The sequence below is a fragment of the Variovorax sp. KBS0712 genome (assembly GCF_006323185.2).
In the GTDB taxonomy this organism is placed as follows: Bacteria; Pseudomonadota; Gammaproteobacteria; order Burkholderiales; family Burkholderiaceae_C; genus Variovorax; species Variovorax boronicumulans.
Genome location: NZ_VCCD02000002.1, coordinates 167,126 through 393,470 on the forward strand (window position 1 = coordinate 167,126; position 226,345 = coordinate 393,470).

At 69.0% G+C, this 226,345-nt stretch carries 204 protein-coding genes, 1 tRNA gene and 6 pseudogenes (2 of these 211 cut by a window edge); 108 read left to right on the forward strand and 103 right to left on the reverse strand.

Annotated features, from left to right (window positions below; translation table 11 throughout):
- The 14 genes from FFI97_RS17665 to accD all read left to right on the forward strand — a co-directional run.
- Window positions 1-529, forward strand: partial view of a succinate dehydrogenase iron-sulfur subunit gene (locus tag FFI97_RS17665; protein ID WP_062479706.1) — the 3' portion only. The gene continues 173 nt to the left of window position 1, outside the view; only the last 529 of its 702 coding nucleotides appear in the window; its start codon lies beyond the left edge, outside the window; its stop codon occupies window positions 527-529.
- 24 nt (window positions 530-553) lie between these two features.
- Window positions 554-874: a succinate dehydrogenase assembly factor 2 gene (locus FFI97_RS17670; protein ID WP_062479704.1), complete on the forward strand. Its 321-nt coding sequence runs from the start codon at window positions 554-556 to the stop codon at window positions 872-874.
- A 24-nt stretch (window positions 875-898) separates the two neighbouring features.
- Entirely contained in the window at window positions 899-2,209 is a 1,311-nt protein-coding gene (gene gltA, locus FFI97_RS17675) for a citrate synthase (protein WP_056572035.1), read from the forward strand.
- 179 nt (window positions 2,210-2,388) lie between these two features.
- Entirely contained in the window at window positions 2,389-3,342 is a 954-nt protein-coding gene (locus FFI97_RS17680; RefSeq protein WP_139702445.1) for a LysR substrate-binding domain-containing protein, read from the forward strand.
- 48 nt (window positions 3,343-3,390) lie between these two features.
- Window positions 3,391-4,812, forward strand: a complete 1,422-nt coding sequence (gene leuC / locus FFI97_RS17685; protein WP_139702444.1) for a 3-isopropylmalate dehydratase large subunit — start codon at window positions 3,391-3,393, stop codon at window positions 4,810-4,812.
- 14 nt (window positions 4,813-4,826) lie between these two features.
- The gene (gene leuD, locus FFI97_RS17690) at window positions 4,827-5,477 is read left to right on the forward strand and encodes a 3-isopropylmalate dehydratase small subunit (protein ID WP_062479700.1); all 651 of its coding nucleotides are present in this window, start codon (window positions 4,827-4,829) and stop codon (window positions 5,475-5,477) included.
- Between the two features lie 43 nt (window positions 5,478-5,520).
- Window positions 5,521-6,609: a 3-isopropylmalate dehydrogenase gene (gene leuB, locus FFI97_RS17695; RefSeq protein ID WP_139702443.1), complete on the forward strand. Its 1,089-nt coding sequence runs from the start codon at window positions 5,521-5,523 to the stop codon at window positions 6,607-6,609.
- A 90-nt stretch (window positions 6,610-6,699) separates the two neighbouring features.
- Window positions 6,700-7,845, forward strand: a complete 1,146-nt coding sequence (asd, locus tag FFI97_RS17700) for an aspartate-semialdehyde dehydrogenase (RefSeq protein ID WP_070062265.1) — start codon at window positions 6,700-6,702, stop codon at window positions 7,843-7,845.
- A gap of 167 nt (window positions 7,846-8,012) precedes the next feature.
- On the forward strand, window positions 8,013-10,829 hold the full coding sequence (locus FFI97_RS17705; RefSeq protein WP_144004477.1) for a FimV/HubP family polar landmark protein: 2,817 nt from the start codon (window positions 8,013-8,015) through the stop codon (window positions 10,827-10,829).
- Window positions 10,830-10,860: 31 nt separating this feature from the next.
- On the forward strand, window positions 10,861-11,685 hold the full coding sequence (truA, locus tag FFI97_RS17710; protein ID WP_139702442.1) for a tRNA pseudouridine(38-40) synthase TruA: 825 nt from the start codon (window positions 10,861-10,863) through the stop codon (window positions 11,683-11,685).
- On the forward strand, window positions 11,682-12,425 hold the full coding sequence (locus FFI97_RS17715) for a phosphoribosylanthranilate isomerase (RefSeq protein ID WP_139702441.1): 744 nt from the start codon (window positions 11,682-11,684) through the stop codon (window positions 12,423-12,425). The genes truA and FFI97_RS17715 overlap by 4 nt, the downstream gene beginning before the upstream one ends.
- 47 nt (window positions 12,426-12,472) lie before the next feature.
- Window positions 12,473-13,759: a tryptophan synthase subunit beta gene (gene trpB / locus FFI97_RS17720; RefSeq protein WP_139702440.1), complete on the forward strand. Its 1,287-nt coding sequence runs from the start codon at window positions 12,473-12,475 to the stop codon at window positions 13,757-13,759.
- The gene (gene trpA / locus FFI97_RS17725; RefSeq protein ID WP_139702439.1) at window positions 13,759-14,604 is read left to right on the forward strand and encodes a tryptophan synthase subunit alpha; all 846 of its coding nucleotides are present in this window, start codon (window positions 13,759-13,761) and stop codon (window positions 14,602-14,604) included. The genes trpB and trpA overlap by 1 nt, the downstream gene beginning before the upstream one ends.
- A gap of 24 nt (window positions 14,605-14,628) precedes the next feature.
- Window positions 14,629-15,501, forward strand: coding sequence for an acetyl-CoA carboxylase, carboxyltransferase subunit beta (accD, locus tag FFI97_RS17730; protein ID WP_062475492.1), 873 nt, complete (start codon window positions 14,629-14,631; stop codon window positions 15,499-15,501).
- A gap of 86 nt (window positions 15,502-15,587) precedes the next feature.
- Here accD and FFI97_RS17735 read toward each other — a convergent pair whose 3' ends face one another.
- Window positions 15,588-16,148, reverse strand: a complete 561-nt coding sequence (locus tag FFI97_RS17735; protein WP_056572059.1) for a YggT family protein — start codon at window positions 16,146-16,148, stop codon at window positions 15,588-15,590.
- Between the two features lie 90 nt (window positions 16,149-16,238).
- On the opposite strand from FFI97_RS17735, the gene FFI97_RS17740 reads away from it, so the two are divergent.
- From FFI97_RS17740 to FFI97_RS17760, 5 genes are all read left to right on the forward strand, one after another.
- The gene (locus FFI97_RS17740; RefSeq protein WP_139702438.1) at window positions 16,239-17,204 is read left to right on the forward strand and encodes a glycosyltransferase family 2 protein; all 966 of its coding nucleotides are present in this window, start codon (window positions 16,239-16,241) and stop codon (window positions 17,202-17,204) included.
- A 29-nt stretch (window positions 17,205-17,233) separates the two neighbouring features.
- Entirely contained in the window at window positions 17,234-17,857 is a 624-nt protein-coding gene (locus FFI97_RS17745; protein WP_260685039.1) for an LON peptidase substrate-binding domain-containing protein, read from the forward strand.
- Window positions 17,858-17,874: 17 nt separating this feature from the next.
- Window positions 17,875-19,245 (forward strand): hypothetical protein, encoded by a 1,371-nt coding sequence (locus FFI97_RS33620; RefSeq protein WP_185993655.1) that lies wholly within the window; start codon window positions 17,875-17,877, stop codon window positions 19,243-19,245.
- 145 nt (window positions 19,246-19,390) lie between these two features.
- The gene (gene lysS / locus FFI97_RS17755) at window positions 19,391-20,932 is read left to right on the forward strand and encodes a lysine--tRNA ligase (protein WP_062475499.1); all 1,542 of its coding nucleotides are present in this window, start codon (window positions 19,391-19,393) and stop codon (window positions 20,930-20,932) included.
- 23 nt (window positions 20,933-20,955) lie between these two features.
- Window positions 20,956-21,750 (forward strand): class I SAM-dependent methyltransferase, encoded by a 795-nt coding sequence (locus tag FFI97_RS17760; RefSeq protein ID WP_139702437.1) that lies wholly within the window; start codon window positions 20,956-20,958, stop codon window positions 21,748-21,750.
- A 21-nt stretch (window positions 21,751-21,771) separates the two neighbouring features.
- Here the strand turns inward: FFI97_RS17760 and FFI97_RS17765 are convergent, their stop codons facing one another.
- The gene (locus FFI97_RS17765) at window positions 21,772-23,106 is read right to left on the reverse strand and encodes a galactosyl transferase GMA12/MNN10 family protein (RefSeq protein WP_139702436.1); all 1,335 of its coding nucleotides are present in this window, start codon (window positions 23,104-23,106) and stop codon (window positions 21,772-21,774) included.
- 94 nt (window positions 23,107-23,200) lie between these two features.
- Between FFI97_RS17765 and FFI97_RS17770 the strand changes: the two genes are divergently transcribed.
- From FFI97_RS17770 to FFI97_RS17780, 3 genes are read left to right on the forward strand one after another with little or no spacing between them, the layout of a single operon-like run.
- Entirely contained in the window at window positions 23,201-24,466 is a 1,266-nt protein-coding gene (locus tag FFI97_RS17770) for an Hsp70 family protein (protein WP_139702435.1), read from the forward strand.
- 7 nt (window positions 24,467-24,473) lie between these two features.
- Window positions 24,474-25,010 (forward strand): YgjP-like metallopeptidase domain-containing protein, encoded by a 537-nt coding sequence (locus tag FFI97_RS17775; protein ID WP_139702434.1) that lies wholly within the window; start codon window positions 24,474-24,476, stop codon window positions 25,008-25,010.
- A gap of 18 nt (window positions 25,011-25,028) precedes the next feature.
- Complete coding sequence (locus FFI97_RS17780; protein WP_139702433.1) at window positions 25,029-26,933, forward strand: glycosyltransferase family A protein; 1,905 nt, start codon at window positions 25,029-25,031, stop codon at window positions 26,931-26,933.
- On the opposite strand, the gene nagZ is transcribed toward FFI97_RS17780, so the two are convergent.
- The 22 genes from nagZ to FFI97_RS17890 form a co-directional block, all read right to left on the reverse strand.
- Window positions 26,903-28,000 carry a beta-N-acetylhexosaminidase gene (gene nagZ / locus FFI97_RS17785; protein WP_139702432.1) on the reverse strand — a complete coding sequence of 366 codons (1,098 nt, stop codon included), beginning with the start codon at window positions 27,998-28,000 and terminating at the stop codon, window positions 26,903-26,905. The genes FFI97_RS17780 and nagZ overlap by 31 nt on opposite strands.
- Before the next feature lie 43 nt (window positions 28,001-28,043).
- Window positions 28,044-28,436 carry a holo-ACP synthase gene (gene acpS / locus FFI97_RS17790; RefSeq protein ID WP_056572075.1) on the reverse strand — a complete coding sequence of 131 codons (393 nt, stop codon included), beginning with the start codon at window positions 28,434-28,436 and terminating at the stop codon, window positions 28,044-28,046.
- Window positions 28,433-29,200 carry a pyridoxine 5'-phosphate synthase gene (locus tag FFI97_RS17795; protein ID WP_139702431.1) on the reverse strand — a complete coding sequence of 256 codons (768 nt, stop codon included), beginning with the start codon at window positions 29,198-29,200 and terminating at the stop codon, window positions 28,433-28,435. The genes acpS and FFI97_RS17795 overlap by 4 nt, the downstream gene beginning before the upstream one ends.
- Window positions 29,197-29,970, reverse strand: a complete 774-nt coding sequence (gene recO, locus FFI97_RS17800) for a DNA repair protein RecO (protein WP_062475523.1) — start codon at window positions 29,968-29,970, stop codon at window positions 29,197-29,199. The genes FFI97_RS17795 and recO overlap by 4 nt, the downstream gene beginning before the upstream one ends.
- Window position 29,971: 1 nt before the next feature.
- On the reverse strand, window positions 29,972-30,937 hold the full coding sequence (gene era / locus FFI97_RS17805; RefSeq protein WP_139702430.1) for a GTPase Era: 966 nt from the start codon (window positions 30,935-30,937) through the stop codon (window positions 29,972-29,974).
- Between the two features lie 7 nt (window positions 30,938-30,944).
- The gene (rnc, locus tag FFI97_RS17810; protein WP_056572447.1) at window positions 30,945-31,631 is read right to left on the reverse strand and encodes a ribonuclease III; all 687 of its coding nucleotides are present in this window, start codon (window positions 31,629-31,631) and stop codon (window positions 30,945-30,947) included.
- Between the two features lie 20 nt (window positions 31,632-31,651).
- The gene (locus FFI97_RS17815; protein ID WP_062475531.1) at window positions 31,652-32,023 is read right to left on the reverse strand and encodes a DUF4845 domain-containing protein; all 372 of its coding nucleotides are present in this window, start codon (window positions 32,021-32,023) and stop codon (window positions 31,652-31,654) included.
- Window positions 32,024-32,064: 41 nt separating this feature from the next.
- A complete protein-coding gene (lepB, locus tag FFI97_RS17820; protein ID WP_062475534.1) occupies window positions 32,065-33,030 on the reverse strand; it encodes a signal peptidase I in 966 nt (321 codons plus the stop codon).
- A gap of 11 nt (window positions 33,031-33,041) precedes the next feature.
- The gene (gene lepA / locus FFI97_RS17825) at window positions 33,042-34,853 is read right to left on the reverse strand and encodes a translation elongation factor 4 (protein ID WP_139702429.1); all 1,812 of its coding nucleotides are present in this window, start codon (window positions 34,851-34,853) and stop codon (window positions 33,042-33,044) included.
- Window positions 34,854-35,375: 522 nt separating this feature from the next.
- Entirely contained in the window at window positions 35,376-36,854 is a 1,479-nt protein-coding gene (locus tag FFI97_RS17830) for a DegQ family serine endoprotease (protein WP_062475536.1), read from the reverse strand.
- Window positions 36,855-36,962: 108 nt separating this feature from the next.
- A complete protein-coding gene (locus FFI97_RS17835; protein ID WP_260685040.1) occupies window positions 36,963-38,030 on the reverse strand; it encodes a MucB/RseB C-terminal domain-containing protein in 1,068 nt (355 codons plus the stop codon).
- Window positions 38,031-38,068: 38 nt separating this feature from the next.
- On the reverse strand, window positions 38,069-38,743 hold the full coding sequence (locus FFI97_RS17840; RefSeq protein WP_144004478.1) for a sigma-E factor negative regulatory protein: 675 nt from the start codon (window positions 38,741-38,743) through the stop codon (window positions 38,069-38,071).
- 17 nt (window positions 38,744-38,760) lie between these two features.
- Window positions 38,761-39,435: an RNA polymerase sigma factor RpoE gene (gene rpoE / locus FFI97_RS17845; RefSeq protein ID WP_235926394.1), complete on the reverse strand. Its 675-nt coding sequence runs from the start codon at window positions 39,433-39,435 to the stop codon at window positions 38,761-38,763.
- A 9-nt stretch (window positions 39,436-39,444) separates the two neighbouring features.
- Entirely contained in the window at window positions 39,445-39,927 is a 483-nt protein-coding gene (locus tag FFI97_RS17850; protein ID WP_139702427.1) for a hypothetical protein, read from the reverse strand.
- 13 nt (window positions 39,928-39,940) lie between these two features.
- Entirely contained in the window at window positions 39,941-41,185 is a 1,245-nt protein-coding gene (gene fabF, locus FFI97_RS17855; protein ID WP_139702426.1) for a beta-ketoacyl-ACP synthase II, read from the reverse strand.
- A 96-nt stretch (window positions 41,186-41,281) separates the two neighbouring features.
- Window positions 41,282-41,521 carry an acyl carrier protein gene (acpP, locus tag FFI97_RS17860; protein WP_007830471.1) on the reverse strand — a complete coding sequence of 80 codons (240 nt, stop codon included), beginning with the start codon at window positions 41,519-41,521 and terminating at the stop codon, window positions 41,282-41,284.
- Window positions 41,522-41,621: 100 nt separating this feature from the next.
- Entirely contained in the window at window positions 41,622-42,365 is a 744-nt protein-coding gene (gene fabG / locus FFI97_RS17865; protein WP_062475549.1) for a 3-oxoacyl-ACP reductase FabG, read from the reverse strand.
- 32 nt (window positions 42,366-42,397) lie between these two features.
- On the reverse strand, window positions 42,398-43,351 hold the full coding sequence (gene fabD, locus FFI97_RS17870; protein WP_139702425.1) for an ACP S-malonyltransferase: 954 nt from the start codon (window positions 43,349-43,351) through the stop codon (window positions 42,398-42,400).
- A 51-nt stretch (window positions 43,352-43,402) separates the two neighbouring features.
- Window positions 43,403-44,380: a beta-ketoacyl-ACP synthase III gene (locus FFI97_RS17875; RefSeq protein ID WP_070062242.1), complete on the reverse strand. Its 978-nt coding sequence runs from the start codon at window positions 44,378-44,380 to the stop codon at window positions 43,403-43,405.
- Window positions 44,380-45,477 (reverse strand): phosphate acyltransferase PlsX, encoded by a 1,098-nt coding sequence (gene plsX, locus FFI97_RS17880; RefSeq protein ID WP_139702424.1) that lies wholly within the window; start codon window positions 45,475-45,477, stop codon window positions 44,380-44,382. Before plsX ends, FFI97_RS17875 begins: the two co-directional genes overlap by 1 nt.
- A gap of 61 nt (window positions 45,478-45,538) precedes the next feature.
- The gene (gene rpmF / locus FFI97_RS17885) at window positions 45,539-45,721 is read right to left on the reverse strand and encodes a 50S ribosomal protein L32 (RefSeq protein WP_057592299.1); all 183 of its coding nucleotides are present in this window, start codon (window positions 45,719-45,721) and stop codon (window positions 45,539-45,541) included.
- A 173-nt stretch (window positions 45,722-45,894) separates the two neighbouring features.
- Entirely contained in the window at window positions 45,895-46,452 is a 558-nt protein-coding gene (locus tag FFI97_RS17890) for a YceD family protein (protein ID WP_139702423.1), read from the reverse strand.
- 86 nt (window positions 46,453-46,538) lie between these two features.
- Between FFI97_RS17890 and FFI97_RS17895 the strand changes: the two genes are divergently transcribed.
- From FFI97_RS17895 to FFI97_RS33970, 4 genes and pseudogenes are all read left to right on the forward strand, one after another.
- Window positions 46,539-47,120 carry a Maf family protein gene (locus FFI97_RS17895; RefSeq protein WP_139702422.1) on the forward strand — a complete coding sequence of 194 codons (582 nt, stop codon included), beginning with the start codon at window positions 46,539-46,541 and terminating at the stop codon, window positions 47,118-47,120.
- Window positions 47,117-47,882 (forward strand): annotated as a pseudogene (locus tag FFI97_RS17900) (SAM-dependent methyltransferase). The gene FFI97_RS17895 and the pseudogene FFI97_RS17900 overlap by 4 nt, the downstream one beginning before the upstream one ends.
- A 92-nt stretch (window positions 47,883-47,974) precedes the next feature.
- Window positions 47,975-48,742, forward strand: a complete 768-nt coding sequence (locus FFI97_RS17905) for an MFS transporter (protein ID WP_260685145.1) — start codon at window positions 47,975-47,977, stop codon at window positions 48,740-48,742.
- Window positions 48,739-49,050, forward strand: a complete 312-nt coding sequence (locus tag FFI97_RS33970; protein ID WP_260685041.1) for a hypothetical protein — start codon at window positions 48,739-48,741, stop codon at window positions 49,048-49,050. Before FFI97_RS17905 ends, FFI97_RS33970 begins: the two co-directional genes overlap by 4 nt.
- A 12-nt stretch (window positions 49,051-49,062) precedes the next feature.
- Here FFI97_RS33970 and FFI97_RS17910 read toward each other — a convergent pair.
- The 4 genes and pseudogenes from FFI97_RS17910 to FFI97_RS17925 all read right to left on the reverse strand — a co-directional run bounded on the left by FFI97_RS17910 (window position 49,063) and on the right by FFI97_RS17925 (window position 52,258).
- Window positions 49,063-50,101 (reverse strand): annotated as a pseudogene (locus tag FFI97_RS17910) (S49 family peptidase).
- Between the two features lies 1 nt (window position 50,102).
- Entirely contained in the window at window positions 50,103-50,471 is a 369-nt protein-coding gene (locus FFI97_RS17915) for a Rieske (2Fe-2S) protein (RefSeq protein ID WP_056572116.1), read from the reverse strand.
- A 10-nt stretch (window positions 50,472-50,481) separates the two neighbouring features.
- Entirely contained in the window at window positions 50,482-51,165 is a 684-nt protein-coding gene (locus FFI97_RS17920; RefSeq protein WP_095949578.1) for an HAD family hydrolase, read from the reverse strand.
- Window positions 51,158-52,258 carry an RluA family pseudouridine synthase gene (locus tag FFI97_RS17925; RefSeq protein WP_139702419.1) on the reverse strand — a complete coding sequence of 367 codons (1,101 nt, stop codon included), beginning with the start codon at window positions 52,256-52,258 and terminating at the stop codon, window positions 51,158-51,160. The genes FFI97_RS17920 and FFI97_RS17925 overlap by 8 nt, the downstream gene beginning before the upstream one ends.
- 548 nt (window positions 52,259-52,806) lie before the next feature.
- On the opposite strand from FFI97_RS17925, the gene FFI97_RS17930 reads away from it, so the two are divergent.
- The gene (locus FFI97_RS17930; protein ID WP_139702418.1) at window positions 52,807-56,025 is read left to right on the forward strand and encodes an Rne/Rng family ribonuclease; all 3,219 of its coding nucleotides are present in this window, start codon (window positions 52,807-52,809) and stop codon (window positions 56,023-56,025) included.
- A 61-nt stretch (window positions 56,026-56,086) separates the two neighbouring features.
- Here FFI97_RS17930 and FFI97_RS17935 read toward each other — a convergent pair whose 3' ends face one another.
- Window positions 56,087-56,965, reverse strand: a complete 879-nt coding sequence (locus FFI97_RS17935; protein ID WP_139702417.1) for a LysR family transcriptional regulator — start codon at window positions 56,963-56,965, stop codon at window positions 56,087-56,089.
- Between the two features lie 111 nt (window positions 56,966-57,076).
- On the opposite strand from FFI97_RS17935, the gene FFI97_RS17940 reads away from it, so the two are divergent.
- Window positions 57,077-58,645, forward strand: a complete 1,569-nt coding sequence (locus FFI97_RS17940) for an MFS transporter (protein ID WP_139702416.1) — start codon at window positions 57,077-57,079, stop codon at window positions 58,643-58,645.
- 22 nt (window positions 58,646-58,667) lie between these two features.
- Here FFI97_RS17940 and FFI97_RS17945 read toward each other — a convergent pair whose 3' ends face one another.
- From FFI97_RS17945 to hemC, 4 genes and pseudogenes are all read right to left on the reverse strand, one after another.
- On the reverse strand, window positions 58,668-59,954 hold the full coding sequence (locus FFI97_RS17945) for a heme biosynthesis protein HemY (RefSeq protein WP_139702415.1): 1,287 nt from the start codon (window positions 59,952-59,954) through the stop codon (window positions 58,668-58,670).
- Window positions 59,955-59,961: 7 nt separating this feature from the next.
- On the reverse strand, window positions 59,962-61,056 hold the full coding sequence (locus FFI97_RS17950) for a uroporphyrinogen-III C-methyltransferase (protein ID WP_062482753.1): 1,095 nt from the start codon (window positions 61,054-61,056) through the stop codon (window positions 59,962-59,964).
- Window positions 61,053-61,821 (reverse strand): annotated as a pseudogene (locus FFI97_RS17955) (uroporphyrinogen-III synthase). Before FFI97_RS17955 ends, FFI97_RS17950 begins: the two are co-directional and overlap by 4 nt.
- A gap of 19 nt (window positions 61,822-61,840) precedes the next feature.
- On the reverse strand, window positions 61,841-62,746 hold the full coding sequence (gene hemC, locus FFI97_RS17960) for a hydroxymethylbilane synthase (protein ID WP_260685042.1): 906 nt from the start codon (window positions 62,744-62,746) through the stop codon (window positions 61,841-61,843).
- Between the two features lie 106 nt (window positions 62,747-62,852).
- Here hemC and ppc point away from each other — a divergent pair, with 106 nt between their 5' ends.
- From ppc to FFI97_RS17985, 6 genes are all read left to right on the forward strand, one after another.
- Window positions 62,853-65,699: a phosphoenolpyruvate carboxylase gene (gene ppc, locus FFI97_RS17965; protein ID WP_070062227.1), complete on the forward strand. Its 2,847-nt coding sequence runs from the start codon at window positions 62,853-62,855 to the stop codon at window positions 65,697-65,699.
- A gap of 166 nt (window positions 65,700-65,865) precedes the next feature.
- The gene (locus FFI97_RS17970) at window positions 65,866-66,084 is read left to right on the forward strand and encodes a hypothetical protein (protein WP_070062226.1); all 219 of its coding nucleotides are present in this window, start codon (window positions 65,866-65,868) and stop codon (window positions 66,082-66,084) included.
- Window positions 66,081-73,610, forward strand: a complete 7,530-nt coding sequence (locus FFI97_RS17975) for a GH36-type glycosyl hydrolase domain-containing protein (RefSeq protein WP_260685043.1) — start codon at window positions 66,081-66,083, stop codon at window positions 73,608-73,610. The genes FFI97_RS17970 and FFI97_RS17975 overlap by 4 nt, the downstream gene beginning before the upstream one ends.
- Window positions 73,508-74,305: a GH36-type glycosyl hydrolase domain-containing protein gene (locus FFI97_RS33975; RefSeq protein ID WP_260685146.1), complete on the forward strand. Its 798-nt coding sequence runs from the start codon at window positions 73,508-73,510 to the stop codon at window positions 74,303-74,305. Before FFI97_RS17975 ends, FFI97_RS33975 begins: the two co-directional genes overlap by 103 nt.
- Before the next feature lie 35 nt (window positions 74,306-74,340).
- A complete protein-coding gene (locus FFI97_RS17980; RefSeq protein WP_139702411.1) occupies window positions 74,341-74,883 on the forward strand; it encodes a hypothetical protein in 543 nt (180 codons plus the stop codon).
- Window positions 74,884-75,093: 210 nt separating this feature from the next.
- Window positions 75,094-76,344 (forward strand): MFS transporter, encoded by a 1,251-nt coding sequence (locus FFI97_RS17985; RefSeq protein ID WP_095949588.1) that lies wholly within the window; start codon window positions 75,094-75,096, stop codon window positions 76,342-76,344.
- Between the two features lie 6 nt (window positions 76,345-76,350).
- Here the strand turns inward: FFI97_RS17985 and FFI97_RS17990 are convergent, their stop codons facing one another.
- On the reverse strand, window positions 76,351-77,277 hold the full coding sequence (locus FFI97_RS17990; RefSeq protein WP_139702467.1) for a LysR family transcriptional regulator: 927 nt from the start codon (window positions 77,275-77,277) through the stop codon (window positions 76,351-76,353).
- 48 nt (window positions 77,278-77,325) lie between these two features.
- Between FFI97_RS17990 and FFI97_RS17995 the strand changes: the two genes are divergently transcribed.
- Both FFI97_RS17995 and FFI97_RS18000 read left to right on the forward strand, forming a co-directional pair.
- Window positions 77,326-77,850, forward strand: a complete 525-nt coding sequence (locus FFI97_RS17995) for a GNAT family N-acetyltransferase (protein WP_139702410.1) — start codon at window positions 77,326-77,328, stop codon at window positions 77,848-77,850.
- On the forward strand, window positions 77,837-79,156 hold the full coding sequence (locus tag FFI97_RS18000) for an MFS transporter (protein ID WP_139702409.1): 1,320 nt from the start codon (window positions 77,837-77,839) through the stop codon (window positions 79,154-79,156). Before FFI97_RS17995 ends, FFI97_RS18000 begins: the two co-directional genes overlap by 14 nt.
- Here FFI97_RS18000 and FFI97_RS18005 read toward each other — a convergent pair.
- Window positions 79,074-80,015, reverse strand: coding sequence for a nitrilase family protein (locus FFI97_RS18005; RefSeq protein WP_139702408.1), 942 nt, complete (start codon window positions 80,013-80,015; stop codon window positions 79,074-79,076). The two genes, FFI97_RS18000 and FFI97_RS18005, sit on opposite strands and share 83 nt — an antisense overlap.
- Before the next feature lie 118 nt (window positions 80,016-80,133).
- Between FFI97_RS18005 and FFI97_RS18010 the strand changes: the two genes are divergently transcribed.
- Window positions 80,134-80,592, forward strand: coding sequence for a winged helix-turn-helix transcriptional regulator (locus FFI97_RS18010; RefSeq protein ID WP_095746483.1), 459 nt, complete (start codon window positions 80,134-80,136; stop codon window positions 80,590-80,592).
- A 13-nt stretch (window positions 80,593-80,605) separates the two neighbouring features.
- Here the strand turns inward: FFI97_RS18010 and FFI97_RS18015 are convergent, their stop codons facing one another.
- The 5 genes from FFI97_RS18015 to FFI97_RS18035 form a co-directional block, all read right to left on the reverse strand.
- Entirely contained in the window at window positions 80,606-81,901 is a 1,296-nt protein-coding gene (locus FFI97_RS18015) for an OprD family outer membrane porin (protein WP_139702407.1), read from the reverse strand.
- 40 nt (window positions 81,902-81,941) lie between these two features.
- A complete protein-coding gene (locus FFI97_RS18020) occupies window positions 81,942-83,123 on the reverse strand; it encodes a DUF1624 domain-containing protein (RefSeq protein ID WP_139702406.1) in 1,182 nt (393 codons plus the stop codon).
- 76 nt (window positions 83,124-83,199) lie between these two features.
- Window positions 83,200-84,477, reverse strand: a complete 1,278-nt coding sequence (locus FFI97_RS18025) for an AI-2E family transporter (RefSeq protein ID WP_139702405.1) — start codon at window positions 84,475-84,477, stop codon at window positions 83,200-83,202.
- On the reverse strand, window positions 84,474-85,226 hold the full coding sequence (locus tag FFI97_RS18030) for a LytR/AlgR family response regulator transcription factor (protein WP_139702404.1): 753 nt from the start codon (window positions 85,224-85,226) through the stop codon (window positions 84,474-84,476). Before FFI97_RS18030 ends, FFI97_RS18025 begins: the two co-directional genes overlap by 4 nt.
- Window positions 85,223-86,296 carry a sensor histidine kinase gene (locus FFI97_RS18035; protein WP_095747705.1) on the reverse strand — a complete coding sequence of 358 codons (1,074 nt, stop codon included), beginning with the start codon at window positions 86,294-86,296 and terminating at the stop codon, window positions 85,223-85,225. Before FFI97_RS18035 ends, FFI97_RS18030 begins: the two co-directional genes overlap by 4 nt.
- Before the next feature lie 57 nt (window positions 86,297-86,353).
- Here FFI97_RS18035 and argH point away from each other — a divergent pair, with 57 nt between their 5' ends.
- Both argH and FFI97_RS18045 read left to right on the forward strand, forming a co-directional pair.
- Window positions 86,354-87,751, forward strand: a complete 1,398-nt coding sequence (gene argH / locus FFI97_RS18040) for an argininosuccinate lyase (protein ID WP_095746486.1) — start codon at window positions 86,354-86,356, stop codon at window positions 87,749-87,751.
- A gap of 33 nt (window positions 87,752-87,784) precedes the next feature.
- Window positions 87,785-89,263 carry a rhomboid family intramembrane serine protease gene (locus FFI97_RS18045; protein WP_144004479.1) on the forward strand — a complete coding sequence of 493 codons (1,479 nt, stop codon included), beginning with the start codon at window positions 87,785-87,787 and terminating at the stop codon, window positions 89,261-89,263.
- A 46-nt stretch (window positions 89,264-89,309) separates the two neighbouring features.
- Here FFI97_RS18045 and FFI97_RS18050 read toward each other — a convergent pair whose 3' ends face one another.
- The 6 genes from FFI97_RS18050 to FFI97_RS18075 form a co-directional block, all read right to left on the reverse strand.
- Window positions 89,310-90,656 carry an MFS family transporter gene (locus tag FFI97_RS18050; RefSeq protein ID WP_070062216.1) on the reverse strand — a complete coding sequence of 449 codons (1,347 nt, stop codon included), beginning with the start codon at window positions 90,654-90,656 and terminating at the stop codon, window positions 89,310-89,312.
- 431 nt (window positions 90,657-91,087) lie between these two features.
- The gene (locus FFI97_RS18055; protein WP_139702402.1) at window positions 91,088-91,708 is read right to left on the reverse strand and encodes a response regulator transcription factor; all 621 of its coding nucleotides are present in this window, start codon (window positions 91,706-91,708) and stop codon (window positions 91,088-91,090) included.
- Window positions 91,705-93,897, reverse strand: a complete 2,193-nt coding sequence (locus FFI97_RS18060) for an ATP-binding protein (RefSeq protein ID WP_139702401.1) — start codon at window positions 93,895-93,897, stop codon at window positions 91,705-91,707. The genes FFI97_RS18055 and FFI97_RS18060 overlap by 4 nt, the downstream gene beginning before the upstream one ends.
- A 71-nt stretch (window positions 93,898-93,968) precedes the next feature.
- Window positions 93,969-95,270, reverse strand: a complete 1,302-nt coding sequence (locus tag FFI97_RS18065; RefSeq protein ID WP_139702400.1) for a hypothetical protein — start codon at window positions 95,268-95,270, stop codon at window positions 93,969-93,971.
- A gap of 22 nt (window positions 95,271-95,292) precedes the next feature.
- A complete protein-coding gene (locus FFI97_RS18070; RefSeq protein ID WP_070062213.1) occupies window positions 95,293-95,832 on the reverse strand; it encodes a hypothetical protein in 540 nt (179 codons plus the stop codon).
- 97 nt (window positions 95,833-95,929) lie between these two features.
- Window positions 95,930-96,490, reverse strand: a complete 561-nt coding sequence (locus tag FFI97_RS18075; RefSeq protein WP_139702399.1) for a DUF3455 domain-containing protein — start codon at window positions 96,488-96,490, stop codon at window positions 95,930-95,932.
- Between the two features lie 186 nt (window positions 96,491-96,676).
- Between FFI97_RS18075 and FFI97_RS18080 the strand changes: the two genes are divergently transcribed.
- Genes FFI97_RS18080 through FFI97_RS18090 form a run of 3 tightly spaced genes read left to right on the forward strand, consistent with a single transcriptional unit; the run spans window position 96,677 to window position 98,844 of the window.
- Entirely contained in the window at window positions 96,677-97,252 is a 576-nt protein-coding gene (locus FFI97_RS18080; RefSeq protein WP_235944176.1) for an RNA polymerase sigma factor, read from the forward strand.
- Between the two features lie 16 nt (window positions 97,253-97,268).
- Window positions 97,269-98,021 carry an anti-sigma factor domain-containing protein gene (locus FFI97_RS18085; RefSeq protein WP_139702398.1) on the forward strand — a complete coding sequence of 251 codons (753 nt, stop codon included), beginning with the start codon at window positions 97,269-97,271 and terminating at the stop codon, window positions 98,019-98,021.
- Between the two features lie 46 nt (window positions 98,022-98,067).
- On the forward strand, window positions 98,068-98,844 hold the full coding sequence (locus FFI97_RS18090) for an SGNH/GDSL hydrolase family protein (RefSeq protein ID WP_139702397.1): 777 nt from the start codon (window positions 98,068-98,070) through the stop codon (window positions 98,842-98,844).
- On the opposite strand, the gene FFI97_RS18095 is transcribed toward FFI97_RS18090, so the two are convergent.
- Window positions 98,845-99,654, reverse strand: coding sequence for a hypothetical protein (locus FFI97_RS18095; RefSeq protein WP_139702396.1), 810 nt, complete (start codon window positions 99,652-99,654; stop codon window positions 98,845-98,847).
- Window positions 99,655-99,702: 48 nt separating this feature from the next.
- Window positions 99,703-100,845 (reverse strand): OpgC domain-containing protein, encoded by a 1,143-nt coding sequence (opgC, locus tag FFI97_RS18100; RefSeq protein ID WP_062474337.1) that lies wholly within the window; start codon window positions 100,843-100,845, stop codon window positions 99,703-99,705.
- 183 nt (window positions 100,846-101,028) lie between these two features.
- On the opposite strand from opgC, the gene FFI97_RS18105 reads away from it, so the two are divergent.
- From FFI97_RS18105 to FFI97_RS18145, 9 genes are all read left to right on the forward strand, one after another.
- Window positions 101,029-107,019 (forward strand): alpha-2-macroglobulin family protein, encoded by a 5,991-nt coding sequence (locus FFI97_RS18105; protein WP_139702466.1) that lies wholly within the window; start codon window positions 101,029-101,031, stop codon window positions 107,017-107,019.
- A gap of 84 nt (window positions 107,020-107,103) precedes the next feature.
- A complete protein-coding gene (locus FFI97_RS18110) occupies window positions 107,104-107,748 on the forward strand; it encodes a hypothetical protein (protein ID WP_139702395.1) in 645 nt (214 codons plus the stop codon).
- A 41-nt stretch (window positions 107,749-107,789) separates the two neighbouring features.
- Window positions 107,790-108,302, forward strand: coding sequence for a tyrosine-protein phosphatase (locus FFI97_RS18115; protein ID WP_139702394.1), 513 nt, complete (start codon window positions 107,790-107,792; stop codon window positions 108,300-108,302).
- Window positions 108,299-109,141, forward strand: coding sequence for a hypothetical protein (locus tag FFI97_RS18120; protein WP_139702393.1), 843 nt, complete (start codon window positions 108,299-108,301; stop codon window positions 109,139-109,141). The genes FFI97_RS18115 and FFI97_RS18120 overlap by 4 nt, the downstream gene beginning before the upstream one ends.
- Window positions 109,142-109,159: 18 nt before the next feature.
- Window positions 109,160-109,507: an NIPSNAP family protein gene (locus tag FFI97_RS18125; RefSeq protein WP_139702392.1), complete on the forward strand. Its 348-nt coding sequence runs from the start codon at window positions 109,160-109,162 to the stop codon at window positions 109,505-109,507.
- Between the two features lie 75 nt (window positions 109,508-109,582).
- A complete protein-coding gene (locus FFI97_RS18130; RefSeq protein WP_095746497.1) occupies window positions 109,583-109,948 on the forward strand; it encodes a nuclear transport factor 2 family protein in 366 nt (121 codons plus the stop codon).
- A gap of 181 nt (window positions 109,949-110,129) precedes the next feature.
- A complete protein-coding gene (locus FFI97_RS18135) occupies window positions 110,130-110,567 on the forward strand; it encodes a hypothetical protein (protein WP_062474348.1) in 438 nt (145 codons plus the stop codon).
- Window positions 110,568-110,656: 89 nt separating this feature from the next.
- The gene (locus tag FFI97_RS18140; RefSeq protein WP_139702391.1) at window positions 110,657-110,947 is read left to right on the forward strand and encodes a DUF2277 domain-containing protein; all 291 of its coding nucleotides are present in this window, start codon (window positions 110,657-110,659) and stop codon (window positions 110,945-110,947) included.
- Between the two features lie 66 nt (window positions 110,948-111,013).
- Window positions 111,014-111,640, forward strand: coding sequence for a LysE family translocator (locus tag FFI97_RS18145; protein WP_139702390.1), 627 nt, complete (start codon window positions 111,014-111,016; stop codon window positions 111,638-111,640).
- A gap of 87 nt (window positions 111,641-111,727) precedes the next feature.
- Here FFI97_RS18145 and FFI97_RS18150 read toward each other — a convergent pair whose 3' ends face one another.
- Window positions 111,728-111,934 carry a hypothetical protein gene (locus tag FFI97_RS18150; RefSeq protein ID WP_062474353.1) on the reverse strand — a complete coding sequence of 69 codons (207 nt, stop codon included), beginning with the start codon at window positions 111,932-111,934 and terminating at the stop codon, window positions 111,728-111,730.
- Window positions 111,935-112,117: 183 nt separating this feature from the next.
- Here FFI97_RS18150 and FFI97_RS18155 point away from each other — a divergent pair, with 183 nt between their 5' ends.
- The 7 genes from FFI97_RS18155 to FFI97_RS18185 all read left to right on the forward strand — a co-directional run bounded on the left by FFI97_RS18155 (window position 112,118) and on the right by FFI97_RS18185 (window position 121,373).
- Window positions 112,118-112,564: a helix-turn-helix transcriptional regulator gene (locus tag FFI97_RS18155; protein WP_070062200.1), complete on the forward strand. Its 447-nt coding sequence runs from the start codon at window positions 112,118-112,120 to the stop codon at window positions 112,562-112,564.
- 31 nt (window positions 112,565-112,595) lie between these two features.
- Window positions 112,596-113,006 (forward strand): VOC family protein, encoded by a 411-nt coding sequence (locus tag FFI97_RS18160; RefSeq protein WP_139702389.1) that lies wholly within the window; start codon window positions 112,596-112,598, stop codon window positions 113,004-113,006.
- 87 nt (window positions 113,007-113,093) lie between these two features.
- On the forward strand, window positions 113,094-115,496 hold the full coding sequence (locus tag FFI97_RS18165; protein WP_139702388.1) for an ATP-binding cassette domain-containing protein: 2,403 nt from the start codon (window positions 113,094-113,096) through the stop codon (window positions 115,494-115,496).
- Window positions 115,497-115,581: 85 nt separating this feature from the next.
- On the forward strand, window positions 115,582-117,813 hold the full coding sequence (gene pbpC, locus FFI97_RS18170; protein ID WP_139702387.1) for a penicillin-binding protein 1C: 2,232 nt from the start codon (window positions 115,582-115,584) through the stop codon (window positions 117,811-117,813).
- A complete protein-coding gene (locus FFI97_RS18175) occupies window positions 117,810-119,267 on the forward strand; it encodes a TPM domain-containing protein (RefSeq protein WP_139702465.1) in 1,458 nt (485 codons plus the stop codon). The genes pbpC and FFI97_RS18175 overlap by 4 nt, the downstream gene beginning before the upstream one ends.
- A 112-nt stretch (window positions 119,268-119,379) precedes the next feature.
- Window positions 119,380-120,060, forward strand: coding sequence for a FadR/GntR family transcriptional regulator (locus FFI97_RS18180; RefSeq protein WP_095949614.1), 681 nt, complete (start codon window positions 119,380-119,382; stop codon window positions 120,058-120,060).
- On the forward strand, window positions 120,057-121,373 hold the full coding sequence (locus tag FFI97_RS18185) for a CynX/NimT family MFS transporter (RefSeq protein ID WP_095746504.1): 1,317 nt from the start codon (window positions 120,057-120,059) through the stop codon (window positions 121,371-121,373). The genes FFI97_RS18180 and FFI97_RS18185 overlap by 4 nt, the downstream gene beginning before the upstream one ends.
- A 19-nt stretch (window positions 121,374-121,392) precedes the next feature.
- Here FFI97_RS18185 and FFI97_RS18190 read toward each other — a convergent pair whose 3' ends face one another.
- Window positions 121,393-122,199: a hypothetical protein gene (locus FFI97_RS18190; protein WP_139702386.1), complete on the reverse strand. Its 807-nt coding sequence runs from the start codon at window positions 122,197-122,199 to the stop codon at window positions 121,393-121,395.
- 167 nt (window positions 122,200-122,366) lie between these two features.
- On the opposite strand from FFI97_RS18190, the gene FFI97_RS18195 reads away from it, so the two are divergent.
- The 4 genes from FFI97_RS18195 to FFI97_RS18210 all read left to right on the forward strand — a co-directional run bounded on the left by FFI97_RS18195 (window position 122,367) and on the right by FFI97_RS18210 (window position 126,684).
- A complete protein-coding gene (locus tag FFI97_RS18195; protein WP_139702385.1) occupies window positions 122,367-124,601 on the forward strand; it encodes an NADP-dependent isocitrate dehydrogenase in 2,235 nt (744 codons plus the stop codon).
- 186 nt (window positions 124,602-124,787) lie between these two features.
- A complete protein-coding gene (locus FFI97_RS18200; RefSeq protein WP_139702384.1) occupies window positions 124,788-125,138 on the forward strand; it encodes a DUF1161 domain-containing protein in 351 nt (116 codons plus the stop codon).
- Window positions 125,139-125,155: 17 nt separating this feature from the next.
- Window positions 125,156-125,758 (forward strand): Pr6Pr family membrane protein, encoded by a 603-nt coding sequence (locus tag FFI97_RS18205; protein WP_139702383.1) that lies wholly within the window; start codon window positions 125,156-125,158, stop codon window positions 125,756-125,758.
- A gap of 161 nt (window positions 125,759-125,919) precedes the next feature.
- Window positions 125,920-126,684 carry an SDR family oxidoreductase gene (locus tag FFI97_RS18210; RefSeq protein ID WP_139702382.1) on the forward strand — a complete coding sequence of 255 codons (765 nt, stop codon included), beginning with the start codon at window positions 125,920-125,922 and terminating at the stop codon, window positions 126,682-126,684.
- 10 nt (window positions 126,685-126,694) lie between these two features.
- On the opposite strand, the gene cynS is transcribed toward FFI97_RS18210, so the two are convergent.
- Together cynS and FFI97_RS18220 are read right to left on the reverse strand one after the other, a co-directional pair.
- Window positions 126,695-127,138, reverse strand: coding sequence for a cyanase (gene cynS, locus FFI97_RS18215; RefSeq protein WP_095949618.1), 444 nt, complete (start codon window positions 127,136-127,138; stop codon window positions 126,695-126,697).
- 73 nt (window positions 127,139-127,211) lie between these two features.
- Complete coding sequence (locus tag FFI97_RS18220; protein ID WP_139702381.1) at window positions 127,212-127,634, reverse strand: DUF1348 family protein; 423 nt, start codon at window positions 127,632-127,634, stop codon at window positions 127,212-127,214.
- Window positions 127,635-127,722: 88 nt separating this feature from the next.
- Between FFI97_RS18220 and FFI97_RS18225 the strand changes: the two genes are divergently transcribed.
- The 3 genes from FFI97_RS18225 (at window position 127,723) to FFI97_RS18235 (ending at window position 130,525) form a co-directional block, all read left to right on the forward strand.
- Window positions 127,723-128,304 (forward strand): TetR/AcrR family transcriptional regulator, encoded by a 582-nt coding sequence (locus FFI97_RS18225; protein WP_139702380.1) that lies wholly within the window; start codon window positions 127,723-127,725, stop codon window positions 128,302-128,304.
- A gap of 32 nt (window positions 128,305-128,336) precedes the next feature.
- Window positions 128,337-129,230, forward strand: coding sequence for a LysR substrate-binding domain-containing protein (locus FFI97_RS18230; RefSeq protein WP_062478020.1), 894 nt, complete (start codon window positions 128,337-128,339; stop codon window positions 129,228-129,230).
- 137 nt (window positions 129,231-129,367) lie between these two features.
- On the forward strand, window positions 129,368-130,525 hold the full coding sequence (locus FFI97_RS18235; RefSeq protein WP_139702379.1) for an alpha-hydroxy acid oxidase: 1,158 nt from the start codon (window positions 129,368-129,370) through the stop codon (window positions 130,523-130,525).
- Window positions 130,526-130,561: 36 nt separating this feature from the next.
- On the opposite strand, the gene FFI97_RS18240 is transcribed toward FFI97_RS18235, so the two are convergent.
- Window positions 130,562-131,002, reverse strand: coding sequence for a hypothetical protein (locus FFI97_RS18240; protein ID WP_070062185.1), 441 nt, complete (start codon window positions 131,000-131,002; stop codon window positions 130,562-130,564).
- A gap of 229 nt (window positions 131,003-131,231) precedes the next feature.
- On the opposite strand from FFI97_RS18240, the gene FFI97_RS18245 reads away from it, so the two are divergent.
- On the forward strand, window positions 131,232-131,579 hold the full coding sequence (locus FFI97_RS18245; RefSeq protein WP_139702378.1) for a hypothetical protein: 348 nt from the start codon (window positions 131,232-131,234) through the stop codon (window positions 131,577-131,579).
- A 24-nt stretch (window positions 131,580-131,603) separates the two neighbouring features.
- On the opposite strand, the gene FFI97_RS18250 is transcribed toward FFI97_RS18245, so the two are convergent.
- The 3 genes from FFI97_RS18250 to FFI97_RS18260 are packed head-to-tail and all read right to left on the reverse strand — an operon-like array spanning window position 131,604 to window position 136,735.
- Window positions 131,604-132,578 carry a tripartite tricarboxylate transporter substrate-binding protein gene (locus FFI97_RS18250; RefSeq protein ID WP_139702377.1) on the reverse strand — a complete coding sequence of 325 codons (975 nt, stop codon included), beginning with the start codon at window positions 132,576-132,578 and terminating at the stop codon, window positions 131,604-131,606.
- A 30-nt stretch (window positions 132,579-132,608) separates the two neighbouring features.
- On the reverse strand, window positions 132,609-133,961 hold the full coding sequence (locus FFI97_RS18255; protein ID WP_139702376.1) for an alpha/beta hydrolase family protein: 1,353 nt from the start codon (window positions 133,959-133,961) through the stop codon (window positions 132,609-132,611).
- On the reverse strand, window positions 133,958-136,735 hold the full coding sequence (locus tag FFI97_RS18260) for a tannase/feruloyl esterase family alpha/beta hydrolase (RefSeq protein ID WP_139702375.1): 2,778 nt from the start codon (window positions 136,733-136,735) through the stop codon (window positions 133,958-133,960). The genes FFI97_RS18255 and FFI97_RS18260 overlap by 4 nt, the downstream gene beginning before the upstream one ends.
- A 118-nt stretch (window positions 136,736-136,853) precedes the next feature.
- Between FFI97_RS18260 and FFI97_RS18265 the strand changes: the two genes are divergently transcribed.
- Both FFI97_RS18265 and FFI97_RS34430 read left to right on the forward strand, forming a co-directional pair.
- Entirely contained in the window at window positions 136,854-137,780 is a 927-nt protein-coding gene (locus FFI97_RS18265) for a LysR family transcriptional regulator (RefSeq protein WP_144004480.1), read from the forward strand.
- A pseudogene (locus FFI97_RS34430) lies at window positions 137,777-138,768 on the forward strand (Bug family tripartite tricarboxylate transporter substrate binding protein). Before FFI97_RS18265 ends, FFI97_RS34430 begins: the two are co-directional and overlap by 4 nt.
- On the opposite strand, the gene FFI97_RS18275 reads toward FFI97_RS34430, so the two are convergent.
- On the reverse strand, window positions 138,765-139,883 hold the full coding sequence (locus FFI97_RS18275) for a hypothetical protein (RefSeq protein ID WP_144004481.1): 1,119 nt from the start codon (window positions 139,881-139,883) through the stop codon (window positions 138,765-138,767). The pseudogene FFI97_RS34430 and the gene FFI97_RS18275 sit on opposite strands and share 4 nt — an antisense overlap.
- Before the next feature lie 44 nt (window positions 139,884-139,927).
- Window positions 139,928-140,488, reverse strand: coding sequence for a putative glycolipid-binding domain-containing protein (locus tag FFI97_RS18280; RefSeq protein ID WP_062478000.1), 561 nt, complete (start codon window positions 140,486-140,488; stop codon window positions 139,928-139,930).
- 87 nt (window positions 140,489-140,575) lie between these two features.
- On the opposite strand from FFI97_RS18280, the gene FFI97_RS18285 reads away from it, so the two are divergent.
- Window positions 140,576-141,169, forward strand: coding sequence for a YiiX family permuted papain-like enzyme (locus FFI97_RS18285; RefSeq protein ID WP_260685044.1), 594 nt, complete (start codon window positions 140,576-140,578; stop codon window positions 141,167-141,169).
- Window positions 141,170-141,175: 6 nt separating this feature from the next.
- Here the strand turns inward: FFI97_RS18285 and FFI97_RS18290 are convergent, their stop codons facing one another.
- The 3 genes from FFI97_RS18290 to FFI97_RS33985 are packed head-to-tail and all read right to left on the reverse strand — an operon-like array spanning window position 141,176 to window position 142,326.
- Entirely contained in the window at window positions 141,176-141,454 is a 279-nt protein-coding gene (locus FFI97_RS18290) for a contact-dependent growth inhibition system immunity protein (RefSeq protein ID WP_095949631.1), read from the reverse strand.
- 20 nt (window positions 141,455-141,474) lie between these two features.
- The gene (locus FFI97_RS33980; protein ID WP_260685045.1) at window positions 141,475-141,969 is read right to left on the reverse strand and encodes an RNase A-like domain-containing protein; all 495 of its coding nucleotides are present in this window, start codon (window positions 141,967-141,969) and stop codon (window positions 141,475-141,477) included.
- Window positions 141,970-142,326 carry a hypothetical protein gene (locus FFI97_RS33985; RefSeq protein ID WP_260685046.1) on the reverse strand — a complete coding sequence of 119 codons (357 nt, stop codon included), beginning with the start codon at window positions 142,324-142,326 and terminating at the stop codon, window positions 141,970-141,972.
- Window positions 142,327-142,495: 169 nt separating this feature from the next.
- Here FFI97_RS33985 and FFI97_RS18300 point away from each other — a divergent pair, with 169 nt between their 5' ends.
- Both FFI97_RS18300 and FFI97_RS18305 read left to right on the forward strand, forming a co-directional pair.
- Window positions 142,496-143,680: a Y-family DNA polymerase gene (locus FFI97_RS18300; RefSeq protein WP_139706888.1), complete on the forward strand. Its 1,185-nt coding sequence runs from the start codon at window positions 142,496-142,498 to the stop codon at window positions 143,678-143,680.
- Between the two features lie 11 nt (window positions 143,681-143,691).
- Window positions 143,692-144,375 carry a TIGR02117 family protein gene (locus FFI97_RS18305; protein ID WP_139706882.1) on the forward strand — a complete coding sequence of 228 codons (684 nt, stop codon included), beginning with the start codon at window positions 143,692-143,694 and terminating at the stop codon, window positions 144,373-144,375.
- Window positions 144,376-144,381: 6 nt separating this feature from the next.
- Here FFI97_RS18305 and FFI97_RS18310 read toward each other — a convergent pair whose 3' ends face one another.
- Entirely contained in the window at window positions 144,382-145,446 is a 1,065-nt protein-coding gene (locus FFI97_RS18310; RefSeq protein WP_139706884.1) for a purine-nucleoside phosphorylase, read from the reverse strand.
- A 102-nt stretch (window positions 145,447-145,548) separates the two neighbouring features.
- Here FFI97_RS18310 and FFI97_RS34435 point away from each other — a divergent pair.
- Window positions 145,549-146,705, forward strand: a pseudogene (locus FFI97_RS34435) (DNA topoisomerase IB).
- On the opposite strand, the gene FFI97_RS33990 reads toward FFI97_RS34435, so the two are convergent.
- Both FFI97_RS33990 and FFI97_RS18320 read right to left on the reverse strand, forming a co-directional pair.
- Window positions 146,651-147,331, reverse strand: a complete 681-nt coding sequence (locus FFI97_RS33990) for a hypothetical protein (RefSeq protein ID WP_095746526.1) — start codon at window positions 147,329-147,331, stop codon at window positions 146,651-146,653. The pseudogene FFI97_RS34435 and the gene FFI97_RS33990 sit on opposite strands and share 55 nt — an antisense overlap.
- Before the next feature lie 180 nt (window positions 147,332-147,511).
- A complete protein-coding gene (locus FFI97_RS18320) occupies window positions 147,512-147,691 on the reverse strand; it encodes a DUF3606 domain-containing protein (RefSeq protein WP_062477985.1) in 180 nt (59 codons plus the stop codon).
- A gap of 180 nt (window positions 147,692-147,871) precedes the next feature.
- On the opposite strand from FFI97_RS18320, the gene FFI97_RS18325 reads away from it, so the two are divergent.
- Complete coding sequence (locus FFI97_RS18325; RefSeq protein ID WP_139703139.1) at window positions 147,872-148,339, forward strand: nuclear transport factor 2 family protein; 468 nt, start codon at window positions 147,872-147,874, stop codon at window positions 148,337-148,339.
- Here the strand turns inward: FFI97_RS18325 and FFI97_RS18330 are convergent.
- The 3 genes from FFI97_RS18330 to FFI97_RS18340 are packed head-to-tail and all read right to left on the reverse strand — an operon-like array spanning window position 148,302 to window position 153,181.
- On the reverse strand, window positions 148,302-149,801 hold the full coding sequence (locus tag FFI97_RS18330; protein WP_139703141.1) for a class I adenylate-forming enzyme family protein: 1,500 nt from the start codon (window positions 149,799-149,801) through the stop codon (window positions 148,302-148,304). The genes FFI97_RS18325 and FFI97_RS18330 overlap by 38 nt on opposite strands.
- Window positions 149,802-149,804: 3 nt before the next feature.
- Entirely contained in the window at window positions 149,805-150,800 is a 996-nt protein-coding gene (locus tag FFI97_RS18335) for a Bug family tripartite tricarboxylate transporter substrate binding protein (protein ID WP_139703143.1), read from the reverse strand.
- A 44-nt stretch (window positions 150,801-150,844) separates the two neighbouring features.
- Window positions 150,845-153,181 carry an acyl-CoA dehydrogenase gene (locus FFI97_RS18340; RefSeq protein WP_144004483.1) on the reverse strand — a complete coding sequence of 779 codons (2,337 nt, stop codon included), beginning with the start codon at window positions 153,179-153,181 and terminating at the stop codon, window positions 150,845-150,847.
- 144 nt (window positions 153,182-153,325) lie between these two features.
- Here FFI97_RS18340 and FFI97_RS18345 point away from each other — a divergent pair, with 144 nt between their 5' ends.
- The 3 genes from FFI97_RS18345 to FFI97_RS18355 are packed head-to-tail and all read left to right on the forward strand — an operon-like array spanning window position 153,326 to window position 156,664.
- The gene (locus tag FFI97_RS18345; protein WP_062479773.1) at window positions 153,326-154,108 is read left to right on the forward strand and encodes a citryl-CoA lyase; all 783 of its coding nucleotides are present in this window, start codon (window positions 153,326-153,328) and stop codon (window positions 154,106-154,108) included.
- Window positions 154,109-154,113: 5 nt separating this feature from the next.
- Window positions 154,114-155,274 (forward strand): acyl-CoA dehydrogenase family protein, encoded by a 1,161-nt coding sequence (locus FFI97_RS18350; protein ID WP_139703145.1) that lies wholly within the window; start codon window positions 154,114-154,116, stop codon window positions 155,272-155,274.
- Between the two features lie 10 nt (window positions 155,275-155,284).
- A complete protein-coding gene (locus FFI97_RS18355) occupies window positions 155,285-156,664 on the forward strand; it encodes an MmgE/PrpD family protein (RefSeq protein WP_139703148.1) in 1,380 nt (459 codons plus the stop codon).
- A gap of 16 nt (window positions 156,665-156,680) precedes the next feature.
- On the opposite strand, the gene FFI97_RS18360 is transcribed toward FFI97_RS18355, so the two are convergent.
- A complete protein-coding gene (locus FFI97_RS18360) occupies window positions 156,681-157,724 on the reverse strand; it encodes a GlxA family transcriptional regulator (RefSeq protein ID WP_139703150.1) in 1,044 nt (347 codons plus the stop codon).
- A 128-nt stretch (window positions 157,725-157,852) separates the two neighbouring features.
- Between FFI97_RS18360 and FFI97_RS18365 the strand changes: the two genes are divergently transcribed.
- Window positions 157,853-158,851 (forward strand): tripartite tricarboxylate transporter substrate binding protein, encoded by a 999-nt coding sequence (locus FFI97_RS18365; protein ID WP_260685047.1) that lies wholly within the window; start codon window positions 157,853-157,855, stop codon window positions 158,849-158,851.
- Window positions 158,848-160,050, forward strand: a complete 1,203-nt coding sequence (locus FFI97_RS18370; protein ID WP_139703151.1) for a M20 aminoacylase family protein — start codon at window positions 158,848-158,850, stop codon at window positions 160,048-160,050. The genes FFI97_RS18365 and FFI97_RS18370 overlap by 4 nt, the downstream gene beginning before the upstream one ends.
- Window positions 160,051-160,083: 33 nt before the next feature.
- On the opposite strand, the gene FFI97_RS18375 is transcribed toward FFI97_RS18370, so the two are convergent.
- From FFI97_RS18375 to yaaA, 10 genes are all read right to left on the reverse strand, one after another.
- Window positions 160,084-160,794: an arylmalonate decarboxylase gene (locus FFI97_RS18375; protein ID WP_139703153.1), complete on the reverse strand. Its 711-nt coding sequence runs from the start codon at window positions 160,792-160,794 to the stop codon at window positions 160,084-160,086.
- 1 nt (window position 160,795) lies between these two features.
- Complete coding sequence (locus FFI97_RS18380) at window positions 160,796-161,803, reverse strand: Bug family tripartite tricarboxylate transporter substrate binding protein (protein ID WP_139703157.1); 1,008 nt, start codon at window positions 161,801-161,803, stop codon at window positions 160,796-160,798.
- Between the two features lie 76 nt (window positions 161,804-161,879).
- Entirely contained in the window at window positions 161,880-163,034 is a 1,155-nt protein-coding gene (locus tag FFI97_RS18385; protein ID WP_139703161.1) for a mandelate racemase/muconate lactonizing enzyme family protein, read from the reverse strand.
- A 115-nt stretch (window positions 163,035-163,149) separates the two neighbouring features.
- The gene (locus FFI97_RS18390; RefSeq protein ID WP_139703165.1) at window positions 163,150-164,037 is read right to left on the reverse strand and encodes a LysR family transcriptional regulator; all 888 of its coding nucleotides are present in this window, start codon (window positions 164,035-164,037) and stop codon (window positions 163,150-163,152) included.
- A gap of 13 nt (window positions 164,038-164,050) precedes the next feature.
- Window positions 164,051-164,941 (reverse strand): LysR substrate-binding domain-containing protein, encoded by an 891-nt coding sequence (locus FFI97_RS18395; RefSeq protein WP_139703170.1) that lies wholly within the window; start codon window positions 164,939-164,941, stop codon window positions 164,051-164,053.
- Between the two features lie 95 nt (window positions 164,942-165,036).
- Window positions 165,037-165,942, reverse strand: coding sequence for an SDR family NAD(P)-dependent oxidoreductase (locus FFI97_RS18400; protein ID WP_139703175.1), 906 nt, complete (start codon window positions 165,940-165,942; stop codon window positions 165,037-165,039).
- A gap of 142 nt (window positions 165,943-166,084) precedes the next feature.
- Complete coding sequence (gene queF, locus FFI97_RS18405) at window positions 166,085-166,954, reverse strand: NADPH-dependent 7-cyano-7-deazaguanine reductase QueF (protein ID WP_139703179.1); 870 nt, start codon at window positions 166,952-166,954, stop codon at window positions 166,085-166,087.
- On the reverse strand, window positions 166,951-167,850 hold the full coding sequence (locus FFI97_RS18410; protein ID WP_139703184.1) for an alpha/beta fold hydrolase: 900 nt from the start codon (window positions 167,848-167,850) through the stop codon (window positions 166,951-166,953). The genes queF and FFI97_RS18410 overlap by 4 nt, the downstream gene beginning before the upstream one ends.
- A 19-nt stretch (window positions 167,851-167,869) precedes the next feature.
- Window positions 167,870-168,712, reverse strand: coding sequence for a 2OG-Fe(II) oxygenase (locus FFI97_RS18415; protein WP_139703189.1), 843 nt, complete (start codon window positions 168,710-168,712; stop codon window positions 167,870-167,872).
- On the reverse strand, window positions 168,712-169,494 hold the full coding sequence (yaaA, locus tag FFI97_RS18420; RefSeq protein WP_139703195.1) for a peroxide stress protein YaaA: 783 nt from the start codon (window positions 169,492-169,494) through the stop codon (window positions 168,712-168,714). Before yaaA ends, FFI97_RS18415 begins: the two co-directional genes overlap by 1 nt.
- Window positions 169,495-169,599: 105 nt before the next feature.
- On the opposite strand from yaaA, the gene FFI97_RS18425 reads away from it, so the two are divergent.
- Complete coding sequence (locus FFI97_RS18425; RefSeq protein ID WP_139703199.1) at window positions 169,600-172,470, forward strand: valine--tRNA ligase; 2,871 nt, start codon at window positions 169,600-169,602, stop codon at window positions 172,468-172,470.
- A 103-nt stretch (window positions 172,471-172,573) separates the two neighbouring features.
- Complete coding sequence (gene galU / locus FFI97_RS18430; protein ID WP_139703203.1) at window positions 172,574-173,467, forward strand: UTP--glucose-1-phosphate uridylyltransferase GalU; 894 nt, start codon at window positions 172,574-172,576, stop codon at window positions 173,465-173,467.
- 67 nt (window positions 173,468-173,534) lie between these two features.
- On the opposite strand, the gene FFI97_RS18435 is transcribed toward galU, so the two are convergent.
- The 3 genes from FFI97_RS18435 to cysM all read right to left on the reverse strand — a co-directional run bounded on the left by FFI97_RS18435 (window position 173,535) and on the right by cysM (window position 175,295).
- Entirely contained in the window at window positions 173,535-173,762 is a 228-nt protein-coding gene (locus FFI97_RS18435) for a sulfurtransferase TusA family protein (protein ID WP_056572272.1), read from the reverse strand.
- Window positions 173,752-174,327, reverse strand: coding sequence for an NUDIX domain-containing protein (locus FFI97_RS18440; RefSeq protein WP_056572274.1), 576 nt, complete (start codon window positions 174,325-174,327; stop codon window positions 173,752-173,754). The genes FFI97_RS18435 and FFI97_RS18440 overlap by 11 nt, the downstream gene beginning before the upstream one ends.
- A 65-nt stretch (window positions 174,328-174,392) precedes the next feature.
- A complete protein-coding gene (gene cysM, locus FFI97_RS18445) occupies window positions 174,393-175,295 on the reverse strand; it encodes a cysteine synthase CysM (protein ID WP_095746540.1) in 903 nt (300 codons plus the stop codon).
- A 41-nt stretch (window positions 175,296-175,336) separates the two neighbouring features.
- On the opposite strand from cysM, the gene FFI97_RS18450 reads away from it, so the two are divergent.
- Window positions 175,337-175,421, forward strand: a tRNA-Leu gene (locus tag FFI97_RS18450).
- Window positions 175,422-175,525: 104 nt separating this feature from the next.
- On the opposite strand, the gene FFI97_RS18455 is transcribed toward FFI97_RS18450, so the two are convergent.
- From FFI97_RS18455 to FFI97_RS18465, 3 genes and pseudogenes are all read right to left on the reverse strand, one after another.
- The gene (locus tag FFI97_RS18455; RefSeq protein WP_139703209.1) at window positions 175,526-175,975 is read right to left on the reverse strand and encodes a GAF domain-containing protein; all 450 of its coding nucleotides are present in this window, start codon (window positions 175,973-175,975) and stop codon (window positions 175,526-175,528) included.
- Window positions 175,976-176,060: 85 nt separating this feature from the next.
- Window positions 176,061-176,483, reverse strand: coding sequence for a RidA family protein (locus FFI97_RS18460; protein ID WP_139703215.1), 423 nt, complete (start codon window positions 176,481-176,483; stop codon window positions 176,061-176,063).
- 13 nt (window positions 176,484-176,496) lie between these two features.
- Window positions 176,497-177,431 (reverse strand): annotated as a pseudogene (locus FFI97_RS18465) (SDR family oxidoreductase).
- Between the two features lie 74 nt (window positions 177,432-177,505).
- On the opposite strand from FFI97_RS18465, the gene FFI97_RS18470 reads away from it, so the two are divergent.
- Complete coding sequence (locus tag FFI97_RS18470) at window positions 177,506-178,570, forward strand: CDP-6-deoxy-delta-3,4-glucoseen reductase (RefSeq protein WP_062482994.1); 1,065 nt, start codon at window positions 177,506-177,508, stop codon at window positions 178,568-178,570.
- 35 nt (window positions 178,571-178,605) lie between these two features.
- Window positions 178,606-179,583, forward strand: coding sequence for a Bug family tripartite tricarboxylate transporter substrate binding protein (locus FFI97_RS18475; RefSeq protein WP_139703226.1), 978 nt, complete (start codon window positions 178,606-178,608; stop codon window positions 179,581-179,583).
- Here the strand turns inward: FFI97_RS18475 and FFI97_RS18480 are convergent.
- Window positions 179,555-180,331: a Crp/Fnr family transcriptional regulator gene (locus tag FFI97_RS18480; protein ID WP_095746547.1), complete on the reverse strand. Its 777-nt coding sequence runs from the start codon at window positions 180,329-180,331 to the stop codon at window positions 179,555-179,557. The two genes, FFI97_RS18475 and FFI97_RS18480, sit on opposite strands and share 29 nt — an antisense overlap.
- A gap of 155 nt (window positions 180,332-180,486) precedes the next feature.
- On the opposite strand from FFI97_RS18480, the gene FFI97_RS18485 reads away from it, so the two are divergent.
- Complete coding sequence (locus FFI97_RS18485) at window positions 180,487-182,682, forward strand: xanthine dehydrogenase family protein molybdopterin-binding subunit (protein WP_139703232.1); 2,196 nt, start codon at window positions 180,487-180,489, stop codon at window positions 182,680-182,682.
- Window positions 182,683-182,693: 11 nt separating this feature from the next.
- The gene (locus FFI97_RS18490) at window positions 182,694-183,152 is read left to right on the forward strand and encodes a (2Fe-2S)-binding protein (protein WP_056572291.1); all 459 of its coding nucleotides are present in this window, start codon (window positions 182,694-182,696) and stop codon (window positions 183,150-183,152) included.
- A 64-nt stretch (window positions 183,153-183,216) separates the two neighbouring features.
- Here FFI97_RS18490 and FFI97_RS18495 read toward each other — a convergent pair whose 3' ends face one another.
- The 8 genes from FFI97_RS18495 to FFI97_RS18530 form a co-directional block, all read right to left on the reverse strand.
- The gene (locus FFI97_RS18495) at window positions 183,217-183,990 is read right to left on the reverse strand and encodes an ABC transporter ATP-binding protein (protein WP_172438340.1); all 774 of its coding nucleotides are present in this window, start codon (window positions 183,988-183,990) and stop codon (window positions 183,217-183,219) included.
- 1 nt (window position 183,991) lies between these two features.
- Window positions 183,992-184,765 (reverse strand): ABC transporter ATP-binding protein, encoded by a 774-nt coding sequence (locus FFI97_RS18500; RefSeq protein ID WP_056572293.1) that lies wholly within the window; start codon window positions 184,763-184,765, stop codon window positions 183,992-183,994.
- A 17-nt stretch (window positions 184,766-184,782) separates the two neighbouring features.
- Complete coding sequence (locus FFI97_RS18505; protein WP_062481017.1) at window positions 184,783-185,991, reverse strand: branched-chain amino acid ABC transporter permease; 1,209 nt, start codon at window positions 185,989-185,991, stop codon at window positions 184,783-184,785.
- Between the two features lie 13 nt (window positions 185,992-186,004).
- Window positions 186,005-186,934, reverse strand: a complete 930-nt coding sequence (locus tag FFI97_RS18510) for a branched-chain amino acid ABC transporter permease (RefSeq protein ID WP_062481019.1) — start codon at window positions 186,932-186,934, stop codon at window positions 186,005-186,007.
- Between the two features lie 228 nt (window positions 186,935-187,162).
- Window positions 187,163-188,455, reverse strand: a complete 1,293-nt coding sequence (locus FFI97_RS18515) for a replication-associated recombination protein A (RefSeq protein ID WP_139703237.1) — start codon at window positions 188,453-188,455, stop codon at window positions 187,163-187,165.
- Window positions 188,456-188,480: 25 nt separating this feature from the next.
- Window positions 188,481-189,122, reverse strand: coding sequence for an outer membrane lipoprotein chaperone LolA (gene lolA / locus FFI97_RS18520; protein WP_139703243.1), 642 nt, complete (start codon window positions 189,120-189,122; stop codon window positions 188,481-188,483).
- A gap of 184 nt (window positions 189,123-189,306) precedes the next feature.
- Window positions 189,307-191,757 (reverse strand): DNA translocase FtsK, encoded by a 2,451-nt coding sequence (locus FFI97_RS18525; protein WP_139703248.1) that lies wholly within the window; start codon window positions 191,755-191,757, stop codon window positions 189,307-189,309.
- Window positions 191,758-191,852: 95 nt separating this feature from the next.
- Window positions 191,853-192,527 carry a Crp/Fnr family transcriptional regulator gene (locus FFI97_RS18530; RefSeq protein ID WP_062481025.1) on the reverse strand — a complete coding sequence of 225 codons (675 nt, stop codon included), beginning with the start codon at window positions 192,525-192,527 and terminating at the stop codon, window positions 191,853-191,855.
- Window positions 192,528-192,707: 180 nt separating this feature from the next.
- Here FFI97_RS18530 and trxB point away from each other — a divergent pair, with 180 nt between their 5' ends.
- The 3 genes from trxB to rpmG all read left to right on the forward strand — a co-directional run bounded on the left by trxB (window position 192,708) and on the right by rpmG (window position 194,325).
- Entirely contained in the window at window positions 192,708-193,658 is a 951-nt protein-coding gene (trxB, locus tag FFI97_RS18535; RefSeq protein ID WP_062481027.1) for a thioredoxin-disulfide reductase, read from the forward strand.
- 248 nt (window positions 193,659-193,906) lie between these two features.
- A complete protein-coding gene (gene rpmB, locus FFI97_RS18540) occupies window positions 193,907-194,140 on the forward strand; it encodes a 50S ribosomal protein L28 (RefSeq protein WP_007830293.1) in 234 nt (77 codons plus the stop codon).
- Window positions 194,141-194,151: 11 nt separating this feature from the next.
- A complete protein-coding gene (gene rpmG / locus FFI97_RS18545) occupies window positions 194,152-194,325 on the forward strand; it encodes a 50S ribosomal protein L33 (protein ID WP_007830291.1) in 174 nt (57 codons plus the stop codon).
- Between the two features lie 166 nt (window positions 194,326-194,491).
- Here rpmG and FFI97_RS18550 read toward each other — a convergent pair whose 3' ends face one another.
- The 3 genes from FFI97_RS18550 to FFI97_RS18560 all read right to left on the reverse strand — a co-directional run bounded on the left by FFI97_RS18550 (window position 194,492) and on the right by FFI97_RS18560 (window position 199,007).
- A complete protein-coding gene (locus FFI97_RS18550) occupies window positions 194,492-195,706 on the reverse strand; it encodes a fatty acid desaturase (RefSeq protein WP_139703254.1) in 1,215 nt (404 codons plus the stop codon).
- Window positions 195,707-195,838: 132 nt separating this feature from the next.
- Window positions 195,839-197,110, reverse strand: coding sequence for an RsmB/NOP family class I SAM-dependent RNA methyltransferase (locus FFI97_RS18555; protein ID WP_139703259.1), 1,272 nt, complete (start codon window positions 197,108-197,110; stop codon window positions 195,839-195,841).
- A 43-nt stretch (window positions 197,111-197,153) separates the two neighbouring features.
- Window positions 197,154-199,007 carry a M48 family metallopeptidase gene (locus FFI97_RS18560; RefSeq protein ID WP_139703264.1) on the reverse strand — a complete coding sequence of 618 codons (1,854 nt, stop codon included), beginning with the start codon at window positions 199,005-199,007 and terminating at the stop codon, window positions 197,154-197,156.
- A gap of 54 nt (window positions 199,008-199,061) precedes the next feature.
- Here FFI97_RS18560 and FFI97_RS18565 point away from each other — a divergent pair, with 54 nt between their 5' ends.
- Window positions 199,062-199,310, forward strand: a complete 249-nt coding sequence (locus tag FFI97_RS18565; RefSeq protein WP_062483076.1) for a DUF1653 domain-containing protein — start codon at window positions 199,062-199,064, stop codon at window positions 199,308-199,310.
- Here FFI97_RS18565 and FFI97_RS18570 read toward each other — a convergent pair.
- Both FFI97_RS18570 and purN read right to left on the reverse strand, forming a co-directional pair.
- Window positions 199,298-199,627 carry an I78 family peptidase inhibitor gene (locus tag FFI97_RS18570; RefSeq protein ID WP_139703270.1) on the reverse strand — a complete coding sequence of 110 codons (330 nt, stop codon included), beginning with the start codon at window positions 199,625-199,627 and terminating at the stop codon, window positions 199,298-199,300. The genes FFI97_RS18565 and FFI97_RS18570 overlap by 13 nt on opposite strands.
- Before the next feature lie 38 nt (window positions 199,628-199,665).
- The gene (gene purN / locus FFI97_RS18575) at window positions 199,666-200,262 is read right to left on the reverse strand and encodes a phosphoribosylglycinamide formyltransferase (RefSeq protein WP_062482933.1); all 597 of its coding nucleotides are present in this window, start codon (window positions 200,260-200,262) and stop codon (window positions 199,666-199,668) included.
- 163 nt (window positions 200,263-200,425) lie between these two features.
- On the opposite strand from purN, the gene FFI97_RS18580 reads away from it, so the two are divergent.
- From FFI97_RS18580 to FFI97_RS18595, 4 genes are all read left to right on the forward strand, one after another.
- On the forward strand, window positions 200,426-201,607 hold the full coding sequence (locus FFI97_RS18580; protein ID WP_139703276.1) for an acyl-CoA dehydrogenase family protein: 1,182 nt from the start codon (window positions 200,426-200,428) through the stop codon (window positions 201,605-201,607).
- A 12-nt stretch (window positions 201,608-201,619) separates the two neighbouring features.
- Window positions 201,620-202,735: an acyl-CoA dehydrogenase family protein gene (locus FFI97_RS18585; protein ID WP_062482928.1), complete on the forward strand. Its 1,116-nt coding sequence runs from the start codon at window positions 201,620-201,622 to the stop codon at window positions 202,733-202,735.
- Between the two features lie 96 nt (window positions 202,736-202,831).
- Complete coding sequence (locus FFI97_RS18590) at window positions 202,832-204,190, forward strand: alpha/beta fold hydrolase (protein WP_139703280.1); 1,359 nt, start codon at window positions 202,832-202,834, stop codon at window positions 204,188-204,190.
- A 6-nt stretch (window positions 204,191-204,196) separates the two neighbouring features.
- Window positions 204,197-204,982 carry an enoyl-CoA hydratase gene (locus tag FFI97_RS18595; protein ID WP_139703285.1) on the forward strand — a complete coding sequence of 262 codons (786 nt, stop codon included), beginning with the start codon at window positions 204,197-204,199 and terminating at the stop codon, window positions 204,980-204,982.
- Window positions 204,983-205,028: 46 nt separating this feature from the next.
- Here FFI97_RS18595 and FFI97_RS18600 read toward each other — a convergent pair whose 3' ends face one another.
- Window positions 205,029-205,589: an HNH endonuclease gene (locus tag FFI97_RS18600; protein WP_062480919.1), complete on the reverse strand. Its 561-nt coding sequence runs from the start codon at window positions 205,587-205,589 to the stop codon at window positions 205,029-205,031.
- 165 nt (window positions 205,590-205,754) lie between these two features.
- Between FFI97_RS18600 and FFI97_RS18605 the strand changes: the two genes are divergently transcribed.
- The 13 genes from FFI97_RS18605 (at window position 205,755) to FFI97_RS18670 (ending at window position 222,003) form a co-directional block, all read left to right on the forward strand.
- A complete protein-coding gene (locus FFI97_RS18605) occupies window positions 205,755-206,792 on the forward strand; it encodes a bifunctional riboflavin kinase/FAD synthetase (protein ID WP_095948725.1) in 1,038 nt (345 codons plus the stop codon).
- Between the two features lie 125 nt (window positions 206,793-206,917).
- Window positions 206,918-209,767, forward strand: coding sequence for an isoleucine--tRNA ligase (gene ileS / locus FFI97_RS18610; RefSeq protein ID WP_139703290.1), 2,850 nt, complete (start codon window positions 206,918-206,920; stop codon window positions 209,765-209,767).
- A complete protein-coding gene (gene lspA, locus FFI97_RS18615) occupies window positions 209,767-210,282 on the forward strand; it encodes a signal peptidase II (RefSeq protein ID WP_062480914.1) in 516 nt (171 codons plus the stop codon). The genes ileS and lspA overlap by 1 nt, the downstream gene beginning before the upstream one ends.
- A 163-nt stretch (window positions 210,283-210,445) precedes the next feature.
- Complete coding sequence (locus FFI97_RS18620; protein ID WP_139703295.1) at window positions 210,446-211,465, forward strand: LacI family DNA-binding transcriptional regulator; 1,020 nt, start codon at window positions 210,446-210,448, stop codon at window positions 211,463-211,465.
- 28 nt (window positions 211,466-211,493) lie between these two features.
- A complete protein-coding gene (locus FFI97_RS18625) occupies window positions 211,494-212,507 on the forward strand; it encodes an ABC transporter substrate-binding protein (protein ID WP_062480910.1) in 1,014 nt (337 codons plus the stop codon).
- Window positions 212,508-212,523: 16 nt separating this feature from the next.
- Window positions 212,524-213,360, forward strand: coding sequence for an ABC transporter permease (locus tag FFI97_RS18630; RefSeq protein WP_139703301.1), 837 nt, complete (start codon window positions 212,524-212,526; stop codon window positions 213,358-213,360).
- Window positions 213,360-214,160, forward strand: coding sequence for an ABC transporter permease (locus FFI97_RS18635; RefSeq protein WP_062480906.1), 801 nt, complete (start codon window positions 213,360-213,362; stop codon window positions 214,158-214,160). Before FFI97_RS18630 ends, FFI97_RS18635 begins: the two co-directional genes overlap by 1 nt.
- Window positions 214,150-215,223 carry an ABC transporter ATP-binding protein gene (locus FFI97_RS18640; protein ID WP_139703304.1) on the forward strand — a complete coding sequence of 358 codons (1,074 nt, stop codon included), beginning with the start codon at window positions 214,150-214,152 and terminating at the stop codon, window positions 215,221-215,223. The genes FFI97_RS18635 and FFI97_RS18640 overlap by 11 nt, the downstream gene beginning before the upstream one ends.
- Window positions 215,220-216,080, forward strand: a complete 861-nt coding sequence (locus FFI97_RS18645; RefSeq protein ID WP_139703309.1) for a phosphodiesterase — start codon at window positions 215,220-215,222, stop codon at window positions 216,078-216,080. Before FFI97_RS18640 ends, FFI97_RS18645 begins: the two co-directional genes overlap by 4 nt.
- A gap of 73 nt (window positions 216,081-216,153) precedes the next feature.
- On the forward strand, window positions 216,154-217,815 hold the full coding sequence (locus FFI97_RS18650) for a Na/Pi cotransporter family protein (protein WP_139703314.1): 1,662 nt from the start codon (window positions 216,154-216,156) through the stop codon (window positions 217,813-217,815).
- Window positions 217,816-218,165: 350 nt separating this feature from the next.
- Window positions 218,166-218,822, forward strand: coding sequence for a nuclease-related domain-containing protein (locus FFI97_RS18660; protein WP_139702576.1), 657 nt, complete (start codon window positions 218,166-218,168; stop codon window positions 218,820-218,822).
- 75 nt (window positions 218,823-218,897) lie between these two features.
- Window positions 218,898-221,303, forward strand: coding sequence for an outer membrane protein assembly factor BamA (bamA, locus tag FFI97_RS18665; protein WP_409574632.1), 2,406 nt, complete (start codon window positions 218,898-218,900; stop codon window positions 221,301-221,303).
- Between the two features lie 16 nt (window positions 221,304-221,319).
- Window positions 221,320-222,003: a response regulator gene (locus FFI97_RS18670; RefSeq protein ID WP_139702575.1), complete on the forward strand. Its 684-nt coding sequence runs from the start codon at window positions 221,320-221,322 to the stop codon at window positions 222,001-222,003.
- Here FFI97_RS18670 and FFI97_RS18675 read toward each other — a convergent pair.
- The 3 genes from FFI97_RS18675 to FFI97_RS18685 are packed head-to-tail and all read right to left on the reverse strand — an operon-like array spanning window position 221,978 to window position 223,331.
- Entirely contained in the window at window positions 221,978-222,229 is a 252-nt protein-coding gene (locus FFI97_RS18675; RefSeq protein ID WP_139702574.1) for a hypothetical protein, read from the reverse strand. The two genes, FFI97_RS18670 and FFI97_RS18675, sit on opposite strands and share 26 nt — an antisense overlap.
- Before the next feature lie 48 nt (window positions 222,230-222,277).
- Window positions 222,278-223,078, reverse strand: a complete 801-nt coding sequence (locus FFI97_RS18680; RefSeq protein WP_139702573.1) for an intradiol ring-cleavage dioxygenase — start codon at window positions 223,076-223,078, stop codon at window positions 222,278-222,280.
- Entirely contained in the window at window positions 223,068-223,331 is a 264-nt protein-coding gene (locus FFI97_RS18685; protein WP_260685049.1) for a hypothetical protein, read from the reverse strand. Before FFI97_RS18685 ends, FFI97_RS18680 begins: the two co-directional genes overlap by 11 nt.
- Window positions 223,332-223,497: 166 nt before the next feature.
- On the opposite strand from FFI97_RS18685, the gene FFI97_RS18690 reads away from it, so the two are divergent.
- On the forward strand, window positions 223,498-225,078 hold the full coding sequence (locus FFI97_RS18690; protein ID WP_139702571.1) for an ATP-binding protein: 1,581 nt from the start codon (window positions 223,498-223,500) through the stop codon (window positions 225,076-225,078).
- Window positions 225,075-225,767, forward strand: coding sequence for a response regulator (locus FFI97_RS18695; RefSeq protein WP_139702570.1), 693 nt, complete (start codon window positions 225,075-225,077; stop codon window positions 225,765-225,767). Before FFI97_RS18690 ends, FFI97_RS18695 begins: the two co-directional genes overlap by 4 nt.
- Before the next feature lie 9 nt (window positions 225,768-225,776).
- On the opposite strand, the gene FFI97_RS18700 is transcribed toward FFI97_RS18695, so the two are convergent.
- Window positions 225,777-226,345, reverse strand: the 3' portion of a protein-coding gene (locus tag FFI97_RS18700; RefSeq protein WP_185993656.1) for a helix-turn-helix domain-containing protein. Its footprint extends 262 nt past the window's final position; 569 of the gene's 831 nt are visible here — the last part of the coding sequence; its start codon lies beyond the right edge, outside the window — the gene reads right to left on this strand; the stop codon is at window positions 225,777-225,779.

Below are 226,345 nucleotides of genomic sequence, written 5' to 3' on the forward strand. Positions count from 1 at the left end.
CTGCGGCTCCGACGCGATGAACATCAACGGCAAGAACGGTCTGGCCTGCCTGACCAACATGAACACGCTCAAGGGCACCGTCGTGCTCAAGCCGCTGCCGGGCCTGCCCGTCATCCGCGACCTGATCGTCGACATGACCCAGTTCTTCAAGCAGTACAACTCGATCAAGCCGTACCTGCAGAACGACACCGTGCCGCCCGAGAAGGAGCGCCTGCAGTCGCCCGAAGAGCGTGAAGAGCTCGACGGCCTGTACGAGTGCATCCTGTGCGCGAGCTGCTCCACGAGCTGCCCGAGCTTCTGGTGGAACCCCGACAAGTTCGTCGGCCCGGCCGGCCTGCTGCAGGCCTACCGCTTCATCGCCGACAGCCGCGACGAAGCCACCGCCGAGCGCCTGGACAACCTGGAAGACCCGTACCGCCTGTTCCGCTGCCACACGATCATGAACTGCGTGGACGTGTGCCCGAAGAGCCTGAACCCGACCAAGGCCATCGGCAAGATCAAGGAACTGATGGTGCGTCGCGCCATCTGACGGTTTTTCCGAGAAGCCTTACTTATGTCGACCCCCGCCAACGCCCCCGATACGCTGCTCGGCGAACGCGCGCTGAGCAAGCTCAAGTGGCGTTGCCGGCGCGGCCTGCTGGAGAACGACCTGTTCATCGCCCGCTTCTTCGAGCGGCACGAATCCCACATGACCGTCGGTCAAGCGGGAGCGATGGAGACATTGATGGACCTGTCGGACAACGACCTCCTCGACCTGCTGCTGTGCAGAAAGGAGCCCGAGCCCGCATGGGCCGGGGCCGAGGTGGTCGCATTGCTGCAGCTGATGCGTACCGACGGCGCTCAGCGTCCCGCCATTTTTTCTCCTTCGTCCTGAATCCACCTCTGAAAGTAAACCGAAATGAAAGCATCCGATACCAAGGCCACGCTGTCGTTCAGCAATGGCGGCGACAACGTCGAACTGCCGATCTACAAGGGCACCATCGGGCCCGACGTGATCGACATCCGCAAGCTGTATGCACAGACCGGCATGTTCACGTACGACCCGGGCTTCATGTCGACCGCCGCCTGCCAGTCGGCCATCACCTACATCGACGGTGACAAGGGCGAGCTGCTGTACCGCGGCTACCCCATCGAGCAGCTCGCCACCAACTGCGACTTCCTCGAGACCTGCCACCTGCTGCTGTACGGCGAGCTGCCGGACGCCGGCAAGAAGGCCAATTTCACGAAGCTCGTGACCAACCACACGATGGTCAACGAGCAAATGCAGTTCTTCCTGCGCGGCTTCCGTCGCGATGCCCATCCGATGGCCATCATGACCGGCCTCGTGGGCGCCCTGTCGGCCTTCTATCACGACAGCACGGACATCAACAATCCCGAGCACCGCGAGATCGCCGCGATCCGTCTGATCGCGAAGATGCCCACGCTCGTGGCCATGGCCTACAAGTACACCGTCGGCCAGCCGTACATGTACCCGAAGAACGAACTCAGCTATGCAGGCAACTTCCTGCACATGATGTTCGCCACGCCGTGCGAAGAGTACAAGGTGAACCCGGTGCTCGAGCGCGCGCTCGACCGCATCTTCATCCTGCACGCCGACCACGAGCAGAACGCCTCGACCTCGACCGTGCGCCTGTGCGGCTCGTCGGGCACGAACCCCTTCGCAGCCATTGCGGCCGGCGTGGCGTGCCTGTGGGGCCCGGCCCACGGCGGCGCCAACGAAGCGGCGCTGAACATGCTGTACGACATCCAGCGCGAAGGCGGCGTGGAAAAGATCGGCGAGTTCATCAAGAAGGTCAAGGACAAGAACTCGAACGTCAAGCTGATGGGCTTCGGCCATCGCGTGTACAAGAACTACGACCCGCGCGCCAAGCTGATGCAGGAAACCTGCAACGAAGTGCTGACCGAGCTGGGCCTGGAAAACGACCCGCTGTTCAAGCTGGCCAAGGAACTCGAGAAGATCGCCCTGGAAGATGAGTACTTCGTGTCGCGCAAGCTCTACCCGAACGTCGACTTCTACTCGGGCATCGTGCAGCGCGCCATCGGCATCCCCGTGCCGCTGTTCACCGCGATCTTCGCGCTGGCCCGCACCGTCGGCTGGATCGCCCAGCTGAACGAAATGATCGGCGACCCCGAGTACAAGATCGGCCGCCCGCGCCAGCTGTTCGAAGGCTCGCCCAAGCGTGACGTGAAGCCGATCTCGGCCCGCTGATCGACCGGCTGCGGAACCTCCGCCCCCTGAAAAAGCTGCCTCCGGGCAGCTTTTTTATTGCCCGTCCGGCATGCCCCTCCTCGCCAGCCGGCAGCGAGGTCATCGCGCATCGCGATGGCAAGTGCTTCAAAACAGGAAGAAAATAGCCAACTCATCGCCAAACGCGATGCCCAAGCCCCATGAGCACGTCCGAACGCAACTTTGCCCGCCGCATCGACCTCACGTCGTTGCAGCTGTTCGTGGCCGTGTGCGAGCTGGGCAGCATCGGGCGCGCAGCGGAGCGCGAGTTCATCGCGGCCTCGGCCGTGAGCAAGCGGCTGTCCGACCTGGAAGCCACGCTCGGCACCGCCCTGCTCTACCGCCATGCGCGCGGCGTCGACCTCACGCCGGCCGGCGAAAGCCTGCTGCACCACGCCCGCTCGGTGCTCTACAGCCTCGAGAAGATGCAAGGCGAGCTCAGCGAATACGCCGACGGCGTGCGCGGGCACGTGCGGGTGCACGCCAACATCTCGGCCATCGTGCAGTTCCTGCCGGAAGACCTGGGCGTGTTCTCGCGCGCGCACGAGGCCATCAAGATCGACCTCGAAGAGCACCTGAGCAGCGAGGTGATCCGCGCGGTGCAAGAGGGCGCGGCCGACCTCGGCGTGTGCCACGTGGCCGGCGGCGCGGGCGAACTGCAGAGCCTTTCCTACCGGCACGACCGCCTCGCCCTGATCGTTCCCGAGGGGCATGCGCTGGCCGCGCAGGACGCGATCGATTTCGTCGACTCGCTGGCCTTCGACCACGTCGGCCTGCACACCAACAGTTCGATCTACGTGGCGATGCACGAAGCGGCGCTGAGCGCCGGCCGCAGCGTGAAGCTGCGCATCCACGTCACGGGCCTGGACGCCATGTGCCGGATGATCGACAACGGCCTGGGCATCGGCGTGATGCCGCAGCGCGCCTTCGAACTCATGCACAACGGCATCGGCCGCGGCCTCGTGAGCGTCACGCTCAACGACGCCTGGGCGGCGCGCGAGATCCGGCTGGTGGCGCGCGACTTCTCCACCCTGCCGGTGGCGGCGCGCACGCTGGTGAACCACCTGCACGCGGCGGCCGATTCGGCCGACGCCACCGAACGACTCGCGGCCTAGACCGCGTCGACAGACAATCCATTTCCCCACGAAAGACAAGAGACCGACATGGCACGCACGCTCTACGACAAGATCTGGGACGAACACGTCGTCCACACCGAGGAAGACGGCACCGCGATCCTCTACATCGACCGCCACCTGGTGCACGAAGTGACCAGCCCGCAAGCCTTCGAAGGCCTGCGCGAGGCCGGCCGCAAGCTGTGGCGCATCAGCTCGGTCGTGGCCACCGCCGACCACAACACGCCGACCACCGGCTGGGAGCGCGGCTACGAAGGCATTGCCGACCCGACCAGCAAGGAGCAGGTCACCACGCTGGACCACAACATCGCCGAGTTCGGCGCCGCCGCGTTCTTCCCGTTCCTGAGCAAGCGCCAGGGCATCGTGCACGTGATCGGCCCGGAAAGCGGCGCGACGCTGCCGGGCATGACGGTCGTCTGCGGCGACTCGCACACCTCCACGCACGGCGCGTTCGGCGCGCTGGCGCACGGCATCGGCACCAGCGAGGTCGAGCACGTGATGGCCACGCAGACGCTGCTGGGCAAGAAGGCCAAGAACATGCTCGTGAAGGTCGAGGGCAAGCTGCCTCTGGGCTGCACTGCCAAGGACATCGTGCTGGCCATCATCGGCAAGATCGGCACCGCCGGCGGCACGGGCTACACGATCGAATTCGCCGGCTCGGCCATCCGCGACCTGAGCATGGAAGGCCGCATGACGGTCTGCAACATGGCCATCGAGGCCGGCGCGCGCGCCGGGCTTGTGGCGGTCGACGAGAAGACCATCAGCTACGTGAAGGGCCGTCCGCTCGCGCCCACCGGCGTCGAATGGGACCAGGCCGTGAGCTACTGGCGCACGCTGCAGTCCGACCCCGGCGCGACCTTCGACGCCGTGGTCGAGCTCGACGCTGCTCAGATCCAGCCGCAGGTCACCTGGGGCACCTCGCCCGAAATGGTGGTCGAGATCAACGGCCGCGTGCCCGATCCCGACAAGGAAAAGGACGCCAGCAAGCGCAGCGCCATCGAGCGCGCGCTGGTCTACATGGGCCTGGAGCCCAACAAGGCCATGAACGACATCTTTATCGACAAGGTGTTCATCGGCTCGTGCACCAACAGCCGCATCGAGGACATGCGCGAAGCCGCCGCAGTGGTGAAGAAGCTCGGCCAGAAAGTGGCCAAGAACGTGAAGCTCGCGATGGTCGTGCCCGGCTCGGGCGTGGTGAAGGAACAGGCCGAGCGCGAAGGCCTCGATGTGATCTTCAAGGCCGCGGGCTTCGAATGGCGCGAGCCCGGCTGCTCGATGTGCCTGGCGATGAACGCCGACCGGCTCGAGCCCGGCGAGCGCTGCGCATCGACCTCGAACCGCAACTTCGAAGGCCGCCAGGGCGCCGGCGGCCGTACCCACCTCGTGAGCCCGGCCATGGCTGCCGCCGCCGCGGTGCACGGCCACTTCGTCGACGTGCGCACCTTCGCCTGATCTGGAGACATCACATGCAGAAATTCACCGTGCACAAGGGCCTCGTGGCCCCCATGGACCGCGAGAACGTCGACACCGACGCGATCATTCCCAAGCAGTTCCTCAAGTCGATCAAGAAGACCGGCTTCGGCGTGAACCTGTTCGACGAGTGGCGCTACCTGGACGCCGGCTTTCCGGGCCAGGACCCGGCCAGCCGCAAGCCGAACCCCGACTTCGTGCTGAACCAGCCGCGCTACGCCGGCGCCTCGGTGCTGCTGGCGCGCAAGAACTTCGGCTGCGGCTCGTCGCGCGAGCACGCGCCCTGGGCACTCGACCAGTACGGCTTTCGCGCGATCATTGCGCCGAGCTACGCCGACATCTTCTTCAACAACAGCTTCAAGAACGGCCTGTTGCCGATCGTGCTGCCCGAGTCGCAGGTCTCGCAGCTGTTCGACGAGGCCTTCGCCTTCCCGGGCTACACCCTGACCATCGACCTGGAGCGCCAGGTGGTCGTGAAGCCCGACGGCCAGGAGTTCGCGTTCGACGTGCAGGCCTTCCGCAAGTACTGCCTGATCAACGGGCTGGACGACATCGGCCTGACGCTGCGCCACAAGGACAAGATCAAGGCCTTCGAGACCGAGCGCCTGGCGCAGAAGCCCTGGCTCGCGCACACGATGATCTCGTGATCGGCGGCATTTCCGTTTTCAAGAAAAAACCTCAGACCAACTTATGAAAATCGCAGTTCTCCCGGGTGACGGCATCGGCACCGAAATCGTGGCGGAAGCCGTCAGGGTGCTCGAAGTCCTCGACCTGAAGTTCGAGATGGAATCGGCCCTGGTCGGCGGCGCGGCCTACGAGGCGCACGGCCACCCGCTGCCCGAGTCGACGCTGAAGCTCGCGAAGGAATCCGACGCGGTGCTGTTCGGCGCCGTCGGCGACTGGAAGTACGACAAGCTCGACCGCCCGCTGCGTCCCGAGCAGGCCATCCTGGGGCTGCGCAAGAACCTGGGCCTGTTCGCCAACTTCCGCCCGGCCATCTGCTACGAGCAGTTGGTGGGCGCCTCGAGCCTGAAGCCCGAGCTGATCGCGGGCCTGGACATCCTCATCATCCGCGAGCTGACCGGCGACATCTACTTCGGCCAGCCGCGCGGGCGCCGCATCGCCACCGACGGTCACTTCCCCGGCGCCGAAGAGGCCTTCGACACGATGCGCTACTCGCGCCCCGAGGTCGAGCGCATCGCCCGCGTCGCCTTCGAAGCGGCCCGCAAGCGCAGCAAGCGCGTGACCAGCGTGGACAAGGCCAACGTGCTGGAGACCTTCCAGTTCTGGAAGGACATCGTGACCGAGGTCGGCAAGGAGTACCCCGACGTCGAACTCGACCACATGTACGTCGACAACGCGGCAATGCAGCTGGTGAAGGCGCCCAAGAAGTTCGACGTGGTCGTCACCGGCAACATGTTCGGCGACATCCTCTCGGACGAGGCCGCGATGCTCACCGGCTCCATCGGCATGCTGCCCTCGGCCTCGCTCAATGCGAGCAACCAGGGCCTGTACGAGCCCAGCCACGGCAGCGCGCCCGACATTGCTGGCAAAGGGGTTGCCAATCCTTTGGCTACAATCCTGTCCGCTGCCATGATGCTCCGCTTCTCCCTCAACCAGCCCGAAGCTGCCGACCGTATCGAGTCGGCGGTCAAGCACGTGCTCGCCTCCGGGCTGCGCACGGGCGACATCTGGTCCGAAGGCACGAAGCGCGTCGGCACCCGCGAAATGGGCGACGCGGTCGTAGCAGCCATCACCAAAAAGACGATTACCGGCTAACCGCAGCCCGCTTCGTCACGCCCTCCCCCGGCCGACGAGTCGGGGGCAAAAAAGACTGATTTTTTCTTTCTTCACTAAGGGCAAACTGAAATGGCGAACGCATCCAAGCAACCTCTGGTCGGCCTCGTGGGCTGGCGCGGCATGGTCGGCTCGGTCCTCATGGACCGCATGCAGGCCGAAGGCGACTTCGGCCTCATCGAGCCGGTCTTCTTCTCGACCTCGAACGCGGGCGGCAAGGCCCCGGCGATGGCCAAGAACGAAACCGCGCTCAAGGATGCGAACGACATCGAGGCACTGAAGAAGTGCGACATCGTCATCACCTGCCAGGGCGGCGACTACACCAGCGAGGTGTTCCCCAAGCTGCGCGCCGCCGGCTGGAACGGCCACTGGATCGACGCGGCCTCCACGCTGCGCATGAACGATGACGCGATCATCGTGCTCGACCCCGTCAACCTGCCCGTGATCCAGAATGCGCTCGCCAAGGGCGGCAAGAACTGGGTCGGCGGCAACTGCACCGTGAGCTGCATGCTCATGGGCGTGGGCGCCCTCTACAAGGCCGGCCTGGTCGAGTGGATGACCAGCATGACCTACCAGGCAGCCTCGGGCGGCGGCGCGCAGCACATGCGCGAGCTGCTGACCCAGTTCGGCACCCTGAACGCCGAAGTGCGTGCGCTGCTCGACGACCCGAAGTCGGCCATCCTCGAGATCGACCGCAAGGTGCTGCACAAGCAGCAGAACCTGAGCGCCTCCGAAATCGCCAACTTCGGCGCCCCGCTGGGCGGCTCGCTGATCCCCTGGATCGACAAGGACCTGGGCGACGGCATGTCCAAGGAAGAGTGGAAGGGCGGCGCCGAGACCAACAAAATTCTCGGCCAAGGCGCGGGCTTCGGCACCGCCGCCACGCCGGTGGACGGCTTCTGCGTGCGCATCGGCGCCATGCGCTGCCACAGCCAGGCGCTGACCTTCAAGCTCAAGAAGGACGTGCCGGTGGCCGACATCGAAGCGATGATCGCCGCCGACAACCCCTGGGCCAAGGTCGTGCCGAACACGCGCGAAGCCACAGTGAAGGACCTGACGCCGGTGGCCGTGACGGGCACCATGGACATCCCGGTCGGCCGCATCCGCAAGCTGGCGATGGGCCCCGAGTACGTCGGCGCCTTCACCATCGGCGACCAGCTGCTGTGGGGCGCGGCCGAACCGCTGCGCCGCATGCTGCGCATCCTGCTCGAAGCCTGATGCGGGCAGCTCAGGGCCTTGAAATACAAAAATGTTGCCGAAAGGCAACACAGGATGTCATCGGAAGTATGCGCGCACTGGGTAGATCAGGCGCATTGCCTTGTCAGTGCATGGTGATGATGCTAACGTCCTCTTACAAATTCAGGGCCTGAGCCGCCCCTATCAGCATGACAAGACATCTGTTGCCCGCGGCCCGCCCTTCGGCCGCCCGCCCCGCCCTGCCGTCGAATGGCTGGCGCCTTTCCATCCTGGGTGCCGCTGCGGCCCTGACGCTGGGACTGGCCAGCGCCGACGCCAGCGCCTTCGCGCTGGGACCGCTGCGGGTGCAGTCGGCACTGGGCGAACCGCTGCGCGCCGAGATCGATGTCACTGAAATGGCCGCCAACGAGGCGGAAGGCCTAAAGATCAACATCGCCACGGCCGAAGCCTTCAAGAACGCAGGCATCCCGTACAACGCGGCCCTCGGCGACGTGAAAGCCACGCTGCAGCGCCGCGCCGGCGGCCAGTACGTGGTGCGCCTGGCCGGCAACCGCCCGCTCAACGATCCCTTCATCGACCTGCTGCTCGAAGCCAATGGCGCCTCGGGCCGCATCGTGCGCGACTACACCGTGCTGCTCGATCCGCCGGCCACGCGCCAGGCGGCAGCCGCGCCGGTCGCGCCCATCGCACCGCAGATCGCCACGCCGGTCGAGCGCCCCGCGCCCGCCCCGCGCGTGCGCCGCGAACCCGCGCCTGCAGTGGCTGCAACGCCCGCACCCGCTGCGGCTGCGCCGGCCCCTGCGGCCGCACCGGCTCCCGCGCCGGCACGTGCCGCCGTCGCCGCCCCCAGCGGCGGCAATGGCGAGCAAGTCACGGTGCGCCGTGGCGACACCGCCGGCAAGATCGCCTCCGCCCACAAGCCCGCCGATGTCTCGCTCGACCAGATGCTGGTCGCGCTGCTGAACGCCAACCCCGACGCCTTCGTCGGCGGCAACGTCAACCGGATGAAGGCCGGTGCCGTGCTCGACCTGCCGAACGCCGCCGCAGCGGCCGCCGTGCCGGCCGCCGACGCACGCCGCACGATCACCGCGCAAAGCCGCGACTTCGGCAACTACCGCCAGCGTCTCGCCGAAAACGCCCCGACCACCAACGTGGCTGCCGCGAGCCGCCAGGCCTCGGGCAAGCTGCAGGCCAGCGTGGAAGACCGCAATGCCGCCGCCAGCGCACCCGACAAGCTCACGGTGTCGCAAGGCAACGCCGCCGCGCGCGCCGCCGATGAAAAGGTCGCGCAGGCCCGCCAGGCGCAGGACAGCAGCAACCGCGTCGCGGAGCTCACGAAGAACATCAACGAGCTGAACAAGCTCAAGGCCGGTGCTGGCACTGGCACGGGCACCGGTTCGTCCGCTGCTGCCGCCGCGCCTGCAGCGCCAGCCACCACGCCCGGCATTGCCGTTCCTGCGCCGCTGACTGGTGCCACGACGCCGACGCCAGCGGTCGCGGCCGCTCCTGTGCCCGCCGCGGCCCCTGCCGCCGCAGCCACCGCACCGGCAACGCCGGCGCCTGCAGCCGCGCCAGTGGCTGCAGCAACGCCTCCCGTTGCTGCAGCCTCCGCTGCCGCACCTGCAGTCACTGCAGCCGCACCGTCCACCACCGACGCAGCCGCCCTGCCCGTGGCAGCCGCTGCCAGCGCTGCAGTTGCAGCCGCAGCGCCCGTCGTCGCACCCAAGCCCGTGGTCAAGGCCGCACCGCCGCCGCCCCCGCCGGAACGCAGCTTCCTCGAGGAGCTGCTCGACAACCCGCTGATGCTCGCGGGCGCCGCGCTGATCGCGCTGCTGGTCGGCTTCCTGCTGTACCGCGTGCTGGGCCGCCGCCGCGAAGAAATGAGCGAAAGCGTGTTCCTCGAGAGCCGCATCCCCAAGGACTCGTTCTTCGGCGCCAGCGGCGGCGAATCGGTCGACACCAAGAACCGCGGCGACTCCACCGTGTCGTCGCTGTCGTACTCGCCGAGCCAGCTCGACGCGGGCGATGTCGACCCGGTCGCCGAAGCCGACGTCTACCTCGCCTACGGCCGCGACCTGCAGGCCGAGGAAATCCTGCGTGAAGCGCTGCGCCTGAACCCGGACCGCACCGCCATCCACCTCAAGCTGCTCGAAATCCACGCCAAGCGCCGCGACGTGCGCGCCTTCGACGGCCTGGCCACCGAAGTGCACAAGCTGACCAACGGCGCGGGCTCCGAATGGAACCGCGTGGTCGACATGGGCAAGGACCTCGACCCGGGCAACCCGCTGTACGAATCGGGCACGGGCACCGCGCGAGGCGCCAGCCAGGCCGAAACCGCCGCATTCGCCGGCGCACTGGCCGCCGCCGCCAAGCCGGCTGCCGCAGTCGCAGCAGCCGTCGTGGCACCGCCGCCCCCGGCCGCACCGCCCGTGGCGTCGGCCCCGCCGGCCTTCATGCCCTCGGTCGCGCCGCTGGACTTCGACCTCGACCTGACCCAGCCGCCCGCACCGGCGCCCGCCCCCGTGGGTGCCAGCCTGCCGAAGTCGGTCTACGCGCCGACGGCCGCACCGGCCCCGCTGAGCAACGGCCACGCCGCAGCACCTGTCGACCTCGAAAACGATTTCGACACGGCCCCCGGCGCGCTGACGGCCCACACGCGCCCCTCGTCGCTGAACGACGCAGAGCACAACACCCGCCCGGCCATGCTGCGCGACACGCTGCCTGCCGATTCGGGCTTCATCGAGTTCGACATGAGCGCCCTCGCCGGCCTGCCGGCCCGCTCCGCCGTCGCCGAAGCACCGCGCTCCGCGGCCGTGGCCACCTCGCCGTCCGCCCTGGACGACGACGGTGACGACAACCCACACGCCGTGAAGCTCTCGCTGGCCCGCGAACTGCAGGCCATTGGCGACGTCGAAGGCGCGCGCTCGCTGGTCGAGGAAGTCGAAGCCGAAAGCGCCGGCGACCTCAAGTCGCAAGCCAAGCAGCTGCTCGCCGAACTGCGCTGAGCCGGTTGCCGACTGCCCTTCTGATCGCTTCGTGAGGCTGGCACTCGGCATCCGCTACAACGGCCAGGCATACGAGGGCTGGCAGAGCCAGCGCTCGGGCCGCACGGTGCAGGACAAGCTCGAAGCCGCCCTCGCGAAGTTCGCCGGCCTGCCCACCGGCAGCCGGGTCAGCACGCTGTGCGCCGGCCGCACCGACGCCGGCGTGCACGGGCTGATGCAGGTGGTGCACTTCGACACCGACATCGAACGCGATCCGTTCTCCTGGATGCGTGGCACCAACCGCTACCTGCCCGACGACATCGCGGTGCAGTGGGCGCACCCGGTGCCCGACGAATTCCATTGCCGCGCCAGCGCCCTGGCGCGTCGCTACGTCTACGTGCTCTCGCAGTCGCCCGTGCGGCCCAGCCTCGACGCGGGCCGGGTGGGCTGGTCGATGTACCCGCTCGACGGCGATGCGATGCGCGCCGCGGCGGCGCTGCTGGTGGGCCGGCACGATTTCAGCTCGTTCCGCGCCTCCGCCTGCCAGGCCCTCTCGCCGGTCAAGGACTTGCGGCGGCTCGAGATCACGCGCGTGGGCGACGGCGAGCGCTGCCGCTGGCACTTCGAGTTCGAGGCCGACGCCTTCCTGCACCACATGATCCGCAACCTGATGGGCAGCCTGGTGCGCATCGGCCGCGGCGATGAACGGCCCGAATGGATCACCGAGGTGCTCGAGGCGCGCAGCCGCAAGGTGGCCGCGCCCACCTTCTCCGCCGACGGCCTGTACTTCCTCGGCCCGTTGTACGACGCCAAGTGGGGTCTGCCGGCCGAGGCTACGTTCCAGGGCGACCGGGCTTCGTATGATGGCCCGCCATGACATCCCCTGCTCCTCTCGCCCCACGCACCCGCATCAAGATCTGTGGCCTCACGCGTGAGGCCGACGTGGACGCGGCAGTCGAGGCCGGCGCCGACGCGATCGGTTTCGTGCTCTACCCGAAGAGCCCGCGCGCGGTGAGCGTCGAGCGCGCCGCCGAACTGGCCTCGCGCCTGCCGCCCTTCATCACGCCGGTGCTGCTGTTCGTGAACGCGGACGCTCCCGAGGTCCTGGCCTCCCTGGCCCGCGTGAAAGGCGCCATCGCGCAGTTCCACGGGGAAGAAACGCCCGAACAGTGCGAGGAAGCCACCGGTCCGGGACGCTTTCGTTACATGCGCGCCGCCCGGATTCCGCTGGGGGCTGCCGGGGCCGGCTTCGACCTCGTAAAATACGCGTCCGATTACTCCCGCGCCCAGGCCATCCTGCTCGACGCCCATGTCGAAGGTTATGGCGGAGGCGGCAAGGCTTTCGATTGGTCACTTCTTCCACCCGCCGTCGACGCTCACCTCGTCTTGAGTGGTGGGCTCACACCTGCAAACGTGAGCGATGGCATTCACAGCCTGCGGACGCGCTGCAAGACGCTGTCCGTTGATGTGAGCTCGGGCGTCGAAATCGACGGTCCCGGGCACAAGGGCCTCAAGGACGCCGGAAAGATCCGGGCATTCGTCGCCGCCGTGAGAGCCGCAGATGCGGCGAACACTGTCAAAGCCTCGGCTGCCGACGCTTCGTCCTTCTCCAGTTAGCCGCCGCACCCGATCGCATTCGGGCTGCGGCCCATCGATCGAGAACCATGCAAAGCCAATTTCAGGACTACCAGCAACCCGACGCCAGCGGCCACTTCGGCCCCTACGGCGGCACCTTCGCGAGCGAAACGCTCACGCACGCGATCAACGAGCTGCGCGACGCGTACGCCAAATTCAAGGACGACCCGGCCTTCCTGGCCGAGTTCCACTACGAGCTGAAGCACTTCGTCGGCCGCCCCTCGCCGATCTACCACGCCGCGCGCACCAGCCGTGAAATGGGCGGCGCGCAGATCTACCTGAAGCGCGAAGACCTGAACCACACCGGCGCCCACAAGATCAACAACGTGATCGGCCAGGCGATGCTCGCGCGCCGCATGGGCAAGCCCCGCGTGATCGCCGAGACCGGCGCCGGCCAGCACGGCGTGGCCACAGCCACCATCTGCGCGCGCTACGGCCTCGAATGCGTGGTCTACATGGGCAGCCAGGACGTGAAGCGCCAGAGCCCCAACGTCTATCGCATGAACCTGCTGGGTGCGACCGTCGTGCCCGTCGAATCGGGCAGCAAGACGCTGAAGGACGCGCTCAACGAGGCCATGCGCGACTGGGTCACCAACGTCGAAAACACCTTCTACATCATCGGCACGGTGGCGGGCCCGCACCCCTACCCGACCATGGTGCGCGACTTCCAGAGCGTGATCGGCACCGAGTGCATCGCGCAGATGCCCGCCATGCTGGCGGCCGACGGCATCACCGGTGAAGCCGAGGGCAAGCAGCCCGACGTGGTCGTCGCCTGCGTGGGCGGCGGCAGCAACGCGATCGGCATCTTCCATCCCTACATTCCGTTCGCGGGCACACGCCTCATCGGCGTGGAAGCGGCGGGCGAAGGCCTGGACAGCGGCAAGCACGCCGCCTCGATCCTGCGCGGCAGCCCCGGCGTGCTGCACGGCAACCGCACCTACCTGCTGCAGAACGACGACGGCCAGATCACCGAGACGCACAGCGTCAGCGCCGGCCTCGACTACCCGGGCGTGGGCCCCGAGCACGCCTACCTGGCCGACATCGGCCGCGCCGAATACGTCGGCATCACCGACGTCGAGGCGCTCGAAGCCTTCCACTACCTGTGCCGCACGGAGGGCATCATTCCCGCGCTCGAATCCAGCCACGCCCTGGCCTACGCCCTGAAGCTCGCCAAGACCATGCGCCCCGACCAGTCCATCCTCGTGAACCTCTCGGGCCGTGGCGACAAGGACATCGGCACCGTCGCCGACCTGTCGGGCGTCGATTTCTACGACCGCCCCTCGATGCGCGGTCTGAGCGTGAAGGGAGGCAAGTGATGAGCCGCATTGCCGCCAAGTTCCAGGCCCTGCAAACGCAAGGCCGTCGCGCGCTGATCCCCTACGTCACAGCCGGTTTCCCCTTCGCCGACATCACGCCCGAGCTCATGCACGGCATGGTCGAGGCGGGTGCCGACGTGATCGAGCTGGGCGTGCCCTTCTCCGACCCGATGGCCGACGGCCCCGTGATCCAGAAGGCCGGCGAGGCCGCGCTGGCGCTGGGCGTCGGCATGAAGCAGGTGCTCGCCATGGTGGCCGCCTTCCGCACGAAGGACACGACCACGCCGGTCGTGCTCATGGGCTACGCCAACCCGGTCGAGCGCTACGGCCTCGTGCACGGCAAGAAGGCCTTCATCCGCGACGCGGCCGCGGCCGGCGTCGATGGCCTGCTGGTCGTCGACTACCCGCCCGAGGAGTGCGAGGACTTCGCCGCCGACCTGAAAGCCGCCGGCATCGACCTGATCTTCCTGCTGGCCCCCACCAGCACCCCCGAGCGCATGGCGCAGGTGGCGCGCATCGCGAGCGGCTACGTGTACTACGTGTCGCTCAAGGGCGTGACCGGCGCCGGCCACCTCGACACCGAGGCGGTCGGACGCATGATCCCGCGCATCCGCGAGCACGTGAGCATCCCCGTCGGCGTGGGCTTCGGCATCCGCGACGCGCGCACGGCGCAGGCCATCGGCTCGGCGGCGGACGCCGTGGTCATCGGCACCAAGATCATTCAACTCATCGAAGACCAGCCCCGCGACAACGTGGTGCCCACGGTGCGCGAATTCCTGGCCGGCATCCGCGAGGCGCTCGACGCCCTGCCGGCTGCCACGGCCAAGAACGCGGCTGGTCGATAATCACTGCCCTCACAAGGAGCCCCCATGAGCTGGCTTGAAAAACTGCTACCCGCCAAGATCGCACAAACCGACCCGTCCGAGCGCCGCCAGGTGCCCGAGGGCCTGTGGATCAAATGCCCGGCCTGCGAGACCGTTCTGTACAAGACCGACCTCGAGCACAACCAGAACGTCTGCCCGAGCTGCAGCCACCACCACCGCATCGGCGCCCGCGCCCGGCTCGATGCGTTCCTGGACGCCGAAGGCCGCTACGAAGTCGGCCAGGAAGTGCTGCCGGTCGACGCCCTGAAGTTCAAGGACAGCCGCAAGTACCCCGAGCGCCTGAAAGAAGCGCTGGAGAACACCGGCGAGACCGACGCACTGGTCGTCATGGGCGGCTCCGTCCACAGCATCAGCGTGGTCGTGGCCTGCTTCGAGTTCGAGTTCATGGGCGGTTCCATGGGCAGCGTGGTCGGCGAGCGCTTCGTGCGCGGCGTCGAGACCGCCATCGAGCAGAAGGTGCCCTTCGTGTGCTTCACCGCCACCGGCGGCGCGCGCATGCAGGAAGGCCTGCTCTCGCTGATGCAGATGGCCAAGACCAACGCCGCGCTCACGCGCCTGGCGAAGAAGGGCCTGCCCTACATCAGCGTGCTGACCGACCCGACCATGGGCGGCGTGAGCGCCGGCTTCGCCTTCGTGGGTGACGTGGTGATCGCCGAGCCCAAGGCGCTGATCGGCTTTGCCGGCCCGCGCGTGATCGAATCGACCGTGCGCGTGACGCTGCCCGAAGGCTTCCAGCGCGCCGAGTTCCTGCAGACCAAGGGCGCGATCGACTTCATCAGCGACCGCCGCGAACTGCGCAAGACCATCGCCAGCACGCTGGCCATGCTGCTGCGCCAGCCGGCCGACGCGGTGCTCTGACCTTCACCGTAGCTCAGGCTTCGGCCTGAACGCCCGCACGCCGAAAGGCGGTGCGGGCGTTTTGCTGTCTGGGGTACCCCGACGCGTCAGGCGCCGAGCCGGAACGCGAAGACCAGCAGGTTGCCCAGCACGATCGCCACCACCTGCAGCACCACGATGGCGGCCAGTGGCGACAGGTCGACACCGCCGATCAGCGGAATGAAGCGGCGGAACGGCCGCACCAGCGGCTCGGCCAGGCGCGAGATCAGGTCGAGCAGCATCGGCGAGGCGCCGGGAATCCACGACAGCACCGCATACACCACCAGCAGCGCCGTCAGGCCCGACACCGCCAGCTGCAGCAGGCCGACCAGCGACACCAGCGGCAGCGCCGTGATCCGCGCCAGGCTGCCGGCCAGCAGCCACAGCACCAGGAACTTGAGCATCACCAGCAGCCAAGCCGCGATCAGGCTCGCGAGGTCCCAGCGCTTCACCGCGGGCACGATGCGCCGCAGCGGCAACACGATCCAGTCGGTGATGGCGAACACGAAACGCCCCAGCGGATTGCCGAAGGGCACGCGGTGGTACTGCATGTACAGGCGCAGCAGGCAGGCGCCGCCGAGCAGGCCGACGATCACGTCGAGAAGAAACGAGGGTATCTGGTACAACATGTCGGATGGGCAGGGAGGTGCGCACGCGCGCGACTGCTCCGATTCTGGACCACAAGCCTCGCCCCCGGCCACACCGCCCTACGGAACCCCATGCCTTTGCTCAGCGTCGTGCTCCCCACCTTCAACAGCGGCGAGTTCCTCATCGAGACGCTGCAGTCGCTGCAGGCACAGACCTTCACCGACTTCGAGCTGCTGGTCATGGACGACGCCAGCACCGACGGCACCTGGGAGCGCCTGGCGGCCTTCGACGACCCGCGCATCCGGCGGCACCGCAACGCCTGCAACGTCGGCCTGCCGGCCAACATGAACCTCGCGATGGCGATGGCCCGGGGCACCTACCTGGCGCGCGTCGACCACGACGACTGCGCCACGCCGGAGCGCTTCACCAAGCAGGTCGCGTTCCTGCAAAGCAACCCGTCGATCACCGTCGTCGGCAGCCAGCTCGAGCACTTCCAGGACCAGGCCGGCGTCACCGGCCTGCCGCTGGACGACGCGACGATCAAGGCGCGCATGGTGGAGGGCTACGACTACCTCGCGAACCAGAGCACGACCGGGCGGCTGGACTTCTACCGCGCGCACGGGCTGCAGTTCGACCCCAACCTCTACGCCGTCGACGACCTCGGGTTCTGGGTCGACTGCATGCTGCACGGCGCGCGCTTCGCGAACCTGCCCGAGCCGCTGACGCGCTACCGCATCCACCCGGGCATGACCTCCCGCACCTTGCCGCGCGACCGGCTCTACGCCTCGAAGGACCGCATCTACCGGCGCCTGCTGCCGCTGGTCTTCCCGCGCCTGCGGGGCCACGAGTGCGAACAGCTGCTCACGCTGTACCGCAACCCCGGCGACATGCCCCAGACGCTGGCCCACCTGGTCGACCTGCATCGCGCGGCGCACAGCGCCCTGTCCGAGGTCGACACGCGCTGGGGCCAGAGCGCCGGCGAGTGCCAGCAGTCGATCCTGAACCTGCTCAACCACGCGCGCCACGCGTTCCAGATGCAGGGGATACTGCGGCCCGAGCACGCGACCGTCCTCAACCTGATCCTTCAACCCAGCTGACCGCGGCGACTGGCCCGGTCCTTTTCAACGTGCGCATTCCTCTCTTTCCGCTCGGTACGGTCCTGTTTCCCGGCGGCCTGCTGCCGCTGCGTGTCTTCGAGGTCCGCTACCTCGACATGGTCGGCAAGTGCCGCAAGGCCGGCACTCCGTTCGGCGTCGTCAGCCTGACGAGCGGCGCCGAAGTGCGCAAGGCCGGCGCCGAAGCCGAAAGCTTTGCCGCCGTCGGCACGCTCGCCGACATCCGCACCTTCGGCGCGCCGCAAAGCGGCCTGCTGCAGATCGAATGCGTCGGCACGCAGCGCTTTCGCGTGCGCAGCAGCGAGCTGCAGAAGCACGGCCTGTGGATCGCCGAGGTCGACGCCGTCGCCGACGATGTCGACCTCGAAATTCCCGACGATCTGCGCCACACCGCCACCGCGCTGCGCCGCCTGATCGACACCCTCGAAGAGCGCCGCCACGCGCAAGGCGACACCGTGCGCCTGCCGATCGGCGCGCCCTACCGCCTCGACGACTGCGGCTGGGTGGCCAACCGCTGGTGCGAGCTGGTGCCGATGCAGCTCGAACTCAAGCAGCGCCTGATGGAACTCGACAGCCCGCTGATGCGGCTGGAGCTGGTGAGCGACCTGCTGGCGCGCACCGGCATCACCGACTAGACACGGCCCGCTGCGAGATGAGCCCGGCGCCGGTCCGCTTCCACTCGATCCTGCTGCGCGCGGGCGCGGAGGCCTTCGCAGACAACCACCGCGCCTACTGCGCCCGCTGGGGCTACGCGCACCGCCTGCACGCCATCGGCACGCCGCACAACAGCGCGCGCACGCTGCTGGTCTACAAGTACAGCGTGGTGAGCGCCGCGCTGGCCGATGCGCCCGAAGGCACGCTGCTGGTCTTCGCGGACGACGACGCGGCCTTTCTCGCGCCCCTGCCGGCACCGGCCGTGATCGGCGACGCGACCCACTGGATCGCCGAGAACGAGCACCACCACCGCCCCGAAGGCAGCTGCTTCATGCTGCGCGCCGGCCCCGAGGCCACGGCTTTGGTGGCTTCCGTGCTCGACCGCCTGCGCATCGCGCCCGACGCAGGCACCGACCGCTGGGCACACCGCGAACTCGAAGGCCTTGCGGCCCATCCGCACCACCAGCTCATCGACGGCCGGCACTACCCCAACCTGCTGTTCGCCCGCTTCGGCCACTACCTGCCGGAGGTCTCGGCCTTCGTGCTCTCGTTCAATCCCGCGGTCCACATCGATGTCCAGGACATGCGGGTGCGGGGCCTCTTCGTCGCGCACCTGAACACGGTGCTCGCGCGCGACGGCCAGCTCTACGACGACCTGCCGCCAGCCCCCACGGGCCAGCCGGACTACGACGTGCGCAACCCCGGCCGCCCCGTCGCACTGCTGACCAGCTACACGCCCAACATCGCCGGCTATGCCACGCTGTCGGAGCGCAACATCGCCGCATACGCCGACCACCACGGCCACACCCACCACGTCTACCGCGACCTGCCCGCCGAGCTCCGGGGCCGGGTGGCCGGCAACTGGATCAAGCCCCGGCTGCTGCTCAAGCACCTGGCCGAGCACGAACAGGTCGCGTGGGTCGATGCCGACATCCTCATCCACGACCGCACACGGCCGCTCGCATCCCTGTTGCGCGGCCGGCCGGTGGCGCTGGCGCGCGACGTGTCGGGCTACGAGTTCAACAGCGGCTTCATGGTGTTCTCGAACACGCCGGTCTGCATCGCCTACCTAGAGCGCGTGCAAGCGCTCATCGACGCCGTGCAGGACAAGCGCGGCGTCTACGCCTCGGGCGGTGACCAGGCCTTCTTCGTCGCCGCCTGGGCCGAAGCCGGCGGCGACGCGGCCATGCCGCGTTCCGATGGCGTGTCCTTCAATTCGCACCCCGCGCTGTACGACGGCGACAGCTTCATGCTGCACTACATGGGCTACCCGGATCGCCTGCGCACGCTGGTGATGCAGCACGACGCCCAACGGATCGCGCACCGCCACGCGGGCACGCCAGACGCCGCGACACCGCCGAACGGCTGAAAACGTTGAGGGTTAAGCTCCACTTTTGATAGCAACCCTCGCAGAACTGACGGGCGCTTCAGGCCGATTCCGCTCAAGGCCGATGGGCTAAAATGCACGGCCCGCGCACACCCTCCTCTTCTTGCTGCGCCCCCACACGCCTCCCATGTCCGACGAACAACTGCCCTCCTCTTCTCCCACGTCCACGGCCGACGACAACCAGCTCATCGTCGAACGCCGCGAAAAACTCAAGCTGCTGCGCACGGCGCAGACCGAAGGCAAGGGGGTCGCGTTCCCGAACGACTTCAAACCCGGCCACCGCGCCGCGGCGCTGGTCGAGCAGCATGGCGGCACCGAGCCGGAAGCCCTGGAAGCACAGGCCGTCGCCGTCAGCGTGGCCGGCCGCATGATGCTCAAGCGCGTGATGGGCAAGGCCAGCTTCGCGACCGTGCAGGACGCCACCGGCCGCATCCAGCTGTACGTGACGCGTGACGCCATCGGCGAAGAGGCGTATGCCGACTTCAAGCGCTGGGACCTCGGCGACATCCTCGGTGCCGAAGGCACGCTCATGAAGACCAAGACCGGCGAACTGTCGATCAAGGTCAGCCGCCTGCGCCTGCTCACCAAGAGCCTGCGTCCGCTGCCCGACAAGTTCCACGGCATGGCCGACCAGGAGCAGAAGTACCGCCAGCGTTATGTCGACCTGATCACCGACGAGTCGGCCCGCGTGCGCTTCACCGCGCGCAGCAAGGCCGTGAGCGCACTGCGCGAGTTCATGGTGGCCAACGACTTCCTCGAGGTCGAGACGCCCATGCTGCACCCCATTCCGGGCGGCGCGAACGCCAAGCCCTTCAAGACGCACCACAACGCGCTCGACCAGGAGATGTTCCTGCGCATCGCGCCCGAGCTGTACCTCAAGCGCCTGATCGTCGGCGGCTTCGAGCGCGTGTTCGAGATCAACCGGAGCTACCGCAACGAGGGCATCTCGGTGCGGCACAACCCCGAGTTCACGATGATGGAGTTCTACGCGGCCTACTGGAACTACCGCGACCTGATGGACTTCACCGAGACGCTGATCCGCACCATCGCCGACAAGGCCGTGGGCACGCAGCAGCTCACCTACGGCGGCAAGGCCGTCGACCTGACGCAGCCCTTCGAGCGCCTGACGATCCGCGAAGCGATCCTCAAGCACACCGACGCCGGTGATGGCGTGGACGACACCGCCTGGCTCATCAACGCCCTGCGCAAGCTCGGCCTGAGCGAAGAAAAAGACAAGCTCTCGCAGCGCAGCCTCGCCAGCCTGCAGGTGATGTACTTCGAGGAAACCGTCGAAGAGAAGCTCTGGCAGCCGACCTTCATCATGGAGCACCCGACCGAGATCTCGCCGCTGGCGCGCGCCAACGACGAGCGCCCCGAGGTCACCGAGCGCTTCGAGCTGTACATCACCGGCCGCGAATTCGGCAACGGCTTCAGCGAGCTGAACGACGCCGAAGACCAGGCCGCGCGCTTCAACGCGCAGGTCGCGGCCAAGGACAGCGGCGACGACGAAGCCATGTTCTACGACCACGACTTCGTGCGCGCCCTCGAATACGGCATGCCGCCCACCGGCGGCTGCGGCATCGGCATCGACCGCCTGATGATGCTGCTGACGGATTCGCCGAGCATCCGCGACGTGATCCTGTTCCCGGCGCTGCGCCGGGAAGGCTGACCCACCCGACGGGGACGCTGTCCGTGACCGACTTTCTCTGGCAAGACCGCGACAAGAAGGAATACGTCTACCCGTTCAACTCCAGGCCCGAGTGCCTGGACATGATCCAGCGTCCTCCCACGGTCGCCCTCGACATCGGTTGCGGCTCCGGTGGCGTGGGCCACGAACTGCGCCGGCGCCACCCCGGCTGCGAACTCTGGGGCTGCGAGTTCAACGCCTCGGCGGCGCAGGTGGCGCGCGAACATTTCGACAAGGTCGTCGAGCAGGACGTGGAAACCGTCGACTTCGCCGCGATGGGCCTCACGCGCCCCTTCGACCTCGTGTGCCTGTTCGACGTGCTCGAGCACCTCGTCAATCCGTGGCAGCTGCTCAGCGGCCTGAAGCGCATCGTCGCGCCGGATGCGCAGATCCTGGTCAGCCTACCGAACGCGTCCAACCTGCCGATGTTGTACGACGCCATGCGCGGGCATTGGCGCTACACCCACTGGGGCCTGCTCGACTTCACGCACCTGCGCTTCTTCACAGACTTCGACGCCCGCAAGATGTTCTACCAGACGGGCTTTCGCGTGATCGACCACCGGCTCGACTACCTCGGCGAAGGCCGCGGCATCTACGAGCGCCACCAGGCCGAGCCCTTCCCCCTGGTGCTGACGCTGGGCGGGCTCTCGCTGCAGGTCGCATCGGCCGACGACCTGGCGCGGCTGTGCGCCGACCGCAACCTTTACCTGCTCAGCCCGCACCACGGCGACTTCCGTGACGACAGCGAGCGCGAGATGGCGTCGAACAGCTACCCGACGACCTACACCTTCGGCGGCTGAAGCGCGGCGCGCGCCGCCCGCTCAGCCCAGGCGCTTGGAGCGCGCGTCGACGTCCGCCATGTACACCGACCGGTAGGGCTCCCCGAGCCCCACGAAGTGCACCAGCAGGCTGTCGTCGCCCGCCAGGTGCGGCGGCGTGTTGATACTCAGCAGGTCGGTCACGACCGCGTCGCCGATCAGGCCGTGCTCGCCCAGCACCACGTTCGTGTAGTACTGGTCGCCCTGGCTGGCGTACACGGTCGACTTGTCGTCGACGCCGGTGATGCGCTCCCACAATTGCGTGAGCAGTTCGAGGTTGCGCTCGGTGTGGCGGAACCCCATCACGCCCGAGTTGACGTCCCACGCGCCGATGTCCTTGGCGAACAGCAGGTCGCGGCCTTCGAGCAGCGGCTCGATACGTTGGACCTGGTTGACGAACAGGGTGTCGGCGTCGATCCAGACCACCCACTGGTGCTGCGCGAGATGCCGCTTCACGAGCCAGCTCTTCACCCAGGCGCCGCTGATCGACGGATCGAGCTCGTCCGGAATGGCGCGGTAGACGTGGTAGCCGTACCCGTGCCGCTCGCAGTAGCGCCGCACGTTGTGCTCCGACACATGCGCATAGTCATTGATGTGGTGCGTGTAGAGCGTGACGAAGGCAATGGGCGCCTGCGGGTTGACGCATGAATAGGCGTCTTCCGAGATCGCCGGGTAGGCCGGCGGTGGCAGCACGGGCTCGCCGTCGATCAGCGCCGCGTTCACCCGGCGCACCAGCAGGCGCTGCAGGTTCGCGTCGTGCAGCAGCTCGTCCAGCACGCGACCTTCGGCATCCAGCTCCACTAGGGGCGCCAGGTGCACCACGAAGATGCGGGCGGTGAACCAGTTCGCGATGCGCCACGAGACGTTCACGTAGCAGTCGCCGATGAGCCCGTTGCACGACAGCATGCCGGCCGGACGCAGCAGCGCCGCGGCGTCGAGGCGGGGCGTGACGCGCGCCACCACCTGGCTCGCCGCCCGGATGAGCGCATGCAGCAGCGCGCGGTTGGCCGCCGTGTTGCGCAGGATCATCAGGTTGCACAGCGGCAGGCCCTTGGGCCCGTCCACCACGAGCAGGTCGCGGCCTTCCAGGAGCGTTTCAACGGCCACCGGGTGGAACACCACCGAATCGCCGTCGAGAAAGAGCAGCCAGTCGCCTTCGTCGAGGCCGCGCAGACGGCGCAGCATCTCGGCGTACTTCGCGCAGTCGCGCAGCGCGGGATGCCCGGCGCGCTCGCTCTCCACCCAGGCATGGGGGTAGCCGAAACGGCGGCAGTAGTGGCTGTGGTTGCGCAGCACCGGCTCGTCGAGCCGGTCGAAGAAGGTCAGGCACAGCGGCATCGACGGCGTCCGGGTGGGGTGGTCATTGGGGCGCAGTCTATCGCGCGCTCCGGCCGACCCTCTACACTCTTGGGCCCTCCGATTTCCTGCTTGAATGAATCCCCTACGCACCCCGGCCATCGGCATCGATTTCGGCACTTCGAATTCCGCGGTTTCCTTTGCCTCCCCCGGCGAGGCCGCGCGCCTGCTGCCCATCGAGGGCAGCGCCACCACGCTGCCGACCGCCCTCTTCTTCAACGCCGAGGACCGCAGCACGCACTTCGGCCGCGACGCCATCGCGCTGTACCTGTCCGGCGTCGAAGGCCGGCTCATGCGCTCGCTCAAGAGCCTGCTCGGCAGCCCGCTGATGCAGGAGAAGACTGCCGTCTACGACGGGCTGGTCAGCTTCGAGGACATCATCGCGCGCTTCCTGCACGAGCTGGTGACGCGCGCCGAACGCGAGCTGGGCCAGCGCCCCGAGCGCGTGGTCATCGGCCGCCCGGTGCATTTCGTCGATGACGACGCCAAGCGCGACCAGCGCGCCGAGGAAAGCATGCGCCACGCCGCGCGCGCCGCCGGCCTGCGCGACGTGTCCTTCCAGTACGAGCCCATTGCCGCGGCCTTCGACTACGAGCAGCGCGTCACGCGCGAATCGCTGATCCTGATCGTCGACATCGGCGGCGGCACCTCCGACTTCACCGTGGTGCGCCTGGGCCCCGAGCGCATGGCGCGCGCCGACCGCGCGGACGACGTGCTGGCCACCAGCGGCGTGCACATCGGCGGCACCGACTTCGACCAGCGCCTGAACCTGGAGCGCGTGATGCCGCTGCTCGGGCTGCGCCACCTCGGCCCCAGCGGGCGCGAGGTGCCCAGCAAGGTGTTCTTCGAACTGTCGTCCTGGCACCTGATCAACTGGCTCTACGCCCCGAAGGCCGTGCGCCAGGCGCGCGAGCTGCGCACCAGCTACAGCGACCGCCAGCTGCACGACCGCCTGATGACGGTGCTCGAGGAGCGCCACGGCCACCGCATCGCCAGCGAGGTCGAGCAGGCCAAGATCAACGGCTCGGTCAGCGACGCCGAGGTGCAGATCGACCTGTCGTGCATCGAGGCGGGGCTGGCCTCGGCGATGACGCCGACCGACATGGCGCAGCAGCTCGCGGCACCGCTGGAGAACGTGGTGGCCTGTGCCCACGCCTGCGTGAAGCGCGCCGGCCTGCGCAGCGGCGACCTCGACGCCATCTACCTCACCGGCGGCTCGTCGGCCCTGCGCCCGTTCCAGCGGGCGCTGCGCGCGAGCTTCGCGGGCGTACCGCTGATCGAAGGCGACCTGCTCGGCGGCGTGGCGGCCGGGCTCGCCTATTCGGCGCGCACGGCGGGGTGAGCCGCAGATGAAGTACCTGTCCGCGTACCCGCCCGCGCTGCTGGCGCAGGTGAGAGAGCTGATGGCGGCCGACAAGCTCGGCGCCCTGCTGCGCGGACGTTACGCCGGCCTGCACGACATCCGCACCGACCGCGCGCTGTACGACTACGCCTGCGAGCTCAAGGGCGAGTACATGCGCAAGGCCGAGCCGCTGGCCAAGGCGGTGTTCGACAACAAGCTGCACGTGGTGCGCCATGCGTTGGGCACCCACACCACCATCGCGCGCGTGCAGGGCAGCAAGCTCAAGACCAAGCGCGAGATCCGCGTGGCCAGCCTGTTCAAGACCGTGCCGCTCGAATGGCTGCGCATGATCGTCGTGCACGAGCTGGCCCACACGCGCGAGAAGAACCACGACAAGCCCTTCTACGCGCTGTGCACGCACATGGAGCCCGAGTACCACCGCTTCGAGTTCGAGTTGCGCCTGTACCTGACGCACCTGGAGGCGGGCGGTGCGCCGCTGTGGCCCGCGGCCGTGGGCGCGCCAGGCGCGCCGGCCGCGGACTGACCCGGTACAGTTATCGCCATGACCCTGCCACGGCTGCACTTCACGTCCCTGTCCGAAGACGCGGTCTGCGGCGACATCGTGCGGACCTACCGCCTGGCGGCCGAGCGGCTGGGCTACCCGACGAGCTACACGCCGGCGAACGTCGATCCCAGCGCGATCAATATCCTGTTCTTCTTCTGGGACACCCCCTGGGAGGGCATCGCGCCGCTTCACCCGAACTGCATCGTCGTCAACTTCGAGCCGATGGTCAAAGGTTCGCATGCCTGGAACGACCGTTACCTCGACCTGCTCCCGCGCTGCTACCTGTGGGAGTACAGCAAGACCAACTTCCATCGCCACCGCGAGCTCGGCTACCAGAACGCCGACTACGTGCCGCTGGGCTGGGAGCCCGACGCGGCCCGCATCCTGCCGTTGTCGGAAGTCCTGCCCGAGGAGGAGCGCGACATCGACGTCTGCTTCTTCGGCTCGTTCACGCAGCGCCGGATCGACGTGCTGGAAGCGCTGATGGCGCGCGGCCTGCGCGTCGAGATGACGCGCGGCGGGTTCTGGACCCAGGCCGAGCGCGAAGACCGCATGCGCCGCGCCAAGGTCATGCTGAACCTGCACAACTGGGAAGCGTCCCGCGTGGTCGAAACGCCGCGGCTGTCGATCCTGCTGCGCCATCGCAAGGCCGTGGTCTGCGAGCTCTACCCCGACAGCGAGATCGACCCCGCCTTCCGCGATGCGGTGGTGGGCGTGCCCTACGACCAGCTGGTCGACACCGTGGTCGCGCTGGTCGCCGATGCGCCGCGCCGCGCGCAGCTCGAACGCGACGGGCTCGACACGCTCGAGCGGGCCTTCGCGCCGCCGGACATCGGCCCCGCACTCGAACGCTACTTCGCCTGGCGCGCCCAGCAGCCCGACCGCGTGCCGCCCGTGGCGATGCCGCGCGTGACGGTCTGCCTCACCGTCAGCGTGGTGCCCGACGGCAGCCGCGACGACTGGCTGCAGGACCTGCGCGACTGGACGACACAAGCCGACGTGGCGCTGGAACTGGTCGTGGTGGCGGCAGGCCTGCCCGCAGTGGCCGAAAGCGAGGCGCGCGCCATCGCCCCCGACCTGCGCTGGATCGCGCTGCCCATGGCCTGCGACCGCGCCACCTTGCGCAACCTCGCGCTCGCACAAGCCACCGGCGAGCACGTCGTCTTCGCCGATGCGGGCGACCGCGCCCTGCCCGGCCGCCTGCAGCGGCAGGCCGCACTGCTCGCCGCCTGCCCGGACCTGGACATCGTCGGCTGCTGGAGCGAAACGCCCGCCGGACCGCTGAAGTACGCCCAGCGGCACGACGAGATCGTGGCCGAAGCGCTGGGCCCCGAGCCGCTGCGGCTGTCGACCTGCCTGGTGCGCCGCCGCTTCCTGGAACGCACCGGCGTGCGCCACGACCCCGAGTTCGCGGTGCACGACGGCCTGCAGATGCTGTGCCGCTGCATCGTGGCCGGCGCGCGTTTCGCGGTCATTCCCGAGCTGCTGCACCGCGCGGCACCGGTCGCGCCGCCGGCCGACCTCGCGCAGGCCGCCTCGCTCGCCATGCGCGCGCGGCGCGCGGTGCTGCGTCACCTGCTGCCGCGCAGCCGTGTGGAAGACATCGATCTCATCGCCCAGCTCTACGCGCACCTGTGGCCGCCGCAGCGCGACTTTGCCGAACAGTTGCTGCGCACCGTGGCGCAGGCCTGCGCGGCGCTTGCGCCCGCCGGCACGCCGCGGATCGACGCTGAAATGCTGACGCGCGCGCTGCGCACCGAAACCCTGCGGCTTCTGCAGGTGTTCTTCCAGGCCGCCCTGGCCGACAAGCCCTGGCTGGAGTCGCTGTTCGAGACGCCCGAGGTGGCCGCCTTGCTCGGCCCCGCGGCGAATCAGCTGCCGGTGCGGCCCTTCCGCGACTGAGCGCCGGCCAGCAGGCGTTGCGCCTGCACGTAGCGCGCCGAGGCCGTGAGCGCCTGCCAGCCGAGCGCGTCGTCGCCCGGCAGCAGTGACCGGCGCCGCGCCTCGCTGGCCGCATCGCCCTGCCAGCGACCATCGGCCGCCGCGGCGGTGAAGCCGTCGAGCATCTCGTCCAGCGGCCGGCCTTCGCCGATGCTCTGGTTGCACAGCAGCGCGAGGTCGCAACCCGCCGCGAGCGCCGCCAGCACGGCGTCGGTGTAGCTCAGCAGCTGGCCGTCGATGTAGCGACCGGCCTCCATGCTCAGGTCGTCGCTGAACACCGCGCCGTCGAACGCAAAGCGCTGGCGCAGGATGTCCTTCAGCCACTTTTCGGAGAAACCCGCCGGCCGCTTGTCGACCTTCGGGTAGATCACATGCGCCGGCATCACGGCCGAGAGCGTGCCGCCCAGCCAGTCGTAGGGCCGCGCGTCGTCGGCCAGGATGGCTTTCAGGCTGCGCCGGTCGACCGGGATCTCGACGTGCGAGTCGGCCTGCACGAAACCATGCCCCGGAAAGTGCTTGCCGCAGTTGCGCATGCCCATCTGCAGCATGCCGTGCATCACGCTCTTGGCGAGCAGCGCGACCACGCGCGGGTCGCGGTGAAAGCTGCGGTCGCCGATCACGCTACTGCCGCCGTAGTCCAGGTCGAGCACCGGCGCGAAGCTGAAGTCGACGCCGCAGGCGCGCAGCTCACCGGCCAGCACCTGCCCGGCGGCGGTGGCGACCTGCGTGGCGCGCAGGGCATCGCGCATCCACAGCTCGCCCAGGCTGCGCATCGAGGGCAGCCGCGTGAAGCCGTCGGTACGAAAGCGCTGCACCCGGCCGCCTTCGTGGTCGACGCAGATCAGCAGGTCGGGCCGGATCGCCTTGATCTCGGCGTTCAGCGCGGTCATCTGCGCGCGGTCCTGCCAGTTGCGGGTGAAGTGGATCACGCCGCCCACATGCGGGTCGGCAAGGCGCCGGCGGTCGGCGGCGGTGAGTTCGGTGCCGGCCACATCGATGAGGAGCGGCGCGTGGTTCAGGTCGGTCATGTCTCGGTGTCTGTCGGTCGGTCGGCGTGGCCGCCGGGAGTCTTCAGGCCTTTTCCACCACCACGAAGCTGGCGGCGTACTCGGTTTCGTCGGTAACGGTCACGTGCGCCGTCAGGCCCTGCGCCTCGAACCAGTCTTTGAGTTCGCCGTGCAGCACGATCACCGGCTTGCCGCTGCGCAGGTTGGCGATCTCGCACAGGCGCCAGCTCATCGGCATGCGCATGCCCAGGCCGATGGCCTTGCTGAAGGCCTCCTTGGCGGAAAAACGCGTGGCAAGGTAGCTCAGGCCGCGCTTGGGCCAGCGTGCGGCACGGGCCTGCCAGATGGCGAACTCGGCGTCGCTCAGCACCCGGCGGGCGAAGCGCTCGCCCTGGCGCTCGAAGGTGGCCGCGATGCGGCGCACGTCGCAGATGTCGGTCCCGATGCCGTAGATCATGCGGCGTCGGCGATGCAGCGCAGGTAGTCGCGCGTGGTCGCGGCGTACCCGAGTTCGAGCGCATCGGCGACGAAGGCATGGCCGATCGACACCTCGTGCACGCCGCGCACGGCGCGCAGGAACGGCGTGAGGTTGTCGCGGCTCAGGTCGTGGCCGGCGTTGACGCCCAGGCCCGCCGCGTGCGCGGCCTGCGCCGCGGCCACGTAGCGCGCGAGCACGGCGGCTTCCTGCGGCGTGCCGCGCGAGGCGGCGTAGCCTTCTGTGTAGAGCTCGACACGGTCGGCGCCCACGGCCTTGACGGCGGCCATCATCTCGGGGATCGGGTCCATGAACAGGCTCACGCGCACGCCCAGCGCCTTGGCTTCGGCGACCAGCGGGCGCAGGCGTTCGGCGTCTTCCGGGAAGCTCCAGCCGTGGTCGCTGGTCGACTGGGTTTCGCTGTCGGGCACGAAGGTGGCCTGGTGCGGCTTGAGCTCGCGCACGAAGTCCATCAGGTTGTGGAAGGGGTTGCCTTCGATATTGAACTCGATGCCCGGCCAGTCCTTGGCGAGCAGTTCCGACAGGTCGCTCACGTCGTGCGCGCGGATGTGGCGCGCGTCGGGGCGCGGGTGCACGGTGATGCCCTGCGCGCCCGCAGCCAGGCAGGCCTGGGCCGCGCCCACCACGCTCGGGATGCCGAGGTGGCGCGTGTTGCGCACCAGGGCGACCTTGTTGAGATTGACTGACAGGGCCGTGGTACCGGCATCGCCCGAAGAAGTGCTCATAGTGCTTGCAGATCCCTCATCATTTGCCGCGTGCGCAGCGTGGTCACGCCGCAATGGTAGTTGAGCAAGGCCCGCAGCTGGTTGCGCAGGGCACTGTTGCTGCCGGCGTTCATCGTCGCGACCTCGCGCAGGGTGGCGGTGAACGGCGTGCGGTCGTCGAGCACGCTCTGCAACACCTGCCAGTCGGCGCCGGCCAGCGCGGCCTCGTCCTTGGCCGCCTGGCGCAGGCCGGCTTCGGGTACGAGGGTGTAGCGCGTGCGGGCCGCCAGCGGCTCCAGGGTGAGCGTCTGCACGTCGAGCGAGGGCAGCAGGCCGACCGAGCGCAACAGCAGCAGCTCGAAGGCGCGCAGCGCGGCGGCCTGCGTCGCGGCCTGGGCGCCCGCGTGGTCGCCGGCCAGCACCTGCACCACGCCGGCGTAGGCGTCGAACAGCGCCTCGTGCGCGTCGTCGCGCGCCAGCAGGCGCAGCAGCAGTTCGTTGACGTAGTAGCCCGAAAGCAGCGCCTCGCCGGTCGGCATGACGTGCCCGCCCATCCACTCGGCACCTTTGAGCGTGCGGATCTCGGCGTCCCCGCCGTAGTTGAGCTGCAGCGGCTGCAGCGGCAGCAGCACGGGACGGAAATTGGAACTCGGCCGCTTCGCCCCCTTGGCCACGAGCGCGATGCGCCCGTGGTGGCGGGTGAAGACTTCGAGGATCAGGCTCGACTCGCTCCAGTCGTAGCGATGGAGCACGTAAGCCGGTTCATGCGAAACGCGATGAGCGGCAGCCACTTCATTCGTAGCCGAAGGAGCGGACGCGCGCCTCGTCGTCGGCCCAGCCGGAGCGCACCTTCACCCACAGCTCGAGGAACACCTTGGCGTCGGCCAGCTTCTCGAGCTCGACGCGGGTTTCCATGCCGATGCGCTTGATGCGCTCGCCCTTGTCGCCGATCACCATGGCCTTGTGGCCGTCGCGCTCGACCACGATGGTGGCGGCGATGCGCAGCAGGCGCTTCTGGCCCTTCTTCTGGGGCGGCTCTTCCTCGAACTTGTCGATGATGACGGTCGAGGTGTAGGGCAGCTCGTCGCCCGTGAGGCGGAAGAGCTTTTCGCGCACCAGTTCGCCGGCGAGGAATTTCTCGCTGCGGTCGGTGAGCTCGTCTTCGTCGTAGAACCAGGGCTGCTCGGGCAGGTATTTTTCGCAGATGCCGAACAGGCGCTCGACGTCCTTCGAGTTCTTGGCCGACATCGGCACGAATTCGGCGAAGCTGTGCTTGGCCTGCATCGTCTGCAGCCAGGGCGCAATGTCGCCGCGGCGGTGCACGTTGTCCAGCTTGTTGGCCAGCAGCACCGTGGGGATGCCCTTGCCCAGCAGCTTGAGCACGCGCTCGTCGGCCGGCGTGAAGCTGCCTGCCTCGACCACGAACAGGATCAGGTCGACGTCGCCGACCGCGCCCTGCACGGTCTTGTTGAGCGACTTGTTCAGCGCGTTGGCATGCAGGGTCTGGAAACCCGGCGTGTCGACGAACACGAACTGCGTGGCGCCCAGCGTGCGCATGCCGGTGATGCGGTGGCGCGTGGTCTGCGCCTTGCGCGAGGTGATGCTGATCTTCTGACCGACCAGCGCATTGAGCAGCGTCGACTTGCCCACATTGGGCTTGCCGACGATGGCGATCAGGCCGCAGTGCTGCGGCCCGGTGGCAGGCGTGTCGCCTGCGGTGTCTTCGGGTCCCGCTGCGGGATTGGTTACATCGTTCATTCTGATTTCACGCGGCGCCGCGTGCCTTGAGCCGGATCAACATGGCGGCCGCGGCAGCTTGCTCGCCGGCGCGGCGCGAGCCGCCGATGCCGCGCTCGCGAAGGCCCAGCTCGGGCACCTCGCACTCGACATCGAAGGTCTGCTTGTGCGCTGCACCCAGCGTCGCTGCCACGCGGTACACCGGCAGCTTCATTTTGTGGCCCTGCAGCCATTCCTGCAATTCGGTCTTCGGGTCTTTCGCGGCGGCTTCCATGCGCGGATTGATCTCGACCGCCTCGTAGAGCCGGTGCACCAGCGCCTGCGCGGCGGCAAAGCCGGCGTCCAGGTAGACCGCGCCGATCAGCGCTTCGAGCGCGTCGGCCAGGATGGAGGGCCGGTTCGGGCCGCCCGAGCGGGCCTCGCCTTCGCCCAGGCGCAGCAGCGGCGACAGCGCCAGCCCCAGCGCGAGCCGGTGCAGCGTGTCCTGCTTGACCAGGTTGGCCCGCACGCGCGACAGGTCGCCCTCGGGCAGTTCCGAGAGGCGGATGTACAGCAGGTGCGAGACGGCCAGGTTCAGCACCGAGTCGCCGAGAAACTCGAGGCGCTCGTTGTGGTCGGCCGAGAAACTGCGGTGCGTGAGCGCGAGCTGGAGCAGGCGCGGGTCCGAGAACGTGTACTGAAGGCGCGCCTGCAGCGCGACGAGGCTGCCGTCCACCTTCTTGTTCGACACCGCGGTCAGCGGGACGCGCCCTTGTATTTGAGCGTCAGGTAGGCCGGCCCGAACAGGGGGATCTCGCGCTCGTACGCATACGACACGACGACCTTGTCGCCCACCTTCTTGATCTCGAGGTCCCGGCCGCTGACCGACTTGAAGTCGTCGATGGCCTGGGCGCGGTCGAAGATCGCGCGGATCTCGGGCACCGTGGCGCCTTCCTTGGCCTTGTTGGCGGCCTTGTCGATGGCCTGCCATTCGATCAGCGTCGGAATGACCTGCGCGACGACAACGCCCACGCAGCCCAGCACCGCCGCGACGAACACCAGGCCGATGAACGAGATGCCGCGCTGGTGCGCGGCACTGCCACGGACGGACCGACTGTTGGTTCTCATGCCCTCTTACCCCTCGAACAGTAACGTTGACTGTTGATTAATTATTGAAACGGACCGATGCGACCGAGATCGCCGAAGTTCATCCAGACGAAGAAGGCCCTGCCCACGATGTTCTTGTCCGGTACGAATCCCCAGAAACGGGAATCGGCCGAATTATCGCGGTTGTCGCCCATCATGAAGTAGTTGCCTTCGGGCACCTTGCACACCACGCCCTCGACCGAGTAACGGCAGTTCTCGCGGAACGGGAAGTCGCTGGCACCCGGCACGAAGGCGGGGGCGTTCTCGTCGTTGAGGATCTTGTGCTGCTTGCCGCCGAGGTCTTCGTCGAATTGCTTCAGGATGCGCATCGACTCGCCATCGAGGTAGTCGGCGATCGGGGCCTTGCCCACCGGCTGGCCGTTGATCGTGAGCTTCTTGTTCAGGTAGGCCACCTCGTCGCCCGGGATGCCGACCACGCGCTTGATGTAGTCCATGCTGGGCTTGGGCGGGTAGCGGAACACCACCACGTCGCCGCGCGCCAGCGGCGTGCCGTCGGTGAGCTTGGTGTTGACGACCGGCAGGCGCAGGCCGTAGGTGAACTTGTTGACCAGGATCAGGTCGCCGGTCAGCAGCGTGGGCATCATCGAGCCCGAGGGAATCTTGAAGGGCTCGTACAGGAACGAGCGCAGCAGGAACACCACCAGGATCACCGGGAACAGGCCCGCGGTCCAGTCGAGCCACCAGGGCTGCATCAGCAGGCGCTCGCTGGCCTTGGCGTCGGTGGTGTCGACCTGGGTGATGCCCTGCCCCGCCAGCCGCGTGTTGCGTTCGGCGATGGAGCTCTCGAGCGTGGCGGCGGCGCGTTCGCGCTGCGGCAGGAAGTAGAAGCGTTCGGCCAGCCAGTAGACCCCGGTGACCACCGTGGCCACGAACAGCAGCAGCGCGAAGTTGCCTTCGAGCGCGCCGAAATACCAGGCGCCGACGTAGCTGGCGAACGCCGCGAGAACCAGGGTGGTGAGGTATGCCATGTTCGTGGTGATCAGTCTTCGACTTGCAGAATCGCGAGGAAGGCCTCTTGCGGGACTTCGACGGAACCGATCTGCTTCATTCTTTTCTTGCCCGCCTTCTGCTTCTCGAGCAGCTTCTTCTTGCGGGAGATGTCGCCGCCGTAGCACTTGGCGAGCACGTTCTTGCGAAGTGCCTTGATTGTCTCACGCGCAATGATCGTGACCCCGATGGCCGCCTGGATCGCCACGTCGTACATCTGGCGCGAAATGATCTCGCGCATCTTCGACACCACCGCCCGGCCGCGGTACTGCGACTGGCTGCGGTGCACGATGATCGACAGCGCATCGACCTTGTCGCCATTGAGCAGGATGTCGACCTTCACCACGTCGGACGCACGGTACTCCTTGAACTCGTAGTCCATGGAGGCGTAGCCGCGGCTCACCGACTTCAGCTTGTCGAAGAAGTCGAGCACGATCTCGCCCAGCGGCATCTCGTAGGTCAGCATGACCTGGCGGCCGTGGTAGGCCATGTTCAGCTGCACGCCACGCTTCTGGTTGGCCAGCGTCATGACGGAGCCGACGTATTCCTGCGGCATGTACAGATGCACGGTGACGATCGGCTCGCGGATCTCCGCCATCTTGCCGACGTCGGGCATCTTGGACGGGTTCTCCACCATGATCACTTCGCCGTCGTTGCGCACCACCTGGTAGACCACGCTGGGCGCGGTCGTGATCAGGTCCTGGTCGAACTCGCGTTCCAGGCGCTCCTGCACGATCTCCATGTGCAGCAGGCCCAGGAAGCCGCAGCGGAAGCCGAAGCCCAGCGCCTGGCTCACTTCGGGTTCGTAGCGCAGCGACGAATCGTTGAGCTTGAGCTTCTCGAGCGCATCGCGCAGCGAGTCGTACTCGCTGGCTTCGGTCGGGTACAGGCCCGCGAACACCTGCGGCTGGATTTCCTTGAAGCCGGGCAGCGCCTCGGTGGCCGTGGCGGCGGCGCCACCGGTGCCGGGCCGGATCAGCGTGACCGTGTCGCCGACCTTGGCCGCCTGCAGTTCCTTGATGCCCGCGATGATGTAGCCCACCTCGCCGGCTTCGAGCGACGCGCGCGACTCGTTGGCGGGCGTGAAGACGCCGATGCTGTCGGCGTTGTACATCGCGCCCGAGGCCATCATCTTGATGCGCTCGCCCTTCACGAGGCGACCGTCGACCACGCGCACCAGCATCACGACGCCGACGTACGGGTCGAACCAGCTGTCGATGATCATCGCGCGCAGCGGGCCGTCGGGATTGCCGCGCGGTGCGGGCATGCGCGCGACGATGGTCTCGAGGATGTCGTCGATGCCGACGCCGGTTTTTGCGGAGCACGGAATCGCGTCGGTCGCGTCGATGCCGATCACGTCTTCGATTTCGGTGCGCGCGTTGTCGAGGTCTGCATTCGGCAGATCGATCTTGTTGAGCACCGGGATCACTTCGACGCCGAGGTCGAGCGCGGTGTAGCAGTTGGCCACCGTCTGCGCTTCGACGCCTTGCGATGCGTCGACAACGAGCAATGCGCCTTCACATGCCGACAGCGAGCGGCTCACTTCGTACGAGAAGTCGACGTGGCCCGGCGTGTCGATCAGATTGAGGTTGTAGACCTGTCCATCGCGTGCCTTGTAGTGCAGCGCGGCGGTCTGCGCCTTGATGGTTATCCCACGCTCTTTTTCGATGTCCATCGAGTCGAGCACCTGCGCTTCCATTTCGCGTTCCGCGAGGCCGCCGCAACGTTGGATCAAACGGTCTGCGAGCGTCGACTTGCCATGATCGATGTGCGCAATGATCGAAAAATTTCTGATGTGATTCATCAACGGGAACGCTTAAGTACTTGAATTGGCTCGGGCGCCGAGGGGCGGGGCCAAGAAAAAAGGGCGCGTCTTCTGGAGACGCGCCCTGAACCAACAAGCAATGGCAACTGCAGTAGTTGGAACTTCATTGTAGGCAAAAAGGGAAGCACGTACATCCGGGAACAGGGTCCAAAGGGCTCGTTGCAGGTCCACAACATCAAAGATACTCACAACTTATCAACAGGATCGGTGGAGCAGTAGCTGAACAACTTGTGGGCGATCTGTGGAGCACCGGTGGACGGCTGTGTGACATCTCGCATCGTGAAGGCCATCGCCCTCTTTATGCGCTGACTGGCCGCCAGGAGCTGTCTATTCTACCGAAATTCGTCCTTAGCCCTTTTATAAGTTAGTGATCGCAAACAAATCTTGGCGTTTTCGAGGCCCAGGATTTTTTTAGAGGCCGGCGCCGAAGCGTCGTAAACACCTCGAAAAAATGGCCCCAAACCCGACTGCCGGGTGGGGCCACTTGACGCCGCCGCCGTATCAGCGTGCGGGTCGGATCAGGGCGTACTGCGCCCAGTCGCCCCGGCGGTAGAGCACGCTGAGCGACTTGGCCTTGTCCGCCTTGGCGACCGCCGCCTCGAATTCGCGGGCATTCGCCACCTCGAGATTGCCCACCGCGAGGATGACGTCACCCTCACGTAGGCCGGCCCGTGCCGCGGCGTCGTTGGCGGCATCGACCTTCACGCCGCCCTTCAGCTTGAGCTCTTTCTTCTGCGCATCGCTGAGGTCGCTGACCGCGAGGCCGAGTGACTTGAGGGCCGCGGAAGCAGACGGCTTCGCAGCCGGCTCGTCGCGGTCGGTTGCGCGCTTGGCGGGCTTGTCGGGCTCGATCTCGGCGATGGTCACGCTGAGGTCGCGCGAGCTGCCGCGGCGGAACACGGTGAGCGTGCTCTTGGTGCCCGGCTTGGTGTTGCCCACGAGGCGCGGCAGGTCGCTCGGCTTTTCGATCGCCTTGCCGTCGAACTTGGTGATGACGTCGCCCGGCTCCACGCCGGCCTTCTCGCCTGGCGAACCGGCTTCGACGCCGCGCACCAGCGCGCCCTGTGCCTTGCCCAAACCGATGGCTTCGGCCACGTCCTTGGTGACCTGGTCGATCTGCACGCCGATGCGCCCGCGCGAGACGCGCCCCGAAGTGCGCAGCTGCTCGCTGACGCGGATGGCCTCATCGATCGGGATCGAGAACGAGATGCCCATGAAGCCGCCCGAGCGCGAATAGATCTGGCTGTTGATGCCCACCACTTCGCCGCGCATGTTGATCAGCGGGCCGCCCGAGTTGCCGGGGTTGATGGCCACGTCGGTCTGGATGAACGGCAGGTACTCGCCCGTGTCGCGCTGCTTGGCGCTCACGATGCCGGCCGTGACGGTGTTCTCCAGGCCGAAGGGCGAGCCGATCGCCATCACCCACTCGCCGACACGCAGCTTGGAGATGTCACCCACCTTCACCGCGGGCAGGCCCGTGGCTTCGATCTTCACCACGGCCACGTCGGTGCGCTTGTCGGCACCGATGATCTTGGCCTTGAACTCGCGCTTGTCGGGCAGCGTGACCAGCACCTCGGAGGCGTCTTCCACCACGTGCGCGTTGGTCATGACGTAGCCGTCGCCCGTCAGGATGAAGCCCGAGCCCACGCCGCGCGGACGCTCTTCTTCCTGCTGCGGACGGTTCGGACGCGGCCCCTGGCGCGGCGTGCCCGGCAGCGGCTGGCCGAAGAAGCGGCGGAAGAACTCCTGCATCTCCTCGTCCATCTCGCCATTGCCACCGCCGCGCTGCGCGACCTTCTCGACGGTGCGAATGTTGACCACGGACGGACCGACCTGGTCGACCAGGTCGGTGAAGTCGGGCAGCGTGCGCGTCTGCGCATGCACCGACTCGACCGGCAGGAAAGTGGCGCCGGCCGTCAGCGCCAGCGCGAAGGCCAGCAGACCGGAACGAAGCTTGTGTCCCTCGACTTTGAACATCATCGGTTGTCTTTCCAAAAGAACAGAGCTGCAAATAACGACAGAGGCTATGAGTACCCGGCGCCGGCTTGGTTCAGCCCGAACGCCTGCACGGCGTCAGCCCATCGCCCGTCAGCGCGTGCGCGCGAGGCTCTGGGCAAAGGCATTGAGCGTCTGCTGCGGCACCTCGCCGACCGCGGTCAGCCACCAGTCGCTGGCCGGTGCGGGCAATCGCCGACGGATCGCGTTGGTGGCGCCGATGGTCAGCACGCCGTCGCCCGGCGTGCGCGTGGGATCGTAGCGTTCGATGAAGAGCGAGACCGTCGCCAGGCCATCGGAGAAGGTCCACTGGACGGTGGTCGCCTCGGGCTTGGGCGGTTTGCCGTCGCCGGCAGGCAGCGCGGGGCGCCGGAAGAAGCTTCGGGGCTTGAATCCGGCCACGGGTGTGCGCAGCATCCAGCCTTCGTCCTGCGCCGTGCTGCGCTCGAGTTCGAGCTTCTCGATGCGGTAGCCGCTGGTGTTGGCCATCATCTGCGCCAGCGCCTGCGCCTTCACGGGCGCATCGAGCTGCAACTCGGAGAACGCCGACTGCTCGACCACGCGGGTGTCGCTGTCGACGGTCTGGAGCTTCACCACGAGGCCAGAGCGGCGCTCGCTCCAGATGCGGTAGCCGAAGCGCAGGCCGTCGCGCGGCACCAGCTGCACCACGTCGGCGTCGAAGCCCGCGACGCGGTCCTTGCCGATGGCGCGCACGTCGTAGTAGTCGCCCACCGACGAATCGGGCTTGTCGGGCAGGTTGGGGAAGAGATCGAGGTTCTCGCGCTTCTCGACCTTCACGACCTTCGCCTCGGGCAGGAAGGTCATCACGTTGCGGTTGCGCCGGAAGGTCGAGCGCGGCGGGCCCGACAACGCTTCGATGCGTTCCAGCTGGTGATCGCCGTCGCGCACATGCCAGATGCGCGCGCTCGACAGGTCGCCACCTGGCGCCGACACCACGAAGGTGCCCACGTAGCTGCGCTGCCGTGCGCCAGCATGCATGCGCTGCAGCCACTCGGTCACGCCCATGGCCGGCGGTTCGTCGGCCTGCGCCGAGGGCACGCTCTTCGTATTCGCCGCACCGTAGCGGGTCTGCGCGGTGGCCATCTGCCCCAGGCAAAGAACAGCAAACGCGAGCACCAGGGTGCGTGCGGAAATCGGCATGTGAACAACGGTCATTGCAGGCGGCGACGGTCGCGCAATCAGCGCGTGGGGCCCTCGAAGGTGGCGTTGCGCAGGAAACCGGACGGCATTTGCGACGCACCACCGGCCTGCTGGTGAGCCTCGAGCAGCTGGTCAAGGCGCGGATCGCGCAGCATGACCTGCGGATTGCCATTGCCGACCAGCACGCGGGTCGGCGTCAGAGCGCTGCTGCCGGGCGCCGCGCTGCCACCGGCTGCGGCCGCCAGCACCGAGTTCGCCACGGGCGGCTGCACCGCGGCCAACTGGGCACCGCCGTTCGGCACCGCAGCGCCGTTGCCGACCAGCGTCCAGCTGATGGCCGCCACGGCCATCAGCGACGCGGCGCCGGCCACCAGCTTCCAGCGGAACACCGGCTCGTTGGCCGCCTCGGCGCGTTGCCGCACGGGCATCGCAGCCGGCACGGCGGCCAGCGGCGCCACGGCCGCGGGCGGCGCGATCACGACCGGCTCCTGCGCCAGCCGCTGCTGGAAGCGCGCCAGAAAGGCCGACGTGTCGCTGCAGCGCGAATGCGCCGACGAGCGCAGCACGTCGCCCACCACGTGGTACGCGTGCCAGGCGTCGCGCGAGTCGTCCTCGGCGCAGACGGATTCGATCGCACGCGCGAACGCCTCGCCCTGCAAATGGCCGTCCGCCAGCGCGGACACCTGTTCCCGAACCGTCATCGTCTGATTCATGTCATTCACCTGCTGATCTACCAACGCTTGCCGGACTGGTTGTCCAGCAGCGGCTTGACCCTGGCCGAAATGGCCTCGCGCGCCCGGAAAATACGCGAGCGCACCGTGCCGATCGGGCAATCCATGACCTCGGCAATCTCTTCGTAACTCATCCCCTCGATCTCGCGCAGCGTGACCGCCTGGCGCAACTCGGTCGGGAGCGCTTCCATGGCAGCCTCGACGGCACTGGCGATTTCATTCGCCGCCATGACCGATTCGGGGGTTTCATCGCTGGTTGGTTCGTTTCCAGGACGGTAAGTTTCATCTTCGTCGTCCGAGGACGAACGCAGTGCGCTTTCGGAGACGGTCGGATCGCGCTTCATGTCCACCAGCGCCTTCTTGGCGGTGTTCACGGCGATCCGGTACAGCCAGGTGTAGAACTGGGCCTCGCCGCGAAACTGGTGCAGCGCGCGGTAGGCTCGAATGAAGGTTTCCTGGGCGATGTCCTCGATCAGGTCGACATCGCGCACCATGCGCCCGATCAGTCGTTCGATGCGGCGCTGGTACTTGATGACCAGCAGCTCGAACGCCTTCTGGTCGCCCGCGACGGTGCGCTGGACCAGCTGGAAGTCGACCTCACCCGGGCGCGGCGCCTGCGCCGCCTCATCGGGCAGCGCGGACTCCGGAGGCACGGGAGGCAAGGAAGTGGTCATCGAAACGGATCAGGGCGCGTCGGCCGGAGCGGTCGCGCGCCAGGGGTCGCCGGCCACCTCGGCGACCGGGGGCCGCGCGTAGACCGCACGGCGCACGTCGCGCCAGCGTTCCGGCATGGCCCGCTGCTCGAGCCAGACCCAGCGCGCCGCGCGGCCGGGTTCGGCCAGGCGGATCAGCAGCAGCGACTGGAAATCGAGCGCCACCACGGCGCGCGCGGCGAGCACGCCGCGCGTCGGATCGGCACCGGTCAGCGACCAATGCGATCCATCGAAATGCAGCGTCGCCGCACCGTCCCGCCGCAGGCCAAAGCCTGCCGCGACACCAGAGAAGACGACGCTGAGGAGCAGCAGCAGCTGACGCCAGCCATTGCTATCGAACAGATAGCAGGCCGCGCCCGCGCAGCAAACGCCCAGAGTCCAAAGGGCCAGAAGAATCCGGGTCGCGCCGCGGGTGCGCCCCACCGGATAGGTCACCGACGGTGCGCTGTGCATGGGAGAGCGACGCTCAAGCGCGCTTGAACACCAGCGTACCGTTGGTACCGCCGAAGCCGAAGTTGTTCTTGACCGCGACATCGATCTTCAGATCGCGCGCCTCGTTGGCGCAGTAGTCGAGATCGCACTCCGGATCCTGGTTGAAGATGTTGATCGTCGGCGGGCTCTTCTGGTGATGCAGCGCGAGCACCGTGAACACCGATTCGATGCCGCCCGCGCCGCCCAGCAGGTGGCCGGTCATGGACTTGGTCGAATTGACGACGAGCTTCTTCGCGTGATCGCCGAACGCCAGCTTGACCGCGTTGGTCTCGTTGAGGTCACCGATCAGCGTCGAGGTGCCGTGCGCGTTCAGGTACTGGACCTCGTCGGCGTTGACGCCCGCGTTGGCCAGCGCCATCGCCATCGAACGGCGCGGGCCGTCGACGTCGGGGGCGGTCATGTGGTACGCGTCGCCGGTCATGCCGAAGCCGGAGACTTCCGCGTAGATCTTGGCGCCGCGCGCCTTGGCGTGTTCGTACTCCTCGAGCACCAGCACGCCGGCGCCCTCGCCCAGCACGAAGCCGTCGCGGTCCTTGTCCCACGGACGCGAGGCCGTGGCGGGATCGTCGTTGCGGGTGCTCAGCGCGCGAGGCGCGGTGAAGCCACCGATGCCGAGCGGAGAGATGGTCGATTCGGCACCGCCTGCAATCATGACGTCGGCGTCGCCGTACTCGATCATGCGTGCCGACGTGCCGATGGCATGCAGGCCGGTGGTGCAGGCGGTCACGACGGCGATGTTCGGGCCCTTGAAGCCGTACTTGATTGAGACGTGGCCCGAGATCATGTTGATGATCGACGCCGGCACGAAGAACGGCGAGATGCGGCGCGGGCCGCGGCTTGCGTATTCGCCATGCGTCTGTTCGATCATCGGCAGACCGCCGATGCCCGAACCGATGTTGCAGCCGATGCGCACGGCCTTTTCATAGGACAGCGCTTCGCCGGTCGGCAGTCCGCTGTCCTGCACCGCCTGGATGGCGGCGGCTAGTCCCAGATGAATGAAGCGGTCCATGTGACGCGCTTCTTTCTCCGAGATGTATTGGGTGATGTCGAAACCCTTGACCTCACCGGCGAACTTGCAGGCGAAGGCGCTTGCATCGAACGCGGTGATGTTCGCAATGCCCGACTTCCCGGCCAACAGGTTGGCCCAGGATTCGGTTGCGGTGTTTCCGACAGGAGCGATGCAACCGAGTCCGGTCACGACGACGCGGCGTTTGGTCATGCCGGCAAACCTTTCTGGAAGCGCTGGACAGCTGCCGATCGGCGCGGGCGGTTGAAAAAAGAGCCGCCGGCCGTCGTTGCAGTGTCAGCTGGCCGATCAGGCCTTTTGATTCTTGGTGGCGTAGTCGACGGCGTTCTGCACCGTCGTGATCTTCTCTGCGTCTTCGTCCGGGATCTCGATGCCGAACTCGTCTTCGAGTGCCATCACGAGTTCGACCGTGTCGAGCGAGTCAGCGCCGAGGTCGGCCACGAAAGCCTTTTCGTTCGTCACTTGGGACTCTTCCACGCCGAGTTGCTCGGCGATGATTTTCTTGACACGTGCTTCGATATCGCTCATTTGATTCCCTCTAAGGGTTGTAGGTAACTGGTGGATTTTAGCCGGGCGGCCCGTGGCATTTGCCCCGCGCTCCGGTACGGAAAAAGATTGCGCCTTTCGGCTACATGTGCATGCCGCCGTTGACGTGCAGCTCCTGCCCCGTCACGTACGAGGCCTGCGGCGATGCGAGGTAGGCCACCGCATGCGCGATGTCGGCCGGCTTGCCCAGGTGGCCCAGCGGGATCTGCGAGAGCAGCGCCTGTTGCTGGGCTTCCGGCAGGCTGGCCGTCATGTCGGTTTCGATGAAGCCCGGCGCGACACAGTTGACCGTGATGTTGCGGCTGCCGAGTTCGCGGGCCAGCGCACGGGTCATGCCCGACACGCCGGCCTTGGCGGCCGCGTAGTTGGCCTGGCCGGCATTGCCGGACGCGCCCACCACGCTCGTGATGCTGATGATGCGGCCATAGCGCTGCTTCATCATCGGGCGGATCACCGCGCGCGAGAGACGGAAGACGGCCTTGAGGTTGGTGTCGAGCACCGCATCCCAGTCGTCGTCCTTCATGCGCATGGCGAGCGTGTCGCGCGTGATGCCGGCGTTGTTGACCAGCACATGGATCGCGCCGTAAGCCTGCACGATCTCGTCGATGAGGGCTTCGACGGCAGCACCGTCGTTCACGTCGAGCGCACGGCCGCGGCCGTCGAACGCGCTCAGCGCCTGTGTGATCTTGGCAGCGCCGTCGTCGGTGGTGCCGGTGCCCACGACCTTGAGGCCGCGCTGCGCCAGTTCGAGCGCAATGGCGGCACCAATGCCGCGCGTTGCGCCGGTGACCAGGGCAACCTGGCCTTCGAATTTGGGAGTGCTCATAAAAGAGAAAAAGTATCGGGGCCTGGCGGCGTTCAGCCGGCGAGCGATTGTCGGACGTCCGCGAGAGTGGCCGGGTCGTACACCGACGCGGCTTCCAGATCGGGGGCGATGCGCTTCACCATGCCGGCCAGCACCTTGCCGGGACCGCACTCGATGATGGCGGTTGCACCGCGCAGTTTCAAGGCCTGAACACTTTCGACCCAGCGCACCGGACCGGCGGCCTGGCGCACCAGGGCGTCGCGGATGCGGTCGGCATCGGTCTCGACGGCCACGTCGATGTTGTTGAGCACCGGAATCTGCGGTGCAGCCAGTGCCACGCTCGCGAGCTTCTCGCGCAGGGCTTCGGCCGCGGGCTTCATCAGGCTCGAATGGAAAGGCGCCGACACCGGCAGCGGCAGCGCCCGCTTGGCGCCGTTGGCCTTCAGCAGCTCGCAGGCCTTGTCGACCGCGGCCTTGCTGCCGGCGATCACGGTCTGCATCGGATCGTTGAAGTTCACGGCCTCGACCACCTCGGCGCTGCCGGGGCCGAACGTGGCGGTGGCTTCGGCGCAGCCGGCGAGCACTTTGTCGGACGCCATGCCGAGGATCGCCGCCATCGCGCCGACGCCGACCGGCACGGCCTGCTGCATGGCCTGCGCGCGGAAACGCACCAGCGGTGCGGCCTGCGAGAGCGTAAGCACGCCCGAGGCCACCAGCGCCGAATACTCGCCCAGCGAATGACCGGCGACGACGGACGGCGTGGCGCCGCCTTCAGCCAGCCAGGCACGCCAGGCGGCCACGCCAGCCACCAGCATCACGGGCTGCGTGTTGGTGGTGAGCGCCAGTTCTTCCTTGGGGCCGTTCTTGATCAACGCGCCGATGTCTTCGCCCAACGCTTCGGAGGCTTCACGCAGGGTCTCGACCACGGCCGGGTGATCGCCCCAGGCGTCGAGCATGCCGACCGCCTGCGAGCCCTGACCTGGAAAGACAAAAGCAAAGGATTTCATTGTTGTTTCTTCGTCACCGCGCCGACGCCCGCTTCGGGGCGTCGCGACGCACTACAGATTCAATAGCACCGCGCCCCAGGTGAAGCCACCGCCCACGCCTTCCAGCATGAGGGTCTCCCCCTTCTTCACCTTGCCCGAGCGCACGGCTTCGTCGAGCGCCAGCGGGATCGAGGCGGCCGAGGTGTTGCCGTGCTCGTGCACCGTGACGACCAGCTTTTCGCGCGGCAGCTTCAGCTTCTTGGCTGTGCCTTCCATGATGCGGATGTTGGCCTGGTGCGGGATCAGCCAGTCGATGTCGGCCTCGGTCTTGCCGGCCTTGGCGAGCGTGGCGCGCGCGGCGTCTTCGAGCACGCGGACCGCCAGCTTGAAGACAGCCTGGCCGTCCATGTGCAGCAGCGGCGTGCCGAGCACGTTGCCGCCCGACACGTGGCCGGGCACGCACAGGATGCCGACGTGCTTGCCGTCGGCATGCAGGTCGCTGGCCAGGATGCCAGGCTCGTCGGAGGCCTCGAGCACCACCGCGCCCGCGCCGTCGCCGAACAGCACGCAGGTGGTGCGGTCGTTGAAGTCGAGGATGCGGGAGAACACTTCGGCGCCGATCACCAGCGCGCAGCGCGCGGTGCCCGTGCGGATCATCGCGTCGGCCACCGTGAGCGCGTAGACAAAACCGCTGCAGACCGCCTGGACGTCGAAGGCCGGGCAGCCGGCAATGCCGAGCTTGTGCTGAAGGATCGCGGCCGACGACGGGAACACCATGTCCGGCGTCGAGGTCGCGACGATGATCAGGTCAACGTCGCTCGCCTTGCGGCCGGCGGCTTCCAGCGCGTGCTTCGCGGCTTCGAGGCCGAGATCGCTGCTGCTGACATCGGGCGCCGCGAAGTGGCGCGCGTGGATGCCGGTGCGCTCGACGATCCACTGATCGGAAGTTTCGATGCCGCGTGTCGCCAGATCCTTGGCAAGGTCGTCATTGGTGACGCGGCGGGGGGGCAGGTAGCTGCCGGTGCCGGTAATGCGCGAAAAAGGGGTCATCAAGCGTGAAGGGCTGTCGCGTCGGCCGGCGCCGCCGACTCCTGCCGCGCGAGCAAAGGCGCGGCGTGGGCGATGCGGGCCCGCACGCGATCGAGCAGGTTGTTGCGAGCGGCATCATAAGCGCGATCCAACGCATGGCCGAAAGCCACTTCGTCGGCCGAGCCATGGCTCTTGAACACCAGCCCGCGCAGGCCCAACAGGGCCGCGCCGTTGTAGCGACGGTGATCCAGACGACCTTTGAACGCTTTTAGAACCGGGTAAGCAACAATAGCCGCCAGTTTCGTGAGAATGTTTCGCGAGAACTCGACGCGAATGAACTCGCCGATCATCGACGCGACGCCTTCGCTGGCCTTCAACGCCACATTGCCGACAAATCCATCGCACACGACGATGTCGGTCGTGCCCTTGAAAATGTCGTTCCCTTCGACGTTGCCGTAGAAGTTCAGATCCTTGGAGTTGGCAGCAGCACGCAGCAGTTGGCTGGCCTTCTTGATGGTTTCGCTGCCCTTGATGGCCTCTTCGCCAATATTGAGCAGACCTACCGAAGGCGATTCGTTACCGGTCAATGCCGAAACGAGCGCCGAACCCAGCACGGCAAACTGGAGCAGGTCTTCAGCGTCGCAATCGACGTTCGCACCAAGATCGAGCACGGTGGTCGCCCCGCCCTTCACGTTCGGCAGCTGGGGCGCGATGGCGGGCCGGTCGATGCCGTCGAGCGTCTTGAGCAGATAGCGCGCGATCGCCATCAATGCACCCGTGTTGCCAGCAGATATGGCCGCTTGCGCCGCGCCATCCTTGACCTGCTGGATCGCGACACGCATTGAAGAGTCTTTCTTCTTGCGCAGGGCGATTTCGATAGGGTCGTCCATGCCGACCACTTCGCTGGCCGGCACGATGCGGGCGCGCGGATGGTCGGCAAACCCTGCCAATGCGGCCGGTGCACCGACGAGCAGCAACGAGGCTTCGCTGTGTCGCTCGAGAAACGCGCGGCAGGCCGCGAGCGTGACACGCGGCCCATGATCACCCCCCATGCAATCCACGGCGAGCGTGATTGCGGCGGGCGCAGCAGTGAGTTCGGGAGAAAAAGGCGCAGCCATCAAAACAAAGGCCCGACGCTACAGCAAAAGTAGCTTCGGGCCTTGGCCTTGGGATTCGAGATCAGGCTTCGGACTTGTTCTTGAGCACCTGACGGCCGCGGTAGAAACCGTTCGGGCTGATGTGGTGGCGCAGGTGCGTTTCGCCGGTGGTGGGCTCGACAGCGATGCCGGGCACGCCCAGGGCGTTGTGGGAACGGTGCATGCCGCGCTTGGAAGGCGACTTCTTGTTTTGCTGGACGGCCATGATGGCTCCTGGACGGTTAGGTGGGTGACTGGATGCGGGCTCAAGCGGTGGCAATGAGGCGAAAGCTCCGGCGGCATGCATGGAATGCCACGTTCTGCCTTTGCCTTGTATGCATTGCTGCTCACGGCGGCGCGCGCGAAGCCCATGATTATAGCCCAGCCGGAGAGAAAGGGCTACTTGCCCTCTTCGGGCTTGCGCGGACGCAACGCGCCGAGCACGGCAAAGGGGTTCGGCTTGGCCTCCTCGGCCGCCTGGAAATCGTCGTCGCTGGACGACAGGCGCACCGGCGTCGGGCACACGTCGTGGACCGGCATGACGGGGATTTCCATCAGCAGCTCGTCCTCGATGAGCCCGCGCAGGTCGAAATCGCGGCTGACGACCAGCAGGTCTTCATCGGACTCCTCGTCTTCCGCCTCGGCCGTGGCCTCGTCAGCCACGAAGCGGAACCAGCGGTCCACGAACAACTCGGTGTTGACCGGCGACAGGCAGCGCTGGCAGACCAGGGGCACGGTGGCTTCGACATCCAGGTGCAGCCAGGGCGTCGCCTTACCGTCGGCGCCGGGGCGCTCTTCGCCGGTCGCTTCCCAGCGGACCACGGCGTCGGTGGCCGGCGTCGCCAGTTCGGCGACCAGGCGTGCGAAACCCGGGACCGGATCGGCACCATCCAGCGTGGCAGCCGCCGCGGTGAACGCGGGCACATTGAGCCTTTCGGGGGCAAATTCTCTCTTCATCCGCCCCAGTCTAGCGCGCCGGCCGGCCTCCCAGGCGAGCAACCCGCCGAGCCGGTCGGGTCCGGTCGCTCACGCACAATCGCTCCATGCAACGCACCGTGATCCTCGCCTCGACCTCGCGCTACCGGCGCGAACTGCTCACCCGCCTCCATCTGCCATTCGAGGTGCACGCCCCCGAAGTCGACGAAACCCCGCTCGACGGCGAAACGCCCCGCGCGCTGGCCGAGCGGCTGGCACTGGAAAAGGCCAACGCCGTGGCCGCGCGCTTTCCCGACGCAGTGGTGATCGGCTCCGACCAGGTTGCCGACCTGGCGGGCGCATCACTCGGCAAGCCCGGCGACCACGCACGGGCCACCGCCCAGCTGCGCCGCATGCGCGGCCAGACGCTGATCTTCCAGACCGCCGTGGCCGTCGTCTGCCATGCGACGGGCTTCGTCCAGCGCGACATCGCCCCCGTGCGCGTGGTGTTCCGCGACCTCTCGGACGCCGCCATCGAGCGCTATCTATTAGCGGAACAGCCCTACGACTGCGCCGGCAGCGCCAAGAGCGAGGGCTTCGGCATCGCGCTGCTCGACGCCATCGACAGCGACGACCCCACCGCGCTGGTCGGCCTGCCCCTGATCCGCACCTGCCGGATGCTGCGCGCCGCGGGGGTCGACCTGCTGTGACCACCCCAGGCAAGCTCTACCTCGTCCCCGCGCCGCTCGATTTCGGCTGCGACCTCCAGGCCCCGCTGCAGGACGCCCTGCCGCTGGGCACGCTGCAGGCCGCCGCCGGCATCACGCACTGGATCTGCGAGAACGCCAAGTCGGCCCGCGCCTACCTGAAGCGCATCGACACCGTCGTGCCGCTGGCCGCGCCGCTGCAGGCGCAGAACATCCAGGAACTGCCGCGCGAGGTGCACAAGAAAGGCGACCACGCCGGCCAGTTCGACGCCCGCCCGCTGCTGGCCGCCGCACTCGAAGGCCACGACGTCGGCCTGCTGAGCGAAGCCGGCATGCCCGCCGTGGCCGACCCCGGCTCGTCGGTGGCGCGCGCCGCGCACGACCTGGGCATCACCGTCGTGCCGCTCACCGGGCCGGTGTCTTTGCTGCTGGCCCTCGCAGCAAGCGGCCTGAACGGACAGAACTTCGCCTTCGTCGGCTACCTGCCGCAGGACGGCGGCGAGCGCCAGGCGCGCATCCGCGAACTCGAGGCGCTCGCACTCAAGACCGGCCAGACGCAGCTCTTCATCGAAACGCCGTACCGCAACGCCGCCCTGCTGCAGGCGCTGGTGCAGACGCTGCAGCACAACACCCGGCTCGCCGTCGCGCGCGGCCTGACGCTCGCCACCGCGCAGGTGCGCAGCGAGACGGTGAAAGCCTGGCGCGCCGCCGCCGCAGGCCACGACCGACGAGCGCCTGCCCGCCGTGTTCGCGATCGGGCGCTGAGGGTGGGGCCGGGCGTCACGGCCGGTACGCGCTGGGCGTCGCGCGCCCAGTTCTTCGCATCCGGTTTCATCTTCGCGACCTGGGGCGTGCACGTGCCGACGGTCAAGGCGCACTACGCCATCGACGAGGCGCAACTCGGGCTCGCCATGCTCGCGGCCGGGGCCGGCGCGATGGTCGGCCTGACCAGCGCCGGGCGCTGGATCGGCCGCCACGGCCCGCGCCGCATGGCCGCGCTGTGCGGCTGCGTCTACGCCCTGCTGATCGCCGGCCTGATCGCGATGCCCGGCTATGCCGCGCTGCTGGGCCTACTGGCGGTGTTCGGCCTGGTCACCAGCGTGTTCGACGTGGCGATCAACACCGAAGCCGCGCAGCTCGAACTGCGCGGCGGCCAACCATTGATGAGCGGCATGCACGGCATGTTCAGCCTCGGCGGCATGGTCGGCGCCGCGAGCGGCAGCGCGGCGCTGGCCGCCGGCATGGCGCCCCAGACGCACTTGTGGACGGTGGCCGTGGTAATGATCGGGGTCGTCGCAATCGCGTCGACGCGCATGCTGCCCACGCCGACCGCCCCCGCTGACGGTGCGACCGCAGCGGACCACGGCTTCCGCCTGCCGCGCGGCGTGCTCGCAGTGCTCGGCGTGCTGGCCGCGCTGGGGTTGATCGCCGAGGGCGCCATCTACGACTGGAGCGTGCTCTACATGCAGCAGGAACTGGGCAGCCCGCAGCAGCAGGCCGCCCTGGCCTATGCGAGCTTTTCCGCCGCGATGGCGGCTGCGCGTTTCGGTGGCGATGCGATGCGCGCCCGCTTCTCACCCACCGCATTGCTGCGTGGCAGCGGCCTGCTGCGGCAGCGGCCATGACGCTGGTATTGCTAACCGACCTGCCCTGGCTCGCGCTGCTCGGCTTCGCGGGGGTCGGCGTCGGTTTTGCGAACGTGGTACCGATCCTGTTCGGGGCTTCGGCCCGCGTGCCGGGCGTGGCGCCTGCCAACGGCATTGCCGCCGTGTCGGCCATCGCTTACTTGGGGTTCATGGCAGGGCCCGCGGTGATCGGCCTGCTGGCGCGGGTCAGCTCGCTGACCGCGGCGCTCTATGTGGTGGTCGCCTTTGCCGCCGCGCTGGCGGCCTCGGCCCGGTTCACCGGCAGCGGCGACAGCAGCGCCACCTGACAAAAGCCGCGCTCAGCGCAGCGCCGGCGAAGTCCTCAGCGCACTCACCGAGGCCGCGCCCATGGCGGCGCCGAACTTCTTGGCCAGCTTCGGCCACGTTGTCGCGGCGCGTGTAGTCGATGACTTCCTCGGCCTTGATCACCTCGCGTGCCACGAAGTCGACATTGCCCAGCTGGTCGGCCAGGCCGAACTCGACGGCCTGCTCGCCGCTCCAGAACAGGCCGCTGAACAGGCCCGGGGTGTCGAGCTTGAGGCGGTCGCCGCGGCCGGCCTTCACCACGTTGATGAATTGCGTGTGGATCTGGTTGAGCATCGCCTGGGCATGCGCGCGCTGCGCGTCGTTCATCGGGCTGAACGGATCGAGGAAGCCCTTGTTTTCACCGGCCGTCAGCAGGCGGCGCTCGACGCCGACCTTCTCCATCACGCCGGTGAAGCCGAAGCCGTCCATCAGCACGCCGATGCTGCCGACGATGCTGGCCTTGTCGACGAAGATCTTGTCGGCCGCGGCGGCGATGTAGTACGCCGCCGAGGCGCAGGTTTCTTCGACCACCGCGTAGACCGGCTTCTTGTGCTTGGCCTTCAGGCGCTTGATCTCGTCGTTGATGATGCCGGCCTGCACCGGGCTGCCGCCGGGCGAGTTGATCAGCAACACCACGCCCTTGGCGCCCTCGTCCTCGAAGGCCGTCTTCATGGCGGCGATCACGAACTCGGCGCTGGCGTCGCCGCCGTTGGCGATCTCGCCCTTGATCTCGACGACGGCCGTGTGGGCCGTGGTCTTGGCGGTGCTGGGCGTGCTGCGCGAGAACGCGAACCAGGCCAGGAACACGAAGAAGGCCAGCCAGCCCAGGCGCACGAAGGTCTTCCAGCGGCGCGTGGCCTTCTGCTCATTCAGGGAGGCGAACGCGAGTTTCTCGAGCGTGGCGCGCTCCCACCCGGGGCGCTGCGTGGGGTCTTGGGCCATGGTGCGGGGGCTGTCTTGGGATGTCGTGAGGGGGACGGCCGGCTCCAGCGGTTCGAAACCCTGGGGTTCCCTGCGGTTCGGATCGGTCATGTCAGAAGGAAAGAGGTTGGAGGTTCCAGTCAGTATGCCAGTGCACCACGCCGTCTTCTTCGCTCAGCGCGATCTTCACGAGCCCGCCGCGGCACGGCCCGCCCGCGCATTCGCCGGTGTCGGGCTTGTAGACGGCGCCGTGGGTGGCGCACAGCAGCCACTGGCCGCTGTCGTCGAAGAAGCGGTCGGGCTGGAAGTCCATCTCCATCGCCACATGGCTGCAGCGGTTGAGGTACGCATGCGGCAGGCCCTCGAAACGCACTGCGAAGGCGCGACAGGTTTCGCCGCCGTGGACCACGTCGAAGGGCACGGCGTTGCCGCCTTCGACCAGGTCCGAGGCGTTGCACAGCGGAATGCGCTGGTTGCTCATGCCGCCGTCCTCAGGCGTTGTCGAGCAGCCAGGCCTGCAGCTCGGCGATCGACTGCGCCACGTACAGCGGCTTGAATTCGTCGAAGGTGGACGACGCATGCGCGCCGAAGCCCACGCCCACGCTGGCGCAGCCGGCGTTCTGCGCCAGCTGCAGGTCGTGCGTGGTGTCGCCGATCATCAGCGTGCGCTCGGCCGGCACGTCGAGCTCTTCCATGAGTTCGAGCAGCATGCGCGGATGCGGCTTGCCGAAGGTTTCGTCGGCGGTGCGCGAGGCGTCGAAGCGGTCGCGCAGCGCCACCGTCTTCAGGGCCTCGTTGAGGCCGCGGCGCGACTTGCCCGTGGCCACGGCCAGCTTGTGGCCGCGCGCGCGCAGCGCATCGAGCATGGGCAGCACGCCGTCGAACAGCACGAGGTCGTCCTGGTGCTGCAGGAAGTGGTAGCGGTAGCGGGCGCCGAGCTCGGGGTATTTTTCCTTGGGCACGTCGGGCGCCGCGCGCGCGAGCGCCTCGGCCAGGCCCAGGCCGATCACCCAGGCGGCATCGTCCTCGCTGGGCTTGGCGCCGCCGACATCGACCACGGCCGCCTGGATGCAGCGCACGATCAGGCGGGTGGAGTCGTAGAGCGTGCCGTCCCAGTCGAAGGCGATCAGGTCGAAGCGAGGGGAACGTGCAGGGCTGGCGGAAGAATCAGTCATGGGCCGTGGGAGTGGGGTGTTGCGCCATCGCCTCGAGCGCCGCACGCGACATCAGCGCATGCAGCTCGGGCGGCAGCCCGGCCTGCAGCGCAATGCGCTCGCCGCTGGCCGGGTGGTTGAATTGCAGCCGCCACGCATGCAGGAACATGCGCTTGAGGCCGAGTTTGCGCAAGGCACGCTGCCGATCGGACTCGCCATATTTGTCGTCGCCGGCAATCGGATGCCCGGCCGAGGCCAGGTGCACGCGGATCTGGTGGGTGCGCCCGGTCTTGATGGTCACCGCCAGCAAGGACAGCGGCGCGGCGTCGCCCGGCAGGCTGAGGCGGGCCAGCACGCGCACCAGCGTGACGGCCCGCATGGCGTCGGGGTGGTCCTTGGCGACGACGCGCACGCGGCGTTCGCCCGCGCCGGCCCCCGAGCCGTCGGGCAGCAGGTACTTGGCGAGCGGCGCGTCGAGCACCTTCTTGTTGGCGGGCCAGTCGCCTTCGACCAACGCCAGGTAGGTCTTGCCGGTTTCACGCTCGCGAAACTGGTCCTGCAATGCCACCAGTGCGCTGCGCTTCTTGGCGACCAGCAGGATGCCGGAGGTTTCGCGGTCGAGCCGGTGCACCAGTTCCAGGAACTTGGCGCCCGGGCGCGCCGTGCGCAATTGCTCGATCACGCCGAAGCTCACGCCGCTGCCGCCGTGCACCGCCACGCCGGCCGGCTTGTCGATGGCCAGCACGGCCTCGTCTTCGAGCAACACGGGAAACTCGCGCGCCGGCGCGGGCGGCGTGGCACCCTCTTCGGCGCGCGGCGATATGCGGACCGGCGGAATCCGGACCAGGTCGCCGTCCTCGATACGGGTTTCGGCCTGGGCACGGCCCTTGTTGATGCGCACCTCGCCCGACCGGATGATCCGGTAGACGTGCGTCTTCGGCACGCCTTTCAGATGGCGAAACAGGAAGTTGTCGAGCCGCTGCCCAGCGGATTCGGCGTCGACGGTCAGGAAGTGGATGGCGGCGTGCGGCGTGCCGGTGTCGGCGCCCGCGGGTCGATCTGCGGGATTTGGAGCCCCCGCGGGGCTTTTCTTCGCACCTATAATGTTTTTCACCAGCGCGGTCGTGTAAGTGCTTGATTAGACAGAAGTTTAGAGCACTGACGACCATGCTGTGAGGTCGATGCCGCTTTGGCGTCCAGCCCGCAAACCCCGCGCAATCGCGCAAAGTGGCAGGCCAGGCACCCAAGTCAAGCCGACACCCACGAAACACCGATACGGAATACCCAGCCTGCAGCTTCCAAGCTGCAGGCGGATCGAAGCGAGTCCCTTGTTGTGTTGATGCTGCTGATTCAAATATGCCTGCGCTGGTCGACTTGGTTTCGACCAGTCGCCTCAGGCATTGAATCGCCCGCAGTGCGCGCCACCCTTGCGCAACCGGCTGTCAAAAAGGCAGCCACCCAACACCGAATCTGGCTCGCGCCCATCCACGCGCCCCCACCCCGGCTGTCTTCTTGAGCTGACGCTCGAGAGGCCTGTTCGCGCCTGGCGCGGCAGTCACAGCATCCGGGGCCAAGCGGCAATTCCCTGGTTTCGCGGGCGTCGTCCGTGCATCGTTGGCTCGTCATGAGCCGGTAGAACGATACATATAAGGACAACGCATCATGAAGCGGATGCTGATCAATGCCACGCAGGCCGAAGAACGCCGCCTGGCCATCGTCGACGGGCAGAAACTGCTCGACTACGAAATCGAAATCGAAGGGCGCGAACAGCGCAAGGGCAACATCTACAAGGCGGTCGTGACCCGCGTCGAGCCTTCGCTCGAAGCCTGTTTCGTCGACTACGGCGAAGACCGCCACGGCTTCCTGCCGTTCAAGGAAATCTCCAAGCAGTACTTCGCCGAAGGCGTGTCGGCCAGCCAGGCCCGCATCCAGGACGTGATCCGTGAAGGCCAGGAACTCACCGTCCAGGTCGAAAAGGAAGAACGCGGCAACAAGGGCGCGGCCCTCACCACCTTCATCTCGCTGGCCGGCCGCTATGTCGTGCTGATGCCCAACAACCCCCGTGGCGGTGGCGTGTCGCGCCGCATCGAGGGCGACGACCGCGCCGAACTCAAGGAGGCGATGGACCAGCTCGAGTACCCGAAGGGCATGAGCATCATCGCGCGCACCGCCGGCATCGGCCGCTCGGCGCCCGAACTCCAGTGGGACCTGAACTATCTGCTCAAGCTGTGGACCGCCATCGACGGCGCGGCCAAGGGCGGCAAGGGCGCCTTCCTGATCTACCAGGAATCGTCGCTCGTCATCCGCGCCATCCGTGATTACTTCAATCACGACATCGGCGACATCCTGATCGACACCGACGACATTTACGACCAGGCGCAGCAGTTCATGGCGCACGTCATGCCCGAGCATGCCGCCCGTGTGAAGCGTTACCGCGACGACGCGGCCCTGTTCAGCCGCTTCCAGATCGAGCACCAGATCGAGTCGGCCTACGCCCGCACCGTGCAGCTGCCTTCGGGCGGCGCCATCGTGATCGACCACACCGAAGCGCTGGTCTCGGTCGACGTGAACTCGGCCCGCGCCATCAAGGGCGGCGACATCGAAGAAACCGCCACCCGCACCAACCTCGAAGCCGCCGACGAAGTGGCCCGCCAGATGCGCCTGCGCGACCTGGGCGGCCTGATCGTCATCGACTTCATCGACATGGACGAGTCGAAGAACCGCCGCGAAGTCGAAAGCCGCCTGCGCGACGCGCTCCGGCAAGACCGCGCACGGGTGCAGTTCGGTTCGATCAGCAAGTTCGGCCTGATGGAAATGAGCCGCCAGCGCCTGAAGCCGGCGCTGAGCGAAGGTTCGTCGATCCCCTGCCCCCGTTGCGGCGGCTCGGGCCACATCCGCGACACCGAATCGAGCGCGCTGCAGATCCTGCGCATCATTCAGGAAGAGTCCATGAAGGACAACACGGCCGCCGTGCATGTGCAGGTGCCCGTGGAAGTCGCCTCGTTCCTGCTGAACGAAAAGCGCCCCGAGATCGCCAAGATCGAGCTCAAGCAGCGCGTCACCGTGCTGATGGTGCCCAACAAGACGCTCGAAACGCCGAACTACAAGCTCGAGCGCCTGAAGCACGACGACCCGCGCCTCGATCACATCGAAGCCAGCTACAAGATGGCCGACGAGATCGAGGACCCGACCTCGGTCACGCGCCGTTCGCAAGAACCCACCAACAAGCAGACGCCGGTCATCAAGGGCGTGCTGCCCGACGCACCCGCGCCCGTGGTGCCGCCCAAGCCCGAAGCGGTGCGCGCTGCGCCCGCGCCCGCGCCGGTGGCCCCGCCCGCGGTGGTCGCTCCGGCCCCGGCACAGACCGGCTTCATGGCCTGGATCAAGAGCTTCTTCGGCGGCGCCTCGCCGGCGCCCGCACCGGCACCGGCCCCCAGCGCCATTCCAGTCGAAGCACCGAAGCCCCGCCGCGAAGGCGGTCGTCCGGGCCGTGACGGCGAAACGCGCGGTGCGCGCGGCGCCGACGGCGAACAGCGCCGCGGCGGACGCGGCGGCGAAGGCCGTGGCGAAGGCGGCGGCCGTTCGGGTGGACGCGACGGCGACCGCCGTGGCGGACGCGGCGGCGAACGCCGCGGCGAAGCTCGCAACACCGAGCAACGCAACGACAGCACCAACCCGGCACGCGAGCAACGCGAGCCCCGTGAAGCACGCGCCCCGCGCGACGGCGAACAACGCCGTGGCGGTCGCGGCGAGCGCCGCGAAGGTGGCGAAGGCCGCAACGCGCCGGCCGAAGCCCTGCTCGACGGCAACCTGAACCTCGACGCGCAGCAACAACAGCCGGCACCGGGCGCCGACGAGAACGGCAATGCCGCAGCGGAACGCGCACCGCGCGCCCGCGGCGAGCGCCGTGAACGCGGCGAGCGCGGCGAGCGTGGTGAACGTGGCGGCGAACGCAACGAGCGCGGTGAGCGCAACGGCGACGCGCAGCAGCAACAGCCGCGCGATGAAGCCACCGCCGGCGACGGCGAGCGCCAGCCCCGCAACGGCCGCGGCGACGAGTCGCGCGGCCCGCGCGGTGAGCGCAACGACGGCCGCCGCGAGCGCCGCAACGACGCGCCTGCCGCCAACGAAGGCGACGCACGCGTGGCCGAATCGGCTGCCGCCGGCGATGCCGAGCAAGGCAACAACGAAGGCAACGAGCAGCAAGCCCCGCGCCGCGAAGGCGAAGAGCGCCGCGGCCGTTCGCGCGACCGTTACGGCCGTGACCGCCGCGAACGCGGTCCGCGTGACGACGCCGGCAACGGTGGCAACGAAGCCAATGGCGCAGACGCCGCACCGGTCGCCGAAGGCGCCGTGGCTGCCGAAGGCCAGGCCGAGCGCCAGCCGCAACAGCAACTGCCGCTGGTGGCGGAAGCCGCCGCAGTGGCCGTGGTCGCCACCGCGGTCGAAGTGCGCGAACCCGCGCCGCAGGTGCAGGAGCAGCCGCGCTTCGAGCGCCCCGCCGCACCGGCACCGGCACCCGTCGCAGCGCCCATCGTGGTCGAAGCCGCGGCCAAGCCCGCAGCGGCAGCAGCGCCCGCCGGCAACGGCCGTGCACTGCCCAAGGTGCAGGCCTTCGAACTGCCGCTGAACGAGCTCGCGCAGATCGCCGAAAGCTCGGGCCTGCAGTGGGTCAACTCGGATGCCGAACGCATCGCGCAGGCGCGCGCCGCGATCGCCGCCGAGCCGAAGCCGGTGCACGTGCCGCGCGAACGCCCGCCGGTGATCGTGCTCGACGAAGGTCCGCTGGTGCTGGTCGAAACCCGCCGCGACCTCGGTTCGATGTCGCTGCCGTTCGAACAGCAGCAACAGCAGCCGCAGGAACAGCAGCGCTCGCTCTGAGCCCTGCCTCCTCGCAAATGAAAACGGCGCCTTCGTGGCGCCGTTTTTTTTGCTTCGGAGTTCAGGCCTGCGGTGGCAGTGCCTCGACGCCGGGCAGGTCCGGCATCTCCAGGATCAGTTGCCCGAAGCGGCAGGCGCACGGCGTCTTGCCGTTCTCGCTCCAGATCAGCGAGAAGTTCACGCTCGGCAGCGGCGGCAGGCCGTAGCGGCCGTCGACGATCTTCATGCCCGGCTCCACCTCCTCGCGTGTGAGCACCGTCACCGCCAGCCCCGCCAGCACCGCCGCGCGAATGCCCTGCGGGCTGGCCGAGGTGAAGACCACGTGCCAGTCGAGCGGCGCGAGGTCGAGCGCCGACCCGGCCACCTGCCGGTTGACGCACGGCTTCGGAAAGAAGGCCAGCGGCAGCGATGCGCCCTTCGGCGCCTCGAAGGCCTCGGCCGCGGCCCACACCAGCTGCGTGCGCCGCAGGCAGGTGCCCTCCACCACGTCGGGCGGCGACATCACGACCGCGAGGTCGAGCTCGCCGGCGCGGATGGCCGCGCGCAAGTCGGTGTGCATGCTCACGCAGACCTCCATGCGCACCGCCGGGAACCCGCGCGCGAACTGCGAGAGCAGCGGCGGCAGGCGGTCGCCCATGAAGTTGTCCGGCACGCCGAAACGCACCACGCCCGAGATCGGCGAGGGCTGGAAGCGCCGCGTCATCGCGTCGAGCGTGTCCAGGATCTGCGTTGCGTAGCGCAGGAAGTCTTCACCGTCCTCGGTCACCGTGAGGCGGCGCGTCGTTCGGTGCAGCAGCGGCCGGCCCACCTGCTCCTCGAGCTTGCGGATCTGGTGGCTGATGGCCGACTGGGTCAGGTGCAGGCGCTCGGCGGCGCGCGTGAAGCCGCCGGTTTCCTTGACGGCCACGAAGGCGCGCAACAGCGTGGGGTCGAAGTCCATGGCGAGTTTTGATCAATGATGTTTCCTAATGAATTCTAGGAAATCAAATCATTTCCATCATGAAGAGGGTTTCACCAGAATCGGCCGCTCTGCCTTTTTGGAAACCGTCCGATGTCCCTCTCCCCTGCCGGCAAGAACCGGATCGCCCTGTCCGCGGTCTGCCTGATTGCCCTGATGTTCGGCCTGGAAATCTCCAGCGTGCCGGTCATTCTTCCCACGCTCGAAAAATCACTGCATGGCGACTTCAGCGACATGCAGTGGATCATGAACGCCTACACCATCGCCTGCACCACGGTGCTGATGGCCGCCGGCACGCTGGCCGACCGCTACGGCCGCAAGCGCGTGCTGATCGTCGGCGTGGTGCTGTTCGGCGCCACCTCGCTGGCCTGCGGCGTCGCGGGCAATGCGCCGGTGCTGATCGTCAGCCGCTTCCTGCAGGGCCTGGCCGGTGGCGCGATGCTGATCTGCCAGCTCGCGGTGCTCTCGCACCAGTTCCAGGAAGGCAAGGAACGCAGCAAGGCCTTCGCCATCTGGGGCGTGGTGTTCGGCATGGGGCTGGGCTTCGGGCCGATCGTCGGCGGCGCGATCGTTGCGCTGTCGAGCTGGCAATGGGTGTTCCTGGTCCATGTGCCGCTGGCCGTGGTGGCGCTGGCGCTGGTGTTGGGCAGCGTGGAAGAGTCCAGCGACCCCGATGCGAAGCGGCTCGACCTGCCGGGCATCGTCACGCTGTCGCTCGCGGTGTTCGGCCTCACGTACTTCATCACGCAGGGGCCGGGCCTTGGGTTCGCGAGCCCCGTGGCCATCAGCATCCTCGTGGCGACGCTGGCCTGCTTCGCGGTCTTCGTGTGGGTCGAGAAGATCAACCCGCACCCGATGTTCGATTTCTCGGTCTTCCGCATCCGCAATTTCTCGGGCTCGATCGTCGGCTCCATCGGCATGAACTTCAGCTTCTGGCCATTCATGATCTACCTGCCGATCTACTTCCAGAGCGGCCTGGGCTACGACGCCGTCACGGCCGGCTCGGCGCTGCTGGCCTACACGTTGCCCACGCTCGTGCTGCCGCCGCTGGCCGAGCGACTGTCGATGCGCTACCGGCCCGGCGTGGTCATTCCGGCGGGGCTGTTCGTGATCGGGCTGGGCTTCATCGCGATGCGCTGGGGCAGCGGCGTGGCGCATGCGAGCTGGCTCACGCTGCTGCCCGGCTGCCTGCTGGCCGGCATCGGGCTGGGGCTGACGAACACGCCCGTGACCAACACCACCACCGGTTCGGTGTCGAGTGCGCGCGCGGGCATGGCCTCGGGCATGGACATGAGCGCGCGGCTGATCACGCTGGCCGTGAACATTGCGCTGATGGGGTTCCTGCTGCTCGAAGGCATTCATGCACACCTGAAGCAGGCCTTGTCCGCGTCGCTCGATGCGGTGCAGCTGCGCGCGCTGGCCGAGAAGGTCGCGGCGGGCAGCTTCGCCTCACTGCCCGAGCAGTTCCCGGCGCTGGCGCAGGCCGATCCGTCGGGCGCCGCCGTGCATGCGGCGCTGGTGCACAGCTTCGGCTGGGTGATGCTCTACGGCGGGATCGGGGTGTGGGTGCTGGCCGGCTTCAGCCTGCTGATCTTCGGCAACGGCAAGCCGTCGGTGCGAACAACGGGCCTGGCGACCGCAAAGGAATCCGCGTGCTCCTGAAGCCGGCGGACCGGGACAACGCTCAGGGCGTGTTGTCGACCTGCGCCGCGCGCTTCCACGCGTCGGCGGCCTGCGCGTGGTCTTCGCGCGCTTCGGCCAGCTGGGCCAGCGCGAGCCAGGCGCGCCGGTAGAGGTCGGGGTCCTGCAAACCGAGCCCGGCCTGCGTGAGCAGCTGCTGGGCCTTGCCCCAGAGCTGGCGCTTCATGCAGGCTATGCCGGCGAGGTACTGCAGGTTGGCGTCGCGCGGGTTGTTGCGCTGCGCGCTTTCGATGCGTGCGAGCCAGTCGGCGTCCACCGAATCGAGCCCCGCTTCGAGTGCGCGCGTGAGCTTCACGCGCAGCCCGTCACCGAGGCCGCGCGGGTTCGCCACCATGCGCTCCCAGGCCGGCAGCAGCCAGCCGCGTGCCAGCGCCAGGTCACCGCGCAGCGCGACCATGCGCTGGGCCGCGTGGATGGCCACTTCGGGCATCTGGCGTTCGGCGGAATCGAGTTCGGACCACGCACGCAGCAGCTGCGCCGGATCGTGCGCGCCGGTCAGCAGTTCGGTCGCGAGGCCGCGCACGATGCTTTGCGCCGCCGCGTCGGAGAAGGCGCGGTGCTTGGCCAGCAGGCGCGCGGTGTCGAGTGCCTCGACCGTGCGACGGTCCTGCCGCGCGGCCTTGAGCCGCAGCCGCAGCGCCAGCGTGCGGCGTTGCGCGCCCTGCGGCAGTTCTTCGAGCCGTGCGAGCGCGGCCGTGGGGTCGCGGTCGTCGAGCGCCCAGCGCGCGGCGCGCAACTGCACGCCTTCGCGGGTTTCGGGGCTCGCGAGCACGGTGCGGTCGGCGCTTTCGTTGAGGGCCTGCTGCAGGTGGGCGTCGCGCGCGGCCTTGTCCTGCAGGGCCTGTGCGCTTTCGGCGGCCAGCAGGTGCGACAGCACGCGCACCTGCTGCGCCTGCGGCAGCTCGGCGCCGAGCGCGGCCAGTGTCTTTTCCTGCGTGAGCGCAGCCTGCGCGGCCTTGCGGGCGCGCGAGAAGCGGCCGGCGATCAGCTGCACCATCGCATCGAGCAAGGCGGAGTGCAGCATGCGTTCCTTCTGCTGCAGCCGCCAGTGGCGCGCCTGCGTGGGCAGCGAGAACAGCGCCGCGAGCGCGCGCAACGCGACGTGCAGCAGCACGAAGGTCAGCAGCAGGATCACGAGCACGAGGTTCAGCGAGAGATCGACCCGCCACGGCGGCCAGAACACGGTGATCGTGCCTTGGTTGTTGCCGGCGAACAGCGCCACCGCCGCAGCGACGGCGAACAGCGCGAGGAGCCAGATTGCAGCGCGCATGAACGGATCAGCGCCCTGCGGCCGCGGTGGTCAGCGCGGCCAGCGTGTCGTCGATGCGCACCGGCTCCGTGCTGCGCACGAGCTGCTGCAGTTGCTGCAGCTGCGTGGCCGCGGCCTGCGTGCGGCGCGAGGCCGGATCGAAATAGCGGTTGAGCGATGTGGTGACCTGGCCCAGTTCGCCGCGCGCGGCGTCCATCTGGCGCGACAACAGCGACAGCCGCGCGTTGAGCAGCTTGAGCTTGAGGTTCTCGCGCAGGAAGTACGACTGCTCGGGCGCCAGCAGCACCGCCTCGGGGCTCTCGATGCGGCCCACGCGCACCAGCGAGCGAGCCTCGCCGCGGATCGTCAGCAGCACGCGCTGCCACCAGGGCGCATCGGCCGGAATGGGTTCGGGACGCCAGGCGTTGACGCCGTTGCCGCGAACGGCCACCGCGTTGAGCGTGGGCAGGTCGTCCACGCTGCGCACCAGTTCGTCGAGCTTCTGCAGCGCTTCGGCGCTGTCGGTGCTGGCGCTGCTGCGCAGGCGGTCGGCATCGCGCTGCATGGCGCGCTGCACGGGCGCCAGCCGCGGTTGCGCGGCGCGTGCGATGCGCAGGTCGCCGGCCTTGAGCGCGGCGAGCAGCGGCTCGAGGCTGCCCGTGACCTGCGCCTGCTGCAGCGCGAGGCGCACGGCGGATTCGATGTCGATCACCAGGTTCTCGTCGCGCGAACGCGAGAGGCTTTGAATGAGTTCTTCGAGCTGCGAGCGCTGCAGCGCGACTTCGGCCACGCGGGTCTCGATGAGGGCCACGCGGGCAGCGGCGTCGCGCACCGTGTCGCTGGCCTGGCGGGCCAGCGTGCGCGCTTCCATCGACTGGGCGGTGGCCTCGGCGCTCTGGCGCGCGAGCTGTTCCTTCATGCCGCCGACCTTCTGCCACAGCGCGATGGTCGACAGCAGCGCGATCAGCGCCACGAGGGCCACGAGGCCCATGCCAATGCGTGCCAACAGGGTGGCCGCGGCCGCCTGGGCGGCGGGCGTCTGGTGCGGCGCCACCGTGGCGGGCACCTGCACCGGGGCGGCGGAAGGGGGAGAAAGGTCGTCGGACGGGGACGCGGCGCTCATGCGAAGGATTCTATCGACGCGATCAGCGCTTCCCGCAGGGGTGTGCAGACACGCAACGCCCCGAAACCCGCGGCCTGCGCGGCTTCGCCGATGCGTGCATGGGTGGCGATGGCGCGCGCGGCCCGCCAGGAGGTGCCCGGCAGTGCGCGCTGCAGGTTGCCGATGGCTTCCGAGCTGCTGAAGAGCCAGATGCCGTGTCCGGCGGCGGCTTCGGTCGCGATGCGGCGCTGCGCCTCGTCGAGTGCGGGCGCGAGGCGCCGGTAGGCCACGACGGTGTCGCGCACGCCGCCGGCGGCGTCGATCTCGGGCCAGCCATTGGCGCCCGGCCGGCTGGCCGGCCTCGTCGCCACCGCGCACGATGAGCACGCGCACGCCCGGCGACACCTGCCCGTGGGCCAGCGCCCACAGCGCTTCGGAGTCGAAGCGCGTGGCGCCGGGTGGCGGCGCGTCGATGGCGGCGGGCGGCACGCCGGCACGCAACAGTGCGCGCTCGGTGCCGGGGCCGGTGGCCCAGAAGCGGCAACCGGCGAGGGTCGAGCTGCCCCGGTGCTGGAAGAAGTGGTCGACGGCGGTGGCGCTCACGAACATCAGCGCCGCGTAGTCCGCGAGCCGCGCCCACGCGGCACGCAGCGGTGCCACATCGAGTGCGGGCGCAATGGCGATCAGCGGCAGCGCCACGGCCTCGAGACCGGCCGACTGGAAATCACGAACCCACGCCGCCGCTTCGTGCGCCGGCCGCGTGACGATGACAGGCCCCGCGCGCATCGCTCGGCGCCCACCGTGATCAGTGGGCACCGGCGTCGCGCAGCAGCCCGGCGGCGTGCTGGCCGAGGGCATCGGCCCCCGCGAAGTCGCCGGCCTCGGCCAGCGCGTGCACACGCACCAGCGGCGCATCGCCTTCCGGGTCGCCCCAGGCGGCGTCGATGCGCAGCGTGCCGTCGGGCTGGCGGCGCGCATGGGCCGCGAGCGGCATGGAACAGCTGCCGCCCATCGCGCGGCTCACGGCGCGCTCGGCGGTGGTCGAGAGCCAGTCGCCCTTGTGGGCGAGCGGCGCCAGCAGGTCGATGAGGTCCTGGCGGTCGGCGCGCACCTCGATGCCGAGGGCGCCCTGCCCGGCAGCGGGCAGCATGGTGTCGGGGTCGAAGGCGACGCGGATGCGGTCTTCGAGGCCCAGCCGCTTGAGCCCGGCCGCCGCCAGCACGATGGCGTCGTAGTGACCTTCGTCGAGCTTGCGCAGGCGGGTGTCGAGGTTGCCGCGCAGCGGTTCGATGCGCAGGTCGGGCCGCTGCGCGCGCAGCAGCACCACGCGGCGCAGGCTGGAGGTGCCGACCACCGCGCCCTGCGGCAACTCGTCGAGCGAGGCGTAGCGCGGCGACACCAGCGCGTCGCGCGGGTCTTCGCGCTCCAGCACGCAGGCCAGCGTGAAGCCCTCGGGCAGCTCCATCGGCACATCCTTGAGCGAATGCACGGCGATGTCGGCGCGCCCGTCTTCGAGCGCGGCTTCGAGTTCCTTGACGAAGAGGCCCTTGCCGCCGACCTTGCTCAGCGTGCGGTCCAGGATCTGGTCACCACGGGTCGTCATGCCCAGCAGGCTGACGCTGTGGCCTCGTTCTTGCAAAAGCGTTTGCACGTGTTCGGCCTGCCACAGGGCCAGCCGGCTTTCGCGCGTGGCGATCACGATGTTGCTCAAGATCGCTCCCAAAAAAGTACATGGTTTCTGACCTCTGGAATGCTAGCATGTTGCGCCGCAGCAACGGAGGCGGCGCGTCCATTCAAGTCCCCAGGAACAACATCGAATGAAAGCCAGCAAGACTCCTGCATCTCCCGCCAAGCGCCGCCAGACCGAAGACCAGCCATTGATCGACGACATCCGGCTGTTGGGCCGAATCCTCGGCGACGTGATCCGGGAGCAGGAGGGTGACGAAACCTACGCGCTGGTCGAGAAGATCCGCACCCTGTCGGTGTCGTTCCGGCGCGACGCCGACCATGCCGCCGACCGCGCGCTGAAGAACCTGCTCAAGGGCCTGAGCGCCGCCGAAACGGTGCGCGTGATCCGCGCCTTCACCTACTTCAGCCACCTGGCCAACCTGGCCGAAGACCGCCACCAGATCCGCCGCCGCACCGAGGCCGAGCGCGAAGGCGTGCAGGCCGACGGCGACCTGCAGACCGCCCTGGCCCGCATCCGCAAGGCCGGCATCAAGCCCGACGAGATCGTCGCCTCGCTGGCCCACAGCTACGTATCGCCCGTGCTCACGGCGCACCCGACCGAAGTGCAGCGCAAGAGCATCCTCGACGCCGAGCGCGCCATCGCCCTGCTGCTGACCACGCGCGACGAGATCAAGCTGCGCCAGAACGCCTATGCGGGCGGAAAAGACGCGCTCTCCCCCATCGAGCTGGCCGACAACGAAACCCAGGTGCGCATCCGCGTCACGCAGATCTGGCAGACGCGCATCCTGCGCTTCTCCAAGCTCACCGTGGCCGACGAGATCGAGAACGCGCTGAGCTACTACGAAGCCACCTTCCTGCGCGAAATTCCGCGCGTGTACGCCGACCTCGAGAAGGCGCTGGTGCAAGGCGGGCAGACGCCCTCGGTCGCGCCCTTCCTGCGCATGGGCCAGTGGATCGGTGGCGACCGCGACGGCAACCCCAACGTCACGGCCGAAACGCTCGAGTACGCACTGAGCCGCCAGTCGGAGCTCGCGCTGCGCCACTACCTCACCGAGGTGCACTACCTGGGCGGCGAGCTGTCGCTGTCGGCCACGCTGGTCGATGTGTCGGTCGAGATGCAGGCACTGGCCGAGCGCTCGCCCGACACCAATGAGCACCGCAAGGACGAGCCCTACCGCCGCGCCCTCACCGGCGTGTACGCGCGCCTGGCGGCCACGCTGCGCGAACTCAGCGGCGGCGAGGCCGCGCGCCATGCGGTCGCGCCGCAGAACCCGTACGCCAATGCCGAAGAATTCCTGGCCGAGCTGCGCACCATCGAAGAGTCGTTGGTCGAGAAGCACGGCACCGTGCTCGCCGCGCCGCGCCTGCGCCCGCTGATCCGCGCGGTGGAAGTGTTCGGCTTCCACCTGGCCACCGTCGACCTGCGCCAAAGCTCCGACAAGCACGAGGCCGTGATCGCCGAGCTGCTGGCCACCGCGCGCATCGAGCCCTCGTATGCGTCGCTGGCCGAAGAGGCCAAGCAGACGCTGCTGCTGAAGCTGCTCGACGACGCGCGTCCGCTGCGCGTGCCCGACGCCGACTACTCGCCGCTCGCCCGAAGCGAGCTGGCCATCTTCGCGGCCGCGCGCACGGCGCGTGCGCGCTACGGCGCGGCGGCCATCCGCCACTACATCATCAGCCACACCGAAACGGTGAGCGACCTGCTCGAGGCGCTGCTGCTGCAGAAGGAAGTGGGCCTGCTGCGCGGCGCGATGGACAGCAACGCGACCTGCGACCTGATCGTGGTGCCGCTGTTCGAGACCATCGAAGACCTGCGCAACGCCGCGCCCATCGTGCGTGCCTTCTACGCGCTGCCGAACATCCAGGCGCTCATCGAGCGCTCGGGCGCCGAGCAGGACGTGATGCTGGGCTACTCCGACAGCAACAAGGACGGCGGCATCTTCACCAGCAACTGGGAGCTGTACCGCGCGGGCATCGCGCTGGTGTCGCTGTTCGACGAGCTGAACAAGAAGAAAAAGAACCCGATCCGCCTGCGCATGTTCCACGGCCGCGGCGGCACGGTGGGACGCGGCGGCGGCCCGAGCTACCAGGCCATCCTGGCGCAGCCGCCCGGCACGGTGCGCGGCCAGATCCGCCTCACCGAGCAGGGCGAAGTCATCGGCTCGAAGTACGCCAACCGCGAGATCGGCCGACGCAACCTCGAGACGCTGGTGGCCGCCACGCTCGAAGCCACGCTGCTGCCGCAGGGCAAGTCGGCGCCGGCGAACTTCCTCTCGGCCGCGGGCGAACTTTCGACTGCCAGCATGGCCGCGTACCGCAAGCTGGTGTACGAGACCCCGGGCTTCGGCGACTACTTCTTCGGCTCCACGCCGATCCGCGAGATCGCCGAACTCAACATCGGCTCGCGCCCCGCCTCGCGCAACCCGAGCCACAAGATCGACGACCTGCGCGCCGTGCCCTGGAGCTTCAGCTGGGGCCAGTGCCGCCTCACGCTGCCGGGCTGGTTCGGCTTCGGCTCGGGCGTGGAGCAGTTCCTGGCCGCCGCCGGCACCGCCGCGGGCAAGAAGGAGCGCCAGGCGCTGCTGCAGCGCATGTACGCGCAGTGGCCGTTCTTTCGCACGCTGCTGTCGAACATGGACATGGTGCTGGCCAAGAGCGACCTCGCGCTGGCCTCGCGCTATGCCGAGCTGGTCACCGACCGCAAGCTGCGCCAGAAGGTGTTCTCGATGATCGAGGCCGAATGGCAACGCACCTCGGACGCGCTCACGCTCATCACGGGCGCCAAGCAGCGGCTCGAGGGCAATGCCGAGATGCAGCGCTCGGTGCGCCACCGCTTCCCGTACATCGACCCGCTGCACCACCTGCAGGTCGAGCTGATGCGGCGCTATCGCGCGGGCGACGGCGGCGAGCGGCTGCAGCGCGGCATCCACATCTCGATCAACGGGGTGGCGGCGGGGCTGCGCAACACGGGCTGACCTGCACACAGCCTCCATGGACAAAGGGCGCCTTGTGCGCCCTTTCCTACGTGCGCTGTCGGCAATGAGGTACCTGTAAGGTCATTTAAAAGGGTACGGTCGGGACACGTTCACAGTTCTCGCAATCGCGCGGCAGCTCGAAGTCGTTTCACAGGAGCCCGTTGCAATGTCCGTCCCGCAGTCCCTTTCCCATTCGCATGTCGATTTCGTCGGCAGCGATTTCGAGGCCCTGGCTTCCCACATGCACCACTGTGCACGTGCCCACGGGCGATGGTTCTCGCTGCGAAGCCACATGCAACGTGTGCGCGCGCTCGCTGCGGGCCGCATTGTCACGATGGCCTGCGTGGCCGTGGTGTTGGGCATCGGCCTGTTCGCGGTCACTTGAGCGCCGCTGCCGTCGTCGACCGCCTCCAAGGGCTCAGTCACTACGCCCGGACCCTTCTGCTCGGTCCGCACGACCCGGTAGCCCTCCCGATCCGCGCCGAACTCTTCGGCGCCCAACGTTTCGAACAGCACGGCCACAGCCTGGCCCGTGCCCAGGTGGTGGAAGACGAGCACCACCGCGCGCGCGAAGGCGCGCCCTTCTTTCCGCGGGTCGACGAGAACCTCGAGTCGCTGCGCGCCGCCTTCGACTACATCGCGCTGATCTCGCTGAGCGGACGCTATGTGTCGCCGGCGGCCGAATGGCTGCTCGACAACTTCCACCTCGTCGAGGCGCAACTCCAGCAGATCCATGACGGCGTGCCGCGCAGCTACTACGCGCGCCTGCCCAAGCTCGTCACGCCGCCGCTGGCGGGACTGCCGCGCGTGTACGGCATTGCGTGGGCCTATGTGGCGCACACCGACAGCGTGCTCAACAAGACGCTGTTCACGGCCTTCCTCAACGCCTACCAGGACATCGACGAGCTGATGCTCGGCGAGCTGTGGGCGCTGCCCACCACCCTGCGCGTGGTGCTGCTCGAAAACCTGCGCCGCGTGGCCGAGCGCATCGCCGAGAACAAGGTCGCGCGCGAGATCGCGCATGCGGCCTGGGACGCGGCGCCGCACCTCTCGGTGCAGGACCTCGACGTGCTCTACCGCGCGCTGCAGAGCCACGGCCTGCAGGACAGCTACCTCACGCAGCTGTGGCAGCGCCTGCCCGTCGAGCACGGCGACGACATGCCCGCGCTGGTGCGCTGGACCGAGCAGCACTGCCCCAACGGCCCGGCGCTGATCGGCGACGCGCAGAACGCGCAGGCCGCGGCCAACCTCACGGTCGGCAACATCATCACGACCTTGCGCATGATCGGCCAGGTCGAGTGGAGCGACCTCATCGAACCGGTGAGCCGCTCGCTGCGCGTGCTGCGCGAACTGCCGAGCTTTGCGAACGAGAGCGAACTCACGCGCCAGCAGATCACGCATGCGATGGAGCAGGTGGCGCGCAGCACCGAACGGCCCGAGCGCGAAGTGGCGCAGGCCGTGGTCACGCTGGCCTCCAGCGCGCCGGCCGACGAAGCCGGCGCAGAGACCGACCGCGCCGACGGCACCGCCGGCTACTACCTCTTCGGCCAGGGCCGGCCCGCGCTGATCGCATCGCTGCAGGCGAACGCAGCGCCGGACCAGGCCACACGCACCGCGCACACACGCCCCGCGCGCAGCCATCGCGGCTGGCGCCTGCCCGTCTACGTGGGGTCCGTCGCCCTCGGCACCGCGCTGCTGCTGGCCGCCGTGCTGCACGGCCTGCCGCATCGCGGCGACTGGACCGCCGTCGCGGCGTTGCTGCTGCTCGCATGGCCGCTGTCCGAAGCGCTGATTGCGCTGGCGCAACGCATCATGGCGGAGTCGGTGCGCGTGCAGGCCCTGCCACGCCTCGATTTCGCGAACGGCATTCCCGAGCGGCACCGCGCACTCGTCGTCATGCCCACGATGCTGGGTTCGACCGCGAACAACGCCAGGCTCGCGCACCGGCTCGAACTGCACTGGCTCGCCAACCGAGAGGCGCACGCGCAGTTCGCGCTGCTGACCGACTGGGCCGACGCGTCGCAAGCATCGATGCCCGACGACGCGCCCTTGCTCGATGACGCCCAGCAACGCATCGCCGCGCTCAACGCCAAGTACCCGCCGGCCGACGGCGCCGCGCCGCGCTTCCTGCTGCTGCACCGCCCGCGCAGCTGGAGCGAGACGGAGCAGCGCTGGATGGGTTGGGAGCGCAAGCGCGGCAAGCTCGAAATGCTGATGCGCCTGCTGGCCAGCGGCGACGCCAGCGGCTTTCTTCCGCTCGCACCGGGCCAGCAGCTCGCGCCTGGCCGCACGCCCTATGTGCTGACGCTGGACAGCGACACGGGCCTGCCGCCCGGCGCGCTGCGCGACCTCGTGTCGATTGCCGCGCATCCGCTGAACGCGCCCGAGATCGACATGCCGAGCCGGCGCGTGGTCGCGGGCTTCGGCATCCTGCAGCCGCGCATCGTCACGCCGTTCCCGATGCGCAGCGAGCGCTCCTTCTTCCACTGGGTGTTCGCCGGGCAGTGCGGGCTCGACCCGTACGGCAGCGGCACGTCCGACATCTACCAGGACGTGTTCGGCAGCGGCTCCTTCACCGGCAAGGGTTTGCTCAACGTGCGCGCGGTGCACGCCACGCTGAACGACCGCCTGCCCGACAGCGCCGTGCTGAGCCACGACCTGCTCGAAGGCAGCGTCGCGCGCTGCGCGATGGTCAGCGACGTGGTGCTGGTCGAAGACCACCCGCACCATGCCGGCGTGGCCGCCTCGCGCGTGCACCGCTGGGTGCGCGGCGACTGGCAGCTGCTGCCGCTGATGTGGCGCGCGCGCCGTTTCGGCATCGACGCGCTGGGCCTGTGGAAGATGAGCGACAACCTGCGCCGGTCGCTGGTGGTGCCGGCGTCTTTCGCGCTGCTGGTGCTGGTGATCTTCACGCAGGCCATGCCGCTGGGCTGGGCGCTGGCCGCCGTCGGTGCGGCGCTCACGCTGGGCCCGCTGCTGGGCGCGCTGGCCGGCCTGGTGCCGACACGCCGCGCCATCGAGCTGCGCCACTTCTTCGACGCAGGCGCGGTCGAGCTGCTGCGCGCCCTGGCCGGCGCGGCCTGGCAGTTCGTGCAGCTGGCGGCGCAGACGCGCCTGCTGCTCGACGCGGCCTTCCTCGCCACCTGGCGGCTGGTCGTGAGCCGCAGGCACCTGCTGCAGTGGACGACGGCCGACCAGGCGCAGGCGCAATCGAGCCAGCGCCTGAAGCCCTTCGTGCGCAGCGCGGCCCTGAGCAGCGCGGTGTGCCTGGTGCTGGCCGTGCTCGCCAACTGGAGCGCCTGGCCGGTGCTCGGCCCCCTGCTCTTCGTGCTGTGGTCGCTGGCGCCCATCGCAGCCTGGTGGGGCAGCCGTGTCGATACGCAAGCCGAGGACCCGCTCGCGCCCGCGCAACGCAGCTACCTCGAGACGCTGGCGCACGACACCTGGCGCTTCTTCGAGCACGTGGTCGGCCCGGGCGACCACCACCTGCCGCCTGACAACCTGCAGCTCGAACCGCAGCCGACCCTCGCGCACCGCACCTCGCCGACCAACATCGGCATGTACCTGCTGGCCACCTGCTGTGCACGCGAGTTCGGATGGATCGACACAGAAGCCCTGCTGGCGCGCCTCACGGCCACGCTCGACACCGTCGACCGCATGCACAAGCACAACGGCCACCTGTTCAACTGGTACGACACGCAGACGCTGAAGCCGCTGCCGCCCGACTATGTGTCCAGCGTGGACAGCGGCAACTTCGCGGGCCACCTCGTGGCCGTGGCACAGGCCTGCCGCGCCTTCGCGGCGGACGCAAGCTGCCAGCCCCATGAAGCCCCCGCACTGGAAGCACTGGCCCGACGCTGCGGCGCGCTGCACGACGGCATGGATTTCAGCGGCCTCTACGACGCCAAGCGCCACCTGTTCCACATCGGCCTGCGCGTCGAGGAGAACGTGCTCGACGCGAGCTACTACGACCTGCTGGCCTCCGAGTCGCGCCTGTTGAGCTTCCTGGCGATTGCGAAGGGCGACGTGCCGCGCCGCCACTGGATGGCGCTGGGCCGCCCGTTCCTGCTGGTGGGCTTCCAGCCCAGCCTGAAATCATGGTCGGGCTCGATGTTCGAGTACCTCATGCCCGCGCTCGTGATGACCGAGCCCACCGACGGCCTGCTGCAGGTGGCCAACGCCGCGGCCATCGCCGAGCAGCAGGCCTTCGGCCGCGCGCAGAACATGCCGTGGGGCGTGTCCGAGTCGGCCTACTTCGCGCAAGACCATTCGCTGGCGTACCAGTACTCGCCCTTCGGCGTGCCGCGCCTGGCCCTGCGGCGCACGCCACCGACCGACCGCGTGGTGGCGCCCTACGCCAGCCTGATGGCCGCGCCGTTCGCGCCCGAAGCGGCGGTGCGCAACCTCGAGTTGCTCGAATCGCTCGGCGCGCGTGGCGCGTTCGGGTTTCACGACGCGATCGACTTCACCACCTCGCGCCAGGCCGAGGGCCAGGACTTCACCGTGGTGCGCAACTTCATGGCGCACCACCAGGGCATGTCGCTGGTGGCGCTGTGCAACGTGCTGCGCGACGACGCGCCGCGCCGCTGGTTCGGCAGCGCGGCGCTGGTGCAGGCGCACGAGTCGCTGCTGCACGAGCGCACGCCGCGCCAGATCATCGGCAGCGCCGACCCGCGCACGCCGCCCGAGCCCAGCCAGGCCGAGCTGGCGCCGCTGTTCCAGCCGCGCGTGGTCGACCCGACAGGGCCGGGCTTCCAGCCCACGCACCTGCTGTCGAACGGCCGCTACACGGTGGCGCTGCGGGCCAACGGCGCGGGCGTGAGCCGCTGGCGCGCGTTCAACGTGACACGCTGGCGCGACGATCCGCTGCGCGACAGCTACGGCACTTTCTTCTATGTGCGCGATATCGAAAAAGACGGAGGTCAGGCCGAGCTCACCTCGCTCACCGCCCTGCCCGCGCCCGGCGCCGACTGGCACTACCGCACCCGCTTCCTGGCCGACCAGGTGCAGTTCGATGCGACCGGCCCCGGGCTGCAGGTGCGCACCACGGTGCTCATCAGCCCCGAGGACGACACCGAGTTGCGCAACATCACGCTGCACAACAGCGGCGACGAAACGCGCACGCTCGAACTCGTCTCCTACTTCGAGCCGGTGCTGTCGAACCCCAAGGCCGACGAGGCGCATCCGGCCTTTGCCAACCTGTTCGTCGAATCGCGCTGGGAACCGGCATGGCGCGCGCTGCTGCTGTCGCGCAAGCCGCGCCTGCATGGCGATGCGGTGGTGGCCGCGGTGCACTTCGTGGCCTCGGTCGATGCCAACGTGCTGTCGATCGACTGCATGACCGACCGGCGCGCCTTCATCGGCCGCAACCGCACGCTGGCCGACCCTGCGCTCGACCCGCAACCGCTCACGGCCCAGGGCAAGCAGGTGAACGGCCTGGACCCCATCGCCTGCCTGCGCGTGCGCCTGTCGATCGCGCCGGGCACCACCGCGCGCCTGAGCTTCGCCACCGCCGCCGACGAGAGCATCGAGGCGCTGATGCCCTGCATCGACCGCTACCTGCAGCCCATGCACGTGGAGCGCGCCACCCGCATGGCCGCCACGCTGGCGCAGGTGCGGCTGCGCGACCTGAGCATCGCGCCCGCGCAGAACCTGGCGCTGCAGGACCTGACGACCATCCTCACCTACACCACGCCGCGCGTGATGCGCGACCGCGGGCTGATCGACCTGCGCCAGATCTGGCGCTTCGGCATCTCGGGCGACAAGCCCATCGTGCTGGTCTACATCCACTCGATGAACGGCATGGGCCTGATCAACACGCTGCTGCGCGCGCAGCCGTGGTGGGGCTTCGGCGGCGTGGCCTGCGACCTCGTGGTGCTCAACAGCGAACCCAACTCGTACCTCATGCCGCTGCAGCGCGAGATCGAGATGCTGCGCACGCGCGTCGCACAGCAGACGCAGAACAGCTTTCCGCGCAACGACACCGCCGGTTTCTACCTGCTGCGCAACCAGGACGTGGTGCCTTCGGAAAAGGCCGCGCTCTCCAGCCTGGCACGCGTGGTGTTCACGGCCGACGGCCGCGCGCTCGAAGTGCAGGTGGCGGCATTGCATGAGGCACGCAGCCCGACGATTGCGGACGACAGCAGCGCACCGGTGCAGCACCGCACGCCGCTGTTGACGCGGCAGGCAACCTCGCCGACCCACACGGCCCCCACCGGGGACTTCGATGCCGAGAGTGGCGAGTTCCGCTTCGAGGTCGGCCCCGACCGCCGCACGCCGCGCCCGTGGATCAACGTGATCGCCAACGCCACCTTCGGCTTCCAGGTGTCCGAATGGGGCACCGGCTACACCTGGGCCGGCAACAGCCGCATGCACCAGGTCACGCCGTGGTCGAACGACCCGGTGCAGGACCCGGCCTTCGAGCACTACCTGCTGCAGGACGTCGCGACGCGCGAGATGCTGCCGCTCACGCCCGCCGGTGGCAGCGATGGCGCCACCGGCCACCGCGTGCGGCACGGCCAGGGCTACACCGTCTTCGAATGCCGCCAGGGCAGCCTCGTGCTCGAAACCACCTTCTTCGCGGACCGCGACGAGGCCGTCAAGCTGGTGCATGTGCGCGTGCGCAACGAAGGCGCCGGCCAGCGCCGCCTGCGCGCGCTCGCGATGGTCGAGTGGCAACTGGGCGCCGCGCGCGGCGAACGGCGCACCGTGCATTGCTGGAAGCCCGAAGACCAGCCGGCCGTGTTCGGCCAGCAGCGCGAATCGAGCGCGGGCTTCGGCGGCAGCGCGGCTTTCCTGCTGCTCGCCGGCCTGCAAGGCGCGACGACCGGGGCCACGCAATGGACCTGCGACCGCAGCGAATTCTTCGCCGGCCGCGGCATCGTCGAAGTGCCCGACACGCTGGCGCGGCGCGCGGGCAGCGGGCTCGATGCCTGCGCGGCCCTCGGCGGTGAATTCGTCGTCGCATCGGGGGAGACCGCGCGCTTCAGCTTCGTGCTGGGCCATGCGGGCAATGCCGATGCCGCGCTCGAGCTTGCGCGCCGCTGGCGGCAGCGCGACGTGCCCGAGGCGCTGGCGCAGGTGCGCGGCTTCTGGGACGAGCTGCTGGGCCGCCTGCAGGTGCGCACGCCCGACCCGCTGTTCGATGCGCTGGTCAACCGCTGGCTCGTGTACCAGACGCTGGCCTGCCGGCTCTGGTCGAAGGCCGGCTTCTACCAGGCCGGCGGCGCCTTCGGTTTTCGCGACCAGCTGCAGGACGCGATGGCCTTCGCGCTCACCGATCCGCCGCGCCTGCGCGCGCAGATCCTCGTGAACGCGGCGCGCCAGTTCCCCGAAGGCGACGTGCAGCACTGGTGGCACATGCCCGGCGGCGCCGGCGTGCGCACGCATTTCTCGGATGACCTGCTGTGGCTGCCGTACACGTCGGCGCACTACGTCGAGGTGACGGGCGATGCCTCGCTGCTCGACGAAATGGTCGGCTTCATCGAAGGCCCCGGCATTCCCGAGGGCGCCGAAGACGCCTACTACGCGCCGCAGAACAGCGGCCGCATGGCCACCGTGTTCGACCATGGCGCGCGCGCCATCGACCGCAGCCTGAAGACCGGCGTGCACGGCCTGCCGCTGATGGGCACCGGCGACTGGAACGACGGCATGAACCGCGTCGGCCACGAGGGCCGCGGCGAATCGGTGTGGCTCGCGTGGTTCCTGTGCAGCGTGGTCGAGCGCTTCGCGCCCCTCGCGCAGGCGCGCGGCGAACACGAACGCGCCGCGCGCTGGACCGAAAAGCGCGCACGGGCTGGATCGCCGCGCTGCACGACGCCGGCTGGGACGGCGCCTGGTTCCGCCGCGCCTTCTTCGACAACGGCGCGCCGCTGGGCTCGTCGATCAACAGCGAGTGCCGCATCGACCTGATCGCACAGGCCTGGTCGGTGCTGTCGGGCGCCTCGGCCGCGGCCCACACCGGCCCGGCCATGGCCGCCATCGGCAAGCACCTGCACGACGAGCCGGCCGGCCTGCTGCGGCTGCTGGCGCCGCCGTTTGCCCAGTCGACCCCCAACCCGGGCTACATCCAGGCCTATCCGCCGGGCGTGCGCGAGAACGGCGGCCAGTACTCGCACGGCGCCGTGTGGGCGCTGATGGCGCAGGCGCTGCAGGGCGACCATGAAGCGGCGTGGCAAAGCTTCGAAGGCCTGAGTCCGGCCCACCGTTCGCAGCACCCCGCGCGCGGTCCGGTCTACGAGCTGGAGCCCTATGTGATGGCGGGCGATGTCTATGGCGCCGCGCCGTATGTGGGCCGGGGCGGCTGGAGCTGGTACACCGGCTCGGCCGCATGGCTGCACCGCGCGGCCGTCGAGACCTTGCTGGGCCTGAACGTGAAGGGCAGGCAGCTGTCGATGACGCCGCATGTGCCTGCGCACTGGCCGGGCTTCGAGCTCGCGCTGCGGCTCGGCACGCACCGGCTGACGCTGCAATGGGGCACCGTCGAAGGCGCCGCCGCGCCGACGCACCACGTGGCGGTGGGCGAATGGATCGACTGGCAGGCGCTGCCGGCGGATGCGGTGCTGCGGGTCGCTCAAGCGGCAGGCAAGGGGCAGATGACGGCGTAGGTTATGGTCCGGACCCGCTTTCACCCCGCGCATTCATGACCAAAATCCAGTTCCGTCGACGCGTCATCGTCCTGATCCTCCTGTGCGTGGCCGTGGGCGGCGGCGTCGTGCGGCACTACGCGGCGCCCGGCACCACCACGCGCGACATCGCCACGCTGCTGATGGTGCTGTGGGTGCCGATCATCGGCAACGTGATCGGGTGGCTCATCGGCAAGCTGCCGCGCCGCACGCCCAAGCAGGCCCCGCCCGCGGGCTTCGACGCGCTGCCCGAGTTCACGCCGCACCTGGCCGTGGAACTCACCTTCCGCCGCCCCTCGGTGCCGGCGCAGGACGTGCCGCTGGGCCCCGGCGAATACCGGGGCGCGCTGGTGCTCGACACCGAAGGCTTCTCGGCGCGCTGGCGCGTGCCGCAGGGCACCTCGCTCGCGCGCGGCACGCCGGTCGCGCTCGACATCGAATTTCTCTCGCCGGCCGTCGCACAGCCGAAGTTCGCGCAGGGCACGGCCTTCCGCGTGCTGGTCGACGAATCGTTCGTGGCCGATGGACAGGCGCTGCAGTTGCGCCCTGCCCACACTTAATCCCGGCAACGCAGAAAACGGTGATGGCGAAAGGCGCCATTGCCGCTTCCCCGGGCGGCTTCAGGCAGCAACGGGGGCGATTGTTCGCCACAGGGAAACTGTCTACTGCTCCATCGCCCCTTGGTCGCAAGGCGGCCGGCTCGCACACTCCAATGCCCCCTCACCGGCATTGGCGTCTTCATCGCCGATGCGTTCAAGGACTGCATCTCCATGATGAATTCTTCCGGCAGCACCCCCTGCATCGACGACCTGGCGGCGCCCGCGCGCGACGCCGTGGCCGCCCCCACCCGCTCCGCGTGGCTCGCGGTCGGCTCCATCGCCGTCGGCACCTTCGCGATGGTGTCGACCGAGTTCATGCCCATCGGCCTGCTCACCGACATCGCGCGCGGCCTGAACGTGTCCGACGGCACGGCCGGCCTGATGATCACCATGCCGGGCGTGCTCGCCGCCTTCGCCGGGCCGGCGCTGATCGTCGCCTCGGGCCGGCTCGACCGGCGCACGGTGCTGATCGCGCTCACGCTGCTGCTGATCGCCTCGAACCTGCTGGCCGCGTTCGCGCCCAACTTCACGACCATGCTGGTCGCACGCCTGATGCTCGGCCTGGCCGTGGGCGGCTTCTGGACCTTCGCGCCCGCCGCCGCCACGCAGCTGGTGCCCGACGCCTCGAAGGCGCGCGCCATGTCGCTCGTGCTGGCCGGTGTGTCGGCCGCCACGGTGCTCGGCGTGCCCGCGGGCTCGTGGCTGGGCACGATGTTCGGCTGGCGCGCCTCGTTCGCCGTGACCGGCGCGCTGGCCGCGGCGGTGCTGCTGGTGCAGCTGTGGCTGCTGCCCGCGATTCCGCCGCAACGCGCCATCGGCGCGCGCGACCTGCTCACGCCGCTCACGCGCCGCATGGCGCAGGTCGGCCTGCTCGCGGTGCTGTTCTTCATTGCCGGCCACTTCGCGGCCTACACCTACCTGAAGCCGCTGCTGCAGCAGGTGTTCGGCCTGCAGGCCAACGCGGTCTCGACGCTGCTGCTGGTCTACGGCGCGGTGGGCTTCATCGGCACCTTCCTGGGCGGCAGCCTGGTGGCGCGCAGCGTGCGCGGCACCACCTTGCTGGCGGCGCTGATGCTGGCCACGGCGCTGCTGCTGTCGACGCTGATCGGCACCGGCATGGTGGCTGGCGCGGTGGTGGTGGTGATCTGGGGCGTGGCCTTCGGCCTGATCCCGGTGGCGCTCACCGGCTGGATGATGGAAGCCGTGCCCGACGCGCAGGAAGCCGGCCAGGCCCTGCTGGTGACGGGCTTCCAGGTGGCGATCGCCTCGGGCGCGCTGATCGGCGGCCTGATGGTCGACAGCCGCGGCATCTCGCCCACGATGGTGCTCAGCGGCGTGCTGGTGCTGATCGCCGCGCTCATCGTCGGTACGCTGGGCCGCGCACGCGGCGGTGCGGCGCCGCTGGCGGCCATTCCGGAGTAAGTACCTTCAACGGCGGCCGGGCTTTTTGCCGGCCGCCACGATCGCCTCGAGCACCGTGCGCAGCGCCTTGTTGAGCGGCTTGTCACGACGGATCACCACCGCCAGCGTGCGGTGCATGCGCGGGGCCAGGCGGCTGGCCTTCAGCGCCGGGTGGGCGCCGCGCCCCGCCATCGACATGCCGGGCACCAGGCCGTAGCCCAGCCCCGCGGCCACCATCTCCTTCATCGCCTCGACGCTGCCCAGCTCCATCACGGGTTGCGGCTGCAGGCCTTCGGCGGCGAACCAGCGATCGACCAGCTTGCGCGTGTTGGCCGCGGGCTCGAACAGCACCAGCGGCAGCGTCGCCAGGTCGGCCGGCGTCACGCGGGCCTTGAGCGGCGCGAGGTCGGCGCGGCCGATGGCGACGAACTCGTCGTCGCACACCGGGATCACGCTCAGCGAACGCCCGGCGGCGGGCAACGTGACCAACGCGAGGTCGATGCTGTTGTCTTCCACCTTGCGCACGTGCTCGTCGGTGTTGCCCGTGCTCACCACCACGCTGAGCGCCGGGAACGCCTCGCGCAGCTGGCGCAGCACCGCGGGCAGGAAGTACAGGCAGGCCGTGGCGCCCGTGCCCAGCCGCACGCGACCCGTCACGCCGCGCGCGTGGTCGGCCAGCGCGTCGATGGCGTTCTCGACCGCGGCCTCGATCTGCGGCACATGGCGCAGCAGCTCCGCACCGGCCGGCGTGGCCCGCGCGCGCTTGCCGACGCGCTCGATGAGCCGAACGGCGAGCCGGCGTTCGAGCTGGCGCACCTGCAGGCTCACGGCCGGCTGCGACAGGCCGAGCCGGTCGGCCGCGGCGGAGAAGCTGCCGGTGTCGATCACCAGGGCGAAGGTGGCGAGCTGGTCGAGGTTGAGGTTCTTTTCCAAAGTATTCCTTATGCGCTGCATAGGTTGACCAAGCTTCACTTATCGATCCTGGCTCGTCAAGATCGAGTCATGTCCTCCCCCACCCTTGCTTTCACCGCGCTCGACATCGCCGATGCCGAGCCCCACCACATGGCCCGCGTGCAGGCCATCTACAGCCACTACGTGCAGCACGACCTGTGCTCGTTCGAAGAAGAAGTGCCCCCCGTCGCGCAGATGCAGGCGCGCCGCATCGACGTGCAGGAACGCGGCCTGCCCTACCTCGTGGCCCTGAAGGATGGCGAGGTGGCCGGCTACGCCTACGCCGGCCCCTACCGCGCGCGCTCGGCCTACCGGCACACGGTGGAAGACTCGATCTACGTCGCGCCCGACATGCACGGCCACGGCATCGGCACGGCGCTGCTGCAGGCGGTGATCCACCGCTGCACCGAGGCAGGCTTCACGCAGATGGTCGCGTGCATCGGCCACAGCGGCAACGCGGGCTCGCAGCGGCTGCATGCGCGCCTGGGCTTCGAGACGGTCGGCGTGCTGCGCAACGTCGGCTTCAAGTTCGGCCAGTGGGTCGACACCGTGCTGATGCAGCGTGCACTGCGCTGACCACACCCCAGCGTCGCCGCAGCGCGGATGGCTCGCGCTGCTGTGCGCGAGCCGCCTGCTGCAGGGGATGATCGTCACGGCCTACTCGGGCGTGCTGCCGTTCATGCGCGACGATTGGCAGATGACGGCCGCGCAGGCCGGCTCGATCCAGAGCGCCTGGCACGTGGGCTACATGAGCTCGCTGTTCGCCGTGGGCCTGCTGGCCGACCGCTTCGGCCCGCACCGCATCTTCGCGGTCGGCGGCGTGATCGGCGCGGCCGCCTCGCTGGCCTTCGCCCTCTTCGCGCACGACCACCGCTCGGCGCTGCTGCTGTACGGCCTGGCGGGGCTGTGCGCGGGCGCCTCGTACACGCCGGGGCTGCAGCTGCTGTCGCTCAACGCCGGGCCCGCGGTGCGCGGGCGCGCGATGGGGCTGTTCCTCGGTGCGGCGTCGATGGGCTATGCGCTGTCGCTCGCGGTGGTGGCGGGGTTCAGCGTGGTGACGCACTGGCGCACCGGGCTGCTGGTGGCCGCAGGCTGCACGGTGGCGGGCGTGCTGCTGGCCCAGCTCGCGCTGCGGCGCATGGCGCCGCCTGCGCCACGGGTCGCCGGTGCGCCGCACGAAGGCGTGCTGCAGGCGCTGAACGCAACCGTGCGCGACCGGCCCGCGATGGCCGGCAACTGGGCCTACGCCTTCCACTGCTGGGAGCTCATGGCGCTGTGGGCCTGGCTGCCCGCCTACCTCATGGCCTCGTCGCGCGGCGGCGCGAGCGCATGGCCGGCGGCGGGCATCGCGCTGGCGGCGTTCGCGCACCTCGTGAGCGTGTTCGGCAGCGTGGTGGGCGGCGCGGCCTCCGACCGGCTGGGCCGCGCGCGCGTGATGATGATCGCCACCCTCGCGAGCCTGAGCCTGTCGTTCGCCTTCGGCTGGATGTGGACCTGGCCGCTGTGGGCGCTGGCCGCGATGGCGGCGCTGTACAACCTGCTGGCCATCGCCGATTCGTCGGTCTACTCGACCGCGCTGGCCGACGTGGTGGCGCCGCACCGGCTCGGCGTGGCGTTCTCGGTGCGCTCGGTGATGGGCTTCGGCGCGGGCGCGCTCAGCCCCTGGGTGTTCGGGCTGGCGCTCGACTGGGGGCAGGCGCAGTTCGGTTTCGGCAGCACCTACGCGTGGGTCGCAGCGTGGAGCTCGGTCGGACTCGGGGCGCTGCTCGGCCCCTGGATGATCGTCCGCTTTGCCCGACTCAGCGCGGCAGTGCCTGCGCCCCCCGATAGCCCAGCATCGCGTCGTACAGATCGGTTCGCCGGTCGCGGTGCAGGTCGTTGAGCGGCGTCCAGATCGGCGCGGAGCGCGCGGCGCCCAGGTCGACGTCGGCATAGAGGATCGTCTCTTCCTCGGGCCCGGCGATGCGCCCCATCGGCCAGCCGTTCGTGCCCGCGATCAGCGAGTTGCCCATGAAGCCCGTGCCGCGCTCCTGCCCCACGCGGTCGGCGGTGGCGATGAAGACGTTGTTGGCGTGCGCAGCCGTCATCGTCAGGTAGGCCGCCATGCACACGCCGCTGGCGTCGTACAGCGGAGGCGGCGTCCAGACCCAGCCCGTGGGCACGCAAATGATGTCGGCGCCCTGCTGCGCCACGATGCGCGGCACCTCGGGAAACCAGATGTCCCAGCACACGAGCAGGCCGATGCGGCCGATCTTCGTCTCGAACACCGGGTAGCCCTCGTTGCCGGGCGTGAACCACAGCTTCTCGTTGTTCCACAGGTGGGTCTTGCGGTAGCGGCCGATGTAGCCCTCGGGGCCGACGAGCACGGCCGTGTCGAACAGCTGCATGCCGTCCTGCTCGGCCAGGCAGCCGACGAGGTACACGCCGTGCTGCGCCGCGAACGCGACCCAGCCCTGCACCGTGGGGCCGTGCGGCACGGGCTCGGCATGCGCGAAGGCCTCGGCGCGGCCGTTGAAGCAGTAGCCGGTGGTCGCCAGCTCGGGCAGCACGATGAGCTGCGCGCCGCCGGTCACCGCCGCTTCGAGTTGTGCGCGCACCGCGGCGGCGTTGCGCGCGAGGTTCTCGACGCCGACCTGCGGGTCGAACTGCACGACGGCCACGCGCACGGGGCTGGCGCGCAGGCCGGGTACGGCGTCGCCGCCGGAGGGAATGTCATGGGGAGCGGGGGTCGGGAGGGTCATGGCCATTTCAGGTTTCAAATTAAAACCATGCGGATGCTAGTCGCATCGGTTTTAATTTGCAACCAATCCAGCGCTACGGTCTAATCCCGCCATCCCAGGGACGCACAGGAAGCACACGATGGCCAGAAGAAAAAGTCTGAGGTTCGACGCCTGCCCGATGGCGCGCGCGCTCGAGATCGTCGGCGACCAGTGGTCGCTGCTGATCGTGCGCGACGCCTTCGACGGCATGCGGCGCTTCGGCGAGTTCCAGCAGAGCCTGGGCGTGGCCAAGAACATCCTGGCCGACCGGCTGAAGTGGCTGGTGCAGGAAGGCGTGTTCGATCTCGTGCCGGCCTCGGACGGCTCGCTCTACCAGGAGTACGCGCTGACGGCCAAGGGCCGCGGCCTGTTCCCCGTGGTGGTCGGCCTGCGGCACTGGGGCGAGGCGAACCTGTTCGCGCCCGGCGAGCCGCATTCGGTGCTGCTGGAGCGCGAGAACGGTGAGCCGGTAGCGCCGATCGACCTGCGCACGCGCGACGGCCAGCCGCTCGACCCCGCCGCGACCTTCGTGAAGAAGCTGCCCGTCACGGCCCCCTGACAGCGCCGCCCGCTCAGTCGTTGCCGATCGGGTACTCCAGCGCGACGCGGATCTGGCGCGTGTTGAGTTCGGCCTGCGCCTTGTTGTTGCGGTGCTCGCCGTAGCGCAGCAGGAAGGCCAGGCCCTTGGCGCTGCCTTGCTGGACCGTGTAGCGCAGCCAGAGGTCGCGCTCCGAGTGCCGGCCGCCCTGCCCGTAGCCCAGCCATGCGTAGCCTCCGCTCGGCGGCACCCGGCTGCCGTCGATGCCACTGCCGCGGATGTAGGCCGCGCCCAGGCTCAACCCGGGTGCGCCCCAACGCGCGGCATCCACTTCGTACCGCAGCTGCCACGACCGCTCATGCGGCGCGTTGAAGTCGGACAGCTGCGCTGCATTGCCGAGCCAGACGGCGCCGCGCGTCACGTAGTCGAACGGCGTGTCGCCCGCGACCTTCTGCCAGCCCAGGCCCACGCGGTGGGGGCCGTGGGTGTAGCTGGTCATGAGGCTCGCGGTGGTGTTGTCCACCGGGCCGGCCAGCGCGCGGCCCGTGTCCTTGCTGCGGTACACCTGCAGGTCGAAGGACAGCGCGCGCTTCTCCGGGAGCGGCACCGTGTAGTGGGCGCCCAGGTAGCCCGTGCGCCAGGTGTCCTTCAGGCGTGCGACGTAGGCCGTGAGCGACAGCGACGCGCTGCCCTTCCAGGTGCCGCCGGCAAAGTCGAACACGTCGCCGCGCGGTGACTTCGGGTCGAGGTAATTGACGATCAACGGGTGGTTCGTGCCGCGCGCATGGCGGTCGGTCGACCCGGTGAAGCGGCCGGCCTGCAGCGTGAGCGTGTCGAACTCGCGGCTCGTCAGCAGCCAGCCGTGCATGGTCTCGGGCAGCAGGCGGGAATCGGACGCGCTGAAGACCGGCGTCTTGACGCGCTGCTCGCCCACCGTCAGCACGGTGGCGGAGATGCGCGCCTTCAGCGCCACGCCGCCGCGCGCGATGCCGTCCTGCGCGTAGCCCGCGCCGTCCACCGGCAGCATGCGGATCTTGCCGACGCGCAGATCGTCGCCGTCGAGGCTGCGCGCGAGCGAGGCATGCGCGTCCACGCCGAAGCCGATCCAGCCCGGCGTGAAGCCGGACGCGAGGGTGCCCATGACGCCGTAGCCCCACTCCTGCGCGTAGTCGCTGCGCCGCGCCTTCGGCAGCGTGGCGTTGCGCCCGCCGTTGCTGCGGTCGCCGTGCAGGTAGCTCCGGTGCTCGTACACGCTGCGCTGGAGCACGTGCCAGCGCGTGTCCTCGACGAAGCCGTCGCCTTCGGCCGCGAGGGCGGATGTGCCCAGCATCGCGAGGGCCGCGCCGCAGAACCGCCTCATCGCCAGCCGCTCACAGGTACTTGAGCCACGCGATGTCGCGGCGCCGCGCCTTCAGGGCGGCGAAGGCGCGCACCGCCGGATACAGCGCAAAGGCCAGCACCCCGGTGACCAGCCACACCATCCAGACACTGTCGAACCCGAAGAGCCGGCCCTGGTTGGGACCCCAGACCGCCTCGGCCCCCAGGTAGAGGAACTTGAGCACGTACAGGTGCAGCACATAGAAGAACATGGGCGCCGCGCCGAACACGGCCAGCGGCGCGAGCCAGGCCGCGCCCTGCCGGCGCTCGAACAGGCGCAGCAGCCACAGCCCCACGCCGAGCGTCAGCGCGATGAACAGCAGCGACGGCGGGTACTTCGTGACGTTGAGGAAGGCCATCACCGTCGTCAGCGCGCTGTCGCCCGCCACCCAGGGCTTGTCGCCGTAGACGTCGAGCGCACGCAGCCCCACGAAGCCAATGAGCAGGCCCACGGCCCACGCCAGCAGCCGCCGCTGGCGCTGCGGCGCATCGGCGCCGGGCAGGAACCACGGCCCGGCGACATAGCCCAGCGCGATCACGCCGATCCACGGCAGCAGCGGGTACGACGTGCGCAGCCTCAGGGCCTCGGACAGCTCGATCCAGCCCCGGTCGTGCAGCACGGCCCAGGGCACGTGCAGCACATGGCCGACGGGAAAGTGCACGCCGTCGAGCAGGTTGTGCCCCGCCACCAGCACCACGCCCAACACGACCAGCGCCCGGCGCGGCAGCCACACCAGCGCCGACAACGCCAGCATCGACAGACCGATCACCCAGATCACCTGCAGGAACACGGTGGCCGGCGGGAACTGGAAGGTCCAGGCAAAGTTGACGACCGTGACCTCCAGCAGCACGAGGAACAGGCCCCGTTTCCACAGGAACGAGGACGCCGCCGCGCGGCCGTCCGCCTGCTTCGCACCATAGAGAAAGGCCGACAGCCCGGTCAGGAACACGAACACCGGCGCGCACAGGTGCGCCAGCAGGCGGCCGAAGAACAGCGCCGGCGGCGTCTGCGCCACGAGCATGGGGTCGGGCACCTGGTGGTGCAGGTAGAAGGTCTCGCGCACGTGGTCCAGCAGCATGAACAGGATCACGAGGCCGCGCAGCGCGTCGATGGAGAGCAGCCGGGCCGGGGCGCCGGCCCCTGGTGGCAAGGAAGCGGATGGAACGTCGGGCATTTAATTATTGCGAATTGATTCGCAATAATTTACAGCATCGGACGATGCACCCTCCTGAAGGGTCTGAAGGGCCGGTTCATTCGCCGAGCAGTTCGCCGATCGGCTGCAGGTCTTCCACCCGGTCGCAGATCGACTTGATGACCATGGTGATCGGGATGCCCAGCAGCAGCCCCCAGATGCCCCACAGCCAGCCCCAGAAGATCACGCCCACGAACACCGCCACCGGGTTCATGCGGCTGGTGCGGCTGGTGAGCCAGGGCATCAGCAGGTTGCCCACCACCGTGTGGATGGCCAGCGACACGCCGCCCACCAGCAGCGCCATCTCGATGCTGCTGAACTGCAGGAAGGCCATGAGCCCCGCCGCCACCAGCACGATCACCGAGCCGATGTAGGGAATGAGGTTGGTCACGGCCGCGATGATTCCCCACACGGCCGCGTTCTCCACGCCGAGCAGCCAGAACGCCAGGCCGGTGGTCAGCCCCACCAGCCCGCTCACCAGGATCTGCACCAGCAGGTAGCGTTCGATGTTGCGCGTGATGTCGTCCAGCACGTGCACCGTGACCTTCTTCTTCTGCAGGCTGGGCCCGGTGATCTTGATGAGCTTGCGCCGGAAGGTGTCGCCCGAGCACAGCGCGAAGTAGGTGAGGAAGGCCACCAGCGTGAGCTGCCCCATCGCGTTGAGCAGGCCGACCGTGCCGCTCACCAGGTAGTCGCGCACGTTGAAGCCCGGCCGCTCGATCACGACGCGCGCCACGCCCTTGCGCGAAGCGACGCGCGCGGAGTTTTCCTCGGCCGCCTTTTCGAGCTGCGCGGCGGCCTGCTGCACGCTGTCCAGCGGCGTGGCGCTGGCGTTCTTGTCGCGGCGCATGGCCTGGCCGAGCTTCTGCGCGGCGACCGGCAGCGAGTCGAGCAGTTGCGAGGCGCTGCCCGAGAGCGAATAGCCGGTCCACCCGAGCCCGCCGAACAGGCCCAGCAGGATCGCCGCCGCGCCGATCCAGCGCGGCACGTACCAGCGGTGCAGGCGCTCGACCAACGGCGACAGCGCGTAGTTCAGCAGCAGGCTCAGCATCAGCGGCACGAACACGGCCTGGCCCCAGCGCAACGCGAAGACGCTGGCGAGCACGGCCAGCACCACGAGCGAGGCGCTGCGCACGTCGACCGGCATGTGCAGCACGAAGCGCCTGCGCAGGGCGGCGGTCGCCTCTTCGGCGGTCGCGCTCGCCTCGACCGGCGCTGCGGGCTCGACGGGGTCGACCGGCGGCGCCGGCACCGGTGCAGGCGCAGGCGGCGGCTCATCCGCAGCCACCGGCCGTTCAGGCGCCGGCTTCGGGCCGGCCGGGGTGTCGTCGGTCATCGCGATTCCTTCAGCATCTCGCGCACCGCGGCCAGCTGGCGGCGCGACACCGCCACGGGCTCGGGCACCGAGTCGAGCCGTAGCGCCCAGCCTTCGGCGTCCTCGCCGTCGTCGTAGCGCTCCAGCGCGCGGATCGCCGCGCGCGCCACCAGCGCGTTGCGGTGCACGCGCAGGAAGCGGTTCGGGTAGCGCTCCTCGAAATCGTTCAGCGAGCCATCGAGGATGTGGCTGCGCGTGGCGGTGCGCACCGTGAGGTACTTGTATTCGGACTTGAGGTACAGCACCTCGGACAGCGGCACGCGCTCGGCGCGGCCCCGGTCCTGGATCAGCACGCACTCGGGCGTGGCCTCGGGGGCCGGCTGCGCGGCGCGGCGCTCCTTCAGGAAGCGCTCGACCTTCTGCAGCGCCTGCTGCAGCCGCTCGGCGCGCACGGGCTTGGTGAGGTAGTCGACCGCCTCCAACTCGAAGGCCGTGACCGCGTGGCTGGCGTGCGCCGTCACGAAGACCACGGCCGGCGCGTCGGGCCGGCTGCGCAGCGCGCGCGCCACCTCGATGCCGTCGATGCCGGGCATGTGCACGTCGAGCAGCACGAGGTCGAGGTCCATCGCGGCCAGGTGGGCCAGCGCCTCTTCGCCCTGCGCGGCCTCGGCCGTCACCTCGGCGGCGGGCGAGGTGCAGTCGCGCAGCAGCGTGCGCAGGCGCGAGCGGGCCAGGGCTTCGTCGTCAACGATCAGGGTCTTGAGGCTCATGATTCGGCGGGGATGGCAATGCGTACGCGGTAGTTCTTCTGGTCCATGCCGGCGCTGAACTGCATCTGCATGTCGTGCAGCAGGCGCAGCCGCTCGCGCACGTTGTCCAGGGCGATGCCGTGGCCGCGCGGCAGCGGCTCGTCGGCCCAGCGCAGCGGCGGCAGGCTGTTGACCACCTCGATCACGACCATGCCGCCACGCCGCTCGGTGCGGATGCGCAACTTGCCGCCCTCGGGGCTGGGCTCCACGCCGTGCTTGATGGCGTTCTCGACCAGCGGCTGCAGCAGCAGGGGCGGCAGGCGCGCGTCGCTGGCGGCGGCATCGAGGTCCCAGCGGATGCGCAGGCGCTCGCCGAAGCGCACCTGCTCGATGGCCAGGTAGCGCTCGGCCAGCGCGATCTCGTCGGCCAGCGTGCCCGATTCGCCGGGCACGGTGAGCGCCTGGCGGAACAGCTCGGCCAGGTCTTCGAGCATGGTCTCGGCCTTGGCCGGCTCCTCGCGCACCAGCGCGATGGCGCTGTTGAGCGTGTTGAACAGGAAGTGCGGGCGGATGCGCGACTGCAGCTCTTCGAGCCGGGCCGTGGTGGCGGCCGGCGTCTGGCCGCGCGCGCGCAGCACCATCGCCGCCATCACCAGCCCCGCGAACAGCGCGCCGGCCAGCGCGCTGGCCAGCCAGGGGGCGCTGGCGATCACGCCGGTCAGGCGCAGCAGGCCGCAGCCGTAGAGCGAGGCCACGGCGCCCAGCACGGCGCCGGCGGCATACTGGCCCGGGGGCGGCAGGCGCCGCAATTGCTTCTTGAGCCCGCAGGCCGCCACCAGCCACAGCAGTGTGGCGGGCAGCGCGCCGCCGGTCACCGTGGCCGCCTGCACCAGCCATTCGCCGAAGGTGCCGACCACGAACAGCGTGGCCACCGCCACCACCGCCTCGACGAACACCACGGTGCGCAGCACCACGCCGATCTGGCAGGCGTCGAACAGCGCCGGGCCGCCGCGCACAGGCGCGCGCGCACGTTCCGGGGACGAAGCGGACGTGGAGGGGGAGCTGGCCGATAAAATCGCCGGGTTGCGCATCGCAGACATCAGATCCATCGGGTGACCAACCCATTATTGCCTTCCTGGACGGCTCCCATGACCCAAAACCAACTCGACAAGAAATCCGAAGCCTGGTCGGCCCTGTTCTCCGAACCGATGAGCGACCTGGTGAAGCGCTACACCTCCAGCGTCTTCTTCGACAAGCGCCTGTGGCAGGCCGACATCGAGGGCTCGCTGGCGCACGCCGGCATGCTCGCCGCCCAAGGCATCATCAGCGTGCAGGACCACGCCGCCATCGAGCGCGGCATGGCGCAGATCCGCGGCGAGATCGAGGCCGGCAGCTTCGAATGGAAGCTCGACCTCGAGGACGTGCACCTGAACATCGAGGCCCGCCTGACCCAGCTGGTCGGCGACGCCGGCAAGCGCCTGCACACCGGCCGCAGCCGCAACGACCAGGTCGCCACCGACGTGCGCCTGTGGCTGCGCGGCGAAATCGACCTCATCGGCGACCTGCTGGTCGAGCTGCAGAAGGCGCTGGTCGACATCGCCGAGAAGAACGTCGAGGTGATCCTGCCCGGCTTCACCCACCTGCAGGTGGCCCAGCCCGTGAGCTTCGGCCACCACATGCTGGCCTACGTGGAAATGTTCAGCCGCGACGCCGAGCGCATGGGCGAGGTGCGCAAGCGCGTCAACCGCCTGCCGCTGGGCGCCGCCGCCCTGGCCGGCACCAGCTACCCGCTGGACCGCGAGCTCGTGGCGCGCACCCTGAAGATGGACAGCGTCTGCCAGAACAGCCTGGACGCCGTGAGCGACCGCGACTTCGCGATCGAGTTCACCGCCGCCGCCAGCCTGTGCATGGTGCACGTGAGCCGCCTGAGCGAAGAGCTCATCATCTGGATGAGCCAGAACTTCGGCTTCATCAACATCGCCGACCGCTTCACCACGGGCTCGTCGATCATGCCGCAGAAGAAGAACCCCGACGTGCCCGAGCTGGCGCGCGGCAAGACCGGGCGCGTGGTCGGCCACCTGATGGCGCTCATCACGCTCATGAAGGGCCAGCCGCTGGCCTACAACAAGGACAACCAGGAAGACAAGGAGCCGCTGTTCGACACCGTCGACACGCTCAAGGACACCCTGCGCATCTTTGCCGAGATGATCGGCGGCATCACCGTGAAGCCGCAGGCCATGGAAGCCGCCGCGCTGCGCGGCTACGCCACCGCCACCGACCTGGCCGACTACCTCGTGAAGAAGGGCCTGCCCTTCCGCGACGCGCACGAAACCGTGGCCCACGCCGTGAAGGCCGCCACCTCGCACCAGGTCGACCTGTCGGAGCTGCCGCTGGCCGTGCTGCAGCAGTTCAATCCGAACATCGAGAAGGACGTGTACGACGTGCTGAGCCTGCGCGGCTCGCTCAACGCCCGCAACGTGCTGGGCGGCACCGCGCCCGTGCAGGTCAAAGCGCAAGTCGCCCGCCACCGCGCGCGCCTGGGCTGAAGCCCGCGGCCGCACCATCGAGGGCCGCGCTTCATGTTCTACGCCATCCCGCTCGAAAACAAACCGAGCTGGCGCAACCCGCCGTGGATGACGGTGCTGCTGATCCTGCTGAACATGCTCGTGTTCTGGGGGCCGCAGCGCAGCGAAGAAAACGGCCGCGAGCGCGCGGCGCAGTTCTACGTGCAGAGCGTGCTGCCCGAACTGGAGCTGCCGCCCTTCGTCGAGTGGCTCGAAAAGACCGACCCCAAGCGCGGCAAGCTGGCGCGCCGCATGCTGGCGCATGAAGAGGCCTACCCGCAGTTGCTCGAAGGCCTGCAGAACGACCAGCCTTTCCTGAAGAAACTGCGCGCCGACCAGGTCGTGACGCCCGCGAACCCGCGCTTCGACGAATGGCAGCGCGACCGCCGCCAGTACGAGGCGATGCTGCCCGCGCCGTTCACCGCGCGCTGGTCGCAGGACTACGGCAAGGACGCCGAGTTCAAGCCCTGGACCTGGCTCACCGCCACCTTCCTGCACGGCAGCACGGGCCACCTGCTGGGCAACATGCTGTTCCTCTTCCTGTTCGGCTTCTCGGTCGAGCTGGCGCTGGGGCGCGGCACCTACCTGAGCTTCTACCTGCTGGGCGGCGTGGGCTCCGCGCTGCTGGCCGGCTGGGCCTACGCGGGCAAGGGCGGCTACGGGCTGGGGGCCTCGGGCGCGATCTCGGCATTGATGGGCATGTACGCCGTGATGTACCGGCTGCGGCGCATCCGCTTTTTCTACCAGCTGTTCTTCTATTTCAACTACGTCACCGCGCCCGCCCTGCTCTTGCTGCCGGCCTGGATCGCCAACGAGCTGGTGCAACACTGGATCGGCGGCCAGGGCATCGCCTACATGGCCCACCTGGGCGGCCTGCTGACGGGCGCGGCGCTGATGGCCGGCGCCATGTGGCTGGGCCGCGTGAAGACGCCCGAGACCGTGAAGTCGGAAATGGTGACCGACGACCACCGCTTCGACCAGCACGTGGCCGCCGCGCGCAGGCTGTCGGCGGCGATGAAGTTCGAGCCCGCGTGCGTTGAATGGCGCGCCGCCGCCGCCCCGCGCCCCGGCGACACCGACACGCTGCGCGCCTGGTTCAACACGGCGCGCCTGCAACCTGCCAGCGACGACTTCCACCAAGCCGCGCGCCGCATCTTCCGCCTGCCCGCCACCGATGAAGACACCCTGGCGCTGCAGCACAGCAGCTTCACGACCTACCTCGACCAGGCCAAACCGGGCGTTCGACTGAAGCCCGACGACATGGCCCGGCTGGCGCGCCGCTTCGCGCGCATCCGCCAGTTCGGCGACGCCGACAAGCTCTGCCGCATCCTGCTGAAGACCGAGCCCGACCATCCCGAGCTGGCCGACACGCTCTCGGTGTGCGCCAACGGCCTGCTGCACGCGGGCGAACGCGATCGCGCCCTGGGCCTGCTGCCGCACCTGCTGCGGCTGGCGCCCAACGACATGGTCACACGCGCCTTGCAGCGCACATAAAAAAACCCGGCGCGAGGCCGGGTTCGTTGATGCAGCGGCGCTGCGCTTACTTGTCGTTGTGCAGGTAGGTCGCCTGCTTCGGCAGCAGCAGGCTGACCAGGAAGGCCACGCCCATCATCGCCGTCACGTACCAGTAGAAGTACGACTCGTGGCCGATCGACTTCAGGCCCAGCGCCACGTACTCGGCGCTGCCGCCGAAGATGGCGTTGCCCACCGCGTACGACAGGCCCACGCCCAGCGCGCGCACTTCGGGCGGGAACATCTCGGCCTTCACGATGCCGCTGATCGAGGTGTAGAAGCTCACCACCGCCAGCGCCAGCGTGATCAGCACGCCGGCCATCAGCGGGCTGCTCACGCTTTGCAGGTTGCTCAGCACGGGCACCGTCATCAGCGCGCCCAGGGCGCCGAACAGCAGCATGTTGCTGCGCCGGCCGATGCGGTCCGACAGCGCGCCGAACAGCGGCTGCATGCACATGTACAGGAAGAGGCAAGCCGTCATCACGTTGCTGGCGGTCTTGATCGACATGCCGGCCGAGTTCACCAGGTACTTCTGCATGTAGGTGGTGAAGGTGTAGAAGATCAGCGAGCCGCCGGCCGTGTAGCCCAGCACGACGAGGAAGGCGCGCTTGTGGTGCTTGAACAGCTCGGCGACGCTGCCGGCGCCCTTGGCGGCGCGGGTCTTGGTGCTGGCGGTCTCGGTCAGCGTGCGGCGCAGCATCAGCGCCACGACGGCGGCCAGGGCGCCCAGCACGAAGGGAATGCGCCAGCCCCAGGCCTTGAGCTCGGCCTCGGTGAGCAGCTGCTGCAGCACCACCACGGCCACCACGGCCAGCAGCTGGCCGCCGATCAGCGTGACGTACTGGAACGACGAGAAGAAGCCGCGCTGGCCGCGCATCGCCACTTCGCTCATGTAGGTGGCGGTGGTGCCGTATTCGCCACCGACCGACAGGCCCTGCAACAGGCGCGCGGCCAGCAGCAGCGCGGGCGCCCAGGCGCCGATCTGCGCGTAGGTGGGCAGGCAGGCAATGACCAGCGAGCCCACGCACATCATGACGACCGAAGTCACCATCGAGGTCTTGCGGCCCTTGCGGTCGGCCAGCCGGCCGAACAGCCAGCCGCCGATCGGGCGCATCAGGAAGCCGGCAGCGAACACGCCGGCGGTGTTCAGCAGCTGGACCGTCGGGTCCGACTTGGGGAAGAACGAGGGCGCGAAGTAGATCGCGCAGAAGGCGTAGACGTAGAAGTCGAACCACTCCACCAGGTTGCCGGACGAAGCGGCAAAGATGGCGAAGATGCGCTTGCGCTTTTCCTCGAAGGTGTAGGGGGTGGTGTCGCGGGTCGCGTCCGGGCTGGAAGCGCCGGCGCTCGTGCTGCTGCTGGCAATGGCGGTCATGCGGGGGGTCCTTGTCTCTGGCTGCAGCCCCCGCGAAGCCCGCGGAAAGCCGTGCCGGGGAGTCTGGTCCGCCGGGGGCGCGCTGTCGTCCGTAGGGCCCCCGCCGCGGGACTGCGTACCGGCACGCAGGGGTAAACCCTAAGTTCTAGCCAGAGGTTGGGGCGCCTTCAGGGCGACGCTCCCGCCGACGGGGCACCTTGCTCCGCGAATGTCCCCCGGGCTTCGCCCTCCTCCTTGATTTCGCTGCGCAAGGCGCCCCATCGGCGTGAGCGTCATCAGTGCAGTCGTTGATCGGCTGAGCACCCACAGCGTGCCCTGTGCCCAGGACACTGGGTGCTTCCCGCAGCGAAATCAAGGAGGAGGGGCGAAGCCCCGGGGGACATTCGCGGAGGGAAGTACCCGGTGGCCTGGGCACGCGCCCCGAACGGCCCCTACAACCCGTGCTCGCGCAGGAAGCGATCCAGCTCCAGGCTGCTCGAAAAGCCCAGCTTCGCGAACATGTGCGCCCGGTGCGTTTCCACCGTGCGCAGCTCCAGCGGCGCGAGTTCCTGCGCGATGCGCTTGTTGGGCAGGCCTTCGGCCACGAGCCGGGCGACCTGCATCTCGCGCGGCGTGAGCTTGGCCCACAGCGCCTGCGCGGCCTGCCGGGCCTGGCGGCGCACGGCGATCTCTTCGGCCTTGTGCAGTGCCTTGGCGATGCTGTCGAGCAGGCGCTCGTCGTTGCAGGGCTTTTCCAGCCAGCCGAAGGCGCCGTTCTGCACTGCCTCGACCGCCATCGGGATGTCGCCGTGCCCGGACAGGAAGATCACGACCAGCGGGCTGTCCTGCGCGCGCAGCGCGTCGAACACCTGCAGCCCGCTCATGCCCTCCATGCGCAGGTCGAGGATGGCGCAGCCCGGGCGCTGCAGGTCGGCACCGGCCAAAAAGGCCTCGCCCGAGGCGAAGGCCTGCACCGCATGGCCGCGCGACAGCAGCAGCAGGCCCAGGGAGCGGCGCACGGCCTCGTCGTCGTCGACGACGCACAGGTGGTTGGCAAGCAGGGGTGCGTTCACGGGGAAGCCTCCAGTTCGAGGGTGAAGACCGTGCCGCCGCCGGGCCGGTCGGCAAACGACAAGCGGCCGCGGTGGGCCTCCACGATGGTGCGGCAGATGTTCAGGCCCAGCCCGAGCCCGCCGGCCTTGGTGGTGAAGAAGGGCGCGAAGACCTGCTCGGCCAGCGCGGCGTCGATGCCGGGGCCGTGGTCGGCGATGCGGATGTGCACGCGGCCTTCGCGCAGTTCGGCCTCGACCTCGACCACGCGCCGCTCGGGCGGCGTGCCCTGCTGCATCGCCTGCAGGCTGTTGGACAGCAGGTTCAGCAGCACCTGCTCGAGCAGCACGCGATCGCCGCGCACCGGCGGCAACGCGGGCGGAATGCGCACCTCGGCGCGCACCTGCCGCTGGCGCATCTCGCCCTGCAGCAGCGCCAGCGCATTGGTCACCAGCGCGGCCACGGCGCAGTCTTCGGTGCCGGCGGTGCGCTGGCGCACGAAGCCGCGGATGCGCCGCACGATCTCGGCGCTGCGCTTGGCCTGCGCCACGGTCTCGTCGAGGCTGCTGGCCAAGAGCGGCTGGTTGCCCTGCGCGGCGAAGGCCTTGGCGGCGCTGGCGAAGTTGCTCAGCGCCATCAGCGGCTGGTTGAGTTCGTGCGCCAGCGTGGACGCCATCTCGCCCAGGCTGGCCAGGCGCTGCGCATGCTGCAGCTGCTCGTCGTTCTGGCGCTGGCGCAGCTCGGCGCGCTTCTGCTCGGTGATGTCGACCACCGAGCTCATCCAGCCGCTGTGGCGGCCGTCGGCATCGATGAGCCGCGCGGTGTAGACCATGGTGATGACCTCGTGCCCGTCGCGGTGCCGCAGGCGCGACTCGAAGCCCGAGCGCGCGGGCTGCCCGCTCATCATGGCCTCGTAGTGGAACCAGTGCTGCGTCACGTCGTCGGGGTGCCAGTAGGGGTACGGCGGCAGCCGCCCCAGCAGCTCGTCGGCGCCGTAGCCGGTCATCTCGCAGAAGGCCGGGTTGACGTAGATGATGCGGCCCTGCAGGTCGCGTGCGCGCATGCCGACCAGCAGCGAGTCTTCCATCGCCTTGCGGAAGGCGTGGGCCTGGTCCAGCTCGTGGGTGCGCTCGCGCACGCGCAGTTCCAGGTCGCGCCGCGCGTCGCGCTGCTCGGCGAAGCGGCGCTCGCGCAGCCGCCAGTACAGCGCGCCCAGCAGCAGCACGCCAGCGCCCAGCAGGCCGAGCATCCAGGTGCGCTCGCGCGCGCGGGTGACTTCGGCGTGGTCGGCCATCACCGTCAGGGTCCAGCCCAGGTCGGGCAGCGGCTCATCGACGGCGAGAAAACGGCGTGCCTTGCCGCCGACCGTGGTGCGCACCAGGTAGCCCGGCGCGCCCTCGATGTGCTCGACGCGCCAGGGCAGCGGCGCGAAGCGGGTGCGCGCGCCGTACTGCTGGTCGTGCTCGATGCCGGCCAGGTCGGCGGGGCTCAGCGCCCGCGTGGCCTGGTACATCCAGCCCGGCACCGAGCTCAGGAACACGATGCCGCGCGCGTCGGTCAGCAGGATCGGGTCGCGCACGAAGGCCCAGGCGTCGTGCAGCTGGCGCAGGCTGACCTTGACGGTGACCACGCCCAGCACCTCGCCGCCGCCCTCGGCGCGCACCGGCGCCGACATGAACAGCCCCGGCTCGCCCGTGGTCTGGCCCACGCCGTAGAACAGGCCGCGCCGCCCGGCCCGCGCGTCGAGAAAGTACGGCCGGTTGGCGTACGACTCGCCCACGAAGCTCTGCGGCGTGGCCCAGTTGCTCGCGGCCAGCGTGAGACCTTGCGGGTCGGTGAGGTACAGCGCGTCGGAGCCCGCGAGGCGGTTCACTTCCTCGATGTGGTGGTTGGCGCGCTGCCGCGCGGCGGGGTCCTGCGGATGGGCCAGCACGGCCAGCACGTCGGGGTGCATGCCGGCGGTGAACGGCAGGTAGCCGTACTTGCCGGCGGCGTCGCGCAGGCCGAGCACGTGCACTTCCATGGCGCGGCGGATCGAGTCGGCCTGGAAGTTCGCCTCGCGCCGCGCCGCCCACTGGCCGGCCACGGCGATCAGCAGCAGCGCCAGCGCCACGGCGCCCGCCCAGGCCACCAGCGCGCGGCGGCGGGAACGCGCCGGCGATGCAGACGAAGAGGAAGCAGGAAGGGACGGTTCGGGCGAAAGGGGCGGCATGGGAGGCAGGTCCGCAGGTCCGGCCGGCGCGGCGTGCGGAATTTTGCCCTGATCCGCGGGCCGGCCCTCTCTCAGGCCGCCGGCCGCAGCAGCCAGCGCACTTCCTGCGTCTGCTCGCTCTCGGGGTAGCGGGCCTCGAGCGTGGTGAGGATCGGCTGCGCCATGTCCGTGCGGCCCAGCCCCTGCACCAGCGCGCGGGCCGCGAGTTCGTAGGCCTGCGGGATCGCCGCGTGGCCGCGGAAGCGCTTGTCGAAGCCCGACAGCAGCGCGAGCGTGCCGTGCGCGTCGCCGCCACGCCACTCGGCGCGGGCCATGGCGATGACCATGGCCGGGTCGTCGAGCACGAAGCTCTTGTCGATGGCGCGGCAGGCCTTGAAGACTTTCAGCGCGTCCGACGCGAGGTCGCGCCGCATCAAGAGCGGAATGAAGCGGCGCGCGTGGTCGAACAGCGTGTCCTTCTTCTCGGGCATGAGCGCCAGCACGCGGTGGTAGCGGCGCTGCGCGGCCAGGTCGTCGGCGTCGGCGGTGCGCTGCGCCTCGTAGGCGATGCCCAGCGCGGCGGCCAGGTCGCCGTCGGTGATGCACTGCGCCACCTCGGCGTCGGTGCGCTGCGCGGCGATCTGCGCGGGCGTGCGGCGGTCGACCGGCGCGCCGATGTCCGCGCCCGCGCCGGGCACGAGGTCGATGCCGAAGGCGTCGTGGTGCTGGTACATCACGTAGCCCAGGAGGCTGGCCATCACCCAGCCGAAGTAGATGAACGCGAAGTTGACGATCGGCAGCACGATGCGCCCGTCGAACACCGGCAGCACCATCGAGATCGCCACCTGCGCGCCCGTGCTCAGCAGGAACAAAAAGAAGCACAGCAGCGCATAGGGCCAGCCGATGGTGCGCATCGCGTCCATCACGTAGCCCGGGTTCATGGCCTGGAAGAAGCTGCCCGACTGCACCAGCACGATCACCGCGGCCGGGAAGGTGAAGGACATGATGAACAGCCCCACCGTGCCCAGCACCGGCTCGTACCAGGCGAGCCAGCCGATGAGCATCGTCTGCACCAGCGAGATGGCGAAGAGCTTCCACGGCAGGTAGGTCCACTCGTCGCTCGATTCGCGCCCGAAGTCGGCCGAGTCGCGGATGCCGCGCGCGCCCAGCGCAATGACCTTGAAGCCGTAGCGGCTGGCCGCCAGGATGATGCCGACCTCGATGACGACGAAGGCCAGCGCGTCGGGCAGGAAGAACACGGCCTCGAACAGCAGGCTGCAGAACGACAGCACCAGGCCGTAGGCCAGCGGCCGCAGCTGGAGCGGAAAGGCGAAGAAGCTGTTGAGTCGGTGCCAGAACGGCGGAGGCGGCGGCAGGGAGTCGCGGTCGATCATGGCGGGGCCTGGGGTGCTGCGGCTACTTGCGGAAGAAGTCGCTCTGGCTCATGGCGCCCGCGCCGCCCAGGCGCACCACGGTGACGCCGTTGGAATGCACGAGGCGCATCTGGCCGAGTTCGCGCTCCAGGCGCTGGGTGAAACTGCTCTTGTACTGCAGCACCGACTCGCCCATCTTCAGCACGCTGGTGCCCGTGACGGTGGCGCTCTTGCGGTCGGTGGCCACCTCGATGCTGTCGATGTGGTAGTCGTACTCGATGGTGAGGATGCCGCCCATGCGGTCGCCGACGGTGCGAAACAGCTCGATGTTTTCCTTCACCGTGTCGCAGGCTTCGTCGCGGTTCTGGGTGGTCTCGAGGGTGCGACCCATGGCCGTGACCTTGCTCTCGATCACCGCCTTGCGGCTGAGTTGCTTGCAGATCGCCTCGGCGTCGCGCGAGTACACGGCGTGGGCGTCCTTCCGGTAGTAGTCGCGCACCATCGCCTCGTCGAGCTTGCGGCCGCCGACAAAGAAGAACCACGCGCCCACGCAGAGCGCGATCACGATCGCAATTTGCTTCATTCCCGCCCCCGCGCGCACGCGGTCCCGCTCCGTTTTGCGGCGCAGTATACGTTGCCGAATGTTTCCAAACGGCGGCGGGATGAGGGCGCTTAACGCGTCAGCTGGCGCGGTAGAAGATGTAGTCGGCCTGGTACTTCACGACCTGTTTCTGGCCCATGTTCGTGGCGCCGCAGGCGGCGGCGGGCGCCACGCCGCCCTGCGTGGCGACGCGCTGGATGTAGCTCACGCCCTGCATGGCGCCCATGCCGGTGGCGGGGTTGGCCTTCACCAATTGGTGGGGAATGTTGCCGGTGCCGTTCGGCGCCACCGCCACCTGCGTGGCCGTGACCTTCGAGCCGTCCGCGTTCTCCCAGGTGGCGGGCGGGCCGTAGTACTTGCCGACCTGCTTGCCGGCGCGGTCCATCAGTTTGGCGTCGGGGCCGACGAAGACCCACTCGTGCGCGCCCGGCGTGTTGGCCTTGGCACGGCATTCGTAGGTGATGTCGCCGGCGCCCACGGTTTCCATGGCCACGCGGTGGCCGGCGGGCACCTTCACGGCGTCGGGCAGGCTGGCCTGCGAAAACATCGGCATGGGCTTGGCGCCCATGCCGGAACAGGCGGCCAGGCCAAGCGCCGCTGCAATGGTGGAAGCCAGGACGGTCAGGGTGCGGATGTGCATGGTCGTTTCCTTGGTGTCTGATCGGTGGTGAAAAAGAAAGAGCCGCCGTCTGGAGTTCTGCATCTCGACGCCCCCTGCCCCGTGTACGCAGCCCGGCTGCCAATGGATTCAGGCGGGCCGCGCTGAATCCGCCGCCCCCGCCGGGCCGTACCTCGGACATGCGCACCGATGCCCCACAATCCGCCGATGACCGCACCCAGCCCCGACGCCGAACTGATGGCGCTGATCGACCGGATCGGCCATCGCGACGAAGCCGCCCTGCGACAGCTGTACGACCGCACCGCGCCCCGCCTCATGGGGCTGGCGATGCGGGTGGTGCGCCAGCGCGAGTGGGCCGAAGACGTGCTGCAGGAGTCCTTCCTCACCATCTGGCGCGTGGCCGGCGACTACCGCGCCTCGCTGAGTCCGCCGCTGGCCTGGCTGGGGCTCATCGTGCGCAGCCGCTCGCTCGACCTGCTGCGCCGCCGCACCGCCGACCGCGCCCAGCTCACGCAGGAGTTCGACGAGCTGATGGCCGACACCTTCGAATCCGACACGCCCAACCCGGCCGACATGGCCGATGCGAGCGAGCAGGCCTGGGCGCTGCACCAATGCCTGAGCCAGCTCGAGGGCCGCCAGCGCGAGGTGGTCAGCCTGGCCTACCTGCGCGAGATGAGCCACGGCGAACTGGCCGAACAGCTCAAGCTGCCGCTGGGCACCGTGAAGACCTGGATCCGGCGCGGGCTCGAGAAGCTGCGCACCTGCATGGGCCGCTTCGCCTGATCACGAGACCCGCCCCATGAACCTCCTTGCCCACCCCGAACTGCTCGAACTGCTGGCCGCCAGCCATGCGCTGGGCACGCTGCGCGGCGGCGCCCGCCGCCGCTTCGAAACCCTGGCGCGCGAGCAGGCGCCCGTGCGCGCCGCCGCGCTGGTCTGGCAGGGCCGGCTGGCCGGCATGACCGAGCTGCAGCAGCCCGTCGCGCCCGACCCGGCCGTCTGGACCCGCATCCGCAACCTGATCGACGCCGAGCAGGCGCAGCAGGCCCTCGAGCGGCAGCGCGACAACGCCGCGCCCATTGCGTCTGCATCGACGGGCGGCTGGCTGCGCAGCCTCGCGCTGTGGCGCGGCGCCGCCGCGGCCGGTGCGCTCGTGGCCGTGCTGGCCGTGGGCGTGGGCCTGAACCTGCGCGAGCAGCTGGTCAACGCGCCCGCCGTGCAGTACGTGGCCGTGCTGTCCGACGACAAGGCCGCCGCCTCCATGCTCGTGACCTTCGACCCGAAGAAGAAGCAGCTCGTGCTGCAGCGCGTGGGCAGCTTCCGCGAAGGCGCCGACAAGTCGCTGCAGCTGTGGGCCCTGCCGCCCGGCGGCGCGCCGCGCTCGCTCGGCGTGCTGGACAATGCACCGGCGCTGCGGCTGGCCGCCTCGGAATCCGATGTGCGCGTACCGGCGCTGGCGATCAGCCTGGAGCCCAAGGGCGGCGTGCCGAGCGCGGGCGGCCCGACCGGGCCGGTGCTGTTCCATGGCCCGCTGATCGAAAAAACGCTCTGACCCTGTCCTGAATTTCTCCGCTTCCGTTCTCTTTCCGATGCCTTCGATGAAATCCGCGCTGGCGGCCACCGCCGCCCTGCTGCTGGCAACCGCCGCCTTCACCGCCCAGGCCCAGACCGCGGCCGCCGCCTTCCCCTACGAAGCCGACGGCGCCACGGCCGCCGACACCGCCTCCGCCTACCTCGCCGCCAAGGCCCGCTGGCACAACGAACTGGCCGCCTTCGCGCGCGCCGACCAGGAGCGCTTTCCGGCGCCGGGCGGCGTGGTGTTCGTGGGCAGCTCCACGGTGCGCATGTGGACGCGCCTGTCGCAGGATTTTTCCCGCGTGCCGGGCGGCATCGTCAACCGCGGCTTCGGCGGCTCGACGCTGGCCGACTGCGCCCTGTTCGCTCGCGACCTGGTGGTGCGCTACAAGCCCCGGCAGGTGGTGCTCTATGCGGGCGACAACGACCTGGCCGAGGGCCGCACGCCGCTGCAGGTGCTGGACAGCTTCGCGCGCTTTGCCAACACGGTGCGCGCCGAGCTGCCCGATGTGCGCATCAGCTTCATCTCGGTCAAGCCCAGCCCGTCGCGCGAACAGCTCATGCCGCAGATCCGCGAGACCAACCACGTGATCTCGGCCTACCTGAACCTGCTGCCCAACAGCGAGTACATCGACATCCACACGCCGATGCTCGGCGCGGATGGACGGCCACGCCCCGAACTGTTCCGCGGCGACCGGCTGCACCTGACGGACGAGGGCTACCGGCTGTGGCAGTCGGTGGTGGCGCCGCACCTGCCGCAGCCGCCGGCGGCGCCGGCCTCGCCTTCCAACGCGCCCTGATCAGGGCGGCGGCAGCAGGTCCTGGTATTCGGGGAGCGTGAGCAGCTCCAGGTCGGGGAACTTGCGCACCGCCTCCTTGATGTTCTTCAGCGTCTGCGCCATGCGGGCGCGCACCGTCTTGCGCACCCAGGCCTGGTCGTCGGGCGACAGGCTGGCCAGGTAGTAGGCGCCCGGCACGCAGCCGTGCAGGAAGTTCTCGGCTTTGGCCTTGGCTTCGTTGAGTCGTTTCGCGTGGACCTGGGCGATCACCTGCGCCAGGTCGGCGCCCGGTGAGGCCTTGCGTGCATCGTTCAAGGCCGACATCGTGGGCCCGCTGCTCTCGAACGACGCAGGATGGCAGTGGACCCACGACAGGAACATCCGGTCGGCCGCCGACTGGCGATCCGCCCCATCGAGCCCGATGCGCCCGCTCAGCTGTTTCGCCGCGTCCGTATCGCCGTGCTCGGCCCCGAGCCAGCGCCAGCGCAGGCCCTCGCTCCAGCCGGCGCCACGCCCGAGAAAAACCGCCAGGGATTCGTAGGCAGGCGGATAGCCCTCTGCCGCCGCCGAGCGAAGGTCTTCCATTGCGCGGGCGCGGGTCGCGGCATCGACCTCCGAACCCAGCAGGAGCGCCGAACCACGGCGCACACGGCCAAGGGCGGAGCTGCTGTCGAGTGCGATTTCGCAGGCCGACGAGTAGTTCGGGCTGTAGCAGTTCAGCCAGCGCTGCACTTCCTGCTGCACCGCCTCCGGCAGCGCCGAATGCGCCGCCGCACCCCACGCCAGCACACAGGCCGCCAGTGCCCGTCTCCAAAGCACGGAATCGATCATCGCCCTCCCCCTCTTCTCAAAAAAACGAGCGGCGCTCCCTGCAGACACCTACGCCGGTGCAGGCTCCGAAGGCACGTCATCCGCCGGCGGCGGCACGTCGGCGCCGCGCGTGAAGCGCGCCACGAAGTACATCCCCGCGAACACCGCCGCCAGCAGCAGGCCGTCGCCCCACCAGGGCCGCGCCATCTGGTTGTCGCCGTAGAAGGCCAGCACCAGCAGCACCGCCACGAGGTGCGCGCAGAACACCGGCAGCGAGGCCGAGCCCATGGCCTCGAGCCAGTGCAGGCGCGGGATCTTGCGCATGAGCCAGGGCCCGAAGCGCACCGCCAGGATGCCCAGCGCCACCAGGTTCACGATGCGCAGCGGGCCGAGCTGCCACTTGTCGAACAGCAGGTTCATTTCCACATCGCCGCCGAACGGCGCCTGGCCGTTGATGCCGGTGTGGCGCCAGTAGAAACCGTACAGCGCGATGCCCGCCGCCAGCACCAGCAGCCAGGCCGGAAAGCGCAGCGGCCGGGCCTCGGGCGCATTGCGGCTGGCGCCCAGGCACAGGCCGGCGAACCACAGGAACTGCCAGGCGTAGGTGTTGAAGGCGCCCATCTCGTGGAACGGCACCGGCACGCCGAGGTAGCGCACCGCCAGCCCGTAGACCCATTCGCTGAGCCCGAACTGCGCCATCGCCCAGACCGTGGCGCTGGCCACCATCACGAGCGTCCAGCCGTGGCGCATGGCAAAGGCCAGCACCCAGGGGCTCATGAGCATGAAGAAGATGTACATCGGCAGGATGTCCAGCAGCGGCGGCTCGTAGATCAGCAGCAGCCCGAACAGGAAGCCGTCGCGCGGCTCGGCCAGGTAGTACGACACGAGGTTCTTGACCGCCGGCTGGTCGATGTGCACGCCGAGCGCCGCAATCACCGTGAACAAAAACAGCAGGATCGCCGCCTGGCACAGGTAGACCTTGAGCACGCGCCGCCAGAAGGCCTGGCGCATCGAGTCGACGCCGCGCACGTGGCCGATGCGGCTGTAGACCAGCCCTGCCACGAAGGCCGACAGCAGCACGAAGCCCTCGGCGGCCGACACGAAGCCGAAAGGCTGACCCAGTGGATCGGTCAGCCGCGTGGGCAGGTGGGTGACGGTCATCAGCACGAGCATCAGCCCGCGCAAGGCGTCTATTTCCCAGTAGCGTTTCATTCGGTCGGCGGCGAGGTCTTGGTGGCGGTCTGCGCAGCGCACGCACGACGTCAGCGATTGTAAGAAGACCGGCGTACGTCGACCGAACGCGCGCTTCAAACACGCACGGCCTATGACGCTTGGCACTCCCGAAGCGCCATGCAAATCGGCTACGCTGCGCGCTGCCTCAAGGTGGAGAACTCCGTGAACCGTTTCATTCCGACATTGCTACTGGCCGCCGGCGCGCTCGCGGCGGGCCCGGGCCATGCACTTCAGATCACCAGCCTGACCCCGCAGGGCGAAGTGGCGCGCGTGCGCCAGGTCGTCGCCAAATTCGATCAGGCGGCGGTCAACTTCGGCGACCCCAAGGCGCCCGCGCCGCTCACCGTGAGCTGCTCGGACGCGCAGGCCGGCAAGGGCACCGGCCGCTGGACCGACGCCAAGGCCTGGGTCTACGACTTCGAGAACGACCTGCCGCCCGGCGTGCGCTGCTCGGTCACCCGCGTTCCCACCTTCAAGCCGGCCGGCGGCGGCGAGCTGACCGGCCCCGAACGCTATCAATTCAATAGCGGCGGCCCGTTCGTGCGCAACTACATGCCGGGCACCTATGCCCGCATCGACGAGCAGCAGATGTTCGTGCTCGAGCTCAACGGCGCGGCCACGATCGACAGCGTGCGCCAGAACGTCTGGTGCGCGGCCGACGGTGTCGGCGAACGCATTCCGGCCAAGCTGCTCGAGGGCGAGGCGCGCACCGAACTGCTCAAGGCCTTCCACCGCGAGAAGGAAGCCGCCAAAGACCCGCTGCGCTTCATCACGATGCAGTGCAACCGCACGCTCACGCCGGGCGCCAAGGTGCAGGTCGTCTACGGCAAGGGCGTGGCCACGCCGTCGGGCGTCGCCAACAACGTGGAACGCCGTTTCGACTACCAGGTGCGCGAGCCCTTCGCCGTGTCCTTCACCTGCGAGCGCGAGAACGCGCAGGCCGCCTGCCTGCCGCTGCGCCCGATGCAGCTGCAGTTCAACGCGCCGGTGACGCGCAAGGTGGCCTCGCAGATCGTGCTCAAGGGCGACGGCAAGACGATCAAGGCCACGCTCGAAAGCGGCGGCGGCTCACAGAACGACGACGACGTGGTCAACAGCGCGAGCTTCGGCCCGCCGCTGGCCGAGAGCACGCAGTTCAGCATCGAGCTGCCTTCCGGCTTCCAGGACGCCTCGGGCCGCCCGCTGGGCACGCCCGGCAGCTTTCCGCTGAAGGTGGCGACCGGCGCGATGCCGCCGCTGGCCAAGTTCGCGGCCTCGCCCTTCGGCGTGATCGAGCGCCTGGCCGAGCCCGGCACCCCGGCCATGATGCCGGTCACGGTGCGCCGCGTGGAGCCGCAACTCATGGTGCAGGCGCTCACGCCCGGCAAGGTGAGCGACCTCAACCCCAAAACCGACGCCGAGATCATCGCGTGGTACCGCAAGGTGCGCCGCTACGACAGCTACACGGTCAGCCGCGACACCGCGCGCCGCGACGTGAAGGGTGCCCTGCCCCCGGTGATCGACAAGAACGAACGCTCGCACGTGCAGACGCGCATGGTGTCGCTGCTCGGCGGCCAGCCGGGCGTGAAGGCCCTGGACATGCCCAAGGCCGAGAGCGGCGACCCGCGCCCCTTCGAAGTGGTCGGCATCCCGCTCACGCCGGGCTTCCACGTGCTGGAGATCGCCTCGCAGAAACTCGGCGAAGCCCTGCTCGACGAGCGCTACAACGCCGGGCGCACGATGTACGTGCGCACCACCGCGCTGGCCACCAACCTGGCCGTGCACTTCAAGCTGGGCCGCGAGAACTCCATGGCCTGGGTCACCACGCTCGACAAGGGCAAGGTGGTGGCGGGCGCCGAGGTGCGCGTGTCCAGCTGCGACGGCAAGGCCGTGGCCACCGGCACCACCGACGCCAGCGGCATCGTGATGCTCAACGGCGTGTCGCCCGATGCACCGAGCTGCAACGGCCCGAACGAGTACGAGACCAGCGCCTGGTTCGTGAGCGCGCGCGCCAAGGACGACAAGGGCGTGGAAGACCTCGCCTTCACCTGGAGCGACTGGCAGCGCGGTATCGAGCCCTGGCGCTTCAACGTGCCCACCAGCCTGGACGTGCGCCCCGACGGCATCGCCCACACCATCTTCGACCGCACGCTGCTGCGCGCCGGCGAGACGGTGTCGATGAAGAGCCTGCTGCGCACGCAGACCAGCAAGGGCTTCGGCCTGCCCGAGAACCGGCCCGACACGCTGGTCGTGACCCACATGGGCAGCGGCCAGCGCTTCACCCAGCCGCTGGCCTGGCGCAAGACCGCCACCGGCGGCCTGAGCGCCGAGAACAGCTTTGCCATTCCGCCGGCCGCCAAGCTCGGCGTGTACCAGGTCGAGCTGCGCAGCGGCGACGGCACCAATGACGAAGGCAACAACCGCACCTACTCCACCGGCATCTTCCGCGTCGAGGAGTTCCGCCTGCCCGTGCTCGAAGGCCGCATCGCGCCCACTGAGAAGAAGCCGCTGGTGGCCGCCACGAGCGTGCCCACCGACGTGCAGATCAATTACGTGGCCGGCGGCGGCGCCGCCAACCTGCCGGTGCGCGTGTCGGCCATGGTGCGCGGCAAGGGCCTGAGCTTTTCCGACTACGACGCCTTCAGCTTCAACCCGCCGCGCGCCGCCGGCGACGGCAGCGAAGCCGCCACCGCCGCCGACACCAGCGCCGGCGAGGAAGACCTCAACAGCGTGAACGACACCCGCGTGATCGCCGACAAGCTGCCGCTCACGCTGAACAAGGACGGCGCCGGCAAGGTCACGATCGACAAGGTGCCCAAGGTGAAGGCGGCGCGCGAGCTGCTGCTCGAAGCCACCTACGCCGACCCGAACGGCGAGGTGCAGACCATTCGCAGCACGCAGACGCTGTGGCCCGCGTCGGTCATCGCCGGCATCAAGACCGAGGGCTGGGTCTCGACCAGCCAGAAGCTCAAATTCCAGGCGCTCGCGCTCGACCTCACGGGCAAGCCCCAGGCCGGCGTGACGCTCAACGTGCGCGCCGTGGCGCGCATCACGACCACCAGCCGCAAGCGCATGGTGGGCGGCTTCTACACCTACGACAACAAGACCGAGACCAAGGACATCGGCACCGTCTGCTCCGGCAAGAGCGATTCGCGCGGCCTGCTGCTGTGCGAGTCGGAGCTGAAGGAAGCCGGCGAGGTCGAGCTGGTGGCCAGCGCCACCGACAGCGACGGCCGCAGCGCCAGCGCCGTGAGTTCGGTCTACGTGACCAAGCAGGGCGAACTCTGGTTCGGCGGCGAGGACAACGACCGCATCGACGTGCTGCCCGAGAAGAAGAGCTACCAGCCCGGCGAGGTCGCCAAGTTCCAGGTGCGCAGCCCGTTCCGCTTTGCCACCGCGCTGGTGGCGGTGGAACGTGAAGGCATCGTCGAGACGCACGTGGTGCAGCTCGACGGCAAGGACCCGACGGTCAGCCTGCAGGTCAAGCCCGAGTGGGGGCCGAACGCCTACGTGAGCGTGCTCGCACTGCGCGGTCGCCTGCGCGAAGTGCCGTGGTACAGCTTCTTCACCTGGGGCTTCAAGGCGCCGCGCGAGTGGTGGACCGCCTTCTGGTACGAGGGCAAGGAATACGTCGCGCCCACCGCGATGGTCGACCTGAGCAAGCCCGCCTACCGCCTGGGCATGGCCGAGATCCGCGTCGGCACGCGCGCGCACCAGATCGACGTGACCGTCACCAGCGACAAGCCCAGCTACCCGATCCGCAGCAAGGCGCAGGTCACCATCACCGCCAAGCTGCCCGACGGCAAGCCAGCCGCCGGCGCCGAAGTGGCCCTGGCCGCGGTCGACCAGGCCCTGCTCGAGCTCATGCCCAACGACAGCTGGAACCTGCTCAACGCGATGCTGCAGCGGCGCAGCTGGGGCGTGAGCACCTCCACCGCGCAGATGGAAATCGTCGGCCGGCGCCACTACGGGCGCAAGGCCGTGCCCGCGGGCGGCGGCGGCGGCAAGGGCCAGACGCGCGAACTGCTCGACACCCTGCTCGTGTGGAACCCGAAGATCGTGCTCGACGCCAACGGCCAGGCCGTGGTGACGGTGCCGCTCAACGACGCGCTCACCACCTTCAAGATCGTGGCCGTGGCCGATGCGGGCACCAGCCTGTTCGGCACCGGCCAGGCCAGCATCCAGGCCACGCAAGACCTGCAGATCATCAGCGGCCTGCCGCCGCTGGTGCGCGAGGACGACCAGTTCCGCGCGCAGATCACCTTGCGCAACACCACGCAGAAGCCGATGAAGGTGGAGGCCACGCCGCGCGCCACGCTGCTCACGCTCGAGACGCAGACCGTCGACATCCCGGCCGGCGAATCGCGCGAAGCGGCCTGGAACGTGACCGCGCCCGCGCAGCTCGCGCAGACGCGCGCTGAAGCCATCCTGTGGGAGATCGAGGCGAAAGACACGGTCGGTGGCGCGCGCGACGCGCTCAAGGTGCGCCAGCGCATCGTGCCCGCCGTGCCGCTCACGGTGCAGCAGGCCACGCTGGTGCAGGTCGACGGGCCGTTCACGCTCGACGTGGCACCGCCTGCCGACGCCCTGCCCGGCCGCGGCGGCCTGAAGATGTCGCTGCAACCCAAGCTGGCCGAAGGCCTGCCGGGCGTGCGCGACTGGTTCGCCAACTACCCCTTCAGCTGCCTCGAACAGAAGACCAGCAAGGCGGTCGGCCTGCGCGACGCGAAGATGTGGCAGGGCGTGCTGGCCACGCTGCCGACCTACCTGGACAGCGACGGCCTGGCCAGCTACTTCCCGCCGCGCGACGGCGAAGCCAACCGCGGCAGCGACATCCTCACGTCGTACCTGCTCGCGGCCACGCACGAAGCGGCGCAGCTCAACCCCGCCTTCGCGCTCGCCGACGACGCGCGCGCACCGATGGAATCGGGCCTGATCGCGTTCGTCGAAGGCCGCGTCACGCGCGAGTTCTGGAGCCCGCGCAAGGACCTGGACGTGCGCAAGCTCGCCGCGCTCGAAGCGCTCTCGCGCTACGGCAAGGCCAAGGGCAGCATGCTCGGCAGCATCACCATCGCGCCGAACCAGTGGCCCACCAGCGCGGTGATCGACTGGGTCAACATCCTCAAGCGCGTGAACGACGTGCCGCAGCGCCAGCAGCGCCTGGACGAGGCCAACAACGTGCTGAAGGCGCGCCTGTCCTACCAGGGCACCAAGTTGATCTTCAGCACCGAGCAGGACGACTACTGGTGGTGGCTCATGACCAACGGCGACGTCAACACCGCACGCCTGCTGCTCACGGTGATGGACGACCCGGCCTGGAAGGACGACATCGGCAAGCTCGCCAACGGCTTCATCGGCCGCCAGCAGAACGGTGCCTGGCACACCACCACCGCCAACCTGTGGGGCGGGCTGGCGCTGGAGAAGTTCAGCAAGGTGTTCGAGAGCACGCCGGTGGCCGGCGTCACCGCCGCCACGCTGGGCGCGGTGAAGGCGCAGGTCGACTGGAGCAAGGTGGAGCGCGTGAAGGCCAGCGACGCAACCGGCGCCCCGAACCAGACCACGATGTTCGGCGCGCCCGCCTCGCCGGGCAACCTGCGCAACAACACGATGTTCCTGCCCTGGTCCGCATCGCCCACGGGTGCGCCCGTGCGCGACACGCTGCTGGTCACGCAGCAGGGCACCGGCAAGCCGTGGCTCACGCTGCAGTCGCTGGCCGCCGTGCAGCTGAAGGCGCCGTTCGCGGCGGGCTATGCGCTGAAGAAGACCGTCACGCCGGTCGAGCAGGCCGTGGCCGGCAAGTACACGCGCGGCGACGTGCTGCGCGTGAGCATCGAGGTCAACGCCAGCACCGACATGACCTGGGTCGTGATCACCGACCCGGTCCCGGGCGGCGCCACCATCCTGGGCAGCGGCCTGGGCCGCGACTCGCAGATCGCCACGCAGGGCGAGAAGAAGAGCGGTTCCGGCTGGCCGGCCTTCGAAGAGCGCAGCTTCGAGGCCTTCCGCAGCTACTACGAGTACCTGCCCAAGGGCGTCGTGAAGATGGAATACACCGTGCGCCTGAACAACGTCGGCGACTTCGCGCTGCCGCCCAGCCGCGTGGAAGCGATGTACGCGCCCGAGATGTTCGGCGAGACGCCGAATGCGCGGGTGAAGGTGGAGGCGGCGAAGTAACGCGGTCATGGTGAAGGCGGGCCGTCATCCCGCCTTCACCGCGCCTCGTCACCATCGCGGCGAACCCACAACCTGGAGAACCCCATGGGCTTGGCCGTTTGCGTCGGCATCCTCGCCGACCTGATCGAGAACGATCCCGAGAGCGCCAAACACTTCGAGGCGGATTTCGCTGCCGCGAACCGCAAGCTCGCCGAAGCCGGCCTGCCGCCGCACGTGGAGCCGCGCAGCCTGCCGCCGCTCGAATCCCGCGCGCCACTCGATGGCCTGCCCTACTCGTTCATCCACTACCTGCGCCGCGCCTACGCGCACCGCGTGACGACGCCCGGCTGGATTGCCACGCCCTTGCCGGAAGACACCGATCCCACGGAAGACGAGACGCTCGAAGACGTGGCCAACATGTTCGAAAGCCACCTGCTGTGCCACTCCGACGCGGAAGGCTTCTACCTGCCGGTCGACTTCGACGAAGTGATCTTTGCCGGGGAAGACGAGACCGACCTGCCCGGCGGCATGCTCGGCTCGTCGTACCGCCTGCTCGAGGAACTGGTGCTGGTGGCGCCCGCGCTCGGCATCACGCTTTCGGACGGCGAGCTGTCGGACGAGGAAGCCGCGCGGATCGCCGACAGCATGGGCGAGGACGAAGGCCTCTACCGGGAGATCGAGTCGTGGCTGCTGCTGTACGAATCGGCGCGGCTGAGCATCGCGCACAAGACGGCGATCGTTTTCACCTGAGGGCGATGCGGCTGATCGATCGGCTGTAAGGTCCGCAGACCATGTTCGAGACCACCATCCACTGGGTCCGCGACATACCGCCGCATCGGCTGGGCCTGATGGCACGCCCGCGCGGCGGCGACCTGCTGCGCGCCGAGGTGGCGTCCTGGCAGCGTGCCTCGCTGGACATGGTGGTCTCCCTGCTCGAGGCACAGGAAATCAGGGCACTTGAACTCCAGGAAGAGCCTGCGCTCTGTGCCGAACATGGGATCGTGTTCCGGCATTTCCCGATTCCGGATCGCGGCATACCGGCATCGCAGCGGGACGCGGTGGCCTTCATTGCCGAACTGGGCGCCGAGCTGGTGAGCGGAAAGGCCATCGCCATCCACTGCCGCGCAGGCATCGGCCGCACGGGCCTCATCGCGGGCAGCCTGCTGCACGGGCTCGGCGTTCCGCGCCAGAACATCTTCCACCTGCTGAGCCGCTCGCGGGGCGTCGACATGCCCGACACACCGGAGCAGGCGGAATGGGTCGCGCAGTACATCCTCGGCACCCACCGCCCACCGCCCCCATGAAGAAGTCGATCCGCATCGGCCGCGCGCCAGTCGATCCACAGGCGCCGTCGGGAAGCGAACACGACGGATCGCTCTCGTGCCCCAAGCCCTGGGACGCACTCGAGGCCACCGCCACGCCCGGCGTCCGGTATTGCAGCGACTGCGGCAAGAACGTGTTCCAGGTGGACACCACCGAAGAGGTGCGCGAGGCCGCCCTGCTGGCGCGCTGCGTCGCGATCGCGGACGACAGCGCCCATGCCCGCGCACACGACAGCGCAACGAACACGCACGACACCCGCCCCATGACGCCTCGAGACCGCATTCACTTCGCCGGCAACCCGTGGCCCGAAGGCCATCCCATCAAGGAGTTCCGCTGGACCGCGTCCGTGAGGAACAACGAGGTGTGGTTCGACCTGCACCTGCGCAGTGAAGACTACGACGCCGAGCGCGAGATCGACGAGCCCGAAGACGAGGACATCGACTACCCGTCCGACTGGGACGCGCCCGGGGTCTGGACCAACTACCACCGCTGCACGCTGTCGTCGACCGCCTGGGGCGACGGCGGTGGCTTCGCGGTCTGCGCACTGCCCGACTTCAGCCTGGCGCGACTCGACGGGCTCGAGGTCAGCATCGATCTGCCGCCGCCCGAAGACACGGAAGACAACGTCTTTCACATCTACCTGCTTGGACACGACGCCGCGGCCCACCATCACATCCGCTTCGACCGCATCGCGGGCACCGACCGCTTCGACATCACGTGGACCGGAAAGATCGCACTGGCCTACACGGGCGACTGCGAATACAAGTACGACTTCAGCGCGCGGCTGCACGACGTCGACGCGCCGCGCATTCCCGCATGAACGTTGCCGTCCGTTCCCATGAAGCGCCTGCTCGAAATCCGCACCTACCGCCTCAAGCCCGGCACCCTCGACGACTTCCACCGCGCGATGCATGAACGCGCGGTGCCCATGCTGCGCAGCAAGGGCATGGAGGTGGTGAGCTACGGCCGGTCGGACCACGAGGAAGAGAGCTACCACCTCGTGCGCGCCTACGCGAGCCGCGAGGCGCTGGAGGCCGAGCAGGCGGCGTTCTACGGTTCCACCGAATGGCGCGAGGGCCCGCGCAGCGCGCTGGTCGACCGCATCGAGACCTACCTGAACACGCTGCTGTGGCTCTCGCCGGAGGGCGTCGACAGCCTGCGCGCGCTCAACGAACCAGCGCGTTGAACATCTGTCGACGACGCACGGTGCGCGGGCCTACACTGCGCCTCCCGTCATCCCCCCAACTCACTGGAGAAACGCATGAACACCCAGGAAATCGCCGCCAAGCTCGTGGCGCTGTGTAAAGCAGGGACATTCGATGAAGCCCAGGCGCTCTACGCGCCCGAGGCCGTTAGCGTCGAGGCCAGCGCGCCGCCCGGGATGTCGCGCGAGTCGGTGGGCCTGTCCGCCATCCGCGCCAAGGGCGAATGGTGGGTCGCCAACCACGAGGTGCACTCGTTCCAGGTGGCCGGCCCCTGGCCGCACGACGACCGCTTCATCGTGGGCTTTCGCTTCGACGTGACCATGAAGCCCACGGGCCAGCGCTTCACGATGGAAGAGATGGCGCTGTACACCGTCAAGGACGGCAAGATCGTGCGCGAAGAGTTCTTCTACGAGGGCGACTGAGCCCGGGCAGGCGCGCGCCGCGACCGGATCGCCCGTCTGCTTCACCATTGTTGACGATTGAATCGTTCTCTCCATGGCAACGCCAATGGGCACCTCCCGCCTTCTGAACTAACGTCGAAACCGACGCCTGCACGGGCTGTCCGGCAGGCGCACCGGCGTTCATTCACAGAGGGAGGAAATCATGGTCACAGGACTCCACGTCACGCAACAACGCTCGTTCACCAACCCGGCGGACTACGAGGCTTTCTCGCTGATCCGCGTGCACAACCAGCGGCTCGCGCCGCTGGGCGGGCGCAACGCCTGGGTGGTGCTGAAGACGAACGCCGGCAAGCGCTGCTGCCGCATGATCCGGGGCATCGGCCGCGACCCGGGCTTCCCCGAAGACGGCATCGAGATCGACTACGAGACCCGGCTCGCGCTGCAGATTCCCAAGAGCAGCATCAACATGCAGGGCTTTCACGGCTGCGCGATGGAAATCCGCCGGGCCACCGCGCTGGAGGTGTTGCGCGCACATTGGGACCACCCCGATCCCGCCTACCGCATCCCGCTGCAGATCAGCCTCGTGAGCTTCGTGCTGGGGGTGATCGGGCTGGGGCTGGGTGTCCTGAGCCTGAAGTAGCCTTTGCCCGGCGGGTGCTGCGCAACCAGGCGCTGTTTCGCTAGACTGGCCGCGCGGCCCCTGCGCCGCGCCTGACCGGAGCATTCGCCATGTGCCGCAGCATCAAGACCCTCTACAACTTCGAGCCCCCTGCCACCGAGCAGGAGATCCGCGCCGCCGCCCTGCAGTTCGTGCGCAAGCTCAGCGGCTTCAGCGTGCCCTCGCGCGCCAACGAGCAGGCCTTCGAGCGCGCCGTGGACGAGGTGGCCGCCACGGCCGCGCGGCTGATCGACTCGCTGGTCACCACGGCCGAGCCGCGCGACCGTGCCATCGAGGCCGAGCGCGCCAAGGCGCGGTCTGCGCTGCGCTTCGGCGCACCTGTTTCGACCTCGGACGCATGAAAAAGACTTCGTTCCCGCGCTGAACGGCGCACCGCCCTTCCCACACCACCAGGAGCATCCATCCCCATGCCCATCGAACTCTGGCTCGCCTTCGTCGCCGCGTCCGCGCTGCTCTTGATCATTCCGGGGCCGACCATCCTCACGGTGATCAGCTATTCGATGTCGCACGGCCGACGCGCCAACGTGCCGCTGGTGGCCGCCGTGGCGCTGGGCGATTCGACCGCGCTGGTGGTGTCGCTGCTGGGCCTGGGCGCGTTGCTGGCCACCTCGGCCTTCTGGTTCACGGTGGTGAAGTGGGTCGGCGGCCTGTACCTGCTGTACCTGGGCATCAAGCTGCTGCGCGCCGGCATCTCGTCCACCGAGACCGCCGCGCCGGCCGCACCGGCCTCGCGCTGGCGCCTGTTCGCCAACACCTACCTGGTGACGGCGCTGAACCCCAAGGGCATCGTGTTCTTCGTGGCCTTCCTGCCGCAGTTCATCCGCCCGGGCGCCGACGTGTCGCATCAGATGTGGGTGCTGGCGCTGACCTTCGTGGCGCTGGCCACGCTCAATGCCACGCTCTACGCGGTGTTCGCGAGTTCGGCCGGCCGGCTGCTCGCCTCGCCGCGCGCGCAGCGGCGCTTCCACCTGGCGGGCGGCTCGCTGCTGAGCGCGGCCGGCCTGTGGGCGCTGATGGCGCGCCGCGCTGCCTGAGCACATCCACACACGCACAAGAAAGAAAAAAGACCGCGGGGCTGCGCGCCTCGCGGTCTTTTTCTTTGGGGGCCTTCGGCCCCGGTGTCAGTAGCGGTAGGGATTGTTCGGCCGGCGGTCGTAGCGATTGGGCACGCCGTCGTTGTCGCGGTCGCGGTCGTAGCGGTTGGGCACGCCGTCACGGTCGCGGTCGTAGCCGTGGCCGCGCGGGGGCGGGCCCCGGTCGTAGGGTGCGACCACGCAACCAGCCAGGATGGCCGAGGCGGCCAGCAGAAGCGCGAGTGTTTTCGTCATGCGGAGTTCTCCTTGGGTGGGGCTGTACGGTCGGGCGCGCCTGCTGCGAGCCCGTACCGTATTGAAGCCCCGCTGCGTGCGCGTCGGGTTTCCAGATGCAGGCGCTTGTGTGAAGTTCGTTACCGGATGTGGAACCTTTGCCTGCGCTTGAGCACGCCGTAGCGACGTGGCACGATCCCGCCGATGACCGCCACGCAGCCCCAGCCCTCCCTGCCCGACCTCGCACGGCTGCGCCGCGTGCGCGACCGCATCGACCGCGAGCACGCGCAGCCGCTGGACGTGGAAGCGCTCGCGCGCGACGCGAACATGTCGGCCGGGCACCTCAGCCGCCAGTTCCGGCTCGCCTATGGCGAGTCGCCCTACGCCTACCTGATGACGCGGCGCATCGAGCGCGCGATGGCGCTGCTGCGCCGCGGCGACCTGAGCGTGACCGAGGTCTGCTTCGAGGTCGGCTGCGCCTCGCTGGGCACCTTCACCACGCGCTTCACCGAGTTGGTGGGCGTGTCGCCCGGCGTCTACCGGCGCGAGGCGGCGCAGGCGACGGCGGGCATGCCGGCGTGCATCGCCAAACAAGTGACGCGCCCGATCAGGAATCGAGAAGCGCGAAACCCCGAGTCGCACCTAGCATGACGGCCCGTACACACTTCGGACCCTCGTCACCATGAACCTCAGCATCCACTCGAGCTTTCTCCCGCACACCGACGCGCAGGCCTCGCTGGCCTTCTACCGCGACACCCTCGGCTTCGAGGTGCGCAACGACGTCGCCTACGGCGGCATGCACTGGATCACGGTCAGCCCGGCCGGCCAGCCCGCCACCTCCATCGTGCTGTACCCGCCGGCCGCCACGCCCGGGCTCACCGACGACGAGCGCCGCACCATCGCCGAGATGATGGCCAAGGGCACCTTCGCCTCGCTGCTGCTGGCCACGCCCGACCTCGAAGGCACCTTCGAGCGCCTGCAGGCCCGCAGCACCGAGATCGTGCAGGAGCCCACCGACCAGCCCTACGGCGTGCGCGACTGCGCGGTGCGTGACCCGGCGGGCAACCTGATCCGCATCCAGCAGACGCGCTGAGCCGGCCCGCCGGCGCCGCAGCCCCCTGACCTCCTGCACGGGCGCCGCCGCCGTGGCGGCCCCGTGTCCCTTCCAGAGAAAGACCCGATGAGCAGCAAGGCCCCGAAGAAGGAAGCAACGCGCACGAAGGACGCGAACGGCGGGCACGCCGCCGACCACCACGACCTCATCCGCGTGCAGGGCGCGCGCGTGAACAACCTGAAGGACATCAGCGTCGAGCTGCCCAAGCGCCGGCTCACGGTGTTCACGGGCGTCTCGGGCTCGGGCAAGAGCTCGCTGGTGTTCGGCACCATCGCGGCCGAGTCGCAGCGGCTCATCAACGAAACCTACAGCGCCTTCGTGCAGGGTTTCATGCCGACGCTGGCGCGGCCCGAGGTCGACGTGCTCGACGGCCTGACGACCGCGATCATCGTGGACCAGGAGCGCATGGGCGGCGATCCGCGCTCCACCGTCGGCACCGCGACCGACGCCAACGCGATGCTGCGCATTCTCTTCAGCCGCCTGGGCAAGCCGCACATCGGCTCGCCCAGCGCCTTCGCGTTCAACGTGCCTTCGGTGAAGGCCACCGGCGCCATCACGGTGGAGCGCGGCGCCAGCAAGACCGTGAAGCAGACCTTCAGCCGCACCGGCGGCATGTGCCCGCGCTGCGAAGGCCGGGGCGCGGTCACCGACTTCGACCTGAGCGCGTTCTACGACGACAGCAAGTCGCTCAACGAAGGCGCGCTCACCATCCCGGGCTTCAGCATGGAAGGCTGGTACGGGCGCATCTTCAACGGCTGCGGCTTCTTCGACCCCGACAAGCCGATCCGCAAGTTCACGAAAAAAGAACTCGACGCCCTGCTCCACAAGGAGCCGACCAAGATCAAGATCGACGGCATCAACCTCACCTACCAGGGCCTCATTCCGCAGGTGCAGAAGTCGTTCCTGGCCAAGGACGTCGAGGCGATGCAGCCGCACATCCGCGCCTTCGTGGAACGGGCCGTGACCTTCACCACCTGCCCCGAGTGCGAAGGCACGCGGCTGAGCGAGGCGGCGCGTTCGTCGCGCATCAAGAAGCTCAACATCGCCGAGGCCTGCGCGATGCAGATCAGCGACCTCGCCGCGTGGGTCGGCGGCCTGAACGAGCCCTCGGTGGCGCCGCTGCTGGCCAAGCTGGCGCACACGCTCGATTCGTTCGTCGAAATCGGCCTCGGGTATCTGAGCCTGGACCGCCCCTCGGGCACGCTCTCGGGCGGCGAGGCGCAGCGCGTGAAGATGATCCGCCACCTGGGCTCCTCGCTCACCGACGTGACCTACGTCTTCGACGAACCGACCATCGGCCTGCACCCGCACGACATCCAGCGCATGAACGAGCTGCTGCTGCGGCTGCGCGACAAGGGCAACACGGTGCTGGTGGTGGAACACAAGCCCGAGGCCATCGCCATCGCCGACCACGTCGTCGACCTCGGCCCCGGCGCGGGCTCGGCGGGCGGCACGGTCTGCTTCGAAGGCAGCGTGGCAGCGCTGCGCACCAGCGGCACGCTCACGGGCCGGCACCTGGACGACCGGGCCGCGCTCAAGAAGAAGCTGCGCCAGCCCACCGGCGCGCTGCCGATCCGCGGCGCCAAGGCGCACAACCTGCGCAACGTCGATGTCGACATTCCGCTGGGCGTGCTGGTGGTCGTGACCGGCGTGGCGGGCTCGGGCAAGAGTTCGCTGGTGCACGGATCGATTCCCGCCGGCGCGGGCGTGGTGGCGGTCGACCAGGGCGCGATCCGCGGCTCTCGCCGCAGCAACCCCGCCACCTACACCGGCCTGCTCGACCCGATCCGCAACGCCTTCGCCAAGGCCAACGGCGTGAAGCCGGCGCTGTTCAGCGCCAACTCCGAGGGCGCCTGCCCCACCTGCAACGGCGCGGGCGTGATCTACACCGACCTGGCGATGATGGCCGGCGTGGCCACGATCTGCGAGGAGTGCGAGGGCAAGCGCTTCCACGCCTCGGTGCTCGAACATCATTTCGGCGGGCGCGACATCAGCGAGGTGCTCGCGATGCCGGTGACCGAGGCCACGGCCTTCTTCGGCGAGGGCCCGGCGCGCACGCCGGCCGCGCACGCCATCCTGCAACGGCTGGCCGACGTGGGCCTGGGCTACCTGAGCCTGGGCCAGCCGCTCACCACGCTGTCGGGCGGCGAGCGCCAGCGGCTCAAGCTGGCCACGCACATGGCCGAGAAGGGCGGCGTGTACGTGCTCGACGAGCCGACCACCGGCCTGCACCTGGCCGACGTGGCGCAGCTGCTGGCCCTGCTCGACCGGCTGGTGGATGCGGGCAAGTCGGTCATCGTCATCGAGCACCACCAGGCGGTGATGGCGCACGCCGACTGGATCATCGACCTGGGCCCCGGCGCCGGTCACGACGGCGGGCGCGTGGTCTTCGAGGGCACGCCGGCCGATCTGGTCGCCAAGCGCGCCACGCTCACCGGCCAGCATCTCGCGGCGTACGTCGGCACCTGACGCGCCCGTGGGCGAGCCCCGGAAGGCATGGCGGAGAATGGGCCGTCTCCGCTTTGCCTGCCGCCCCGCGGCCCCGTCTGCTGCGATGCCTCTTGCGTTCTCGTTTTCTTCCACCGCCCGGCACACCCTGGCCGTGGTCCTGCTGACGGCAGCCGCCGCACCCTCCGCCTGGGCGCTGGCCAGCTTCGAGGAGGTCAAGCGCGACTTCCGTTCCTCCGAGACCGCCGTGCTCGACCGCCAGGGAGAGCTGCTGCAGCGCGTGCGCACCGACCCCACGGTACGGCGCGGCCAGTGGACCGCGCTGGCCGACGTGTCGCCCGCGCTGCGCGCGGCCATGGTGCTGAGCGAGGACAAGCGCTTCTACGAACACAGCGGCGTCGACTGGCGCGCCGCCTCGGCCGCCGCCTGGGGCAACCTGTGGAACACGCGCACGCGCGGCGCCTCGACCATCACCATGCAGCTGGCGGGCCTGCTCGACGACGACCTGCGCCGCGCGGCGGGCGGGCGCAGCTTCACGCAGAAGATCGGCCAGACCGTGGCCGCCACGCAGCTGGAGCGCCGCTGGCGCAAGGACCAGATCCTCGAGGCCTACCTGAACACGGTGCCCTTCCGCGGCGAGATCGTCGGCATCGACGCGCTCTCGCGCACGCTCTTCAGCAAGGCCCCGAGCGGGCTCGACGCGCGCGAAGCCGCCGTGGCCGCCGCGCTGGTGCGCGCGCCCAACGCCCGCCCCGCGCTGGTGGCGCAGCGCGCCTGCGAGGTGCTGCGCGTGATGGAGCCCGGCGCCAGGACCGACTGCGAGGCACTCGACATGTTCACCAGCGCGGTGGTGCAGCGGCGTGCGTTCGAGCCCAACGAAGGCATCGCGCAGCATGCCGCGCGGCGGGTGCTGCGCGAGCTGCGTGATGCCGGGGATGCAAAAGCCACCGCGCCCACCAGCGTGCGCACCACGCTGCGCGCGCCGCTGCAGCGCTACGCGCTCGACAGCCTGCAACGCCACCTGCGCGAACTGCGCGACCGCCACGTGGAAGACGGCGCGCTCGTGGTGCTCGACAACGCGAGCGGCGAGGTGCTGGCCTGGGTCGGCTCCTCGGGCCCGCTGAGCCAGGCCGCCGAGGTCGACGGCGTGACCGCGCTGCGCCAGCCCGGCTCCACGCTCAAGCCGCTGCTGTACGCGCAGGCCCTGGCCGAGAAGCGCATCACGGCGGCCTCGCTGATCGAGGACTCGTCGGCGCAGATCAGCACCGCGAGCGGCCTCTACATTCCGCAGAACTACGACCGCCGCTTCAAGGGCCCGGTGTCGGCGCGCACCGCGCTGGCCGCCTCGCTCAACGTGCCGGCCGTGCGCACGCTGGTGATGGTGTCGCCCGAGGCCTTCGCGCGCGAGCTGCGCGCCGCCGGCCTGCCGCTGCGCGAGAGCGGCGACTATTACGGCTACAGCCTGGCGCTGGGCAGCGCCGAGGTGTCGCTGCTGTCGCTGGCCAATGCCTACCGCATGATGGCCAACGGCGGGCGCTTCGGGGCGACCACGCTCACGCCGCGCCCACCCGCCCCGGCCGGCAAGCACAAGCCCGCAGAAGCCGCGCCGCTGCTCGACCCGCGCGCTGCCTTCATCGTCAGCGACATCCTCTCCGACCCGAACGCGCGCACGCGCACCTTCGGCCTGGACAGCATCCTCTCGACCCGCTTCTGGACCGCCGTGAAGACCGGCACCAGCAAGGACATGCGCGACAACTGGGCCATGGGCTGGTCGCAGCGCTACACGGTCGGCGTGTGGGTCGGCAACGCCAGCGGCGCCTCGATGTGGGACGTGAGCGGCACCAGCGGCGCCGCGCCCGTGTGGGCCGAGGTGATGCGCTTCCTGCACGCGCGCGAACCCAGCCGCGCGCCCGCGCCGCCCGCCGGGCTGGTCGAGGCGCGCGTGAGCTTCGGCCCGGGCGCCGACGGCAGCCCGCTCGAAGCGGCGCGCAGCGAATGGTTTTTGCAGGGCACCGAGCAGCCGCTGTTCGCACTCGACACCGGCATGGCGAGCGACGCCGCCTCGGCGCGCATCACGGCGCCGGCCGACGGCACGATCCTGGCGCTCGACCCCGACATTCCGCCGCAGCGCCAGCGCGTGCGCTTCGAAGCCGAAGGGCGCGGCGTGCAGTGGCGCATCGACGGCAAGTTCCACGCGCGCGGCAACAGCGCGCAGTGGCTGCCGTGGCCGGGGCGGCACCTGATCGAGCTGGTGGACGCCAGCGGCAAGGTGGTCGACCAGCGCCGGGTTGAAGTGCGTGGTGCGGGCGTGGTGGCGGCGAAGGGCGCACGCCGATGAACGCGCCGTTGTCGCTGCCCCGCTGGCTGTCGCTGTGCCTCGCCTTGCTGCTCGTGCTGGGCCTCGCCGGCCAGCGCGCCGCGCAGGCCAAGCCCGTGCCGGTGCCGCCGATGAGCTCGCGCGTGGTCGACCTCGCGCAGGCGCTGCCGGCCGGCGAGGCCGAGGCGCTGCGCGCGCAGATCGCCGACATCCAGGGCCGCACCCAGGCCCAGCTCGCGGTGCTCATCGTGCCGACCACGGGCGAGGACAGCATCGAGGCCTACGCCACGCGCGTCTTCGCGAAGTGGCGGCTGGGCCGCAGCGACGCCGACGACGGCATCCTGCTGCTCGTGGCGCAGAAAGACCGGCGCATGCGCATCGAGGTCGGCACCGGCCTCGAAGGCACGGTGACCGACATCCAGGCGGCCCGCATCATCGACCGCGAAATGGCGCCGCGCTTTCGCGAGGGCGACTTCGCCGGCGGCGTGCAGGCGGCCGTGGGCGCGCTCGCGCGGCTGCTCGACGGCGAGGTGGGCGTCGTCGCACCCGAGTCGCAGCAGATCGTCGTGGACCGCGCCCCCGCGCCCGACGACGAGAAGGTCACCAGCCTGACGCGCGGCGGCCGCGTCACGCCCGAGGGCTGGGGCCTGATGGGCGTGGTGCTGTGGGGCCTGGGCCTGGGCATCTGGCACGGCCGCGGCGTCCCGCGCGACCCGCGGCGCGGCAGCTCGGCCTCGCGGCGCGCCGAAGAGAAAAAACGCAAGGGCAAGGGCAAGCGCAAGGGCAGCACGCGCCCCGAACCCTGGGCCGACGCCCTGGCGGCGATCGAGCCCGCACCGGCGCGTGCGCGCCCTGCCCCGCGCGACCTGCGCCTGGTGCTCGGCCTGCTCGGGGCCGGCCCGCTGGCGGCCGGCGCGGCGCTGCTGAACCCGGCCATCGCGCTGGTGCTGGCGATGCCGGCGATCTTCGGCTACGGCCTGGGCTTTCTCTGCGGCATGTCGCGCACGGCAGCCATCTTCATGGGCGGCTTCGTGCTCGTGATCGCGTCGCTGGTCGCCATTGCGTGGACGGTCGGCGCCGACCGCTTCTGGTGGGGCTTTTTGTGGGCGCTGTGCATCGGCGGCGTGACGCTGTTCGCGGTGATCATCGTGCGCTGCATGGTCAACACCTTCCAGCGCAGCGTGATCAGCTTCCTCGTCCGGCTGGTCATCGTGGCGGGCATCTGCGGCTACGTGTTTCACATCACCTCGCCCGGCCCGGTGCCGGACACCTCGTGGATTCCCATTGGGCTGGCGGCGTTCTTCTCGATGCTGATCGGCTTCCTGCCGCCCGGCGTCTGGGAATCGGGCAGCAGCGACGACGATGGGGACAGCGGCTGGAGCAGCAGTTCGTCGTCCTCTTCCTCGTCGTCGTCTTCGTCCTCCTCGGACAGCGGCGGTTCGAGCAGCGGCGGCGGCGCCTCGGGCAGCTGGTAAAGCGGGCGGCAGGGCCCCCTTCCGCGCCGCCTCATGCCCCTCCCGCCGACCGCGTCTTTTTAACAGTGGTTAAATTCATCCAATCATTCAATGAATAAGCCGCCCTGATCCCATGCTCGTCCAACCGCCCCGCACCTCCCTGGCCGACGCCGCCGCGAACAGCATCCGCACCGAGATCGCGGCGGGCCGCTGGCCCATCGGCTCGCGCATTCCGATCGAGCCCCAGCTGGCGCAGCTGCTGGGCGTGAGCCGCGGCACGGTGCGCGAGGCGGTGAAGACGCTGGTCTCGCGCGGCCTGCTCGAAGTGCGGCAGGGTTCGGGCACGTACGTGCGCTCGGGCTTCGACCCCTCGGCCAGCCTGCAGAAGCTGCGCTTGGCCAGCCTGCGCGACCAGTTCGAGGTGCGCCGCGCGCTCGAGGTCGAGGCCGCCCGGCTCGCCGCCGTGCGCCACACCGCGAAAGACCTGCGCCGGCTGAACGCCCTGCTCGACAAGCGCGGCCAGCCCGACCTGGCCGACGGCGGCGCGGCCTTCATCGAGCGCGACCTGGCCTTTCACCTGGCCATCGTCGATGTGTCGGGCAACCTGGCGCTGGTCGAGACCTGCCGCTTCATCACCGGCTACATCAAGGAAACCATCGCCAGCACGCTGAGCGCCAGCCTGCCCGAGCCCGACGAGGCGGCGCACCGCGCCATCGTCGAAGGCATTGCGAGCCGCGACCCCGAGCGCGCCGCCGCCGCCGTGCGCGAGCTGATGGCGCCGACGCTCAACGCGCTCGCACTGGGCACCGCATGAACTCCATGACCTTGCCCACGGGTGTTGCTGCGCGCACCCAGGCGGCGCCATCGGGCGCCGAAGAACTGCTGATCGACGCCGAAGTCGACAGCCTGCCCGCGCCGCGCCCCACGCCCACCCCCAGCCGGGGCCGCCGGCTGCTGCTGGGCCTGACGGTGGTGCTCATCGCCTTCAACCTGCGCCCGGTGTTCGCCAGCCTGTCGGTGGTGCTGCCGGAAATCATCCGCGCCACCGGCCTGTCGGCCACCGCCGCCAGCCTGCTGACCACGCTGCCGATCGTCTGCCTGGGCGTGTTCGCGCCGATGGCGCCCTGGCTCGGGCGCCGCTTCGGCACCGAGCGCACGCTGCTGGGCTGCATGGTGCTGATCGGCGTGGGCACGGTGCTGCGCGGCACCGGCAACATCCCGCTGCTGTTCCTGGCCTCGGCCATCGCGGGCAGCGGCATCGCGGTGTCGAACGTGCTGCTCTCGGGCCTGGTGAAGCGCGACTTCGCCAAGCAGGCCGCGCTGATGATGGGCCTGTACACCATGGCCGTGTGCGGCGGCGCCGCCAGCGCCGCGGGCCTCACGGTGCCGCTGGAGCACGCACTGGGCGGCGGCTGGACGCTGGCACTCGCCATGTGGGCCGTGCCGGCCGCGCTGGTCACGTTCATCTGGGCGCCGCAGGCGCTGCCGCTCAAGCCGGTGGCCAGCGAGTCGGGCTTCACCGTGCGCGGCCTGTGGCGCGACCGGCTGGCCTGGCAGGTGACCTTCTTCATGGGGCTGCAGTCGGCCCTGGCGTACATCGTGATGGGCTGGCTGGCGCCGATCCTGCGCGAGCGCGGGCTCAGCGGCGAAATGGCCGGCTACGTGGTGTCGCTGTCGGTCATGACGCAGGTCGTGACCTGCCTCGTGGTGCCGGCGCTGGCCGTGAAGCTGCGCAACCAGCGCGCGCTGGCGGTGGTGCTGTCGGCGATGACGGTGGCGGCCATGCTGGCCATGCTGTTCGCGCCGCTGGATGCCCCCGGCGGCATGTGGACCTGGGCCGTGGTGCTGGGCATCTCGCAGGGTGGCACCTTCGCGCTGGCGCTCACGATGATCGTGCTGCGCTCGCCCGATTCGCACATCGCCGCGCACCTGTCGGGCATGGCGCAGGGCGTGGGCTACATGGTGGCGGCCTTCGGCCCGCTGCTGGCCGGGCTGCTGCACGGCTGGACCGGCAGCTTCCGCGCCTCGGCGTGGCTGTTCGTCGGCCTGGGCGTGGTGCTGGTCATGGCGGGGCTGGGCGCGGGACGCACGCTGCACGTGGGCGCGGTGACGGTGCCGCGGCACTGAGCCGCAGTCTGCTGCCTGCCTACTGCAGCCCGCCGTCGCAGGCGGTCGGTTTCCGGGCGCTGTCGTCCGTGAAGTCGACGCTGGTGCGCTTGTTGCCGGCCGGCCCCGTGTGCGCCGGCCGCTCGCTCTGCAGCCAGGTGTAGCGCCACACATAGGGACCGCCGGCCTTCGCCGGCGCGTCGTAGGCGATGCGCAGGCTGCCGCGGCTTTCGTCGTGGCAGTGCTTCGAGGTCTTGTATTCCTTCTCGCTGAAGCAGGCGCGGATCGACCGCGAACACCAGTACGGGATGCCCTCGCGCGCAGCCTTGGCGCGCTGCCCGGGCGGTGTGTCCAGCGGCACGAAGTCGGCCGTCACATAGGACGCGCCGCCGCCCGAATAGCTTTCCGATTCGCGCTGGGTCACGGCCACGGCCCAGCGGCCTTCGGCCAGCGGGTAGAGCACCGGCGCGAGGGCCAGGTGCAGCTCGGGGTCGGTGCTGGGGCGGTCGCGCTGCTGCGAGGCCACGTAGGTCGAAAAATCGTGCAGCTGCGCGAGCTGCCAGCCACCGGTGCCGGCGTCGCGCTTCAGGCGCGCCATGGCCAGGGGCTTTTCCGAGGTGAGCAGGTAGTCGTCGGGCGCGCCGCCGTCGCGCGGGCGGTGCAGCTTCAGCGCCTGCGCATCGCAGGGCTGCGGCAGCAAGGCGCACAGGTGGGCGCGCCACATGGCGTCGATGGCCTCGGGCGTCTTGACGGCCACGAAGACCTGGGCGGCAGGCGCGGCGAGCACGGGGCCGGCCGGCAGCGACGCGAGAAGACCGACGATCCCGGCAAGAGGCAGCTTTTTCATGGGGCGCAATGGTAGCCATCGCGGGAAGCCCTGGCAGAGGGGTCATCGGGGTTTCTCCGGCCGCGACGCGGCCCGACCGGGCGACAATGGGGGGCTCCGGCGAAAGTCCATTTCGCCCAATGAAATTTCAGCCCTCTCGACAACCCAGAACCTACGGAAGCAAGCGCATGAGCACGAAGCAACCCACCATCGTCTACACCCTCACCGACGAGGCGCCCCTGCTGGCGACCTACGCCTTCCTGCCCATCGTGCGCGCCTTCACGGCTCCGGCCGGCATCAACGTGACGACGAGCGACATCTCGGTGGCCGCCCGCATCCTGGGCGAGTTCCCCGAGTTCCTGAGCGACGACCAGAAGGTGCCCGACAACCTGGCCGAGCTGGGCAAGCTCACGCTCAAGCCCGAAGCCAACATCATCAAGCTGCCCAACATCAGCGCCTCGGTGTCGCAGCTCAAGTCGGCCATCAAGGAACTGCAGGGCAAGGGCTACAAGATCCCCGACTACCCGGAGAACCCGACCTCGGACGAGGACAAGGACATCCGCACGCGCTACAACAAGTGCACCGGCAGCGCCGTGAACCCCGTGCTGCGCGAAGGCAACTCCGACCGCCGCGCGCCCCGCGCCGTGAAGGAATACGCCCGCAAGAACCCGCACAGCATGGCCGAGTGGAGCCAGGCCTCGCGCTCGCACGTCTCGCACATGCACGGCGGCGACTTCTATCACGGCGAAAAGTCCATGACGCTGGACCGCGCGCGCAACGTCAAGATGGAACTGCTCACCAAGAGCGGCAAGACCATCGTGCTCAAGCCCAAGGTCGCCCTGCTCGACCGCGAAATCATCGACTCCATGTTCATGAGCAAGAAGGCCCTGCTGGCCTTCTATGAAAAGGAAATCGAAGACGCGCACAAGACCGGCGTGATGTTCTCGCTGCACGTGAAGGCCACGATGATGAAGGTCTCGCACCCCATCGTGTTCGGCCACTGCGTGAAGATCTTCTACAAGGAAGCCTTCGAGAAACACGGCAAGCTGTTCGACGAGCTGGGCATCAACGTCAACAACGGCATGGTCGACCTGTACAACAAGATCGCCACGCTGCCCCAGAGCACGCAGGACGAGATCAAGCGCGACCTGCACGCCTGCCACGAAGGCCGCCCCGAGCTGGCCATGGTCGACTCGGCCAAGGGCATCACCAACTTCCACTCGCCCAACGACGTGATCGTGGACGCCTCGATGCCCGCCATGATCCGCAACGGCGGCAAGATGTGGGGCGCCGACGGCCGCCTGAAGGACGTGAAGGCCGTGATGCCCGAATCGACCTTCGCCCGCATCTACCAGGAGATCATCAACTTCTGCAAGTGGCACGGCGCCTTCGACCCCAAGACCATGGGCACCGTGCCCAACGTCGGCCTCATGGCCCAGAAGGCCGAAGAGTACGGCTCGCACGACAAGACCTTCGAGATCCCCGAAGACGGCGTGGCCAACATCACCGACCTGGACACCGGCGAAGTGCTGATGAGCGAAGACGTGGAGAAGGGCGACATCTGGCGCATGTGCCAGGTCAAGGACGCCGCGATCCGCGACTGGGTGAAGCTGGCCGTGAACCGCGCGCGCAACTCCGGCATGCCGGTCGTGTTCTGGCTTGACGCCTACCGCCCGCACGAGGCGCAGCTGATCACCAAGGTCAAGATGTACCTGCACGAGCACGACACCACGGGCCTGGACATCCAGATCATGAGCCAGGTGCGCGCCATGCGCTACACGCTGGAGCGCGTCGTGCGCGGCCTGGACACCATCAGCGCCACCGGCAACATCCTGCGCGACTACCTGACCGACCTGTTCCCCATCATGGAACTGGGCACCTCGGCCAAGATGCTGTCGATCGTGCCGCTCATGGCCGGCGGCGGCATGTACGAGACCGGCGCGGGCGGCTCGGCCCCCAAGCACGTGCAGCAGCTGGTGGAAGAAAACCACCTGCGCTGGGATTCGCTGGGCGAGTTCCTCGCGCTGGCCGTGAGCCTGGAAGACCTGGGCCTGAAGACCGGCAACGCGCAGGCCAAGATCCTGGCCAAGACGCTCGACGCCGCCACCGGCCAGCTGCTGGACAACAACAAGAACCCGTCGCCCAAGACCGGCCAGCTCGACAACCGCGGCAGCCAGTTCTACCTGGCCATGTACTGGGCGCAAGAGCTGGCCGCGCAGACCGACGACAAGGACCTGCAGGCCAAGTTCAAGAAGCTGGCCGAGACGCTCACCGCCAACGAGAAGAAGATCGTCGACGAACTCGCGGCCGTGCAGGGCAAGGCCGTGGACATCGGTGGCTACTACCTGGCCGACCCGAAGAAGTTCGAAGCCGTGATGCGCCCGAGCCCCACGCTGAACGCGGCGCTGGCACCGGCGGCCTGATCCCGCTGCGCCTGCGTTTTCCGGGTCTGCACTGACCCGGAAGCCCTCACACCAACGGCCTGTCGCTCGCGCGGCAGGCCGTTTGTTTTTGCGTTTGTCTTTGCGTCTGCCGCCGCGCAGCGCGAAACTAGACGTCGACTCCCCCGCCCCCATTCCACTGCAAGAGAAAAGAAAGGCAGGCCCCTCATGAAACTCCGTCTGCTTGTGACTGCTGCTGCCGCCTCGACCCTGCTCGTGGCCGCCGGCGGCGCCCACGCCCAGAGCAACTGCGACACGCTGCGCGCCGAGATCGAGGCCAAGATCGCCGCATCGGGCGTGACGAACTTCAGCGTCGTCACCGTCGATGCCGCCGCCACGGCGAGCGGCCAGGTGGTGGGCAGCTGCGACCTGGGCACCAAGAAGATCGTCTACCAGCGCAAAGGCGGCGCGGCCTCGCCGGCCCCTGCATCCCCATCAGCCCCCGCACCGCGCGGCGAACCGATGCTCACCGAGTGCAAGGACGGCTCGGTGTCCATGGGCGGCAGCTGCAAGCCCTGAGCCGAGGGCAGCATCGCGTGATCTGGCCCGCCCTGCGCCTCTTCTTCGGCCTGCTGACTCTCGTGGCGATCGGCTGGCAGCTGACGATCCATGTGCGCATGGGCTTCAACGTCGTCAACTTCTTCAGCTTCTTCACCAACCTCTCGAACCTGTTCGCGGCCATCGTGCTGGTGCTGGGCGCGCGCCGCCTCTGGCAGCCGGCGTCCACGGGGCCCGACGAAGGGCTGCGCGCCATCTCGGCCGTGAACATGGTGGTGGTCGGCATCGTCTTCTCGCTGCTGCTGCGCGACGTCGACCTCGGCGCGCTGCGGCCGTGGATCAACACGCTGCTGCACCACGTCATGCCGTGCGTCGTGCTGCTCGACTGGCTGCTGCAGCCGCCGCGCAGGCGCCTCGGCGGCCGGCAGCTGCTGTGGACGCTGGTCTTCCCGATGGCCTACCTGGTCTACACGCTGGTGCGCGGCAGCCGCACGGGCTGGTACCCCTACCCCTTCCTCAACCCTGCCAACGTCGGCGGCTACGGCGGCGTGGCCGTCTATGCGGCAGGCATCGCGCTGACCTTCGGGCTGGCGGGATGGGGGTTGCTGGCGTTGGGGAACCGGCTGGGCCGGCGCATCTGACGCGGCCTCGCGCACGGCTCGCCTGTTTCTGCATTTCGCAGGATCAGGCAAAAACCTCGTTCGATCCGGATACCGCCTCCTGCCCCTTCGCCCCGAGACTCCTCTGCATGCCCGGCGCACCCTTCGCGCCGTGGCGCATCGACCCGCATGAGGAGTTTTGTATGAGTGCAATCCAGGACACAGTGGTTCTCGTCACCGGCGCCAGCAGCGGTATCGGCGAGGCGACGGCGCGGCGGCTCGCGCGGCGCGGCGCCCATGTGGTGCTCGGCGCGCGCCGCACCGAACGGCTCGCGGCGCTCGCGGCCGAGATCAATGCCACCGGCGGCTCGGCGAGCTTCCGGCGGCTGGACGTGACGCATCGGCCCGACATGGAGGCCTTTGCCGAGTTCGCCCTCGACACGCACGACCGCATCGACGTGCTGGTGAACGCCGCCGGCGTGATGCCGCTGTCGCCGCTGTGGCAGCGCAAGATCGAGGAATGGGAGCTGATGATCGACGTCAACCTGCGCGGCATGCTGCTGGGCGTGGCGGCCGTGCTGCCCGCGATGCAGGAGCAGGGCTGGGGCCACATCGTCAACGTCGCGCCGGTGGCCATGGGCGGCGCCACGCCCGACTCGGCCGTCTACCACGGCACGCAGTACGCGGTGCAGGCGATTTCCGAAGGGCTGCGGCGGGAACACGCGGGGCGCGTGCACGTCTCGCTGGTGAGCCCCGACGTGGCCGAGGCCACCGACCCGCTGGCCGAGCGCATCGCCGACAGCTACGCCTTCGAGCGCATGCGCACGCGACGGCGGCTGACCACACCGGTCGACGGCGTGGCGCGCGCCATTGCCGGTGCCATCGAGGGCGCGCGCTACGGCATGGCGGGCCCCGGCTGGCGCCCGGCCCCGACGCCGCGGCCGAAGCCGGCGGCGCCGGTGTGCTGAAAGCCGAACGTCAGTAGCTCTTGTACGGCAGGAACTTGCCCGACAGCACCACGTTGACGCGGTCGCCCTTCGGGTCGGGCTGGCGCTGGATGTCCATGCTGAAGTCGATGGCACTCATGATGCCGTCGCCGAACTCTTCATGGATCAGCTCCTTGATGGTGGTGCCGTACACGCTCACCACCTCGTACCAGCGGTAGATCAGCGGGTCGGTCGGCACGGGCGTGGGCAGCGAGCCCTTGTAGGGCACGACCTGGAGCCACTTCTGCTCCTCGGGCGTGAGGCCGAAGATCTTGCCGATGACCTTGGCCTGCTTGTCGTCGAGCGTCATCTGGCCGAGGCAAGCCGCGGTGGTCCACTCTTTCGACAGGCCGACCTTTTTGGCCACGTCGGCCCACTGGATGCCCTTGGACACCTTCACGGTGATGATCTTCTCGGTGACGTCGTTGCGGTTCATGCGGCTTGGCTCCTGGGTATGAAGGGATGCGACAGGGCAAGCAACAGGCATGCCCGTTGTCGCCCCCTGCGCCTCAGCGCTCCCAGCGGAACTTGCGCTCCGATTCCGCAATGGGCTGGTCGTTGATGCTCGCGTAGCGCTTTTGCATCAGACCGTTCTGCGCAAACTCCCAGTTCTCGTTGCCATGGCTGCGGAACCACTGGCCCGCGGCGTCGTGCCATTCGTACTCGAAGCGCACCGCGATGCGGTTGTCCATGAAGGCCCACAGCTGCTTCTTCAGCCGGTAGTCGTGCTCGCGCTCCCACTTGCGCGACAGGAACGCCACCACCTGCGCGCGGCCATTGACGAAGTCCGCGCGGTTGCGCCATTCGGTGTCGGGCGTGTAGGCCAGGCTCACGCGCGCGGGGTCGCGCGAGTTCCAGGCGTCTTCGGCGGCCTGGACTTTCTGGAGGGCGGATTCGAGGGTGAAGGGCGGCAGCGGCGGGCGGGATTCCATGGCGGTCTTTCAGTCAAAGAAATGAAGTGATGAAGGCCTGCAATGTGCCATGAGTAGACAGACCTGTCTACATGCCTACAATCGCCGCATGGACATCTCTGCACTGCCCGCGCGCGAGCGCATCCTGCTCACGGCGCACGAGCTCTTCTATGCCGACGGCATCCGCGCCACCGGCATCGACCGCGTGATCGCGGCGTCGGGCGTCACCAAGGTCACCTTCTACCGGCACTTCCCGTCGAAGGACGACCTGGTGCGCGCCTTTCTCGACCACCGGCACGGCGTGTGGATGGCCTGGTTCGTCGATGCGCTGGGCCGGCGCGACGCGCAGCAACGCATCGCGCAGGGGCAGGCGCTGCCGGTGCTGGCCGACGTGATGGCCGAGTGGTTCGCCGACCCGCTGTTTCGGGGCTGTGCCTTCATCAACTCGGTGGTGGAAGTGGGGGCCAGCGTGGCCGGCGCCGCCGACATCGCGCGCGAGCACAAGCGCGAGATGGTCGAGGTGATCGCCGGCCTGCTGCCCGACGGCCCGCAGCGCATGGCCGTTGCACAGGTGGCCGCGCTCGGCGTTGACGGCGCCATCGTCAAGGCGCAGATGGGCGATGCGGCCCTGGCGCGCGAGGCGGTCGACGACCTGCGGCGGCTGCTCGATGCGCTGGTCGCCCTTCGATAACATCGCATCGCTCACTCCCTTCCAAAAAGCACATGGCATCGACGCGACTCCCCTCGACCCAGGGCCTGCAGGCCTTCGAGGCCGTCGCGCGGCTGCGCAGCGTGAACCTGGCGGCCGAGGAGCTCAGCGTGACGCCCAGCGCCGTGAGCCATCGCATCCGCCAGCTCGAGACGCAGCTCGAGCTCAAGCTCTTCACCGGCAACGACTTCGGCCTGAGCGCCGACGGCGTGGCCTACCTGGCGCGCGTGCGCGAGGCCATCGCGGCGCTGCAGCAGGTGCCGGGGCGCGAGCCCGCGTCGCAGGTGCGGCGGCTGCGCGTGGCGGTCACGCCCACCTTCTCGCGCCAGATGCTGCTGCCCCGGCTGGCCGAGTTCCGCGACGCCTACCCGACCATCGAGCTGATGCTGCAGGTGACCATGCCGGTGCGCAACTTCACGGCCGAAGACGCCGACATCGAGCTGCGCTTCGGCACCGGCCCCTTCCACGACCGCGAGTTCTGCCAGCTGCTGGCCGACGACGTCTCGCCGGTGTGCAGCCCCGCTTACCTGGAACGCCACGGGCCCTTCGAGCAGCACTTCTCGACCGACGCCGAGGTGGCGCGCGTGCAACTGCTGCGCACGCCGCTGGAGTCGTGGCGCATCTGGTTCAAGGCCTGCGGCATCGGCCTGCCCGAGCCGGCCGTGGGCCACCAGTTCAACGACCTGGGGCTCGCGCTCGATGCGGCCGCCGAAGACTTCGGCGTGGTGCTCATGCACCTGCGGCTGGGCCGCGCCTGGCTGGACAACGGCCGGCTGGTGCGCCTGTCGCCGCACAGCGCGCCCTCGCCCAACGCCTACTTCCTGTGCTGGCGCCCCGGCACCATGGAGCGCTGGGAATGCGCCACCTTCGTCGAATGGCTGCGCCAGGCGCTGCGCGAGCCGGGCTGAATAATTTTCAGCCGGGGGGTGGGCTTTTTTCAGGTCGCCGGCGCGTTTCCCCTGCAGACTCGACCCCCGGCGCTGCCGTGGCCCGCATGGGCCGCAGCGCGCCGCGACCCCCATAACACCAGCCAGGAGACTCCCCCGTGCCCGACCTTTCCAAGATCACCTGCATCGAAGACCTGCGGGCGATCGCCCAGCGGCGCGTGCCGAAGATGTTCTACGACTACGCCGACTCCGGCGCCTGGACCGAGGGCACCTACCGCGCCAACGAGAGCGACTTCCAGAAGATCAAGCTGCGCCAGCGCGTGGCCGTGAACATGGAAGGCCGCTCCACCCGCACCACCATGATCGGCCAGGAGGTCGCCATGCCCGTGGCCATCGCGCCCACGGGCCTGACCGGCATGCAGCACGCCGACGGCGAAATTCTGGGCGCACGCGCCGCCAAGGCCTTCGGCATTCCGTTCACGCTCTCGACCATGAGCATCTGCTCACTGGAAGACATCGCCGAGAACACAGACCGCCACCCCTTCTGGTTCCAGCTGTACGTGATGAAGGACCGCGACTTCATCGAACGCCTGATCGACCGCGCCAAGGCCGCCAACGTGTCGGCGCTGCAGCTCACGCTCGACCTGCAGATCCTCGGCCAGCGCCACAAGGACATCAAGAACGGCCTGTCGACGCCGCCCAAGCCCACCATCAAGAACCTCATCAACCTGGCGACCAAGCCGCGCTGGTGCATGGGCATGCTGGGCACCAGGCGCCGCACCTTCGGCAACATCGCCGGCCACGCCAAGGGCGTGAAAGACCTGTCGTCGCTGTCGTCGTGGACCGCCGAACAGTTCGACCCGGCCCTGAGCTGGGCGGACGTCGAATGGATCAAGAAGCGCTGGGGCGGCAAGCTGATCCTCAAGGGCATCATGGACGAGGAAGACGCGCGCCTGGCCGTGGCCAGCGGCGCCGACGCGCTCATCGTCTCGAACCACGGCGGGCGCCAGCTCGACGGCGCGCCCTCCTCCATCGCCGCGCTGCCGGCCATCGCCGATGCCGTGGGCAGCCAGATCGAAGTGTGGATGGACGGCGGCGTGCGCAGCGGCCAGGACGTGCTCAAGGCCCGCGCGCTGGGCGCACGCGGCACGTTGATCGGGCGCAGCTTCCTGTACGGCCTGGGCGCCTACGGCCAGGAAGGCGTGACGCGCGCGCTGCAGATCATCCACAAGGAACTGGACATCACGATGGCCTTCTGCGGTCGCACGCAGATCGATGACGTGAAGTCGGACATCCTGTTGCCGGGGACGTTCTGACGCGGTCTGGCAGGGCCACGCCCGACGGTTACCCGCTCACTTCGTGAACCGTCGGAACGGCGCGCTCAACAGGCAGCCCAGCCAGAGCGTCGCCAGCCCGTCCGATGCCTCGTCGTGCCAGCCGCTCTTGTCGTTCCAGAGCAGCATCCTGTCATCGATGCTCACGCTCCACCTGGCATCCGGCAGCACTTCGCGGCGAATCCGGTTGAGGCAGGCCACCCAGTGGCTGGCCCCCTTGTGCATGGCGAACGCCTTGTTGTCGGGGAGTTTCGTGGCGCCTTCCAGTACCTTTCCCCCGGTGAGTCCGGACGCCTCGTAGAGCGTGAAGGTCTCCCAGTTGAGGCCCTTACCTGAATGCGCATGGCGGTCGGCTTCGTCGACTTTGTCGAAGGCAGCCACGATCGCGTCCAGGCGCTGCGCTTCCTCGCGGGTCAGGGGACTGTCTCGTCTTGCGTCGTAGTAGATGCTGAAGCTCATGGAGCCGATTTCTGATGAACAGGATCGACGAGGGTAATGGCTCTGAGCTGCGCCCTGGTGCATTCGATGCGGTGGGGCTAACTCGTTCACGATCGGTTTGCGATTGCCACGGCAAGCAAACTACTTGCGTCACGGTCATTACTGATTCCAGCGCGACCTGCTGCATGTGCATGAGACAGCTCTCCCTAAGATTTTGAGGAGGCCACAACGGTCCGACAGGGAGAGAAAAATGACAGTACAGAACTCACGCAGCACCGCGCGACGCGATTCGATGAATGCCGGCCTACGACTGGTGCTGAGCGTGCTGACGTGGGTCGTTTCGATCCCGGTCCTCAATGTCCTGCTCACCGGCCTGGCGCGACGCCAGGTCCTGACATTGACAGGGACCGGTGTAGCCCTCGTCGCCTGCGCCCTGCTCTTATGGGCAGGGTTGATCTACTGGTGGCAGGTTCCAGCCCCCCCCAGCATCGCAAGACGCGTGACGTGCTTCATTGCCTACGTCGCCGTCATGGCACTGCTGGGGCTGATCGGCGTGTGGGCCGCCTTCTGGGCCACCGTTGCCATCCACGGGCTCTGAGCGCGATGCGCGCGGCCGACAACCTCAGTCCGCGTACACCCCCGCCGCCTTGATGATCGGACTCCACTTCGCAATCTCCGCCGCCACGAACTTCTTGTGCCCCTCGGGCTCGATGCGGCCGTCGGTGGCGACCACGGCGCCCAGCGCTTCCTCGCGCTTGATGAAGTCCGCATCTTTCAGTGCCGCTTTCAGCGCATCGCTGATCTTCTTGAGCACCGGCGCGGGCGTGCCCTTGGGCGCGTACAGGCCGTGCCAGATCGTCACCTGGAAGTTCTTCAGGCCGGCCTCGTCGAGCGTGGGCAGGTCTTTCAAAAGCGGCGTGGTCAGGCGCTTGGGCGTGGTCACGGCATAGGCCTTGACCTTCTTCGCCTCGATCTGCGGCGAGGTGTTGGTGCTCTGGTCGCACAGGAGGTCGATCTGGCCGCCGATCAGGTCGGTGATGGCGGGCGCCGTGCCCTTGTAGGGCACGGGCGTCATCTCGGTCTTGGTGGCGCTCTGGTAGAGCAGGCCGCACAGGTGCGAGGCCGAGCCGATGCCCGCGTTGCCCAGGTTGATCTTGCCCTTGTTGGCGGCGATCCAGGCGGTCAGCTCCTTGTAGTTGGTGGCCGGCAGGCTGGGCTTGGCGATGAGCGTCATGGGCACGTCGTTGACGATGCCCAGGTACTCGAAGTCGGTCTCGACCTTGAACGGCACGTTGCGCACCAGCGTCGGCACGGTCGCCATCGCGATGTGGTTCAGCAGCAGCGTGTAGCCGTCGGGGTTGGCGCGCGCGACCTTGGCCGCGCCGATGGAGCTGCCCGCGCCGGGCACGTTGTCGATGATGACGCTGGCGCCGCCCAGCGGCTTGCGCAGCGCCTCGGCGAGGTCGCGCGCGACACGGTCGGTCGGGCCGCCGGCCGCGAAGGGCACGACGATGGTCACGGGCTTGCCTGCGGGAAAGTCTTGCGCGTGAGCGCACACGGCAAGGGCCACCGCCGCGAGGGCGAACAGTTTTTTCATGAAAGTCTCCGTCAAGGTCAAAAAGAAGAATCAGGGCGCGCGCGAAGGCACGCGGCTTTCGAGCGTCGGGGGCTGCCACTCGGGCTGGATGTGGCAGCCGTTCTTGCCGTCGGTGTCGTAGCGCGGCATGAGCGCCAAGCAGCGTTGCGCCAGGCTCTGGGGCGTGGGCTTCTCGCCCTTGTCGATCCAGTCGAGCAATGCACCGAAGAGCGCGGGGTATTCCGAGTCGCTGAGGTAGCTGTGCTCGCGCTCGGCGCTGAAGCTCTGCACCAGGTGCCCGCCGGTGCCGGCCGCGTCGCGGATGCGGCGGTAAGCGTTCTCGAGTTCGACGAACGCCGTGGGGTCGTCGATGGCATGCAGGCCCACGGTGGGCAGCGAGGTGCGGCCGGTGGGCTGGCTGTCGGCCGCGAGCGCGCCCTGGGCCTGCGGGTCGGCCGCGTAGCGCAGCACGCCGGCATTGAGCGCCGCATCGTCGCCCGATCCGCTGTAGACCACGCCGATGTTTCCGAAGGGGTTGCGGCCCTTCAGGCGCTGCTGCACGAGGTCCTGGAACAGCCACGTCGCCCAGTTGAGGTGGCCGACGAGCGAGCGCTCGGGAATCTTCACGACCGACAGGATCGTCTTCAGCCGCGCCGCCTGCTCGGGCGTGCGCTGCGCGGCCGGTGTGCCGACGCCGGTGCAGTCCTTGACGCGTGCAGCGAGGTCGGCGCGCGTGAGCTTCGCGTCCATCGGCAGCCCCATCCACAGCGGGTACTGCGGCTCGTCGGGCTTGGGATGGTTGCGGCAGACGTACTGGTACACCACGCGCAGGTCGAGCCGGAAGTCGTACGCGCTGTTGCCGCCGCCGAGCACGCCGCTGGTGAGCAGCAGGCCGTCGTAGGGCGACTTCGCATCGCCCACGGGCGCATACAGTTCTGCCGCTTTCGCCGCCACGCCCGCGCCGTAGCTCTGCCCGTGCAGCAGCGTGCGCTGGGGCTGGCCGAAGTGGCGCACGACGATCTGGCGCAGCCGCTCGGTGTCTTCGGCCGCCATCGTCACGCCGTAGCCGCCGCGCCGGTAGGTGGAGCCGGCCCACGCGTAACCGGCCTTCACGGTGACGGCCCAGCGCTTGAGGTCTTCCTCGCTGCGTGCAAGCTTGGGCGCACCGGTTTCAGGCCCGCCGTGCGCGTGCATCACGAGCACGCCGCGCTGCCAGTCCTTGGGAATGGCGATCCAGTAGAACGAGCCCCCACCGTCTTCGCCGGTGTAGCAGCGCGCGCTCTCCGGCACGGGCGACGGGCAGGCCGTGGGCTTCGGCGCGGTGGCAAGTGCCGCGTGCGCGGACAGCAGCGGCGCGGCCCCCAGCCAAGCGAAGGCGGCAAGTTGCGAGAGGTATTTTTTCAATGGCGTACTCCGAGGTCCAGCGTCGCGTTCGCCCCATCGGTGGTGACGAAGGCCACGACGCCGCTGTTGAAGATGAGATGGCCCGGCCGGCCGGCGCCGGCCTGCGCCACGCCGAGCACCGGCGTGTCGTAGCCCAGCGTGGTGGCCGCGCCGCCGAGGTTGAAGGCGGTGCCGACCACGGTGGCTTCGCGGCTCTCGCCCTTCACGCTGACCATGGCGTAGCTGCCGTCGGCCGCGCCGGGCATGAGGGTCTGCTGCACCGCGAGCAGGCGCAGGCCCGGCTGGATGACGGTGGCCGCGCCGCTGGAGGTGTCGCCCGCCGGCACGGCGGTGGCCACGCGGCGCAGGTACAGCGGTGTCGATACGCCGTTGACCAGCCCGATCACCACCGAGCCGGTGAGCGTGCCGCCCTCGGTCTCGGCGGTGCCGCTCGACGAGGTCGAGGTCGTGTACATGTCGAAGGCCCCGCGCGCCGTGCTGTAGGCGAGGTAGCCCTTCTCGGTGTTCTTGCAGGTCTGGTCGTAGGTCATGAAGCTGTTCGACGCCGGGCTGCGGCAGAACTGGAAGGTGCCCGCATTGCGCAGCCGCCCTGCCGACGAGAACGCCGCCGTGGTGCCCGCGCCGAGCTGCTCCACGCCGGCCGCATTGAAGATCAGCGACACCGAGCGGAAGTCCGTCGACGGCGACACGTTCTGGAAGGTGTTCTGGAACGCCACCAGCGGCGAGAAGCCGCTGCCGCTCGGCGGGTTCACGCCACCCAGCAGCACGCCGCCGGCGCCGAAGCTGAACACCGCCCCACTCTCGCCGCTCGTGTAGCTGCAGCTGCCCTGCGACACGAGCGAGCCGCTGCGCTGCGTGCCGACCCGCGTGGGTTCGTGGCTCGCATCGATGGTCACGGTGTAGGCCAGGGTGGCCGGGTCGATCTGCACCTGCAGTTCCTCGCCGAAGCTGTTGCCGCCTTTGTAGCGCGTTGCGCTCGCCGGCAGGTTGGGGCAGGCCAGCGGGTCGCCGACCTCGGTCACGCAGCTGAAGTTGACGGCCGCATCGAGGCTGCCGTTGCCGCGGTACTTGGGCCACGACGGAAACTGGCACAGCGGGCGCGTGCGGCCGTAGCTGCCGGCCACGGCGTCCACCGCCACGGGCGTGGCGGGCGCGAGGCCGGCCTCGACCCAGCCTTCGAGCGCCGCGAGCGAGTCCCAGTTGGGAATGAAGCTGCCGGTGCCGTGGCCCATGCCGGGCACGGTGTAGAAGCGCACGTTCTGCGTGACCGCGGCCTGGCCCAGCGTGGCGACGAGCTGCTGGTAGTAGTCGATGGTCGAGTTGGGGCTGATCACCTCGTCGGCCAGGCCGTGCAACATGATCAGCTTGCCGCCGCGCGCGAAGAAGGGCGCAAGGTTCGGGTCGGTCGCGTCGGTGAGCTTCGACACTTCGGCCACGCGCGCCGCATACGTGCCGGGGTTCTGCGGATCGAAGGTGAGCGTGTTGAAACCGGCATCGCGCGTGACGAAGAACTTCACCCACTGGTCGCCCGTGACGTACATGTTGGCGTCGGCCGAGGTGGCGGGGTTGCCCGGCACCTTGCGCGTGCCGAGGTCGCGCGTGGTGTACGGGCCGGCCACGAGCGCGCCTTCGAGCAGGTTGTAGCCGCCCGCGCGCTTCACGCCGTTGGCGAGCGAATAACTCGTGAACTCCAGCGGCGATTCGATGGCGTGCACCGTGTCGATCTGCGCGTCCGACAGGCAGGTGTCCGCCGTGTCGGCGCCGTTGGGGCAGCGCAGCGCCGCGAGGATCTGCGTGTTGAGCTGGCGGCAGCTTTCGACGTTGCTCACGATGTTGTCGATCGCGCCGTCGAGCTTGTCGCAGGCCTGCATCGCGGCCTTCTGCACCAGCAGCGTTTCCGTCAGGTTGAGCCAGCCCTTGCCGCCGTCGTTGTACAGCGCGCGACCCACCGCCACGTTCGACAGCCGCGTGCCGGTGTAGTTGAGCGCGGGCTCGTTGGCGATCACGCCGTCGTAGTCCTGCGGCCAGCGCTGGATGTAGCTCAGCGCGTCGCGCCCGCCGGTCGAGGTGCCGAGGAAGTAGGCGTGCCTGGGCTTCACCGCATAGCGCGCGAACACCAGCGCCTGCGCCACGTCGCGCGTCTTCTTGAGCGACTGGCCGCCGTAGTTGGCCAGCTGCTCGTCGTTGGCCGCGAACTTGCCGTCGGTGATGCTGCTCGACTGGTGGCCCGAGTCGTCGCCGTAGGTGGCGTAGCCCAGCGCCAGCGGCGCGGGCTTGCCGACGGGGCCGAAGCGGATGACCTCGGTGCCGTCGATGAGCACGCCGTCGAAGCCACCGCCGCCGAAGTGGATGGTCTTCTGGTTCCACTGCTCGGGCAGGTTGACCGCGAAGTGGATGAGCTGCGAGGCCGGGTCCACCGGCGCGATGGTGCCGCGCACGCGGCAATAGTCGCCCAGCGTGTTGCCCGCGTCGCCGGCCGCCACGGGCGTGGCGCTGGTGACGGTGGCGCCCTGCGTGGGCAGGCTGATCAGCGCGGCGGGCAGGCTCTTGCCGGCCAGGTCGGCGCAGGCCACGATGGGCAGCACGGGCGGGGGTACTGTGCCGGGCGGCTCCTCGGCCGGCGGGGTGCCGCCGCTGGCGGGCGGCGGGGTCGGCAGGAAGAAGCCGGGGCTTCCTCCTCCCCCGCTGCCGCCACCGCAGGCGGCCATGACCAGCGACGCGCAGATCAGCGCAACGACGACACGAAACTTCGAGGCAGGGCGCGGTGTGCGCATGGATTTGTCTCCGGCATGCAGCCTCGGCGGGCCGCTTTGTGAATAGGCGGCCGGACGATAGATTCCGTGTGACCTAGGGTCAAATAAAATAACAAGGCCTATTCAATACAAAAAACATATGGACATACGCGCCCTGAGGTACTTCGTGGCCGTGGCCGGCACCGGCCACATGACGCGCGCCGCCGAGCAGCTGGGCATCCAGCAGCCGCCGCTGAGCCTGCAGATCAAGGCGCTGGAGCGCGAGCTGGGCGTGCTGCTGTTCAAGCGCCATCCGCGCGGCGTGGCGCTCACCGACGCCGGCCGGCTGTTCCAGGCCGAGGCGCTGCGCATGCTGCAGGACATGGAGGCCATGAAGCAGCGCATGGCGCGCGTGGCCCAGGGCCAGACCGGCACGCTCGCGGTCGGCTTCACCAGCTCGGCTGCGGCGCACCGCTTCATGCCCGAAGCGCTGCGCGCGTTCCGCCGCGCGCACCCCGGCGTGGAGCTGCAGCTGCGCGAGGACAACGCCGCCGAGCTCACCGAGGCGCTGGCCGCGGGCCGGCTGCACTGCGGCCTGCTGCGCGTGCCGGTGGCGCGGCCCGAGGGGCTGGTGTTCGAGACGCTGCTGCGCGAGCCCGTGTGGGTCGCGATGCCGAGCGATCACCGCTTCGCGCCTGCCGCAAATGGCAAGAAGCCCGCGAAGCCGCTGCCGCTGTCGAAACTCTGCGAAGAAGGCATCATCCTCGTGCGCCGCCCGGGCGCGCCCGGCCTCTATGCCGAGCTGCTCGCGCTGTGCCACGCGCAGGGCCTGCGCCCGCGCGTGGTGGCCGAAGTCGATCGCATGATGACCAACCTGAACCTCGTGGCCGCAGGCGTCGGCCTGTCGGTGGTGCCGACCTCGATGACCGGCGTGCACGCGCACGCCATCGCCTACACGCGGCTGGCCGACGGCGGCCAGCTCGACGCGCCGCTCACGCTGGTGTCACGCGCCGACGAAGACAACCTGCCAGCGCGGCACTTCGCGGCGCTGCTGCGCGGGCTGGCCGAGGGGAAGCCCGTCGCATGACCCTGCCGCTGCTGCGCCGCCATTTCCTGCAACGCATCGGCTTCGCGGCTGCGTGCGCATTGCCGCACCTGTCGCACGCCGCCTCGCCCTGGCCCAGCCGCCCCGTGCGCCTGATCGTGGTCTATCCGCCGGGCGGCGTGAGCGACGGCATGGCGCGCGCGCTGGCCGAGCCGCTGGCGCAGTCGCTGGGCGTGCCGGTGCTCATCGAACACCGCGCCGGCGCAGGTGGCAGCCTGGGCATGGACGCGCTCGCACGCGCCACGCCCGACGGCCACACGCTGGCCTTTTCCGCCATCAGCCCGCTCACCCTGCACCCGCTGCTCGCGCGCGCGCGCCCTACGACCCGCTGCGCGCCTTCGTGCCCGTGGCCAGCGTGATGCGCACGCCGGTGCTGGTCGTGGGCACGCCTGCCTTCGCGGGCCGCGGCTTTGCAGAATTGATCGCGCTGGCGCGCCGGCAGCCCGGCGCGGTGCGCTGGGCCACCTCGGGCGTGGCCACCATCGGCCACATGGTGCTCGCGCAGGTGCGCCTGCAAAGCCGCACCGACATCACGCACATCCCCTACCAGGGCGGCGGTCCGCAGCTCAACGATGCGCTCGGCGGGCAGTTCGAGGTGCTGTCGACCAACGTCGCGGCGCAGCAGCTGCAGTACATCGAGAGCGGCCGGCTGCAGGCGCTGGCGGTCGGCGCACCCGCACGCATCGAAGCACTGCCCGCCGTGCCCACGCTCGCGGAACTGGGCTACGAGAAGGCGAACCGCGATTCGCTCTTCGGCATCTTCGCGCCCGCACGCACGCCGGCGGCAGTGGTGCAGCGCCTCAACGCCGAGATCAACCGGCTGCTGCAAGGCGACGCGCTGCGCGCACGCCTGCGCGAGGCCTACAACCTGCCGGCCGGCGGGAGCATCGAGGACTTCGCGCAGGAGATTGCGGCAGACCGGCGGCGCAACCGCGCGCTGGTGGCGGGGGCGCGGGCGCAGTTCGACTAGGGCTGCGCGGCCACCCAGCCGAAGCCCGCGTACCAGGGGCTGAAGCGCGCCGGGCGCTGTTCGATGTCGACCTGCTTCACCGCCGTGGCCAGCGCCGGCGACACGTTGCGCAATGCCGTCACGGTCCATGCACGGTCGAGCTGTTTGAGCAGGCGGGCCTCGCAGCCGGGGCTCTCGCGCAGGCCGACGGGCGCCAGGCCCAATTGCACCGAAACATGCCCCTGCGCGGCCGCCCGTTCCCAGAGCACGCGCTTGCGCTCCGAGCCCAGCAACGTCAGCTGGCGCAGTTCGTACGTGCCGGCCGGCAGCACGCCGGGCACGGCGTTCACCGGCAAGCGCACGTCCTTGCCCAGGCCGTTCCGGTCGGCCCCGAAGAGCCACTCGAAGTGATCGGTGGGCACCTGCGCCTGGATCGCCATCAGGCAGGGCGCGGGCAAGGGTTGCGTGCCCCGCAGCGTCTGGCGCGTGAGCACCATCAGCTCGGCGGTCTTCGACATCAGCGACAACGGGACCGGTGCCTGGTCACCCGCCACGATCTGCGCGTCGACCGCGGCAGGCAGCGCCGGCACGGTGGCGGCGTTGGCCGCGTGCGCCAGCACCTGCGGGAACAGCACGGGGATCGTCCTGCCGTTGCCGAAGCTCTCGCCCGTGGCGATCTCCAGGCGATCGGTGGTCAGGCGGTAGTAGCTCGGCAGCGTCGCCTCGACGTCGTAGCCGCCGCGGCGCGTGGTGACGCGTTGGTAGAACTCGCGCGACGTGCTCGCCAGCAGCGGCTGCAGGGCGCGCACCAGTTCCTGGCGCTGCGCTTCGCTGACATCGTTCAGATCGATGCGGATGCGGTTGGACGGGTAGGTGAAGAGCTTGGCCATGCCTCGCTCGAGTTCCGCCTTGTCCGGCGCGCGCGTCACGTAGAGAACGAACCCGCCCACCAGCGCAACAACGCAGGTCGCCAGCGTGAAGTAGCCTGTGAACTTGAAGAAACGCCCGGCCGCGCGGGAGTCCATCCGCCGCTCCAGCGCCCCGAAGACCCGCAGCAGGACGACGCCGACGATCACGACGCCGACCATCAGCAGCAGCACGGTGGCTGCGTTGAAAACGAAACTCAAAAAGCCCATGCCGCTGCGTTCAGGCGCAGCGCCCGACAACTCCAAGCAACGGGTCAGTCCTCCGCGCGCCAGAGCCGCGGATAGTCGCTCACGAACCCGTCCGCCGTGACGCCCAGCACCTCCGCGTAATCGAAGCGCTTGGCCTCGTACGCGTACGTGCCCTCGCCGCGCCGCTCGTAGCGCTGCATCAGCTCGCTGAGCCCGCCGTCTTCGATGTCGACCCAGGCCGCCGGTGCGTCGGCGCTTTCGCCGGGCGCGAGGTTCAGGCGGCGCAGCTGCAGCAGGTTGGTGGCGGGGGTGAAGCCCAGGTCGAGGTCGACGCAGTGCGACATGTCGGACACGGCTTCGTCGTTGAGCTTCCAGTGGCCGCGCGCGTCGCGCGTGATCGACAGGTCGATGGCCGACTCGCCGAGCCAGCCGCGCACCGTGCCCCATTGCGTGTGCCAGAGCAGGTCGCAGCGCACGCGGTAGTGCAGCTGGGCGATGCGTCCGCCCTCGGTGCGGAACACCGCCGCGCCGTCGAGCTGCCAGGCCGAGGCATTGCGTTCGAGGCGGCAGGCATCGTGGCCCGGTGCATCGAGCCTGCGCCAGAGGATGGAGGCGACGGTTTGCATATGGCGCGGATCATGGCACCGGCATGCCGCGGGGCGCAAGCGGCATCCCGCAAAATGCCCTGCATGTCGAAAGCCCTTTCCGCGTCGTTGTCTGCCCTTTTCACCCTCCTGACAGCCGGCGCGGGCCATGCGGCCACTGCACTGAAGGACGGCGACATCATCTTCCACACCTCGCGCTCGGCGCAAAGCGTGGCCGTGCAGCGCGCCACCGGCTCGCGCTACAGCCACATGGGCATCGTGCTGCTGCGAGAGGGCAAACCCTACGTGTTCGAGGCGGTCTCGACGGTGCGCTACACGCCGCTGGCGCAATGGACGGCGCGCGGCAACGGTGGCCACTACGTGGTGAAGCGGCTGCGCGACGCCGGCACGCGGCTCACGCCCGGCGCCGTGGCGCGCCTGCATGCGCGCACCTCGGACTTCGCGGGCCGCCCGTACGACCTGACCTTCGAATGGTCGGATTCGCGCATCTACTGCTCGGAACTGGTGTGGAAGCTGTACGACCGCGCACTGGGCGTGCGCATCGGCGAGCTGCAGAAGATCCGCAGCTTCAACCTCGGCGACCCGGCCGTGCGCGCGAAGATGCGCGAGCGCTACGGCGACGCCGTGCCGATGGACGAGCCGGTGATCTCGCCGGTGGCGATGTTCGACTCGCCGCTGCTGGTGACGGTCGAATCGCGCTGAGCAGCGTCAGCGCACCGCCGCCAGCACGCTGTCGAGAAACTGTTTCGCCGGCGTGCCGAAATCTTCAGGGATGTAGTCGCGCGAGAAGTCGCGTGCAAACGCCGCTTCGAGGTCGTCGTGCGAACCGAGGTAGTCGGCGATCTCGGCGCGCAATGCGGCCAGCTCGGCCTCGGTGCTCGACTCGCGGTACGAGGCCATGATCTCGGCGCCGGTTTCGCCGAAGAGGATGTCGGCGTCCTGGCCGAAGTAGACCTTGGTGAGGTGGTCGATCAGTTCGAATCGCATCGTGGGGTCGTGAGGAAAAATCAGAACGGATGGGCGGTGAGGATGTAGAACGGCTTGCCGTTGTACGTGCGCATGTTCAGCGTCACGCGCACCTTGGTGAGCTGGCTCACGGCGGTGCTGCCGCGCTGCACGCCGATGCCGACCACGGTGCCGATGTCGTGCTCGAAGGCCACGGGCTTGGAGCCCACCGCCGCGGAGCGCGACCACGCGCGAATGGCCCGTGCGTTGGCGCGCACGGTCTGGCTGATGGCCGACTCGGCGGTGGCCAGGTCGAAGAACGACGACGAGCGCTGCAGGCTGGGCTTCTTCACGAAGCGGTCGAGCAGCTCCTGCGCCGACTTGCCCACGTGCTCGCGGATGGTGTGGCCGCCTGCCTTGGAGCCCGCAATGCCCTCGTGCTCGATGAGCCGCACGGGCTCGAGCTTGAAACGGCTCGCGCGCACCGCGATGACGCGCGATGCGGCCAGCCCGCCGGCCACGAAGAGCGGCACCGCCACGTCGACCGCGAGCCCCACCTACGCGCCGGTTTCGGGCGAGGCGCCCAGCGCCTGCGCGGTGGCGTCGGCGGTGAGCGCGGTGGCGGTGCGCTGCGTCTGGCCGGTCCAGATCTGGCGCGCGGCCGTGGCGGTGACGTCGCTGCCGTGCGCGCCCAGCACCACGCAGCCGACCTTGCTGGCCATGGTGGGCTCGGGCGCGACGCACAGCACGCCGGCGCCGACCAGTTCGATCACGCCGCCGATCAGCGCCGCCGTGCCCCAGAGCCGGTTGCTGAGGCTGGCCGACTCGGGCACGTCTTCGCCGCCGAGCACCGCCGCCATCTGCACCGGCGTCAGCGCGACCGACAGGCCGCCTTCCACCTCGTCGTCACCCATCGTGCATTCCTTTCCGTTCACCACCTGCGTGGGGATTGAAATTCCGCCGCATTCTTGCACGCGACACTGGGGCGGGCGAACATGCCCGGAGAGCGAGACAATTGTCACCGTGAGTTTCCAGCCCGCGCCGCCCCCGGCCCCTCCGATCCGCCGCATTGCCCACCTCGACATGGACGCGTTCTACGCATCCGTCGAGTTGTTGCGCTACCCGCAGCTCAAGGGGCTGCCGGTGGTCATCGGCGGCGGCCGGCGCCGCGTCGACGAGGCGATCCGCGAACTGCCCGAAGGCGCCACGCTGGCCGACATTCCGATCGAGGCCTTTCCACGCCTGAAGGACTACACGGGGCGCGGCGTGATCACCACCGCCACCTACCCCGCGCGGCAGTTCGGCATCGGCTCGGCCATGGGGCTCATGAAGGCCGCCAAGCTGTGCCCGCAGGCGCTGATCCTGCCGGTCGATTTCGACGAGTACCGGCGCTTCTCGCGCACCTTCAAGCAGGTGATCCTGGACATCGCGCCGCTCATGGAAGACCGTGGCGTGGACGAGGTGTACATCGACTTCACCGACGTGCCCGGCGGCCAGCGCGACGGCGGGCGCTCGCTGGCGCGGCTGATCCAGAAGTCGATCTTCGACGCCACGGGCCTCACCTGCTCGATCGGCGTCGCGCCCAACAAGCTCATCGCCAAGATGGCCAGCGAGTTCGAGAAGCCCAACGGCATCTCGGTGGTCTACGCGCACGACCTCGAAAGCCGCATCTGGCCCCTGCCCTGCCGCAAGGTGAACGGCATCGGCCCGAAGGCCGACGAAAAACTCAAGCGCTTCGGCATCGAGACCGTGGGCCAGCTGGCGGCACGCGAGCGCGGCTGGCTCATCGACACCTTCGGCAAGGCCACCGGCGCGTGGATGCACGAGGTGGCCTGGGGTCGCGACAACCGCCCCGTGGTGACCGAGAGCGAGCCCGTGTCGATGAGCCGCGAGACCACCTTCGAGCGCGACCTGCACGCGGTGCGCGACCGCGCCGAACTGGGCGCGATCTTCACGCACCTGTGCGAGAGGCTGGCCGAAGACCTGCAGCGCAAGGGCTACGTGGGCAAGACCATCGGCATCAAGCTGCGCTACGACGACTTCAAGATCGCCACGCGCGACCAGACCATCGACCGCTTCACCGACGACGGCAAGACCATCCGCCAGGTCGGCGGCCAGTGCCTCAAGCGCGTGCCGCTGGAGCGGCCGCTGCGCCTGCTGGGCGTGCGCGTGGGCGCGCTGGCCAAGGCGGGCAGCCCCGAGGCGCTGGCGCCTGCTGGCAACGCCCGCAGCGCGGCGCCGGTGGCGACCACGGCCTCGCTCTTCTGACCGACCGCCCGATGATCCGACGCTGGCTGCTGCGCATTGCATTCACACTGCTGGGGCTGCTGCTCGCGATAACGTTGTACGTGGCCGTGGCCTGCGCGCTGGTCTTCCTGCCGGCCAACGCGAAACCGCCGGCCGAGCCTGCGACCGTCGAGGCCTGGGTGCTGAGCAACGGCGTGCACACCGACCTGGTGTTTCCGGTCCGCTCGGCCGCCATCGACTGGCGGCAGCTCTTTGCGCTGTCCGACTTCAAGGCACCGCCGCCCGATGCCGAGTTCGTCGCCATCGGCTGGGGCGACCGCGAGTTCTACCTGCACACGCCGACCTGGGGCGACCTGACGGCCGCACGCGCCTTCGGGGCGCTGTCGGGTGGCAATCGCTCGCTGCTGCACGTGACCTACCTGCAGCGCGCGCAGTTGCGGCGCGGGGCCTACAAGCTGCCGCTCTCGCAAGCGCAGTACGCGCAGCTCGTGGCCCATGTGCGCGCCACGCTGCCTTCAGGCCGCGCGGTACCGATCGCGGGCGCGCACTACGCGAACGACGATGCCTTCTACGAAGCCCGGGGCAGCTACCACCTGTTCGAGACCTGCAACACCTGGACCGGCCGCGGCCTGCGCCAGGCGGGCGTCACGGTGAGCCGCTGGACGCCCTTCGACTTCAGCGTGACGTGGCACCTGCAGCCCGTGCTGCAGCCCTGACGATCTTCAGGGCTTGGGCACGCCTGCCGACCAGGTGGGCCAGTTCTTCACGATGTGGTCGACCACGCGCGTACCGACCAGCGCGATGTTCTCCACCGTCTCGGCAAAGCCGCCCGCCGTCTCGCCCGGTGCCGGGTCCAGGTGCTGCAGCGTGCTTTCCTTCGGGTTGCCCTGGTCGAAGTTGACCGCGCCGCGCAGGCTCATCACGCGGTCGGTGCCATGGGTGCGCTTGATCACGAGGGTGATGGCGGCGGCTTCCATTTCGGTGATCACGTAGTCGTCGGCGCCATACAGCTTGGCGATGTACTGCGCCTGCTTCGACATGCCGGGGCCGTGGAAGAAGGTGTCGCCCGTCATGTGCGTGCCGGTGCCCACGAAGGGGGCGCGGCGCGCGGCGGCGTCGGGGTAGCGCAGGCGGTACTTGCGCGCCGATTCCGCGTCCTTGAGCGGCGTGTCGGCCGACAGCTTCATGGCCCAGCCGACGAGGTCGGGGTTGAGCTTGAAGCGGCGGTACTCCTCGTAGCCCTTGCGCGGCATGAAGGTGGGTTCGCCGGGCTTGTTCTCTTCGGGGGCCCAGCGGTGGCCGAGGTCGTAGTCGACCAGCCAGGTGGCCCAGCTCACCTCGCCGATGGTGCCGCGCTGGGGCGGCGTGCCGGCCACGCCGGAGATCACGTAGTAGGCCTGCGAGAAGTCGAACTTCGGGTTCAGCAGGATGGCCTGCATCGACGACGACGAGTTGACCTTGCCCATGCCCAGCACCGCGCCGCACACGCCGTCGGCGTTGCAGTACACGGGCTGCAGCGCGCCGGGCACGGCCACGGGCGTCGCGCCCTTCCAGTAGCGCTCGTACCAGTGCTGGAACTCGCCGGCGCGGTCGCCGGTGTTCTGGCCGATCTCGAACATGGCGGCCACGAACACCTTCACCTTGACGGGGGCGCCGGTGGGGGCGGCGGCAGCGCGCGTGTCGGCCGTGGGCGAGGTGGAGGCACAGGCCGTGGCGAGCAGCACGGCGCCGCACAGCGCCAGGCCGCGGCTGCCCAGGGAGAAGCGACGGGAGTTCAGGAGGGACATGGGTGGAATCCGAAGAGAAGGAAGGAAAGGAAAGCGCGCCTCGGCAACAGCGTGCGGCGTCCTACACCGCACGATTGTCGATGCTGGCACAAGCGCGATGTCATGCCTTCGATGCAAACCCCATGCCGGCCCGCGCCGGCTGCCACCGCGCCGCTGGCCGGCGGGCTGGTCTACGTGAACCCCGGCATGCCGGGCATCCGCCGGCTGAAGTGGGGCGACGGCTTTCGCTACCGCGACGCGCACGGCCGCTGGCTGCGCGATGCCGACGCGCTCGCGCGCATCCGCAGCCTGGCGATTCCGCCGGCCTACACCGAGGTGTGGATCTGCCCGCTGCCGCAGGGCCACCTGCAGGCCACGGGCCTGGACGCGCGCGGCCGCACGCAGTACCGCTACCACCCCGGCTGGCGCGCGCTGCAGGACGGCACCAAGTTCGAGCGCCTCGCGGCCTTCGGGCGCGCCCTGCCCCGTTTGCGCGCCCGCGTGGCGCGCGACCTGCGCGCCGGCACCCGGACACCCGGGCGCGCGCAGGTGATCGCCACGCTGGTGCGCCTGCTCGACACCACGCTGCTGCGCGTGGGCAACGAGGCCTACGCCAGCAGCAACGGCTCGTTCGGCCTCACCACGCTGCGCAACCGCCACGCGGCGGTGCAGGGCTCGGCGCTGCGGCTGCGCTTTCGCGGCAAGAGCGGCGTGGTGCACGAGGCGCGCATCGACGACCCGCGCGTGGCCCGCGTGGTGCGCCAGTGCCAACAGCTGCCGGGGCAGGCGCTGTTCCAGTACACGGACGAAGCGGGCGAGGTGCGCGGCGTGTCGTCCAACGACGTGAACGACTACATCGCCGACGCCACCGACACAGGCAAGGGCGAAGGCGAACGCTTCACCGCCAAGGACTTCCGCACCTGGCACGGCACGGTGCAGGCGCTGGAGCTCACGCGGCGGGCCTGTGCCTGGGAAGGCGAGCGCCGGCCCGGCGCCAGGGACATCCTCGTGGCCGTGGCGCAGCAGCTCGGCAACACGCCGGCGGTCTGCAAGAAAGCCTACGTGCACCCGGCCGTGCTGGCGCTGGGCGAGGCGCTGGCGCGCGAGGACGACACGGCGGCGACGGGCACTTTGCTGGAGAAGATCGCGGCCCGCGCCGCCACGGCCGGCCCGGCGCGCGGCCTGGTGGCGGCGGGCGGCGATTGCTCGCCTTCCTGCGAGCGCCTCAGCCCGCGGCGAGGGCGAAGCGCACGGTGTCGGCGTCGAGCAGCACGGCATAGCCGAGGTCTTCGGCCAGGTTCTGCAGCGCCACGGTGTCGATGGCCAGCGCGCGCGGCGCGCGGTGGGCGTCGAGCACCGCGTTCGCGCCGCCGGCCTCGCGCACCCGGGCGTGCAGGCGCAGCGCGTCGGTGCCGTCGGGCTCGATGCGGATGGTGCCGGCCTCGTCCGCACCGTCGTGCAGGTAGCCCAGCGCGCCCAGGAACAGGTAGCGCAGCGCGGCGGCATTGGGCCAGCGCGGCTCGTCGTCCTGCGGGGCGGCGAGCGCCTCGTCGACCTCGAGCGCCACGCCGTGCAGGTCGAAGGCCGAGCGCATCAGCGTCATGCACTGCGCCACCAGCGCGCTGCGCGTGATGCCGTCGTCGGTGGTGGCCAGCTCCCAGTCGCGCAGCGAGCGGATCGCGGCCACCAGCTCCGACACCTGGCTGTCGATGAGGTTCACCCGCTCCTCGCAGGCGGCGGGGTCGACGGGGTCGGCCGCCACCTGGCGCTTGAGCATCAGCACCGCCATGCGGATCACCGAGACGGGCGCCGTCATGTCGTGCCGCAGCGCCGGCAGGGCGCGCGTGAGCAGCTCGTGGCGCACGCCGGCCGCAATCCAGCTGCGGGCGCTGGGAGACGACTTCATCGCGACGCAGCGGCCCGCAAGGGCGCACGGCCCGTGGGACGAGAGGCGGCAGGGAGCACGGTCAAGGCAGGATTCCTGAAGGCGGGAACAAGGCCACGAGTATCGGCCCCGCTCCGCGCCGCGGCTGTAGGAGCCTGCCTACGCGCGCCCTGCCCGCCGGGCCGCACCTTCAGCGCGCGCTCAGGGTTTGCCGAGGTAGGTGCGCACGTCCTTCACCTCGACCCCGGCGGCCGCGACGGCCGAGCGCAGCTGCGCTTCGGTCACGCCCAGCGTCTGGGTCCAGTAGCGAACCTCGTGGAGTTCGTTGACATTGATGCGGGCCGCATCCTGCGGTCCGCGCTTGCTCAGGTCATCGGCCATGGCGTGGATTCCTTGTTGAAGGCCCCCACGATGCGGCCTGCACGGCGCATCGGCTGGCGGACAGCAGCGCGGCTCCTTGCAGGATAAGTCCGAGAGCGCGTTGCAGATGTCCGAAAGCAGCGGGCCGGCGCCACGCGGCGCCCCTATCGTCGCCGCTCCTTCACTTCATCCCCGCACCCCATGACCCCCGAGCAGAACAAGCGCGCCGTCGTCGACGCCTGGAAGGCCTTCGCCAGCCGCGACCCGCAGCGCGTGCGCGCCGCCTTCACCGACGGCGCCGAATGGCTGGCGCCCAAGGACAACGCCACCGGCGTGGCCCTGGGCTTCACCGACCACATGATCGGGCCGGACACGATCGTGCGCTTCCTGGTCGAGGAGTTTCCGAAGCTGTTCGTGGCCGACGTGTCGGTGGACTTCACCCACCTGCTCTGCGAAGGCGACACCGTGGTGCTGGAAATGCGCCTGCAGGCCACGCTCGCCAGCGGCCGGCCCTACGACAACGACTACTGCTTCATCCTCGAGCTGCGCGAGGGCCGGATCTCCCGCATGCGCGAGTACATGGACACGCAGAAGGGCCGCCGCAGCGTCATCGGCGACCTTCCCTCTGACCTCAGGGCTGCCGGGCCCGTGCTTGCAGTTCCCGCTTGAGCAGCTTGCCGTTGGCGGTGGTCGGCATCGCCTCGATCACCTCGATGCGCGCGGGCCGCTTGTAGGGCGACAGGTGCTCGGCCAGGTGCGCGCGCAGCGCCGCCTCGTCGAGCGCCACGCCAGGGTTCAGCTCGACGAAGGCGACGATCTGCTCGTTGCCGTCGGCCTCGGGCACGCCGACCACGGCGCACAGGTGCACGCCGGCGAAGCGGCCGATCACCGCCTCGACCTCGGCCGGGTAGACGTTGAAGCCTGAGCGGATGATCATTTCCTTCAGCCGCCCCACCACGAACAGCGCGCCGTCAGCGTCGAAGCGGCCGAGGTCGCCGGTGGCGTACCAGCCGCCCGGGCGCATCACCTGCGCGGTGGCGGCCGCGTCGCGGAAGTAGCCCAGCATCAGGCCCGGGCCGCGCAGCCAGATCTCGCCGGTCTCGCCGGGTGCGACCTCCGTGCCCTCGGCCGTCACGATGCGCCCCTCGCCACCGTCGACCACGTAGCCAGCCGAGGTGTCGGCGCGCGGCGCCTCGGTGCGCGTGAGGAACACCGAGCCCGCGTACTCCGACAGGCCGTAGCCGTAGTGCAGCGGCTGGCCGAACAGCCGCTCCACGCGCTGCTTGAGCGCCGGGTCGAGCGGCGCGGAGCCCGTGTACACGTAACGCAAGTTCGGAAAGCGCGGTGCCAGCTGCTGCGCCTCGATGTGCGCCAGCAGCCGCGCGTACATGGTCGGCGGCCCGAGCAGGTTCGATACCTGCCCGTGCGCCAGCGCCTCGAGCATGTCGGCCGGCGAGAAGCTGCCGCGCAGCACCAGCGCGGCCCCGCCCGTGAGCGCGGCCATCAGCACGGTGCCGATGCCGAAGATGTGGGTCATCGGCAGGAAGGCGTAGACGCGGTCGCGCGTGTCGAGCGCACGTACCGCCGCCGACACGCGGCCGAAGTGCAGCAGCCCGCGGTGCGACACCATCACGCCCTTGGGCGTGCCCGAGGTGCCGGAGGTGAAGATGATCGCGGCGGCATCGGCCAGCGCCGCATCGGGCTCGGGGCGCGCGTCGGCGCGCGCGGCGGTGAACATCACGCCGGGCAGCGTGGCCGGCACGGCCGACGCGCGCTGCGCGTGCGTGCGCGCCGCATCGGACGCGTCGGTGGTGAAGCCCCACAGGCGCGCGTCGGCGCGCTCGGCAATGGCGGCGATCTCGCCCGGCGACATGCGCGCGTTGACGCCGCACGACCACGCGCCCACGCGGCTGCAGGCCAGCAGCAGCGCGATGTGGGCGGCGCAGTTCTCGGCCACCAGCAGCACGCGGTCGGTCGGCCGCACGCCGGCGGCGAGCAGGTCGTTCGCGGCGGTCTCGACCATGGCCTGCAGTGCGCCGTAAGTGGTGGTGCCATCGGGTTCGTGGAGGAACACCGCGTCCGGCGTGCGGGCCGCGCGGTCTTCGAGCAGGTGATGAATGCGGGGCTGCATCGGCTATTCCGCCTCGATGCCCTTGGAGGCGCTCGCCCACAGCTTGCGGTCCGACACGCCCTTGGTCGCCAGCACCTCCGGCGCACCCGTCCAGACCTCGTAGCCCTGCTCGCGCAGGCGGTGCGCGATGTCTTCGCGCGCCAGCATCTTCTGCGCCGCGGCGTTCACGCGCGCGACCAGCGCCGGGTCCATGCGCGCCGGGCCGTACAGGCCGAACCAGCCGCCCACGTCGTAGCCGGGCACGCCCGACTCGATCATGGTCGGCACGTCCGGCAGCATGCGGTTGCGCTGGCGCGAGGTGACGGCCAATGCACGCAGCTTGCCCGACTGGATGAAGGGCCGCGAGGTGGCGATGATGTCGAACATCATCGGCACGGTGCCGGCCATCACGTCGGCCAGCGCCGGCGCGCTGCCCTTGTAGGGCACGTGCGTGAGCTGCACGCCGCTCATCTTCTCGAGCAGCGCGCCGCTCAGGTGGTTCGACGCGCCCACGCCCGCCGAGCCGTAGAACAGCTTGCCGGGCTTGGCCTTGGCATAGGCCAGCAGCTCGCCCACGTTGCGCACCGGCAGGTCGTTGTTGACCACCAGCACGTTGGTGTAGTCGACCAGCGGCGCCAGCGGCGTGAGGTCCTTCATCGGGTCGAAAGGCATGCTGCGCTGCACGTTCGGGTTGATGGTGATGGTCGGACTCGCGCCGAAGAACAGCATCGCGCCGTCGGGCGGTGCCTTGGCCACGGCGTTGCCGCCGAGCGAGCCGGCGGCACCGGGCCGGTTGTCCACGATCACCTGCGTGCCCAGCTCCTGGCCCAGCGCGGGCGCGAGCAGGCGCGCGGCGCCATCCACCGGCCCGCCGGCCGAATAGCCCATCACCAGCTTGATGAGCGGCGGCAGCGGCAGCGGCTGCTGCGCGAAGGCGCGGCGCGGCAGTGCGGCCAGCGCCGCGCCGCCCGCCAGCGCGGCCATGAGCTGGCGGCGCGAAAGAAAGTCGAGGGATTGCATGAGCGTTGTCTCCAGTTGTGTATGTCTTTGGCGGCTCACATCGCTCAGGCCGGCAGGTCGAGCACCTGTCGCGCGAGGATGTTGCGCTGGATCTCGTTCGTGCCGCCGTAGATCATGGCGGCGGTGGAGCCGATGAGCGGCGAGAGCACGTTGAAGCTCTGCCCATCGAGCACCTGGTCGCCCGCGACCGCGCCCTGCTCTTCGCCGGCCTCGACCAGCAAGGCCCCGATGCGGTGGTAGGTCTCGCTGGCCCAGATCTTCAGCAGCGACACCGACGCGGGCAGCGGCTTGCCCGCACGCACGATGTCGGCAAAGCCCGTGTAGGCGGCCGACAGGTCGAGCACGTCGAGCCGCAGCGCCGCGAAGCGCTGCGCGAACACCGGGTCGGCGAACAGCCGCCGCGCCTGACCGAGCCGCGCCAGCTGGCCCAGCGCGTACTGCGACTGCTTGGGGCTGCCCAGGAAGATGCGCTCGAAGCCCAGCAGTGCCTTCGCGATGGTCCAGCCACCGTGCAGCCGGCCCACGAGGTTGTCGGCCGGCACGCGCACGTTGTCGAAGAAGACCTCGCAGAACTCGGGCTCGCCCGCCAGCGTGTAGATCGGCCGCACCGTGACGCCCGGCGTGCGCAGGTCGCACAGCAGGAAGCTGATGCCCTCCTGCTTGCGCGCGCCCTTGTCGGTGCGCACGAGCATGAAGATGTGGTTGGCATCCTGCGCGAGCGTGGTCCAGATCTTCTGGCCGTTGACGACGAAGTGATCGCCCTGCGCGTCGTGCCCCGCCACCGCCTCGGTGCGCAGGCCGGCCAGGTCGGAGCCGGCATTGGGCTCCGAATAGCCCTGGCACCACACGTGCTCGCCGCTGAGGATGCGCGGCAGGAAGCGCTGCTGCTGTTCGGGCGTGCCGTGCTGGATCAGCAGCGGGCCGATCATCACGATGCCCTGGTCGGGCGCGCGCGCCACGCCGTGCTGCTCCAGCTCCTCGATCCACGCGATGAGCTTGTCGGCCGGCAGGCCCATACCGCCGTGCGACTGCGGCCAGGCCGGCGCGATCCAGCCCTGCGCCGAGAGCGTGAGGTACCACTCGCGAATCTCGCTCCAGCGCGCGCGGTGCGACAGGTAGCGCAGATGCGCCGGATAGCGCTGCTGCAAAAAGCCGCGCACCATGCGGCGGAACTCGGCCTCGGGCATGGCGGACCAGTCGGTGGTGCGCGCGAGGAACTCGCCGTTCCAGGCTGCAGCACTGCTCGCAGCGGCCTCCGCCTCACCGGTCAGCGCGGCATGGCGGCGCTGGTGCGCCGTGGCATTGCCCAGCCACGCCGACAGGCACAGCACGCGCTTGTAGAACAGGCTCAGGTCGCACTCCTGCGTGTAGCCGATGGCCCCGTGCAGCTGCACCGCCGCGCGCGACGCCTGCAGCGCGGCAGCGGTGCACCGCGCGTTGACGCGGCTGGCCTCGGCTTCGAGCCGGTCAGAAAGCAACGCGCCGTCGCTTGCCAGCGCGAGCACCTCGTTGAGCGTGGCCTGCGCCACCTCGAGGTGGATGAACATGTCGACGCTGCGGTGCTGCAGCGCCTGGAAGCTGCCGATGGGCTTGCCGAACTGCGCGCGCGTGCGCAGGTAGGCCAGCGTCTGCGCCAGCATCGCCTGCCCTGCGCCCAGCAGCTCGGCCGCCTGCAGGATCTGCCCCGCGGCGAGCGCCTGGCGCAGCGCCTCCTGCGCGGCCGGTCCGCTGGCCAGCACGGCGTCGGCCGGCAGCACGACCTCCTCGAAGCGCAGGTTGGCGGCCTGGCTGCCATCGACCAGCGGCACGAGCGTCTCGCTCACGCCGGCTGTGCCGCGCGGCACCCACAGCAGCACGGCGTCGTCCTCGCCGCGCGCCGACACCAGCCAGCCGCTGGCGGCGGCACCGGGCAGCACCATGAGCTTGTCGCCCTGCAGCAGCACGCCGCCCCCCTGACCCGCGCGCGCCTCGCAGCCGCAGGCCAGCGGCACGGCGCTGAGGTCGCCCGCGCTTTCCTGCCAGGCCAGCGCGGGCAGGCTGCGGCCCGCCACGAGCTCGGCCAGCAAGGCACGCGCCGCCGGCGTGTCGAGCCGCGCCAGCAGCAGCGCGCTCAGGCCCGCCACGGCCAGCAGCGGCTCGGGCGCCGCGTGCTCGCCGGCCGCGCGCAGGATCTCGGCGGCGCCGTCGAGCCCGAGTGCCAGGCCGCCGGCCGCTTCGGGCGCCAGCATGCCGGGCCAGCCGAGCGCGGCGATCTCGCCCCAGCCTTCCGCCTCGTCGGCCTGCGGGTGTTCAGTGCGGGCACGGCGTCGCGCGGTGGCGCCGCTGCGGGTGAAGTAGTCGAGCGCCGCTTCGCGCACGGCCAGGAGTGAGTCGGAATCCATCGCGCTGTCTGCCTTTTCTTTTCCGTTGCAATGACGAGTCGCAGCGTGCCCGAAGACCTCGCCGGCGGGCATTCGCGATTGCGGAAGGGAGGGTTTCGCAATCACTGAGCGCCTGCGGGCGCGTGCGGGGATAGATTTGCGGCCATGACAAAGATCAAGAAATCCCTGCACACCGACCTCGGCCACAGCACGCCCGACAAGATCACCGTGCGCGGGCGCGACCTGCCCTCGGAAATCCTCGGCCACCTCAACCTGGGCGACATGGCCTTCCTGGAGCTGACGGGCCGCATCCCGACGCCGCAGGAGTCCGTGACCTTCAACGCCATCGTCGTCACGCTGGTGGAGCACGGCGTCACGCCCAGCGCGCTGGCCGCGCGGCTCACCTATGCCGGCGCGCCCGAGGCGCTGCAGGCCGCCGTGGCCGCCGGCCTGTGCGGGCTGGGCACCGTGTTCGTGGGCAGCACCGAGGGCGCCGCGAAGATGCTGTACGAGGCCATTCCCTTCGGCGAGAAGCCGAGCCGCCCGCTGGCCGACATGGCGAAGGACATCGTGGCCGACCACCGCGCGCGCAAGATCATCGTGCCGGGCCTGGGCCATCCACTGCACAAGCCGATCGATCCGCGCACGCCGCGCCTGTTCCAGATCGCGGCCGAGAACGGGCTCTCCAGTCACTACGTCGCACTGATGCAGGCCGTGCAGGAAGAGGCCGAGCGCGTGTCGGGCAAGTCGCTGCCGATCAACGCGACCGGCGCCATCGGCGCCATTGCGGCCGAGTTCGGCTTTCCGTGGAAGATCATCCGCGGCTTCGGCGTGATGGCGCGCGCCATCGGCCTCGTGGGCCACATCCTCGAGGAGATCGACGACCCGATGGCCATCGAGATCTGGCAACGCGTCGAAAAAGAAGCGGGCGGCCCCCGCCAGGACTGAACACGATGATCGCTACCGACAACCGTTTCCCCGACATCCGCGACGCCGTGCGCGACCTGTGCGCGCAGTTTCCCAACGAGTACTTCCGCAAGGTCGACGAGGCGCGCGGCTACCCCGCCGAGTTCGTCGATGCGCTCACGAAGGCCGGCTGGATGGCCGCCCTGATCCCGCAGGAGTACGGCGGCTCGGGCCTGGGCCTGACCGAAGCCTCGGTGATCATGGAAGAGATCAACCGCTGCGGCGGCAACTCGGGCGCCTGCCACGGCCAGATGTACAACATGGGCACGCTGCTGCGCCACGGCAGCGAGGCGCAGAAGCGCCAGTACCTGCCGAAGATCGCCAGCGGCGAGCTGCGCCTGCAGTCGATGGGCGTGACCGAGCCGACCACCGGCACCGACACCACCAAGATCAAGACCACGGCCGTGAAGAAGGGCGACCGTTACGTCATCAACGGGCAGAAGGTGTGGATCTCGCGCATCCAGCATTCGGACCTGATGATCCTGCTGGCGCGCACCACGCCGCTGGCCGATGTGAAGAAGAAGTCGGAAGGCATGTCGATCTTCATCGTCGACCTGCGCGAGGCCATCGGCAAAGGCATGACGGTGCGCCCCATCCTCAACATGGTGAACCACGAGACCAACGAGCTGTTCTTCGAGAACCTCGAGATCCCGGTGGAGAACCTGATCGGCGAGGAAGGCCAGGGCTTCAAGTACATCCTCGATGGCCTGAATGCCGAGCGCACGCTGATCGCGGCCGAGTGCATCGGCGACGGCTACTGGTTCATCGACAAGGTCACGGCCTACACGAAGGACCGCGTGGTGTTCGGCCGCCCCATCGGCCAGAACCAGGGCGTGCAGTTTCCGATTGCCGAAGCCTTCATCGAGACCGAAGCGGCCAACCTGATGCGCTACGAGGCCTGCCGCCTGTTCGACGCGCGCCAGCCCTGCGGCGCGCAGGCCAACATGGCGAAGTACCTCGCGGCCAAGGCGAGCTGGGAGGCGGCCAACGCCTGCCTGCAGTTCCACGGCGGCTTCGGCTTTGCGTGCGAATACGACATCGAGCGCAAGTTCCGCGAGACGCGGCTGTACCAGGTGGCGCCGATCTCGACCAACCTCATCCTGAGCTACGTGGCGGAGCACATGCTCGGCCTGCCACGCTCGTTCTGAAGGACTGCACATGAACGCCATCGACCACCCCAGCAAGGTGCTCGCGACCTTCGCGGCCGAGCTGAAGTTCGCCGACATTCCCGCGCCCGTGCTGCGCCGCACCGAAGACCTGATGCTCGACTGGCTCGGCTCGGTGCTCGCGGCCCGCACGGCGCGGCCGATACGCAGCATCGAGCGCTTCGCGCAGATGATGGGCCCCGCTGAAGGCCCGAGCGAAATCCTCACCTCGCGGCGCACCAGCTCGCCGCTGTTCGCGGCGCTGGTCAACGCGGCGGCCTCGCACTACGTGGAGCAGGACGACGTGCACAACGGCTCGGTGTTCCACCCGGCCGCCGTCGTCATCGCGCCCGCTCTGGCAGTCGCGCAGAGCATCGGTGCCAGCGGCGCGCAGCTGCTGACGGCCGTGGTCGCGGGCTACGAGGTGGGCATCCGCGTCGGCGAGTTCCTGGGCCGGTCGCACTACCGCACCTTCCACACCACCGCGACGGCGGGCACGCTCGCGGCAGCCGCGGCGGTGGGCCGCCTGCTCGAACTGTCGCCGCAGCAGATGCTGCATGCCTTCGGCTCGGCGGGCACGCAGTCGGCCGGTGTGTGGGAGTTCTTGCGCGACGCCGCCGATTCGAAGCAGCTGCACTGCGCGCACGCGGCGGCCAGCGGGCTGATGTCGGCCTACCTCGCGCAGGACGGCTTCACGGGCGCGGCGAAGATCCTCGAAGGCGCGCAGGGGCTGGGCGTGGGCATGTCGAGCGACGCCGATCCGGTCAAGCTCACCGACGGCCTGGGCACGCGCTGGACGCTGGCCGAGACCTCGTTCAAGTACCACGCCTCCTGCCGCCACACGCACCCGGCCGCCGACGCGCTGCTGCAGGTGATGGAACAGAACCAACTCAAGCCGGCCGACGTGTCCCAGGTCACGACCCATGTGCACCAGGGCGCCATCGACGTGCTGGGCCGCGTGACGGTGCCGGCCACGGTGCACCAGGGCAAGTTCTCGATGGGCACGGTGCTGGGCCTCATCGCCGTGCACGGCCGCGCGGGCCTGGGCGAGTTCGACCGCGACTTTCTCTCGCCCGAGGTCTCGGCCTTCCGCGAGAAGGTGACGATGGCGCTCGACGACGAGGTCGACACCGCCTACCCCGCACGCTGGATCGGCAAGGTCAGCGTGCACACCGCCGACGGCCGCACGCTGGCCGGCCGCGTCGACGAGCCCAAGGGCGACCCCGGCAACAGCCTGAGCCGCGCCGAGATCGAGGGCAAGATGCAGCGCCTGGCGCACTACGGCGAAGGCGCGACGGCCGACGAAGCGAAGGCGCTGTGCGAGCGCGTCTGGCAGTTGGCCGACACGGCCCGCGTGGGGCGCTGGCTGCAGGCGACCTCCTCCGCCGCCTGAACCACGGCGCGCCCGCTCACGCCTCGGGCAGCGAGGTCTCCTGCAGGCGCCAACGCGCGCGCGGGCCGCGAAAGGTGTAGCGGTCGCGGTAGCGCTGCGGGCTGGTGCCGGTGGCGCGCGCGAACATGCGGCAGAACGCGCTGGTGTCGCCGTAGCCGCAATCGCGCGCGATCTCGTCCACCGAACGGAAGGTGCCTTCGAGCCACATCTGCGCGCGCTGCACGCGCAGTCCCTGCAGGTACTTCAGGGGCGTCATGCCCGAATGCTGGTGGAACAGGCGCGTCAACGTGCGCTCGCTCACCGACGCTGCCGCCGCGGCATCGGCCAGCCGCAGGGGTTGAGCTGCATGGGCCTGCATCCACGCCTGGGCCAGGTACAGCGGTGTGTCGCGCGCCTGGCCCATCACCTGCGTCCCCGTCATCGCGGCCGACAGGGCCTGCCGCTCGGTGTTGAGCAACAGCTTCTCGGCACCCGCGTGCGCCAGGTCGGCCAGGCCCGCGTAGCGCGCCAGGTGCAGCACCAGCGCATGCAGCAGCGACGGCGCCACCGCGCAGACGCAGCCGCGCTCCGCCACGATCGGCTCCCTGGCTTCCATGCGCACCCCGGGAAAGTACTTCTCGAAACCCGACTGGTAGAGCCAGGGGATCGGCGCGCTCAGGATGCAGTCCGCCTGCGCCAGCAGCCAGATGCCCGTGCCGCAGGCACCGATCAGGCTGCCCGCCTCGAAGCGCCGGCGCACCAGCTCGACGCTGGCGGCATTGCGCCGCACCAGCTTCTGCAGTGCCGGGATGGACTGCATCACCAGCGGCGCCACCAGCAGCACGCGCGGCCCCGGCTGCGGACGGCGCGCATGGCGGCGCTCGTCTTCGTCGATGCAGGTCTGCGCATGCCAGCGGTGCGCGCGGCCGTCGGCACCAAGCAGACGCCAGCTCGCGGCCGGCAGGGCGTCGCGCGGTGCACGCACGCGCGCCAGGGCATTGAGCTCGCGCAGCACGTCGACGGCGGACCACAGCGCACCGGGTGCGCCCCCCTCTGGGAGCAACAGATCGAAGTGAACCACCGGCGGGACTCCTGGCTGAAACAGCACATCGATTGGCTGGATCAAACATTGTGGCAGGCGACGGGCAAACCTACGATCCGCCGACCGTTCGATCCTTCCCGTCCCGTCCTGCTCCGTCCTGTCATGAGGTGTCTTCCTTGATCCGCTTCTGCCTGAAAGCCTCGCTGCTCGCCCTGTGCAGCGCCACCACCCTGCTGGCGGCCCCTGCCGCCGGCGCGGCCTGCGTGTCCAGACCCGTCACGCTGATGGTGCCCTACCCGGCCGGCGGCCTGTCCGACGTGATCGCGCGCTCCATCCACCTGTCGCTGTCGAAACAGCTGGGCCAGCCGGTGCTGGTCGAGAACCTCGGCGGCGCCGGCGGTGCGATCGCGGCGCAGAAGGTGCTGGCGGCACCGGCCGACGGGCACATGGTGTTCCTGGGGTCGCCCAATGAAGTGATCCTCACGCCGCTCGCCAATGCCGCCGTGAAGCTGCGCCACGACCAGTTCCGCCTGCTCGGCCCCGTGACCTTCAACCCGATGGTGCTGCTGGCGCGCAAGGACCTGCCGGCGCAGTCCATCGACGAACTGATCACCCTCGCCCGCACGCCCGGCGGCAAGCCGCTGAGCTACGGCAGCGTGGGGTACGGCTCGCTGTACCACTTCGCGGGCGAAGACCTGTCGACGCGCGTGGGCGCCGCCATGCTGCACGTTCCCTACAAGGGCGGCGCGCCGCTGCTGCAGGACATGGGCGCGGGCCTCGTGGACTTCACGATGATGCCGTGGGCCACGATGTACCGCGGGCTGGCCGACCAGGGACGCCTGAAGATCCTCGGCTGGGTCGGGCCGCGCCGCGAGAAGTTCGCCCCCGAAGCCCCGGCCTTTGCCGAAGGCAAGCTGCTCAAGGACTTCGAGTACAGCACCTGGGCCGGCCTGATGGTGCGCAAGGAAACACCGGACGCCACGGCCGTCTGCCTGCACCAGGCGCTCACGACCACGCTGGAACAGCCCGAGGTGCAACAGGCGATCCTGTCGACCGGCTCCATGCCGGCCGCTGCGCGCACGCTCAACGAATCGGCCAAGCAGTTCGCGGCCGAGGCCGCGCGCTTCCAGGCCCTGGCCAAACGCATCAACCTGCAACCCCAATGACCGACACGCCACACGACACCCGCGCGGTGCGCGACTGGGCCGAGGCGCACGCCGGCGCCTACACCGCCGTGCGCCGCCAGATCCATCGCCACCCCGAACTGGGCTTCGAGGAGTTCCAGACCAGCGCGCTGGTCGCCGACCGGCTCGAAGCCTGGGGCTACCAGGTGGACCGCGGCATCGGCGGCACCGGCTTCGTCGCCCAGCTGAAGCTGGGCGACAGCCCGCGCCGCCTGGGCATCCGCGCGGAGATGGATGCGCTGCCGATGACCGAGCTTGCGCAGATTCCGCACGCCAGCCAGCGGCCCGGCGTGATGCACGCCTGCGGGCACGACGGCCACACCACGATGCTGCTGTTCGCGGCGCAGTACATCGCCGAGCAGCGGCGCTTCGACGGCACGCTGAACCTGATCTTCCAGCCGGCCGAGGAAGGCCTGAACGGTGCCTCGCGCATGATGCAGGAGGGCCTGTTCACGCGCTATCCCTGCGACGCGGTGTTCGCCATGCACAACATGCCCGGCCTGCCGGCAGGGCAGCTGTTGTTCCGCGAGGGCGCGCAGATGGCCTCGGGCGACACGGTGGTCATCACGCTCACCGGCCGCGGCGGCCATGGCGCCATGCCGCACCTGGCGACCGACCCCACGGTGGCCGCCGCCAGCATCGTGATGGCGCTGCAGACGGTGGTGTCACGCAATACCGACCCGCTGCATGCGGTGGTGGTCACGGTGGGCGTGCTGCAGGCCGGCACGGCCAGCAACGTGATTCCGGAGACGGCGCTGCTGAAGCTCACGGTGCGCGCGCTGGACCGCGACGCACGCGACCTGGCCGAAGCCCGCATCCGCGCCCTGGTGCATGCCCAGGCCCAGAGCTTCGGACTGGAAGCCGAGGTGGACTACCAGCGCGGCTACCCGGTGCTGGTCAACACGCCTTCCGAGACCGCGTTCGCGCGCACGGTGGCACGCAACCTCGTGGGCCCGCAGGGCATGGTCGAGACCGGGCCGCCCGTGATGGCCAGCGAAGATTTCGCCTTCATGCTCGAAGAGGTGCCGGGGTGCTATTTCTTCATCGGCAACGGCACGCACATCCGCGAAGGCGGCTGCAGCGTGCACAACCCTCACTACGACTTCAACGACCATCTGCTGCCGGTCGGTGCCGCCTACTGGGCGAGCCTGGTGGAGCAGTACCTGCCGAAGGCCGGCTGACCGGGCCTTCGTGCACGCAAGGAAAGGCGGGGTTCAGCCGAACAGCCGCCCCTGCCCCGGCGAGCGCGCATCGAGCCCGGCGGTGCGCACAAGGTCCCAGAAGCCCGCGGGCGAGCTGGACACCACGGGCACCCGCAGGCGCGCCTCGACCTCGCGCACCGCATCGAGCGTGACGAGGCCGCCGCACGAGATGAGGAGGCCGTCGGCACCGGGCTGGTCTTCGAACACCTTCAGGCACAGGTCGACCAGCACCTCGGTCGACACCTGGCCCACGGCCTGCACGTCGGAGATGGCCAGGCCTTCGAGTGCGAGCGGTTCGAAGTCGCTCTGTTCGAGGTAGGTGCGCAGCTGCGTGTTGACCTCGTCGATGTAGGCGGTGGCGACGGCCACGCGCCGCACTTTCAGGTGGCGCAGGCCCGCAAGGATGGCGTCGCTCATCGTCGTGCAGGGCAGGCCCGTGGCCTGTTCCATCTCGCGCTTCAGCTGGCGGGTGAAGGCGAGGCCGCGAAAGAAGCTCAGCGAGGTGCCCATGAGGGAGACGGCGCTCGCGCCTTCCGCCTTGAGTTCCAGCGCCTTGCCGATGACCGAGTCGATCACCTCGGTGTAGCCGCGCGTGGAGATTTCGCCGAGGCCCAGGCCTTTGGCGCTGAAGCGGATGCGGTCGCCGTAGAGCAGCGGGCCGTCGACCGGCACGGCGCCGGCTGCGGGCGGAACGATGAGGCCGAGATGGGGCTGTTGTGTCACCTCAGTTGCCCTCCGCCACGATGCGCTGGTCCGTGATGATGCGTTTCCATCGCGTCGTTTCCTCCGCCATGTCCTTGCCCAGCTGCGCCGGCGTGGCGTAGGCGCGCAGCGTGCCCTGCGCGGCGGCGGCCGTGCCCGTCTCGGGCATGTCGAGCACGGTCTTCACGGCGGCCGAGAGCTTGTCGACCACGTCGTTGGGCGTGCCCGCCGGCGCGAGCATGAAGATACGCGGCGCGACGTCGAAGCCCGGCAGCGCCTCGGCCAGCGGCGCGACGCTTTCGGCGCCTTCGAGCTTGGCGTTGTTCAGCAGCGCCAGCGCGCGCAGCTTGCCGGCCTTCGACTGCGCCATGGCGGCGGTGGCGCTCACCACGCCCAGCGGCACCTGGCCGCCGACCACGTCGGGCACGATCTGCGCCGCGCCCCGGTACGGCACATGCACCACGAACGCGCCCGTGGATTGCTTGAGCATCTCGAAGCCCAGGTGCTGCACGGTGCCGACACCCGACGACGCGTAGGAGTAGCGGCCCGGGTGCGCCTTGAGTTCCTTGACGAGTTCGGCGGGCGTCTTCGCGGGAAAGTCGTTGCCCGCGACGATCATCAGCGGCGACACGAAGGCACCGGCCACGGGCTTGAAGCTGGTCAGCGGATCGATCGCGATCTTCGGCTGCAGCAGCTTGGCGATGAGCAAGGCGCTGTCGCCTATCATCAGCGTGTAGCCGTCGGGCGGCGCCTTGGCGACGAGGTCGGCCGCGATGAGGCCGGTGGCGCCGGTGCGGTTTTCGACCAGCACCTGCTGGCCCAGCACGGCGGGCAGGCGCGCGCTGAGCATGCGCGCGACCGCGTCGACACCGCCGCCGGCCGAGTAGCCGACGACGATGCGGATGGGCTTGTCGGGAAACTTCTGCGCCCACGCGGCGGGTGCGGCGGCCAGCAGGCCGGCCAGGGCGAGGGCGGCCTGCAGGGCATGCCGGCGCGATGGCCGCATGGCGTCTGTTCTTCTGTCGTTCATCTTGTCTCCGTGGTGGTCGGGATGCGCCGGCCGTCTGCGCGGCCTGGTCGTGGTCGGAAGTGTCGTCGGGTGGCGCTCAGGCCTTGCCTTTCCCGTGCGAGGTCGGCAGCTTCGCGAGTTCGCGCACGCGCTCGGCGTTGGGCGTGAAGCCCAGCCCCGGCGCCTCGGGCAGCGTGAGCCAGCCCTGGTCGGGCACGGGCAGGCCGTCGAAGATCTGCTTGAGCATCTGCACCGCGACGTAGTGGTACTCGACCAGCCCGCCGTTGGACACGCCCGCGTGCAGGTGCATGTTGTGGAAGGGCCAGGCGCCGCCGTTGTCGATGGGCACGTTGAAGGCCGCGGCCATGCCCGCGATCTTCAGGCACTGCGAGTAGCCGCCCGAGATGGTCACGTTGGGCTGCAGCACGTCGGCCGCCTGGTTCACCAGCAGGTCGCGAAAGCGGAAGGCCAGGCCCTCGTTCTGCCCGCAGGCCAGCGGAATGCGCGTGCGTGCGCGCAGCTGGGCCATCTGGCGCACGTCGTTCTGCGTGAGCGGCTCCTCGAAGAAGCTGATGCCGTAGGGCTCGATGCGCTGCGCGAGCTCGGTGGCGTGGAACAGGTCGAGGCCGCAGTTGGCATCGACGTACAGCTTCACGTCGGGGCCCACGGCCTCGCGCACGGCGGCCACGCGGCGCACGTCTTCGGCAATGACTTCGTCGAGCGGACGCGGCTCGTCGCGGCGCGCCAGCGCGTGGTTGCCCACGGTCATCTTCAGGCGCTGGAAGCCCTGCGACACCCACAGCTTGGCGGCGGCGGCGAGCTGGTCGCGCTCGAAGAAGCCGAAGCCGAAGGTGGCGTACACCGGCACCTTGGCGCGCGCGCCGCCGAACAGGCGCCACAGCGGCTGGCCCAATGCCTTGCCCTTCAGGTCCCACAGCGCGATGTCGAGCGCGGCGATGGTGTGGCTCGCGTAGCCGGTCTGGCCGCGCGGCGAGAGCAGCCAGTAGAGCTTCTCCCACAGGCGCTCGGTGGCCATCGGGTCTTCGCCGATCAGCGCGGGGCCGGCCACTTCGCGCACGGCGGCGGCGATGATTTCTTCTTCGGTGATGGCCGTCATGCCGTGGCCGACGAGGCCGGTGTCGGTCTCGATCTCGGTGAGGCACAGCGACAGCGAGGTCTGCTTGTTCAGGCCGACCACGTCGATGGTCACGGGAATGTTCAGCGGCGTGGCGCTGACGCGGATGATCTTCAAGGGTGTCTCCTTTGGTGTGCCCGCATCTTTGCGCGAGGGCCGCAGGAGAACAATTCGTTTTTGGCGAGTTCGAGCCTTCGCGCGACGCGAAGGCTCGCCGCCCGGGCGTCCCGGATCAGTCGGGCCGGCCGAGGTGTTCGAGCACCGAGCGCGCGGCGGCCGTGAGCTCCTGCTGGCGGCGCACGCACAGCAGGTGGCGGCGCAGCGCCCAGGGCGCGTCGAGCTTGAGGCAGCGCAGCTTGAGGATCTGCAGCTGCGGCAGGATGGCCGCATAGGGCAGCACGCCGATGCCCACGCCCTGCTCCACCATGCGGCAGACCATGTCGAAGCTGCCCACCTGCATGCGCACCTTGAGCGGCACCTGGGCCTCGAGCGCGGCGGCCAGCAGCACGCGGTGCAGCGCCGTGCCTTCGCGCACCACGATATGGTCGTGGCGCAGCACCTCCTGCACGTCGATGCGCTTGCGGCGCGCCAGCGGGTGGTCGCGCGCGACCACCACGGCCAGCTCGTCGGTGCGGTAGGGCAGGCATTCGAGGCCGTCGGCGGGCGTCTGGCCCTCGATCACGCCGATGTCGGCCAGGCCGGCCTGCACGGCCTTCACCACCTCAGTGCTGGCGCGCTCCTGCAGGTCGATCTTGAGCACCGGGTGCAGGCGCAGGAACGAGCCGATCTGCGCCGGCAAAAACTGCGCGATGGTCGAGGCGTTGGCCGTGATGCTGACCACGCCCGCCACGCCGTTCTGGAAATCGTCGAGCTCGGCGCCCAGCCGGTCCATGGCCGACAGCACGGCGCGCGCATGCAGGAGAAGCCCATGGCCGGCCGAGGTGAGCGTGACGCCGCGCGCATGGCGCACCAAGAGCGGCAGCCGGGCACGGGCTTCAAGATCGGAGATGCGCTTGCTCGCGGCAGCCAGCGCGATGTGGCAGCGCTTGGCGCCTTCGCTGATGCTGCCGTGGTCGGACACGGCCACGAACAGGCGCAGCGACTTCAGGTTGGCGGACATGACCGGTCGGTTCTCAGGCGAGGACGAGGTGATCGAACAGCTCGCGCGCGGAGGCCGGCAACTGTTCGCGGTTGCGCGCGATGAGCTTGAGTTCGCGCTCGGCCCAGGCGTCGCTGAGTGCCACGGTCGAGATGCGCATCGCCATCGACAGCCGGTGCGCCGACGACGACGGCAGCACGCCGACGCCCACGCCCGCTTCGATCATCAGGCAGATGGCCTCGAAGCTGCTCACCTGGATGCGCGGGTTGAAGCCGCGCCCTGCGAGTTCGGCGCGGCGCTGCAGAAAGCGGTGGATCGCGCTGCCGTGGTGCAGGCCCACGTGCTGCTCGTCGAGCGTGTCGGCAAAGGCCACCGACGATGCACCTGCCAGCGGGTGCGTGGGCGGCACCACCAGCACGAGCTGGTTGCGACCGAAGGGGCGCGCATCGAACTCGCCGGTGTGCACGTCGCCCGCGAGGATGCCGATGTCGGCCTCGCCGTCGGCCACGGCGCGCACGATTTCTTCGCTCAGGTACTCGCGCAGATCGACCTGCACGGCCGGGTGCTGCGTGAGAAAGCCCGCGAGTTTTTGCGGCAGGTACTCGGTGATCGAGGTGGTGTTGGCGAACACGCGCACATGGCCCTTGATGCCCTTGCCGAAGTCCTGCATGTCGCAGCGCAGGTGCTCCATCTGCTGCATCACGCGCTTGGCGTGGTACAGCACGGCCTGCCCCGCGGCCGTGAGGCTCACCCCCTGTGCACTGCGGTGCAGCAGCTTGCCGCCCACCGCCTCTTCCATCTGCTTGATGCGCGTGGAGGCGGCGGCCAGCGAGATGCAGGCCTTCTCGGCGCCGCGCGTGAGGCTGCGCGCGTCCGCCACGTAGACGAACAGTTTCAGGTCGAACAGGTCGAAGTGCAGGTTCACCGGGCGGGCACGAAGGAAGCGGGAGGAACGCGCATTGTCCGGCGAACGGCGTCGCCTGCAGCCGCTTGCGGGTTTGTCCTCATGCCCTCATGTCTTCAGACCGGGTCCCAGCTGAACACGTCGGCCGAGCGGTCCAGCGGGAAGAAACTGGCGCGCATCGCGGGCATGGCGTGCTCGGCGATGCTCTCGGGCGTCCAGCCTTCCGAGCGGTGGATGGAGCGCACCGGACGCGGCTGGCTGATGAGCGAAATCTCGTTGTTGCGCACCGAGAAAATCTGCCCGTTCACGGCCGCTGCCGCGTCGCTCGCCAGGTACACCGCGAGCGGCGCCACCTTGGCGGGCGTCATCTGCTTGATCTTGTCGACGCGGGCGCGCTGCTCGTCGGTGTCGGTGGGAATCGCGCCGATCATGCGGCTCCACGCGAAGGGCGCGATGCAGTTGGAGCGCACGTTGAACTTGAGCATGTCCAGCGCGATGGACTTCGACAGCGCCGCGATGCCGAGCTTGGCCGCCGCGTAGTTGGCCTGGCCGAAGTTGCCGATCAGGCCCGAGGTGGAGGTCATGTGCACCAGCGCGCCCGAGTTCTGTTCCTTGAAATGCGTCGCGGCCGCGCGGCTCACGAAGTAGGCGCCGTACAGGTGCACCTTGATCACCGCGTCCCACTCGTCGACCGACATCTTGTGGAAGAACCGGTCGCGCAGGATGCCCGCGTTGTTCACCACCGCTTCGATGCGCCCGAAGCTGTCGACCGCACATTCCACGATGCGCCCCGCGCTGGCGGCATCGGCCACGCTGTCGGTGTTGGGCACGGCCTCGCCACCTGCCGCGCGGATTTCCTCGACCACCTGCTGCGCCGGCCCGGCACTGCCGCCGGCGCCGTCGAGCCCCGCACCGATGTCGTTGACCACCACCTTCGCGCCGTGCCGCGCCATCGCGAGCGCAATGTCGCGCCCGATGCCGCCGCCCGCGCCGGTGACGACGATCACTTTGCCTTCAACCATGTGTCTTGCCTCTGCTTCGGATGTTCGTTCGCCCGCGGACTCGCGGGGGAATTTCAGAATGCCACAGGGGCCGGCCTGCGAGTTCAGGAATTCCGAAGAGGGGCTTAAGCCGCGGCTGCGCGCGACAGCCCGCGGGTGGCCGTTACTGCCGCGCCGTACGAATGTTCGCCGGCAGCGCCTGCGGCCAGCTCGTGCGGAACGGGTTGATGTCCAGCCCGCCGCGCCGCGTGTAGCGCGCGTACACCGCGAGCTTGGTCGGCTGGCACTGGCGCCAGATGTCCGTGAACATGCGTTCGGCGCAGGGCTCGTGGAACTCGTTGTGGTTGCGAAAGCTCACGATGTACGCCAGCAGGCCCGCCTGGTCGATGGGCGGGCCGCTGTAGCGGATCTGCACGCTGCCCCAGTCGGGCTGGCCGGTGACGAGGCAGTTGCTCTTGAGCAGGCGGCTGGTGAGGGTCTCGTTCACGTGCACCTGCGTCGTGTCGCTGCTCAGCAGCTCGGGCGCGGGCTGGTAGTGGGTGCATTCGATGTCGAGGCGGTCGAGGTCCAGGCCGTCGATCTCGTGCACCGGTTCGCGGTCGAAGAGGTCGGGCGTGAGCAGCTTCACGCCGATGCCGGCCGACTGGTCGCTGCCGCGCCATGCGGCTTCGGCGAGGTCGGTGCGCAGGTGCTCGCGCACGGCATCGATGCTGGCGAAGGTGCTGTTGTTGAAGCTGTTGAGGTACAGCTTGAACGACTTGCTCTCGATGATGTTGGGCGTTTCGCAGGGAATGGTGAAGTGCGCGATGGCCACCTGCGGCTTGCCGCGCGGGTTCAGCCAGCTCAGCTCGAAGGCGGTCCAGAGGTCGGCGCCGAAGAAGGGCAAGGCGCCGGCCTGGATGCCCATGGCTTCGCGTTGCGTGGTGCGTGCGATGGGGAACAGCAGCGACGGGTCGTACTTGTCGGCGTAGGCCGAGGCGCGGCCGAGCTGCGATTGCTCGGGAGTGTTCGGGTTGGTCGGGTCGTGGCTCATGGGGCGGTTCCGGCATCCGCCGCGTGTGCGAACGGAGCGATGTGGTTGGCGAGGATCGTGCAGACCTCGGGCGGCAGGTCGTGGCCCATGCCGGGCACGGCGATGAAGGTCGCGCCCGGAATGCGCTGCGCCGAATCGCGGCCGCAGGCGATGGGCACGAGCGCGTCGGCGTCGCCGTGCAGCACCAGCGTCGGACGCTGGATGCGCGCCAACACCTGCGGGCGGTCGTCGTCGGCGCCGATGGCGAGCATCTGGCGTATCAGGCCGGCCGGGTGGTAGGCGCGGCGCATGCTGAAGGTGAGGCGCGCGGCCAGTTGCTCGTCGGTCTGCGGGTAGGCCGGGCTCTGGATGAGCCGCAGCAGCTTGATGCTGTGCGCGACCAGCGCGGCCTCGTCGTGGCTGCGCGGGCGCCGCATGAGCATGGCCCCGACCTCGCGGCGCGGGCCCGGCAGGCCGCGCGCGCCGCTGGAGCTCATGATGCTCACGAGGCTGGCGGTGCGCCCGGGCGCGGTGGCGGCGATGCGCTGCGCGATCATGCCGCCCATCGAAGCGCCGACGATGTGGGCGCGGGCAATGCCCAGCGCGTCGAGCACGCCGAGCGAATCGAGCGCCATGTCCTGCAGCGTGTAGGCGCTGCGCACCTTCAGGCCGATGCGGTGGCGGATGGTTTCCCACACGAGGTTGCCGGTGCCGAGGTGGTCGAAGCCCTGGCTCAGGCCGATGTCGCGGTTGTCGTGGCGCACCACGCGAAAGCCCGCATCGACCAGCTGCTGCACGAAGCCGTCGGGCCACGCGACCAGCTGCATGCCCAGCCCCATGATCAGCAGGATGACGGGGCGCCCTTCACCGCCGGTGTCGTCGACTTCGATCTGCAGGCCGTTGGCGGTGACTTTCATCGGTTCCCTGTTTTTCTTTTCACTTGAACTCGCGCTCGCGCAGCCACTTGGTGGCGACCCATTTCTCGCCCGCGAGCACCGGCGCGCCGCCGTGCAGCGTGCGGGTGGCGGGGTCGGGCCGGTCATAGCTGAAGAAGACGCCGGTGCCGCGCACCGGGGCCACTTCGAGCCCAATGTCGGGGAAGGTGGTGGCGCCGCCCTGCTCAGGCTCCTGCAGGTACATCACGAGCGTGGCCACGCGCTGGCCGCCGCGCTTGAGGATGGTGGGCGTGCCGGGCTCGTGCGGGTCGAAGTAGTCGTAGTGCGGGCGGTACTGCGCGCCGGGCGCGTAGCGCAGGATCTGCAGGCCCTCGCCGTACTCGAGCGGCCAGCGCAGCAGCATGGCCAGGCGCTGTTCGAGGCGCGCGACGATCTCGTTCTCGCCACGCTCGAAGAACATGCCGTCGCTGGTGCGATCGACGTTGAGCACCTCGCCGCCGGTGCGGGTCTCGACGGTGAGCGAGCGGGCCAGCCGCACGCGCGCGGCGGCGATCAGGCCTTCGCATTCCTCGGCCGACAGCAGGTTGCCGAACACGACGACGCGCGGATGCCGCACGGTCTGCAGCACCTGCACGCGGCGGTCGCCGGCGTCGAGGTACAGCGGCGCGCCGTCCAGGTCGGGGCCGGGCATCTCGGTGCGGGCCGGCGCCAGGGCCGCCTCGACATCGGGGAAACCTGCCTCCAGCTGGGCCAGTGCGAGGTCGGTGGCGGCATCCTGCCAGCCGGCCGCCCGCATCGACATGCGCAACGCGGGCACCGAATGGCCGGCCGCGAGCTGGGCCACCAGCCATTCGCGCAATTCCGGACTGATCGCTTGGGACATCAGACTTTCCTTCTGAACACCAGCCTTTCGGCTGTCGACACATCGGCGTCGAAACCATAACCCTCGAGGTCGAATTTTTCCAGCGCCTTGGGCGTGGCCGCCTGGTGCAGCACGGCCCAGCGCGCCAGCAGGCCGCGAGCGCGCTTGGCGAAGAAGCTCACGATCTTGTACCTGTCGCCCTTCCACTCCTGGAACACGCATTCGACCACGCGCGCCTTGAGCACCTTCTGGTCGACCGACTTGAAGTACTCCTGCGAGGCGACGTTGACGACGACCGGCGTGCGGTCGGCCGCCAGGCGCTCGTTCAGGTGCTCGGCGATGCGCGAGCCCCAGAAGGCGTACAGGTCCTTGCCGTGGCGGTTGGCCAGCGCGGTGCCCATTTCGAGCCGGTAGGGCTGCAGGCGGTCCAGCGGGCGCAGCAGGCCGTACAGGCCGCTGAGGATGCCCACGTGGTCCTGGGCCCAGGCGAGCTGGGCGGGCGTGAGGCTGCGGGCGTCGAAACCGCCGTAGACGTCGCCGTCGAAGGCGAAGGCCGCCTGGCGGGCGTTCTTGTCGGTGCTCTTGGACGACCAGGCGGCGTAGCGGGCCACGTTGAGGGCCGAGAGCTTGTCCGACAGGTGCATCAGCTCGGCGATGTCCTGGGGCGACTTCTCGCGCAAGAGCTTGATGAGTTCGACCGAGGGGCCGCGCGGGGCTTCGAAATGGGGCTGGGTGGCGGGGGTTTCGGAGGGGACGGGGGTGTCGTAGTCGAGCGACTTCGCGGGGGAAAGCAGGAACAGCATCAGCTGATTATGTGGGGCTGGGGTTTCCCCGAGCCGCCCCGGTAAAATCCCGGGCAATCCCACCCTGTCACCAACGGCACCCGAGGGTGCCGTTTTGCATTCCCCATGAGCGAACCTACCTCCCAGCCCGGCCTCGAGAGCCTGTCCAAATCGTTCGAACCCGCCGCCATCGAGGCGCACTGGGGCCCGGAATGGGAGCAGCGCGGCTACGCCAAGGCGGGCTTCCGCGGCACGCAGCAGCCCAAGGAAGGCGCCGAGTCGTTCGCGATCCAGCTGCCGCCGCCCAACGTCACGGGCACGCTGCACATGGGCCATGCGTTCAACCAGACGATCATGGACAGCCTCACGCGCTACCACCGCATGAAGGGCGCCAACACGCTGTGGGTGCCGGGCACCGACCACGCGGGCATCGCCACCCAGATCGTGGTGGAGCGCCAGCTGCAGGAGCAGAAGGTCAGCCGCCACGACCTGGGCCGCAAGAACTTCGTGGCGCGCGTGTGGGAGTGGAAGGAAAAGTCGGGCAGCACCATCACCGAGCAGATGCGCCGCATGGGCGACACGGTCGACTGGAGCCGCGAGTACTTCACGATGGACGACGACTTGTCCAAGGTGGTCACGCACACCTTCGTGAAGCTGTATGAAGAAGGCCTGATCTACCGCGGCAAACGCCTGGGCAACTGGGACCCGGTGCTCAAGACCTCGGTGAGCGACCTCGAAGTCGAGAGCGAAGAAGAAGACGGCTCGCTCTGGCACATCGCCTACCCGCTGGAAGACGGCAGCGGCACGCTCACGGTGGCCACCACGCGCCCCGAGACCATGCTCGGCGACACGGCCGTGATGGTCCACCCCGAAGACGAGCGCTACAAGCACCTGATCGGCCAGCGCGTGAAGCTGCCGCTGGTGGACCGGCTGATTCCCATCATTGCCGACGACTACGTCGACAAGGAATTCGGCACCGGCGTGGTCAAGGTCACGCCCGCGCACGACTACAACGACTATGCCGTCGGCCAGCGCCACAAGCTCGAGGTGATCGGCATCCTCACGCTCGACGCGACCATCAACGACAACGCGCCCGAAAAATACCGCGGCCTGGACCGCTTCGTGGCGCGCAAGGCCATCGTGGCCGACCTCGAGGCGCTGGGCCTGCTGGTCGAGGTGAAGAAGCATCGCCTCATGGTGCCGCGCTGCGCGCGCTCGGGCGCCGTGGTCGAGCCGATGCTCACCGACCAGTGGTACGTGGCCATGACGCGCCCCGGCGCCGACGGCCAGTCGATCGCGCAGAAGGCCATCGACGTGGTGAAGTCGGGCGAGGTGCGCTTCGTGCCCGAGAACTGGGTCAACACCTACAACCACTGGATGGAGAACATCCAGGACTGGACGATTTCGCGCCAGCTCTGGTGGGGCCACCAGATTCCGGCCTGGTACGACGAAGACGGCAAGGTGTACGTGGCCGAGACCGAAGCCGAGGCGCAGGCCAAAGCACCGGGCAAGACGCTCACGCGCGACGAAGACGTGCTCGACACCTGGTACTCGTCGGCGCTGGTGCCCTTCTCGTCGCTGGGCTGGCCCGAGAAGACGCAGGACCTGGCGCTGTACCTGCCCTCGACCGTGCTCGTGACGGGCTACGACATCATCTTCTTCTGGGTCGCCCGGATGATCATGATGACCAAGCACTTCATGGGCACTGTGCCGTTCAAGGACGTGTACATCCACGGCCTGGTGCGCGACGCCCAGGGCAAGAAGATGAGCAAGTCGGAAGGCAACGTGCTCGACCCGGTCGACCTGATCGACGGCATCGAATTGCCCGCGCTGCTCGACAAGCGCACGCAAGGCCTGCGCAAGCCCGAGACCGCACCGGCGGTGCGCAAGAACACGCAGAAGGAATTCCCCGAGGGCATTCCGGCCTTCGGCGCCGATGCGCTGCGCTTCACCTTCGCTTCGCTGGCTTCGCTCGGCCGCAGCATCAACTTCGACTCGAAGCGCTGCGAGGGCTATCGCAACTTCTGCAACAAGCTGTGGAACGCCACGCGCTTCGTGCTGATGAACTGCGAAGGTCAGGACTGCGGCCTGCTGGAGCACACGAAGGAAGACTGCCAGGTCGGCGGCAAGGCGCACGGCTACCTGAAGTTCAGCCGCGCCGACTTCTGGATCGTCTCGCAGCTGCAGCGCGTCGAAGCCGAAGTGGCCAAGGGCTTCGAGGAATACCGCCTGGACAACGTGGCCAACGCGATCTACCAGTTCGCCTGGGACGAGTTCTGCGACTGGTACCTCGAGATTGCCAAGGTGCAGATCCAGACCGGCGACGATGCGCAGAAACGCGCCACGCGCCGCACGCTGATCCGCGTGCTCGAGGCGCTGCTGCGCCTGGCGCACCCGATCATCCCGTTCATCACCGAGGAGCTGTGGCAGAAGGTGTCGAAGGTCGCGGGCCGCGAAGGCGCGTCGATCATGATCGCGGCCTATCCGCAGAGCCAGCCCGAGAAGATCGACGAGGCCGCCGAGGCGCATGTCGCGCGCCTGAAGGCGCTGGTCGATGCCTGCCGCACGCTGCGCGGCGAGATGAACGTGTCGCCCGCCACGCGCCTGCCGCTGTACGCGGTGGCCGACGACGCCGAGGGCGCGGCCTTCCTGCGCGACGCGGCCCCGGTGCTGCAGGCGCTGGCCAAGCTCAAGGAAGTGAAGGTGTTCGACGACGAGGCCTCGTGGCAGGCCGCCGCCGAAGCGGCGCCCGTGGCGGTGGTGGGCGCGGCGCGCCTGTGCCTGCACATGGAGATCGACAAGGCGGCCGAGAAGCTGCGCATCGGCAAGGAAATTGCACGCATCGAGGGCGAGATCGCCAAGGTGCACGGCAAGCTCGGCAACGAGGCCTTCGTGGCCAAGGCGCCGCCCGCCGTGATCGAACAGGAGCGCACGCGCCTGGTCGATTTCACCGCCACGCTGGAGCGCCTGCGCGACCAGCTTGTGCGCCTCGGCTGACAGACGCGGCCCGGGTGGGGGACTAGGATTTGGTCATCGGCTTCGCGCCGGAACCACCCTCATCCCTGTCCTTTTCCCTGCATCCAACGACACTGAACCGCCCATGTCCACTTCTTCCCCGACGCGCATCCGCAAGGCCGTATTCCCTGTTGCAGGCTTCGGCACCCGCTTTCTGCCGGCCACCAAGGCCCAGCCGAAGGAAATGCTGCCAGTCGTCGACAAGCCGCTGATCCAGTACGCCGTCGAAGAAGCCTATGCCGCGGGCATCCGCGACATGATTTTTGTGACCGGGCGCAACAAGCGCGCGATCGAAGACCACTACGACACCGCCTACGAGCTCGAAAGCCAGCTCGAAGCCAGCGGCAAGGACGCACTCCTTGAAATCGCCCGTTCGGTGTCGCCCGACGACATGACCTGCTCCTACGTGCGCCAGCCGCGCATGCTGGGCCTGGGCCACGCCGTGCTGTGCGCCGAGCACCTGGTGGGCAACGAACCCTTCGCCGTGCTGCTGGCGGACGACCTGATGGTCGGCCCCGTCGATGGCCAGCCGGTGCTGGCGCAAATGACCGAAGTCTTCGCGCGCCTGGGCGCCTCGGTGCTGGCCGTGCAGGAAGTGCCGCTGGAGCACGTCAAGCGCTACGGCATCGTGGCCGGCGAGAACGTGGAAGACGGCCTCGTGAAGGTCAACCGCATGGTCGAGAAGCCCAAGCCCGAAGACGCGCCCTCGCGCCTGGGCGTGGCCGGCCGCTACATCCTCACGCCCGGCGTGTTCGACGAGATCCGCAACCAGCCCAAGGGCGCGGGTGGCGAGATCCAGTTGACCGACGGCATCGCGGCGCTGATGAAGAAGGAATCGGTCTACGCCTACTCGTACAAGGGCATCCGCTACGACTGCGGCAGCAAGGAAGGCTTCCTGCAGGCGTCGGTGGAACTGGCGCTGGCGCACCCCGAAGTGGGCGCGCAGTTCCGCGAGTACCTCAAGAGCCTGAAGCTCTGAGGGCGCTGCAAAGCACTGAAAACAAAAAGGGGCCGCGAGGCCCCTTTTCTTTTGTCGGTTGCCGACGTCAGCGTCGCTTCAGCACGTGGATGAAGTCGCTGCCCACGGTCTCCTGCGCCACCAGTTCGTTGCCGGTCTGGCGCGCAAAGGCCTGGAAGTCGCGCACCGAGCCCGGGTCGGTCGACACCACCTTCAGCAGCTGGCCGCTCGCCATGTCGTTGAGCGATTTCTTCGCCTTCAGGATCGGCAGCGGGCAGTTGAGGCCGCGCGTGTCGATTTCGCGGTCAACTTGCATTGCCAGGCTCCGGTGGCAGGTTCAGGCCGCGGCGACGCTCTTCGTTTTCCGCCGCAGTGAAGAACACCGGCTCGTGGCCGCGCGTGCGCAGCCAGTCGGCCAGCGCATAGCCGGTGCCGGCCGGCCAGCACCGCAGGTCGGGCAGGTCGTAGAGGCGGTAGTCCACCAGCTCGGGCGAGAGCTTCACCTCGCCGTCGGCCACCACGTGGTACGCGATGATGATCTGGTTCATGCGCTGGAAGTCGTAGGCCCCGACGAGCTTGGCGGCGCTGACGTCCAGGTTGGTCTCTTCCTTGACCTCGCGCGCGATGCCCTCCTCGGGCGTCTCGCCGGCCTCCATGAAGCCGGTGATGAGCGCGAACATCTTGCCCGGCCAGGCCGCATTGCGCGCCAGCAGCACCTGGCCGCGGTACTCGACGATGGCCGCCAGCACGGGCGTGGGGTTGTTCCAGTGCGTGTGGCCGCAGTTGGGGCAGCGCAGGCGTTCCTTGGGACCGCCGTCTTCCATCAACGCGATCCATTCGAGCGGGGTGGCGCAGGCCTGGCAGAACTTGGGGTGGGGCATGGGGAGTCTCTGTTCTTTTTCTCGGGCGTGCGGCGCCCCGTGGGCGCCGCCGCAGGGTGAAGGGGTCAGGCGGGGAAAACGCCCGTCGACAGGTAGCGGTCGCCGCGGTCGCAGACCACGAACACGATGGTCGCGTTCTCGACCTTCTTCGACACCTCGATGGCCGCCCACAGCGCGCCGGCCGCCGAAATGCCGCCGAAGATGCCCTCTTCGCGCGCCAGGCGCCGGCACATCTCCTCGGCGTCGTCCTGGCTCACGCTGATTTCTTCGTCGACGCGGCTCGGGTCGTAGATCTTCGGCAGGTACTCGACCGGCCACTTGCGGATGCCCGGAATGCGCGAGCCTTCGGCCGGCTGCGCACCGACGATGCGCACCGCCGGGTTCTTCTCCTTCAGGTAGCGCGAGACGCCGGTGATGGTGCCCGTGGTGCCCATGGCGCTCACGAAGTGCGTGATCTTGCCGTGCGTGTCGGTCCAGATCTCGGGGCCGGTGGTCTCGTAGTGGATGCGCGGGTTGTCGGGGTTGGCGAACTGGTCGAGCACGCGGCCCTTGCCCTGGGCGACCATCTGCTCGGCCAGGTCGCGCGCGTATTCCATGCCGCCGCTCTTGGGCGTGAGCACCAGCTCGGCGCCGAAGGCCTTCATGGTCTGGGCGCGTTCCACCGAGAGGTCCTCCGGCATGATCAGCACCATGCGGTAGCCCTTGATGGCCGCGGCCATCGCCAGCGCGATGCCGGTGTTGCCCGAGGTGGCCTCGATCAGCGTGTCGCCGGGCTTGATTTCACCGCGCTCCTCGGCCCGCTTGATCATCGACAGCGCCGGCCGGTCCTTGACCGAACCCGCCGGATTGTTGCCTTCGAGCTTGCCCAGGATCACGTTGCCGCGCTTGGCGTTTTCCGCGGCGTGGATGCGTTGCAGGGCAACCAGGGGGGTCTTGCCGATGGCGTCTTCGATCGTCGGATAATTCATGCCAGCCACTGTGCCATAATTTTGGGCTTCCTTCCGGATGTGCCCGGGTGGTGAAATTGGTAGACGCAGGGGACTCAAAATCCCCCACCGAAAGGTGTGCCGGTTCGATTCCGGCCCCGGGCACCATGAGACGACACCGTCTCACCCCCACATCAAGAAACCCGCTCGCTTCACTGGCGCAGCGGGTTTTTCTTTGCCTCGGGGGCTTTCGGGCCGGGCAGCGCCCCGCCCTAGCCAAGCACGTCGGCGAGCTTCACCTGAAGCGACAAGGCAGCCTGGTGCAGCAGCTCGAACTCGTCGTCCGGCAGCGGCACGGCCGTGAAGTTGAAGTGGCACAAGGTGCCGGCGACCGCGCCCGCGGGGTTCAAGAGCGGAACGCCGTGGTAGCTGATGGTGTAGTCCCGTCCGGGATGCGTGGCGAAGCGCTCGTCCACGCTCGAGTCGTCGGTGCGGAACCACCCGTCGCGCAGGACAAAGGGACAGATGCTCGCCTCGAAGGGCACGATGGCGATGTTCTCGGGGATCAGCTCGCCCTGCTTGTCGTACAGGTAGAGGCTCGTGACCAGGTCGGCGCGAATCCTGTAGATCCCGGTGTACCGATGCGGCACACGCGCGTTCAGGTAGGCGAGGACAGCCTGCGCGCCTTGATCGGCAAGCAACGCTTCAATCGTTTGGGGCATTCGTTTCGTCCGCTTCGCTTCGATCGGTTCGATCTGGAACCTGTGCCGCCATGGTACGCCCGGCCCCTGGGCATCCGCTTCGGTGTCAGCCCGCTTGCGCGGTCTTCAACGCCGCCACCGCACGAATCTCCACCCGCAGCGCCGGCCGCGCCAGCGCCGCCACGCCGAGGATCGTCCAGGCCGGGAAATCCCCGGTGATGTAGCGGTCCTTCACCTCGCGAAAGCCCGCCAGCTCGTGCTCGACGTCGACGTGGTAGCTCACGATCTCCACCAGGTCGGCGAAGCCGAGCCCCGCGCTTTCGAGCACCACGCCCAGCCGCCGGAAGGCCCAGTCGGCCTGTTCCGCGGCGCTCTCGGGCACGCTGCCGTCGGCACGCAGGCCGACCTGCCCCGCCACGAACAGCAGGCCGCCGGCCTTGACGCCAGGCGCGTACTTGAAGGTGTCGAAGACGGCGGTCGAGCCGAAGGTCGGATGGCCGTCGGGAATGCGCACGCTCTGTTTGTTCACGGGTTGCGTCCTTTCAGGCTTCGACAGGCTGCAGGCCGGTGTGCACCGTCGGATGCGCGAGCCGCACGCGCAGCTCGCGCTTGAGCCGCGTGTTGTCGAGCCGGCGCGATTCGCCCATGAAGCTCAGCAGTTGCAGCGGCAACTGCCGCTCGGCCTCGCCGCGCGCCACGCGCGGCGGGCGGGGCATGCCGTAGAGGTCGGCGGCCAGGTCGAAGTAGTCGCCCATGCGCAGCTCGGTGTCGTCCGACGCGTGCACCACGCGCTGGGGCTTGCCGCGGAACAGCGCCGCCACGCAGGCGCGCGCGAGGTCGTCGGCGTGGATGTGGCTGGTGTAGACGTCGTCCTCGCGGCGCAGCACGGGCGTGCCGCGCTCCAGGCGGCCGCGCGGCGTGCCGTTCTCGCGATCGGGCGCGTAGATGCCCGGGATGCGCAGGATGCTGGTGCGCACGCCGGTGCTGCGGCCGAACCAGCGCACGGCGCGCTCGGCATCGACGCGCCGGTGGGAGCGCGGGGTGTCGGGCCGCACGCCACGCGTTTCGCTCACGCGCGCGCCGCCGCAGTCGCCGTACACGCCGCTGGTGGAGCCGTAGACCAGCGCCGAGGGCAGCGAGCGCAGCCGCAGCGCCTGCGCCAGCGACACGGTGCGCTGGTCGCGCCACCAGGCCGCGCCGCCCTCGCGCGCGGGCGGCGCCAGGTGCACCACGCGGGTGGCGATGCCTGCCAGGCGGCGCAGGGTGGCGCGGTCGTCCAGGTTGCCCACCAGGGGCCGGATGCCCGCCGCGCGCAGCGCGCGACGCGGTCGGCCGAGGACGTGAGCGCCACCAGCTGCATGCGCCCGCGCAGGTTGCGCGCCACGCGCTGGCCGACGTCGCCGCAGCCGACGATCAGCAGGCGCTCGCGCCGGAACCGGGCCGGCAGTGCGCCGGAGGGACTATTGATTGAAGGCAAAATCCGGGTTTCCTGTCTCAATTCAGTTGTCCCGGCCGCATGCAGCCGGGAAAGTTCACCCCCGAAGAATACCGATGACTGCTACAGCGCCGCACGAAGCGGGCTTTTCCATCACCGTCGAGCCCAGCGGGCGCCACTTCGTGGTCCAGGGCGACGAAACCATCCTCGCGGCCGGCATCCGCCAAGGCATCGGCCTCCCCTACGGTTGCAAGGACGGCGCCTGCGGTTCCTGCAAGTGCAAGAAGCTGTCGGGCGAGGTCACGCTCGGCCCGCACCAGAGCAAGGCGCTGAGCGCCGAAGAACAGCTGGCCGGCTACGTGCTGACCTGCTGCGCCCACCCGACGAGCGACGTGGTGCTCGAGTCGCGCCAGGTCACCGAGGCCGGCGCGCTGCCGATCCGCAAGATGCCGGTGCGCGTGATGGCGCTCACGCGCCAGTCGCACGACGTGATGATGCTGCGCCTGCAGCTGCCGGCCGGCGAGCCGCTGCAGTTCTACGCCGGCCAGTACGTGGAGTTCATCCTGCGCGACGGCGCGCGCCGCAGCTACTCGATGGCCAATGCGCCGCACACGGTGGCCGTGCCGGGCACGGGCCTGGAGCTGCACCTGCGCCACCTGCCGGGCGGCAAGTTCACCGACCATGTCTTCGGCGCGATGAAGGAAAAAGAGATCCTGCGCATCGAAGGCCCGTTCGGCAGCTTCTTCCTGCGCGAAGACTCCGACAAGCCGATGATCCTGCTGGCCTCGGGCACGGGCTTCGCACCGATCAAGGCGCTGCTCGAGCACATGAAGTTCAAGGGCATCGAGCGGCCCGCCGCGATCTACTGGGGCGGGCGCCGCCCCGAAGACCTGTACATGGACGCCTGGCTGCGCGAGCAGCTGGCCGCGATGCCGAACCTGCGCTACGTGCCCGTGGTGTCGAACGCCACGCCCGAAGACAACTGGACCGGCCGCACGGGCTTCGTCCACCAGGCGGTGCTGGAAGACTTCACCGACCTGTCGGGCCACCAGGTGTATGCCTGCGGCGCGCCGATCGTGGTCGACTCGGCCAAGCGCGACTATGTGGCGCTCGCGGGCCTGCCCGAAGAAGAATTCTTCGCCGACGCCTTCACCACCGAAGCCGACAAGGCCCTGCCCTGAGCCTTCGCGTTCCCCTTTCCTTTCCGCAGAACAACATGAAGACGAGACACTTCCTCCTGACCCTGATCGCCAGCGCCGCCGTGCTCGGCACTGGCCACGCCGCAGCCCAGCAGCACCGCCCGATCCGCCTCGTCGTGCCCTACGCGGCCGGCGGCCCGATCGACAACACGGCGCGCATCCTGGCCGAGCAGGTGAAGGACACGCTGGGCGGCCCCGTCATCATCGACAACAAGCCCGGCGCGGGCGGCAACATCGGTGCCGACTTCGTCGCCAAGGCGCCGGCCGACGGCCTCACCATCGGCATCGCGGCCACAGCCACGAACGCGGTGAACCCGTGGCTGTACAGCAAGATGCCGTTCAACGCGGCGACCGACTTCGCGCCGATCACGCAGATGGTGCGCGTGCCCAACGTGCTGGTGATGAACGCCGACACGGCCAACCGCCTGAACATCCGCACGCTGGCCGACCTGATCCGCTATGCCAAGGCCAACCCCGCCAAGCTCAACTACGCCAGCGGCGGCAACGGCAGCGCCGGCCACCTGGCGGGCGAGCTGTTCAAGAAGGAAGCGGGCATCTTCGCGGTGCACATTCCGTACAACGGCGGCAACCCGGCGCAGCTGGCGCTGCTGTCGGGCCAGGTCGACTTCAACTTCGACAACCTCGCCACGGCCGCGCCGAACATCCGCTCGGGCAAGCTGAAGGCGATCGCGGTCACGACGCTCAAGCGCAGCAGCGCCCTGCCCGACGTGCCGCCCGTGGCCGACACGCTCAAGGGCTTCTCGATCGACACCTGGTGGGGCCTGGTCGCACCGGCCGGCACGCCGCCCGAGGTGGTCGCGAAACTGAATCAGGCCTTCGTCGCCGCGCTGAACGCACCGGAAACGAAGACCCGCTTCGCCTCGATGCTGGCCGAGCCCGTCGGCAACTCGTCCGAGCAGTTCGGCAGCTTCATGAAGAGCGAACTCGCCAAGTACGAGAAGGTGGTCAAGGCCACCGGGGCGAAGGTGGACTGACGAGGTCGTCCAGGGGCGCCGCGGCCTGCGTGTCGGTGGCCGCGGCCACGGCCGCCGCCGCTTCGGCCGCCCCGCTCTGGTAGGTGCGCAGGCCCGCGAGGTCGAGCACTTCCACGCCGCCATGTTCGATGCGCAACAGGCCGTCGCGCTGCAGCGCATGCAGCGCGCGGTTGGCACGCTGGCGCGACACGGCCGACAAGAGGCCGATCTCGTCCTGGCTCAACCGCACGAAGCGGGTGGCGCGCGGATAGAGGATGGGGTCGAACAGGCTGGCCAGGCAACGCGCCACGCGCGCGTCGGGCCCGAGCAGGCGATCGAATTCCATGAGGCCGATGAACAGGCTCAGTCGCGCATTGATGTGTAACAACAGAAACCGATTGAAGTCGATGCTGGTGGACATCAGCCGCTCGAAGCTGTGCCGCGGCACGCAGGCCACGCGCGTGGGCCGCAGCGCCACGCCGTCGTAGCGCCAGCATCCGGGGGTGAGCAGCGAGCCTTCGCCACCCCAGCCGCCAGCGGTCACGCCGGTGAAGGTGGACACGCGCCCGTCGGGCAGCGACACCGACATCTTCATGAGGCCGTCGATCACGCCGATCCAGTGATCGGCCGGCTCGCCGCGCCGCACGACGAAGCCGCCGGCCGGCACCACGCGCTCGTGCGACTCCTGGACGACGCGGTCGAGTTCGTCGTCCGTGAGCGCGCGCGCCCACAAGCTCTCGCGAAGCATGTTCTCCAACGCGTTCGACATCGCGCCTCCTGCTGTCGTCCCTCGTGACATCGCATCGGCCGATCCGTCGCAGGCGCCGGTCGGCGGGGTCCGTAAGAAATGTCGTTGCAACGACATCTTCGGCGCGGCGATGGTGCCACAGTCATCCGCGTTCGCCAAACAACAAGGAGACAACGATGAAGCGTTCGAACAAGGACCCGCGTCCCGCGCGCGGGACGGACGACGGGGATGCGCACGGCCTGCGCCGGCGCGACGTGCTCGGCTACGCCACGGCCGCACCGCTGGCATCGGCGGCGGCCGGCATCGCGGGGCTCGGCGCCCTCACGGCGCCCGCCTCGGCAGTCGCTGCGCTGCTGCCCATGACCCCGCCCGACACCACCGACCTGATCGACATCGGCGACGCGGTCACGCTGACCTCGCTGCCGACCATGCCGCTGGTGAAGGTGACGAACACCGGCGACGGCCGCGTGCGCCTGGCGCTGCCACGCCTCGAAGTGGGCCAGGGCATCGCCACGGCCAGCGCCATGATGCTGGCCGACAAGCTGCGCCTGCCGCTGAGCGCGATCGAGGTCACGTCGGCCGACGCGAGCCCCGAGCTGATCTGGAACCAGCTCACGGGCGGCTCGTCGAGCGTGCGCTCGATGCACGCGGGCATGCCGGTGCTGGGCGGCCTCGGCGGCCTGCTCTCGGGCTCGACGCCCTCGGTGGTCGGCCAGCGCGTGACGCGGCTCGACGCGCTGGACATCGTCACCGGGCGCAAGAAGTTCACGCTCGACCAGGCGGTGCCCAATGCCAAGCCGACGATGGTGCGGCGCCCGCCGACCATCAACGGCAAGTTCGTCGGCATCAACAACCTGAACACGGTGATGGGCATGCCGGGCGTGATCGGCGTGGTGCCGATTCCCGCCACCAACGGCATCACGCCGACGCCGCCGGGCGTGGCAGTGATGGCCGAGACCTTCGGCCAGGCCTGGGCCGCGGTGAACGCACTCGACGTGACATGGGCCGCCGGACCGCTCGACGGCGAGTCGAACGCCACCATCATGCGCAAGCTGAAGTCGTCGCTGCTGCCCTTTGCGCTGCCGCCGCTGGGCGCGCTGACGGTCGAGGCCGAGTTCGAGTTCGCGCCGGCCGCGCACTGCCCGATGGAAGTCGAATGTGCGATTGCCGACGTGCGGCCCGATCGCGCAGAGATCTGGGCCGGGCTGCAGAGTCCCATCGTCACCCAGCAGGCGGTGGCCGCCGAGCTGGGCCTGCCGCTGAACAAGGTCGTCGTGCATGCGGTGCCCTCGGGCGGCTCCTTCGGGCGGCGCCTGTTCTGGGACCCGGTGCTGCAGGCGATCCAGGTGTCGAAGGCGCTGGGGCGCCCCTGCCGCCTGATGTACCACCGCACCGACGACATGCGCCACACGCGCATCCGCCCGCCGATCTACCAGAAGGCGCGCGCCACGATGCTGCTGGGCCAGGTCATCGCCTTCGAGCAGCGCATCGCCAGCGTGCGCCTGGACACGCGCCACGGCTTCGGCAACATGCTCGAGGCCGCAGCCATCGCGCTGCCCAACGCCTTCCCGCAGACGGTGGGCAACTTCGCGATCGAGCAGGTGATGTTCAAGACCATGGTGACCTCGCCGTACAACTTCGGCGTCACGACCAAGCTGCTGACGCCCGTGCCGATGGACATGAACACCTGCTCCTACCGCTCGGTGCACATCCAGCCCGCGCGGCTGGTGGAAGAGATCCTGGTCGACGAGATGGCCCGCGCCGCGCGCAAGGACCCGGTCGCCTTCCGGCTCGAGTACCTGCGCCTGCCGCGCGCCCGCGCGGTGCTGAAGGCCGTGGCCGAGGCCGCGCAGTGGGGCAAGGCGATGCCGGCGGGCTTTGCGCAGGGCGTGGCCGTGCACCAGGAGTCGAAGTCCTTCACGGCCTGCATCGTCGAGATCGACGCGCGCGTGCCGGCGCAGGCCCGCGTGGTGCGCGCGACCATCGCCATCGATGTCGGCACGCCGATCAACCCCTCGGGCATCGAGGCGCAGCTGCAGGGCGGCCTGTGCGAATCGATCGCGCTGGTGCTGTCGGCGGGGCTGCACATCCAGAACGGCCTGCCGCTGGAAGGCAGTTACTCGCAGTACCACTTCTCACGCATGAAGCACTACCCGAAGGACGTGAAGATCATCATCCTGCCGGCCAGCGGCGAGGCCATCGGCGGCCTGGGCGAGGTCGGGCTGTCGGCGAGCTCGGGTGCGATCGCCAACGCCTACGGGCGCGCCACCGGCATCAAGCCGCGCAGCTTCCCGCTGAACTTTCCGGTCGACTTCACGCCGATCCCGCCGGGCAAGCTGCCCACGCCCGTCAACGTTCCGATCCCCGCCTGAGGAGACCCGCCATGCCTGTGCAATCTTTCAAGGTGAACGGCCAGAACGTCGACGTCGAGGCGCCCGACGACCTGGCGCTGCTGTGGGTGCTGCGTGACAAGCTCGGCATCACCGGCCCGAAGTACGGCTGCGGCATCAACGTGTGCAAGGCCTGCACCTGCCACGTCGACGGCAAGGCCGTGACGACCTGCTCGGTGCGCGTGTCCGACGTGCGCGGGCGCCAGGTGACGACCATCGAGGGCCTGGCCAACGGCAACACGCTGCACCCGGTGCAGCAGGCCTGGATGAACCTGGACGTGCCGCAGTGCGGCTTCTGCCAGCCGGGCCAGATCATGGCCGCGGTCGACCTGCTGCGCCGCACCCGCACCCCGACGGACGCCGACATCGACGCCATCGAGAACGTGTGCCGCTGCGGCACCTACGGGCGCATCCGCGAGGCGATCAAGGCCGCCGCCGCGATGATGGGCTAGGGACAGACGGAAAAACGGCCAGCCACCGCGTTCTGCGGTGCTGGCCGGTTGGCGTTGGCGGCGCTTACTCGCCGAGGTAGGCGGCGCGCACGCGCGGGTCGCGCAGCAGTTCCTTGGCGTCGCCGTTCATCGTGATGAGGCCCGACTCCATGACGTAGCCACGGTCGGCCAGCTGCAGCGCGCGATTGGCGTTCTGCTCCACCAGCAGGATCGTGACGCCCTGCGAGGCCACGGTCTGCACCACTTCGAAGATCTTGTCGCACATGATGGGCGACAGGCCCATGGTGGGCTCGTCGAGCAGCAGCACCTTCGGGCGTGCCATGAGCGCGCGGCCCATCGCCAGCATCTGCTGTTCGCCGCCCGACATGGTGCCGGCCAGCTGGTCCTTGCGCTCGCGCAGGCGCGGGAAAGTCACGAACACGCGCTCCATGTCGCTCGCGATCTCGGCCTTGTCGTTGCGGATGTAGGCGCCGATCTGCAGGTTCTCGGTGATCGTCATGCGCGTGAACACGCCGCGGCCCTCGGGCACCATCACGAGGCCCTCGCCCACCAGGTCCCAGGCGCCGCGGCCCTTGATGCTGCGGCCCAGGAACTCGATGTCGCCCGCGCCGGCCGGCAGCGTGCCGGTGATGGCCTTCATGGTGGTGGTCTTGCCGGCGCCGTTGGAGCCGATGAGCGAGACCAGCTCGCCCTCGAACACGTCGAAGTCCACGCCCTTCACGGCCTGGATGCCGCCGTAGCCCACCTTCAGCCCACGGACCTTGAGCAGGTTCTTGCCTGCGGCCTTGGCGGCGGCCGGTGCCGTCGCGGTTGCCATCGTTGCTTCTGCGGTGCTCATCTCAGTGTCCTCCGGTGCCGAGGTAGGCCTCGATCACCTTTTCGTTCTTCTGTACCTCGACCGGGTTGCCCTCGGCAATCTGCTTGCCGTAGTCGAGCACGGTGACGCGGTCGCACAGGCCCATGATGAGCTTGACGTCGTGTTCGATGATCAGGATCGTGCGGTTGTCCTTGCGGATGCGGTCGATCAGTTCGCGCAGCAGGACCTTCTCGGTCGAGTTCATGCCGGCTGCCGGTTCGTCCAGCGCGATGAGCTGGGGGTCGGTGGCCAGGGCACGCGCGATCTCGAGGCGGCGCTGGTCGCCGTAGCTCAGCGTGCGCGCCTTGTAGTCGGCGAACTTGCCGATGCCAACATAGTCGAGCAGCTCCTGCGCGCGCTTGGCAATGGCCGCTTCTTCGGCCTTGAAGCCCTTGGTGCGCAGCATGGCGCCGAACACGCCGGAATGCGTGCGGATGTGGCGCCCGACCATCACGTTCTCGAGCGCCGTCATTTCGGCGAAGAGGCGGATGTTCTGGAAGGTGCGCGCGATGCCGGCCTTGGCCACTTCGTGCACGGCCGTCGGCTGGTAAGGCTTGCCGGCCAGCTCGAAGGTGCCGCTGTCGGGCGTGTACAGCCCGGTGATCACGTTGAAGAAGGTCGTCTTGCCGGCGCCGTTGGGCCCGATCAGGCCGTAGACCTGGCCGCGCTTGATGGTGATGCCCACGTCCGAGAGGGCCTGCAGCCCGCCGAAACGCTTGGAGATGCCGCGAACGTCGAGGATGGTGTCTGTCGTCATGTCTGTGTGTCCTTGGCTCACGGATTGATGGACATGGGACGCGATGCCGCACCCGGCACTTCGTCAGCGGGGCTGTCGATGCCCGGTGCATGGGTCTGCAGCGTTCCGGGCGCCACGGCCGCATGGGTCGGGTCGACGGGCGCGCCGTTCTTCTTCGTCAGCGTCTTGCCGTGTTCCGGCGAGGGCCACAGGCCGCGCGGGCGCATCAGCATGATGACGATCATGGCCAGCGCGATGAACAGCTGACGCAGGATGGACGCGTCAAGGCGGCCGTCGGTCATCGCCTGCAGCGGGCCGGCCACGTAGCGCAGCACTTCGGGCAGCGCGGCCAGCAGCACGGCGCCCAGGATGACGCCGGGCAGGTGCCCGAGACCGCCCAGCACGACCATGGCAACGATCATCACCGACTCCATCAGGCTGAAGGACTCGGGCGACACGAAGCCCTGGAAGGCCGCGAACATCGCGCCCGACACGCCGCCGAAGCTGGCGCCCATGCCGAAGGCCAGCAGCTTCATGTTGCGGGTGTTGATGCCCATCGCCTTGGCAGCGATTTCATCTTCGCGGATGGCCATCCAGGCGCGGCCGATGCGCGAGATCTGCAGGCGGTGCGAAATGATGATCGTGGCCACCACGAGCGCCAGGAACAGGTAGTAGTACAGCGTGACCGAGGAGATCGTGAAGCCGTCGAACTTCCACGCCTTGCCGAGGTCCAGCCCCCAGAACTTGATGGAGTCGATCGCCGTGATGCCCTTCGGCCCGTTGGTGATGTTGATCGGCTGGTCCAGGTTGTTCAGGAACACCCGGATGATTTCACCGAAGCCGAGCGTGACGATCGCGAGGTAGTCGCCGCGCAGCTTCAGCGTGGGCGCCCCCAGCATCGCGCCGAGCACCCCGGCCACCACCAGCGCGAGCGGAACCACGATCAGGAGCGAGGTGTGCAGCCCGTTCGGGAACATCGCCTTGAACCACGGAAAGGTGTCCGAGAGGTGCGACGAACCCATCAGCGCGTAGAGGTACGCGCCGACCGCAAAGAAGGCCACGTAGCCCAGGTCGAGCAGGCCGGCGTAGCCGACCACGATGTTCAGGCCGAGCGCGAGCATCACGTAGAGCAATGCGATGTCGGCGATGCGCACCCAGGCGTTGCCCTGGGTCTGCAACAGGATGGGCAGCGCCAGCACGGCGACCACGCCGAGGATGTAGAGCGCGAGGTTCTTGCTGTTCTTCATGGTGTGCTGCTCCTCAGGCCCGGTCCGCCACGCGCTCGCCGAGCAGACCCGAAGGCCGCAGCGTGAGCATCACGATCAGCACGATGAAAGCGAAGATGTCGCTGTAGTTGCTGCCCAGCACGCCACCCGTGAGGGTGCCGATGTAGCCGGAGCCGATGGCCTCGATAAGGCCGAGCAGAATGCCGCCGACCACCGCGCCGGCCAGGTTGCCGATGCCGCCGAACACGGCCGCGGTGAAGGCCTTGAGGCCGGGCAGGAAGCCCATCGCGTGTTGCGCGATGCCGTAGTTGGATGCGTACATCACGCCGGCGATGGCCGCGAGCACGGCGCCGATGATGAAGGTGGCCGAGATGACCATGTCGGGCCGGATGCCCATGAGCGCCGCGACGCGTGGGTTCTCGGCGGTGGCGCGCATCGCGCGGCCGAGCTTGGTGTAGTTGACCAGCCACATCAGGATCACGAGCGAGAACGCCGTGACGCTGAGGATCATGACCTGCGTCGGCGAGATCACGGCGCCGCCCACGTGGATGGGGTCGGTCGGCAGCAGGTTGGGATACGCCTTGTTGGTCGGCTTCCAGATGATCATGGCCAGCGTCTGCAGCAGGATCGACACGCCGATGGCGGTGATGAGCGGTGCGAGCTTGGGGCTGTTGCGCAGCGGCCGGTAGGCCACTTTCTCGATCACGAAGTTGAGGCTTGCCGCGACGACGCAGGCAATGATCAGCGCAACGAAGAGGATCAGCCAGCCCGGTGTGTTGGGCATTCCGTCCTTCATGAGCCCGATGATGGTCCAGCTTGTGAGCGCCCCCACCATCAGCACTTCACCGTGTGCAAAATTGATCAGATTGATGATGCCGTACACCATGGTGTAGCCCAAGGCTATCAAGGCATACATGCTGCCGAGAACCAGACCGTTGATGATCTGCTGCAGCAATATTTCCATAACGCGATTCCCTATGTGTTGCACCTTGCGGGTGCCATTCACCTACCGAGGCACCGGTTTGGCGCCACTGGCTTGACAAGCAAAAAACCAGCCAACATGTGTCGCCGGCAGATTTGGTGGGCGGGATTGTAGACACGCCCCGGCGCTGTTTTGGGGCGGGATGACCGGGGTTTACCCGCTCACTTCATGCTGTATGCGCGTGAAGTCATGCAGATGCGCAAACCTGTATCAGCGATCTGAATTTGTGTTGAGGCGACGCAGTTCGCGCAGCTTTTCCGCGATGCGGATTTCGAGTCCACGCTCGACCGGTTCGTAGAACACCTGGCCTTCCAGGCCCTCGGGCAGGTAGCGCTCGCCGGCGGCGAAACCGCCCTCCTCGTCGTGCGCGTAGCGGTACCCCTTGCCGTAGTCGAGCTCCTTCATGAGCTTGGTCGGCGCATTGCGCAGGTGCATCGGCACCGGGCGCGTGCTGTCTTTCTTCACCAGCGCGCGCACCGCGTTGTAGGCCTTGTAGACCGCGTTCGACTTGGGTGCGATGGCCAGGTAGACCACGCATTCCGCCAGTGCCAGCTCGCCTTCGGGGGTACCCAGGCGCTCGTAGACCTCGGCCGCATCGAGCGCCAGGCGCAGCGCGCGCGGGTCGGCCAGGCCGATGTCTTCGCTGGCCATGCGCACGAGGCGGCGCGCCATGTAGCGCGGGTCGGCGCCGCCGTCGAGCATGCGCACGAACCAGTAAAGTGCGGCGTCGGGGTCGCTGCCGCGCACCGATTTGTGCAGCGCGCTGATGGTGTCGTAGAACTGCTCGCCGCCCTTGTCGTAGCGGCGCATGCGCTCGCCGAGCACGCGCAGCAGCCACTCGTCGGTGATGTTCGTGAGCTTCTCGGCGCCGGCTGCAACCGCCAGGGTCTCGAGCGTGTTGAGCAGGCGGCGCGCGTCGCCGTCCGCGTAGGCGACCAGGCGGTCGATGGCCGCCTCGTCGATGGCCGGAACCGCCTGGATCGCCTGCGCCTTGGCGACGATCTGCTTCAGGTCGCCCTCGTTGAGCGACTGCAGCACGTACACCGCCGCCCGCGACAGCAAGGCCGAATTGACTTCGAACGACGGGTTCTCGGTGGTCGCGCCGATGAAGGTGAAGAGGCCCGACTCGACGTGCGGCAGGAACGCGTCCTGCTGGCTCTTGTTGAAGCGGTGCACCTCGTCCACGAAGACGATGGTGCGCTGCTGCGTGAGCCCGTCGCGCGCGGCCGTGGCCTGCTCGACCGCCTCGCGGATGTCCTTCACGCCGCCCAGCACCGCGCTGATGCTCAGGAACTGCGCGTCGAAGGCGTCGGCCATGAGCCGCGCGATGGTGGTCTTGCCGGTGCCCGGTGGGCCCCAGAGGATGCAGGAGTGCGGCTGGCCCGACTCGAAGGCGATGCGCAGCGACATGCCCGGACCGAGCAGGTGCTGCTGGCCGATCACTTCGCCGAGCGTCTTGGGACGCAGGCGCTCGGCGAGGGGCTGGTGGGTGCGCGGGGCCAAACCGAAACTACCGTCTTGCTGGTGATTACTGCTTGAGCACGTCCGCGCCCGCAGGCGCCTTGAACTCGAAGGTGCTGGCGGGCAACGCCGGGTTCACCTCGACCTTGCTGAACTTGAGCACCGAGCGCTGGCCGAAGCTGTCCAGGATCTCGAGGGCCGCGAGCGCGTCACCCTGGAAGCCGACCATCACGCTCTGCAGCTGGCCGTCCTTGTTCTTCGGCGTGGCCTTGACCCACTGCAGGCCGTCGCGCTCGGGCGCGGCTTCCAGCGCGAAATCGGCCTGCAGGGCGCGCAGGTCGGCCGCAGAGGCAATCAGCGCCGCGGGCGTCGAGCCCAGCGCCTGGGCCTGGGCGCGCTGCGTGACCTGGTTCAGGTCGGCGTCGTAGAGCCAGAGCGTCTTGCCGTCAGCCACGATGCTCTGGGCAAAGGGCTTGCGATAGTCGAACTTGAATTTGCCGGGGCGATGGAATTCGAAGGTGCCGGTCGACGTCTTCACGCGGCCCGGCTGGCCCTCGCGCGGCGGGGCCGTCACGGTCTGGGTGAACTCGGCGCGGCCGGACTTGACGGTCTTCACGAAGGCTTCGAGGCTTTCGAGCCCGTCGGCCCAGGCACTGCCGGCCACCGTGCAGATCAGGCCGGCCAACAGCCAGAGGCGGGTTTTCTTCATGGGAGGTTCCTCGGAAAAACGTTGCTGCGATGCCCATCGACACTACCCGCCGCAGGTGCCGGCTTCTGTAGGCTTTCATGAAGATTTGCAGCAGCGCCGGTGCGCGTTTGCAAATTGCCTCTCAGCACGTAACCAGCCCTGCCGCGGTGGTGATGGGGGTCGTCGTCGATGGTGCGCCGGCGGGTCACTCCGCCTGGCGCGCGGGCACGAGGATCTCGCGCTGGCCGCTGCCGCTCATGGCGCTCACGAGGCCGGCTTTTTCCATGTCCTCGACCAGGCGCGCGGCGCGGTTGTAGCCGATCTTCAGGTGGCGCTGCACCAGCGAGATGCTGGCCTTGCGGTTCTTGAGCACGACCTCGACCGCCTGGTCGTACATCGGGTCTTTTTCGCCGTCGCCGCCACCGAGCAGGTCGCCGTCACCGTCGCCATCGACCGTGCCGCCTTCGAGCACGCCCTCGATGTAGTCGGGCTCGCCCTGGCTCTTGAGGTAGGCCACCACGCGGTGCACTTCCTCGTCGCTCACGAAGGCACCGTGCACGCGGATCGGCAGACCCGTGCCGCTGGCCATGTAGAGCATGTCGCCCATGCCCAGCAGCGCCTCGGCGCCCATCTGGTCGAGGATGGTGCGGCTGTCGATCTTGGAGCCCACCGAGAACGCGATGCGCGTGGGGATGTTGGCCTTGATGAGGCCGGTGATCACGTCGACGCTGGGGCGCTGCGTGGCCAGGATCAGGTGGATGCCGGCGGCGCGGGCCTTCTGTGCGAGGCGAGCAATGAGTTCTTCGATCTTCTTGCCGACCACCATCATCAGGTCGGCCAGCTCGTCGATGATGACCACGATGTGCGGCTCGCGCTTCAGCGGTTCCGGATCGTCCGGCGTGAGGCTGAAGGGGTTGTAGATGAACTCTTCCCGCGCCTTGGCTTCGTCGATCTTGGTGTTGTAGCCGGCCAGGTTGCGCACGCCGAGCTTGCTCATGAGCTTGTAGCGGCGCTCCATCTCGGCCACGCACCAGTTCAGGCCGTGCGCGGCCTGGCGCATGTCGGTGACCACGGGCGCCAGCAGGTGCGGGATGCCTTCGTAGACCGACATTTCGAGCATCTTCGGGTCGATCATGAGCAGGCGAACATCGCGTGCCTCGGCCTTGTAGAGCAGCGAAAGAATCATCGCGTTGATACCGACCGACTTGCCCGAGCCGGTGGTACCGGCCACCAGCACGTGCGGCATCTTCGCGAGGTCGGCCACCACGGGGTTGCCGATGATGTCCTTGCCCAGGCCCATCGTGAGCATCGACTTGCCCTCGTTGTAGACCTGCGAGCCCAGGATTTCACTGAGCTTGATCGACTGGCGCTTGGCGTTCGGCAGTTCGAGCGCCATGTAGTTCTTGCCAGGAATGGTCTCGACCACGCGGATCGACACCAGCGAGAGCGAACGCGCCAGGTCCTTGGCGAGGCCGAGGATCTGCGAGCCCTTGACGCCGGTGGCGGGCTCGATCTCGTAGCGCGTGATGACGGGGCCCGGCGAAGCGAGCACCACGCGCACCTCGACGCCGAAGTCCTTGAGCTTCTTCTCGATCATGCGCGAGGTCATCTCGAGCGTGTCGGACGACACCGTTTCCTGGCGCACCAGCGCGGCGTCGAGCAGGTCGACCTGCGGCAGCTTGCTGTCGGGCAATTCCTTGAAGAGCGGCTTCTGGCGTTCCTTGACGACGCGGTCGCTGCGGGGCACCTCGGTCATCGCGGGCTCGATCTGCACGGGCGGCGATGCGGGGCGGCGCTTGGGAGCGACTTCTTCCTCTTCGTCGTCGAAGCTCGGCTCGAGAGGGCCGGCGTCGCCGAACGAGGCCTCCTTGCTGGGGCGCATTTTCTTGGCGCGCGGTGCGGGCGCCAGCTCTTCCTCGTCGCCGGCACGTTCGCGCGCGGCCTGCTTGCCCATGGCGATGTCGGCGGCCATTTCGCGCTTTTCACGGCGCGACTCGAACAGCGAGTACGCACGGGCACCGATGCGCTCGGCGATCAGGCTCCAGGAGAAACGGAACACCAGCGCCGAGCCGATCACGCCGCCGGCGATGGCGACCAGCGCCGAGCCCGTGAAGCCCAGCCAGCGCACGCTCGCCGGCCCCACGAGGTAGCCCAGGGCGCCGCCGCCCGAACCCGGGAGGTGCGATTCGAGCCGGTACAGGCGCGACCATTCGAGCACCGCGCTCGCGCACAGCAGCAGGACCAGGCCGAACCAGAAAGCGAGGCGGCTGCGGTTGAAGCGGCCGCGCGGGGGCTGTTCGACCGCCGGCGTCGGTTCGCCGCCGCGCAGCCAGCCGGCCAGCGACGAGAGCCACGCGCGCAGACCCGCCGCAAGGCACCACCAGACGGAATAGCCGGCAAGGAAGTAGCTGCCATCGGCCAGCCAGGCGCCGATGCGGCCGCCCCAGTTCTTGACATCACCGCCCGTGCCCGAGGTCGACCAGGCGGCATCGGACGGGGTGAAGCTCAGCATCGCCAGCAGCCAGAACAGGAGGGCTGCGAACCCGGCGATCAAGGTGATTTCGTGGGCGAAGCGCAGGGCGCGCAGGCGCACGGGTTGCCCTTCGGCAGCGGAAGAAGAGGAGGACGATTGAAGCGTATGGAGCGAATAGGTCATGAAAAGCACGGCGCCCGGCCCGAAAAAACGCAGGCCGGCCGCCCCGAACACTACAACAAAAGGCCGTGGACGCCGAAAGCGTCCGGCCTATGGGCTCAGGTCAGCGTCAGGAGCCGGTCCTTGATGATCACCGAGCCGTCTTCCTGGGACTGGACGAAACCGCGCTCTTCCAGGTCCTTCATGACGCGGCTCACCATTTCGCGCGACGCGCCGACCATCTTGGCCAGGTCCTGGCGGGAGATCTTGTCGCGGACCTTGAGGTTGCCCATGCCGTCCTGGCTGGCGAACTCAAGCAGCGCGCGGGCGACGCGGCCGTACACGTCCATCAGCGCCAGCGACTCGATCTTGCGGTCGGCGTGGCGCAGGCGCTGCACAAGGCCGCGCATGATGTTGTAGGCCATCGAGGAGTTCTCGGGCAGGCAGCGCGCGAAGGCGTCGCGGCCCAGCATGAGCACGTCGCACTGGATTTCGGTGCGCACGGTGGCCGAATGCGGCTCGTCGTCGATCAGGCTCATTTCGCCGAGGTAGTCGCCGGGGTGCAGCGTGGCCAGGATCACCTCGCGGCCACGGCTGTCGGCGCTCGTGACGCGGGCGCGGCCGGTCAGGATGATGTACAGCGCATCGGATTTCTTGCCCTGCTCCACGACGACCTCGGCGCGTTTGAAGCGCTTCTTGATGATCGCATCCGCAATGCTTGCGGACTGCGAGGCCGTCAACGACGCGAACAATGGAACGCGCCGAAGCAATTCAAGGTTGGACAGCATCGACATTAATCAATCCCTGAAACAGCGCGCGATGTGATCCTGATGCTGAGCCCATGGATTACTACAATCGCGCGCATTGAAAACACCGTGCACCCGGTGTTGAACCGGGCGGTGATACTCCCCACGTATCGCTACCACCCTGAAAATGTACACGCTGCCGCAGCGTCCATCCTAGGTTTTCTACTCATGTCCGCACCCCAACACGCCAAGGTTCTCATTCTGGGCTCCGGCCCGGCCGGCTACACCGCCGCCGTCTACGCCGCACGCGCCAACCTCCAGCCTTTGCTCATCACGGGCATCGCGCAAGGCGGTCAACTCATGACCACGACCGAGGTCGACAACTGGCCGGCCGACGTGCACGGCGTGCAAGGCCCGGAGCTGATGCAGCGCTTTCTCGAGCACGCCGAACGCTTCAAGACGCAGATCGTGTTCGACCACATCAACAAGGTCGACCTGAGCAAGCGCCCGTTCACGCTCACGGGCGACAGCGGCACCTACACCTGCGACTCGCTGATCATCGCCACGGGCGCCTCGGCCAAGTACCTGGGCCTGGATTCCGAAGAGAAGTTCATGGGCCGCGGCGTCTCCGCCTGCGCGACCTGCGACGGCTTCTTCTACCGTGAGCAAGAGGTCTGCGTGATCGGCGGCGGCAACACGGCCGTCGAGGAAGCGCTGTACCTCTCCAACATTGCAAACAAAGTCACACTCGTGCATCGCCGCGACAAGTTCCGCGCCGAGCCGATCCTGATCGACAAGGTCATGGAAAAAGTAGCCGAAGGCAAGATCGTGCTGAAGCTGCACAACCAGCTCGACGAGGTGCTCGGTGACGGCACGGGCGTGACGGGCATCCGCATCAAGAACACGCAGACCGGCGCGACCGAAGAGATCACGCTCAAGGGCTGTTTCATCGCGATCGGCCATCACCCGAACACCGACATCTTCCAGGGCCAGCTGGAAATGAAGGACAACTACATCCTGACCCGCTCAGGCCTGAAGGGCTTCGCGACGATGACCAGCGTGCCCGGCGTGTTCGCGGCCGGCGACGTGCAGGACAACATCTACCGCCAGGCCATCACCAGTGCCGGCACGGGCTGCATGGCCGCCCTGGACGCGCAGCGCTTCCTCGAAGAGCACTGAGGCCTATCCCCACGGGCACCGGCCACCCAGCGCGGCCGGATTTCCCGTATCTGCGACGGCCCCCGGCCTCGCTGAGCCCGAAAGGGCTATAATCCGAGGCTTTGCCGAAACAGGGCCTATCTCCCACCGGGAGTCGGGTTGCGGCAAATCCGGGGTACCGCCACCCGTTTCTGGCGAGGTCAAGCTGCAAAACACCCTGCAATCGCCCTGATTGCGCCGGTGCCAGCTGTTCAAGAAAGAGTGTCCACATGGCACGCGTATGCGACGTAACGGGCAAAGGCCCGATGGTCGGAAACAACGTTTCCCACGCCAACAACAAAACCAAGCGCCGGTTCCTGCCGAACCTGCAATACCGCCGTTTCTGGGTCGAGACCGAAAACCGTTGGGTTCGCCTGCGCGTTTCGAGCGCTGCACTGCGCCTGATCGACAAGAACGGTATCGATGCCGTGCTCGCAGACCTGCGTGCCCGCGGCCAAGCTTAAGGAGCTGAATCATGGCAACGAGCAAAGGCGGACGCGAAAAGATCAAGCTGGAATCCACCGCGGGTACCGGCCACTTCTACACGACGAGCAAGAACAAGAAGACGATGCCTGAAAAGATGTCGATCATGAAGTTCGACCCCAAGGCGCGCAAGCACGTCGAATACAAGGAAATCAAGCTGAAGTAATTCGGCCTGTTCTCCCCCCAAAAAACCCGCTGCTCACCCAGCGGGTTTTTTATTGCCTGTCGTTTTTGCGAAAGCAGAAAAAGGCAGGCACAAAAAAGCCGACCCGCAGGTCGGCTTTTTCACTGAGCGAGGGCAACAGCGCGGGAGGCGCCGGCCCTTTGCCTCGTCAGGCGCGCGCAGCGCGCAGGCGGGTCGAGAACTCGCGCAGGCCGGCGATGCCACTGGCTTCCGCACGGTGGCACCAGGCCGCCAGGTCGGCTGCGAGCTGCTCGCGCGATTGCGAGGTGTTCAGCCAGAGCTGGCGCAGCTCTTCGCGCATCGTGACCATCTTGTCGAGCACCGGGTGCGCAGCGCGGGCCTGCACCAGATGGGTGCGCGCCGAGGCGGGCACCTTGTCGTCGTCACGGTGCAGCCAGCGCTTGGCCGCCTTGAGCACCGACAGGTCGGCGCCCTTGGCCTTCAGCACGTCGATTTCCTCGCTGGTCGCACGGCGCATTTCGCGAGCATAGCCGGCCATAACTTCGTAGCGGTTGGCAATGACGGCCTCGAGCGTCTTCTCGTTGGCCACGGGCTGGACGTCGCCCATCTGCATCTTCGGCGGCACCTTCTTGACCTTGGCCCAGCCAAGCTTCTGGAACACCTGGATGTAGACCCAGCCGATGTCGAACTCGTACTTCTTGACCGAGAACTTGGCCGAGGTCGGGTAGGTGTGGTGGTTGTTGTGCAGCTCTTCGCCGCCGATGATCAGGCCCCAGGGCATGATGTTGCGGCTGGCGTCGGACGCCTCGAAGTTGCGATAGCCCCAGTAGTGGCCGATGCCGTTGATGATGCCGGCGGCGGTGATCGGGATCCAGAGCATCTGGACCGCCCACACGGTCAGGCCGAGCGCGCCGAACAGCGCGAGGTTGATCACCAGCATCAGGCCCACGCCTTGCCAGCTGTAGCGCGTGTACAGGTTGCGCTCGATCCAGTCATCGGGCGTGCCGTGACCGTAGCGCTCCATCGTTTCCTTGTTCTTCGATTCCTTGCGGTACAGCTCGGCGCCGCGCCAGAAGACCTCGTCGATGCCCTTGACCTGCGGGCTGTGCGGGTCGTCGGCGGTTTCGCACTTCGCGTGGTGCTTGCGGTGGATGGCGACCCATTCCTTCGTCACCATGCCGGTGCCGAGCCAGAGCCAGAAACGGAAGAAGTGCGAAGGGATCGGACCGAGGTCCATCGCCTTGTGTGTCTGCGTGCGGTGCAGAAAGATCGTGACCGCTGCGATGGTGATGTGCGTGGTGACGAGCGTGTACAGCACGACTTGCCACCAGGCAATGTCCCACAGGCCGTGTCCGAGCCATTGGATGACCGCGTTCAGAACGGCGGAGTCAGGAAGCATCATTGAGTCAGGTACTCCATGGCCACACGAAGGTGCAGCCTTCAGGTAACCCGCGATTTTAGGATGTCAGGGCCAAAACGAGGCCTTTTGTCCTTCTGTCACACCGCAGATTTACCCTAGTTTGGAGCCCCGCGCCTATTTCCGGTTCCACACGGCGGCAAAAAAGCCGTCGGTGGCGTGGCGATGCGGCCACAGACGCAGATAGCGCCGGCCGTCTTCCCCGCCCGCGCAAAGGGTCTCGGCACCCTCCACCTTGAGCGCCTGGAGCAATTCCGCGGCATCCATGGGCACGAAATCGGGGTTCGCGGCGGCAAAAGCCTCGGCGATGGCCTCGTTTTCCTCCGGCAGCACGCTGCAGGTGGCGTACACCAGCCGGCCGCCCGACTTCACGAGCCGTGCCGCGCTTTGCAGGATGGCGGTCTGCTTGGCCGTCAGTTCGGCCACCGACTTGGCCGATTGCCGCCATTTGAGGTCAGGGTTGCGGCGCAGCGTGCCGAGCCCCGAGCAAGGCGCGTCGACCAGCACGCGGTCGATCTTGCCGGCCAGGCGCTTGATCCGGTCGTCACGCTCATGGGCGATCGCGGCTGGGTGCACGTTCGAGAGCTTGCTGCGCGCCAGCCGCGGCTTGAGCGCATCGAGGCGGTGGGCCGAGGTGTCGAAGGCGTAGAGCCGGCCGGTGTTGCGCATGGTCGCGCCGATGGCCAGCGTCTTGCCGCCGGCGCCAGCGCAGAAATCGACCACCATCTCGCCGCGCTTGGCGTCCAGCAGCAGCGCCAACAGCTGCGAGCCTTCGTCCTGCACCTCGATGGCGCCGCGCACGAACGCGTCGAGCTTGGTCAGCGCGGGCTTGCCGTCGATGCGCAAGCCCCAGGGCGAGAACGGCGTCACTTCCGATTTGATAGCGGCCTTCGCAAGCTCCGCCTTCACTTCCGCCCGCTTGTCGGTGAATGCATTGACGCGCAGGTCGAGCGGCGCCGGCTGCTGCAGGCTCTCGACCATCGGCCAGAAACCGTCGCCCAGCTGCGCCTTGAGCGGCGCGACCAGCCATTCGGGCAGGTTGTGGCGATGGCGTTCGAGCAGGTCGTCGGGCTTGACGGCGTCGCAGTTGTCGAGCCAGCGCTTTTCGGTGTCGTTGAGCGCGCTCTTCAAAAAGTCGCGCGGGCCGTGAAAGCCCAGGATCGCCATGCGGCGCTCCTTCGAACCGCTGCCCGAGGGCGACAGGTGATCGAACAGCAGCTTCTTGCGAAGCACGGTGTAGACGGTCTCAGCGAGCGTCGCGCGCTCGCGCGGGCCGAACTCGCGGTGGTCGCGGAAAAAGCGCGAAACGACCTGGTCGGCCGGGTGATCGAATTTCAGGACCAGGCCGACCAGATCGGCGGTGGCCTCCAACAGGGCTTTGGGATGCATAGCCCCGATTGTCTCAGCCGGCCGGCCTCGCGGCCGAAACGCCTCAGGCGCCGCGCACCCAGACGGTCCCGAAGGCCTGCCGCTCGATGTCTTCCAGCGTGGGCGAATGCCCCGCCCAGAGCACGAGCGCCGCGCCCGGCAAGGTCAGGGTCTGCTCGAGTTCGCGGCACAGCTGCCAGCGGTCCTCGTCGTCGAGCCCCGGCACCTCGACGAACACGATGTACGCCCGCCGCCAGGCGAACTCGCGCAGGTTCTTGCGCACCACCCACAGCCGCGACACCGGCAGGCAGCGCGCGATGTCGGCGCGCAGCTCGCCCAGCTCGTGGTCGTTCAGGTCGTGGCGCGAAATCTGGCTGAAGAACGGCGTGTCGGTGATCTCTTCCCAGGCGCGCGCCTCGGCCTCCTCCGCCTCCTTGAGCCGCGCGCGCCACAGCTTGAGCCCCTGCTCGTCGTGCGGCCCGGCTTCGGGATCTTCGAGCGAGGCGACGGCGTTCTTCGCCGCCCACCAGCGGCTGGCCACGCCCGACTGGTGCAGCCGTTCGAGCACGGCCAGGCGCTCGGCGCGCTCGCGCGCGGGCAGCATCTGGGCCAGCCCGCGCAGCGCGCCCGGATGGTCCGGTGCGATCCGCAAGGCGCTCTCGTAGCGCGCGCGCACCGGCGCCGCCGGGTCGAGCCGGCGCTCGGCGTCGGCCCACTCGACCATCTCGTCGGGCGTGTTGCGCTCGCCGCGGGCCGCCAGCACCGCGATGCGCTCGCGGATGCGCGAGCGGTGCGCGTGGTGCTGCTTCCAGTCGGCGGCGTGGGCGCGGCGCCAGGCGTTGTCGAAATGCGCGATCCACTTGTGCTTGTCGGCCAGCATGTCGAGTGCGGGCCGCTGCGACCAGGCCGGCAGCGCCGCTTTCTGGTTCAGCGCTTCGAGCCGGTCGCGCAGCACGGGGTGGGTGTCGTCCAGGTCGCTCACGCGGCGCATCGCCTCGCGCAGCGCCTGGCGCGCGAACTCCTCGCTCGGCGGCGTGCGGGCGCGCTGCCGCAAAGCGGCGAACGGGCCGGGCGGCAGCGGCTCGCGCTCGGCGCGCGCCCAGTGCCAGGGCCAGAACTCGCTGGCGTACCAGTTGCCCTTGATGGCCACTTCGGTGAGCGCGGCCGCGGCCACCGCGGTGCCGAGCAGCCGGCCCGAGATGCGGTCGGCCTCGTACTCGTCCTGGCGGGCCAGTGCGAAGGTCTTGGCGGCGAAGCGCGGAAAGTACCAGCGGAAGAAGGCCTGCGACACCAGCGCCATCACGCCCTCGTCTCGCTGCAGGCTGGCATCGAGCCGCAGCCACGACAGCCGCGTGCGGTAGATCCAGGCGCTGAGGCGGCCATGGTTGCCGCGCAGGTGTCCGTATTCGTGGGCCAGCACCGACAGCAGGCGCTGCCGGTCCAGCATCATCAGCAGCGGCAGGCCGATGCTCAGCGAGTTGAGCGCACCGCCGAACAGACCGAAGCGCGGCACCTGGCTGATGCTGGCGTTGAAGTTGTCGTCCAGGTAGACACGGTGCACCGGCGGCCCCTTGATGCGCTCGCGGATGCGGTCCAGCGCCTCGAACAATCCGGGCGCGTCGGCGCGCGTGAGCGGCTCGCCGTCGGGCTCGTCAAAGTGCACCCAGAGCGCGCGCAGGGTCGCCCAGAACAGGCCCAGCGCGAACACCAGCAGCCAGCCGCGGGTGAAGTTGAAGCGCCCGTCGGCCACCGACACGACCACCCAGGCCACAATGCCCACCGCCAGCCCGAGGCAGGCCAGCACCCAGAGGTAGCCGAGCGCGGCGAACGCCGCGACGCCACGCCGGTAGCGCGCGCTGTCGTCCGCACTCGCGTGCTCGCTCAGGCGAACCAGGTGAACAAAATCCGCACGGTCCATCCGACTCCCGTCAAAGACTCATCCGACAGTTGTTACCGAAGAAAGAAGCCCCCGTTGAACGACGAAGACCTCCCTCCCCTGATCGAAACGCCCCCTGGCCGCTACCGCCACTACAAGGGCGGCGAGTACGACGTGATCGGCACCGTCCGCCACAGCGAGACGCTGGAGCCGATGACGCTGTACCGCGCCCTCTACGGTGCCCGCGGCCTGTGGGTCCGGCCGGCCGCGATGTTCGAGGAAACCATCGAGATCGACGGCCGCCCGCAGCGCCGCTTCACCCCGATCGACGCTCAGCCGCAGTGAACGTCCTTGACGCGGCCACGCGCGTCGACGCTGATGTTGAGCCGTCCGGGGTTGAGTTCCATCGTGACCGCCTGGTTCGGCTTGAGCACCCGCGCCGTGCCGGCGCCTGCGCGCGCACGTGCCGCGGCTTCGAGCTGAGGCGTCACCTGCTGGCCCACGGCAAAGCGGGCGCCCTCGGCGTTGCACTGGAAGACGGGCTCGGCCGGCGCGGCGGGCGCAGGTGCAGTGGCGCCCGGTGCCGGCGCGGGGGCCGGGGCGGCGCAGGCGGCCAGCAGGGCCGCGGTGGCCAACGTCAACAGCAGCGATTGGGTTTTCAAAGTTCTGTGCTCCCGAAAACCCAACAATATAAACAACTTTAAGCTTTGTGACTCAATGTATCCAACAGCCATCCAGCGATGGCGCGCGGATACAGCAGGTGCTCCTGGGACAGCACCCGGGCAGCCAGCGTGGCGGCCGTGTCGTCCGGTAGCACCGGCACCACGGCCTGCGCCAGGATCGGCCCGTGGTCGAGCTCGGCCGTGACCTGGTGCACCGTCACCCCGGCCACTTTGCAGCCCGCGTCGATGGCGCGCTGGTGCGTGTGCAGCCCCGGAAAGGCCGGCAGCAGCGAGGGGTGGATGTTCACCAGCCGCCCGGCGTAGCGGGCCACGAAGCCGGGCGTCAGGATGCGCATGAAGCCCGCCAGCACCACCAGCGCCGGCGCGTGGGCGTCGACCGCCTCGGCCAGCGCCGCGTCGAAGGCCTCGCGGCTGTCGAAGGCCTGGTGCGGCACCACGGCGGTCGCGATGCCGTGCGACGCGGCCAGCGCCAATCCACCAGCCTCCGCCTTGTTGCTGATGACGGCGGCGATGCGCGCGCCGAAGCGCTCGGCCCAGCGGTCGCGCTCGGCGGCGCGCACGATGGCCGCCATGTTCGAGCCGCCGCCGGAGATCAGGATCACGATGTTCTTCATGGGAGGCCGGGATTATCCGTGCCCCGCCGACGCCGCCCGTCAACCCAGACGCCGGCGGGCTTGTCGCGACGCGGACACCGGATCGCAGCACGACCGTGCTAAAACTCGCAGTTCCGGAGACACCCCGCGTCTGCGGTGGACCGATCAACACAGCGAGGCACGCATGGATTTGAGCTTCACACCCGAAGAACAGAAGTTCCGCGAAGAAGTTCGCGCATGGGTCAAGGACAACCTCCCCCAGGAGATTTCGCACAAGGTGCACAACGCGCTCGAACTGACGCGCGACGATCTGCAGCGATGGGCCAAGATCCTCGGCAAGAAGGGCTGGCTGGGCTACGGCTGGCCCAAGGAATTCGGCGGCCCCGGCTGGACCGCCGTGCAGCGCCACCTGTTCGAGGAAGAAACCGCACTGGCCGGCGCGCCGCGCATCGTCCCGTTCGGCCCCGTCATGGTCGCCCCGGTGATCATGGCCTTCGGCAACGCCGAGCAGCAAAAGCGCTTCCTGCCCGGCATCGCCAGCGGCGAAGTCTGGTGGAGCCAGGGCTACAGCGAACCCGGCTCGGGTTCCGACCTGGCCTCGGTCAAGACCAAGGCCGAGCGCAAGGGCGACAAGTACATCGTCAACGGCCAGAAGACCTGGACCACGCTCGGCCAATACGGCGACTGGATGTTCAACCTCGTGCGCACCAGCAACGAGGGCAAGCCCCAGACCGGCATCAGCTTCCTGCTGCTGGACATGAAGTCGCCCGGCGTCACCGTGCGCCCGATCAAGCTGATCGACGGCGGCCATGAGGTGAACGAGGTGTTCTTCGACAACGTCGAAGTGCCCGCCGAGAACCTGATCGGCGAAGAGAACAAGGGCTGGACCTACGCCAAGCACCTGCTCTCGCACGAGCGCACCAACATCGCCGACGTGAACCGTGCCAAGCGCGAACTCGAGCGCCTCAAGCGCATCGCCAAGAGCGAAGGCGTGTACGACGACCTGCGCTTCCGCGACGAGATCGCCAAGCTCGAAGTCGACATCGTCGCCCTCGAGATGATGGTGCTGCGCGTGCTGTCGGCCGCCACCTCGGGCAAGAACTCGCTGGACGTGGCCGGCCTGCTCAAGATCCGCGGCAGCGAGATCCAGCAGCGCTACGCCGAGCTGATGCTGCTGGCCGGCGGCCCCTACTCGCTGCCGCTGATCCGCGAAGCCATGGAAGCCGGCTGGCAGGGCAACTTCCCGGGCGGCAACCCGGCGCTGGCACCGCTGGCATCGACCTTCTTCAACATGCGCAAGACCACGATCTACGGCGGCTCGAACGAAGTGCAGCGCAACATCGTGGCGCAAACCGTCCTGGGCTGAGGAGACACCAACATGGATTTCAATTTTTCGGAAGACCAGGACCAGTTGCGCGACGCCGTTCGCAAGTGGGTCGACAAGGGCTATGACTTCGAGCGCCGTCGCGGCATCGAGGCCAAGGGCGGCTTCTCGCGCGAGGCCTGGGACGAACTGGCCGAGCTCGGCCTGGGCGGCCTGTACATCAGCGAAGACGACGGTGGCCTGGGCATGGGCCCGGTGGCCGGCATGGTCGTGATGGAAGAACTGGGCCGCGGCATCGTGCTGGAGCCCTTCGCCCAGACGCTGATCGCCGGCGCCGTGCTCGGCGGCTACGCCGACGCGGCCACCAAGGAAAACTGGCTGCCGCGCATCGCCGGCGGCCAGGCCCTCGTGGTGCTGGCCTACCAGGAGCGCAAGGCACGCTACCGCCTCGACGTGTGCGAGGCCACGGCCGTCAAGTCGGGCAACGGCTACTCGCTGACCGGCGCCAAGAGCGTGGTGCCCGTGGGCGACGAAGCCGATGCCTTCATCGTGCCCGCCAAGGTCGACGGCAAGATCGCCCTCTTCCTGGTCGAGCGCAGCGCCAGCGGCGTCGAGGCCCGCGGCTACGGCACGCAGGACGGCGGCCGCGCGGCCGAAGTCGTGTTCGACAAGGCCGACGCCACGCTGGTCACGGCCGACGGCCTGGCCGCGCTCGAGTACGCGGTCGATGTCGGCATTGCCGCCACCTGCGCCGAAGCGGTCGGCGTGCTCGACAAGACGCTCGACGTCACCATCGACTACATGAACCAGCGCAAGCAGTTCGGCGTGGTCATCTCCAGCTTCCAGGCGCTGCGCCATCGCGTCGCCGACATGAAGATGCAGCTGGAACTGGCGCGCTCGATGAGCTACTACGCGACGCTCAAGCTCAACGCCCCGGCCGACGAGCGCCGCCAGGCGCTGGCCCGCGCCAAGTACCAGCTGGGCACGTCGATGCGCTACGTGGCCGCGAACTCGGTGCAGCTGCATGGCGGCATCGGCGTGACCGACGAATACATCGGCAGCCACTACTTCCGCAAGCTCACGCAGCTCGAGCTCACCTTCGGCGACACGCTGCACCACCTGGGTGAAGTGTCGGCACGCATGCAGGACACGGCCGGCGTCTTCGCCTGACGGCTGTTTGTCGATAGCATCCAACGCCCGCCCGCCTTGCGCCGGCGGGCGTTTTCACTTGCGGGGCCCCAGCCCCCTGCCAGGAGAGAGACAGACATGCCTTCCCGCCGCACCCTGCTTGCCTTGGCCCTTGCCGGAAGCACCGCCGTCACCTTGCTGACCGGCTGCGCCACCTCCGCGCCCTCTTCCACCGAGCGTCCTCCCATCGTCTTCATGCACGGCAACGGCGACTCGGCCGCGCTGTGGCAGACCACGATCTGGCGCTTCGAATCGAACGGCTGGCCGCGCGAGCGGCTGTTTGCCGTTGATCAACCGAATCCCCTGGCCCGTGACGACGACGCCGTGGCCCAGCCGGGGCGCAGTTCCACCGCCGAGTCGGCCGCGTTCCTGCGCGCCGAGGTCGAGAAGGTGCTGAAGGCCACGGGCGCGCCCAAGGTCGTGCTCATCGGCAATTCGCGCGGCGGCAACACCATCCGCAACTACGTGCAGAACGGCGGCGGCGCGGCCGTCGTGAGCCATGTGGTGCTCGGCGGCAATCCGGCGCACGGCATCTGGAAGGTGAAGGGCCTGCGCGAGAACAACGAGTTCTCGGGGCTCTCGGCCTTCATGCAGCAGCTCAATGCGCCCAAGGGACCCAACGGCGACGAGGTCACGCCCGGCGTGCAGTGGCTCACGCTGCGCTCGGACACCAACGACAAGTACGCCCAGCCCGACGGCCTGTGGATCGGCGCGCCGGGCCAGCCGACGAACATCGGCTTCGACGGGCCGGCACTCAAAGGCGCCACCAACCTCGTGCTGCCGCGCGTGGACCACCGCGAGACCTCGTTTTCGCCCTCTGCCTTCGCGGCGACCTGGCGCTTCCTGACCGGCCAGGCGCCGGCCAGCACGGCGGTGGCGCCGGAATCGAAGGTCGTGCTCGACGGCCGCGCGACCGGCGCGGACAACCTCGCGCTGGCCGGCGCGCGCGTCACGGTCTTTGCGGTGGACCCGGCCTCGGGCGCGCGGCGCGGCGAGGCGGCGCACCAGCAGACGGTCGGCGCCGACGGCCGCTGGGGTCCGTTCAGCGCGCAGCCCACGGCACGCTACGAGTTCGTGCTCGACGTGCCCGGCCAGGGCATCACGCACATCTACCGCAGCCCGTTCGTGCGCAGCAGCGGCGTCGTCAACCTGCGGACCGAGCGCCTGGCGCCGGCCGAGAGCGGCGCGGGTGCGGTGGTCGTCTTCGCGCGTCCGCGCGGCTACTTCGATGCGCAGCGCGACACGATGAACTTCGACGGCCAGAGCCCGCCGCCCGGCGTGCCGGCCCAGGGCGCGGGGCAGTCGAGCTCGCGGCTGCGCATCGCGGCCGGCGCGCCGCAGCGCACGGTCAGTGCCGAGTTCAACGGCGAGCGCCTCACCGGCCAGAGCTGGCCCGCCGCGCAAGGGCACACGACGGTGCTCGAGCTGACGTACTGAACGGCCATGAACGACACGGCCCCCTTTGTCCTGACGGCGCGTGACGCGCGCGGCGTGGTCACGCTCACGCTGAACCGCCCCGCCGCCTTCAATGCGCTGTCCGAAGGCATGCTGGGCGCACTCGAACAAGCGCTCGGCGCGGTCGCCGCCGATGACACGGTGCGCGCCGTCGTCATCGCCGCGGCGGGCAAGGCCTTCTGCGCGGGCCACGACCTGAAGGAGATGCGCGCCGAGCCCTCGCTCGGCTACTACCAGCAGCTGTTCGACCGGTGCGGCGCGATGATGCTGTCGATCCAGCGGCTGCCGGTGCCGGTGATCGCGCGTGTCCACGGCATCGCGACCGCGGCGGGCTGCCAGCTGGTGGCGGTCTGCGACCTCGCGGTGGCCGCCAGCGACGCGCGCTTTGCGGTCAGCGGCGTCAACGTGGGCCTCTTCTGTGCCACGCCCGGCGTCACGCTCTCGCGCAACCTGGGGCGCAAGGAAGCCTTCGAGATGCTGGTGACGGGCGAATTCATCAGCGCCGAAGAAGCGCGCGAAAAAGGCCTGGTCAACCGGGTCGCACCACCCGAAGCGCTCGACGCCGCGGTCGCGGCGCTGGTGGCCAGCATCGTCGCCAAGCCCCGCACGGCGCTCGCGCTGGGCAAGGCGCTGTTCTATCGCCAGCTCGAGACCGGCATCGAGGCCGCGCTGGCCGACGCCAGCCGGACCATGGCCTGCAACATGATGGACGAGAGCGCGCTGGAAGGCGTGCAGGCCTTCATCGAGAAACGACCGCCGGCCTGGAAGGGCTGAAATAGAAAAGGAGGCCGAGGCCTCCTTTTTTCTTGCGCGTCGGGTGTCAGATGTCGTGCAACCGGGACGACTGCGGCAGGTGCGCCATCAAAAACTCCATCTGGTCCGCCAGGATGCGGCGGTTGCGCAGGATGAAGTCTTCCCACAGGCTGGGCACATAGGGCGCATACAGCAGCGGCATGTTCGCCTGCTCGGGCGTGCGGCTGCTCTTGCGGTGGTTGCAGGGCTTGCAGGCCGTGACCACGTTCATCCAGGTGTCGATGCCGCGCTGCGCGAACGGAATGATGTGCTCGCGCGTGAGTTCGTCTTCGTGGAAATGGCCGCCGCAGTAGGCGCAGATGTTGCGGTCGCGCGAGAACAGCTTGCTGTTGGTCAGGCCTGGGCGCTGCGCGAAGGGGTTGATGCGCGGCACGCCCTTGGTGCCGATGATGCTGTTGATCGCGATCTGCGACTGCTCGCCCGTGATCGCGTTGTGGCCGCCACGGAACACGGCCACCTGCGCGCCCACTTCCCAGCGGACTTCGTCCGCCGCGTAGTGGATCACCGCCTGTTCCAGCGATATCCATGACTGGGGCAGCCCTTGGGCCGACAGCTTCAAGACCTTCACACACGCCTCCTCGAAACGAGAAAAACACGCAGAGACCAGAGACTCGGAATGCGTTGGCGACTCACGCCAACCCACCCACTGCGTCACAATATACCGGCTTTGTGACAAATCGGCCTGATTTGCCCATACGACGGGCATCAGGCGCTATCAAAAAGATACTCTCCCATGCAGGTTTTCCGCGGCTTCCGACACCCGGGCGTAGCTCCGGCCTGCGCCCTCACGATCGGCAATTTCGACGGCGTCCACCGCGGCCACCAGGCCATGCTGGCGCTGTTGCAGACCGAGGCCCGCCATCGCGGGCTGCCCAGCTGCGTGCTGACCTTCGAGCCGCACCCGCGCGACTACTTCGCCGCCGTCACCAAGAAACCCGACCTGGCCCCGGCGCGCATCGGCACGCTGCGCGACAAGCTGACCGAGCTGGCGGCCTGCGGCGTCGACCAGACCATCGTGCTGCCTTTCGACGGCCGGCTGGCGTCCCAGTCGCCCGAGGCGTTCATCCAGAACGTGCTGATCGACGGCCTGGGCGCGCGCTACGTGCTGGTGGGCGACGACTTCCGCTTCGGCGCCAAGCGCGCGGGCGACTACGCCATGCTCGATGCCGCCGGTGAAGCCCAGGGCTTCGACGTCGCGCGCATGAACAGCTACGAGGTGCACGGCCTGCGGGTGTCCAGCTCGGCCGTGCGCGAGGCGCTGGCCGAAGGCCGCATGGCCGACGCCCACACGCTGCTGGGGCGCCCGTACACGATCTCGGGCCACGTGGTCCACGGCCGCAAGCTGGGCCGGGCGCTGGGCGCGTCGTCGCCGGGCAAGGACGACGGTTTTCGCACGCTCAACCTGCGCTTCAAGCACTGGAAACCGGCCGCCAGCGGCATCTTCGCGGTGCTGGTGCACGGCCTGGCCGACCAGCCGCTGCCGGGTGTCGCGAACCTCGGCGTGCGGCCCTCGCTGGACGCCAACGACGTCAACGCCGGGCGCGTGCTGCTCGAGACGCATTGCCTGGAGTGGCCCTCGCATCTGGGGGCCGAAGGGGCCTACGGTAAAATCGTGCGCGTGGAACTCCTGCACAAACTGCACGACGAATTGCGCTACACCAGCCTCGAAGCCCTCACCGCGGGCATCGCGAAGGATGGCCGCGACGCACGCGCGTTCTTCGCATCGACCCACGCCGAGACCCACCGCCAGACCACGCGCGACCGAATTTAGCCCTGCACGCCCCGTGCTGCCGCCCTTCGACAAGCTCAGGGCGAACGGCTATATCTTCCGCACCGACCGCTCAATGCAGTTCGGGCTGAGCCTGTCGAAGCCCCTCTGTTTCGCCGCACCCCACCATGTCTGACGCCGCTTCCCCCAAAGATTACCGTTCCACGCTGAACCTGCCCGACACCCCCTTCCCGATGCGCGGCGACCTGCCCAAGCGCGAGCCGGGCTGGGTCAAGGAATGGAACGACGAAGGCCGCTACCACCGCCTGCGCGACGCCCGCCACGGCGCGCCCAAGTTCATCCTGCACGACGGCCCGCCGTACGCCAACGGCCAGATCCACATGGGTCACGCGGTGAACAAGATCCTCAAGGACATGATCACCAAGGCGCGCCAGCTCGAAGGCTTCGACGCGCTGTACGTGCCCGGCTGGGACTGCCACGGCCTGCCGATCGAGAACGCCATCGAAAAGCAGTTCGGCCGCAACCTGAGCCGCGACGAGATGCAGGCCAAGAGCCGCGCCTACGCCACCGAGCAGATCGCCCAGCAGATGGTCGACTTCCAGCGCCTGGGCGTGCTGGGCGAATGGGACCATCCCTACAAGACGATGGACTTCGCCAACGAAGCCGGCGAGCTGCGCGCGTTCAAGCGCGTGATCGAGCGCGGCTTCGTGTACCGGGGCCTCAAGCCCGTGTACTGGTGCTTCGACTGCGGCTCGTCGCTGGCCGAGTTCGAGATCGAGTACGCCGACAAGAAAAGCCAGACCATCGACGTGGCCTTCAAGGCGCACGAGCGCGAGAAGGTGCTCAAGGCCTTCGGCACCGACCACACGATCCTGGGCGACATCTTCGCGGTGATCTGGACCACCACCGCGTGGACGATCCCCGCCAACCAGGCGATCAACCTCAACCCCGAGCTCGAGTACTCGCTGGTCGACACCGAGCGGGGCCTGCTGATCCTGGCCAACTCGCTGGTCGAGATGTGCATGACGCGCTACGCGCTCGACGGCAAGGTGCTGGCCACGGTCAAGGGCGAAGCGCTCGGCGGGCTCGAGTTCGAGCACCCGCTGTACGACGTCGATGCGGGCTACCAGCGCCTGTCGCCCATCTACCTGGCCGACTACGCCACCGCCACCGACGGCACCGGCCTCGTGCACTCCTCGCCCGCCTACGGCGTGGACGACTTCAACTCCTGCATCGCCCATGGCGTGGCGTACGACGACATCCTGAACCCGGTGCAGGGCAACGGCAGCTACGCGCCCGACTTCCCGCTGTTCGGCGGCCAGAACATCTGGAAGGCCGTGCCGGTGATCATCGCCGCGCTGCGCGACGCCAACCGCCTGCTGACCACCGAGACCATCACCCACAGCTACCCGCACTGCTGGCGCCACAAGACGCCGGTGATCTACCGCGCGGCCGCCCAGTGGTTCGTGCGCATGGACGAAGGCGAAGGCGTGTTCACCAAGGACAAGGCGCCCAAGACGCTGCGCCAGACCGCGCTCGACGCCATCGAGCAGACCAGCTTCTATCCCGAGAACGGCAAGGCCCGCCTGCACGACATGATCGCCGGGCGGCCCGACTGGTGCATCAGCCGCCAGCGCAGCTGGGGCGTGCCGATCCCGTTCTTCCTGCACAAGGATTCGGGCGAGCTGCACCCGCGCACCATGGAAATCCTCGACCAGGCCGCCGACATCGTCGAGAAGGGCGGCATCGAGGCCTGGAGCCGCGTCACGGTCGAAGACATCCTGGGCGCCAAAGATGCGCCGAGCTACACCAAGAGCACCGACATCCTCGAGGTGTGGTTCGACTCGGGCTCGACCTTCTCGCACGTGCTGCGCGGCACGCACCCCAACGTGCACCACGAGACCGGCCCCGAGGCCGACCTGTACCTCGAAGGCCACGACCAGCACCGCGGGTGGTTCCACTCGTCGCTGCTGATCGCCTGCATGCTGGAAGACCGCGCACCGTACAAGGGCCTGCTCACGCACGGCTTCACGGTGGATGCCAAGGGCATCAAGATGAGCAAGTCGCTCAAGAACGGCATCGACCCGCAGGAAATCAGCAACAAGCTGGGCTCGGAAATCATCCGCCTGTGGGTGGCCGCGAGCGACTACTCGGGTGACATCGCGGGCGACGACAAGATCCTCGCGCGCGTCGTCGACGCCTACCGCCGCATCCGCAACACGCTGCGCTTCCTGCTCGCGAACACCAGCGACTTCGACATCGCGAAAGACGCGGTGCCGCTCGACCAGCTGTTCGAGATCGACCGCTACGCGATGTCGCGCGCGGCGCAGTTCCAGGCCGAGATCCTCGCGCACTACCAGGTGTACGAGTTCCATCCGGTGGTGGCCAAGCTGCAGATCTACTGCTCGGAAGACCTGGGCGGCTTCTACCTCGACATCCTGAAGGACCGCCTCTACACGACGGCCCCGGGTTCGCTCGCGCGCCGCAGCGCGCAGACCGCGCTGTGGCACATCTCGCAAGCCATGCTGCGCTGGATGGCGCCGTTCCTGAGCTTCACGGCCGAAGAGGCCTGGAAGATCGTGGGCACCGGCAAGGCCGGCGAGTCGATCTTCACGCAGACCTACAGCCAGTTCGCCGCACCCGACGAAGCGCTGCTCGCCAAGTGGGGGCGCATCCGCGAGATCCGCGACGGCGTCAACAAGGACATCGAGGCGGTGCGCGCCGAGGGCAAGGTCGGCTCGTCGCTGCAGGCCAACCTGCAGCTGAACGCACCGGCTGACGACCTCGCGCTGCTGGGCTCGCTGGGCGACGACCTGAAGTTCGTGTTCATCGCCTCGGCGGTGGCACTGGCGGCGGGCGACACGCTGTCGACCGTGGTCACGCCCAGCACCGCACAGAAGTGCGAGCGCTGCTGGCACTACCGCGAGGACGTGGGCCACGACCCGGCGCACCCGACCATCTGCGGCCGCTGCACGAGCAACCTGTTCGGCGCGGGCGAATCGCGCAGCGTGGCCTGATGGCGACCGCACGTTCCGCCTCGTCGGCCTCGCGTTCGCGCGGCGCCAGCATCTGGCCGTGGCTCGGGCTGGCGACGATCATCGTGATCATCGACCAGTTCACGAAGACGCTGATCCTGGGCTACTACAAGCTCGGCGACGCGACCTACGTGACGAGCTTCTTCAACGTCGTGCGCGCGCACAACACGGGCGCCGCCTTCTCGTTCCTGGCCGACCATTCGGGCTGGCAGCGCTGGTTCTTCACGGCCATCGGCGTGGCGGCGGCGATCTTCATCGTCTGGATGCTGCGGTCGCACGCGGGCCAGAAGCTCTTCTCGTTCGCGATGGCCTGCATCCTGGGCGGCGCGATCGGCAACGTGGTCGACCGCATGATGCACGGCTACGTGGTCGACTTCCTGAGCTTCCACTGGGGCAACTGGTACTTCCCGGCGTTCAACGCGGCGGACAGCGCCATCACGCTCGGGGCGATCTGCCTGATCGTCGACGAGATCCGGCGGGTGCGCCGGGGCAAGTAAGCCAGTTCTAGACCAAAGGGGCCCACGGGCCCCTTTTTCTTTGGGCCGCACGCTGCACCAGCGGCCCCGGGGTTCTCCCCACTTCCCTGCCCTGTCATCGCGAAGTCATACTGCGGCGGTCCAATGTAATCGATTACATGAACCCCACCACGGACCCCGCACGATGAGCATCCAAGCAGTAGCCGCCCAGGCCGGGGTCTCCGTGGCCACGGTCTCGCGCGCCTTCAATTTCCCCGACAAGGTGACGCCGGCCACGCGCGAACTGGTGGAGCGCGTGGCGCGCGAACTCAACTACCTGCCCAACGCCAGCGCCCGCACCCTGCGCACCCAGCGCAGCCGCACGCTCGGCGTGGTGCTGCCCACGCTGCTGAACCCGACCTTTGCCGAATGCCTGCAGGGCATCGCGCGTGCGGCCGTCGCGGGCGGCTACGCGATCCTGCCGGTCACCACGGGCTACCGGCTCGACGAGGAAGAGCGCGCCGTCCAGCTGCTGCTGGCAGGCAACGTCGACGGGCTGATCCTCGTGGTGTCGAACCCGTCCACCTCGGCCGCGCTGCAGCGCCTACAGGCCGCCGGCGTGCCCTACGTGCTGGCCTACAACCGGCACGCCGACCATCCCTGCGTGTCGGTCGACAGCGAAGGCGCGGTGGCCGACGCGGTCACGCGGCTCGTGCTGCTGGGCCACCGGCGCATCGCGATGGTCAGCGGCACGCTGGCCGCGTCGGACCGCGCGCAGCAGCGCTACCGCGGCTACCAGCGCGGCATGGCCGAAGCAGGCCTCCCGGCGCCGCCACTGATCGAAGTGCCCTTCGTCGAGACCGCCGTCGATGCGCTGTGCGCCGAGCTGCGCCCGCACAGTCGCCCCACCGCGCTGGTCTGCTCGAACGACCTGCTCGCCATCCGCAGCATCCGCGCCGCGCACCTGAGCGGCCTGGCGGTGCCCGACGACCTCAGCGTGGTCGGCTTCGACGGCATCGCGCTGGGCGAAGACCTCACGCCCGCGCTCACCACCATCGCACAGCCCAACAGCGACATCGGCCGCCACAGCGTCGAGCTGCTGGCGCAGGCGATCGCGGGCGGACGCGCGCTGCAGGCCGACGCGAGCCTGCTGCTGCCCCATGCCTTCCGAGACGGCGAGTCGTGCGCAAGTGCGCGCGAAGACAACGACGCCGCACTGTCCTGACCTCACCACCCCTCCCAGGAGTTCTTCCATGTCCCTTCGCTTTCACCGCCTCGCCCGCCTCGGCGTGCTGGCCGCCGCCCTCGTCGCCGCCGGCGGCGCCATGGCCCAGACCGCCATTTGCTACAACTGCCCGACCGAATGGGCCGACTGGGGCACCCAGCTCAAGGCCATCAAGGCCAAGACGGGCATCACCGTGCCGGCCGACAACAAGAACTCGGGCCAGTCGCTCGCACAGCTGGTCGCCGAAAAGGCCAGCCCCGTGGCCGACGTCACCTACCTCGGCGTGACCTTCGCGGTGCAGGCCGCGAAAGACGGCGTGGTCGAGCCCTACAAGCCCGCCGCCTGGAAAGACATTCCCGACGGCCTGAAGGACCCGGCCGGCAACTGGTTCACCATCCACTCGGGCACGCTCGGCTTCATGGTCAACGTCGACGCGCTCAAGGGCAAGCCGGTGCCCAAGTCGTGGGCCGACCTGCTCAAGCCCGAGTACAAGGGCCTCATCGGTTATCTCGACCCCGCCTCGGCTTTCGTGGGCTACGTGGGCGCCGTGGCCGTGAACCAGGCGCGCGGCGGCACGCTCGACAACTTCAAGCCGGCCATCGACTACTTCAAGGCGCTGCAGAAGAACGAGCCCATCGTGCCCAAGCAGACCTCGTACGCGCGCGTGCTGTCGGGCGAGATCGCGATCCTGCTCGACTACGACTTCAACGCCTACCGCGCGAAGTACAAGGACAAGGCCAACGTCGCCTTCGTGATCCCGAGCGAAGGCACGCTGGCCGTGCCCTACGTGATGAGCCTGGTCGCCAAGGCGCCGCACGCGGCCGATGCCAAGAAGGTGCTCGACTTCACGCTGTCCGACGAAGGCCAGGCGATCTGGGCCAAGGCCTACCTGCGCCCGGTGCGCGCCAGCGCCATGCCCAAGGAGATCGAGGCGCAGTTCCTGCCCGCGAGCGACTACGCCCGTGCCAAGACCGTCGACTACGCCCGCATGGCCGACGCGCAGCGTGGCTTCTCCGACCAGTACCTGAAGGAAGTGCGCTGATCCGGCGCCGCGCGCGATGACACGCAGCACCACCACCTCCTCCAACGCCTGGAACCCGCGCTGGCGATTGCTGGCCTGCGTCGCGCCGGCGGCCGTCTTCTTCGCGGCCTTCTGGCTGCTGCCGGTGGTGCGCCTGCTCGCGCTGCCGGCCGACAAGGGCGCCGCCACCTACTTCGCGGTGCTGACCGACGCGCGCTACCTGCACAGCATGGCCAACACCGTCGCGCTGTCGGTGGCGGTGACACTGGCCACGCTGGTGCTGGGCGCGGCGGTGGGCATCTACCTCGCGCGCCATGCCTTCCCCGGCAAGCGGATGCTGCTGTCGCTGCTCACGCTGCCGCTGTCGTTCCCAGGCGTGATCATCGGCTTCTTCGTGATCCTGCTCGGTGGGCGCCAGGGCGTGGTGGCCGACCTGAGCGACAGCCTGTTTGGCGAACGCATCACCTTCGCCTACGGCCTGCTCGGCCTCTTCCTGGCGTACCTGTATTTCTCGCTGCCGCGCGCCATTGCCACCTACGCCGCGGCGGCCGAATCGATGAACACGCAGCTCGAGGAAGCGGCGCGTTCGCTCGGCGCCTCGAAGCTGCGCGTGGCGCGCGACGTGTGGATGCCCGAGCTGGCGCCCACCACGCTGGCCTGCGGCGCCATCCTGTTCGCCACCTCGATGGGCGCCTTCGGCACGGCCTTCACGCTGGCCAGCAAGTTCGAGGTGATCCCGATCACCATCTACAACGAGTTCACCAACTACGCCAACTTCGCGCTCGCCGCGTCGCTGTCGATCTCGCTGGGTGTCGTGACCTGGCTGGTGCTCTTCGTGGCGCGCCGCTTCGGCGCCAACCCGGTCGCCCGATGATGAAGACCCCTTCGCAACCCCGCGCCCCGTTCCTGCTCGCCATCACGGTGATCGTGAGCCTCTTCATGATCGCGCCGATGCTGCTGTCGGTGATGGCCGGCCTCGTCAACAACTACAGCGCCGGCCTGAAGAGCGGCCTCACGCTGCGCTGGCTGGGCGAGGTGTGGGAGAACTACGGCGGCACCGTCGGCTGGTCGCTCGCGCTGGCCGTGGCCTGCGTCGTGTGCACCGTGCTGATCGGCGTGCCCTGCGCCTACACGCTGGCACGCAGCCGCTCGCGCGCGGCGCGCATCTTCGAAGAGCTGCTGACCCTGCCGGTCGCGGTGCCGGGCCTGGCGACGGCGCTCGCGCTCATCCTCGCCTACGGCCAGCTCACGGCCTTCCGCCAGAGCTTCGCCTTCATCCTCGTGGGCCACATCGTCTTCACGCTGCCCTTCATGGTGCGCACCGTGAGCTCGGCCTTCCAGCGCGACGACCTGCTCGCGCTCGAAGAGGCCGCGCGCTCGCTGGGCGCGAACTTCCGCCAGCGCTTCATGGGCATCCTCGTGCCCGCCGTGTTCCCCGCCATCGTGGCGGGCAGCCTGATGGTGTTCACGCTGTCGGTGGGCGAGTTCAACCTCACCTGGATGCTGCACACGCCGCTCACGCGCACGCTGCCCGTGGGCCTGGCCGACAGCTATGCCTCGATGCGCATCGAGATCGGATCGGCCTACACGCTGGTCTTTTTCGCCGTCATTCTTCCGGTGCTGTGGGGCCTGCAGTACCTTGCCAACCTGATGCAGAAACGCCATGGAACTTGAACGCATCCCCGTCGACATCTCGAACTGCGCGAAGACGTATGCCGACGGCACGCGCGGCCTGCAGCCCACCAATCTCAAGGTCGAGGCCGGCGAAGTGCTGGCGCTGCTCGGCCCCTCGGGCTGCGGCAAGACCACGCTGCTGCGCCTCATCGCCGGGCTCGAAGCACCCGACGACGGCAGCCGCATCGTCTTCGGCGACCAGGACGTCACGCAGCGCCCCGTCGAGCACCGCGGCGTAGGCATGGTGTTCCAGAGCTACGCGCTCTTTCCGCAGATGACGGTGGCGGCCAACATCGGCTACGGCCTGCGCATCCGCGGCGTGTCGCCCGAGGAAGAGAAACGCGCCGTGGGCGAACTGGTCGACCTGGTGCGCCTGGGCGGCCTGGAGAACAAGCGCCCAGCCGAACTCTCGGGCGGCCAGCGCCAGCGCGTGGCCCTGGCGCGCGCCGTGGCCGTGCGCCCGCGCGTGCTGCTGCTCGACGAGCCGCTGGCCGCGCTCGACGCCAAGCTCAAGGAATCGCTGCGCGACGAACTGGCCGAGCTGCTGCGCCGCCTGCACATCACGGCCATCCACGTCACGCACGACCAGCAGGAGGCGCTGGCCATCGCCGACCGGCTCGCGGTGATGCGCGCCGGGCGCATCGTGCAGGTCGGGCGCGGCGAAGACCTGTACCGCGCGCCCGCGCACCCCTTCGTGGCCGAGTTCCTGGGCCGGGTCAACCGGCTGGAGCGCGCGCCCGACGCCATCGCTCAGGGCGTTGTCCGACTCGGAGGGTCGTCGCTGCCCTGCCCCGCGCCCTGGCAGCAGCATGCGACGCTGCTGGTGCGGCCCGAAGACATCGAGGTCGGCGCGCCCCCGCCCGGCGAGGCGCCCGGCTGGGGCCGCGCCACGGTCGAACGCCGCACCTTCCTCGGCGACCGCGTGCAGCTGCACCTGCGCCTGCAGGACCAGCCCGTGCTGGTGGCCGACGTGGGGCGCGACAACCCCTTCGGACCGGGCGACGCGGTGGGCCTGCGCATCCCGGCCGACCGCCTGATGACCTCGCAGGAAACCCGCGCATGACCACGACGACGAACACCCCCAACACCTTCCTGGTCCAGCTGACTGACCTGCACATCCGCGAGCCCGGCCGGCTGGCCTACGGCCGCATCGACACGGCGCCGTACCTCGCACGCGCCGTGCAGTCGGTGCTCGCGCTGCGCCAGCCGCCCGACGCGGTGGTGATCACCGGCGACCTGACCGATTTCGGCCGCGCCGCCGAGTACGAACACCTGGCCGCCCTGCTCGCGCCGCTGACGATGCCCGTCTACCTGCTGCCCGGCAACCACGACGACCGCGACCAGCTGCGCCGCAGCTTCCCGGGCCACGCTTACTTGGGCACGGGCGCCGACACGCACGGCTTCGTGCAGTATTCGGTGCGCGTGGGCGCGCTGCGGCTGCTCACGCTCGACACCTGCGTGCCCGGCGCCAGCCACGGCACGCTGTGCGACAAGCGCCTGGCCTGGCTCGAAGCCCAGCTCGACGCCTGCCGCCACGAGCCCGTGGTGGTCGCCATGCACCACCCGCCCTTCGAGACGCTGATCGGCCACATGGACGAGATCGGCCTGCTCGAGGGCGCCGACGCGCTCGAAGCCCTGCTGCGCCGCTACACGAACGTCGAGCGCGTGATCTGCGGCCACCTGCACCGCGCCATCGACGTGCGCTTCGGCGGCACCATCGCCTCGACCTCGCCGGCGCAGGCGCACCAGGTCTGCCTCGACCTGGCGCCCGACGCCGCCTCGGCCTGGACGCTGGAGCCGCCCTCGTTCCGGGTGCACGCCTGGTCTGCGGCCGGGCGCCGGCTCGTCACCCACCTGGCGGCCTCCGGCAGCTTCGAAGGGCCTTATCCTTTCCACGACAACGGAGCCCTGATCGACTGAAGCGTCTACTTGTGGAAAATGGGGCTGAAACGAATCAAAACGAAAACAAGAGAAAGGTCAGACCCCGCCCTCCATGAAGCACCTTCTGAATCTGCTTGCGGCCGTCGCCCTGCTGGTGTGGGGCACGCACCTCGTGCGCACCGGCGTGCTGCGCGTCTTCGGCGCCAACCTGCGCAAGATCCTCGTGCAGAGCATGCGCAACCGCTTCACGGCCGCGCTCTCGGGCATCGGCGTCACGGCGCTCGTGCAGTCGAGCACGGCCACCTCGCTCATGACCTCCTCGTTCGTGGGGCAGGGCCTGGTCACGCTGCCGGCGGCGCTGGCGGTGATGCGGGGCGCCGACGTGGGCACGGCGCTGATCTCGGTGCTGTTCTCGGCCGACCTCTCGTGGCTCTCGCCGATGTTCATCTTCGTGGGGGTGGTGCTGTTCATCACGCGCTCGGCCACCGTGGCGGGCCGCGTGGGGCGGGTGCTGATCGGGCTGGGGCTGATGCTGCTGGCGCTGCAGCTGGTGGTGGCGGCCACCGAGCCGCTGTTCTCGTCACCGGCCGTGCGGGCGCTGCTGGCGTCCATCACCAGCGATGTGCTGCTGGAGATCACGCTCGGCGCCGCGCTCGCCATCGTGGCGTACTCGAGCCTGGCGGTGGTGCTGCTGGTGGCGGCCATGGCGAGCTCGAACGTGGTGCCGCTCGACGTGGCGCTGGGCCTGGTGCTCGGCGCCAATCTGGGCAGCGGCCTGCTGGCGGTGCTGACCACGGCACGCTCTGCCGTGTCGGTGCGGCAGGTGACGGTGGGCAACCTGCTGTTCAAGGCGCTGGGCGTGGCGCTGGTCACGCCGTTCGTGGGGCTGTGGGTGCGCTACGTGCAGCCGCAGCTGCCGAACCAGACGCACGGCGTGGTGCTGTTCCACCTGGCGTTCAACATCGTGATCAGCGTCGGCTTCATCGGCCTCACGCAGTGGGTCGCCAAGCTGGTGACGCGCATGCTGCCCGTGCCGCCGCAGCCCGTGGGCACGAGCCGGCCGCACCACCTCGATCCTTCGGCGCTGTCGACGCCTTCTCTGGCCATTTCGAACGCGGCGCGCGAGGCGCTGCACCAGGCCGACATCGTGGAGACGATGCTGATCGGCACACTCGACGTGATCCGCAACAACGACCTGCGGCTGGCGCAGGAGCTGCGGCAACTCGACGACACGGTGGACGAGCTGTACTCGGCGATCAAGTACTACATGACGCGCATATCGCGCGAGGCGCTGGGCGAAGAGGAAAGCCGGCGATGGACGGACATCATCAGCTTCACGATCAACATGGAGCAGATCGGGGACATCATCGAGCGGGTGATCATTGATATCGAGGACAAGAAGATCAAGCCGGAGCGCAACTTTTCGGAAGCGGGGATGGCGGAGATCGTCGAGTTGCATCAGCGGCTGGTTGCCAATCTTCGGTTGAGCATGAGTGTGTTCTTGAACGGCAATGTTCGTGACGCGCAGAAGCTGCTGGAAGAGAAGGCGCGGTTTCGGGATCTGGAGCGGGCCTATGCAACAACCCATCTGGATCGGTTGTCGGATCGGACTACTTTGAGCATCGAGACGAGTTCGCTGCACATTGACTTGATCAGCGATTTGAAGCGGATCAATTCGCACATCTGCTCGATTGCTTATCCGATTCTGGAGTCTGCCGGGGCGTTGGCGCCTAGCCGGCTGCGGGAGTCTCGGTTGGGGAAGATCGAGGGTTAGTCGTTTGGGGGCTGAGGCCGGGTCTCGCCCCGGCGGGCGACTCACTTTCTTTGCTTCGCCAAAGAAAGTAAGCAAAGAAAGGCGACCCTGCTGTCTGCGTCCCTCCGCTTCGCTGCGGGCAACCTGCGGTGCTCACGTTTCGCGGGGTCTCGCCCAAACTCGCTTCGCTCAAACAAGGGCGAGCCCTGATCCGCGAAACGCTGCGCTCCTCGGCGCATACAGAAGGGGTGGGGAACCTCACAGGCCTTTGCTTCGCTCGGCCTGGGGACGGTGGGGTAGTTTTGGCTATGGCCTCGTACCAGAAATCTCCTAAAAGGCCGGCAATGCTCGGGGCTCCGAAGGAGTTCGACATGACCATTGTTCTGCCGCAAAGCGCGGTCGCCGCGTCGCTCGGGGTGCAGCAACTTGCCACCGCGTTCAGTCCGGCGTTTTCGCATCTGCGCATTCTTCGCAACCTCATCATCCCGATGCCCTCCGGTTGCGCGGTGCCCACGGCGCGCATCGATGCGGTGATCGTGTGCGAGACGGGGGTGTACCTGTTCGAGATCAAGGCCTGGCGCAATGCATTCGTCTACCGCAAGAAATCCGACGAGGCGCCGCCGCGCTGGTTCCTGCGGCTGCAGGGCTGCACGCGGGCGCGTGAGGTGAAGGACCCCGCCTGGCAGGGCGGGCGCAAGACGACGCAGTTGCGCAGCCTGCTGCCGGACGACCTGCGGTTGCAGTACTTCGTGCTGCTGCCGTGCGAAGGCGTGGAGCTGGAGGGTGTGATGCCGGCTGCCGTGATCACGCAGCAGGACCTGCCGTACATCGCACGCCTGGTGCGCAACAACGGGCGCACGGCGCGCACGTACCCGCTGCTGGACGCGCAGGCGGTCGATCGCACGGTGCAGCGGCTGCTGGAGATCCAGGGCGATCTGTCGCTGGAAACGCATGCGCAGAACTGCCGCGAACGGATCGAACGGCCTTCGGTGGCGTGGCCGGCGGTGAACGCGATGGGGTTGCAGTAACGACTGCTCACCAACCAGCCCTGCGCACGGGAGGGCGTCCCACATTCCTCCGACATTGGTGAAGACCATGCGGTGATGATGATTCCTCCCAAGTCCCTCGCGGCCCTTGCCGCGCTGTGCCTCGCGATGGCAGCCTGCCCGGCACAGGCCGCCGACCCGTTCACCGTGCAGGACATCCGCCTCGAAGGCCTGCAGCGCGTCGAAGCGGGCACGGTGTTCGCAACCCTCGGCCTGAAGGCCGGCGACACGTACAGCGACGACCGCGGCAGCGCAGCCATCCGTGCGCTGTTCGACCTCGGACTGTTCAAGGACGTGCGCATCGACGTGAACGGCCGGGTGCTCGTGGTCATCGTCGAAGAGCGCCCCACCGTGGCCGATGTCGACTTCGCGGGCACCAAGGAGTTCGACAAGGCGGCACTGCAGAAGGCGCTGCGCGACATCGGGCTGGCCGAAGGCCGGCCTTACGACAAGGCACTGGCCGACCGCGCCGAGCAGGAACTCAAGCGCCAGTACATCGGCCGCAGCCTCTACAACGCGCAGGTGGTCACCACGGTCACGCCGCTGGAGCGCAACCGCGTCAACCTCACGTTCAGCGTGACCGAGGGCGAGCCGGCGCGCATCACGCGGGTGCGCGTGGTGGGCCAGCAGGCTTTCGACGAACGCACGCTGCTCGACCTGTTCGACCAGGACAGCGGCGGCTGGCTGGCCTGGTACACGAAGTCGAACCAGTACGCGCGCAGCAAGTTCGACGCCGACCTGGAAACGCTGCGCGCGTTCTATCTGACGCGCGGGTACCTCGAGTTCCGCATCGAGTCGACGCAGGTCGCGATCTCGCCCGACCGGCAGACGCTGGAGCTCACGGTGAACATCAGCGAGGGCGAGAAGTTCGCGGTGGCGGGCGTGAAGCTGGCGGGCAACTACCTGGGGCGCGAGGATGAGTTCAAGTCGCTCGTCACCGTGCGCCCCGGCGCGCCCTACAACGGCGAGGACGTGGCGGCCACCACCAAGGCCTTTGCCGACCACTTCGGCACCTTCGGTTATGCCTTCGCGCGCGTGAAGGCCGAGCCCGAGATCGACCGCGCCCGGCGCCGCGTCGTGATGGTGCTGAACGCCGAGCCCGGGCGGCGTGCCTACGTGCGGCGGCTGAACATCGGCGGCAATGCGCGCACGCGCGACGAGGTGATCCGGCGCGAGTTCCGACAGTACGAAGGCGCCTGGTACGACGGCACGAAGATCAGGCTCTCGCGCGACCGCGTGGACCGGCTGGGCTTCTTCACCGACGTGAACGTCGAGACCTCCGAAGTGCCGGGCAGCAACGACCAGGTCGACCTGAACGTCACCGTGGCCGAGAAGCCCACGGGCTCGCTGCAGCTGGGCGCGGGCTACTCGTCGACCGACAAGATCTCGCTGAGCTTCGGCATCACGCAGGAGAACGTGTTCGGCTCGGGCAACTACCTGGGGCTGCAGGTCAACACCAGCTCGTACAACCGCTCGGTGTCGCTCACGGCCACCGACCCGTACTTCACGAAGGACGGCATCTCGCGCACCTTCAACCTGTTCCACACCACCACGCGGCCCTACTACGAAGCCGACGGCAACTACAAGCTCGCGAGCGACGGCGGCTCGGTGCGCTTCGGGCTGCCGGTGAACGAGCTGGACACGGTGTACCTGGGCATCGGCGTGGAGCGTTACTCGTTCACGCCGGGCACCAACGGTTCGTACACGCTGGTCAACGGCTCGTATGTCTACACGGCCACGCCGCAGGCCTACCTCGACTACTTCCAGTGCACGGGCACCGCGCCGAGCGTGGTGTGCGCGGGCAGGAACGTGGTGGGCATCCCGGCCACCGTGGGCTGGTCGCGCGACGACCGCGACAGCGCGCTGGTGCCCACGCGCGGGCGCCTGCAAAGCGCCAACCTCGAGCTGGGCGTGGGCAGCGAACTGCGCTACCTGAAGACCAACTACCAGTACCAGCAGTACGTGCCGCTGTCCAAGCAGTACACGCTGGCCTTCAACGGCCAGCTCGGCTATGCGAAGGCGCTGGGCGGCAGCAGCTTTCCGATCTTCAAGAACTTCTATGCGGGCGGGTTGGGCTCGATCCGCGGCTTCGAACAGAACTCGCTGGGCCCGACCGACGCGGTCACCGGCGGTTCGCTGGGCGGCACGCGCAAGGCGATCTTCAACATGGAGCTGACCACGCCCTTCCCCGGCGCGGGCAATGACAAATCGCTGCGCCTGTACACCTTCTTCGACGCGGGCAACGTGTTCGCCGAACGCACGACCAGCATGACCGACGCGCAATGGAAGGCGCAGAACCGCCTGCGCGCCTCGGCCGGACTGGGCATCAGCTGGATCTCGCCGCTGGGGCCGCTGCGCCTGGCGTACGCGGTGCCGATCGTCTACCAGAAGGAGGACACGGCCAACGGCATCGCGGCCGACCGCACGCAGCGCTTCCAGTTCCAGATCGGCACGTCCTTCTGAACCGGCCCGCACGACCATGAGCCGCATCCTGCTGGTGGAAGACGGACGCGACATCGCGTCGCTGCTGCTGGGCCCGCTGCAACGCGCGGGCCACGAGGTGGAGCAGCTGGGCGACGGCGCCGCCGCGCTCGATCGCATCCTGCACGCGCCGCCGGCGCTCACGCTGCTCGACGTGGTGCTGCCGCGCATCGACGGGCTGCAGGTGATCGCGCAGGTGCGCGCGCGCAGCGACCACCCGATCATCGTGCTGACGGCGCGCGCGCACGAGGCCGACCGGCTGCGCGGCTTCGACCTGGGCGCCGACGACTATGTCTGCAAGCCCTTCTCGCCGCGCGAGGTGGTGGCGCGCGTGCACACGGTGCTGCGCCGGCGTGCGCCGCCCGACCCGGACGTAGGCATGGCCTCGCCGGCCGTGGCCTTCGACAGCGCGATGGGCCATGCCTGGCTGGAGGGCCGGGCCCTGGCGCTCACGCGCCGCGAGCTGCTGTTGCTGCGCGCGCTGTCGCGCGAACCGGGCCGTGTGTTCACGCGCGCCAGGCTGCTCGAAGCGGCGTTCCCCGAGGCGCTCGACGTGAACGAGCGCGCGGTCGACGGGCACATCAAGAACCTGCGGCGCAAGCTCGCGGCCGTGTCGCCCTCGCACGGCTGGATCCGTTCGGTCTACGGCGTGGGGTTCAGCTTCGCGCAGCGGCCGGGCTGAGGGCCGGCCTGGCCTTGCACGGGCCGTGGCCGCGCGATGTGCGGCTTTCGCTGCGCCTTTGCATGATCGGCGCCAGCGTCGACAGGCTGGCATTGCGCACGGCGGCCTGCCGCGCCTCCACGCAGGCGCCGCGTGCCGCGACGCTGATGCCCAACGCCAGGCTGCAGAACGCAAGACAGCCCGCGCAGGTGTGCGCCAGCGCGCGCACCGCGGCGCGCGGCGTCATCCGCCAATCGGCAGATGCAGCGGACGGGAGCGGCACGCGCAGCACCGCTCAGCCTTCCGTGCGCGGCGGCACCAGCGCGCGGATGCGGGCGAGGCCCTCGGGCGTGCGCGGCCGCATCGGCCGCACGCCGCCCGCCGGCATGGGGCCGCTGCCGGGCGGCGGCGGGCGCTCGGTCAGCGGGCGCGCGGCGGGGTCGACCACCAGCGTGAGCAGCGCCACGTAGCGCCGGCCCTCCTCGCGCACCGCGCCCAGCACCGTGTCGCCGGCCCGCAGCGCGATGCCGTCGGCGCTGTTGAGCGTGTCGCGCAGCCGCGCGCGCTGGTAGCTGGAGACCTGCGTGTAGAGGAACTCGCTGAGCGCATCGGGCAGGAAGAACTGCGTGGTGAGCACGGCGCGCTCGCGGTGGTGCACCTTGACGTGGATGTGCGTGGTGCGCCCCGCGTACCAGCCCGGGTAGAGCGTGGCGAACACGGCCTGGCCGTCGCGGTCGGTGCGCTGGCTGCCGCGCAGGAAAGCCTGGCCTTCGAAGCCGCGCGTGCGGTCGTCGCCCTGCCCGCCGAAGCCCGAGTAGTTGCCCTGCGCGTCGCAGTGCCACAGGTCGGTGCGCAGGCCGCGCAGCGGACGCCCGGCGGCATCGAGCACGCGCAGGCGCACATCCAGCGGCACGCCCTCGCGGCCGTCGGTCAGGTCGGTGCGGAAGTTCGCGAGGTCCAGGTAGTACGGGCCCTCGGTGGTCTGGGCGGTCAGCGGAAGCTTCTGCGCCGCGGCGGCCACGGGTGCAGACGCGGCCAGCCCGGCCGTGCCGATCGCAGCCAGCAAGCCCCGGCACCCGATCGCTTCACCGGCCATGAGCAGCCTCCTTCTTTCTGGCAGGCGCTTGCGCGCCGGAGGCCCGCGCCTCGGCCCAGACCACGAGCAGCGTCCACACATGCGCGACGCCCCAGAACAGCGCCGCCAGCAGGAACAGCAGCAGGTCGATGTCGGTGTCACCCGGGGGCGTGGACGGCGGCGCGGCATGCCCCGGCGGGGCCCAGGCGAGCGCGGCGACGGCCAGTGCGCGGAAGGCGAAGGTGGGAGGGGCGCGATGCGTGTCCGGTGTCATGCTGGGCATCGTGCGATCCGAATCGGGAGAAATGTGGGAGAGGCACGCAAGGACGCGTCTCCCAGATTCCTCCCCAATCGGGCGCCATGATCCGCGGCTTGCCCATGCCATCCCCGCCCCCGAAACGCATGCCGCAGAATGCGGCCATGCCCCCGCCGCCGAGCCCATGCCGCGCCTGACCCTCTCCCGCAAGATCTTCCTGGCCCTGGCCGCCCTGCTGATCGTGCTGCTGCTGAGCTTCGTGAGCTTCTCGATCGTCGCGCTGCAGCGGGGCCTGGGCGCCTACGTGGCCGAGATCGAGATCCGCCGCATGGACTGGCTCTCACAGCTCCTGCTGAAGCACTACACCGCCAACGGCGACTGGAAGAAACTGCGCGACAACGACGACGCCTGGCACCGCCTGCAGCTGGGCCAGTCGGCGATGGTGATCGACGGCGCCGCCGCGCCCGACGACCGGCGGCTGCCGCCCTGGTACGAGCGCCGTGCGCCCGGTGACGGTACGCCGCAGGCGGAGTCGTCCAGCGGCATCTCGCCCGCCGCCTCACCCCCACCCACCCCGCCGCAGCTCGACCTGCTGCCCCGCCGCTTCCTGATGCCGCCCCCGGGCTTCTTTCCCGGCCTGGCCGGCCCGCCCGACTCGATCTTCCGCCGCCTCGCCGTGCTCGACGCGCACGGCGCGCTCGTGGTCGGCGCGACTATCGACCCGGAGAACGCCGCGCGCCGACCGATCCGCCACGGGCGCACCGTCGTCGGCTACCTCGCGCTCGCGCCGATGCAGGGCCTGGAGAGCGAGGCCGACCGCGCCTTCCTCGCCCGGCAGTCCGGCGTGATCGCGCTCACCGGGCTGTGCGGCCTGGCCTTTGCGCTGGTGCTGTCGTGGCTGCTGGCGCGGCGCTGGTTCCAGCCCATCGACGCGCTCACGCAGGCCGCGCAGGACGTGGCGCGCGGGCGGCTCTCGACGCGCGTCGCGGTCCACGGCTCGGACGAGCTCGCGCTGCTGGGCAAGACCTTCAACGACATGGCGCAGCGCCTGGACACGGCCGAGGCCTCGCGCCGCGCCTGGCTGGCCGATGCGGCGCACGAGCTGCGCACGCCGCTGGCCGCCATGCGCGCGGAGATCGAGGCGCTGCAGGACGGTGTGCGCAGCTTCGACGAACGCACCGCGCTGCGCCTGCATCGGCAGGTGATCCGCCTCGGCCAGCTGGTCGACGATCTGCGCAGCAGCATGCGCGAGCCCCAGAGCGACCTGCTGAAGGCGCCGGTGTACCCGCTGTCGCTGCTGAAGGAGGCGCTCGACCACACGCGCGACCGCTTCGCGCAGCGCGGCATCGCGCTCGACCGCGACGCCCTCGACCGCATCGCCGCCTCGGCCCAGCCGGTGATCGACGGCGACGCGCACCGGCTGCACCAGGTCTTCATGAACCTGCTGGAGAACACGCTGGCCTACACCGACGCCGGCGGCCAGCTGCGCATCGGCGTGAGCGTCGAAGGCGCATGGACCGGCCATTGCCTCACGCTCGTGTTCGACGACAGCGCGCCGGGCGTGCCCGAGGAAGAGATTCCGCGCCTCTTCGACCGCCTGTTTCGCGGCGAGACCTCGCGCAGCCGCGCGCTGGGCGGCTCGGGCCTGGGCCTGTCGATCTGCCGCGCGACCCTCGAGGCACACGGCGGCAGCATCGAGGCGGCGCCCTCGCCGTTGGGCGGGCTGCGCATGACGATCACCCTTCCGCTGGCGGCTTCCGCATGACACGCATCGTGATCGTCGAAGACGAACTCGACATCGCCTCCGTGGTGCAGGACTACCTGCGCCACGCCGGCTACGACACCGAACATTTCGCCGACGGGCAGAGCGCACTCGAACGCATCGTCGCCGCGCCGCCCGACCTCACGCTGCTCGACATCATGCTGCCGCGCCTCGATGGCATCGAGGTGCTGCGCCGCGCGCGCGAACACACGGCGCACCCGATCATCATGCTCACCGCGCGCATCGAAGAGGTCGACCGCCTGCTCGGCCTGGAGCTGGGCGCCGACGACTACGTGTGCAAGCCCTTCTCGCCGCGCGAGCTGGTGGCACGCGTGCGCGCCGTGCTGCGCCGCACCGCGCCGGCCGTGGCCGCACAGGGCGCGCCGGACGATGCGCCCGGCCTCGTGCTCGACGACGTGCACTGGCGCGCCTCGCTCGACGGCACGCCGCTGAACCTCACGCGCCGCGAGTTCGGGCTGCTGCAGGTGCTGTCGCGGCACCCGGGCCGCATCTTCTCGCGCGCCCGGCTGCTGGAGCTGGCCTATGACGACACGGTGGACGTGACGGAGCGCGCCATCGACAGCCACGTGAAGAACCTGCGCCGCAAGCTCGGCGCGGTGACGCCCGCGCACGACTGGATTCGGTCGGTGTATGGCGTGGGCTTCGCGTGGGAAGCGCCGCCGCCGGCCTGAGCGACCAGGCTAGTTCTGTCGAGGGGCTGCCGCGCGAATTTGCGTCGCCGTCTTCGCCCAGGTCTTCTCCAGCATCCGCGAAAGATAGGACGCCGACTCCCAGCCGACCTGCAGCGCGATGGACAGCACCGAGTCCCGCGTGGTCTGCAGCAGGTACACGGCCCGCTCGATGCGCTGGCGCTGCAGGAACTCCAGCGGCGAGATGCCGTGCTTCGCGCGAAAGATCCGCTCCACCTGCCGGCGCGACAGCCGGTGCTGCTGGGCAAAGGCGTCGAGCGACAGGGGTTGCGCCAGATCGCGCAGCATCGTTTCGGCCAGCAGCTCGGCCACCCACAACGCCGGCGAGGCGTCGCCCTCCGACAACAGGTTGGCGCTCAGGCGCGCGGCCTCCATCACGAGCGCGCCGCACAGCACGTAGTTCTCGCTGTCGCCGGCACGGGTCGATTCGAACATCCGCTGCGACAAGGCGCCCAGCGCGGCGCTGCCCGCGCGCATGCCTTGCGGGGGCCGCACGACGCCCTGCGCCTGCAAGGCCGTGGCCCACAGCGCCGGATCGACGTAGACCGCGACATGGCTCT

Excerpts from the sequence above, each read along its gene's own strand:
- FFI97_RS17670 (WP_062479704.1), top strand. The coding sequence starts at position 554 with ATGTCGACCCCCGCCAACGCCCCCGATACGCTGCTCGGCGAACGCGCG.
- gltA (WP_056572035.1), top strand. The coding sequence starts at position 899 with ATGAAAGCATCCGATACCAAGGCCACGCTGTCGTTCAGCAATGGCGGC.
- FFI97_RS17680 (WP_139702445.1), top strand. The coding sequence starts at position 2,389 with ATGAGCACGTCCGAACGCAACTTTGCCCGCCGCATCGACCTCACGTCG.
- leuC (WP_139702444.1), top strand. The coding sequence starts at position 3,391 with ATGGCACGCACGCTCTACGACAAGATCTGGGACGAACACGTCGTCCAC.
- leuD (WP_062479700.1), top strand. The coding sequence starts at position 4,827 with ATGCAGAAATTCACCGTGCACAAGGGCCTCGTGGCCCCCATGGACCGC.
- leuB (WP_139702443.1), top strand. The coding sequence starts at position 5,521 with ATGAAAATCGCAGTTCTCCCGGGTGACGGCATCGGCACCGAAATCGTG.
- asd (WP_070062265.1), top strand. The coding sequence starts at position 6,700 with ATGGCGAACGCATCCAAGCAACCTCTGGTCGGCCTCGTGGGCTGGCGC.
- FFI97_RS17705 (WP_144004477.1), top strand. The coding sequence starts at position 8,013 with ATGACAAGACATCTGTTGCCCGCGGCCCGCCCTTCGGCCGCCCGCCCC.
- FFI97_RS17715 (WP_139702441.1), top strand. The coding sequence starts at position 11,682 with ATGACATCCCCTGCTCCTCTCGCCCCACGCACCCGCATCAAGATCTGT.
- trpB (WP_139702440.1), top strand. The coding sequence starts at position 12,473 with ATGCAAAGCCAATTTCAGGACTACCAGCAACCCGACGCCAGCGGCCAC.
- trpA (WP_139702439.1), top strand. The coding sequence starts at position 13,759 with ATGAGCCGCATTGCCGCCAAGTTCCAGGCCCTGCAAACGCAAGGCCGT.
- accD (WP_062475492.1), top strand. The coding sequence starts at position 14,629 with ATGAGCTGGCTTGAAAAACTGCTACCCGCCAAGATCGCACAAACCGAC.
- FFI97_RS17735 (WP_056572059.1), bottom strand. The coding sequence starts at position 16,148 with ATGTTGTACCAGATACCCTCGTTTCTTCTCGACGTGATCGTCGGCCTG.
- FFI97_RS17740 (WP_139702438.1), top strand. The coding sequence starts at position 16,239 with ATGCCTTTGCTCAGCGTCGTGCTCCCCACCTTCAACAGCGGCGAGTTC.
- FFI97_RS33620 (WP_185993655.1), top strand. The coding sequence starts at position 17,875 with ATGAGCCCGGCGCCGGTCCGCTTCCACTCGATCCTGCTGCGCGCGGGC.
- lysS (WP_062475499.1), top strand. The coding sequence starts at position 19,391 with ATGTCCGACGAACAACTGCCCTCCTCTTCTCCCACGTCCACGGCCGAC.
- FFI97_RS17765 (WP_139702436.1), bottom strand. The coding sequence starts at position 23,106 with ATGCCGCTGTGCCTGACCTTCTTCGACCGGCTCGACGAGCCGGTGCTG.
- FFI97_RS17770 (WP_139702435.1), top strand. The coding sequence starts at position 23,201 with ATGAATCCCCTACGCACCCCGGCCATCGGCATCGATTTCGGCACTTCG.
- FFI97_RS17775 (WP_139702434.1), top strand. The coding sequence starts at position 24,474 with ATGAAGTACCTGTCCGCGTACCCGCCCGCGCTGCTGGCGCAGGTGAGA.
- FFI97_RS17780 (WP_139702433.1), top strand. The coding sequence starts at position 25,029 with ATGACCCTGCCACGGCTGCACTTCACGTCCCTGTCCGAAGACGCGGTC.
- nagZ (WP_139702432.1), bottom strand. The coding sequence starts at position 28,000 with ATGACCGACCTGAACCACGCGCCGCTCCTCATCGATGTGGCCGGCACC.
- acpS (WP_056572075.1), bottom strand. The coding sequence starts at position 28,436 with ATGATCTACGGCATCGGGACCGACATCTGCGACGTGCGCCGCATCGCG.
- FFI97_RS17795 (WP_139702431.1), bottom strand. The coding sequence starts at position 29,200 with ATGAGCACTTCTTCGGGCGATGCCGGTACCACGGCCCTGTCAGTCAAT.
- era (WP_139702430.1), bottom strand. The coding sequence starts at position 30,937 with ATGAACGATGTAACCAATCCCGCAGCGGGACCCGAAGACACCGCAGGC.
- FFI97_RS17815 (WP_062475531.1), bottom strand. The coding sequence starts at position 32,023 with ATGAGAACCAACAGTCGGTCCGTCCGTGGCAGTGCCGCGCACCAGCGC.
- lepB (WP_062475534.1), bottom strand. The coding sequence starts at position 33,030 with ATGGCATACCTCACCACCCTGGTTCTCGCGGCGTTCGCCAGCTACGTC.
- lepA (WP_139702429.1), bottom strand. The coding sequence starts at position 34,853 with ATGAATCACATCAGAAATTTTTCGATCATTGCGCACATCGATCATGGC.
- FFI97_RS17830 (WP_062475536.1), bottom strand. The coding sequence starts at position 36,854 with ATGATGTTCAAAGTCGAGGGACACAAGCTTCGTTCCGGTCTGCTGGCC.
- FFI97_RS17835 (WP_260685040.1), bottom strand. The coding sequence starts at position 38,030 with ATGCCGATTTCCGCACGCACCCTGGTGCTCGCGTTTGCTGTTCTTTGC.
- FFI97_RS17840 (WP_144004478.1), bottom strand. The coding sequence starts at position 38,743 with ATGAATCAGACGATGACGGTTCGGGAACAGGTGTCCGCGCTGGCGGAC.
- rpoE (WP_235926394.1), bottom strand. The coding sequence starts at position 39,435 with ATGACCACTTCCTTGCCTCCCGTGCCTCCGGAGTCCGCGCTGCCCGAT.
- FFI97_RS17850 (WP_139702427.1), bottom strand. The coding sequence starts at position 39,927 with ATGCACAGCGCACCGTCGGTGACCTATCCGGTGGGGCGCACCCGCGGC.
- fabF (WP_139702426.1), bottom strand. The coding sequence starts at position 41,185 with ATGACCAAACGCCGCGTCGTCGTGACCGGACTCGGTTGCATCGCTCCT.
- acpP (WP_007830471.1), bottom strand. The coding sequence starts at position 41,521 with ATGAGCGATATCGAAGCACGTGTCAAGAAAATCATCGCCGAGCAACTC.
- fabG (WP_062475549.1), bottom strand. The coding sequence starts at position 42,365 with ATGAGCACTCCCAAATTCGAAGGCCAGGTTGCCCTGGTCACCGGCGCA.
- fabD (WP_139702425.1), bottom strand. The coding sequence starts at position 43,351 with ATGAAATCCTTTGCTTTTGTCTTTCCAGGTCAGGGCTCGCAGGCGGTC.
- FFI97_RS17875 (WP_070062242.1), bottom strand. The coding sequence starts at position 44,380 with ATGACCCCTTTTTCGCGCATTACCGGCACCGGCAGCTACCTGCCCCCC.
- plsX (WP_139702424.1), bottom strand. The coding sequence starts at position 45,477 with ATGGCTGCGCCTTTTTCTCCCGAACTCACTGCTGCGCCCGCCGCAATC.
- rpmF (WP_057592299.1), bottom strand. The coding sequence starts at position 45,721 with ATGGCCGTCCAGCAAAACAAGAAGTCGCCTTCCAAGCGCGGCATGCAC.
- FFI97_RS17890 (WP_139702423.1), bottom strand. The coding sequence starts at position 46,452 with ATGAAGAGAGAATTTGCCCCCGAAAGGCTCAATGTGCCCGCGTTCACC.
- FFI97_RS17895 (WP_139702422.1), top strand. The coding sequence starts at position 46,539 with ATGCAACGCACCGTGATCCTCGCCTCGACCTCGCGCTACCGGCGCGAA.
- FFI97_RS33970 (WP_260685041.1), top strand. The coding sequence starts at position 48,739 with ATGACGCTGGTATTGCTAACCGACCTGCCCTGGCTCGCGCTGCTCGGC.
- FFI97_RS17915 (WP_056572116.1), bottom strand. The coding sequence starts at position 50,471 with ATGAGCAACCAGCGCATTCCGCTGTGCAACGCCTCGGACCTGGTCGAA.
- FFI97_RS17920 (WP_095949578.1), bottom strand. The coding sequence starts at position 51,165 with ATGACTGATTCTTCCGCCAGCCCTGCACGTTCCCCTCGCTTCGACCTG.
- FFI97_RS17930 (WP_139702418.1), top strand. The coding sequence starts at position 52,807 with ATGAAGCGGATGCTGATCAATGCCACGCAGGCCGAAGAACGCCGCCTG.
- FFI97_RS17935 (WP_139702417.1), bottom strand. The coding sequence starts at position 56,965 with ATGGACTTCGACCCCACGCTGTTGCGCGCCTTCGTGGCCGTCAAGGAA.
- FFI97_RS17940 (WP_139702416.1), top strand. The coding sequence starts at position 57,077 with ATGTCCCTCTCCCCTGCCGGCAAGAACCGGATCGCCCTGTCCGCGGTC.
- FFI97_RS17945 (WP_139702415.1), bottom strand. The coding sequence starts at position 59,954 with ATGCGCGCTGCAATCTGGCTCCTCGCGCTGTTCGCCGTCGCTGCGGCG.
- FFI97_RS17950 (WP_062482753.1), bottom strand. The coding sequence starts at position 61,056 with ATGAGCGCCGCGTCCCCGTCCGACGACCTTTCTCCCCCTTCCGCCGCC.
- ppc (WP_070062227.1), top strand. The coding sequence starts at position 62,853 with ATGAAAGCCAGCAAGACTCCTGCATCTCCCGCCAAGCGCCGCCAGACC.
- FFI97_RS17970 (WP_070062226.1), top strand. The coding sequence starts at position 65,866 with ATGTCCGTCCCGCAGTCCCTTTCCCATTCGCATGTCGATTTCGTCGGC.
- FFI97_RS17980 (WP_139702411.1), top strand. The coding sequence starts at position 74,341 with ATGACCAAAATCCAGTTCCGTCGACGCGTCATCGTCCTGATCCTCCTG.
- FFI97_RS17985 (WP_095949588.1), top strand. The coding sequence starts at position 75,094 with ATGATGAATTCTTCCGGCAGCACCCCCTGCATCGACGACCTGGCGGCG.
- FFI97_RS17990 (WP_139702467.1), bottom strand. The coding sequence starts at position 77,277 with ATGCAGCGCATAAGGAATACTTTGGAAAAGAACCTCAACCTCGACCAG.
- FFI97_RS17995 (WP_139702410.1), top strand. The coding sequence starts at position 77,326 with ATGTCCTCCCCCACCCTTGCTTTCACCGCGCTCGACATCGCCGATGCC.
- FFI97_RS18005 (WP_139702408.1), bottom strand. The coding sequence starts at position 80,015 with ATGACCCTCCCGACCCCCGCTCCCCATGACATTCCCTCCGGCGGCGAC.
- FFI97_RS18010 (WP_095746483.1), top strand. The coding sequence starts at position 80,134 with ATGGCCAGAAGAAAAAGTCTGAGGTTCGACGCCTGCCCGATGGCGCGC.
- FFI97_RS18015 (WP_139702407.1), bottom strand. The coding sequence starts at position 81,901 with ATGCTGGGCACATCCGCCCTCGCGGCCGAAGGCGACGGCTTCGTCGAG.
- FFI97_RS18020 (WP_139702406.1), bottom strand. The coding sequence starts at position 83,123 with ATGCCCGACGTTCCATCCGCTTCCTTGCCACCAGGGGCCGGCGCCCCG.
- FFI97_RS18025 (WP_139702405.1), bottom strand. The coding sequence starts at position 84,477 with ATGACCGACGACACCCCGGCCGGCCCGAAGCCGGCGCCTGAACGGCCG.
- FFI97_RS18030 (WP_139702404.1), bottom strand. The coding sequence starts at position 85,226 with ATGAGCCTCAAGACCCTGATCGTTGACGACGAAGCCCTGGCCCGCTCG.
- FFI97_RS18035 (WP_095747705.1), bottom strand. The coding sequence starts at position 86,296 with ATGCGCAACCCGGCGATTTTATCGGCCAGCTCCCCCTCCACGTCCGCT.
- argH (WP_095746486.1), top strand. The coding sequence starts at position 86,354 with ATGACCCAAAACCAACTCGACAAGAAATCCGAAGCCTGGTCGGCCCTG.
- FFI97_RS18045 (WP_144004479.1), top strand. The coding sequence starts at position 87,785 with ATGTTCTACGCCATCCCGCTCGAAAACAAACCGAGCTGGCGCAACCCG.
- FFI97_RS18050 (WP_070062216.1), bottom strand. The coding sequence starts at position 90,656 with ATGACCGCCATTGCCAGCAGCAGCACGAGCGCCGGCGCTTCCAGCCCG.
- FFI97_RS18060 (WP_139702401.1), bottom strand. The coding sequence starts at position 93,897 with ATGCCGCCCCTTTCGCCCGAACCGTCCCTTCCTGCTTCCTCTTCGTCT.
- FFI97_RS18065 (WP_139702400.1), bottom strand. The coding sequence starts at position 95,270 with ATGATCGACCGCGACTCCCTGCCGCCGCCTCCGCCGTTCTGGCACCGA.
- FFI97_RS18070 (WP_070062213.1), bottom strand. The coding sequence starts at position 95,832 with ATGAAGCAAATTGCGATCGTGATCGCGCTCTGCGTGGGCGCGTGGTTC.
- FFI97_RS18075 (WP_139702399.1), bottom strand. The coding sequence starts at position 96,490 with ATGCACATCCGCACCCTGACCGTCCTGGCTTCCACCATTGCAGCGGCG.
- FFI97_RS18080 (WP_235944176.1), top strand. The coding sequence starts at position 96,677 with ATGACCGCACCCAGCCCCGACGCCGAACTGATGGCGCTGATCGACCGG.
- FFI97_RS18085 (WP_139702398.1), top strand. The coding sequence starts at position 97,269 with ATGAACCTCCTTGCCCACCCCGAACTGCTCGAACTGCTGGCCGCCAGC.
- FFI97_RS18090 (WP_139702397.1), top strand. The coding sequence starts at position 98,068 with ATGAAATCCGCGCTGGCGGCCACCGCCGCCCTGCTGCTGGCAACCGCC.
- FFI97_RS18095 (WP_139702396.1), bottom strand. The coding sequence starts at position 99,654 with ATGATCGATTCCGTGCTTTGGAGACGGGCACTGGCGGCCTGTGTGCTG.
- opgC (WP_062474337.1), bottom strand. The coding sequence starts at position 100,845 with ATGAAACGCTACTGGGAAATAGACGCCTTGCGCGGGCTGATGCTCGTG.
- FFI97_RS18110 (WP_139702395.1), top strand. The coding sequence starts at position 107,104 with ATGGGCTTGGCCGTTTGCGTCGGCATCCTCGCCGACCTGATCGAGAAC.
- FFI97_RS18115 (WP_139702394.1), top strand. The coding sequence starts at position 107,790 with ATGTTCGAGACCACCATCCACTGGGTCCGCGACATACCGCCGCATCGG.
- FFI97_RS18120 (WP_139702393.1), top strand. The coding sequence starts at position 108,299 with ATGAAGAAGTCGATCCGCATCGGCCGCGCGCCAGTCGATCCACAGGCG.
- FFI97_RS18125 (WP_139702392.1), top strand. The coding sequence starts at position 109,160 with ATGAAGCGCCTGCTCGAAATCCGCACCTACCGCCTCAAGCCCGGCACC.
- FFI97_RS18130 (WP_095746497.1), top strand. The coding sequence starts at position 109,583 with ATGAACACCCAGGAAATCGCCGCCAAGCTCGTGGCGCTGTGTAAAGCA.
- FFI97_RS18135 (WP_062474348.1), top strand. The coding sequence starts at position 110,130 with ATGGTCACAGGACTCCACGTCACGCAACAACGCTCGTTCACCAACCCG.
- FFI97_RS18140 (WP_139702391.1), top strand. The coding sequence starts at position 110,657 with ATGTGCCGCAGCATCAAGACCCTCTACAACTTCGAGCCCCCTGCCACC.
- FFI97_RS18145 (WP_139702390.1), top strand. The coding sequence starts at position 111,014 with ATGCCCATCGAACTCTGGCTCGCCTTCGTCGCCGCGTCCGCGCTGCTC.
- FFI97_RS18150 (WP_062474353.1), bottom strand. The coding sequence starts at position 111,934 with ATGACGAAAACACTCGCGCTTCTGCTGGCCGCCTCGGCCATCCTGGCT.
- FFI97_RS18155 (WP_070062200.1), top strand. The coding sequence starts at position 112,118 with ATGACCGCCACGCAGCCCCAGCCCTCCCTGCCCGACCTCGCACGGCTG.
- FFI97_RS18160 (WP_139702389.1), top strand. The coding sequence starts at position 112,596 with ATGAACCTCAGCATCCACTCGAGCTTTCTCCCGCACACCGACGCGCAG.
- FFI97_RS18165 (WP_139702388.1), top strand. The coding sequence starts at position 113,094 with ATGAGCAGCAAGGCCCCGAAGAAGGAAGCAACGCGCACGAAGGACGCG.
- pbpC (WP_139702387.1), top strand. The coding sequence starts at position 115,582 with ATGCCTCTTGCGTTCTCGTTTTCTTCCACCGCCCGGCACACCCTGGCC.
- FFI97_RS18175 (WP_139702465.1), top strand. The coding sequence starts at position 117,810 with ATGAACGCGCCGTTGTCGCTGCCCCGCTGGCTGTCGCTGTGCCTCGCC.
- FFI97_RS18180 (WP_095949614.1), top strand. The coding sequence starts at position 119,380 with ATGCTCGTCCAACCGCCCCGCACCTCCCTGGCCGACGCCGCCGCGAAC.
- FFI97_RS18185 (WP_095746504.1), top strand. The coding sequence starts at position 120,057 with ATGAACTCCATGACCTTGCCCACGGGTGTTGCTGCGCGCACCCAGGCG.
- FFI97_RS18190 (WP_139702386.1), bottom strand. The coding sequence starts at position 122,199 with ATGAAAAAGCTGCCTCTTGCCGGGATCGTCGGTCTTCTCGCGTCGCTG.
- FFI97_RS18195 (WP_139702385.1), top strand. The coding sequence starts at position 122,367 with ATGAGCACGAAGCAACCCACCATCGTCTACACCCTCACCGACGAGGCG.
- FFI97_RS18200 (WP_139702384.1), top strand. The coding sequence starts at position 124,788 with ATGAAACTCCGTCTGCTTGTGACTGCTGCTGCCGCCTCGACCCTGCTC.
- FFI97_RS18210 (WP_139702382.1), top strand. The coding sequence starts at position 125,920 with ATGAGTGCAATCCAGGACACAGTGGTTCTCGTCACCGGCGCCAGCAGC.
- cynS (WP_095949618.1), bottom strand. The coding sequence starts at position 127,138 with ATGAACCGCAACGACGTCACCGAGAAGATCATCACCGTGAAGGTGTCC.
- FFI97_RS18220 (WP_139702381.1), bottom strand. The coding sequence starts at position 127,634 with ATGGAATCCCGCCCGCCGCTGCCGCCCTTCACCCTCGAATCCGCCCTC.
- FFI97_RS18225 (WP_139702380.1), top strand. The coding sequence starts at position 127,723 with ATGGACATCTCTGCACTGCCCGCGCGCGAGCGCATCCTGCTCACGGCG.
- FFI97_RS18230 (WP_062478020.1), top strand. The coding sequence starts at position 128,337 with ATGGCATCGACGCGACTCCCCTCGACCCAGGGCCTGCAGGCCTTCGAG.
- FFI97_RS18240 (WP_070062185.1), bottom strand. The coding sequence starts at position 131,002 with ATGAGCTTCAGCATCTACTACGACGCAAGACGAGACAGTCCCCTGACC.
- FFI97_RS18245 (WP_139702378.1), top strand. The coding sequence starts at position 131,232 with ATGACAGTACAGAACTCACGCAGCACCGCGCGACGCGATTCGATGAAT.
- FFI97_RS18250 (WP_139702377.1), bottom strand. The coding sequence starts at position 132,578 with ATGAAAAAACTGTTCGCCCTCGCGGCGGTGGCCCTTGCCGTGTGCGCT.
- FFI97_RS18260 (WP_139702375.1), bottom strand. The coding sequence starts at position 136,735 with ATGCGCACACCGCGCCCTGCCTCGAAGTTTCGTGTCGTCGTTGCGCTG.
- FFI97_RS18265 (WP_144004480.1), top strand. The coding sequence starts at position 136,854 with ATGGACATACGCGCCCTGAGGTACTTCGTGGCCGTGGCCGGCACCGGC.
- FFI97_RS18275 (WP_144004481.1), bottom strand. The coding sequence starts at position 139,883 with ATGGGCTTTTTGAGTTTCGTTTTCAACGCAGCCACCGTGCTGCTGCTG.
- FFI97_RS18280 (WP_062478000.1), bottom strand. The coding sequence starts at position 140,488 with ATGCAAACCGTCGCCTCCATCCTCTGGCGCAGGCTCGATGCACCGGGC.
- FFI97_RS18290 (WP_095949631.1), bottom strand. The coding sequence starts at position 141,454 with ATGCGATTCGAACTGATCGACCACCTCACCAAGGTCTACTTCGGCCAG.
- FFI97_RS33985 (WP_260685046.1), bottom strand. The coding sequence starts at position 142,326 with ATGGGTGACGACGAGGTGGAAGGCGGCCTGTCGGTCGCGCTGACGCCG.
- FFI97_RS18300 (WP_139706888.1), top strand. The coding sequence starts at position 142,496 with ATGGACGCGTTCTACGCATCCGTCGAGTTGTTGCGCTACCCGCAGCTC.
- FFI97_RS18305 (WP_139706882.1), top strand. The coding sequence starts at position 143,692 with ATGATCCGACGCTGGCTGCTGCGCATTGCATTCACACTGCTGGGGCTG.
- FFI97_RS18310 (WP_139706884.1), bottom strand. The coding sequence starts at position 145,446 with ATGTCCCTCCTGAACTCCCGTCGCTTCTCCCTGGGCAGCCGCGGCCTG.
- FFI97_RS33990 (WP_095746526.1), bottom strand. The coding sequence starts at position 147,331 with ATGAAGTCGTCTCCCAGCGCCCGCAGCTGGATTGCGGCCGGCGTGCGC.
- FFI97_RS18320 (WP_062477985.1), bottom strand. The coding sequence starts at position 147,691 with ATGGCCGATGACCTGAGCAAGCGCGGACCGCAGGATGCGGCCCGCATC.
- FFI97_RS18325 (WP_139703139.1), top strand. The coding sequence starts at position 147,872 with ATGACCCCCGAGCAGAACAAGCGCGCCGTCGTCGACGCCTGGAAGGCC.
- FFI97_RS18330 (WP_139703141.1), bottom strand. The coding sequence starts at position 149,801 with ATGCAGCCCCGCATTCATCACCTGCTCGAAGACCGCGCGGCCCGCACG.
- FFI97_RS18335 (WP_139703143.1), bottom strand. The coding sequence starts at position 150,800 with ATGCAATCCCTCGACTTTCTTTCGCGCCGCCAGCTCATGGCCGCGCTG.
- FFI97_RS18340 (WP_144004483.1), bottom strand. The coding sequence starts at position 153,181 with ATGGATTCCGACTCACTCCTGGCCGTGCGCGAAGCGGCGCTCGACTAC.
- FFI97_RS18345 (WP_062479773.1), top strand. The coding sequence starts at position 153,326 with ATGACAAAGATCAAGAAATCCCTGCACACCGACCTCGGCCACAGCACG.
- FFI97_RS18350 (WP_139703145.1), top strand. The coding sequence starts at position 154,114 with ATGATCGCTACCGACAACCGTTTCCCCGACATCCGCGACGCCGTGCGC.
- FFI97_RS18355 (WP_139703148.1), top strand. The coding sequence starts at position 155,285 with ATGAACGCCATCGACCACCCCAGCAAGGTGCTCGCGACCTTCGCGGCC.
- FFI97_RS18370 (WP_139703151.1), top strand. The coding sequence starts at position 158,848 with ATGACCGACACGCCACACGACACCCGCGCGGTGCGCGACTGGGCCGAG.
- FFI97_RS18380 (WP_139703157.1), bottom strand. The coding sequence starts at position 161,803 with ATGAACGACAGAAGAACAGACGCCATGCGGCCATCGCGCCGGCATGCC.
- FFI97_RS18390 (WP_139703165.1), bottom strand. The coding sequence starts at position 164,037 with ATGTCCGCCAACCTGAAGTCGCTGCGCCTGTTCGTGGCCGTGTCCGAC.
- FFI97_RS18400 (WP_139703175.1), bottom strand. The coding sequence starts at position 165,942 with ATGGTTGAAGGCAAAGTGATCGTCGTCACCGGCGCGGGCGGCGGCATC.
- queF (WP_139703179.1), bottom strand. The coding sequence starts at position 166,954 with ATGAGCCACGACCCGACCAACCCGAACACTCCCGAGCAATCGCAGCTC.
- FFI97_RS18410 (WP_139703184.1), bottom strand. The coding sequence starts at position 167,850 with ATGAAAGTCACCGCCAACGGCCTGCAGATCGAAGTCGACGACACCGGC.
- FFI97_RS18415 (WP_139703189.1), bottom strand. The coding sequence starts at position 168,712 with ATGTCCCAAGCGATCAGTCCGGAATTGCGCGAATGGCTGGTGGCCCAG.
- yaaA (WP_139703195.1), bottom strand. The coding sequence starts at position 169,494 with ATGCTGTTCCTGCTTTCCCCCGCGAAGTCGCTCGACTACGACACCCCC.
- FFI97_RS18425 (WP_139703199.1), top strand. The coding sequence starts at position 169,600 with ATGAGCGAACCTACCTCCCAGCCCGGCCTCGAGAGCCTGTCCAAATCG.
- galU (WP_139703203.1), top strand. The coding sequence starts at position 172,574 with ATGTCCACTTCTTCCCCGACGCGCATCCGCAAGGCCGTATTCCCTGTT.
- FFI97_RS18435 (WP_056572272.1), bottom strand. The coding sequence starts at position 173,762 with ATGCAAGTTGACCGCGAAATCGACACGCGCGGCCTCAACTGCCCGCTG.
- FFI97_RS18440 (WP_056572274.1), bottom strand. The coding sequence starts at position 174,327 with ATGCCCCACCCCAAGTTCTGCCAGGCCTGCGCCACCCCGCTCGAATGG.
- cysM (WP_095746540.1), bottom strand. The coding sequence starts at position 175,295 with ATGAATTATCCGACGATCGAAGACGCCATCGGCAAGACCCCCCTGGTT.
- FFI97_RS18455 (WP_139703209.1), bottom strand. The coding sequence starts at position 175,975 with ATGCCCCAAACGATTGAAGCGTTGCTTGCCGATCAAGGCGCGCAGGCT.
- FFI97_RS18470 (WP_062482994.1), top strand. The coding sequence starts at position 177,506 with ATGACTGCTACAGCGCCGCACGAAGCGGGCTTTTCCATCACCGTCGAG.
- FFI97_RS18475 (WP_139703226.1), top strand. The coding sequence starts at position 178,606 with ATGAAGACGAGACACTTCCTCCTGACCCTGATCGCCAGCGCCGCCGTG.
- FFI97_RS18480 (WP_095746547.1), bottom strand. The coding sequence starts at position 180,331 with ATGTCGAACGCGTTGGAGAACATGCTTCGCGAGAGCTTGTGGGCGCGC.
- FFI97_RS18485 (WP_139703232.1), top strand. The coding sequence starts at position 180,487 with ATGAAGCGTTCGAACAAGGACCCGCGTCCCGCGCGCGGGACGGACGAC.
- FFI97_RS18490 (WP_056572291.1), top strand. The coding sequence starts at position 182,694 with ATGCCTGTGCAATCTTTCAAGGTGAACGGCCAGAACGTCGACGTCGAG.
- FFI97_RS18495 (WP_172438340.1), bottom strand. The coding sequence starts at position 183,990 with ATGAGCACCGCAGAAGCAACGATGGCAACCGCGACGGCACCGGCCGCC.
- FFI97_RS18500 (WP_056572293.1), bottom strand. The coding sequence starts at position 184,765 with ATGACGACAGACACCATCCTCGACGTTCGCGGCATCTCCAAGCGTTTC.
- FFI97_RS18505 (WP_062481017.1), bottom strand. The coding sequence starts at position 185,991 with ATGAAGAACAGCAAGAACCTCGCGCTCTACATCCTCGGCGTGGTCGCC.
- FFI97_RS18510 (WP_062481019.1), bottom strand. The coding sequence starts at position 186,934 with ATGGAAATATTGCTGCAGCAGATCATCAACGGTCTGGTTCTCGGCAGC.
- lolA (WP_139703243.1), bottom strand. The coding sequence starts at position 189,122 with ATGAAGAAAACCCGCCTCTGGCTGTTGGCCGGCCTGATCTGCACGGTG.
- FFI97_RS18525 (WP_139703248.1), bottom strand. The coding sequence starts at position 191,757 with ATGACCTATTCGCTCCATACGCTTCAATCGTCCTCCTCTTCTTCCGCT.
- FFI97_RS18530 (WP_062481025.1), bottom strand. The coding sequence starts at position 192,527 with ATGTCGATGCTGTCCAACCTTGAATTGCTTCGGCGCGTTCCATTGTTC.
- trxB (WP_062481027.1), top strand. The coding sequence starts at position 192,708 with ATGTCCGCACCCCAACACGCCAAGGTTCTCATTCTGGGCTCCGGCCCG.
- rpmB (WP_007830293.1), top strand. The coding sequence starts at position 193,907 with ATGGCACGCGTATGCGACGTAACGGGCAAAGGCCCGATGGTCGGAAAC.
- rpmG (WP_007830291.1), top strand. The coding sequence starts at position 194,152 with ATGGCAACGAGCAAAGGCGGACGCGAAAAGATCAAGCTGGAATCCACC.
- FFI97_RS18550 (WP_139703254.1), bottom strand. The coding sequence starts at position 195,706 with ATGATGCTTCCTGACTCCGCCGTTCTGAACGCGGTCATCCAATGGCTC.
- FFI97_RS18555 (WP_139703259.1), bottom strand. The coding sequence starts at position 197,110 with ATGCATCCCAAAGCCCTGTTGGAGGCCACCGCCGATCTGGTCGGCCTG.
- FFI97_RS18560 (WP_139703264.1), bottom strand. The coding sequence starts at position 199,007 with ATGGACCGTGCGGATTTTGTTCACCTGGTTCGCCTGAGCGAGCACGCG.
- purN (WP_062482933.1), bottom strand. The coding sequence starts at position 200,262 with ATGAAGAACATCGTGATCCTGATCTCCGGCGGCGGCTCGAACATGGCG.
- FFI97_RS18580 (WP_139703276.1), top strand. The coding sequence starts at position 200,426 with ATGGATTTGAGCTTCACACCCGAAGAACAGAAGTTCCGCGAAGAAGTT.
- FFI97_RS18585 (WP_062482928.1), top strand. The coding sequence starts at position 201,620 with ATGGATTTCAATTTTTCGGAAGACCAGGACCAGTTGCGCGACGCCGTT.
- FFI97_RS18590 (WP_139703280.1), top strand. The coding sequence starts at position 202,832 with ATGCCTTCCCGCCGCACCCTGCTTGCCTTGGCCCTTGCCGGAAGCACC.
- FFI97_RS18595 (WP_139703285.1), top strand. The coding sequence starts at position 204,197 with ATGAACGACACGGCCCCCTTTGTCCTGACGGCGCGTGACGCGCGCGGC.
- FFI97_RS18605 (WP_095948725.1), top strand. The coding sequence starts at position 205,755 with ATGCAGGTTTTCCGCGGCTTCCGACACCCGGGCGTAGCTCCGGCCTGC.
- ileS (WP_139703290.1), top strand. The coding sequence starts at position 206,918 with ATGTCTGACGCCGCTTCCCCCAAAGATTACCGTTCCACGCTGAACCTG.
- lspA (WP_062480914.1), top strand. The coding sequence starts at position 209,767 with ATGGCGACCGCACGTTCCGCCTCGTCGGCCTCGCGTTCGCGCGGCGCC.
- FFI97_RS18620 (WP_139703295.1), top strand. The coding sequence starts at position 210,446 with ATGAGCATCCAAGCAGTAGCCGCCCAGGCCGGGGTCTCCGTGGCCACG.
- FFI97_RS18625 (WP_062480910.1), top strand. The coding sequence starts at position 211,494 with ATGTCCCTTCGCTTTCACCGCCTCGCCCGCCTCGGCGTGCTGGCCGCC.
- FFI97_RS18630 (WP_139703301.1), top strand. The coding sequence starts at position 212,524 with ATGACACGCAGCACCACCACCTCCTCCAACGCCTGGAACCCGCGCTGG.
- FFI97_RS18635 (WP_062480906.1), top strand. The coding sequence starts at position 213,360 with ATGAAGACCCCTTCGCAACCCCGCGCCCCGTTCCTGCTCGCCATCACG.
- FFI97_RS18640 (WP_139703304.1), top strand. The coding sequence starts at position 214,150 with ATGGAACTTGAACGCATCCCCGTCGACATCTCGAACTGCGCGAAGACG.
- FFI97_RS18645 (WP_139703309.1), top strand. The coding sequence starts at position 215,220 with ATGACCACGACGACGAACACCCCCAACACCTTCCTGGTCCAGCTGACT.
- FFI97_RS18650 (WP_139703314.1), top strand. The coding sequence starts at position 216,154 with ATGAAGCACCTTCTGAATCTGCTTGCGGCCGTCGCCCTGCTGGTGTGG.
- FFI97_RS18660 (WP_139702576.1), top strand. The coding sequence starts at position 218,166 with ATGACCATTGTTCTGCCGCAAAGCGCGGTCGCCGCGTCGCTCGGGGTG.
- bamA (WP_409574632.1), top strand. The coding sequence starts at position 218,898 with ATGATGATTCCTCCCAAGTCCCTCGCGGCCCTTGCCGCGCTGTGCCTC.
- FFI97_RS18670 (WP_139702575.1), top strand. The coding sequence starts at position 221,320 with ATGAGCCGCATCCTGCTGGTGGAAGACGGACGCGACATCGCGTCGCTG.
- FFI97_RS18675 (WP_139702574.1), bottom strand. The coding sequence starts at position 222,229 with ATGACGCCGCGCGCCGCGGTGCGCGCGCTGGCGCACACCTGCGCGGGC.
- FFI97_RS18680 (WP_139702573.1), bottom strand. The coding sequence starts at position 223,078 with ATGGCCGGTGAAGCGATCGGGTGCCGGGGCTTGCTGGCTGCGATCGGC.
- FFI97_RS18685 (WP_260685049.1), bottom strand. The coding sequence starts at position 223,331 with ATGACACCGGACACGCATCGCGCCCCTCCCACCTTCGCCTTCCGCGCA.
- FFI97_RS18690 (WP_139702571.1), top strand. The coding sequence starts at position 223,498 with ATGCCGCGCCTGACCCTCTCCCGCAAGATCTTCCTGGCCCTGGCCGCC.
- FFI97_RS18695 (WP_139702570.1), top strand. The coding sequence starts at position 225,075 with ATGACACGCATCGTGATCGTCGAAGACGAACTCGACATCGCCTCCGTG.